The 228,112-nt window shown below is 60.2% G+C and carries 208 protein-coding genes, 5 tRNA genes and 1 riboswitch (1 of these 214 cut by a window edge); of the genes, 94 read left to right on the forward strand and 119 right to left on the reverse strand.

What is annotated here, in order from left to right; genetic code table 11:
- Positions 1 to 188: 188 nt before the first annotated feature.
- On the reverse strand, positions 189 to 1,112 hold the full coding sequence (locus ACLD1Y_RS12650; RefSeq protein ID WP_429478283.1) for a LysR substrate-binding domain-containing protein: 924 nt from the start codon (positions 1,110 to 1,112) through the stop codon (positions 189 to 191).
- A gap of 126 nt (positions 1,113 to 1,238) precedes the next feature.
- Between ACLD1Y_RS12650 and ACLD1Y_RS12655 the strand changes: the two genes are divergently transcribed.
- Complete coding sequence (locus ACLD1Y_RS12655) at positions 1,239 to 1,985, forward strand: 3-oxoacyl-ACP reductase family protein (RefSeq protein ID WP_429478284.1); 747 nt, start codon at positions 1,239 to 1,241, stop codon at positions 1,983 to 1,985.
- A 73-nt stretch (positions 1,986 to 2,058) separates the two neighbouring features.
- Here the strand turns inward: ACLD1Y_RS12655 and ACLD1Y_RS12660 are convergent, their stop codons facing one another.
- Positions 2,059 to 2,745 (reverse strand): HAD-IA family hydrolase, encoded by a 687-nt coding sequence (locus tag ACLD1Y_RS12660; protein ID WP_429478285.1) that lies wholly within the window; start codon positions 2,743 to 2,745, stop codon positions 2,059 to 2,061.
- Positions 2,746 to 2,854: 109 nt separating this feature from the next.
- Here ACLD1Y_RS12660 and ACLD1Y_RS12665 point away from each other — a divergent pair, with 109 nt between their 5' ends.
- The 9 genes from ACLD1Y_RS12665 (at position 2,855) to ACLD1Y_RS12705 (ending at position 12,434) form a co-directional block, all read left to right on the forward strand.
- Positions 2,855 to 3,220 (forward strand): DUF2784 domain-containing protein, encoded by a 366-nt coding sequence (locus tag ACLD1Y_RS12665; RefSeq protein WP_429478286.1) that lies wholly within the window; start codon positions 2,855 to 2,857, stop codon positions 3,218 to 3,220.
- 54 nt (positions 3,221 to 3,274) lie between these two features.
- Positions 3,275 to 3,853: a DUF4337 domain-containing protein gene (locus tag ACLD1Y_RS12670; protein ID WP_429478287.1), complete on the forward strand. Its 579-nt coding sequence runs from the start codon at positions 3,275 to 3,277 to the stop codon at positions 3,851 to 3,853.
- A gap of 86 nt (positions 3,854 to 3,939) precedes the next feature.
- Positions 3,940 to 4,599, forward strand: coding sequence for a M24 family metallopeptidase (locus ACLD1Y_RS12675; protein WP_429478288.1), 660 nt, complete (start codon positions 3,940 to 3,942; stop codon positions 4,597 to 4,599).
- 10 nt (positions 4,600 to 4,609) lie between these two features.
- Complete coding sequence (locus tag ACLD1Y_RS12680; RefSeq protein WP_429478289.1) at positions 4,610 to 4,963, forward strand: gamma-glutamylcyclotransferase family protein; 354 nt, start codon at positions 4,610 to 4,612, stop codon at positions 4,961 to 4,963.
- Between the two features lie 48 nt (positions 4,964 to 5,011).
- Positions 5,012 to 6,052 (forward strand): EamA family transporter, encoded by a 1,041-nt coding sequence (locus tag ACLD1Y_RS12685; protein WP_429478290.1) that lies wholly within the window; start codon positions 5,012 to 5,014, stop codon positions 6,050 to 6,052.
- Between the two features lie 63 nt (positions 6,053 to 6,115).
- The gene (locus ACLD1Y_RS12690; protein ID WP_429478291.1) at positions 6,116 to 6,493 is read left to right on the forward strand and encodes a c-type cytochrome; all 378 of its coding nucleotides are present in this window, start codon (positions 6,116 to 6,118) and stop codon (positions 6,491 to 6,493) included.
- 277 nt (positions 6,494 to 6,770) lie between these two features.
- A complete protein-coding gene (locus tag ACLD1Y_RS12695) occupies positions 6,771 to 7,334 on the forward strand; it encodes a hypothetical protein (RefSeq protein ID WP_429478292.1) in 564 nt (187 codons plus the stop codon).
- A 760-nt stretch (positions 7,335 to 8,094) separates the two neighbouring features.
- On the forward strand, positions 8,095 to 10,398 hold the full coding sequence (locus tag ACLD1Y_RS12700; RefSeq protein WP_429478293.1) for an ATP-dependent nuclease: 2,304 nt from the start codon (positions 8,095 to 8,097) through the stop codon (positions 10,396 to 10,398).
- A 125-nt stretch (positions 10,399 to 10,523) separates the two neighbouring features.
- Entirely contained in the window at positions 10,524 to 12,434 is a 1,911-nt protein-coding gene (locus ACLD1Y_RS12705) for a UvrD-helicase domain-containing protein (protein WP_429478294.1), read from the forward strand.
- A 111-nt stretch (positions 12,435 to 12,545) separates the two neighbouring features.
- On the opposite strand, the gene ACLD1Y_RS12710 is transcribed toward ACLD1Y_RS12705, so the two are convergent.
- Positions 12,546 to 13,628 carry a DUF4238 domain-containing protein gene (locus ACLD1Y_RS12710; protein ID WP_429478295.1) on the reverse strand — a complete coding sequence of 361 codons (1,083 nt, stop codon included), beginning with the start codon at positions 13,626 to 13,628 and terminating at the stop codon, positions 12,546 to 12,548.
- A gap of 850 nt (positions 13,629 to 14,478) precedes the next feature.
- On the opposite strand from ACLD1Y_RS12710, the gene ACLD1Y_RS12715 reads away from it, so the two are divergent.
- Entirely contained in the window at positions 14,479 to 14,937 is a 459-nt protein-coding gene (locus tag ACLD1Y_RS12715) for a DUF7256 domain-containing protein (protein WP_429478296.1), read from the forward strand.
- Positions 14,938 to 15,241: 304 nt separating this feature from the next.
- Positions 15,242 to 15,550, forward strand: a complete 309-nt coding sequence (gene yecR / locus ACLD1Y_RS12720; protein WP_429478297.1) for a YecR family lipoprotein — start codon at positions 15,242 to 15,244, stop codon at positions 15,548 to 15,550.
- 57 nt (positions 15,551 to 15,607) lie between these two features.
- Here yecR and ACLD1Y_RS12725 read toward each other — a convergent pair whose 3' ends face one another.
- The 8 genes from ACLD1Y_RS12725 to ACLD1Y_RS12760 form a co-directional block, all read right to left on the reverse strand.
- Positions 15,608 to 16,507: a DMT family transporter gene (locus ACLD1Y_RS12725; protein WP_429478298.1), complete on the reverse strand. Its 900-nt coding sequence runs from the start codon at positions 16,505 to 16,507 to the stop codon at positions 15,608 to 15,610.
- A gap of 161 nt (positions 16,508 to 16,668) precedes the next feature.
- Complete coding sequence (locus ACLD1Y_RS12730) at positions 16,669 to 17,481, reverse strand: hypothetical protein (protein ID WP_429478299.1); 813 nt, start codon at positions 17,479 to 17,481, stop codon at positions 16,669 to 16,671.
- Positions 17,482 to 17,524: 43 nt separating this feature from the next.
- On the reverse strand, positions 17,525 to 18,271 hold the full coding sequence (locus tag ACLD1Y_RS12735; RefSeq protein ID WP_429478300.1) for an SDR family oxidoreductase: 747 nt from the start codon (positions 18,269 to 18,271) through the stop codon (positions 17,525 to 17,527).
- Complete coding sequence (locus ACLD1Y_RS12740; protein ID WP_429478301.1) at positions 18,268 to 22,449, reverse strand: AMP-binding protein; 4,182 nt, start codon at positions 22,447 to 22,449, stop codon at positions 18,268 to 18,270. Before ACLD1Y_RS12740 ends, ACLD1Y_RS12735 begins: the two co-directional genes overlap by 4 nt.
- Before the next feature lie 113 nt (positions 22,450 to 22,562).
- Positions 22,563 to 24,281, reverse strand: coding sequence for a tyrosine-type recombinase/integrase (locus ACLD1Y_RS12745; protein ID WP_429478302.1), 1,719 nt, complete (start codon positions 24,279 to 24,281; stop codon positions 22,563 to 22,565).
- A gap of 80 nt (positions 24,282 to 24,361) precedes the next feature.
- Positions 24,362 to 24,967, reverse strand: a complete 606-nt coding sequence (locus ACLD1Y_RS12750; protein ID WP_429478303.1) for a tyrosine-type recombinase/integrase — start codon at positions 24,965 to 24,967, stop codon at positions 24,362 to 24,364.
- A gap of 136 nt (positions 24,968 to 25,103) precedes the next feature.
- On the reverse strand, positions 25,104 to 25,370 hold the full coding sequence (locus ACLD1Y_RS12755) for a hypothetical protein (protein WP_429478304.1): 267 nt from the start codon (positions 25,368 to 25,370) through the stop codon (positions 25,104 to 25,106).
- Positions 25,367 to 26,395 (reverse strand): PRTRC system protein D, encoded by a 1,029-nt coding sequence (locus ACLD1Y_RS12760; protein WP_429478305.1) that lies wholly within the window; start codon positions 26,393 to 26,395, stop codon positions 25,367 to 25,369. The genes ACLD1Y_RS12755 and ACLD1Y_RS12760 overlap by 4 nt, the downstream gene beginning before the upstream one ends.
- Before the next feature lie 984 nt (positions 26,396 to 27,379).
- On the opposite strand from ACLD1Y_RS12760, the gene ACLD1Y_RS12765 reads away from it, so the two are divergent.
- The gene (locus ACLD1Y_RS12765) at positions 27,380 to 28,447 is read left to right on the forward strand and encodes an integrase domain-containing protein (RefSeq protein ID WP_429478306.1); all 1,068 of its coding nucleotides are present in this window, start codon (positions 27,380 to 27,382) and stop codon (positions 28,445 to 28,447) included.
- 48 nt (positions 28,448 to 28,495) lie between these two features.
- On the opposite strand, the gene ACLD1Y_RS12770 is transcribed toward ACLD1Y_RS12765, so the two are convergent.
- Positions 28,496 to 30,499: a ParB/RepB/Spo0J family partition protein gene (locus tag ACLD1Y_RS12770; protein ID WP_429478307.1), complete on the reverse strand. Its 2,004-nt coding sequence runs from the start codon at positions 30,497 to 30,499 to the stop codon at positions 28,496 to 28,498.
- 170 nt (positions 30,500 to 30,669) lie between these two features.
- Here ACLD1Y_RS12770 and ACLD1Y_RS12775 point away from each other — a divergent pair, with 170 nt between their 5' ends.
- Together ACLD1Y_RS12775 and ACLD1Y_RS12780 are read left to right on the forward strand one after the other, a co-directional pair.
- Positions 30,670 to 31,668: a hypothetical protein gene (locus ACLD1Y_RS12775; protein WP_429478308.1), complete on the forward strand. Its 999-nt coding sequence runs from the start codon at positions 30,670 to 30,672 to the stop codon at positions 31,666 to 31,668.
- Positions 31,669 to 31,701: 33 nt separating this feature from the next.
- Complete coding sequence (locus ACLD1Y_RS12780) at positions 31,702 to 32,520, forward strand: GIY-YIG nuclease family protein (RefSeq protein WP_429478309.1); 819 nt, start codon at positions 31,702 to 31,704, stop codon at positions 32,518 to 32,520.
- Between the two features lie 18 nt (positions 32,521 to 32,538).
- Here the strand turns inward: ACLD1Y_RS12780 and ACLD1Y_RS12785 are convergent, their stop codons facing one another.
- Positions 32,539 to 32,829, reverse strand: a complete 291-nt coding sequence (locus tag ACLD1Y_RS12785) for a hypothetical protein (protein ID WP_429478310.1) — start codon at positions 32,827 to 32,829, stop codon at positions 32,539 to 32,541.
- A gap of 548 nt (positions 32,830 to 33,377) precedes the next feature.
- Between ACLD1Y_RS12785 and ACLD1Y_RS12790 the strand changes: the two genes are divergently transcribed.
- Both ACLD1Y_RS12790 and ACLD1Y_RS12795 read left to right on the forward strand, forming a co-directional pair.
- Positions 33,378 to 33,824, forward strand: a complete 447-nt coding sequence (locus tag ACLD1Y_RS12790) for a hypothetical protein (protein WP_429478311.1) — start codon at positions 33,378 to 33,380, stop codon at positions 33,822 to 33,824.
- 143 nt (positions 33,825 to 33,967) lie between these two features.
- A complete protein-coding gene (locus ACLD1Y_RS12795) occupies positions 33,968 to 34,357 on the forward strand; it encodes a hypothetical protein (RefSeq protein ID WP_429478312.1) in 390 nt (129 codons plus the stop codon).
- Positions 34,358 to 34,469: 112 nt separating this feature from the next.
- Here the strand turns inward: ACLD1Y_RS12795 and ACLD1Y_RS12800 are convergent, their stop codons facing one another.
- The 6 genes from ACLD1Y_RS12800 to vasI form a co-directional block, all read right to left on the reverse strand.
- A complete protein-coding gene (locus ACLD1Y_RS12800) occupies positions 34,470 to 34,940 on the reverse strand; it encodes a hypothetical protein (RefSeq protein WP_429478313.1) in 471 nt (156 codons plus the stop codon).
- Positions 34,937 to 36,214: a hypothetical protein gene (locus ACLD1Y_RS12805; protein ID WP_429478314.1), complete on the reverse strand. Its 1,278-nt coding sequence runs from the start codon at positions 36,212 to 36,214 to the stop codon at positions 34,937 to 34,939. The genes ACLD1Y_RS12800 and ACLD1Y_RS12805 overlap by 4 nt, the downstream gene beginning before the upstream one ends.
- Before the next feature lie 159 nt (positions 36,215 to 36,373).
- The gene (locus ACLD1Y_RS12810) at positions 36,374 to 37,402 is read right to left on the reverse strand and encodes a hypothetical protein (RefSeq protein WP_429478315.1); all 1,029 of its coding nucleotides are present in this window, start codon (positions 37,400 to 37,402) and stop codon (positions 36,374 to 36,376) included.
- Between the two features lie 10 nt (positions 37,403 to 37,412).
- The gene (gene tssM, locus ACLD1Y_RS12815; protein WP_429478316.1) at positions 37,413 to 41,024 is read right to left on the reverse strand and encodes a type VI secretion system membrane subunit TssM; all 3,612 of its coding nucleotides are present in this window, start codon (positions 41,022 to 41,024) and stop codon (positions 37,413 to 37,415) included.
- A gap of 9 nt (positions 41,025 to 41,033) precedes the next feature.
- Positions 41,034 to 42,470, reverse strand: a complete 1,437-nt coding sequence (gene tssA / locus ACLD1Y_RS12820) for a type VI secretion system protein TssA (protein ID WP_429478317.1) — start codon at positions 42,468 to 42,470, stop codon at positions 41,034 to 41,036.
- Positions 42,458 to 43,120 carry a type VI secretion system-associated protein VasI gene (gene vasI, locus ACLD1Y_RS12825; protein WP_429478318.1) on the reverse strand — a complete coding sequence of 221 codons (663 nt, stop codon included), beginning with the start codon at positions 43,118 to 43,120 and terminating at the stop codon, positions 42,458 to 42,460. Before vasI ends, tssA begins: the two co-directional genes overlap by 13 nt.
- A gap of 335 nt (positions 43,121 to 43,455) precedes the next feature.
- Here vasI and tssB point away from each other — a divergent pair, with 335 nt between their 5' ends.
- The 19 genes from tssB to ACLD1Y_RS12920 all read left to right on the forward strand — a co-directional run bounded on the left by tssB (position 43,456) and on the right by ACLD1Y_RS12920 (position 64,831).
- Positions 43,456 to 43,959 (forward strand): type VI secretion system contractile sheath small subunit, encoded by a 504-nt coding sequence (gene tssB, locus ACLD1Y_RS12830; RefSeq protein WP_429478319.1) that lies wholly within the window; start codon positions 43,456 to 43,458, stop codon positions 43,957 to 43,959.
- Positions 43,960 to 43,996: 37 nt separating this feature from the next.
- Positions 43,997 to 45,469, forward strand: coding sequence for a type VI secretion system contractile sheath large subunit (tssC, locus tag ACLD1Y_RS12835; protein ID WP_429478504.1), 1,473 nt, complete (start codon positions 43,997 to 43,999; stop codon positions 45,467 to 45,469).
- Positions 45,470 to 45,883 carry a type VI secretion system baseplate subunit TssE gene (gene tssE / locus ACLD1Y_RS12840; RefSeq protein WP_429478320.1) on the forward strand — a complete coding sequence of 138 codons (414 nt, stop codon included), beginning with the start codon at positions 45,470 to 45,472 and terminating at the stop codon, positions 45,881 to 45,883.
- A 7-nt stretch (positions 45,884 to 45,890) separates the two neighbouring features.
- Entirely contained in the window at positions 45,891 to 47,657 is a 1,767-nt protein-coding gene (gene tssF, locus ACLD1Y_RS12845; protein WP_429478321.1) for a type VI secretion system baseplate subunit TssF, read from the forward strand.
- On the forward strand, positions 47,621 to 48,643 hold the full coding sequence (gene tssG / locus ACLD1Y_RS12850) for a type VI secretion system baseplate subunit TssG (protein WP_429478322.1): 1,023 nt from the start codon (positions 47,621 to 47,623) through the stop codon (positions 48,641 to 48,643). Before tssF ends, tssG begins: the two co-directional genes overlap by 37 nt.
- Complete coding sequence (tssJ, locus tag ACLD1Y_RS12855) at positions 48,640 to 49,989, forward strand: type VI secretion system lipoprotein TssJ (RefSeq protein WP_429478323.1); 1,350 nt, start codon at positions 48,640 to 48,642, stop codon at positions 49,987 to 49,989. The genes tssG and tssJ overlap by 4 nt, the downstream gene beginning before the upstream one ends.
- Positions 49,990 to 50,026: 37 nt before the next feature.
- Positions 50,027 to 51,373, forward strand: coding sequence for a type VI secretion system baseplate subunit TssK (gene tssK, locus ACLD1Y_RS12860; RefSeq protein ID WP_429478324.1), 1,347 nt, complete (start codon positions 50,027 to 50,029; stop codon positions 51,371 to 51,373).
- Entirely contained in the window at positions 51,366 to 52,208 is an 843-nt protein-coding gene (gene icmH / locus ACLD1Y_RS12865) for a type IVB secretion system protein IcmH/DotU (protein WP_429478325.1), read from the forward strand. Before tssK ends, icmH begins: the two co-directional genes overlap by 8 nt.
- A 104-nt stretch (positions 52,209 to 52,312) precedes the next feature.
- Entirely contained in the window at positions 52,313 to 52,834 is a 522-nt protein-coding gene (locus ACLD1Y_RS12870) for an Hcp family type VI secretion system effector (protein WP_429478326.1), read from the forward strand.
- Between the two features lie 77 nt (positions 52,835 to 52,911).
- Positions 52,912 to 53,169, forward strand: coding sequence for a PAAR domain-containing protein (locus tag ACLD1Y_RS12875; RefSeq protein WP_233895278.1), 258 nt, complete (start codon positions 52,912 to 52,914; stop codon positions 53,167 to 53,169).
- A 25-nt stretch (positions 53,170 to 53,194) separates the two neighbouring features.
- Positions 53,195 to 55,126, forward strand: a complete 1,932-nt coding sequence (locus ACLD1Y_RS12880) for a type VI secretion system Vgr family protein (protein ID WP_429478327.1) — start codon at positions 53,195 to 53,197, stop codon at positions 55,124 to 55,126.
- 48 nt (positions 55,127 to 55,174) lie between these two features.
- Positions 55,175 to 55,603 carry a DcrB-related protein gene (locus ACLD1Y_RS12885; protein ID WP_429478328.1) on the forward strand — a complete coding sequence of 143 codons (429 nt, stop codon included), beginning with the start codon at positions 55,175 to 55,177 and terminating at the stop codon, positions 55,601 to 55,603.
- Between the two features lie 49 nt (positions 55,604 to 55,652).
- Complete coding sequence (locus ACLD1Y_RS12890) at positions 55,653 to 60,272, forward strand: RHS repeat-associated core domain-containing protein (protein WP_429478329.1); 4,620 nt, start codon at positions 55,653 to 55,655, stop codon at positions 60,270 to 60,272.
- Positions 60,273 to 60,287: 15 nt separating this feature from the next.
- Positions 60,288 to 60,752 (forward strand): SMI1/KNR4 family protein, encoded by a 465-nt coding sequence (locus tag ACLD1Y_RS12895; RefSeq protein WP_429478330.1) that lies wholly within the window; start codon positions 60,288 to 60,290, stop codon positions 60,750 to 60,752.
- Positions 60,753 to 61,027: 275 nt separating this feature from the next.
- Entirely contained in the window at positions 61,028 to 62,863 is a 1,836-nt protein-coding gene (locus tag ACLD1Y_RS12900) for an RHS repeat-associated core domain-containing protein (protein WP_429478331.1), read from the forward strand.
- Between the two features lie 10 nt (positions 62,864 to 62,873).
- Positions 62,874 to 63,224, forward strand: coding sequence for a hypothetical protein (locus ACLD1Y_RS12905; protein ID WP_429478332.1), 351 nt, complete (start codon positions 62,874 to 62,876; stop codon positions 63,222 to 63,224).
- Positions 63,225 to 63,288: 64 nt separating this feature from the next.
- The gene (locus tag ACLD1Y_RS12910) at positions 63,289 to 63,525 is read left to right on the forward strand and encodes a hypothetical protein (protein WP_429478333.1); all 237 of its coding nucleotides are present in this window, start codon (positions 63,289 to 63,291) and stop codon (positions 63,523 to 63,525) included.
- 136 nt (positions 63,526 to 63,661) lie between these two features.
- The gene (locus tag ACLD1Y_RS12915; protein ID WP_429478334.1) at positions 63,662 to 64,015 is read left to right on the forward strand and encodes a helix-turn-helix domain-containing protein; all 354 of its coding nucleotides are present in this window, start codon (positions 63,662 to 63,664) and stop codon (positions 64,013 to 64,015) included.
- Between the two features lie 159 nt (positions 64,016 to 64,174).
- On the forward strand, positions 64,175 to 64,831 hold the full coding sequence (locus ACLD1Y_RS12920) for a DUF1566 domain-containing protein (protein WP_429478335.1): 657 nt from the start codon (positions 64,175 to 64,177) through the stop codon (positions 64,829 to 64,831).
- Between the two features lie 156 nt (positions 64,832 to 64,987).
- Here the strand turns inward: ACLD1Y_RS12920 and ACLD1Y_RS12925 are convergent, their stop codons facing one another.
- The 4 genes from ACLD1Y_RS12925 to ACLD1Y_RS12940 all read right to left on the reverse strand — a co-directional run bounded on the left by ACLD1Y_RS12925 (position 64,988) and on the right by ACLD1Y_RS12940 (position 68,478).
- On the reverse strand, positions 64,988 to 66,229 hold the full coding sequence (locus tag ACLD1Y_RS12925) for a DUF1173 family protein (protein WP_429478336.1): 1,242 nt from the start codon (positions 66,227 to 66,229) through the stop codon (positions 64,988 to 64,990).
- 24 nt (positions 66,230 to 66,253) lie between these two features.
- The gene (locus ACLD1Y_RS12930) at positions 66,254 to 67,180 is read right to left on the reverse strand and encodes a tyrosine-type recombinase/integrase (protein WP_429478337.1); all 927 of its coding nucleotides are present in this window, start codon (positions 67,178 to 67,180) and stop codon (positions 66,254 to 66,256) included.
- A 75-nt stretch (positions 67,181 to 67,255) separates the two neighbouring features.
- Complete coding sequence (locus ACLD1Y_RS12935) at positions 67,256 to 67,534, reverse strand: helix-turn-helix transcriptional regulator (RefSeq protein WP_429478338.1); 279 nt, start codon at positions 67,532 to 67,534, stop codon at positions 67,256 to 67,258.
- A 218-nt stretch (positions 67,535 to 67,752) separates the two neighbouring features.
- Positions 67,753 to 68,478 (reverse strand): hypothetical protein, encoded by a 726-nt coding sequence (locus ACLD1Y_RS12940; protein WP_429478339.1) that lies wholly within the window; start codon positions 68,476 to 68,478, stop codon positions 67,753 to 67,755.
- 313 nt (positions 68,479 to 68,791) lie between these two features.
- Here ACLD1Y_RS12940 and ACLD1Y_RS12945 point away from each other — a divergent pair, with 313 nt between their 5' ends.
- The 12 genes from ACLD1Y_RS12945 to ACLD1Y_RS13000 all read left to right on the forward strand — a co-directional run bounded on the left by ACLD1Y_RS12945 (position 68,792) and on the right by ACLD1Y_RS13000 (position 81,673).
- Positions 68,792 to 69,334: a hypothetical protein gene (locus tag ACLD1Y_RS12945; RefSeq protein ID WP_429478340.1), complete on the forward strand. Its 543-nt coding sequence runs from the start codon at positions 68,792 to 68,794 to the stop codon at positions 69,332 to 69,334.
- A gap of 117 nt (positions 69,335 to 69,451) precedes the next feature.
- A complete protein-coding gene (locus tag ACLD1Y_RS12950) occupies positions 69,452 to 71,068 on the forward strand; it encodes an ATP-binding protein (protein WP_429478341.1) in 1,617 nt (538 codons plus the stop codon).
- Complete coding sequence (locus ACLD1Y_RS12955; protein ID WP_429478342.1) at positions 71,055 to 72,041, forward strand: DUF7146 domain-containing protein; 987 nt, start codon at positions 71,055 to 71,057, stop codon at positions 72,039 to 72,041. Before ACLD1Y_RS12950 ends, ACLD1Y_RS12955 begins: the two co-directional genes overlap by 14 nt.
- Positions 72,042 to 72,313: 272 nt before the next feature.
- Entirely contained in the window at positions 72,314 to 73,375 is a 1,062-nt protein-coding gene (locus tag ACLD1Y_RS12960; protein ID WP_429478343.1) for a hypothetical protein, read from the forward strand.
- Positions 73,376 to 73,479: 104 nt separating this feature from the next.
- Positions 73,480 to 73,629 carry a hypothetical protein gene (locus ACLD1Y_RS12965; protein WP_429478344.1) on the forward strand — a complete coding sequence of 50 codons (150 nt, stop codon included), beginning with the start codon at positions 73,480 to 73,482 and terminating at the stop codon, positions 73,627 to 73,629.
- A 215-nt stretch (positions 73,630 to 73,844) separates the two neighbouring features.
- Positions 73,845 to 74,138: a hypothetical protein gene (locus tag ACLD1Y_RS12970; protein WP_429478345.1), complete on the forward strand. Its 294-nt coding sequence runs from the start codon at positions 73,845 to 73,847 to the stop codon at positions 74,136 to 74,138.
- An 11-nt stretch (positions 74,139 to 74,149) separates the two neighbouring features.
- The gene (locus tag ACLD1Y_RS12975; protein WP_429478346.1) at positions 74,150 to 74,800 is read left to right on the forward strand and encodes a hypothetical protein; all 651 of its coding nucleotides are present in this window, start codon (positions 74,150 to 74,152) and stop codon (positions 74,798 to 74,800) included.
- The gene (mobH, locus tag ACLD1Y_RS12980; RefSeq protein WP_429478347.1) at positions 74,797 to 76,353 is read left to right on the forward strand and encodes a MobH family relaxase; all 1,557 of its coding nucleotides are present in this window, start codon (positions 74,797 to 74,799) and stop codon (positions 76,351 to 76,353) included. The genes ACLD1Y_RS12975 and mobH overlap by 4 nt, the downstream gene beginning before the upstream one ends.
- A gap of 1 nt (position 76,354) precedes the next feature.
- The gene (gene traD / locus ACLD1Y_RS12985) at positions 76,355 to 78,247 is read left to right on the forward strand and encodes a conjugative transfer system coupling protein TraD (protein WP_429478348.1); all 1,893 of its coding nucleotides are present in this window, start codon (positions 76,355 to 76,357) and stop codon (positions 78,245 to 78,247) included.
- Positions 78,244 to 78,852: a DUF4400 domain-containing protein gene (locus ACLD1Y_RS12990; RefSeq protein ID WP_429478349.1), complete on the forward strand. Its 609-nt coding sequence runs from the start codon at positions 78,244 to 78,246 to the stop codon at positions 78,850 to 78,852. The genes traD and ACLD1Y_RS12990 overlap by 4 nt, the downstream gene beginning before the upstream one ends.
- A 285-nt stretch (positions 78,853 to 79,137) precedes the next feature.
- On the forward strand, positions 79,138 to 80,607 hold the full coding sequence (locus tag ACLD1Y_RS12995) for an RNA-binding domain-containing protein (protein WP_429478350.1): 1,470 nt from the start codon (positions 79,138 to 79,140) through the stop codon (positions 80,605 to 80,607).
- A 22-nt stretch (positions 80,608 to 80,629) separates the two neighbouring features.
- Positions 80,630 to 81,673: a hypothetical protein gene (locus ACLD1Y_RS13000; protein ID WP_429478351.1), complete on the forward strand. Its 1,044-nt coding sequence runs from the start codon at positions 80,630 to 80,632 to the stop codon at positions 81,671 to 81,673.
- 287 nt (positions 81,674 to 81,960) lie between these two features.
- Here ACLD1Y_RS13000 and ACLD1Y_RS13005 read toward each other — a convergent pair whose 3' ends face one another.
- Positions 81,961 to 82,923, reverse strand: coding sequence for a hypothetical protein (locus tag ACLD1Y_RS13005; protein WP_429478352.1), 963 nt, complete (start codon positions 82,921 to 82,923; stop codon positions 81,961 to 81,963).
- A gap of 306 nt (positions 82,924 to 83,229) precedes the next feature.
- Between ACLD1Y_RS13005 and ACLD1Y_RS13010 the strand changes: the two genes are divergently transcribed.
- A complete protein-coding gene (locus ACLD1Y_RS13010) occupies positions 83,230 to 83,946 on the forward strand; it encodes a hypothetical protein (RefSeq protein WP_429478353.1) in 717 nt (238 codons plus the stop codon).
- A gap of 168 nt (positions 83,947 to 84,114) precedes the next feature.
- Here the strand turns inward: ACLD1Y_RS13010 and umuC are convergent, their stop codons facing one another.
- Positions 84,115 to 85,392: a translesion error-prone DNA polymerase V subunit UmuC gene (gene umuC, locus ACLD1Y_RS13015; protein ID WP_429478354.1), complete on the reverse strand. Its 1,278-nt coding sequence runs from the start codon at positions 85,390 to 85,392 to the stop codon at positions 84,115 to 84,117.
- A complete protein-coding gene (locus ACLD1Y_RS13020) occupies positions 85,385 to 85,810 on the reverse strand; it encodes a LexA family protein (protein ID WP_429478355.1) in 426 nt (141 codons plus the stop codon). The genes umuC and ACLD1Y_RS13020 overlap by 8 nt, the downstream gene beginning before the upstream one ends.
- A 239-nt stretch (positions 85,811 to 86,049) precedes the next feature.
- Between ACLD1Y_RS13020 and ACLD1Y_RS13025 the strand changes: the two genes are divergently transcribed.
- The 23 genes from ACLD1Y_RS13025 (at position 86,050) to ACLD1Y_RS13135 (ending at position 106,619) form a co-directional block, all read left to right on the forward strand.
- Positions 86,050 to 86,745: an SOS response-associated peptidase family protein gene (locus tag ACLD1Y_RS13025; RefSeq protein WP_429478505.1), complete on the forward strand. Its 696-nt coding sequence runs from the start codon at positions 86,050 to 86,052 to the stop codon at positions 86,743 to 86,745.
- 225 nt (positions 86,746 to 86,970) lie between these two features.
- Positions 86,971 to 87,729 (forward strand): type IV toxin-antitoxin system AbiEi family antitoxin domain-containing protein, encoded by a 759-nt coding sequence (locus ACLD1Y_RS13030; protein ID WP_429478356.1) that lies wholly within the window; start codon positions 86,971 to 86,973, stop codon positions 87,727 to 87,729.
- Positions 87,722 to 88,651 (forward strand): nucleotidyl transferase AbiEii/AbiGii toxin family protein, encoded by a 930-nt coding sequence (locus ACLD1Y_RS13035; protein WP_429478357.1) that lies wholly within the window; start codon positions 87,722 to 87,724, stop codon positions 88,649 to 88,651. The genes ACLD1Y_RS13030 and ACLD1Y_RS13035 overlap by 8 nt, the downstream gene beginning before the upstream one ends.
- A gap of 142 nt (positions 88,652 to 88,793) precedes the next feature.
- On the forward strand, positions 88,794 to 89,321 hold the full coding sequence (locus ACLD1Y_RS13040; RefSeq protein ID WP_429478358.1) for a lytic transglycosylase domain-containing protein: 528 nt from the start codon (positions 88,794 to 88,796) through the stop codon (positions 89,319 to 89,321).
- Positions 89,318 to 89,884 carry an OmpA family protein gene (locus tag ACLD1Y_RS13045; RefSeq protein WP_429478359.1) on the forward strand — a complete coding sequence of 189 codons (567 nt, stop codon included), beginning with the start codon at positions 89,318 to 89,320 and terminating at the stop codon, positions 89,882 to 89,884. Before ACLD1Y_RS13040 ends, ACLD1Y_RS13045 begins: the two co-directional genes overlap by 4 nt.
- The gene (locus ACLD1Y_RS13050) at positions 89,881 to 90,201 is read left to right on the forward strand and encodes a hypothetical protein (protein WP_429478360.1); all 321 of its coding nucleotides are present in this window, start codon (positions 89,881 to 89,883) and stop codon (positions 90,199 to 90,201) included. The genes ACLD1Y_RS13045 and ACLD1Y_RS13050 overlap by 4 nt, the downstream gene beginning before the upstream one ends.
- Positions 90,202 to 90,211: 10 nt before the next feature.
- Complete coding sequence (gene traL / locus ACLD1Y_RS13055) at positions 90,212 to 90,511, forward strand: type IV conjugative transfer system protein TraL (RefSeq protein ID WP_429478361.1); 300 nt, start codon at positions 90,212 to 90,214, stop codon at positions 90,509 to 90,511.
- A gap of 12 nt (positions 90,512 to 90,523) precedes the next feature.
- Complete coding sequence (traE, locus tag ACLD1Y_RS13060; RefSeq protein ID WP_429478362.1) at positions 90,524 to 91,090, forward strand: type IV conjugative transfer system protein TraE; 567 nt, start codon at positions 90,524 to 90,526, stop codon at positions 91,088 to 91,090.
- A complete protein-coding gene (locus tag ACLD1Y_RS13065; protein ID WP_429478363.1) occupies positions 91,077 to 91,880 on the forward strand; it encodes a type-F conjugative transfer system secretin TraK in 804 nt (267 codons plus the stop codon). The genes traE and ACLD1Y_RS13065 overlap by 14 nt, the downstream gene beginning before the upstream one ends.
- Positions 91,877 to 93,109 (forward strand): TraB/VirB10 family protein, encoded by a 1,233-nt coding sequence (locus tag ACLD1Y_RS13070; protein WP_429478364.1) that lies wholly within the window; start codon positions 91,877 to 91,879, stop codon positions 93,107 to 93,109. The genes ACLD1Y_RS13065 and ACLD1Y_RS13070 overlap by 4 nt, the downstream gene beginning before the upstream one ends.
- Complete coding sequence (locus tag ACLD1Y_RS13075) at positions 93,096 to 93,812, forward strand: DsbC family protein (RefSeq protein WP_429478365.1); 717 nt, start codon at positions 93,096 to 93,098, stop codon at positions 93,810 to 93,812. Before ACLD1Y_RS13070 ends, ACLD1Y_RS13075 begins: the two co-directional genes overlap by 14 nt.
- Positions 93,809 to 94,324, forward strand: a complete 516-nt coding sequence (locus ACLD1Y_RS13080; protein WP_429478366.1) for a TraV family lipoprotein — start codon at positions 93,809 to 93,811, stop codon at positions 94,322 to 94,324. The genes ACLD1Y_RS13075 and ACLD1Y_RS13080 overlap by 4 nt, the downstream gene beginning before the upstream one ends.
- Positions 94,321 to 96,849 (forward strand): type IV secretion system protein TraC, encoded by a 2,529-nt coding sequence (gene traC / locus ACLD1Y_RS13085; protein ID WP_429478367.1) that lies wholly within the window; start codon positions 94,321 to 94,323, stop codon positions 96,847 to 96,849. Before ACLD1Y_RS13080 ends, traC begins: the two co-directional genes overlap by 4 nt.
- Positions 96,846 to 97,214, forward strand: coding sequence for a hypothetical protein (locus ACLD1Y_RS13090; protein WP_429478368.1), 369 nt, complete (start codon positions 96,846 to 96,848; stop codon positions 97,212 to 97,214). Before traC ends, ACLD1Y_RS13090 begins: the two co-directional genes overlap by 4 nt.
- Positions 97,211 to 97,753 (forward strand): conjugative transfer signal peptidase TraF, encoded by a 543-nt coding sequence (traF, locus tag ACLD1Y_RS13095; protein WP_429478369.1) that lies wholly within the window; start codon positions 97,211 to 97,213, stop codon positions 97,751 to 97,753. Before ACLD1Y_RS13090 ends, traF (ACLD1Y_RS13095) begins: the two co-directional genes overlap by 4 nt.
- 10 nt (positions 97,754 to 97,763) lie before the next feature.
- Positions 97,764 to 98,384 carry a type-F conjugative transfer system protein TraW gene (traW, locus tag ACLD1Y_RS13100; protein WP_429478370.1) on the forward strand — a complete coding sequence of 207 codons (621 nt, stop codon included), beginning with the start codon at positions 97,764 to 97,766 and terminating at the stop codon, positions 98,382 to 98,384.
- Complete coding sequence (traU, locus tag ACLD1Y_RS13105; protein ID WP_429478371.1) at positions 98,381 to 99,379, forward strand: conjugal transfer pilus assembly protein TraU; 999 nt, start codon at positions 98,381 to 98,383, stop codon at positions 99,377 to 99,379. Before traW ends, traU begins: the two co-directional genes overlap by 4 nt.
- Positions 99,366 to 99,917, forward strand: coding sequence for a type-F conjugative transfer system pilin assembly protein TrbC (gene trbC / locus ACLD1Y_RS13110; protein WP_429478372.1), 552 nt, complete (start codon positions 99,366 to 99,368; stop codon positions 99,915 to 99,917). The genes traU and trbC overlap by 14 nt, the downstream gene beginning before the upstream one ends.
- A 4-nt stretch (positions 99,918 to 99,921) precedes the next feature.
- Positions 99,922 to 101,235 carry a conjugal transfer protein TraN gene (gene traN, locus ACLD1Y_RS13115; RefSeq protein WP_429478373.1) on the forward strand — a complete coding sequence of 438 codons (1,314 nt, stop codon included), beginning with the start codon at positions 99,922 to 99,924 and terminating at the stop codon, positions 101,233 to 101,235.
- A complete protein-coding gene (locus ACLD1Y_RS13120; protein WP_429478374.1) occupies positions 101,232 to 101,603 on the forward strand; it encodes a hypothetical protein in 372 nt (123 codons plus the stop codon). Before traN ends, ACLD1Y_RS13120 begins: the two co-directional genes overlap by 4 nt.
- 9 nt (positions 101,604 to 101,612) lie before the next feature.
- A complete protein-coding gene (gene traF, locus ACLD1Y_RS13125; protein WP_429478375.1) occupies positions 101,613 to 102,425 on the forward strand; it encodes a conjugal transfer protein TraF in 813 nt (270 codons plus the stop codon).
- Positions 102,422 to 103,843, forward strand: coding sequence for a conjugal transfer protein TraH (locus ACLD1Y_RS13130; RefSeq protein WP_429478376.1), 1,422 nt, complete (start codon positions 102,422 to 102,424; stop codon positions 103,841 to 103,843). Before traF (ACLD1Y_RS13125) ends, ACLD1Y_RS13130 begins: the two co-directional genes overlap by 4 nt.
- A 13-nt stretch (positions 103,844 to 103,856) precedes the next feature.
- Positions 103,857 to 106,619 carry a conjugal transfer protein TraG N-terminal domain-containing protein gene (locus ACLD1Y_RS13135; protein WP_429478377.1) on the forward strand — a complete coding sequence of 921 codons (2,763 nt, stop codon included), beginning with the start codon at positions 103,857 to 103,859 and terminating at the stop codon, positions 106,617 to 106,619.
- Between the two features lie 5 nt (positions 106,620 to 106,624).
- Here ACLD1Y_RS13135 and ACLD1Y_RS13140 read toward each other — a convergent pair whose 3' ends face one another.
- The 7 genes from ACLD1Y_RS13140 to ACLD1Y_RS13170 all read right to left on the reverse strand — a co-directional run bounded on the left by ACLD1Y_RS13140 (position 106,625) and on the right by ACLD1Y_RS13170 (position 115,456).
- Positions 106,625 to 106,960 carry a hypothetical protein gene (locus tag ACLD1Y_RS13140; RefSeq protein WP_429478378.1) on the reverse strand — a complete coding sequence of 112 codons (336 nt, stop codon included), beginning with the start codon at positions 106,958 to 106,960 and terminating at the stop codon, positions 106,625 to 106,627.
- 184 nt (positions 106,961 to 107,144) lie between these two features.
- Positions 107,145 to 107,435: a type II toxin-antitoxin system RelE/ParE family toxin gene (locus ACLD1Y_RS13145; RefSeq protein ID WP_429478379.1), complete on the reverse strand. Its 291-nt coding sequence runs from the start codon at positions 107,433 to 107,435 to the stop codon at positions 107,145 to 107,147.
- A gap of 5 nt (positions 107,436 to 107,440) precedes the next feature.
- The gene (locus ACLD1Y_RS13150) at positions 107,441 to 107,704 is read right to left on the reverse strand and encodes a type II toxin-antitoxin system ParD family antitoxin (RefSeq protein ID WP_429478380.1); all 264 of its coding nucleotides are present in this window, start codon (positions 107,702 to 107,704) and stop codon (positions 107,441 to 107,443) included.
- A 487-nt stretch (positions 107,705 to 108,191) separates the two neighbouring features.
- Positions 108,192 to 108,611: a hypothetical protein gene (locus ACLD1Y_RS13155; protein WP_429478381.1), complete on the reverse strand. Its 420-nt coding sequence runs from the start codon at positions 108,609 to 108,611 to the stop codon at positions 108,192 to 108,194.
- Entirely contained in the window at positions 108,608 to 109,453 is an 846-nt protein-coding gene (locus ACLD1Y_RS13160) for an RHS repeat domain-containing protein (protein WP_429478382.1), read from the reverse strand. The genes ACLD1Y_RS13155 and ACLD1Y_RS13160 overlap by 4 nt, the downstream gene beginning before the upstream one ends.
- Positions 109,454 to 109,465: 12 nt before the next feature.
- On the reverse strand, positions 109,466 to 114,883 hold the full coding sequence (locus tag ACLD1Y_RS13165; RefSeq protein ID WP_429478383.1) for a hypothetical protein: 5,418 nt from the start codon (positions 114,881 to 114,883) through the stop codon (positions 109,466 to 109,468).
- Between the two features lie 483 nt (positions 114,884 to 115,366).
- Positions 115,367 to 115,456 (reverse strand) — tRNA-Ser (locus ACLD1Y_RS13170).
- Positions 115,457 to 115,777: 321 nt separating this feature from the next.
- Here ACLD1Y_RS13170 and ACLD1Y_RS13175 point away from each other — a divergent pair.
- The 3 genes from ACLD1Y_RS13175 (at position 115,778) to ACLD1Y_RS13185 (ending at position 118,572) form a co-directional block, all read left to right on the forward strand.
- Positions 115,778 to 116,470 (forward strand): crotonase/enoyl-CoA hydratase family protein, encoded by a 693-nt coding sequence (locus ACLD1Y_RS13175; RefSeq protein WP_429478384.1) that lies wholly within the window; start codon positions 115,778 to 115,780, stop codon positions 116,468 to 116,470.
- A 212-nt stretch (positions 116,471 to 116,682) separates the two neighbouring features.
- Positions 116,683 to 117,405 (forward strand): lysophospholipid acyltransferase family protein, encoded by a 723-nt coding sequence (locus ACLD1Y_RS13180; RefSeq protein ID WP_429478385.1) that lies wholly within the window; start codon positions 116,683 to 116,685, stop codon positions 117,403 to 117,405.
- Between the two features lie 195 nt (positions 117,406 to 117,600).
- A complete protein-coding gene (locus ACLD1Y_RS13185) occupies positions 117,601 to 118,572 on the forward strand; it encodes a magnesium and cobalt transport protein CorA (protein ID WP_429478386.1) in 972 nt (323 codons plus the stop codon).
- Here the strand turns inward: ACLD1Y_RS13185 and ACLD1Y_RS13190 are convergent.
- From ACLD1Y_RS13190 to ACLD1Y_RS13200, 3 genes are all read right to left on the reverse strand, one after another.
- On the reverse strand, positions 118,550 to 119,284 hold the full coding sequence (locus tag ACLD1Y_RS13190; protein WP_429478387.1) for an amidotransferase: 735 nt from the start codon (positions 119,282 to 119,284) through the stop codon (positions 118,550 to 118,552). The genes ACLD1Y_RS13185 and ACLD1Y_RS13190 overlap by 23 nt on opposite strands.
- 94 nt (positions 119,285 to 119,378) lie before the next feature.
- Complete coding sequence (locus ACLD1Y_RS13195) at positions 119,379 to 121,523, reverse strand: 3-hydroxyacyl-CoA dehydrogenase NAD-binding domain-containing protein (RefSeq protein ID WP_429478388.1); 2,145 nt, start codon at positions 121,521 to 121,523, stop codon at positions 119,379 to 119,381.
- Positions 121,524 to 121,539: 16 nt separating this feature from the next.
- A complete protein-coding gene (locus tag ACLD1Y_RS13200; RefSeq protein WP_429478389.1) occupies positions 121,540 to 122,745 on the reverse strand; it encodes an acetyl-CoA C-acetyltransferase in 1,206 nt (401 codons plus the stop codon).
- A gap of 645 nt (positions 122,746 to 123,390) precedes the next feature.
- On the opposite strand from ACLD1Y_RS13200, the gene ACLD1Y_RS13205 reads away from it, so the two are divergent.
- The gene (locus ACLD1Y_RS13205) at positions 123,391 to 124,197 is read left to right on the forward strand and encodes a c-type cytochrome (RefSeq protein WP_429478390.1); all 807 of its coding nucleotides are present in this window, start codon (positions 123,391 to 123,393) and stop codon (positions 124,195 to 124,197) included.
- A gap of 128 nt (positions 124,198 to 124,325) precedes the next feature.
- Here the strand turns inward: ACLD1Y_RS13205 and ACLD1Y_RS13210 are convergent, their stop codons facing one another.
- The 14 genes from ACLD1Y_RS13210 to ACLD1Y_RS13275 form a co-directional block, all read right to left on the reverse strand.
- Complete coding sequence (locus ACLD1Y_RS13210; RefSeq protein WP_429478391.1) at positions 124,326 to 125,129, reverse strand: transglutaminase family protein; 804 nt, start codon at positions 125,127 to 125,129, stop codon at positions 124,326 to 124,328.
- Entirely contained in the window at positions 125,126 to 126,076 is a 951-nt protein-coding gene (locus ACLD1Y_RS13215; RefSeq protein ID WP_429478392.1) for an alpha-E domain-containing protein, read from the reverse strand. The genes ACLD1Y_RS13210 and ACLD1Y_RS13215 overlap by 4 nt, the downstream gene beginning before the upstream one ends.
- Before the next feature lie 5 nt (positions 126,077 to 126,081).
- Complete coding sequence (locus tag ACLD1Y_RS13220; RefSeq protein ID WP_429478393.1) at positions 126,082 to 127,491, reverse strand: circularly permuted type 2 ATP-grasp protein; 1,410 nt, start codon at positions 127,489 to 127,491, stop codon at positions 126,082 to 126,084.
- A 399-nt stretch (positions 127,492 to 127,890) separates the two neighbouring features.
- The gene (locus ACLD1Y_RS13225; protein ID WP_015885395.1) at positions 127,891 to 128,232 is read right to left on the reverse strand and encodes a ribonuclease E inhibitor RraB; all 342 of its coding nucleotides are present in this window, start codon (positions 128,230 to 128,232) and stop codon (positions 127,891 to 127,893) included.
- A 213-nt stretch (positions 128,233 to 128,445) separates the two neighbouring features.
- Positions 128,446 to 128,706 carry a hypothetical protein gene (locus ACLD1Y_RS13230; protein WP_429478394.1) on the reverse strand — a complete coding sequence of 87 codons (261 nt, stop codon included), beginning with the start codon at positions 128,704 to 128,706 and terminating at the stop codon, positions 128,446 to 128,448.
- Positions 128,707 to 128,785: 79 nt separating this feature from the next.
- A complete protein-coding gene (locus ACLD1Y_RS13235; protein WP_429478395.1) occupies positions 128,786 to 129,391 on the reverse strand; it encodes an START domain-containing protein in 606 nt (201 codons plus the stop codon).
- A gap of 41 nt (positions 129,392 to 129,432) precedes the next feature.
- On the reverse strand, positions 129,433 to 129,687 hold the full coding sequence (locus ACLD1Y_RS13240; RefSeq protein ID WP_429478396.1) for a YkgJ family cysteine cluster protein: 255 nt from the start codon (positions 129,685 to 129,687) through the stop codon (positions 129,433 to 129,435).
- A gap of 162 nt (positions 129,688 to 129,849) precedes the next feature.
- Entirely contained in the window at positions 129,850 to 130,317 is a 468-nt protein-coding gene (locus tag ACLD1Y_RS13245; RefSeq protein ID WP_429478397.1) for a translation initiation factor 2, read from the reverse strand.
- A gap of 104 nt (positions 130,318 to 130,421) precedes the next feature.
- Positions 130,422 to 131,861, reverse strand: coding sequence for a PLP-dependent aminotransferase family protein (locus tag ACLD1Y_RS13250; RefSeq protein WP_017739249.1), 1,440 nt, complete (start codon positions 131,859 to 131,861; stop codon positions 130,422 to 130,424).
- A 190-nt stretch (positions 131,862 to 132,051) separates the two neighbouring features.
- On the reverse strand, positions 132,052 to 132,867 hold the full coding sequence (locus ACLD1Y_RS13255; RefSeq protein WP_429478398.1) for an OmpA family protein: 816 nt from the start codon (positions 132,865 to 132,867) through the stop codon (positions 132,052 to 132,054).
- On the reverse strand, positions 132,864 to 133,226 hold the full coding sequence (locus tag ACLD1Y_RS13260; RefSeq protein ID WP_429478399.1) for a DUF4398 domain-containing protein: 363 nt from the start codon (positions 133,224 to 133,226) through the stop codon (positions 132,864 to 132,866). The genes ACLD1Y_RS13255 and ACLD1Y_RS13260 overlap by 4 nt, the downstream gene beginning before the upstream one ends.
- 9 nt (positions 133,227 to 133,235) lie before the next feature.
- The gene (locus ACLD1Y_RS13265) at positions 133,236 to 134,051 is read right to left on the reverse strand and encodes a substrate-binding periplasmic protein (protein ID WP_429478400.1); all 816 of its coding nucleotides are present in this window, start codon (positions 134,049 to 134,051) and stop codon (positions 133,236 to 133,238) included.
- An 84-nt stretch (positions 134,052 to 134,135) separates the two neighbouring features.
- On the reverse strand, positions 134,136 to 135,065 hold the full coding sequence (locus ACLD1Y_RS13270; RefSeq protein WP_429478401.1) for an electron transfer flavoprotein subunit alpha/FixB family protein: 930 nt from the start codon (positions 135,063 to 135,065) through the stop codon (positions 134,136 to 134,138).
- 2 nt (positions 135,066 to 135,067) lie between these two features.
- Positions 135,068 to 135,817 carry an electron transfer flavoprotein subunit beta/FixA family protein gene (locus tag ACLD1Y_RS13275; RefSeq protein WP_017138339.1) on the reverse strand — a complete coding sequence of 250 codons (750 nt, stop codon included), beginning with the start codon at positions 135,815 to 135,817 and terminating at the stop codon, positions 135,068 to 135,070.
- Positions 135,818 to 136,322: 505 nt separating this feature from the next.
- Between ACLD1Y_RS13275 and ACLD1Y_RS13280 the strand changes: the two genes are divergently transcribed.
- Positions 136,323 to 137,987, forward strand: coding sequence for an electron transfer flavoprotein-ubiquinone oxidoreductase (locus tag ACLD1Y_RS13280; RefSeq protein ID WP_429478402.1), 1,665 nt, complete (start codon positions 136,323 to 136,325; stop codon positions 137,985 to 137,987).
- Positions 137,988 to 138,161: 174 nt separating this feature from the next.
- Here ACLD1Y_RS13280 and ACLD1Y_RS13285 read toward each other — a convergent pair whose 3' ends face one another.
- Complete coding sequence (locus ACLD1Y_RS13285) at positions 138,162 to 139,055, reverse strand: AraC family transcriptional regulator N-terminal domain-containing protein (RefSeq protein ID WP_429478403.1); 894 nt, start codon at positions 139,053 to 139,055, stop codon at positions 138,162 to 138,164.
- Positions 139,056 to 139,236: 181 nt separating this feature from the next.
- Between ACLD1Y_RS13285 and ACLD1Y_RS13290 the strand changes: the two genes are divergently transcribed.
- Entirely contained in the window at positions 139,237 to 140,289 is a 1,053-nt protein-coding gene (locus tag ACLD1Y_RS13290; RefSeq protein ID WP_429478404.1) for an NAD(P)-dependent alcohol dehydrogenase, read from the forward strand.
- On the opposite strand, the gene ACLD1Y_RS13295 is transcribed toward ACLD1Y_RS13290, so the two are convergent.
- The 6 genes from ACLD1Y_RS13295 to ACLD1Y_RS13320 form a co-directional block, all read right to left on the reverse strand.
- Positions 140,290 to 141,093 carry an IclR family transcriptional regulator gene (locus ACLD1Y_RS13295; protein WP_429478405.1) on the reverse strand — a complete coding sequence of 268 codons (804 nt, stop codon included), beginning with the start codon at positions 141,091 to 141,093 and terminating at the stop codon, positions 140,290 to 140,292. It abuts the gene before it with no gap.
- A gap of 82 nt (positions 141,094 to 141,175) precedes the next feature.
- Positions 141,176 to 142,141 carry an L-arabinose ABC transporter permease AraH gene (gene araH / locus ACLD1Y_RS13300; protein ID WP_429478406.1) on the reverse strand — a complete coding sequence of 322 codons (966 nt, stop codon included), beginning with the start codon at positions 142,139 to 142,141 and terminating at the stop codon, positions 141,176 to 141,178.
- 16 nt (positions 142,142 to 142,157) lie between these two features.
- Positions 142,158 to 143,657: an L-arabinose ABC transporter ATP-binding protein AraG gene (gene araG / locus ACLD1Y_RS13305; RefSeq protein WP_429478407.1), complete on the reverse strand. Its 1,500-nt coding sequence runs from the start codon at positions 143,655 to 143,657 to the stop codon at positions 142,158 to 142,160.
- Positions 143,654 to 144,634 (reverse strand): substrate-binding domain-containing protein, encoded by a 981-nt coding sequence (locus ACLD1Y_RS13310; protein ID WP_429478408.1) that lies wholly within the window; start codon positions 144,632 to 144,634, stop codon positions 143,654 to 143,656. Before ACLD1Y_RS13310 ends, araG begins: the two co-directional genes overlap by 4 nt.
- 30 nt (positions 144,635 to 144,664) lie before the next feature.
- On the reverse strand, positions 144,665 to 145,486 hold the full coding sequence (locus ACLD1Y_RS13315) for an SDR family oxidoreductase (protein ID WP_429478409.1): 822 nt from the start codon (positions 145,484 to 145,486) through the stop codon (positions 144,665 to 144,667).
- Between the two features lie 188 nt (positions 145,487 to 145,674).
- Positions 145,675 to 146,154 (reverse strand): GNAT family N-acetyltransferase, encoded by a 480-nt coding sequence (locus tag ACLD1Y_RS13320; RefSeq protein WP_010208407.1) that lies wholly within the window; start codon positions 146,152 to 146,154, stop codon positions 145,675 to 145,677.
- 152 nt (positions 146,155 to 146,306) lie between these two features.
- Here ACLD1Y_RS13320 and ACLD1Y_RS13325 point away from each other — a divergent pair, with 152 nt between their 5' ends.
- Positions 146,307 to 146,633: a hypothetical protein gene (locus ACLD1Y_RS13325; protein ID WP_429478410.1), complete on the forward strand. Its 327-nt coding sequence runs from the start codon at positions 146,307 to 146,309 to the stop codon at positions 146,631 to 146,633.
- A 137-nt stretch (positions 146,634 to 146,770) separates the two neighbouring features.
- Here ACLD1Y_RS13325 and ACLD1Y_RS13330 read toward each other — a convergent pair whose 3' ends face one another.
- The 20 genes from ACLD1Y_RS13330 to ACLD1Y_RS13425 form a co-directional block, all read right to left on the reverse strand.
- Positions 146,771 to 147,676 carry a PfkB family carbohydrate kinase gene (locus ACLD1Y_RS13330; protein WP_429478411.1) on the reverse strand — a complete coding sequence of 302 codons (906 nt, stop codon included), beginning with the start codon at positions 147,674 to 147,676 and terminating at the stop codon, positions 146,771 to 146,773.
- Positions 147,669 to 149,135, reverse strand: a complete 1,467-nt coding sequence (locus ACLD1Y_RS13335) for a purine-cytosine permease family protein (protein ID WP_429478412.1) — start codon at positions 149,133 to 149,135, stop codon at positions 147,669 to 147,671. Before ACLD1Y_RS13335 ends, ACLD1Y_RS13330 begins: the two co-directional genes overlap by 8 nt.
- 172 nt (positions 149,136 to 149,307) lie before the next feature.
- Entirely contained in the window at positions 149,308 to 150,309 is a 1,002-nt protein-coding gene (locus tag ACLD1Y_RS13340; protein WP_429478413.1) for an ADP-ribosylglycohydrolase family protein, read from the reverse strand.
- A complete protein-coding gene (locus ACLD1Y_RS13345) occupies positions 150,306 to 151,019 on the reverse strand; it encodes a GntR family transcriptional regulator (protein ID WP_429478414.1) in 714 nt (237 codons plus the stop codon). Before ACLD1Y_RS13345 ends, ACLD1Y_RS13340 begins: the two co-directional genes overlap by 4 nt.
- Before the next feature lie 70 nt (positions 151,020 to 151,089).
- Positions 151,090 to 151,650, reverse strand: coding sequence for a DUF1285 domain-containing protein (locus ACLD1Y_RS13350; RefSeq protein WP_429478415.1), 561 nt, complete (start codon positions 151,648 to 151,650; stop codon positions 151,090 to 151,092).
- 17 nt (positions 151,651 to 151,667) lie between these two features.
- The gene (locus tag ACLD1Y_RS13355) at positions 151,668 to 152,273 is read right to left on the reverse strand and encodes a DUF4823 domain-containing protein (protein WP_429478416.1); all 606 of its coding nucleotides are present in this window, start codon (positions 152,271 to 152,273) and stop codon (positions 151,668 to 151,670) included.
- A gap of 205 nt (positions 152,274 to 152,478) precedes the next feature.
- Positions 152,479 to 153,447: a GTP 3',8-cyclase MoaA gene (locus ACLD1Y_RS13360; RefSeq protein ID WP_429478417.1), complete on the reverse strand. Its 969-nt coding sequence runs from the start codon at positions 153,445 to 153,447 to the stop codon at positions 152,479 to 152,481.
- 115 nt (positions 153,448 to 153,562) lie between these two features.
- On the reverse strand, positions 153,563 to 154,216 hold the full coding sequence (locus tag ACLD1Y_RS13365) for a TetR/AcrR family transcriptional regulator (RefSeq protein WP_135292187.1): 654 nt from the start codon (positions 154,214 to 154,216) through the stop codon (positions 153,563 to 153,565).
- Positions 154,217 to 154,645: 429 nt separating this feature from the next.
- Entirely contained in the window at positions 154,646 to 155,431 is a 786-nt protein-coding gene (locus ACLD1Y_RS13370) for a TatD family hydrolase (protein WP_429478418.1), read from the reverse strand.
- A 63-nt stretch (positions 155,432 to 155,494) separates the two neighbouring features.
- Positions 155,495 to 156,484: a DNA polymerase III subunit delta' gene (locus ACLD1Y_RS13375; protein WP_429478419.1), complete on the reverse strand. Its 990-nt coding sequence runs from the start codon at positions 156,482 to 156,484 to the stop codon at positions 155,495 to 155,497.
- On the reverse strand, positions 156,477 to 157,109 hold the full coding sequence (gene tmk, locus ACLD1Y_RS13380; RefSeq protein ID WP_429478420.1) for a dTMP kinase: 633 nt from the start codon (positions 157,107 to 157,109) through the stop codon (positions 156,477 to 156,479). Before tmk ends, ACLD1Y_RS13375 begins: the two co-directional genes overlap by 8 nt.
- A gap of 19 nt (positions 157,110 to 157,128) precedes the next feature.
- Positions 157,129 to 158,238, reverse strand: coding sequence for an endolytic transglycosylase MltG (gene mltG / locus ACLD1Y_RS13385; protein ID WP_429478421.1), 1,110 nt, complete (start codon positions 158,236 to 158,238; stop codon positions 157,129 to 157,131).
- 1 nt (position 158,239) lies between these two features.
- Positions 158,240 to 159,055, reverse strand: a complete 816-nt coding sequence (gene pabC, locus ACLD1Y_RS13390; RefSeq protein ID WP_429478422.1) for an aminodeoxychorismate lyase — start codon at positions 159,053 to 159,055, stop codon at positions 158,240 to 158,242.
- The gene (gene fabF / locus ACLD1Y_RS13395; RefSeq protein WP_122485049.1) at positions 159,055 to 160,299 is read right to left on the reverse strand and encodes a beta-ketoacyl-ACP synthase II; all 1,245 of its coding nucleotides are present in this window, start codon (positions 160,297 to 160,299) and stop codon (positions 159,055 to 159,057) included. Before fabF ends, pabC begins: the two co-directional genes overlap by 1 nt.
- Positions 160,300 to 160,408: 109 nt before the next feature.
- Positions 160,409 to 160,645, reverse strand: a complete 237-nt coding sequence (acpP, locus tag ACLD1Y_RS13400) for an acyl carrier protein (protein ID WP_007987170.1) — start codon at positions 160,643 to 160,645, stop codon at positions 160,409 to 160,411.
- A 191-nt stretch (positions 160,646 to 160,836) separates the two neighbouring features.
- Positions 160,837 to 161,580, reverse strand: coding sequence for a 3-oxoacyl-ACP reductase FabG (gene fabG / locus ACLD1Y_RS13405; RefSeq protein WP_135292180.1), 744 nt, complete (start codon positions 161,578 to 161,580; stop codon positions 160,837 to 160,839).
- A 19-nt stretch (positions 161,581 to 161,599) separates the two neighbouring features.
- Positions 161,600 to 162,538, reverse strand: a complete 939-nt coding sequence (gene fabD / locus ACLD1Y_RS13410) for an ACP S-malonyltransferase (protein ID WP_021491483.1) — start codon at positions 162,536 to 162,538, stop codon at positions 161,600 to 161,602.
- A 126-nt stretch (positions 162,539 to 162,664) separates the two neighbouring features.
- Positions 162,665 to 163,675, reverse strand: a complete 1,011-nt coding sequence (gene plsX, locus ACLD1Y_RS13415) for a phosphate acyltransferase PlsX (RefSeq protein ID WP_429478424.1) — start codon at positions 163,673 to 163,675, stop codon at positions 162,665 to 162,667.
- A gap of 4 nt (positions 163,676 to 163,679) precedes the next feature.
- Complete coding sequence (rpmF, locus tag ACLD1Y_RS13420; protein WP_008152339.1) at positions 163,680 to 163,862, reverse strand: 50S ribosomal protein L32; 183 nt, start codon at positions 163,860 to 163,862, stop codon at positions 163,680 to 163,682.
- Between the two features lie 13 nt (positions 163,863 to 163,875).
- Positions 163,876 to 164,406, reverse strand: coding sequence for a YceD family protein (locus ACLD1Y_RS13425; RefSeq protein WP_017737760.1), 531 nt, complete (start codon positions 164,404 to 164,406; stop codon positions 163,876 to 163,878).
- 105 nt (positions 164,407 to 164,511) lie between these two features.
- Between ACLD1Y_RS13425 and ACLD1Y_RS13430 the strand changes: the two genes are divergently transcribed.
- Positions 164,512 to 165,090 (forward strand): Maf family protein, encoded by a 579-nt coding sequence (locus ACLD1Y_RS13430; RefSeq protein WP_429478425.1) that lies wholly within the window; start codon positions 164,512 to 164,514, stop codon positions 165,088 to 165,090.
- A 132-nt stretch (positions 165,091 to 165,222) separates the two neighbouring features.
- On the opposite strand, the gene ACLD1Y_RS13435 is transcribed toward ACLD1Y_RS13430, so the two are convergent.
- From ACLD1Y_RS13435 to rluC, 3 genes are read right to left on the reverse strand one after another with little or no spacing between them, the layout of a single operon-like run.
- On the reverse strand, positions 165,223 to 166,206 hold the full coding sequence (locus ACLD1Y_RS13435; protein ID WP_429478426.1) for a S49 family peptidase: 984 nt from the start codon (positions 166,204 to 166,206) through the stop codon (positions 165,223 to 165,225).
- A 21-nt stretch (positions 166,207 to 166,227) separates the two neighbouring features.
- On the reverse strand, positions 166,228 to 166,890 hold the full coding sequence (locus tag ACLD1Y_RS13440; RefSeq protein WP_429478427.1) for an HAD-IA family hydrolase: 663 nt from the start codon (positions 166,888 to 166,890) through the stop codon (positions 166,228 to 166,230).
- A complete protein-coding gene (gene rluC, locus ACLD1Y_RS13445) occupies positions 166,877 to 167,836 on the reverse strand; it encodes a 23S rRNA pseudouridine(955/2504/2580) synthase RluC (protein WP_015885439.1) in 960 nt (319 codons plus the stop codon). The genes ACLD1Y_RS13440 and rluC overlap by 14 nt, the downstream gene beginning before the upstream one ends.
- Positions 167,837 to 168,595: 759 nt before the next feature.
- Here rluC and rne point away from each other — a divergent pair.
- Positions 168,596 to 171,766 (forward strand): ribonuclease E, encoded by a 3,171-nt coding sequence (gene rne, locus ACLD1Y_RS13450; RefSeq protein ID WP_429478428.1) that lies wholly within the window; start codon positions 168,596 to 168,598, stop codon positions 171,764 to 171,766.
- Positions 171,767 to 171,845: 79 nt separating this feature from the next.
- On the opposite strand, the gene ACLD1Y_RS13455 is transcribed toward rne, so the two are convergent.
- From ACLD1Y_RS13455 to ACLD1Y_RS13465, 3 genes are all read right to left on the reverse strand, one after another.
- Positions 171,846 to 172,442, reverse strand: a complete 597-nt coding sequence (locus tag ACLD1Y_RS13455; RefSeq protein WP_429478429.1) for a nucleotidyltransferase family protein — start codon at positions 172,440 to 172,442, stop codon at positions 171,846 to 171,848.
- The gene (locus ACLD1Y_RS13460; protein ID WP_429478430.1) at positions 172,439 to 173,392 is read right to left on the reverse strand and encodes an XdhC family protein; all 954 of its coding nucleotides are present in this window, start codon (positions 173,390 to 173,392) and stop codon (positions 172,439 to 172,441) included. Before ACLD1Y_RS13460 ends, ACLD1Y_RS13455 begins: the two co-directional genes overlap by 4 nt.
- Positions 173,393 to 173,528: 136 nt before the next feature.
- The gene (locus ACLD1Y_RS13465; RefSeq protein WP_429478431.1) at positions 173,529 to 174,860 is read right to left on the reverse strand and encodes a dicarboxylate/amino acid:cation symporter; all 1,332 of its coding nucleotides are present in this window, start codon (positions 174,858 to 174,860) and stop codon (positions 173,529 to 173,531) included.
- Between the two features lie 339 nt (positions 174,861 to 175,199).
- On the opposite strand from ACLD1Y_RS13465, the gene ACLD1Y_RS13470 reads away from it, so the two are divergent.
- Positions 175,200 to 176,210, forward strand: a complete 1,011-nt coding sequence (locus ACLD1Y_RS13470; protein ID WP_429478432.1) for an AraC family transcriptional regulator — start codon at positions 175,200 to 175,202, stop codon at positions 176,208 to 176,210.
- 124 nt (positions 176,211 to 176,334) lie between these two features.
- Here the strand turns inward: ACLD1Y_RS13470 and ACLD1Y_RS13475 are convergent, their stop codons facing one another.
- From ACLD1Y_RS13475 to ACLD1Y_RS13485, 3 genes are read right to left on the reverse strand one after another with little or no spacing between them, the layout of a single operon-like run.
- Positions 176,335 to 177,681 (reverse strand): ATP-binding protein, encoded by a 1,347-nt coding sequence (locus ACLD1Y_RS13475; RefSeq protein ID WP_429478433.1) that lies wholly within the window; start codon positions 177,679 to 177,681, stop codon positions 176,335 to 176,337.
- Complete coding sequence (locus ACLD1Y_RS13480) at positions 177,678 to 178,355, reverse strand: response regulator transcription factor (protein WP_003214228.1); 678 nt, start codon at positions 178,353 to 178,355, stop codon at positions 177,678 to 177,680. Before ACLD1Y_RS13480 ends, ACLD1Y_RS13475 begins: the two co-directional genes overlap by 4 nt.
- Before the next feature lie 18 nt (positions 178,356 to 178,373).
- Positions 178,374 to 178,682, reverse strand: coding sequence for a hypothetical protein (locus ACLD1Y_RS13485; protein WP_429478434.1), 309 nt, complete (start codon positions 178,680 to 178,682; stop codon positions 178,374 to 178,376).
- Positions 178,683 to 178,818: 136 nt separating this feature from the next.
- Here ACLD1Y_RS13485 and ACLD1Y_RS13490 point away from each other — a divergent pair, with 136 nt between their 5' ends.
- On the forward strand, positions 178,819 to 179,535 hold the full coding sequence (locus ACLD1Y_RS13490) for a 4'-phosphopantetheinyl transferase family protein (RefSeq protein WP_429478435.1): 717 nt from the start codon (positions 178,819 to 178,821) through the stop codon (positions 179,533 to 179,535).
- Between the two features lie 98 nt (positions 179,536 to 179,633).
- Here the strand turns inward: ACLD1Y_RS13490 and ACLD1Y_RS13495 are convergent, their stop codons facing one another.
- Together ACLD1Y_RS13495 and ACLD1Y_RS13500 are read right to left on the reverse strand one after the other, a co-directional pair.
- Positions 179,634 to 181,244 carry an ATP-binding protein gene (locus ACLD1Y_RS13495; protein WP_429478436.1) on the reverse strand — a complete coding sequence of 537 codons (1,611 nt, stop codon included), beginning with the start codon at positions 181,242 to 181,244 and terminating at the stop codon, positions 179,634 to 179,636.
- A complete protein-coding gene (locus ACLD1Y_RS13500; protein ID WP_429478437.1) occupies positions 181,241 to 181,966 on the reverse strand; it encodes a response regulator in 726 nt (241 codons plus the stop codon). The genes ACLD1Y_RS13495 and ACLD1Y_RS13500 overlap by 4 nt, the downstream gene beginning before the upstream one ends.
- 557 nt (positions 181,967 to 182,523) lie before the next feature.
- On the opposite strand from ACLD1Y_RS13500, the gene ACLD1Y_RS13505 reads away from it, so the two are divergent.
- A complete protein-coding gene (locus ACLD1Y_RS13505; protein WP_429478438.1) occupies positions 182,524 to 185,421 on the forward strand; it encodes a ribonucleoside-diphosphate reductase subunit alpha in 2,898 nt (965 codons plus the stop codon).
- Positions 185,422 to 185,495: 74 nt separating this feature from the next.
- Here the strand turns inward: ACLD1Y_RS13505 and ACLD1Y_RS13510 are convergent, their stop codons facing one another.
- The 7 genes from ACLD1Y_RS13510 to ACLD1Y_RS13540 all read right to left on the reverse strand — a co-directional run bounded on the left by ACLD1Y_RS13510 (position 185,496) and on the right by ACLD1Y_RS13540 (position 191,818).
- Positions 185,496 to 186,770 (reverse strand): hypothetical protein, encoded by a 1,275-nt coding sequence (locus tag ACLD1Y_RS13510; protein ID WP_429478439.1) that lies wholly within the window; start codon positions 186,768 to 186,770, stop codon positions 185,496 to 185,498.
- Positions 186,771 to 186,788: 18 nt separating this feature from the next.
- Entirely contained in the window at positions 186,789 to 188,078 is a 1,290-nt protein-coding gene (flgE, locus tag ACLD1Y_RS13515) for a flagellar hook protein FlgE (protein WP_429478440.1), read from the reverse strand.
- Between the two features lie 31 nt (positions 188,079 to 188,109).
- A complete protein-coding gene (gene flgD / locus ACLD1Y_RS13520; protein WP_429478441.1) occupies positions 188,110 to 188,832 on the reverse strand; it encodes a flagellar hook assembly protein FlgD in 723 nt (240 codons plus the stop codon).
- A gap of 16 nt (positions 188,833 to 188,848) precedes the next feature.
- The gene (flgC, locus tag ACLD1Y_RS13525) at positions 188,849 to 189,292 is read right to left on the reverse strand and encodes a flagellar basal body rod protein FlgC (RefSeq protein ID WP_192300658.1); all 444 of its coding nucleotides are present in this window, start codon (positions 189,290 to 189,292) and stop codon (positions 188,849 to 188,851) included.
- Between the two features lie 3 nt (positions 189,293 to 189,295).
- Complete coding sequence (flgB, locus tag ACLD1Y_RS13530; protein ID WP_010208346.1) at positions 189,296 to 189,703, reverse strand: flagellar basal body rod protein FlgB; 408 nt, start codon at positions 189,701 to 189,703, stop codon at positions 189,296 to 189,298.
- Between the two features lie 312 nt (positions 189,704 to 190,015).
- A complete protein-coding gene (gene cheR, locus ACLD1Y_RS13535) occupies positions 190,016 to 190,843 on the reverse strand; it encodes a protein-glutamate O-methyltransferase CheR (RefSeq protein WP_016979774.1) in 828 nt (275 codons plus the stop codon).
- A gap of 42 nt (positions 190,844 to 190,885) precedes the next feature.
- Positions 190,886 to 191,818, reverse strand: a complete 933-nt coding sequence (locus ACLD1Y_RS13540; protein ID WP_135291627.1) for a chemotaxis protein CheV — start codon at positions 191,816 to 191,818, stop codon at positions 190,886 to 190,888.
- Between the two features lie 81 nt (positions 191,819 to 191,899).
- On the opposite strand from ACLD1Y_RS13540, the gene flgA reads away from it, so the two are divergent.
- From flgA to ACLD1Y_RS13560, 4 genes are all read left to right on the forward strand, one after another.
- A complete protein-coding gene (gene flgA, locus ACLD1Y_RS13545) occupies positions 191,900 to 192,664 on the forward strand; it encodes a flagellar basal body P-ring formation chaperone FlgA (protein ID WP_429478442.1) in 765 nt (254 codons plus the stop codon).
- A gap of 143 nt (positions 192,665 to 192,807) precedes the next feature.
- Positions 192,808 to 193,131 (forward strand): flagellar biosynthesis anti-sigma factor FlgM, encoded by a 324-nt coding sequence (gene flgM / locus ACLD1Y_RS13550; protein WP_429478443.1) that lies wholly within the window; start codon positions 192,808 to 192,810, stop codon positions 193,129 to 193,131.
- Between the two features lie 48 nt (positions 193,132 to 193,179).
- Positions 193,180 to 193,650, forward strand: coding sequence for a flagella synthesis protein FlgN (locus tag ACLD1Y_RS13555; protein ID WP_429478444.1), 471 nt, complete (start codon positions 193,180 to 193,182; stop codon positions 193,648 to 193,650).
- Positions 193,651 to 193,746: 96 nt separating this feature from the next.
- Entirely contained in the window at positions 193,747 to 194,496 is a 750-nt protein-coding gene (locus ACLD1Y_RS13560; RefSeq protein WP_429478445.1) for a flagellar brake protein, read from the forward strand.
- A 60-nt stretch (positions 194,497 to 194,556) separates the two neighbouring features.
- On the opposite strand, the gene ACLD1Y_RS13565 is transcribed toward ACLD1Y_RS13560, so the two are convergent.
- Positions 194,557 to 195,942 carry an MFS transporter gene (locus ACLD1Y_RS13565; protein WP_429478446.1) on the reverse strand — a complete coding sequence of 462 codons (1,386 nt, stop codon included), beginning with the start codon at positions 195,940 to 195,942 and terminating at the stop codon, positions 194,557 to 194,559.
- A 270-nt stretch (positions 195,943 to 196,212) separates the two neighbouring features.
- A tRNA-Arg gene (locus ACLD1Y_RS13570) sits at positions 196,213 to 196,289 on the reverse strand.
- 326 nt (positions 196,290 to 196,615) lie between these two features.
- Between ACLD1Y_RS13570 and ACLD1Y_RS13575 the strand changes: the two genes are divergently transcribed.
- The 3 genes from ACLD1Y_RS13575 to ACLD1Y_RS13585 all read left to right on the forward strand — a co-directional run bounded on the left by ACLD1Y_RS13575 (position 196,616) and on the right by ACLD1Y_RS13585 (position 197,751).
- Positions 196,616 to 196,843 (forward strand): hypothetical protein, encoded by a 228-nt coding sequence (locus ACLD1Y_RS13575; RefSeq protein ID WP_015885464.1) that lies wholly within the window; start codon positions 196,616 to 196,618, stop codon positions 196,841 to 196,843.
- 11 nt (positions 196,844 to 196,854) lie between these two features.
- Positions 196,855 to 197,034 carry a PA3371 family protein gene (locus tag ACLD1Y_RS13580; RefSeq protein WP_429478447.1) on the forward strand — a complete coding sequence of 60 codons (180 nt, stop codon included), beginning with the start codon at positions 196,855 to 196,857 and terminating at the stop codon, positions 197,032 to 197,034.
- Between the two features lie 390 nt (positions 197,035 to 197,424).
- Positions 197,425 to 197,751 carry an Arc family DNA-binding protein gene (locus ACLD1Y_RS13585; RefSeq protein WP_003175643.1) on the forward strand — a complete coding sequence of 109 codons (327 nt, stop codon included), beginning with the start codon at positions 197,425 to 197,427 and terminating at the stop codon, positions 197,749 to 197,751.
- Between the two features lie 102 nt (positions 197,752 to 197,853).
- Here ACLD1Y_RS13585 and mgtE read toward each other — a convergent pair whose 3' ends face one another.
- The 8 genes from mgtE to ltaE form a co-directional block, all read right to left on the reverse strand.
- A complete protein-coding gene (gene mgtE / locus ACLD1Y_RS13590) occupies positions 197,854 to 199,296 on the reverse strand; it encodes a magnesium transporter (protein ID WP_135291620.1) in 1,443 nt (480 codons plus the stop codon).
- Between the two features lie 327 nt (positions 199,297 to 199,623).
- Positions 199,624 to 199,700: transfer RNA gene (locus ACLD1Y_RS13595), tRNA-Arg, on the reverse strand.
- Between the two features lie 72 nt (positions 199,701 to 199,772).
- Positions 199,773 to 199,849 (reverse strand) — tRNA-Arg (locus ACLD1Y_RS13600).
- Positions 199,850 to 199,957: 108 nt separating this feature from the next.
- Positions 199,958 to 200,048, reverse strand: a tRNA-Ser gene (locus ACLD1Y_RS13605).
- 62 nt (positions 200,049 to 200,110) lie between these two features.
- Entirely contained in the window at positions 200,111 to 200,299 is a 189-nt protein-coding gene (csrA, locus tag ACLD1Y_RS13610) for a carbon storage regulator CsrA (RefSeq protein WP_003175645.1), read from the reverse strand.
- Between the two features lie 175 nt (positions 200,300 to 200,474).
- Complete coding sequence (locus tag ACLD1Y_RS13615; RefSeq protein WP_429478448.1) at positions 200,475 to 201,716, reverse strand: aspartate kinase; 1,242 nt, start codon at positions 201,714 to 201,716, stop codon at positions 200,475 to 200,477.
- 97 nt (positions 201,717 to 201,813) lie between these two features.
- Positions 201,814 to 204,432, reverse strand: a complete 2,619-nt coding sequence (gene alaS, locus ACLD1Y_RS13620; RefSeq protein WP_429478449.1) for an alanine--tRNA ligase — start codon at positions 204,430 to 204,432, stop codon at positions 201,814 to 201,816.
- Between the two features lie 146 nt (positions 204,433 to 204,578).
- On the reverse strand, positions 204,579 to 205,583 hold the full coding sequence (gene ltaE / locus ACLD1Y_RS13625; RefSeq protein WP_429478450.1) for a low-specificity L-threonine aldolase: 1,005 nt from the start codon (positions 205,581 to 205,583) through the stop codon (positions 204,579 to 204,581).
- Between ltaE and ACLD1Y_RS13630 the strand changes: the two genes are divergently transcribed.
- A complete protein-coding gene (locus tag ACLD1Y_RS13630) occupies positions 205,582 to 205,743 on the forward strand; it encodes a hypothetical protein (RefSeq protein WP_429478451.1) in 162 nt (53 codons plus the stop codon). The two genes, ltaE and ACLD1Y_RS13630, sit on opposite strands and share 2 nt — an antisense overlap.
- Before the next feature lie 31 nt (positions 205,744 to 205,774).
- A riboswitch (FMN riboswitch) is annotated at positions 205,775 to 205,944 on the forward strand.
- Positions 205,945 to 206,032: 88 nt separating this feature from the next.
- A complete protein-coding gene (locus ACLD1Y_RS13635; protein ID WP_101272595.1) occupies positions 206,033 to 206,542 on the forward strand; it encodes a 6,7-dimethyl-8-ribityllumazine synthase in 510 nt (169 codons plus the stop codon).
- Positions 206,543 to 206,711: 169 nt separating this feature from the next.
- Here the strand turns inward: ACLD1Y_RS13635 and astE are convergent, their stop codons facing one another.
- The 7 genes from astE to ACLD1Y_RS13670 all read right to left on the reverse strand — a co-directional run bounded on the left by astE (position 206,712) and on the right by ACLD1Y_RS13670 (position 214,596).
- On the reverse strand, positions 206,712 to 207,716 hold the full coding sequence (astE, locus tag ACLD1Y_RS13640; RefSeq protein WP_429478452.1) for a succinylglutamate desuccinylase: 1,005 nt from the start codon (positions 207,714 to 207,716) through the stop codon (positions 206,712 to 206,714).
- A 12-nt stretch (positions 207,717 to 207,728) separates the two neighbouring features.
- Positions 207,729 to 208,019: a hypothetical protein gene (locus ACLD1Y_RS13645; protein WP_003214319.1), complete on the reverse strand. Its 291-nt coding sequence runs from the start codon at positions 208,017 to 208,019 to the stop codon at positions 207,729 to 207,731.
- A gap of 24 nt (positions 208,020 to 208,043) precedes the next feature.
- A complete protein-coding gene (gene astB, locus ACLD1Y_RS13650; RefSeq protein ID WP_429478453.1) occupies positions 208,044 to 209,390 on the reverse strand; it encodes an N-succinylarginine dihydrolase in 1,347 nt (448 codons plus the stop codon).
- Positions 209,391 to 209,578: 188 nt separating this feature from the next.
- Positions 209,579 to 211,045, reverse strand: coding sequence for a succinylglutamate-semialdehyde dehydrogenase (astD, locus tag ACLD1Y_RS13655; RefSeq protein WP_429478454.1), 1,467 nt, complete (start codon positions 211,043 to 211,045; stop codon positions 209,579 to 209,581).
- Entirely contained in the window at positions 211,045 to 212,070 is a 1,026-nt protein-coding gene (astA, locus tag ACLD1Y_RS13660) for an arginine N-succinyltransferase (protein WP_016979796.1), read from the reverse strand. Before astA ends, astD begins: the two co-directional genes overlap by 1 nt.
- Positions 212,071 to 212,122: 52 nt before the next feature.
- Positions 212,123 to 213,142 carry an arginine/ornithine succinyltransferase subunit alpha gene (aruF, locus tag ACLD1Y_RS13665; protein WP_003175655.1) on the reverse strand — a complete coding sequence of 340 codons (1,020 nt, stop codon included), beginning with the start codon at positions 213,140 to 213,142 and terminating at the stop codon, positions 212,123 to 212,125.
- Between the two features lie 233 nt (positions 213,143 to 213,375).
- Positions 213,376 to 214,596, reverse strand: coding sequence for an aspartate aminotransferase family protein (locus ACLD1Y_RS13670; RefSeq protein WP_429478455.1), 1,221 nt, complete (start codon positions 214,594 to 214,596; stop codon positions 213,376 to 213,378).
- A 244-nt stretch (positions 214,597 to 214,840) separates the two neighbouring features.
- Here ACLD1Y_RS13670 and ACLD1Y_RS13675 point away from each other — a divergent pair, with 244 nt between their 5' ends.
- Positions 214,841 to 220,717 carry a dermonecrotic toxin domain-containing protein gene (locus tag ACLD1Y_RS13675; RefSeq protein WP_429478456.1) on the forward strand — a complete coding sequence of 1,959 codons (5,877 nt, stop codon included), beginning with the start codon at positions 214,841 to 214,843 and terminating at the stop codon, positions 220,715 to 220,717.
- A gap of 3 nt (positions 220,718 to 220,720) precedes the next feature.
- Here the strand turns inward: ACLD1Y_RS13675 and argR are convergent, their stop codons facing one another.
- The 7 genes from argR to acs all read right to left on the reverse strand — a co-directional run.
- Positions 220,721 to 221,701, reverse strand: a complete 981-nt coding sequence (argR, locus tag ACLD1Y_RS13680) for a transcriptional regulator ArgR (protein ID WP_429478457.1) — start codon at positions 221,699 to 221,701, stop codon at positions 220,721 to 220,723.
- 397 nt (positions 221,702 to 222,098) lie between these two features.
- The gene (locus tag ACLD1Y_RS13685; RefSeq protein WP_429478458.1) at positions 222,099 to 222,863 is read right to left on the reverse strand and encodes an ABC transporter ATP-binding protein; all 765 of its coding nucleotides are present in this window, start codon (positions 222,861 to 222,863) and stop codon (positions 222,099 to 222,101) included.
- A 27-nt stretch (positions 222,864 to 222,890) separates the two neighbouring features.
- On the reverse strand, positions 222,891 to 224,003 hold the full coding sequence (locus tag ACLD1Y_RS13690; RefSeq protein WP_429478459.1) for a succinylglutamate desuccinylase/aspartoacylase family protein: 1,113 nt from the start codon (positions 224,001 to 224,003) through the stop codon (positions 222,891 to 222,893).
- A gap of 1 nt (position 224,004) precedes the next feature.
- The gene (locus tag ACLD1Y_RS13695; protein ID WP_010208307.1) at positions 224,005 to 224,703 is read right to left on the reverse strand and encodes an ABC transporter permease; all 699 of its coding nucleotides are present in this window, start codon (positions 224,701 to 224,703) and stop codon (positions 224,005 to 224,007) included.
- Complete coding sequence (locus ACLD1Y_RS13700; RefSeq protein ID WP_010208305.1) at positions 224,700 to 225,389, reverse strand: ABC transporter permease; 690 nt, start codon at positions 225,387 to 225,389, stop codon at positions 224,700 to 224,702. The genes ACLD1Y_RS13695 and ACLD1Y_RS13700 overlap by 4 nt, the downstream gene beginning before the upstream one ends.
- 91 nt (positions 225,390 to 225,480) lie before the next feature.
- Positions 225,481 to 226,266 carry an ABC transporter substrate-binding protein gene (locus ACLD1Y_RS13705; protein ID WP_033901307.1) on the reverse strand — a complete coding sequence of 262 codons (786 nt, stop codon included), beginning with the start codon at positions 226,264 to 226,266 and terminating at the stop codon, positions 225,481 to 225,483.
- Positions 226,267 to 226,961: 695 nt separating this feature from the next.
- Positions 226,962 to 228,112, reverse strand: partial view of an acetate--CoA ligase gene (gene acs, locus ACLD1Y_RS13710; RefSeq protein ID WP_429478460.1) — the 3' portion only. 805 nt of this gene lie beyond the right edge of the window; 1,151 of the gene's 1,956 nt are visible here — the last part of the coding sequence; its start codon lies off the right edge, out of view — the gene reads right to left on this strand; it ends in the stop codon at positions 226,962 to 226,964.

Genomic DNA, 228,112 nt, shown 5'->3' on the forward strand with positions numbered 1-228,112 from the left:
GCCCGCAAGCTGGCACGGATCGCGTTTTCACTCCTGAAAAATCAGAGTGAGTACAAGTCAAAAGCGGTTTTGGGGACTTCCCCTCAACCATAGAATCTCCCACAGTTGATCGCATTGCAGCTTTGAAATGCATTCCCCTGTGGGAGCTGGCTTGCCTGCGATGCCGGCGACTCGGTTTACCAGTCTGATCAGATCGCGCTGAACCGCTGCCCCAACCGCTGCTCGGCAAACTGCTCAATGATGAAGTCCACAAATGCCCGCGTCTTGCCTGGCAACAGCTTGTGTTCGGCGTAGTAGATGGAAATGTTGCCATCATCCACATACCAATCCGGCAACACCCGCACCACCGCGCCACTGTGCAGGAAGGGCACCGCCATCGGCATGCTCACCAGCGCAATGCCCAAGCCTTGGGCGCTGGCGCAGCACGCGGCTTCGGAGTCGCTCATGGTCATGCTCGGTTTGAGCACCAATGGGCGGTGTTCGCGTTCGCGGCTGGTCAGTTGCCAGGAACGTATGCGCCCGGTCTGGGGCGAGCGGATCAGGATGCCGTGGCAGTGCGCCAAATCTTCGGGAGCCGACACCGGCAAGCGTTGCGCCAGGTAATCCGGTGCAGCCACCAGCACCCGATGGGCAGGCGTGAGCTTGCGCGCAACCACCCCTTGGGGCAGTTCGAAACCGCCACCAATGGCCGCATCAAAACCCTGCCCGATCAAATCCACTTGGCGGTTATCGAAATGCCAGTCCGGACTGATATCCGGGAAGCGCCGCATAAACTCACCCAGCAACGGCGCAATGTAGCGATTGCCAAACACTGTGCCCATGCTGACCTTGAGCGTACCCACCGGCCGCCCTTCGGCGCTGGCCAGGTTGGCCACGGCATTTTGGATGGTGGTGAGGCTGCCACTGACTTCGTCGAGGAACAGCTTGCCCGCTTCAGTGAGCGTCAGGCGCCGCGTACTGCGCTGGAACAGACGCACGCCCAGGCGCGCTTCGAGCTTGGCGACGCTTTTGCCCACTGCGGCCGGCGTGAGGCTCAAGTGCCGCGCCGCTTCGGCAAAACTGCCGCCTTCGGCACTGCGTACAAAGCATTCGATACTGCCAAAGCTTTCCATATCGCCCCACTCTAAACTTTTGGTTTACACAGACTATAGCAATCACGGTCTACCGGGGTGGGTCGGGGAGGTCGATACTCGGCTCCAACAACAAGGCATCCCGCCTTGAACAGCTAAGAGATCGACATGACCACACAAAACCTCAGCGGCAAAGTCGCCTTGATTCAAGGCGGTTCCCGCGGCATCGGCGCCGCCATCGTCAAGCGCCTCGCTGCACAAGGTGCAGCGGTTGCCTTTACCTACGTGAGTTCGGCCGCCAAGGCTGAAGCATTGCAGAACAGCGTGATCAGCGAAGGCGGCAAGGCCCTGGCGATTCATGCCGACAGCGCCAGTGCCGACGCGATCCGCAACGCCGTCAAAGCCACCGTCAAAGCCTTTGGGCGCCTGGACATTCTGGTGAACAACGCTGGCGTACTGGCCATCGCACCGCTGGAAGACTTCAAGCTGGAAGACTTCGACCAGACCCTGGCGATCAACGTGCGCAGCGTGTTTATCGCCACCCAGGAAGCGGCAAAGCACATGGGTGACGGTGGCCGGGTGATCAATATCGGCAGCACCAACGCCGAGCGCATGCCCTTTGGCGGCGGCGGCCCGTATGCAATGAGCAAAGCGGCGCTGGTGGGTTTGACCAAAGGCTTGGCGCGCGACCTGGGGCCTAAAGGCATCACCATCAACAACGTGCAACCTGGGCCGGTGGACACCGATATGAACCCGGCCAACAGTGATTTTGCCGAGAGTTTGATTGGGTTGATGGCGGTGGGGCGATATGGGCATGTGGAAGAGATTGCCAGCTTTGTGGCCTACCTGGCAGGCCCAGAGGCCGGGTACATCACGGGTGCGAGCTTGACCATCGATGGTGGTTTCAGCGCCTAAGCTGTCAGGAACACTGCAAAACCAAATGTGGGAGGGGGCAAGCCCCCTCCCACATTTTTTTACCGCGTTTTATTCAGCGCAATGGTGGCAGGCCATAAGCCACCAAATCAAACTCCGCGAGCTTGCGGATGATCTGGTCAGCATGCTGGTACTTGCTATCGGCCATGGCTTCATCGGGCACCGCGATGGCGGTCATGTTGGCCGCCTTCGCCGCAGTCACACCAAACGGCGAATCCTCAAACACCAAGCAGTCCTCAGGCGCCACACCCAGGCGGCGGGCGGCAGTGAGGAAGATATCCGGCGCAGGCTTGGCGGCGCCGACTTCTGGGTCGTCAGCGGTGACGATGGTGTCGAACAAGCCAAACCATTCGCGGTGCAAGGTGGTCTTGTGGCCAAACGAGTTGCGCGACGAGCTGGTGCCCACGGCAATTGGGATATTGTGCGCCTTCAAATGCCGCACCAGCGCTTCGGCGCCGGGCATACCCAGGGCCTTGGGGAAGCGCTCGCTCATCAAGGGTTCGCGGATTTTCAGGAACTCAGCCGGAGTGATCGGCAAGTCCAGCGCCTTGACCACGTAGTCGGCCAAGTCCTGGGCACCGCGACCGATGATGTGTTGCTTGATTCCCCAGTCGTATGTGCGCCCGTAGCGTTCGGCGATGATCTGTGTGACTTCGGTGTAGATGCCTTCCGTATCCAGCAACAAACCGTCCATATCGAAAATCACGGCCTTGATCGGGCCGGCGGTACGCGGTGCGTTCATCAAAACAGATCCTTGGGGGGAAGGACTAAAAGGATTCAGCACAATAACGGCCACGCTTGTCGGCAGGCAACCCTTTAGACTATGCCCTCCTCCTTTTGAAGTGCCCGCGATGCTCTACCGTCTAGCCGCCGACAGCCTGGTGCTGTTTCACCTGAGCTTTATCCTGTTCGTCTTGTTCGGCGGGCTGCTCGCCCTAAAGTGGCGCCGGGTGATGTGGCTGCACCTGCCAGCAGTGGCCTGGGGCATCGCGGTGGAGATGCTGCACCTGCCCTGCCCGCTGACCCAGTGGGAAAACCTGTTTCGCCACCTCGCCGGGCAGGATGGCTATGGCGGCGGGTTTATCGAGCACTACATCCTTACGCTGATCTACCCGGCCGGGCTGACGCCGAATATTCAGTTGGTATTAGGCGCTGTGGTGGTGGTGATCAATATCGCGGTGTATGTGCGGCTCATCCGGCGTCACGTACAGGCTTGAGACAGCTTGGCTGGTGAAGAATCAGACTCCCTCATACCGTGCGCAGCCGCCCCCATGTCCGAAGCCTTCGAAGTCCCCAGCCCCCACGAAAAACACATCGAACACACCACCGAACATGCCCACGATCGCGGGGACAATTTCGCCAGCCGCATTGCCGTCATGACCGCACTGATGGCCACCCTCGGCGCCATGCTCAGCTACCAGGCCGGCTCCACCGAAAGCGAAGCGGCGATGGACAAGAACAACGCCGCCATCATCAAGACCGAAGCCGCCAACCAATGGAATTACTACCAGGCCAAATCCAGCCGGCAAAACTTGGCGGAGTTGGCCACCCATATTCCCGGTGTGGATACCGCGCATTACAAAGATGAGATCGAACGCTACAAGAGTCAGAAGGAAGACGTGCGCAAGCAGGCCGAAAAGCTTGAAGCCACGTCCAGGGAATGGGATGAGAAATCAGAGCAGGCGCTGCATCAGCACCATCGTTGGGCCCAAGCGATGACGGCGATTCAGATCGCGATTTCGCTGGCGGCGATTACCTTGTTGACCAGGCGGGAATGGTTGAAGCGGATGTCGTATACGGCGGCGGCCGTGGCCGTGGTGTTGGGTAGCCTGGCATGGCTGCATATCTGATGCGCAATTTGCCTTTTGCTGCGCCATCATCGCGCTATATAGTAAAACGCATAACGACCCACATAATTTAGGCCGAGGACACGCAGGTGAGTGCACAACCCAAAGAAGCCGTAGGCGCCGCCTACCGTATTGAATCCATGCGCTACGCCCAGGCCATGACCTGGCAAGCCATCGAAAGCCTCGCCCAGCGCATCCGCCCCGGCATGCTTGAATCCGAAGCCCGCGAACTGGGCAAGCAAGTGCTCGCCGATCTCGATATGCAACGCATCTGGCACCCGCTGCTGGTGCGCTTTGGCGCCAATACCCTCAAGGCCTTCAACCAGCGCTCCGAAGGTGACCCGGTACTGGGCGAAAACGACATCTTCTTTATCGACATGGGCGCCGTGTGGCAAGGCCACGAAGGTGACGCCGGCGCCACGTTCAGCACCGGCAACGACCCAGAGATGATCGCCTGTGCCAACGCCGCCAAAGAGCTGTTCGACCGCGTACAAGCCCGCTGGAAAAACGACCAAGTCGTCGGCCTTGAGCTTTACCGCTACGCCGAAGAACAAGCCCAGGCCATGGGCTGGCAGTTGAACCTGGACATCAAGGGCCACCGCGTCAGCGACTTCCCCCATGCCATCCACCGTGGCGGCGACCTCGGCGACTTCGAGCACTACCCGAATGCCGGCCTGTGGATTCTGGAAATCCAAATCGCCCACCCGACCAAGCCCTACGGCGCCTTCTACGAAGACCTGCTGGCATAAAGGAAGCTCCATGAACCGCTCCAACGAGTACCCCGTGCTGTTGTTTTCCTACGGCACCTTGCAAGACAAACCCGTACAACTGGCCAACTTCGGCCGCGAGTTGGCAGGTCAACACGATGCCATGCTGGGCTATTCACAAAGCTGGGTAGAGATCACCGACCCGCAGGTGCTGGCGAGTAGCGGCAAGACCCATCACCCTATCGTGGCGCCCACCAACGCGCCGGGCGCCAAGGTCGAGGGGACGGTGTTCCAGATTACCGAAGCGGAGCTGGCGGCAGCGGATGCGTATGAGGTGTCGGACTACAAGCGTGTAGCGGTCAGCCTGTCGTCTGGGCTGACGGCGTGGGTGTATGTGCAGGCATGAATAACGCCGCATAAGCCGTATGATCGGAGCAACTTCCGAGGACCGCCCATGAACCTCAGCATCGTTTACGCCCTCGCCGCCGCGGCACTCTTCGGCGCCAGCACGCCACTGGCCAAAAGCCTCGGTCTGGGCCTCTCGCCCGTGCTGCTCGCGGGCCTGCTGTACCTCGGTAGCGGCATCGGCCTTGCCGGCGTTCGCCTGGCGCGTGATCGCGGCTGGAAACCCACCGGGCTTAGCCCATCGGAATGGCCCTGGCTGCTCGGCGCCATCGCCTTTGGCGGCATCCTCGGCCCCGTTGCGCTGATGTTCGGCCTGACGCGTACCGCAGGCGCAACCGCCTCTCTGATGCTCAACCTCGAATCGGTGCTCACCGCACTGATCGCCTGGCTGGTATTCAAAGAGAACGCCGACCGCCGCATCGTGCTAGGGATGATCGCCATAGTGCTGGGCGGCTTGGCGTTGTCCTGGCCTAACGGCAGCGGAGCAAGCCACGACTGGACAGGGCCGTTTGCGGTAGCGCTGGCCTGCCTATGTTGGGGGATTGATAACAACCTGACACGTAAAGTGTCCGCATCTGACGCGTTATTTATCGCTGGCGCCAAAGGCCTGATTGCGGGCTTGGTGAACTGCGGCCTGGCGCTGTACCTCGGCACGCAGATTCCTGCGCCTGCACATCTCGTACCGATCTTGCTGGTGGGCTTTCTGGGATACGGCATCAGCTTGGTCATGTTCGTGCTGGCATTACGCGGCCTGGGCAGCGCACGCACGGGTGCCTACTTCTCGACAGCGCCGTTCCTCGGGGCCGCGATTGCGTTGCTGGTGCTGGGAGAATCGGTGACAGCGGCGTTCTGGATCGCCTCGGCACTGATGGCCGTAGGAGTGTGGCTGCACCTGACAGAACGGCATGCCCATGAACATCAGCATGAGGCGACGGAACACGCGCATCGCCACGTGCATGACGAACATCATCAGCATGAGCATGGGTTTGAATGGGACCCGGCGGAACCACACAGTCATGTGCATGTGCACAGCCCGGTGCGGCATAGTCATGCGCACTTTCCGGATGTGCATCATCGGCATCGGCATTGAGGGGATGCCCAGCGGGGCGCGCCCGCGACTCAGATCAGACTTTCCCAACAAGACCCTATAAAAATGAAAACACTGCTTATCGCTTCGCTGGGCTTTTTATTACTGGCTCAAACAATGCCGTCCATTGCGGAAAATATTAACGGGAAGACCCTCTACTTGCAGCGATGCGCCATGTGCCACGGGGCGGACCTCAAAGGAACCGGGCCGCTGGCCAACAAAAGCACGCCTGCAACACCCAACCTGACAACAGCCGCTTTCAAGAAACGACTCAGTGACTATCCGGGCGTTATCGTGTCGTCGATCATACTTCGCCCAAATGGAGACTTGATCCCAAGAACGCTGCGGGAGAATGGCGTAAAGCTGGCGCCGTTCGATTGGAGGATCAAGGACCTACGAGATTTGCATGAATACATGAGTGGGGCGATTTCGAAGAGCCGATGATTCTTAATAAGCGGCGGACACTCGGGGTATGTGGCAGGATTTTCAAACGCCAGAAACTACAACCCTCCGATTTTCGCTAGGGCCTGCTGCGCACCGTTGATGGCATCAGGTTAACGAGGACAAGATGGATGCGACGTATTCAGTAACGAAACCACATGCAGGTTTTCCAAGGCCAGAACCTCGATTTTCTGATCGTCATACCCAATGAAATTGTCTAGCCGAACAAGAGGTGAGAAGCTTTCACGACCAAACCACCCCCTCATAAGTCACAGCCTACATGCAGCTAAGCAACGGACACCCGCTGGCATTCTCGCACGAAGGGCAGCCTTACGATTTCAGCCATCTGCACCCCACCACCATTACATTCAACCTTTTGAACAATGTTCAGATAACGGCCGAGTGTCGCTTCAAAAGCCACTGCTACACGCGTGAGCTGAATGCCGGCGAAGCCAATACCGGGCTCGCTCGGATAGACGATGAATTCAAAAACGAGCGTTATTTTTGCTCTGTTCGCTACAAGCTGAGCTTGATGCTTTTGGGATGGATGACCCAATGGTGTGATCAAAAATGCATACAGGGAAAGCACTTTGACCACGGCATCGAAAACTGGCTGATCGTAGAAGACGATTCAGGCAGGAAGGTGAAAGTCGCCTTCAGTGTCGACAAACACCAGCATCTGTCGATTGGACTCATGCTGTGGGTCAAAACCACGCATCCATATGATCGAAGCAAGCCTGACGAGCCTACGCGAGACAACAGCGTGCCGTTCAATACGCTGGCAAAAACGGTAGCTCACACAGGGAAACAACCAAAGATTGCGAAAACCCGCGGGCGCAGATAATTCCGGGCACAAAAAAGCCACTCAATGAGTGGCTTTTTTGTAAATCAATTTCGGGTGCTCTTTAAACCAGTGGTGTCTGGAGCCCTTCACATTACTATGAAGGTCGGCTGATAGAATTCCCACACGTTAGTATGTGATCCCCGCGCACATCTATCTGGTACTGATGCTATTCGAGCCTGCATACCTAGTCAAGCGAGACGCCGGGTCATACATCAGGTCATCCAGTAGCATGAAGCGGAGCGACTACATCGCCTTCCTATATCGCCCATTTTTCAAACGCCAAAAACCACAAACCCCCGATCTTCTCTAGGAAAACCGGGGGTTTGTGTTTACTTAATGTGGCGGTGAAGGAGGCAGGCATGGCGGAGAGAGTGGCGGAAGCGGTGTCTGTTTCCACCCACCCCATGAAGGCTCACAAAGCCCGGAATAGACAGGTGGCACAAGCCATATCGGGAGATGAAGATACCTCTTAACGGCCCACGCCTACCCAAACAATCCCGTCACAAACGGGGGTACAGACTGGGGAAGGGTTCTTCGCTCTTCTAGCGGACTCGAGGCCTGCCTTCAACCCATGAGGATGGCTTTGCTCGCGTACTTACCACCGTGCTTGAATCCAGTTCAGTCACATACTCGCGGATTTTCCGGTAAAGCGCATAGTCATCCGCGTCCCTCCCGGTCAGCGGGGCCCCGTGTACGTGGAACTGCTGATGGGTGAACCCATCTAACCCGCTCCGCTCACGCAGCCTCAGCCATCGTACTGATGCTGGTGGACATCGTCGCTGATCGAATGCTCAACAAGGGTGCCAAGTACGACATCTTCGGGCATCCGCTGTTGATGCCGCTGTCGCCACTGGCGGGGTGGGATTTTGGAGGATGGCTTAAGGGCAGCATCATCGGTGGGCGTAGGGCCTCGCTACGACATTGTTTAACGATAGTAGGGCTAGTAAAAAAAACCACTAATGGCATAGTGGCTAGATGCCTTTCGAAGACTACAAAATATCACCTGCAAGGAGCGCCAGCGTTGTATATAGCCAAAGTTAAAATTGAGAATTTTCGTCTTTTTGGGTCCGGCGACAAAAAATTCGAGCTTTCTCTAAACCCCGGGCTAACAGCACTTGTGGGTGAGAACGATGCAGGAAAAACAGCATTTATCGATGCACTCAGATTCGTGCTAGGCACCCGGGATCAAGAATCACTACGCCTCGAATTCACCGACTTCCACAACTGCGCCATCAAAGGCCATGCACGTGAAATAAAAATACAACTGACGTTTTCTGGGCTGACGAAAAGTGACCGCAGCGCCTTTGCCGAGTACCTCACTTATGAAGATGGACCCCATACGTCATTGATCATCACTTGGATTGCGCGGCGCAGCGAGATGGGCACCTCGACGCGCAGGTACATACCGATCGAGTGGCGGACTGGCAGAGACAGCGACGGCCCGCTAATGGACTCAGCGGCGCGCTTCATGCTGCAAGCCACCTACCTGAGGCCATTACGCGATGCAGAGCGCGCAATGGCTGCTGGTCGCGGCTCACGCCTTTCCCAGATACTTCAGCACACCAAGGATATAAAGGACCATGGTGAAAAATTTGATGCAAACACCAACCCCACTCCGGTTCCCGCAGATCTCAGCGTACTTGGTATAGGTGACTATTCCAGCCACTTGATCGCGAATGCACATGGCGTGAAAACAACACGCGAAAAACTAAACCAAGACTACTTGCAGCCTCTCTCATTCAAAGACGATGACCTGACGGCCAGAGTACAGATCAGCGGGCACAGTGATGACAGTGTCCGGCTTAGGCAGCTTCTGGAAAAGCTAGAAGTCAACCTCGGCAATGATCAGGAAGAGTCCTATCTACGCGGCCTTGGCTCAAACAACATTCTCTTTATGGCCTGTGAGCTACTGTTGATGGGAACCGAAGCAGACGGTTTCCCCCTGCTTCTTATTGAAGAACCTGAGGCGCATCTTCATCCACAGCGCCAATTACGGCTAATTTCATTCCTACAAGCACAGACTGAAAAGAAAAGAGTCGACGACCAGCAGATACAAATCATCGTCACAACCCACAGCCCAAACCTTGGCGCAGACGTCAAGCTCAACAACCTCGTGCTCATCCGAGAAGGGCGTGCCTATCCTCTGACGGAAGGCCATACAAAGCTCACTTCATCGGACTACCGCTTTCTCCAACGCTTTCTTGACGTCACCAAAGCAAATCTATTTTTCGCACGCGGCGTAGTTATTGTAGAAGGCGATGCCGAAAACATACTGCTTCCTGTAATCGCCAAACTTATTGGTAGAGACTTTGAGCATTACGGAGTCTCGGTTGTAAATGTCGGGGGCGTGGGGCTCGGGCGCTATGGGCGAATCTTTATGCGAAAAGATCCCGCATTGACAGGAGAACTTCGAATTCCTGTTTCGTGCATTACAGACCTTGATGTCATGCCAGATTGCGCCCCGCAGATCATCGGAAAAGTGGAGAAAGGCGCGCCCACACCTCCCTTGCCTACTTCAACCCGCCGCTGGCGGGTAAAGTCTGACTTTACAACTGCCGAGCTTGATGCGAAAAAACGCACCATACGTGATAAGGCGAACGAGCAATGGGTCCGGACGTTTGTGGCAGATGAATGGACGCTTGAGTATGACCTGGCATTCTCAGGGCTTGCGCCACAATTATATCTTGCAGGACAACTTGCCAAGAATGATGACAAGCTAAACGACGCATCCACCACCAAAGCCGACGTAATCAAGGCTGCAAACTTAAGATATAAGACACTGAAAGCATCTGACCTACCAAAGGATGCCCATTGCTCCACCGTCTACGCACCATTCACCAGCTCAAGTGTGTCAAAAGCAATCGCAGCACAATATTTGTGTGAAATACTTGAAGACTCAATCTCTGAAGGTTCTTTGACGCCTGAAGAGCTACTCGAGTCTCTGCCTGAATATGTTAAACAAGCAATCGCTCACGTTACGGAGCCCTTGCCCACGGCACCTCAATCGGAAAGTAGCGCCCCATCGTCACCAAGCGCAGATATAACCGCGACAGCATTAGCATAGCCTGCCCACAAATCATTATGGCGTAGCACTTATACATTTATCGAAATGGATGACCGAAAGTGGCATATGGAATAGAACGTATAGGCACGATCTCCCAAGCTGACGTTGAGCGGGCATGTCTTAACATGGGTCTGCCATCTAACGCATTTTCCGGCCCCGAGGGAAATGATCCCCGCCTGGAAGTAATCCGCTCCTTAGATACGCTTGATGTCGAAGCTTGCCCAGGCAGCGGGAAGACTACTCTGCTCGTCGCGAAGCTCGGAATTCTTGCCGATCGCTGGCAGCAAAAAGGACAGGGAATTTGCGTAATCTCCCACACTAATGCTGCGCGTGCAGAAATTGGCGCACGTCTCAGCACCAATAGCACATCCTATAGCCTCCTTCAGCACCCACACTTTATAGGCACGATTCATTCGTTCGTGAACGAATTCCTGGCGCTTCCCTGGCTGCGCTCGAACGGTAGGAAAGTCAAGATCATCGATACAGAGCTTGCCGAAAAGGATCGTCGGTGGCGGCTACCGTATGGCACAAGGACGTACCTTGAGAAACAACATGAACACACGCCATTAATCTACACAAAACCCGATTTTACGGGAAATCGGCATCCATCCCATACAGCAACATCAAAATCAATCCAGAAAGCCTGCCGTGAGTCCACTGCAGCGGGCTTCTATTGCTTTGACGAAATGTTTGTCTGGGCTTATGAGTTGATCAACAAACATCCCGAAGTGATCACTACAATCCGACAGCGATTTCCACTCGTACTTGTAGACGAAGTGCAAGATAACAGCGGACTCCAATCTGAGTTCATCCATAAGCTCTTTTGCGATGGAGACGCGCCCTCTATCCGACAACGATATGGCGACTCCAATCAGGCGATCTACGGCGGCACCTCGACTGATACCAGTGGTACAACAGATCCATTTCCGGGCACAAACAAAATAGATCTGCCGAACAGCTTCCGATTTGGTCAGTCAATAGCCTCCATTGCCGCACCACTCGGATTAAGGCCACAACCATTGATTGGCAGAGGTCCGACGACGAGCAAAATTAATCACCCAAGCTGTCAAAACGCCATTTTTCTTTTCGATGATCAATCCATTCTTCAAGTGCTGCCAACATATGCGCAGTACCTCATAGAAGCATTCCCTCCTGAAGCACTAATGCTTGGGGATTTCACAGCCGTAGCAGCCGTTCACCGATCAGATAAGACCGATAGACTTCCGCGATTCATGGGTCACTACGCTCCCGACTATACTTCGCAGTTGGCAGGCCAACAGCCAAAGCCAAGCACACTTGGCATGTACCTCGCTTGCGCCAGAATGGAACTATCCACCGCTGGTAGCACCAGCCCCGTAGTAAACAGATTTGCTGAGGGCATTCTTCACGCGATCCACCTGAGCATGAGTGATTTTGCCACTCAGACGAGAAAGCCCCCGCATCGACATATTCTCGAGTTGCTATCAGAACATGATGCAGCCCGTCATCAGTATCAAGACGCTCTTGAATATCTGATCGCCTGCAAATCCGCACCCAAGAAATCGGAATGGCCAGAATTCATATCCACCACAAAAACCATCGCCGGAACCATTGCAGGTGTGGAAATCGCAGAGCACGAAAAGTATTTTGAATGGACAGACTCAGAAGCCTTTACAGATGCAATCGCAGGCGGCCCGTTAGGCGGGGAGAATAGATTTCTATACCCTAGAATCGATCCGATAGTAACTATACGCCTAGGATCAATCCATGGTGTAAAAGGTGAAACTCACACAGCAACACTAGTGCTTGAAACCTTTCAAAAGGCTCACCAGTTAAAAACTCTAATTCCATGGCTAACAGGCAAAAAACCTAAGGTCTCCACCGATAACACAGGCGAAAACCCAGCTTTAATGGAACGCCTCAAACTGCACTACGTCGCAATGACGCGCCCGTCTCACTTATTGTGTCTTGCCCTGCGAAGGGATGCCCTGAAAGATAAAGAACTGGACCTCATTCGCAAGACGGGATGGACCATCATCAATTGCACGTCATCCTAGGAACACTGCGCGCTCTGTACAGAGGTCGATCAGATCTGTTCAGCAAGGAGGTCAGCGTAGTAGTAATAACTGAGATTGACGGATGACGGCGCAGGAGCACCAGCCCCGCCACTATCCATAAGCCGCAACCTTGAAGAATCCGCTATCAATATGAGCGCGCCTCAAGTAACCCACTCCCGTGCCATTGGAAAAAGCTACCGCCTTGTTTTTCCGAAGTAGAAAGCTTGGCCAGGCGGTCGGGCGTGGGTGAACGACCTGGGAATGCATGATCCCATCTTCGTAATTTTTGAACTCTTCCTTTGAAACGACACGGTACCTTTTGTGAGTGTCAGTCTGCTCACCATCAAAGACTGCAAAATTCACAACATGTCTTTCAGCAGGCCGGCACTTCTCAAACTTCACAACAAATTCGTGTAAAGCATTAGCGTAGGCAGTACCTTCTAGAAAAATATTTGCACGGCAGTGCAACAATTGGAATTGATTAAGTATCTCAATGTCAGATGGCTTACGAACGGTCAACCAACCGGCATCACTAGCAATGTTGTAGATATCGGAGTCGTAACATAGACAGTAAATTTTAGGGGACAGTGGAAGTAACAGAAGCGCCCCGGAACTTCGCATCCCAAACGACCTGTGCCGCGACTTTTCATCGTTATGGTACCATCGATTTGTAAGGATCGCAGGATCGTCAGAGGTGACGAAAGGAACATCCGTAGCGTTCTTGACCAAACAAACCTTTAAATCTGAAGTTATATTCATGGAACTGGCAAATGTCCCCATAGCTGCCTGGACAGCCTCCTTAATTCCAAAGGCAAAGCTGGAATCAGGGAGCATCGTGCCAAATGCATCATCAGACATTTCAACAGCACGCTTAGAAGCCGCCTCCGTACGTAGATACTGAAGCATCCAAAATATTCTGAGCACTTCACTATGCCCTTCGTTCAAACGGCAACCCGGCGTCAGAACATCTCTTAACACGGCCGCATATGCCCCCTCAACAGCCTGGATAGCCGACTCCAGACTGTCATCTTGTCCGTAAAAATAGTCTCGAGAACACTGATTCTTCACAGGTGCCCCAATGATCAACCTATGCCGATCAAGGTTATACAAATTAATCGCTGAATTTTCTCCATTGACCGTGAACGGCCTAAGATAACAACGTGGTACAAAATGTTGATTTTTGTTGGACGCCATCCGTAGCCCTGCCAGAACGAAGAATATGAACAATACACTGAGGCGTGGAATCAAGAGGTCGATGAAAACTTACGCTGCTATCCTTCTTTCACTCAGGAGCACATAAACTGCCTACCCCTTAGCTCCACCAATAGCATGACGGAAACTTTCAAATCGACCATGTGCTTCACGACACTGTAGGTTTGAGCGGCTCAACCTAACGGAAACGACGCTCGACATGTTTTGCCTCGAGCCAATGTGGCTCTGAACTTTGCCGAATGGTACCCCGCTCGCGCTGATATAGCATGCGCCCGCGCTGGCGGACACACAACGTTTGGCGAAACGCACAGACTTTCATGGGGTCTACCGCACGCCATGATTGGGGCAATGCTTCAAGTGCCTCCTCCGACGCAAGGTTACCCGGCACTGGTAGGGGGTTCCCCCTCAACACTCCGTCGCACTGCAGACCGCCAATGAATCACTTGGTGGACAGTTTCTGCTTGCAGATGCCTACCAATCCTTGCTGGCACAAGACACTGAAGCGGCCATGCCAAGCCCGCCCGTCACAATCATTTGAGGAACCGCTGACGGCTGGCACGCCTGCACACCGTCAAGATCGTTGCTCAAGGGCCTGCCAGCGGCCCGTTACATCGAGTTCGCCGGCTGCGGACATTCTTCTGGGCTCTAGGCACATGTACGCTACGACAGTGTCTCGCGAGACACGCTGATCAACCTGGTATGTGGGATCGTCGTGCATCTCGTGCTCAAGTGAGCAGAACTGCCCTTTTCGTACTATTCCCATTGCCTGCCTCCCGCCAACGCGACACCCTGTGAAAGCCTAGTCACAAAATTCTGCGCGCTGCGTCACACCATGCCAGCCTCGGCTTCCCGTCTCGACTACCGCAACCTTGCCCTGCTGCGCCCTGGCCATACCAAGGACCGACTGCAAGCCGCTCTGGGAGCGTCTTGGTCAGCACCCGGTGTGGACGATGACGGTTGGTGGCGACCCGCCAGGTACTCAGATGGCTTTATGGCACGCATAAGGGACGATGACAGGCTATCGTCGGTGTGGTTCTACGGTAATTTCTCCATGCGCTGCCCGGTAGAGGGTCTGTACATGCGACTACCTCTAAAGTCTGCCCTTGCAAGAAAGCCACAGTTGCAAAAGCTGGAGACGGCGTCGGGACCACGCAGCGAGCTCTTTTACATGAATTGCATACAAGGTTATCGCCTCCTTGTGCAGTTCAATCAAAACCGTATTCGGCGTCTATTCCTAGAGGTTCCCGGTGAGCAAAGCCGAGCACTACCGCCGCATCTGCGCCACCTGTAAGTAAGCGCAACCACCTTCCGGCTATCACCTGCGCACTTTTCGCGTGACCTGGCCGATAGCGGTCACCGGCGGATAGCCGAAGTCAAGACAGACACCTCCTACAGCTAACACTCTTTACAAGGCAGTAGACGTCCTGATCACACTGACTGGATTGAAACCCATTACGCGCCCTGACTAGGATGCCAGCCTCATGTCGAGAGCACTTTCTTGACGCCTCGGCCACCTTGGTCCGGCGCCCGGCCGCCCGACGTGTCCGGTTCAAACATCAAGACCGTCTGAAAATCCACAGGGAGCCACTTCAATCATGAGGCCAATCATCGCAACCATTCCACTCGCCCTGCTGCTTCTAGCAGGTTGTGCCACACCGAAACAATGGGAAGCCACGGGCGGAAGCAAGTCCGACGGCATGGTCCAACTGTCGTATGAGCAGGGACAGTTTGAGAATGGGCAAAGCAACGAAGCTCAGGGGCTGACTGCTGCCACCGGGCGCTGTCAGTTTTGGGGTTACAAGGGTGCCGAACGTTCCGGTGCGGAGAAATCGGTGTGCAGCACCATGGGCCAGTTCAATTGCCTGGAAACGACTGTCACTCAAGACTATATCTGCAAGAAATAACGCGTTTGACGTGGTTCATCCCGGCCTGGCCAGGTGAACCACCTGTGCCTTATCCCATCATCGACTCACCAACCACACTCCCACCATAGCCACCAGCATGCCGCCCCAGGCCAAGGTGGGCATGACTTCGCCCAACAGCCAGCACGCCATCAGTGCCGCCAGCGGCGGCACCATAAAGAACAACGCTGAAACCCGCGCCGCGCGCTGGTGTCGTGCCATGGCCAACAACAGCGAGATCGCCACCAGCGAGTTGCCGATCACCAGATAAGCCAAGGCGCCGAGCAAGGTGGGCGTCCAGTCCAGCACCTGCGTTTCCCAGCTCAGTGCCAGCGGTACCGTCAGCAACAACCCCACCCCGCACTGCACCAGGCTGGCCATCAAGGGATGCTGAGAGGGCTGGCGCCGGCGCTCGTACATAACGCCGCCACTTATGCCCATCAGGGCCGCTAGCGCCGCGCCGAGCCCCAGCAGCGAGCTGGCCTCAACGCGGGACTTCGACAGGATCACGATCAGCGCGCCGGCAAATCCCAGCAATAAGCCCACCGCCTGCAGTCGCCCGACCCGCTCGCCGAGCAGCGCGGGCGACAGCACGCCCACCAGCAGCGGTTGCATCGACACGATCACCGCCAGCGCACCTGCCGACAGGCCCCAGGCCAAGGACAGGTAGGTGCCGGCGAAGTAGCCGAACTGGATCAGCGCGCCGACCACACACAGGTCGCGCCATGCAGACCATGACCGCGGCCAGGGCAGCCGCATGACGCTGACCAGCACCAGTAGCACCGCCACCACACAGGCGTAGCGCAGGCTCAGAAACGTCAGGGGTTCAGCGTAGGCCAACCCCAGTTTGACCACTGCAAAGCCGGATGACCACAGCAGCAGGAACAGCACCGGGTAGACAACTGCCTGCCCTGCCCCACCCCTGAGTGCGACCGGCGAGGACTCTGGCGCACCGCTCACCGCATACCTCCTGGTGCGCCTCCCACCCGCCTGGGCAGCGTGCGCACACGCAAGATCGGGAAAAGAGCGGTCGTGCTTAGAAATCCCTCACCCGACACGGCCGCCGATTGCCCTTAGGGTATGACTGTGTCGGCGAGGGGTAAAGCCCAGCTTTCGCGGCGTCAGCTCCAGTAGGTCAGGGGTCGCTGAGGACCAAAGCACCCAATAAAGGCCGCCATACCAATCCGATAGTCCTCATCGCTGGAGGTCACCGCGTGGAGCATGCGCGAACTGAAGATGATCAGGTCACCGGCCTCCGGGTGGATCACCAGCGCCGGTGGTTCGATGCTGTCCGGCAGCAAGCCCTCGACATCGCGGATGCGCTCGGTTTCCTCCACAGTCGGCTCGCGCAACCACAGTTGCAGGTCGCCACCCACGCTGGGCACTTGCAGGTACATATTGGCCACCAGTTGCTCGACCATGCCCTCCAGTTCTGGTGCATCGGACTCCTCGTCAAGGCGGTCGTTGTGCGGATAGAACTTCGATGTACTCGGTTTGAACACACGAATGGCGCCCACAAAGCAGGGGCGCCCATGCAGACGCTGCAGATTGGCGCCGGCCGGCCAGTACTCCTGTAACAGCAGACGCACCCGGTCGGCGGGCGACGGGTACGGGCTGAACAGCTCGCGCATATCGTGGGTGTTCTCAAGCGCCTCACGGTGATAACGCTCGGCGGCCTGGGTGTCCCATTCCGAGTCGATATGCGGCGTGCAGATGCGCCCCACGCTGCTAGTGTACTGCTTGTGGTAGTAGCCGAGTTTGGGGTGTGTGATGGCAGCCATCGCCGCCAGCGTACCGTGCTCGGGCGGATAAAAACGCTTGATGTGCAGCACGCCGATCTTGCGCTGCGTCAGTTGCAACAAGGTTGCCGTATCCAGCACATGCGCCACGATCGCCGGTGCCAGGGTCGTGACAGCAGAGACAGTGTGAGTCATTTCAGTACCTCCCTTTCAAACGGGCGACAGGGTTTTCCCCCGCCTAGACCCGCTGCCGAGTAGGCCGCACGCGCACGTCGTCGATGTGCACATGCGGCGGTTGTTGAACGATAAACCGCACGATCCGGGCGATATCCGCCGGTTGCAGCAACGGCCCCTGATCCTGCGCAATGCCCGCAAACCACTCGGGGTCGTAACCGGCTGCAGCCTGAAAGCCAGTGGTCACGAATCCCGGTTCGATCAAAGTGACCCGCACACCGGCCGCACACAGTTCGCGGCGCAGCGATTCCACCAGGGCATGCACCGCCACCTTGGTCGCGCCATACACCGGATTGGCCTCCGAGAGCGTGCGACCGACTGTGGAGCCAATCACCACCAAGTCACGTACATCGCCTGGCACCTGGCCGAACAGCTCAGCCGATTCACGCATCTGATGCATGGCCCCGAGCAGGTTGAGGCGAAACAGCGGCTCCCAGCGAGCGGGGTCAGAACCGGTCAAGGTACCCGGCAACCCGTGCCCCGCGCAGATCACCGCCACACTTGGCCACACTGAGAACGCCTGATGCGCCGCAGTGAACAGTGCGGTGACATGCCCCGCCAGTGCGGCATCACCGGTAACCCCCACCGCGCATCGTCGTTTGGGGTTGAGGTCAGCCAGCACCGCGTCAGTCCGTTCGCGGGTCCGCCCACTGAAGGCCACGCCGTAGCCGTCCTCGACCAACCCTTCGACCAGTGCACGACCAATCCCTGACGTGCCGCCCGACACGACGGCTGCCCTTTGTGCTGTCATGGCCGTGCTCCCTGCTGAGGCCGCGGTAACGCGCCACTCGCAAAAAGATGATCCAGGAATCGGTCGAGCCAGGCTTCATCCAACGCGCTAAACCGCATGCCTTTATCCGCCAGCAACGCCAAGGTGTTCTGATGATCGAACTGCACATTGCGCGGTGGGCGTGAGGCCCAAAAATGCCCTAGGGCGACCTCGGCGTCCTGCATCTGGCCGGACTGCTGGAACAGCTCGCGCAACGAGGCCGCCGGCACCAAGCCCAACGACACACCACGCCGCGCCAGTGCTGTCCTTAGCTGCGTCAGCGACAGGCACGTCGGCGCCTCCAGATGATAGGTGCCACCGTCCAGCGTCGGATCCCGCGACAGCATCGCCAGCGCACGCGCCACCTCGTCCACCGCCGTCCAGGCCAGCGGCTCGTCGTAACCGGCCGGCATCGCCCCGACCTGCAGCAACGCCCGCAAGCTTTGCACCGAGCGACTGTCGCGGGCATTGCGTTGAAAGCGACCACTGCAGGCCTGCCCGGTGAGGGTGCCGCACCTGTAGATAAAGGCCCGGCCGCCACTGTCGGTGAAGTCGCGCAACTCCGCCTCGGCGGCATATTTGCTGCGCTCGTAGCCGTTGAGAAAGGTTTGACCAATGTTGTAACTGTCTTCGCAGAAACGCTGCGTCGTGACGTTGGTACCCGCAATGGCCAGGGTTGAGGTGAAATGCAGGGTCTTCCCACGACCCTGGCGGGCCAGCGCGACCAGTTCGCGCAACGGGGTCAAGGCCTGCTCCACCGTGTCGGTGTCATTGCCCACCAAGTGCGTGTCGGCGGCCAAGTGGTAGATGCCGTCGAGGGTATCGACCAGCAGCGTCCATTGGCTCGCCTCCAAGCCCAAGCGCGGCTGTTCCAGATTCCCGGTCCAGACGCGTACCCACTGCGCTGGCCATTCGCGGTCAGGGAAAAATGCTTCCCAAGCGGTGCGCAGCCGATCACCGGCACTGACGCCATGTCGGTCGCGCACCAGGCAGATCACCAACAGAGGCTGCTCCAGCAGCGCCGCCAATACATGAATACCCAGGAAACCATTGGCACCGGTCAGCAGCACGCAGGCGGGCGGCTTCACCCACAACGGTGGACGCAGCGCATCCAGACCCTGCGGCACACTCCACAACACACCCGCCGAATTCGCCGTGGACATCAACGGCGGTTGGCGGTCCCACAGTGAAACATCCCGGCCCTGCCGCGCCAGCAGGCGCCGGCGCAGGTCATGGGCAAACCGGCGCATCGCGGCTGGCGCATAACGCGGTGTCGGGTAGTTGAGGTCGATCACCCACTGTTGATCCAGCACGCGCGCCGTGAGGTGCAACACATGCGAACGCCGGTTGAATGCACCACGTAGGCTCGGCAGCGTGACGGCCAGCGGCGTCCAGGCCAAGGTCGACGATGCGTCACACGGCGGCGAGCCGATCACGTTGAAGCAGTATGGCGCTGCGCAAGGCACTGCGGGCACATTCGCCGACGGGCTCAAGGCCTGCTCGACCCGGATGGGCAATGCCTCATCCGCGTCGGCAAGCGGTCGAAGGGTGATCGGTACGGTGGTGGTGAACCACCCCACCTGGCTGCACAGATCCGTATCGCCGCCATCCTCCAATCGCCCATGGGTCTCCACGTCAATGCACACCTGCTGCTCGCCGCTCAGTGCGGCGCAGGCCTGGGCGTAGGCACTGAGCAACAGCCGGTCGATATGCTTCAGGCCCAGTTGCCGCGCCTGCTCGCGCAGTTGCCGGGTCTCCCACTCCGTGAACTTGATCCACACGCTTTGGGCTTGCCCCTCGAACCCTGTGTCGTCCACCGGCGGCGGGACTGAAACCCCGGACCGCGCCAAAGGCTCGGAACGTTTCCAGCCGCCAAAGGACCGCACCACAGCCGGCAATGGCTCTGTACACAAGCGCAACAATGTCTTCTGCAGCACATGCCAGGACACCACATCGACCACCAGATGATGCGCCACCAGCAGCAATGCACTGTGCCGACGCTGCTGCAGTAGCACTGCACCGAACACCCGACCCTCGCGCACATCCAGACGGGCTTCGATCCAGGCATAAGCGTCGGCCACCGCACGCTCCAGAGTCCGCAGTGTGGTCTTCGGCAACTGCACTACGTCAAACAATGGCGTGGCCTCAGAATTAAGGTGGAAACACCACCCCGGCCCAGGCTCATCAGGAGCAAAGCGTGCGGACAGTAGCGGATGGGCAGTCATCAAGGCGGCCAATGCTCGCTGGAGCACCGCTTCATCCAAACGCGGCTCCAGGTCCAATACCAGCACCTGGGTCCAGCGGTTGGGTTCAGCCAGATCGCGGGCGAAGAATGCTTGTTGGGCCGGGGAACACGGCCATGGCCCAGTGGCCAAGGGTTCCGCCGCTGGTGTCTGCTGCGGTGGCTGGTGGATGAGTCGCTCAGTGACCGCACGCACCGTCGGGTCGGCGAAGAACTCCTGCACACTGAAGGTGTAACCGCGTAGTTGCAGTTCCGTAATCAACTGGATCGCACCCAGCGAGTCACCGCCCAGCGCAAAGAAGTCGCCATCCAGACCTGGGGCGCTGCCCGGCAAGTACAGGGCAAATAGCCGTTGCACCTCGCTCTCCAGCGAATGTTCCGCCTCGCCCCACGCCGGTTTGACGAAGTGGGCGATCAGTTGCTGCCGGATCTGCGCATCATCCAGCTTGCCGTTGTCGGTGATGGGCAGGGGATTGATCGCCAGAAAACCTACCGGCACCATATGCATCGGCAGAACGCTCAGCATTTGCTCACGTAACGCCGACGCCAGGGCGGCCTCACCTTCATATGCACACAGCAGCAGGTTTCGATGGTCCTGGCAAACCTGCACCACGCGCACGTCCCTTACGCCCTCAAGCACGATACTGCGCTCGACACTCTCCAGCTCGACCCGATAGCCATTGATCTTGACCTGGCGGTCGGTGCGGCCGAGAAAGTGCAGCACCCCGTCCTGATCGACCCGCACCCGATCACCGGTTCGATAGGCCCGCTGGTGTTTTCTGCGCGGTTCGATGAAACGAGCGCGGGTCTCATCCGGCAACCCTCGATAGCCCAGGGCCAGGCCGGGCCCGGACAAGTACAGCTCGCCTTGTGCCTGGCCGGCCGACGCCTTGACCAGCTCGTACTCGTCCGTGCGGATCAGCGCGCGGTTATCGCCCAGCGGCCGACCGATCGGCACCCAGCCTGCGCCCCAGTGCTCCAACAGGGCCAGCGTGACCGGTTGAACAGTCGCCCCAATGGTGGTCTCGGTGGGGCCATAGTGGTTGGCCAGGTTCGCGGCCAGACCTTCGGCCAACGTCTCGCGGGCCAGTTGCGCCGACAAGCGTTCGCCGCCGAGGATCAGCCACTGCAATACAGGCTGCGCAGGGTCTGATGGCAGCAGCGCGGGATACAGCAAGCGCCACTGGGTGGGCGTGCATTTGAGGCAGTCGACCTGTTGCGCCACCAAGGCCTTGGCCAACTGCAACGGCTCCTGGCGCTCCTGCTCATCGGCGAGGAATACGCTACCACCGGTCCACAGCGCCAGGAACAAGCTGGTGTTGCCCAGGTCCGCCGACAAAGGACTTACGTGCGCGTAGCGCAACCCCTCCGGCAACCCCAGGCGCTCCACCATCGAGCGGCAGTAGTGCGTGAGGCTGGCGTGGCTGATTTCGACACCTTTGGACAAACCCGAGGTGCCAGACGTAAACAGCACATAGGCGGCTGACTGTACCGGGGTGATCACCGACACCTGCGGTGTCGTGCCTGCCGATGGCTTGGGGATTACCAGGCTAGGGGTCGTGTAGGAATACCAGGGGCTATCGCCACGGTCGACCAGAATCAGGTCCGGGTTGATGCGCTGTATGGTGTCCAGCACGGCATCGTGCGCGCCGGCGCGGCGGGTCGGGGCACGGGCCTCGACCACGGTGTAAGCGGCACCGGCCAACATCACACCGACGATCGCCACCAACAATGCCGGTGAGCGTTCCATGCAGATGGCAACCAAGGCCCCTTGCCGTAACGGGCATTCCTGCAGAGCGTGAGCAATCACCGTTGCGCGTTCGTACAGCTCGGCGTAGGTGATCTGTTGGGTAGAACTGCAAATGGCGATCCGGTCCTCACCGGTGGCCATACGTGAGGCAAGCGTTTCCAGAAGCATACGAACCCTCCTGCCTATGCCCAGGCATGGCGAGCACAGGTCGCTATTGGTTAATGACGCGGAATATTTTCCGGGATTTCTTGGGATTTGGGTGGGCTGAATGCCCCCCAATGTCAGGGCATTTCACTATTGGTCGCATCTGAAGATGCTGGATGCGACACGGTGTCGGACGTTTCGACCGACTGTTGCCGTTGCCAGCATTCAAGCAATGCCTGCGCATCCGCCAAGGCGTGGTGTTGTGCTCTGCCCCTTGTCACGTCTGGGGTGGCCAAAACCCGCGGACGCGGAAAGACATTGGCGGGCCATTGCCGTCCAACGGTAACTATCTGACAGAAGAACCGCCAATCCCACTCGGGCAACTCGGTGCAAATGACCACGGGCTGCGCAAAGCGGGCCAGGAACTGGATGACCTCCTGCTGCGCCTGCGCCCAGCCCCGTCCCCATTGCTCAGGTTTCAGTTGCGGCAGTACGTGTTCCTGCACAAACGCGCTGCATTGGGACGGCTCATAGTTACCGGGCACTTCTACATACAGGGTTTGACTATTGGCGGCGACCAACGCCAGCGAGATCAGCTTGGCCTGGGCGCTCATGTCAGTGAACTCGCAATCCAGCATCAGTTCTAGGCGGTGCTCACTGGGGAACGGCAGGCAATACGCCGCCCAATCGTCGAGGATTTTTCGGCGACGTTCAAACATGTCTGTGCGTAGGTAGGCCTGCTCCACCTTACTGCCTACCTTATGTGACAAGGCCATCTCAGCGACCTCGCTGGGATAGTGTGTCAGCTCGGCGGCCCAGTCTCGGAAGCAGGAACGAAAACCATGCACGGTGATGTCTTCGCGGTTCATGCGCCGAAGCATCATCAGCATCGACATATTGGAAATGGGGCGGCCCGCACGATTGCCGGGAAAGACCCAGGTGTCATTCATCCCCCGCTGCTGCTCCAAAATCACCTGCATCGCCGGTACCAACGGCACCCGATGAGGCCGCTTACGCTTCATCCGCACCGCAGGGATCGTCCAGACTCGATGAGTCCAGTCAAACTCGCTCCACTCGGCGCCAAGCACTTCGCTGGTTCGACAGGCACTGAGCACGGTGAGCTTTAACGCCAGCGCCGAAGCCGAAGCTTCCCCATGGGTATCAAGCGCACGCAAGAATTGCGCAATTTCTACGTGCGGCAACGCGGCATGGTGCTTGATCGCACGTACCGCCGTGCGTTGCGGCAACAACTCCTGTAGATGGCCCCGCCAACAGGCCGGATTGTCGCCCTCTCGATATCCCTGCACCTTGGCCCAGGACAGAATGCGCTCCAGCCGTCCGCGCAAGCGCGACGCCGACTCGGGGATGGTCAGCCAAATGGGTTCCAGCACCTGCAGGACCTGAGCCGTCTCAATGAACTTGACCTTGAGCGAGCCGATCAGCGGATAGGCGTACGTCGCCAGGGTGTTTTCCCATTGCTGGCGGTGCTTGGCATGCTTCCAAGAAGGTGCACGCATTTCGATGTAGGCCTTGGCGCAGGTTTCAAAGTCCGGGCTACTGAGCTGCTCCAACTGCTTGAGCTGCACACTCTCTCGACGCTTCTCCACTGGATCAATGCCATTGAGCACACACCAGCGTGCCTCCTTGGCCAGCTCCCGGGCCTGCTCCAGACTCACCGTACGGGCCGAGCCCAACCCCATCCACCGCGTGATCGCTTGCCGCTCGACCCGGAACAACCAGCTTTTGCCATTGGCCTTGGACACCTGCAGGTACAGGTTGCCGCCATCGCTGTAGCGACCCGGCTTGGTCAGCCGGGTCACTTTCAAGGCCGTCAGTTTGTTATAGCCACGAGGCATAGTGCACCTCCGCCCCTGCCTACCGGTACAAGCTTCTCGGCGTACCGAAGGGCAGGGTTTCACCCATCACACCAGGGGAGTCATGCCTCATCCAGATAGCCCGTCAGGGACTCGGACAAGCAGTACAACGACCAGGCTTGCATTAAGTGCCAGCGTTCGCGTAAAGACTCGGTGTTTGCCGCAGGCTCGCAAGGGTCCGTCGAGGCATCATGACCCAGGGCCTTGCAGATCAAAGGCTGCGAGTAACGGCCTTGGTCAACGGCCCAGTCAAAAAAGCAGAGTCGAAAATCACGCGGCACGATCGCCTTATACCCCATGCGACGAAGCAATGCGGAGATCTGCAAGACGGCCCAAGAACGCGCCCAGGAACGGGGTAAAAGACACTCTTCGTCCAAGCCACGCAGGCTTATCAACACCGTGGCCATGGCCGGCACAAAGGGAACTATATGCGTCCGGCCGGACTTGGTGTTGGCCGCCGGAATTGTCCACCTCAGGGTTCGCCAATCAATGTCCTGCCAACGAGCATTCATCACCTCGGTGGGTCGGCAGGCGGACAAGATGATCAACTGAAGCACTCGCGCCGCCACCTCGGGACGCAGTTGCAGCTCGTTTAATAGACCGGGCACCTTACCGTAGTGAAGCCGCGGGGACCGACTCTCCAAGCGTTTGGCAATGTTACGTTGCATGCCACACCTCCATTGAGTAGGCGCCGGCAGGAACGTCCAGGTCCTTTCCTCCGACCGGCAAACAGACCGACCCAAATCCGTGGTCGGCAGATTAAAGATTACGCAGCCTCTTGCAGCGTCAAGCCCTCAGCCCGTTCTAGGCATCCGAGGGCAAATCGAAGGCCTGCACTACCTGTGACGCACTGTCGGCATCCCGCTCACGCTCCATCGCACCGCCAGAGCGTGCCACGACGCCTATTCCGAGTTGCGCCAACAGGCCCTCGTAGGCCAGAAAGCGCAGACGATTGACCCGCTTCGGCCCTTTGTTAAAACGCATCAGATCGTCGTACAGACGCGGGTTGTCCTCACGCGCAATCTCAAACAACAGCCGCACCGAGGGCGACGACGCGCCAGGCTGTGTCATACCACACCTCCCTGCCCGGTTTTTCCGGATTGCCTCACAGTACGGGAATAGTCCATTCCCGCGATCTGATAGCCGCGCAGGTTGGCATACAGCGGCTCTTTGACCTCAAGCACTCGGTGCCGGGAGAACGCGTCCTTGACCGCTTTCTTGAACAGGTAGGCCCCGCCGCCGACCAGGATCACGTTCTGCACGTCATAGCTCTCACCGACCCGGCGCAGCATCGCGCCCACGGCTTGGCGGGCGACGCTGTCCACCACCGGGCGCATGCGCGCCAGGCTATAAGCCTGCTGAAAAATGGGCACCGCCTTGCCCCGGCGCAATGCCTGATCGATCACCTCCAACTGCGTGTACGGCTGTCCGATTTCCTGGCTGATGTCGTCGGCGATGATCTGCAGGATGTCGATCACCCCACGGTTCACCGAGTGGCTGCGCTTGGACGACAGCTTCATGCCACGCGCCACCAGCCAGTCGAAAGTGCGCGCCCCAGGATCGATAACCAGGCTGAACTCCTGCTCCATCGCTATTACCCGGTTCTGCTGGGTGGCGTAATCGATCAGCGCGCCATTGGGTTGGGCCATGGCCAAGGCCTTGCGCACTTGCACGGTTTTACCCGCGCCCAGGTCATGGCTGCCGGTCATCAGCTTTTCCAGCTTGGCCTTTTGCGTCACATACAAGGCCACCGGCAAGCCCACCACCAGCAGGTCGATGTGCTCAACCTTCATCAGCCGTAGGGCGCCACGGGCCAGGGCCAGGTACTCGGGGGTGTCGATATAGCTGTCGTGGATCTGCGCGGCACGGAAGCTGTCGGCGGCCAGTTGCACGTCGGGGCCGACCTCGTAGAACAGCTCACCGATGGGGATGGCCACGGTGCGACGACGATCCGCACCCAGCGTGCCCGCCGGGTCACGGGATGAGGGATAGGCCAGGGAGGGAAAGTGCGCGCAGCGAATGGCGTCGCCGTCCTGCCCCGTGACGTATTTCGTATAGCCGTAGCCCACGTCGATGGCGCGGACGATCATGTTCATGGCAGTACTCCTGCGAACAGACAATGCCTGAGCGTCATCAAGCGACGCCCTTTGGTAAGCCACGTTCCCGCCGTTAACTGCGACTGGGGCTAGACTGGCCCTGCACTGTATTCACGGCGACCATGGCACTCCCACCTAAGCTCGCACGCCAATCGCAGCGGTCAACCGCTCCACTGCGACCGATGCCCTCTTCCGTCTCGATCCGCCAACGAGCATTCCGCTCGGTCTGCCGGCACGTTCGAAACCAGAGGCCCAATCAACAGCGGTCAAGTCCCCGCTGCGTCTGGCCTGATACGCCTAGCGTAAAATAAATCGTCCTCAAGGCCATGTTGCAAACCTGCACTCGCCCGGCGTATGCCTGCGCTTTGGCCGCGCTGGCAGGGCGTCGGCGCTTGACCGGCTACATGGCCTGCGGTCAACTGCAAGCGTTCCACGCCTCCTGCGGCGGCTTCATCGCGAAGCGACCAGGCGTTGCGAGCGTCAATCGCCTTAGCCCGTGTCACACTGGCCCCCGAGGCCAGCCGATCTGTATTCCTGTCCTCGCTGCCGATGCCCTGCTCGCTGAAGCACGCTCGGCCTGCTGTCGCCGTGACGATCTGGAATCGTCCGCCGCGTCCCGTCCTCAACCTGAGCCCGCGTTGAACGCAGCGTGCGGTGTGAACGCCCATAGGGCGCCCCGCACGTTCTTGCCCAGACCTTCGACACCGCCCCGTACTTCGGTCAGGGGCGGCCCCCGGCGAAGGGAGGACGCTACTTTCAGTGTCGATCCCCACTGCACACGACCGGCTCGACTGGTCGTCGATGGCGAGTGCCCTTGAGGCCTGCGTCATCCCCATCCTTGGACGTTGCTTAACCGCACAACCGAGTCGGATCACCCGTTCCATTTTTAAGCACGACCGAGTCTGATGCGGCCTGATGGCTGCACAGGACACCCTTGGGGGAAAACCACCACCCGCCGTTCATTGACTGCGTTGGAGGACCAACATGACCCACCCTCTCCGTCCAGCACCGGCACCCACGCGCCGCTCGGCATGGGCGGGGCTGACGCCGCAGCAGGTACTGGATCGCTACCCACCTGGGCGCTGTGACCCACTGCGGGTGCTGGAGGTGTTGATCGAGTTGTTCAATACGCAGCACACGGCGCGGGAAAAGACCGTGTCGCACAAAACCCGGCACGAACGGGCAGCGTTTTTGCGGCGTTTCTACGTAGACCTGCGTGCCAAGGCCGGTTTCAACACCCTGCCGGATCCGCGTCGCCTGCGGCAAAAGCACCTGCGTGCCATGGCCGGCGTGTGGTCGGCAGAAGGCTTGGCCGCCGCTACGATCCAGACGTACCTGAGCTTTCTGCGTGGATTGGCGTGCTGGGTGGGCAAGCCGGGGCTGGTGCGCGCACCGGCGTTCTACGGGCTGACGCCCACCGAGTACCGGCGACACGAAAACGCCCTGTACGACCATAGTTGGTCGGCACAGGGCGTGGTGGCGGAAACCGTAATTGAGCAGGTGCAGGCATTCGACCGGTATGTCGGCGCCGCGTTGCGGCTGATCCTGGCGTTTGGCCTACGCCGCAAGGAGTCGGTGCTGTGTCGGCCCTTTGCACATGCCCAGGAACATCCCGTACAGGGGCTTTGCCTACGCGTCACCGGCAAAGGCGGACGGGTGCGTTGGTTGCCGGTTGATTCGCCAGCACGGCGAGACGCGCTGACTGAAGCGCAACAGGTGGTCAGCCACACGGACGCGCCGCTGGGTGACCCGACCCGTGATCTGCGCGCCAACCTGCGGCGTTTTGACTATGTGATGGCGAAATTCGGGCTAACGCACGCGGTGCGCGGCGTCACCGCCCATGGCCTGCGGCATCAAGTGTTGATTGAACGCTATGAGACGCTGACTGGGGTTGCGCCCCCCGTACGGGGATCACCCGACGCTATCCCGCGTGATCAAGACCTGGCGGCGCGCCGCACCGTCGCGGAGCTGGCGGGCCATGCTCGGCCCCGCGCATCGGGCGCCTATCTTGGCGGTACGGGCAGAGGTCGACGGCGAAAGACACCGACATGACGGAATGCCGAGGGCAACGCTTGGTAGCGTCGCCCTTGGCCCCCTCGATCAGACGGACTCCAGCGATTCAGTCTCGGCCTGAGGCTCAAAATCAGGCTCGCTTTCGGCAGTGTCGGTGTGTCGGCGCAGGCACGCCGGCAGCCAACCAAGCCCTGCCACCAGTTGCTCGGCTTGCAGCGCACACAGTTCCTTCTTCAAGCCTTCCAGCGGGCACGCCGCCCGCGTATCCACCGCCTCGCTTACCACCGCGACAATCCGCTGCTTGGCCACATGCTTGAAATAGCCCGCAGCGGTCGGCTGCCACCACTGCGTCATGTCCAACGCCACCGCGTCGGCCACGGCATCGGTGCAATAGTGGTCCGATTCCACGCTGTAGATCCCGGTCAAGGCACGGGCCACCAGCAGCGCCAACAGTTGCAGTACCTGCGCTTGCGGCTGCCCCAGCAACCACGGCACCAGGTTGCTCAGCGTCAGGTCGTTGGGCAATCCGTCCTGCCAGCGGGTGCTGGCAGCATCCACCGCCGCCAGCGCCGGGCAATGCTCCTGCCCCTCCAACGTCTTGAGCAGTTCCGGTTGACTGTCGGTCAGTTGAATCGCCAGGGGCTGGCTCGACAACGAAAAGCGGTAATCGTGGCAAGCGAACACCTGTTGCACCAACTGCGCGGTCAACACCGCCAATGCCACCTCTGGACGCTGGATCAGTTCGGCCTGCAGCGCAGTAACCCGATGCGCGGTCAGGCAGCGCATCAAGTCTTTGCTATGCACCGCCCGCGACGGCGCCTCGACGATAGCCTCGGCACTGCCTTCTTGGTCCTCCCCGTCCTCGACAGGACCGCCGCTCTGGGCTGAAGTCGGTGCAGCGCGTGCCCCAGGCCGGACCAAACCATATTTCACTGCGGGGGTGCCATCCTGGTCCACAAACACCACGCAGCCGGCCTGCGCCTTAACCGCCTCGGGCCAGTGCAGGCGAGCGAGCCCGGCGGCCTCTTGCTCGGACTCCAACGCATCAAGGCTGTCCCTGAGCGACTGGCAGGCCTCCTCATCTTCGTCCTCATCCATGTTCTCCAACTGCTCGGCTAACGCAGCTATCTGCGCCTCACATTCCTCCCGCCGCTGCGCCTCGTCAGGGGTCGGCTCGCGCTCCTGCGCGTGCAGACGAACGAATCCCCCATAGGTGCCGTAGTCATAGCGCAACTGCGTGTCGACCCAGCGCCATCCCTCGGCCTGCAACTGTGTCGCCGTGTGCGCCAAGCGTTGCAACGCCAACTGCTCCAGCAGCGGGCGATCGCTCAGGTAGGCCGTACCTGCATCGCTGAACAGATCGGGGCGCACCTTACCGCCTGCCTGTTCGTAGGCCTCCAAGGTCACCCAGCGCACCAGCCGATCAGTCGAGGGGAGTTCGTCTTGGGTCAGCAGTGCGCGCAGTTGGCTGACCTGTCGATTCCAGATCGGCAAGGCATCCCACGCCTGCTCTTGCCGGGCATGGTCATCGACCGAGGCCAACACCATCAGATATTCGAGTTCAATCTCGCCCTCGCGGTACAACGCCATCAGCTTTGGCGCCACCCGCGCCAGCTTCATACGCCGCTTCACCACTAACGGTGTGACACCAAAACATGCGGCCACGTCTTCGACCGAACGGCCTTCCTCGATCAATTTGGCGAAGGCATCAAATTCCTCGGCCGGGTGCATCGGTACGTGATGATGGTTCTCGGCCAGACTGATCAACAGCGCCTGCTCGGCCGACACCAGCAGCACGGGCACCGGGTGGTTCTCCGGCCAATCGCCCGCGCTGACCAACTGGCCCATGGCCCGCCAGCGCCGCCCGCCGCCACACACGGCAAAGCGGCCACGCGCACGCTCGACAACGATCAGGTTCTCCAGCAGCCCCAACGCCTTGATCGAAGCGGCCAATTCATCCAGTCCGATCAACGCCGTGCCCTGCGCTGGCCGCGCTTGATAGGTTGGGGGGAGAAAGAGTTTGTGGTATGGCACGGTCCGGCGCGGGGCATTCGCCACCATCGCTTCAAATTGTTGTTTCGAGAGTTTCATACGACTGTCTCCTGCGAAGTTGAACGCCGCCAGCCACCGGGCTGGCCGGTAGGTTCAGCATCGCGCCGAAACGGTGCCGCTCAAGGGGCGAGCGTTGAACAGAGGGCTGTCGCCGCCCAGTGAACAGCCGCTAAGATGCGAGCCTCGGTCGCCAAGAGGAATTCCTACGGATGAGCAAAGGCATCAAGATGTTGTCGGCAGTGGATGCACAGGGAGCTTCCTACACCGTCGATCAGTTGCAGGCGCGCTACGAGAATGCGCAGAGCATCCCCGCGCTGTTTTGCGACGATGCTAAATGTGGGCATGCCGTGCGCTTCGTGAAATGGCACACGCAAAACCGCAAAGGCCGCGTGACACCGATTCAGGTGCCCGCCTATATCGGCTTGAGCCGCGACTCCGACCATGTGCTGGGCTGCCGCTACGATGCGCCCGGTCGTTTGAAGTTGATCCTGGCCGCCGCCTCTGACCCAAACTTCCTGCATGCCCTGGATGACGGCAAGCGCGAGCTGCGACTGCTGATCCTGCATCAGGGGTTACAGGGACGTGGTGCTTCCGGCAATCCCGCTGCGCCCCGGCCTTTGCCGCCGGGTGGCGCCGCCGCGCAACGTCCGACCGGTTTCCGTGCAACCAAGGAGCAACTGGACAGCTATCTGCGCACTACCACGGATTTGTTGGCACTGCGCGCCGCTTGCGAGGACGATGACCTGTTGGCTGCGAACCTGACGTTGAGGCTCGGTAAGCGCCGCATCGCGTGGCACGATTTTCTGTATGAATCGGGTCGATATGACGAGGTGTGGGAGAAACTGGCGCCAGAGGGCGGCGGCCATGCGCTGCCGTTGGCGATCATCGGCACCGTCAAATCACACAAGATGCCACCTGCCGATGCCACCTACACCACCACGTACTTGAACTGCGAGTCGCAGCTCAACCGCACCGATGACCCGAATCGTCGCGAGTACTTCGAAGTCAGTGTTGGCCATGCTGACGCTGAGTGGCTCCAGCAGTTTGCCGTGGGCAGCCAGCTCATCCTGTTTGGGCTATGGAAACGCGGTTCGACCAGCGAATCGAGCAAGCCGCATCCGCGTGAGGAAGGTCGGATCATGACGTACGTGACCCATAAGCTCCGCCTGTCTCTCGCATCTAAGCGGCAACTGGCACCTGTGCGCTAAGCACTGCACCAATCTCTGGGAATGTAGATTGCCATGTATTTGCTAGACCTGTTGACGCTGCAAGAGCCGAGCTTCAACGCCGCCAACGCCAAAGTCCATCTGGCACGCCACAACAGTGTCGATGCCCCCATGGACGTCTACCTTCGGGGTGAGTTCGATGAGTGGCAGCGTTGGCAAAGCCGGCGCAATTTCGAACGCGAATGGGTGGTTTCCCTGGTGCAGGACAGCGCCGACAACACCCGCTGGCTGTTCGTCGGGCTGTTCCGCCCCACTGGCTGCGAGCCCCGCCCCGAACCCAAGCCGCACTTCTTTTACAGCCTGGAGCGAGTGCCTACGACGGTTGAGTTTGAGGGTCGTCTGTTCCTGCGTAGCCGCTACAAGGAGCGCCAGACCTACGTCTATGGCGAAACCGTCGCGCAAGACCTGATCCTTGAAGAGCTGCTCCCCGAACGGGTGAGCATTGGTCGGTTCCCCGGCTTCAAGCGGGTCAACATCAGCAAGGCCGAACTGGATCTGATTGTGCGACACAACCTAGAGTCATGGCGTACCGCGCTGTCAGCGGTGAAAGGTGTCTACCTGATCACAGACACCAGTAATGGCAAGCTGTATGTCGGCAAGGCAGATGGCGAACAGGGGATCTGGGGGCGTTGGTGCACTTATGCAGCCAATGGGCATGGTCACAACAAGGCGCTGGTGGAGGAGCTGGGGTCGGTTGCGCAGCGACAGCAGGACTTCCAGTTCGCCGTGCTGGAGATTGCCGATCTGCAGTCCACACCGCAGGAAATTGCCAAGCGCGAGAGCCACTGGAAAGAGGTGCTAATGTCGCGGGTGTTCGGCTACAACCAAAATTGAATAGGGCCGTATCGCGGATCACGACCCCGTATTGCCCGCCTTCAACAACGAGGCGGCCCGACGTTGGGCGAAATGCGCTTCGACCTCTGCGGCGGTGAACACCTCACCGGCACGTACCGACGCAAGGGCGCGCTCAACCTTCTGCCGAAACCAGGCGTCGTAGCTTGCTTGCTCAGTCTGCTGCTGCACCACCGCGCACATGAAGTCGCACAGCAACTGCGAAGTGCTGCAGTCCAGTGCCTTGGCTGCCTGGGTAAAGGCAGTTTTCAGCTCATCATCAACCTGGATGACGATGGTTGCCTCAGACATGATGACCTCCCGGATTGAAGGCGGTGTACAGGGGTAAAACGGTCCAGAGCCAAGCATACTGCCGATCCTGCCCGTCCGCCAAACTGGCCCAGCAACTCCCCCCAACTCGGCCCCCTTTAGCCCCTAGTGAGGGTTTAGGCCTTGAGCCTGGGCTCCAACCAGCTCTATTCTGACGGGGCTACTCGCAGGCATCGTGCCTGCTCAGCCTTCAGCCGCGCTTCGGCGCCCTGAAGCCCAGCCCTGCTGGCGTCGCAGTCGTCACCTGCCTTACTGAGCGTTACCTGTCGGCCCTACGTGTGTCGACATTGAGTTGCGAGGCTCTGCCGTATAAGAGCTTCAGTCATTGCGATCCGTCGGTGTCGGCTGAGGATCGCGCGTTGGTCAGTTGCAGTGGACCAACCCGAGGAAGGCCCCTGTTCATCAGAAGAGGGGCCTTCGCCTTTCAGGCCTACCCATGCCTTGATTACCCCCCACTTCACCCCAACCGGGAATCTACCTATTCCCGGCCGGGAAGCGGTGTGCCCTGGTGTCTCTACAGGAGCCTCACGATGTCACCCACCCACCGCCCCTACCGTCACGGCATCAGCCGTGAAGAAGAGAAACTGTGGATCGGTTTTTATCAACGCATCCACCGCGACCCGACGCTGGCCAACGAACTGCTGACGCTGATGAAGCATGATGCGGTCATGCGCCGCGAGCATCTTGCGCTGTACCTGTGCTGCCGCGAGTCATTGCGCATCGCCCAGCAACGTCAACTGCGCGACCAGCAAATCGCCCGGGTGGTGAACCTGGTGCTGCTGGGCCCTTGGCGAGCCCTACGCCGCGCGTGGCGGCGCGGCGGGGATATCGCTGTGCAATGCCTGCCGGAAATGATCGCCTCCGCCCCACCACGACCCGAGCCACTGCCGCCGCCCAAGGCCGTCAGTGCACGCAAGCGCCGATCGTCGCCCGCCGGCAAGGCAAACGGCAACGCGACGCCGACTGAGGCAGTCTAATCACTGTCCCGCCGACGCACGCCCCTCACCCGGCGTGCGTCATTTACTGCCGTTCCAGCGCACGTTGCGCTGGCCACCGAGACCCGAAGGGCGCACCGCCCTGGCGGGAGGGCGCCCTTCATTGACTGATGAAGGAGTGCCTTATGTCCCCGTATCGAGCTTACCTGCGATTCCCGGCTTGGCTGTGCCGGTGGCTTTGCCCAGCCAAACCCAGCGACCAGCAGACGCGGCGTGTCGCCAGCCTGCGCCGGTTGCGTGAACCCTTGGTGGTGGTTTCGACCGCGCACCTGAGCGACGCCACCTTCACCCGGCTCAGGACCAACCAGCTGTCAGTGCAGACCTATGTGCATGCCTACGGCGCCTTCCTCTACCTGGGCCGCACACTGGAGATTGCGCCGGAGGAAACCGATCTGCGTGAAATCGTGGAAGCGAGCATCCAGGCCGAGGTGGCGTGGCTGGGGTTCGATGTAGAAGGCGCAGTGGCCGATGGATGGCCGCTGTTTCGCGACCCTGCGGAAGAACGCCTGCTTTGAGGGTGCACCCATGCGGCGCCTGCCTATAGGCGCCGCAGTTGCATCCTGCAATACCGTACCAACTGCGGCGGAAGCTTGAAACTGGCGTCCGTCGTTGACGAATGTCCTCTCGCTAGTCGTATGCCTGTGTCCTATCCGATAACAGCGCGCGCATGCGCTCGACGCGACGTTGGGCAGTGCCCAGACAGCCGTTCATCAGCGCCAAGGCTCTCTCGATCTGCTCCGGCGGGACAAGTTGTGACTGCAGCCGCACTTGGCGCTCATACAACTGTGCCCGGACCTGCAACAGTCGCGCTCGCTCCGCCTCGGCTTGTGCATGCAACGTTCGCAACCCCGCACGCGGGCACCGCGCCGCCACGACCGCATCAACCTGTGCCAGCTCATCCAGCAATCGCGCCTGCTCCTGCGCCAATCGCTCGCTCTCGGCTCGCAGCGCAACCAGCTCCCGCGCCCGTGCCTGGGCGCGACGCATCCGCGCTTGCCACTGCTGCAACGCCCATTCGGCCAACGGCAAGCGGTGTTGAGCCCATGCCCGGCGTAACAGGGGGTGCCGATCCGGGAAACGCACGACCCGCAGCATCACGCCCTCCTACCAGCGGCCCGCGCCAGCTCGGTTTCAATCTTGTCCGCATACCCTTCCGGGTCCTGGCGATAACGCTCCAGCTCATCCCAGGCCCGCCGTCGGCCCTGGCGATTGAGCTTCCACCCCGTGCCCCAACGTCGATCGGCATACGCGCCGTAGCGGTCCGGGTCCAGGCCAAACGTCTCGGCCAGCGCCAGTACCTGATCGTGGCTGGGGGATTCGTCGCTGTTAATCGCCGAAGGCTTGGGCAATGGCGCAACAGCTGTCGGCACCTCGGCAGGAACCTCACGCACCGGCTCGCTGGCCAGTACCTGCGTAGCACCCTCAGCTTGCATCAGGCAGGTATCCGGATCGTCTCGTTCACGCAGCAACGCCGTCACGTCCACCGGCGCCTCAAGTTTGATGATCCATTGCGGCACTCGTACCGGCTGGCCGTCCTCATCGATATGCGCGACGTCACGCAACTGCTTGCTCAGGTAAAACGGCGTGCGCTCCCGATCAAGAAACCCGGAGATACGTCCACCGCGCAGAAAGCTGATGGTTTCGAAGGTCTGAATCGCCTCATTCAGTGCATAGAAGCTGCGGGTGTGCAGTTCAAACACGCTGACCGAGCGGATGCCGGGGATAAAGAACAGGAAGCGGCCATCCAGATTGCATTCCCGGGCCTGATACTGCGGGCAGGCCTCCGGGTTGCAGATCCCACCGTTGTCGGCCCGCAGCATCGGTTGGCGCCCCCCGAACGGTCGTACGGGCCGCGCGCCTTGCCCGTTCGGCAACGGCGCCGGGCACCAGCACTGGCGGGTGCGGCCATCGGCCGAATACTGTGACCAATACCGTTTTTCACGCGAGCCCCACACCGCCAGTTGGTGCGGCATCACCGTGGGCCAGTGATCGGACGGGAACACCACCGGGAAGCGGTACAGCCGGCGTTCGCCATCCCCGCGTGTCTCGCCGTAAGCCTCCAGAATCTGCTGGGCCAGCAGCGGGTTGGCGAAGTCTTGCGCCCGCACGGTGAACCACGGCACATTGCGCGGCACCAAGGGATGCTTCAGCGTGGGAATGGCGGTAAGGATAGCGGCTTCGATTTCGTCGAACGATTGACCGGCAGCAACGCCCTGGTCATACAGCGATTGCGCTTGCGGTTGTTGCGCTGCGTGCTTGGTCAGCACTTTGATGCCGGCGCGGATCTTGCCGCAGATGGGTAGACGTGAGCCCGAACGACCAAGCAACACGGGGCTTGAGGGGGGCGGGGGAACCAGTGTGGTGGTGTTCATTGGGCGAATCCTGGTGGTGATGGAAATCCAACTCACCACTAGGTTCACACCGGATTACGTGGACTCAACCCCTCACAACGCCACTGAACAATGAATCACTTCCCCGCTTGGCGCCCAACCTGCGATTCATACAACCAAGAACTGTCCCCTTACCGTCTTTCAGTGTGTTGACCGCCGCATCGCGTAGTCTTTATCAATCTTCCCGGTTGTCGCGCCCACCCCAGCATTAACCATCGCCGGCCGCACCCACACCGTCCGCTCTTCCAACCGTCGGACGTGCCCGCGCCGCAGATGCGCGCGCGGCGAAGCGTGCTGCCCACCGCCGCTCGAAACATCGGTTGAACGCGGTGCTCTGATCTGGAGCACGCGGTAGCTGAAGAGTGGTGGTTTTCCTTTTCCCTGGCGCTTGCGATTGATCAACTTCGGTGCGGCGATCTCTGCCGTGGTGACATTGGCGCAGTTGAGCACCACGCAGGTTTGCAACAGCATCGATACTTCATCACGCGCATCAGACAGGACTCTTGCGGCCAGTTCGTTTCCCGTAGAGTGCTCCAGTGCTTCAGCGCAAATCTCCGGCAGCAGTAGGAAGGGGGATACGCGAAACTGGCGCAGTTTGCGTAGCGGCACACCCGCAGCAATATAGGGTTCGGTCAGTAGCTGATTGGTCAGGCTGGCCTCTCCAGGAGAATAGTCACTGACTTCGTTGTCATGTGGCACGAAGGCACCGCCCATTGGCAGACTCCAAAGCCCGGCACGATCATCCCAGAACAGCGGGATAACGATCACCCCGCCGTGCTCTTCGTTTAGAAACTCCCGAGTATCCGGCAGCCAAACGGCCACTTCCGCGGACATCGTCAAGCACAGGGCGATGCGTTTGGATGAGCGGATGCCACCGTATTTGTCACCACCGGCTGCGTCCGGCCAGACCCAAGGGGCTTCAAGGGCGACCACGGGGTACGGCAGACGCGCCATATCGACATGCGCCTGACGCAGCTCGCTCATGTCGACCAATTCGGCACAGTTAGGCAGCAGGAACTTCACGCTGTCGCGCAGCTGCTTCACGACAAACGTATGGGCCATACGAGTACCGGGGAGGTGCATACCTAGTAGGGGCAAGCACGCCTCCAGCTGCTCCAGGGCCTGAGTCGAATAGTTCAAGCTGCGGACTTTATCGCTCTTATCCATCATGCGGTACTCCTCAGCGTTGCGTGACGCTGTCAGTAGCCTTTTTCCTGCCGCGCTCTTCCAGTAACGTCCTCGGCAACACAAACCCGTCGAAACTGCGCTGGGTAATCGGGTTGTTGGCCTTCTCTGCACCAATGCGATAACGCATCAGCCCATCAGCAATGGCAAAGGTCAGGTCCACGCTGGTGTCGGTGCGGCCATTAAGGTGCCCGCGACTAAGCAGCCGAAACAGTGACCACGGCCCGCGATAGCTCAGGCTGGCGGTGTTGCCCGTGCTGTGTACCAGCGTCAGTTGGCTGCCATTGGTGTTGCCCAGGCTGTTGGGCCACACCAGCCCGGTACGTTGCGGCGCGCCGTGCTGATAGGGGATCAGTTGCCCGTCGACGCTGAGCATGCTGCTCAGGCGGGTGGCGCTGAGGGCCAGGGGTTCGATGGTGAGTTGCACGGCCAGGTGGCCGCGATGGTTGAAAAAGGTGTCGCGGATGCGCTCGACCTTTTTCAGTTGTTCCAGCACATCGCTGCGCACCAGGTAACCGCCGAGGCTGTCGGAGTACAGGGCGTCGAGGTTGTCCTTGAGGAACACGTTCAGGTATTGATCGTGGAACTGCTGCAGGCGCCCCTGCGGGCCGAAGAAGGCTTCGAAGTCTTCCAGCGAGGCGTCCTCGCCGCTGGCCTTGAACGGGTAGCGACCTGCCAGGCGGTCGCGGTAGAAGCTGTAGATTTCACTGTCCCAGCGTTTTTCCAGTTCGCGCAAGGCGGCAATGACCAGTACCTGCGAGGTCTGGTCGGCGAGTTTTTTGACCTGCTGGTTCAGTGGTTCGGGCAGGCCCACGGCGACGCGTTGCAGGTTGGCGATAGGGTCGGCACCGCCCAGGGAGAAGCGGTTGAGCACGGTTTTCAGCGCCGCCTTGCCGTGATCGGGATTGTCGTGCACGGCCTTGGCGTAATCGTAGACGGCGCTGACCGAACGCAGGCTTTCTTCGTAATAAGACGGCTGCTCGCCTCGCGCGGTGATCAGCTCGGCCAGGCTGGAGAACGCACGCCGGATGCCAGCGGCTTGTTGTTGGCCGTCCGATACCTTGTCCAGTGCGAGCGGTGCCTGCCCTTCGGCCAAGGGCACCGACGGGTAGATCACGCTGTTGTCGCGCAGGGTTTCCAGCAGGCGCCGCAGGGGGGCGGCCGGGCCGGTGACTTGTTCCAGTACCGCCACGCCGTGGCTGAGGTCGTCAAAGTCAGTGACCGCAAACTGATTCAGTGCGCGGCGCCAGCTGTCGACATAGTCGGCGCTGTACAGGGCGCGGATCCGTTGGGTTAGCACTTTGCGGTCTTCGTCGGAATAGTCCAGGCGTTGGCGTTCGCCGAGCACCCACTGGTCGATCATGGCCAGTTCGATGATGCCCTCGGTGCCGGGCTCGAAGTAGTCCTTGAAGCCCTTGGCGGTGAGCAGCGGCGGCAATTGCAGGCCGCTGCCCTCTTGGCCGGTGCTCAGTGGACGGTAGACGATATCGAACGCGGGACCGACCTCGTTGCGCAGATCCAGCGGGCGATGCAGGCGCTCCAGGGCATCCTGTTTCAGGCTCATGTAGACCCGTTCGGCCATAGGCAACTGGCGCAATTGCTGTTGCACCTGGGTGATGCGCTCTCGGTAGTGCGGCAGATCGGCGTCGGCATATTTCAGCGCGTAACCCAGGTGCCCCATCAAGTCGGCCTGCAACTGGCCCTGGCCCGGATAGGCGCGCTGCCACTGTTTGGCGACCCACTCTTCGACGATGGCCGGGCGGCGGTTTTGGCGTTCTTCGAGCATGCGGTAAACACGCAGGGCTGCCAGTTGTTGATTACTGCCGGCAGGCGCCGTGTTGATCGCCTCCAGCACACCACCCGCAATCGCCGGCAGGAAGCGTTTGGACAGCAAATTCAGATAGGCCTCATCCACTGTCGGCCCAATCGCCCTCCCCTGATACAGCCCCATATCCGACAGCAACGGCCACGCCTCGCGGTAGTCGCCGTACACCAGCACCGCATCACGAATCTGGTCAAGAGGCACCAGCAGGTTGCGACCGGTGGTGTCGACCCTGGCGTCGATGTCCCGGCCACTGAAATCCTGGCTCTTGGCCAGGACGTTGGCAGCCTTATCGCGGTTGATATTGAAGTAAAACTGCCAGGTTGCGATGACTATGAAGCAACCCAAGGACGCGACGCTGAACCCGGCGATCAGCAGTCGCCGCTTATTACGCGCCACCTTGATGTTGTCGCCCGCCAAGCCCGCTTCGGGGTAGATCACCCGTTGGAAGAGTTGCTGGGCAAAGTAAATCGCCGTACCACCGGCCGGTTTGACCTCGGGGGGCGGTGGCGGCAGTTGATAGGCTTGCCCTGCTTCTTTGACGAAAGCATTGCTCAGGGTGCCTTGTTGTAAGACCGAGGAGAAATACAGCCCACGCACCAGCGCCGGGGTGGTGAAACGATCACTGCCGAGCATTTCACTCAGGAAGCCGAACAGTGCCGGGCGTAGGCCCGCCATCTGGTGCACCAGCGCCTGCAAGCGATCGCGTTCGGTCAGACCGGATGACGTCCTGACGCCGTCGAAAATCTGCTCACTGAGGCAGGCAACAAAGGTTTGGTATTGGCGCGTCAGTTCCGCCAGCCAGGCATCGAAATCATCCACCGCGTCCAGGCTGAAGGTGAAGCCCAATAGGTCTTCACGCCCACTGCGCGACAACCGGGCGAAGAATTCTTCGAAGCCTTCCAATAGATCAAATTTGCTCAACGTCACGTACACCGGCAGGCGCGTTCCCAACTGGCGCGTCAGCTCAAACAACCGGGTGCGCAGCAGGTTGGCGTGGGCCTTGCGCTGTTCAGGACGTTGCGCCAACAAGGCCTGCACATCGATCACCAATACCACCCCATTCAGCGCCCGACGACTGCGGTTGCGTGCCAGCCAGTCGAGCAAGTGCAGCCATAGGCGTGGATGGGTACCAGCAGGCAATACCGGTTTGACCTTGCCCTGCTGCTCAACGTTTTCAGCGGGTGCGTGCGGATGACTGAGGAACTCACCGGGTGGGTCGATCAACACAGCCTCGTCACCAATCCACCAATCCACCGGATAGGCCAGTTGCTCTTCCTGGTGCGCCCTGACCCCAGCCTTGGTCACATGGGACAAGGCAAAGCTTTGGTTGGAGCGGGTGATCAGGCTGGTCTTGCCGGCATTTTCCTCACCCAGCACCAGATACCACGGCAGTTGATAGAGCGAACGGCGGCGCTCCATGTTGTTCAGCAAGTTGCCCAGGCTACGGTCCAGTGCTCGCTCCTGCGCTTCGACATACGGCAGGCAAGGGTCGGCTTGCACTGCGGCTTCATGTTGGCGTTCAAGCTGCAGCCGGTGGTAACGATTACGCACCCGCCATGCCCAGATCAGCAACGGCACCACCAGCACCACGACACTGGCCGAGATACGCAGCGACAATTCACTCAGCGGCCGACGCTCACGCCAAGTCCACTGCGGGCCCAACCACCAGATGGTGATCAACAAAAACACCACGCCCAGCAGCACCAGTACGGGCACCGCCTGCTTGAACTGACGCAGCACCGGCAGGCCCCAGCGTTTGAGGTAACCCCAGACAATCCCCATAAATCGCTCCTACTCCTTAACCGCTTTGATCAAATGACTGTCGTCGATGGGTTGCGCCACTTTCCGGTACAACTCCGGCTCCCAGCCCTGCGCCGTAGTCTCGCGCATCAGCCGCGCAACGCTGGCGTACAGATCGTCCGCCAGCCACGAGAGGCCACGGGACGCCAGCAGGTCGGCGGCAATCACCGTGGCGTAGCTGCGCTGGCGCGGGGCGTCATGGGTGGCGTGCAGCTCCTGCAGGCGCAGCAGCACCACTTCCACGCCTTCGGTGTTGAGTTGGGTGGCCAATTCGTCGCGTAGACCCGCGTATTCCTGCACCGGGCTGCCGGTGGTTTGCGCCTGATCAGCGCCGGTGATCCAGGCCTGGGTTTGTGCATCCACGAACGGCGTGCCGTCGCTGAAACACAGCTCCAGTAGCGCCGGCAGGCGGCAGACGAACCGCTCGCAGGTCTGGCGGATTGCGGCGGCCACTTCCTCCATCGCCAGGCGCGAGGCAACCTGAGCGGCCAAATAGCTACCGCGCAACCAGTACGGCGAGGCGCACACGCTCTTTTCGATACGCAACAACAGGTTCGGCTCCAGGGCATTGTGGTTCAGCGCATCCTGGTAGCCGTCGACAATGTCCTTGGGCACAGCGGTCAGTTCGGTGCGACGGTCGCTGGTGATGGGAGGTGCGGTGCGCAGATGCGACCACAGGCCGAAGCGTCGCAATTGGTAGCCGGTGGGGTCGTAGGGGTCCTGCTGATTGATCTGCTCGGCCATGTTCAACACAGCGCGGCGTTGTTCGCGCTCGTTGCTCGGCGCTTGCGGTTTGGGGCTGGAGAAAAACGCTGGATCCAGAATGCCGCTGGAAGTCGCCGCACGGATGGGCTCGGTAGCAACGACCGGCTCGCTGTATTTGTCCAACTGTCGTTGCAACGCGTCCAGCGGTGCGGGGTCGAGCTTGGCGGTTTCAACGCAGCGTTGCAGGTTGGCCAGCGCCAATTCCGCCGCGGCTTGATAGGCCGGTTCAAAACTGCTGCGCTCCAACGTCGGCAACACCTGCACAAGTTCGGCCAGCAGGCGTTGTACCTGCTTGCGTTTGTTCAGGTAGCCAGTCGGACCGGGCTTGGGGTAGGCACTGTCCCAATACAGCTCAACCATGCCGGCCAACAGGCCGAGGGCATCGGCCCAGCGCGCCCATTGCCGGGTGCGCAACCACACCACTTGCAGGTGGCCGATGATGCGCCAGTGCTTGCATTGGGCGGCCAGATATTCGCGGGAGGCTTCGTCAATATACGGCCAGTCGATGTTGCCTTCATGCAGGCCGCCGAGCTTGACCATTTCCTGGTCAATAGCCTGGTAGGTTTCATCCTCCACATCGAAATGCCCAGCAGGCTGTTCATGGTCGATGGGTGTCAGTAGCAGCTTGACGGTGTCCGCCGGCACGTCGATCACCAGCGACATACTTGGCGCTCCTGCTCGATCAGCCCGCCCAGCCCCTCAGCGTCGAACACCAGGCCGTCCAGCCGAGGGTAGTCACTTTCCAGCCGCAGGCGCTGGCCGCCGCCCATGTTGCGTAACAAGGCAATCGCCTGCAGCCCGCGCCCGGCATCGACCACCAGACCGGCGTCGTCCAAGACCTGCCACTGATACGCCTCGGACACCGGGCGCTCATCCTTGAACAGCCTGATCCTAATCTTGTTGGGTTTGGCCGGTTCATCCAGTACCAGTTGCAGGCGGGAAATTTTCGATTCGCAGCTGATGGCCAGGTACGGCCGAGGCGGCAACGCACCCAAGGCTGGAGCAGAGATCACCAGCCGTTGTTGCTGTTCATTGTCCGGCTCTGGAAACGACGACAGCAAAAAACGCTGATCCTCGGCTGGGCGCTTGGCCTCGTTGCGCTGCACCAGATCGACAATCGGCAGTACCCGGCCAAGGGCGCGCGCCGCCGCTGGTGGATGATGGACGGGTGTTCCGGCGGCCAGATCAAAACATTCCAGGCGCTTCAAGGGCGAAACAATGGAAGGGCAATCGTGTGTCGTCGCTTGCGCCTCCATTACGGCCACAGCCGTCAGGCAGAGCCCCCACTTCCATCCTCGCCATCCGTTGCGCATCAACGCCTCCTGATATGCCTCGTCGAATCCAAACCGGATATTTTTCAACTTCTGAACTAACGTTATTTAGACCGAAAGTTAAATCGACTAACTCGCAAAGCGTCACCTGCGCTCAATGAATTAGGCAAGTAAAAGACGAGCAACACACTGCTAAATCCCGAATAAAAAGAGGTGTCTTTCAGAAGCATCCACAGCGGACGTAGGAAATTTAGAAGACCCCATCAAAACGCAATTTCCTACATCCAAAGCCCACGAATCGCGTCCATTTCGTCCTACATGACAAGCCTTGCAACAGCTGTTTCTAATACGCCGACCTTACGAAAAGGATTTTTCCCATGTCGAAATCTCACGGTTCTGTCGCGCCAAAAGAACGCGTCAACATCAAGTACGTCCCGGCCACGGGCGATCAACAGGCCGAAGTTGAGCTGCCCCTGAAGTTGTTAATAACGGGCGACTTCAAAGGCCACGGCGAACTAACCGCCCTGGAAGACAGACAATCCGTTCGAATTGACAAAGACACTTTCAATGAAGTTCTGACCAAAGCCGAAGTTGCTCTGGATATGGCGGTTCCGTCTGTTCTGAACAACGATCACGACACCGACTTGAACGTGCAACTTCAATTCAAAAGCATCAATGACTTCGGCCCCGACGCCGTCGCCCGCCAAGTACCCGAGTTGAACAAGCTGCTGGAACTGCGCGAAGCCTTAGTTGCGCTCAAAGGCCCGATGGGCAACGTCCCGGCCTTTCGCAAACACCTGCAAAACTTGCTGACCGATGAAACCGCCCGTCAACGCTTGGCCAGTGAACTGAACCTGGTACTCGACGCGCCAAACAACTGATTTGAACGCCCTTCTCAACGGAGTACTCCCCATGCCTATGGAAAGCGCCGCCGCCCAAGTGCTGGTGAATGACGAACAACTGTCGTTGCTGGATCAACTGCTGGCCAACACCACCATCCGCCCCTCTCAGGAAGGCTATGCCATTGCTCGCCAAGGTGTAGCTGCGTTCATCAGCGAAATTCTGCAAAGCGGCGACCATCAGCAGCCGGTCAATAAGCATCGGGTCGACCAGATGATTGCCGAAATCGACCACGCCTTGAGCAAGCAGATGGACGTGATTCTGCATCAACCGCAGTTCCAGCAACTGGAATCGGCGTGGCGCGGCCTGAAGCTGCTGGTGGATCGCACGGATTTTCGCGAGAACATCAAGCTGGAAATGCTGCATGTCACCAAAGAAGAACTGCTGGACGACTTCGACAACGCTGGCGACATCACCCGCAGCGGCTTGTACAAGCACGCCTACACCTCCGGCTACGGTCAGTTCGGTGGCGAGCCCATCGCGGCGATGATTGGCAACTACACCTTCGGCCCCTCCTCTCCAGATATGAAGCTGCTGAGCTACATCGCCTCCGTGGGCGCCATGGCCCATGCCCCTTTCGTGATGGCTGCCGGTCCTGAGTTCTTCAACCTCAAGAGCTATCAGGACCTGCCGTCGGTCAAGGAAGTCAGCGACATTTTTGAAGGGCCAGGCCACACCAAATGGCGCAGCCTGCGTGAAATGGAAGACTCCAAATACATCGCCGCGACACTGCCGCGCTTTTTGCTGCGCTCGCCTTACGATGGGCTGGAGAATCCGATTCGCAGCTTCGGCTACAACGAAACCGTCGACGGCAATCACGATAATTACCTGTGGGGCAACACCGCGTTCCTGATGGCCTCGCGCATTACCGATAGCTTCGCCCGCTATCGCTGGTGCCCGAACATCATCGGCCCGCAGTCCGGCGGCGCGGTGGACGACTTGCCGGTGCACCTGTACGAATCCCTCGGCCAATTGCAGGCCAAGATTCCCACCGAAGTGCTGATCTCCGACCGTAAGGAATTCGAGCTGGCTGAAGCCGGGTTCATCCCGCTGACCATGCGCAAAGACAGCGACAACGCGGCGTTCTTCTCGGCCAACTCGGTGCAAAAACCGAAGAACTTCCCCAAGACCCGCGAAGGCCAGGAAGCCCAGACCAACTACAAGCTCGGTACCCAGTTGCCGTACCTGTTTATCGTCAACCGCCTGGCCCACTACATCAAGGTGCTGCAACGCGAACAGATCGGCAGTTGGAAAGAACGTCAGGACCTGGAGCGCGAACTCAACACCTGGCTCAAGCAGTACATCGCCGACCAGGAAAATCCTTCCTCCGATGTACGCAGCCGTCGCCCATTGCGCGCGGCGCAAATCGTCGTGCAGGACGTGGCCGGCGATCCGGGCTGGTACCAGGTGTCATTGGCGGTGCGTCCGCACTTCAAGTACATGGGCGCCAACTTCGAGATCTCGCTGGTCGGTCGGCTGGACACCCAGTAAGTGGGCGGCAGCCTGTTCGAACGCCTGGAGCCTGACGCACCGCGGTACCGGCAAGGCACTGCGGATGAACAGGCGCGACAGCGTGTCGAGGCGATCAAACGTCACTTGGAACACGTACTCAACTCACGCCAGGGCTGCTCGCAAAGCAGCCCTGAACTGGGCCTGCGCGACTTCAACGGAGTCACCCAAGCCAGCAGTGATTTGGTGGTCGCCATCAGCGCCGATATCCGGCGCTCGGTGGAGGCGTTTGAACCACGGATCACGGTAACCGGCGTGCGCTATCAGCCCGACCCGGACCTGCCGCTGGAGCTGAACTTTCGCCTGGATTGCCAGGTGCGGGTCAATCACAAGGAAGAACAGGTGCAAATCGAGGTGGCCATGCATGGCCGCGACGGTTACACCCGCGTGAAATGAGGATGCGATGGACTTGAAACAACGCTTTGCCGAGGAGTTGCGCTACCTGCGCGAACTCGGCCGCGAGTTTGCCGAGGACAACCCGCAACTGGCGCAATTTCTCGGCGATCAAGCCGGCGACCCAGACGTTGAGCGGCTGCTGGAGGGCTTTGCCTTCCTAACAGCCAAGCTGGGGATGAAGATCGACGACGACTTGCCGGAGCTGACTCACCCGCTATTGCAGATGCTCTGGCCCAACTACCTGAGGCCCCTGCCCAGCGCGACCATCATCCGCTTTACACCGTTGCCCGATGCGATCAGCCAGCGCCAGGTGATTCCCAAAGGCACGCCGTTGTTTGCCAAACCGGTGGATGGCATCTCCTGCCAGTTCCGTACCTGCACCGACGTCAACCTATACCCGTTGGCCTTACACGCAGTCAGCGACGCTCACAGCCGCGAGGCCTCGGTGATGTGCATCGACCTTAAGGTGCTGACGGAACAACCGCTGACCAGCATGGCCTGCGATCAATTGGATTTTCATCTGGGCGGCGATAACGCCACCGCGCTGACCTTGTACCTGTGGATCGCCCACTATCTGGACAGCGTCACGCTGCACGTTGATAAGCAAAGCTATCGCCTGTCGGCCAAGGATATCGGTTTTCCCGGTTTCACCCCTGACGAGGCACTGCTGCCCTACCCGCGCAATGTGTTCGATGGCTACCGCATCCTGCAGGAATATTTTGTGTTCCCGCAGCGGTTCCACTTTTTCAGCCTGACGCGGTTGGCTCAGGTGTGGCCGGCTGTCAGCGCCACCCGCCTGCGTTTCGAGTTTCAGTTCAGTCGGCCCATGCCGACCGATATTCGCCTGCGTACCAGTGACCTGCATTTGTATTGCGCACCGGCGGTCAATCTGTTCCGCCACGATGCCAACCCGATTGCGCTGGACGGTCGCAGCCTGGAAAGACGCATCAGCCTCAGCGGCAACCGTCCCGAAGCCTTTGAGATTTTCAGCGTCGATCAGGTGGCCGGCTGGGACGCCGCTGACAAGGAGCGCAAGGGTGATCCACTGCGCAGGTTTACCCCTTTCGAATCGTTCCAGCATGAGATCGAGCACGCACGGGGCCGCACCGCACTGTACTTCCGCACGCATATCGAAGAGTCCCACGGCCGCGAGGGTTTGCGCCATCGCATCGCCTTTGTGCGTGGCGATGAGAGCCTGTACATCGGCGAACATGAAGCGGCGTCCATCGAACTGACCTGCAGCAATCGCGACCTGCCGCAGTTGCTGGGCGTCGGCGATGTGTCGCTGTCCACCGAAGTCACGCCGTCGTTTGCCACCTACACCAACCTGATTGCACCGACCCGCAGCTATCGACCCGTGTTGGACAGCAGCCTGCACTGGACGCTGATTTCCAACCTGTCACTGAACTACCTGTCGCTGCTCTCGGCCGAGCCGCTCAAGGCGGTGATCCGCGCCTACGACTTCGCCGCCTTGCACGACCTGCAACAGGCCCGCGCCACGCGCAAGCGCCTGAATGGCATTCACGAGGCGGTGACCACGCCCATCGACTGGCTGATGAAGGGCCAGCCGGTACGCGGCCTGCACACCCGCCTGCAACTGGACCAGAACGCCTTCCTTTGCGAGGGCGAGTTGTACCTGTTCGCCAGTGTGCTTTCGCACTTCTTCGCCCTGTACGCGAGCATCAATTCCTTCCATCGCCTGGAAGTGATCAATACCACTAATAACGAGTGCTACGAATGGCCACTGTTGACCGGCAGACAACCCGTGATCTAGCCGACCTGCTGCTGGCCGACGCGCGGAACTACTCGTTTCACCGTCTGCTGGAGCATCTGCACGCCCTGCATGGCGATGACCTGGAAGCGCAGCCCTTGAGTGCGACGGCGCGCCGTCGTGTGCGCCTGCAAAGCCATGCGGGATTGGGCTTTCCGGCCTCCGACGTGGTCGAGGCGGCACGCCTGGAAGATGATCGCGAAGAGGTGCGCTATCGCCTGCAGACCAGCTTCTTTGGCCTGCACGGTACCGACTCGCCGCTGCCCGGTTATTACTTGGACCGCCTGGCCTACGAACAGGCCCAAGAGCGGGGTATTCGCCCGGCGTTCATGGACTTTTTCAATCATCGCTTGCTGACCCTGCTGCATCACAGCTGGCGCAAGTACCGCTACTACATCCGCTTTCAGTCCGAGGCCAGCGACCGGTTTTCGCGCTATGTGTTTTCGCTGATCGGCCTGAACGACAACGATCTGCGTGGCGCAACACCGCTGCCGTGGGGCCGCCTGCTGAGCTTTGCCGGTTTGATCGCCAGCCGCAGTCGCTCGCCCTCGGTGGTGTCCGGCATCGTTGAACATTGCTTTGACCTGCACGGCGTATACATCCGTGAATTCGAGGCGCGTTCGGTGAGTTTGCCGCAACGTCAGCGCATGGCGTTGGGCAAGGCCAATGGCACCCTGGGCAGCGACTTTGTGGTGGGTGACCGCAGCAAGACCCGCGCCAGCAAGTTCACCCTGGTGATTCCCAACCTGACGCAGGCACGGTTTCGGCAGTTTTTACCCAGCGGTGAGCAGTTCGGGCTTCTGCGCCAGTTGATGGATTTTTTGCTGCGCGACGTCACCGCCTACGACCTGGAGTTGGGGCTACGCGAAGAAGATGTGCCGCCGTTCAACCTGCAACGCGACAGCGGCACCCACCTGGGCTGGACCAGCTTTATCGAAGATCAGGAACAACGCCATCCCGCCGTGGTGCGGATTCGGGGGCGCGCATGAAACTGACCTTGGTTATCAATAATCCTGCGCAGTTGCTGCACGGGTATCTGCCCCTTCACCGGTTCGGCCCACAGGGCGGCAGCATCGGCAGTGCCGCGGTGGACTGGTGCCTGGAAGATCGCCACAACAGCGTGCAGCCCAACCACTGCGACATCCGCGTGGTCGAAGGGCGCTTTTGCGTGATCGACCGCAGTGGCCGCACTTACGCCAATGGTCATGACGTGCCATTGGCCCGCAATGTGGCGGTGAGCCTCAACGATGGCGACCTGTTGCAGATTGGGGCGTATCGGGTTGCGGTGCAGCTAGGTGAGCATGCTCCACGCTCGCTCGATGAGCTGTTCACCGGCCAGCCGGAAGATATGCAAGCCTGGCATCTGGAGGATTTACCGGGCCTGCCCCTACCCGATCCGAGACCTGCCAGGTGTCCGGAATTCGAGCGTCTTTGCCAGCCCGTGAACTTGGCGGAACAAGGTGATCCGCTGCAAGCGATGAAGGCGGCAGAACCGCCAAAGCCACTGCCTGACAGTGGCGCGCCTGCACCCAAGAAGCCCGCCAGCCTGCTCAGCAACCTGCGCCTGGGCACCTTGTTGCTCGCCTGTCTGACTCTGGGCGGCTGCACCATGCTCGGCAAGATCGGCCAGGTGATCTGGACACCCTCGATCCCGGTCGGCGGCCCCGACGATCAACCCAGCCGCTATTCCCTGAGCCTGCATGCCAGCGACGATGTCAATCAGCGGCTGGTCAGCACCGGCACCGCCCCTACGTCCGACGAAGAGCCGGGCCCCTCGCCCTACAACTTGAACGTTCAGGCCGCCAGCCCGCAGGCACTGACGGACAAAGTGCAAACCCTGCTCAATCACCTCTACGAAACCGTTCCAGCTCAGTCTTTGCTGGGTTTTGAGCCAGCGCCCACAGTGCCCATGTCGCCCCTCGAAGGCGTACTGCTGGGCGATTACGACGATCAGGGAGTCAGCCTGACCACTCCACTGGGCAACCCGGCACTCCAGCAGATCGCCACGCCGATCGCCTTCAAAGTCCTGCAACTGACCGACGACTCGCTGCTGGTCAACGCCAGCCCTCAAGCCCTGGCTGAGGACCTGAAAAAAACCTTGGGCAGCACCTACATCCGCGCCGACGACTACCTGCTCAACCCAGGCCAGTTCAAGTTCATCGACCTGCGCCCATTGGATGAGGACACGCGCTTTATCGCCGTGATCGCCAACTACCACAACGACGAAGTCGGCCAATGGAAACAGCGCCTGCGCGTCGAGCCCAAGGGCCAGCAATACGCCGTGCTGGTGCAGTTGGACGCCTCACAGGTCAGCCTCAAAGGGGAAACCCGATGACGTCACTTTCAGCCGCTTTTGCGCAGAGTAAATACCGATGAGTTCACGTAACCCCGTCATCTGGCATGAAGGTTTGTTCGTCAAACCCCAGCACTTCCAGCAACAGGCCCGCGCCGCCGAAGCCGCCGTGCATCATCGTATGCATAGCCTTAACGACGCCCTTTACGGCTTCAGCGAGCTGGAGCTGAACAGCGAATATTTGAGCTTCGGCAAGGTCGCCATCACCAGGGCGCGGGGGATCATGCCCGACGGCAGCGTGTTCGATATCCCCCGCGACCTGGCGCCCCCCACGCCGCTGGAAATCGCCGACAGCAGCGCGGTCAACCAGATCGTCTACCTGGCCCTGCCGCTGCGCTCCAACGGCGCTCTCGAAGTTCGTTGGCCTGACCGCTACGGCAATAGCCGCTACATCGCCCATCGCGAGGAAATCCGCGACACCCACAGTGACGACGGCGACCAGGTCGGCATGGACCTGGCCGTGCCCAACCTGCAATTGATGCTCGAACGCAGCGACCGCAGTGCCTTCACTGGCATCGCCATCGGCAAAATCAAAGACAAGCGCCCGGATGGCAGCCTGGTGATGGATGAGCATTTCTACCCCACCAGCCTGTCCGTGCAAGCCGTGCCGGCGCTGCACCGCTACCTGGGCGAAGTGGCCGGGCTGATGCGCGCACGCGCCCAGAACCTGGCCCAGCGTATTGGCTCGCCGGGGCAGTCAGGCGTGGCCGATGTCACCGACTTCAACCTGCTGCAAACCCTCAACCGCTTGTTCCCGTTGTTTCAACACTTGGCCCGCCAACGCCAGGTTCACCCGGAACGACTGTACATCGCACTGGCCCAGGCTTGTGGCGAACTGGTGACCTTTACCGATGAAGGTCACCTGCCCCAGGAATACCCGGCCTACCAGCACGACAACCTGCGCGAATCGTTCCAGCTGTTGGAACACACCCTGCGCCGTGCCTTGGGCACCGTGCTGCAACCACGTGCAGTGTCGCTGCCGATCGTCATTCAGCAGTACGGCGTACGCACCGCGGCCTTGAACGACAAGCGCCTGCTGGATAACGCCGAGTTCATCCTCGCGGTGCGGGCCGACCTGCCCGCTGAGACCCTGCGCCAGCAGTTGCCCAAGCAGATCAAGATCAGCTCCGCCGAGGGCCTGGAGCAACTGGTCAGCCTGCAACTACCGGGCATCCCGCTGCTGCCGCTGCCGGTGGCGCCACGGCACCTGCCGTTCCATGCCGGCTTCAGCTACTTCGAACTCGACCGCCATCACCCTGCCTGGGAACGCCTAAGCAGCGGCAGCGGGTTTGGTTTCCATATCGCCGGCGAATTCCCCGAGCTGGAGTTGCAGTTCTGGGCGATCAGGAGTGAGAAAGATGAGTGAGTCCATGCCCACCGAAACCACACCGCCAACCGACAACAGCAACCCGCTCTTCAGCTATTTGCAGCAGGCCACCCACACCAAGGAGTCAGGCGCCTCAGAGAACCACGCCGAACCCGAACTGCTGATCGCAGACCCCGAATTCGACATGCGCGGCCTGGCCTGGAACCCGCTATGCGACGCCGCCACGCCCCTGATCGGCCTGGTCATCCGTCTGCGCCGCCTGGACCACCACGATGATGTGACCGCGCTGTACAAAAGCGTCAGCAACCAGATCACCACGATCATGGAAGAAGTCAGCCAGCTCGACTACGACGCCGGCATGCTCAAGGCCTACTCCTACAGCCTATGTTTGTTACTGGACGAGGTGGTCATGGCCACCTCCTGGGGCAGGCTCTCCAGTTGGAGTGAACGCTCATTGCTCAGCCAATTTCATGGGGAAACCCGAGGCGGTGAGCGATTCTTCACCGTCATGAACAACATGATCCCTGAAGCGGCCCGCTACCAGCATGTGCTGGAGTTCATGTACCAGTGCCTGATCTCCGGCCTCAAAGGCAAATACGGCGCCCATAGCAAGGGCGATGACGAAATACAGAAGATCATCAACCAATTGCATGGACTGTTGCGCCCGCTGCGTGGTGAAACGCCCAAACGCTTAACCGATCCCCTGAAAAACGTCGCCCCGCGCAATTACCGGATCAAACGTGCCTGGCCATTGTGGACGCCATGGGCATTGGCCGCCGTGGTGCTGACCTGCGCCTACACGATCTATTCCATGCGCCTGAACAGCATCACCCAGGAAGTGCTCGCCTCCCTGGAACGGATTCTCAACCTGTAACCGATTTTCAGCGCGCTCATCCCGAGCGCCTGCAAAGCCATGGCCGTCTCGGCCATAACCCGCGACCCACGGGTCGCTCAATTGATCGCGACAAGGAGCATGTCATGCCAACACCCGCGTATATCAGTATCCACGGCAAAGACCAGGGCCACATCACCAAAGGTGCGTTCACCGCAGACTCGGTGGGCAACGTGTTTGTAGAAGGCCACGAGGACGAAATTCTTGCCCAGGAAATCGACCACCAGATCGGTGCCCCGACCGACCCGCAAAGCGGTCAGCCTACCGGGCAACGGGTGCATAAACCCCTGACGTTCACCAGCGCATTGAACAAGGCCTCGCCAATGCTGTTCCAGGCACTGGCCACCGGAGAAATGCTGCCGATCGTCGAAGTCAGGTGGTTCCGTACGTCCACCGACGGCAAACAGGAGCATTTCTTCACCACCAAATTGGAAGAGGCCACCGTCGTCGACATCCACACCGTGTTGCCTCACGCCCAGGACCACGAAAACAAGAATTACACCCAACTGATCAAAACCAGCCTGTCTTACCGCAAGGTCAGTTGGACCCACAAAGTGTCGGGCACCGAAGCCTCGGATGACTGGCGTAAGCCGGCCGAAGCGGGCTAAACGCGGATCCCGTTCCGTCGCAGCCGTTCGCGCAGCGGCGGAACCTTCCACTGACTCACTACTGCTAAGGAGGCTCTATGCCCGCCGTCGTTCTGGTCGGACACGACCATGATTGCCCTTTGTGCGGCCCCACCACCGTCAAAAGCGGCACACGCAACGTCACCGTCAACGGCCGCGCCATCGCTCGTGTTGGCGACACCCTCGGCTGCGGTGCCGTGATCATCAGCGGCTCGCCCTCAATGATCATCAACGGCAAAGCCGTAGCCCGCGTCGGTGACAGCACCGACCACGAAGGCATCCTGGAAAACGGCGATGCCAGCTGGATGATCAACTGATCCGGACTCACTACAAGGAGGTTTCATGCCCCGTCAAAGCGACCTGCGTTACACCTTCGAACCGCTGCGGGGCGATCCCTTCGAAGTGGTCTCCTTCACCCTTGAAGAGGGCTTATCCCAGCCGTTCAAACTTGAACTGGAACTGGTCAGCCATCACCCCGCCATCGACTTCTACCGCATGCTCGACCTGGGCGCCCTGTTCACCATCTGGCGCAACGACACCCCAGTGCGCTACGTCCACGGCCTGGTCAGCCTATTCCAACAGGGAGACACCGGCTTTCGCCGCACCCGCTACACCGCTGTGGTCGAACCCACATTGGCGCGTTTCAACCTGCGCTCCAACTGGCGCATCTTCCAAGGCCAGACCGTCCCCGACATCATCACCAGCGTCCTCACCGAGCAAAAGCTGACCGACATCCGCAGCGAAATCTGCTTCAAGCACCAAGCCCGCGAATACTGCGTACAGGCCGGCGAAACCGACCTCGACTTCATCGCCCGCCTCGCCGCCGAAGAAGGCCTGCTCTACACCTTCGAACACCGCGCCGACGGCCACACCCTTGTCCTCACCGACCGCGTCGGCGGCTTGGGCACCATCGGCACGCACACCGATTGCCCGGTGATCTACCAGCCGATGGCCGGCGGCGATGCCATGGAACCGGCGTTGAATCGCTTCCACTACACCGAGCAAGTGCGCACCGCCGTGCAGGTACAGCGCGACTACACCTTCACCCACCCGCGCTACAACCAGCAGCACACGGCGACTGGCGACCAGGACCTGAACAACCAGCACAAGGATTACGAACGCTACGACTACCCCGGCCGCTACAAACGCGACATTGCCGGCAAGCCCTTTACCAAGACCCGCCTGGCGGCCCTGCGCAATGACGCCAAGCTGGCGCATCTGGAGGGCGACGATGAGCGCCTGCAACCGGGGTTGGCGTTCGACGTCAACGATCATCCGCGTGAGGACTTCAATGATCGCTGGCGCACCATCGCCATCAAGCACGAGGGCAAGCAGCACACCAGCTTGCAGGAGGAGTCGTTTGGTAGTGGCCTCGGCACCTCTTACACGTTGAAGGCCAGCGCCATCCGCTGGACCTCGGATTGGAAGGCGCCGCTGCGGGACAAACCGTGCATCGACGGCCCGCAGATCGCCACCGTGGTCGGCCCTCCCGGTGAGGAGATCTATTGCGACGAATGGGGTCGGGTCAAAGTGCAGTTTCCGTGGGACCGTTCGGACAAAAACAACGACCACAGCTCGTGCTGGATTCGCGTTACCCAGGGCTGGGCTGGGGCAACCTGGGGCTCGATGGCGATCCCACGTGTCGGTCAGGAGCTGGTGATCAGCTACCTGGACGGGGATCCCGACCAGCCGATCGCCACGGGGACTACGTACAGACAGACCAACCTGCCGCCCTACCCGCTGCCCAAACACAAAACGCGGATGACCATCAAGAGCCGAACCCACAAGGGTGAAGGTTTCAATGAGCTGCGCTTTGAGGATGAGCTGGGCCAGGAAGAGGTGTTTATCCATGCCCAGAAAGATCAGAACACCATCGTCAAGAACAACCAGAGCCTGACTGTTGGAGCGGACAGAACCAAGAGTATCGGTCAGGACGAGAACGTCAGTGTCGGTCGAAATCGTGTACGCGTGGTGAGGACCAACGACACCGTGAAAGTCGGCGGCAGCAAGAACGACACGGTCGCCGGCGAGTACGAGATCGAAGTCGGCGGCACGCTACGTTTGAAGTGTGGCAAGACGCTCATTGAGCTGCATGCAAACGGCAAGCTGAACATCACCTGCGAGGACTTCAACATCACTGGCGCGCAAACCGGCCAGATCAACACGCTGGGCGCAAAGCTCGACCTTAACCCGGAAGGTGGGTCGGCCGCTGCCGCTGCAAATGGGCAAGACGGTGGTGCACTGAAGACCAGTGTCGATGGGCATTTCGAATAGCTCCCACCTTTCTCATTACCCAACTATCAAAAAAAGGACGTGCCTGTAATGGCTGACTATCTGACCCACGATGTAATCCTTGATTTTTCCGATGAAACACCCGAGGACTCGACACTGAACGTCCTGCGCTTTCAAGCGCGAAATACCACGCTGGTGATTGCCCGCAGTCCCGTTGGTAAACACCAGACCCTGGATGAAGCACTGACGGCCCAGCTAGATCAACTGCGCAACAAGACCCAAGCATTGAGCATCACACCGGCACAAATCACTCACCTGGGGCACCAGCAGCAAGTGGAGGGCCGAGAAATGGCCGTCCAGTTCATGACCGGTGACAAGCCTAACTTCCAGTTGCAAGTCGCCTGCCTGATTCCTGGGCAACACCGCATGCTGGTCCTCAATTACAGCAAACAAGGACCATTAAGCGACGGCGACATCACCCACTGGCGTGCCATCAAGCAAACGCTGCGTTTTTCCTGAACGTCCCCCCTAAGAAACCGGTTCTCGACCAGCAAGGAGCTTCTTGCCAATGGCACAAATTGTCCACGCCGCCCGGCAGGGTGACGCCATTCTTCACCCATCACTCATAGCTGAGTTAATCAGTGCAACAGTGGAAGCAGTCATCTATGCGGCGGCTGCGCTGGCGGTGGGGGCCGTTATTTGCCTTGCAGTAGTGGGTACCGTGTTCACGGGTGGCGCGCTCGGCGTCGTCATCGGGATAGCTGCAGGCGTTGCGGTAGGCGCCATGAGTTCGATTCCCATAGGCGAGGATCGAAGTATCGGTGACGCCATCTCCGACTTCTGCGACTCAATCGGCAACGCAGTAGACTCGCCCACTGTCTTAGGCGAAATCAAAAGCGGCTCCAAAAATACCTTTATCAATGGCAAACCCGCCGCTCGCGCTGCGGCGATCAGTTCCCCCAATGGGTCTGAAGAAGAGAAAAATGGCGAGGAGCCTTCAGTTCTGGAGAACGTAAGCGCGATAGCGCAAACGGCTCTGGGATTTGCATTTCCTCCCCTCAAGTTGGTCAAAGACCTCTTTGACACGGTTCATCAAATTTTCAACCCTCCAGTAACAACCCCCGCAGCGCCGGGGTTCACCCCCAAGGAAGAAGACAAGATCACCTGCTCCCGTCATCCGCCCATGCCTGAGACCTACATAGCACAGGGCTCAGACAAGGTGCAGATCAATAGTCGGCCGGCGGCACGCTCGGGAGATAAGGCCACCTGCGATGCCACCATCGATGTAAACGCCAACGTCTCTCCCAATGTGCGTATCGGCGGCGGAACGGTGACGGTTCGGAACATTCACAATGGCAAAAGCAAGACTGCGCAGATCGTGGGGATTGTTGCGGCACTGCTTATATCCAGACGAATGGGCGCGCGCCCTCGTCGTTCTCCACGATCGAAAAATAACTCGCCAATCTGTGGGTACAAAGGCCGTCCTGTGCATGTTTCCACCGGCAGCAAAGTCCTCGGCGGTGGAGAAGACGTCGACTTCAGCCTGCCTGGGCTGCTGGGCATCGAATGGGCCCGAAGCTACGACAGCAACGACTCCCGAACCGACGGACTGTTCGGCATGGGCTGGAGCGTTCCCTATGAAGTGGAAATCGTCCGTGTTGCGCATCCCCACGGCGGCGAGCTATGGGTCTACGTTGACGAGACAGGCAACCGCCTGGAACTGGGCCAGCTCAGTGCCGGCAACGCGTTCGTCAGTGTCGTAGATGGCTTGGCTTTCTTCCAGTTGGAGGATGGTCAGACCGTTGTCGAGGACATTTATGCAGGGCGCTATCAGGTGTTCCAGCCTGATCCGCATAACCCGCAACGCTCGCGACTGATCCGCTTGGGCGATCGCAACCTCAACGTCCTGGACGTGCTGTACGACGAACAGGGCCGCCTGCACTTCCTCGTCGACAAGTACAGCCAAACCGTCGTACAGCTCCACTACGATCAACAACATCCAAACCGTGTCGGCAAAGCCTCTCGTGTATTCCTGAAGGCAGGCGGCAGCCTCAGCATTGAGCACAACAAGATCCTGGTCAGCTATCGCTATACACGCAGTGGTCAGTTGCAGGAAGTGTTGGACGCGACTGACCACGTGGTCCGTCGCTTCACCTACACCGCCGAGGGCTACCTGAACAGCCACCAGGTCGCCAGTGGTGCCGTCCGCGAGTACGAATGGGCGCGCTTTACCATCCCTGAGAACCGCCCCACACCCAAGCGCGCAGATGGCACCCTGTACCAGCTTCCGCCGCTGCTGGAACCGCAACCCGATCACGAATGGCGCGTCACCCGTCACTGGGGCAGCGACGGCGAAGAGTATCGATTCAAATACGACCTGGAACGGGGTGAAACCCACGTCACCGACAGCCTCGGTCGTCAGGACCATTACTATTGGGGCCCGTTCTATGAGATCTACAAACACATCGACCCCCTCGGCAACTGCTGGCAAGAGGAAATCATCGCCGGGCAATTGATGAAGAGTGTCGATCCACAGGGCGGCGAATGGCATTACATCTATGATGACGTTGGCCGCCTGATTGAGGCGCGCGACCCACTGGGGCGTAGCGAATACATCCGCTACCTGCGCCACTGGGCCTTGCCTGTCGAAGTCACCGATGCTGCGGGGCGCACGTACCGCTCCGGCTACGATGCCCAGGGCAACCTGCTCTGGGAAGCGGATCCGCTGGGCCGTAAGACCCACTACCAATACGACCCCGAAGGTCGGGTGGTACGTGTCACCGATGCTCTGGACAAGACTAAGTACCTGAGCTGGAATGTGCACGGCCAGTTGCTCAGTTACCGCGATTGTTCCAATGCGCAAACGCTGTACCACTACGATGCCGACGGGCACCTCAGTGAAAGCATCAATGCCCGTGGCGAGCACACTCATTACCGTTACGACGCCCGCGGCTATCTGATCGAAAGCGAACGCCCAGACGGCCGCATCGACCGCTACGATATCGACGCTGCCGGCCAGCTCACCGCCTACACCGACCCCGCCCAGCGCATTACCCGCCTGCGTTATGACCGCAGTGGACAGCTAATCCAGCGGGTTGACGCCCTCGGCCATAGTGTCGAGTTTGGCTACGACGCCTATGGCCGCCTGCTGCACCTGAGCAATGAAAACCACGAACGCTACCGCTTCGAGTGGGATGCGCTGGATCGCCTGATCGCCCAACAGGACCTGGATGGCAGCGGGCGCATCTACCAGTACAACCCGCTGGATGATGTTACCGGCATCCACCATATTCCCGCGCCGCTGGCCGAGCCAGGTCTGGACGGCAAGGACAGCGCCGAACCGCACACGCCACTGGTACATCATTTCGAGCGTGATGCCCTGGGGCGGTTGATCCGCAAACGCACCGACGATGGGGTCACCGAGTATGCCTACGACAATGCCGACAACCTGCTGACGATCAATTTCACCAACGTTCAAGGTGAAGAACAGTGTCTCAACTACACCTACGACGCCCTCGGTCAACTGCTTAGCGAGACCAACAGCGCCGGCCTGCTGCAGTACGACTACGATGAACTGGGCAACCTGCAAACCCTGACCCTGCCCGATCAACGTCAGCTCAACCATCTGTACTACGGTAGCGGCCACCTGCATCAAATCAACCTGGGTGGCCGAGTAATCAGCGACTTCGAGCGCGATTCACTGCACGAGGAAGTGCTGCGCACTCAGGGCGCCCTGCTCACCCGCACCCGCTATGACCGCAATGGCCGACTCAGCCAGAAAGCCCTGCATTACCAGCAAGTCGCCCGTGAAGTGTTGCCGCTGTTGCAGAAAGACTACCAGTACGACACCAGCGACAATCTGGTGGCCGAGATACTGACCCAGACCCAGCGACCTGGCGGCAGCCGCCCGATCACGGCGGCCAATGACGACAGTCTGATCGGGCGATTTCACGGCCACACCTCAACCGGCAAATCCTATCAAGGCAGTGCCGCGTACGGCTACAACCCGGTCGAAGAGATCCAGAGTGTGCACCGGGGTCAGTCTATCGAGAGCCTCAACTACGACGCGGCCGGCAACCTGTTCGATGGCTATCGGGTCAACGGTCTGATCAAGCACAACCGGGTGCATGTGTATCAGGACAAGCGTTATCGCTATGACCGCTTTGGCCGACTGAACGAAAAACGTAGCGGCAGCAACCGCATCCAGCGATTCGAGTATGACGCCGAGCACCGACTGATCGAGGTACATCAACAGAACGGCGCCCTGCGCCAACGCGTGGTATTCGGCTACGACCCGCTGGGGCGGCGCATCAGCAAGCAGGTGTATAACGACAACGCCAGCGAGCCGAGCCACCGCACGCTGTTTCATTGGCAAGGCTTACGGCTGCTCGAAGAGGTGCAGGACGGGAGGCCCAGCCTGTACGTGTATGCCGATCCGGGCAGCTATGAACCGCTGGCCCGCCTTGATGGCAAGCCGGGATGTGAGGAAATTTTCTACTTCCACACCAACCTGGCGGGGCTGCCGGAACAGCTGACCGACACTGACGGCAACACGGTGTGGCACAGCGAGTACCAGGCCTGGGGCACGACGCGGAACGAGTGGCATGATCAGCAGCCAGGGCGTGAGCAGAACCTGCGTTTTCAGGGCCAGTACCTTGACCGCGAAACCGGGCTGCACTACAACACCTTCAGGTTTTATGATCCGGTTGTGGGGCGATTTACCCAGCCGGATCCGATTGGGTTGATGGGTGGGATCAACCTGTACCAGTACGCGCCGAACCCGATTGGGTGGGTTGATCCGCTGGGGTTAACTAGATGTCCTGACATTAATCCCCCCCCATCTAGCCCAACCCCAAACCCGCAGACAGGCTTAGGCTATGGCGTGAACGACAAACCAGTAAGAATCGAGGGGACATGGAACAAACAGGACATATTTAATGGTCTACACGGAAGGACACCAAAATCATTAGGTTCTCCTGACCTACACCATGCACATCAAATGCCTGGCTCAGGCATACATGAAGTTCGCCCTAGAGACCACAGAGGAAATAAGGCTCTACATCCGAATGGACAAAGAAACCAAGGCGTAACACCCGAAATGCGAAAGGCCGATCGGGAACTACACTGGTGGTACCGCGCCAGAGAACAAGGCGCCGACAAAATCTACCCCAACTCAATATACGATTAAAAAGAAGTCAATCATATGAACCGAGACACCTTCAGTAAAAATGTAGAACTTGTAAAAAAACTCAAGCCAGAATGGTTCTTGTGCACAGACGGACAGATAGCAACTCCCAAAAATATAAGCGCAATTGAAAAATCTATAAATGCCAAACTACCTGACGAATTTACATTTTTCTCGTTAAACTACGAGGCAGGTTACTTTGGCTTTATAAACATCTTCTCCCTAAGCCCAGATAGTGAGTGGTATTTACCCAGCAAAACAAACGAACACCCCAATGTCGCACTACCCAGCAACTTCATAGCATTTAGCGATGACGAAACAGGCGGATACTATGGATTTATAAAAAATGACACAAACCACAGCAACAAGGTATATCATCTAGACTCATCAACAAATGAAACAACCCCAACAAATCTAAATTTCTTTGAATTTGTAATAAGTAATGCCTTCAAACCCGAGCACTTTGAGATCCCCTTACCGTAGTAGATAAGCTGCCGGTCCAGCGTGTCGATGCCTTCGGCCACAGTGTCAAGTTTGGCTACGACGCCTATGGCCGCCTGCTGCACCTGAGCAATGAAAACCAAGAACGCTACCGATTTGAGTGGGACGCGCTGGACCGCCTGCTCGCCCAACAGGACCTGGACGGCAGCGGGCGCATCTACCAGTACAACCCGCTGGATGATGTTACCGGCATCCACCATATTCCCGCGCCGCTGGCCGAGCCTGGTCTGGACGGCAAGGACAGCGCCGAACCGCACATGCCACTGGTGCACCATTTCGAGCGTGATGCCTTGGGACGGTTGATTCGCAAACGCACCGACGATGGGGTCACCGAGTATGCCTACGACAATGCCGACAACCTGCTGACGATCAATTTCACCAACGTTCAAGGTGAAGAACAGTGTCTCAACTACACCTACGACGCCCTCGGTCAACTGCTTAGCGAGACCAACAGCGCCGGCCTGCTGCAGTACGACTACGATGAACTGGGCAACCTGCAAACCCTGACCCTGCCCGATCAGCGTCAGCTCAACCATCTGTACTACGGTAGCGGCCACCTGCATCAACTCAACCTGGGTGGCCGGGTGATCAGCGACTTCGGGCGCGATTCACTGCACGAGGAAGTGCTGCGCACTCAGGGCGCCCTGCTCACCCGCACCCGCTATGACCGCAATGGCCGACTCAGCCAGAAAGCCCTGCACTACCAGCAGGTCGCCCGCGAAGTATTGCCGCTGTTGCAGAAAGACTACCAGTACGACGCCAGCGACAATCTGGTGGCCGAGATACTGACCCAGACCCAGCGACCTGGCGGCAACCGCCCGACCACGGCGGCCAATGACGACAGTCTGATCGGGCGATTTCACGGCCACACCTCAACCGGCAAATCCTATCAAGGCAGTGCCGCGTACGGCTACAACCCGGTCGAAGAGATCCAGAGTGTGCGCCGGGGTCAGTCTATCGAGAGCCTCAACTACGACGCGGCCGGCAACCTGTTCGATGGCTATCGGGTCAACGGTCTGATCAAGCACAACCGGGTGCATGTGTATCAGGACAAGCGTTATCGCTATGACCGCTTTGGCCGGCGGAACGAAAAACGTAGCGGCAGCAACCGCATCCAGCGATTCGAGTATGACGCCGAGCACCGACTGATCGAGGTACATCAACAGAACGGCGCCCTGCGCCAACGCGTGGTATTCGGCTACGACCCGCTGGGGCGGCGCATCAGCAAGCAGGTGTATAACGACAACGCCAGCGAGCCGAGCCACCGCACGCTGTTTCATTGGCAAGGCTTGCGACTGCTTGAAGAGGTGCAGGACGGCAGACCCAGTCTGTACGTATATGCCTATCCGGGCAGCTACGAACCCTTGGCCCGCGTCGATGGCAAGCCAGGCAGCGAGGATATCTTCTACTTCCACACCAACCTGGCGGGGCTGCCGGAACAGCTGACCGACACTGACGGCAACACGGTGTGGCACAGCGAGTACCAGGCCTGGGGCACGACGCGGAACGAGTGGCATGATCAGCAGCCAGGGCGTGAGCAGAACCTGCGTTTTCAGGGCCAGTACCTTGACCGCGAAACCGGGCTGCACTACAACACCTTCAGGTTCTATGATCCGGATGTGGGGCGGTTTACTCAGACGGATCCGATTGGGTTGGCGGGCGGGCTGAACCTTTATCAATATGCTCCAAATTCGACAGGTTGGATTGATCCATTAGGGCTAAGGAGATGCCCTAAACTATGGGATGTGGACTCCCACCAAAATAATAAGAACGCCGTTAGGGGCCGAAATCTTAAATTGGATTCACACCATGTCGGACAAAAAAACATCATGCAAAATTTGGTGAAGAATTATGATCCCAAGACAGCTCCGACCATCCTAGTACCTCGGACTGGCCATACAACAAGAAATGGAGAAATCGGCATTGTATCCAGAAGCAAGATAAACCCAAAAACAGGACAACCATTTACAAATGCCAGATCTCTTGTCGCTAGAGACATTAAAGAGCTAAGGAGAGTTTACCCAGACATTCCGAATAGCAAGCTCCAGGAACTCATTAGACTTAACAAAGAAATGTACCCAGAACTCAGGTAAGGACAGGCATATGAACCTTGACGAGCAAGTGATAAATTCCATATTCGAAGAGCTACTCGAAGACAACTCATCTAACTACAAGAAAGAACTGAGTAAACCCGTTGACTCAAAGCTAGACTTATACGCCAGAGTGCGGTGTGCGCTAGCCAAACTAAGCGCCAGCGAAAGAGACGATATTTTTAGAATTTTCGACATAATTATTGCCGATAGCGCATCTGTAATATTTGGCACACTGGATGGAACTCATTTCCCAAACAATATTAATGAAGATTTTATTCTTCAATACAACAACAAAGAAATCCAAGGCAATTTACAGGATATTTTCATAGAAAAAGCCGAAGAAAAGGGCATCTACAAATAGAAATAACAAGAGTGATGGAGGTGTGCTTTGGCTACCGGCCGACGGCGCCTGGCAACATGCATGAGTGCCATTCGCCGCCCCCGAACAACGCCCACACCCCGCCCGCGTGGACGGAATCACTTACACACTTCCGCCGCTGCTGGAGCCACAACTCGATCACGAATGGCGTGTCACCCGCCACTGGGGCATCACCGATGCAATGGACAAGAACAAACACGACCAGTTATTCAGTTACCGCGATTGTTCAAATGCGCAAACGCTGTACCACTACGATACCGACGGGCACCTCTACCTGGACTGACCCGCCGCTCGGCCAGCACCCGTCGTCCACATCGGCCTAAGTTGTAGGAGAAAGCCATTGACGTCCAACGTGGCTTACCCGCCCAATGCCGATCACCATGGATGGAGCGTGCAACAGCACACAGGGGCGGACTGGGATGACGATCGGCGCACGGTTACGAGAGGAACGCATACGCTTGGCGCTGTCCCAGCGCGCGTTGGGAGAGGTCGGCGGCGTGGAGGCCAATGCACAGCGACGCTACGAAGACACCAGCCGCTATCCCAAGGCCAACTACCTCGCCGCGATCACCACCGCAGGGGTAGACGTGCTCTATGTGCTGACGGGCGAGCATCATATTCCGTCGCCAAGCCGCGAAGACCTGACCCTGGCTCAGCATGACTTGCTGCTCTATCAGCGTCAGCTCAAACAGTTGCAGCGCCGTTCCGAGGGGCTGATGCAGACAATGCAGCAGATGTCCGACGGACTACTTCGCCCTGAAAGCAGCACCTAAGAACCCCAATGTTGCTCCGACGGCAACCCCGCAAACGCTGACAGGAAGTTTCATACAGCGCAAAGGGAAACTGGCGACTGGGCAAACCCTGACTGAAACCTAATCTCTCAACTGTAGCGAACCCTACGACAACGCTTAACACAGAGAGGGAGAACAGGTGTGTCGACAGTCGAGAGCGCGATTCCAGCAGATGCCATTCCAGCCATCGGCCAGCCTTACGGAGGTGGATTTGTCACCGGCATCACCCGCGATACGCCGACCGGGCAGCTCTATCTGAACATCACGGCGGGCGGTCAATACGAGCTTAGAGGCGCGTGGGGCAAGCCAGGGAAATTGATTGAGGGCGCCGACAGTTTCACCGATAGCCGCGCCAACACAGGAGCGATGGCGGCGGCTGGCAGTGAGCTTGCACGACAGACGCTGAATCTGAACATAGGTGGCTTCAACGACTGGGCAATTCCAGCACGCGATGTACAGGAATTGCAGTACCGCCATTTTAAGCCAGGTTTTTACACCAACCATGTAGGCGCGTGCAGCGGTGTAAACCCAAGCAGCGTGCCTGTGGGGATGCCCTATAGCGAAGAGGAACCCCCACAGACGGCTCATCCGGGTTTCAGGCCTGGAGAACCGGAGGCATTCCATGGCTTATGGTGGATGACGTCAACGCAGTACTCCGCAGATTATTGCCATGCAATTAATTTCGAAGAAGGCTTTCAAACGGGCATTGGCAAAGGTGGCGACCTCCCCGCCCGCCCAGTCCGCCGTATACCCATTGCTTTTGACTACCCTCAACTGCCTGGAACCGCTCAGGATTGAACTCGCTGAGGGCTCCACCAGCACATCCGTGAGGGGCGGAGAGTTACGTCTGCGCACTCTCTATTACTTGTTCGTCAACGGTATTCCCGTATCACTGGACGGCAAGAAGACCGCCTGCGGCGTGGCGCTGATTACCGGCGCCCCTCATGGTTCGGCTCACGACTGATGTGTACGACCTCGGGTGCGTAAATTGTGATCCGTAGAGGCGGATGCAGGCAGACACGGCAAACCGCGATCGGTCCACCAGCACCAGGCGCCGGCCAATGCACGCTCCTTGGCGATACGTTCCGATGCCTTCATAAAGGGGCTCAGCACATGCAGCGGCACGGGCGCATCTCCAGCATCCACCAGCAATGCATTGGCAAAGGCCGCCGCCTCACTAGCCGTCGCGTCATACCGCAACGGCTTGATAAAACGCCTGCGCTGCTCGATCAGTGCGTGAACCAACATTGCGTCATGCAAGCCCTCCACCGCTATCCATTCAGCCGTGGTCAGCATCAAGCTGGCTGCCTCCACCGCATAGGTGGACTCGCGCTTGGCGTAGACCAGCGCCGTGACAATCAACCGTAGAGGGATATCACTGTCAGCATCCCGCGCCTCGAACAATGCTGCGTAGCTATGTTGCAACCGTCTCCAAGTGGCGTCGTTCAGCAGCAGCGGCACCTCCGGCATGTGCTTGATCCAGAGCTTATGCCCCTGCCCGCCCGGTTCACAGCCTTTGAGCTCGCCCAGGATCAACGCCAGCGGTCGCTCTTCGCCCACCGGGTTGAGCAACGCCAGCTGTTGACGCCGCCGTTGTGCGATATCGGCTTTGTGCTCAAGGGTGAATTGTTCGGGCACATACAGGCGTTCGCTAAGGGATACACCCTTGACCCGAATATCCCGCGCCGCCGCCATCAGGTAATGATGGATCACTCGCTGTGAACGCTTCCCGGCCATGGCCGGACTCCAGCGATTGAAGCCGGCACGCTCGAACAAAAAGTGCGTCACCGCCCGCAAGCTCATGCGTCGCGCCGTGGCCTGCACCTCGCCGGGCTCCTCCTGTGCCGGGCCATGCACGACACTGCGTCCGCCCAACCGGGCCCACGGAAAATCCACGCGCAACTCAACCTGCCCCGGCACGTCTTCGCGCACCGCCTCCCCGAGCAATGCGCCCAGTCCAGACGCTGCCGCCTCGGGCGCATAGGCCGCGCAACCGGGATGGTGCAATTGACCAGTGTCGGGCATACGTTTGATCTGGTACTGCCGGTAGTGCGCGATATACATCTCCACGCCTCCCGGCACGCATAGGCAGCGCGGGCGTTCTGCAGTGCCATGCAGTTGCGCCAAATACGTTTGCAGGCGCGGATCGTCAGCTTCAAAAATATGCCCACCGAGGGCGAAATGACGTGTGCCCATGGTTGCCCTCCCATCGGGTCCGCGCTAGAGCAAGCGTTGGGTCAGGTCGGACAGCGTCGGACGCGGTCGGGGTAACAGCGCGCGCACTGCACTGTTATCGCGGATGCCAAGCAACACCCCGACTTGCGCCTCATCCGCACCGCACTCGTACAGCAATGCGGTTACGGTACGTCGGGCATCGCGACTGCTGAGGGCAGGCAAACCCGCCAGGCGAAACAGTTTGCGCAAGGCGTCCTGCATGCCCCGGCAGCGATGATGGGCAATGCCATCCACTTCGCTGCATTGCAGCGCATAAGCCTGACCGTAGGGGTTAAGAAATAGCGGGCTGTCGGGTGCCAGGCCCAGGTAGCGGTCACCCTCGCCCAGCCCATGCCCGCGCCGCACGCGTTCACGCAGATAATCGGTCAGGGCTGCGATCAGCCTAGGACTGGTGAGGTACAGCGGTCGCACATGAGCGTTATGGCTGACCTCGGCGCGGACTTCGCTACGCGTGCGCAACTGGCCGTTGGCATTCACGCAGTCGCTGACGGTCAAGCGGGCCAACTCCAGCGGGCGCATCCCGGTGGTGAACAGTAGGTAGAACAGCGCGAGGTCATGCGCGCTATGCCCCGAACGTGCGCGCAGTTGATCTATCGCCTGCTGCAGCATCTGACGATTCAACACCGGCGAGACCTCGCCGCATTCCACCGCAACAGTGCGCGCCAGGGCGCATTCGAGGGCTGGGCGATGCTCACGTAAGCGTCGCACAAAAGCCGCACTGTCGAGCGTCAAACCTTGGATGCCCACGCTGTGGATCAGATGCTCAACCAGCGCCTTGATCCGGCGCTCAACCACACTGCGCGCCAGCCCATGTCGACGGCCCACGGTCTGGTAGCTGTCGCCATCGAGCACCTCACGCAACATCACCACCAATTCGGCGTAACCGTGCGGATCCGTCAACCATGCGGGCATCGGTCCTACTCCCTCACGTTGCAAGTGGTCAAAAACGGAGAACGGCCACGCCGTTCTCCGTACAGGGGCACCCGATCAACCGGACCGCGTTTGATTGAACGATGAGTCCCCTCCTTGTGCCTGCATCCACGCCTGGACGTCCTCGGCGCGCCACACCGTGACGCGTTCGGACAGTTTCAGCGGGGCCGGAAAGCTGCCGGCCTGGACCCGGCGCCACAGGGTCGATTTCGACACCGGGATCAGCGCCAGCACCTGGACCTGGCGTAGGAACCCGCACAGCGGGACGCCCGGCAGCGGTGGTTGAAACGATAAAACGGAGGCGGCGCTAGGCACCGCCTGTTGTGTAGTGGACATGATCAAGCCTCCAGCGGCGGATGCCGCAGCAGGTCATGACCCCTCACTCGTTGTCGGCCTAGGTCAGACTCGTACCGACAACCAGGAACACCGAACGCATTGACGCACCCTGGGGTGTTCCGATCAGGGGGGCGCCGGGAGTCGTGCTCCCGCTTTCAGGGCTGGACAGATAAAGAGATCCAGCGGTCTCCGACGCTCACCACGGTGGCCGGCGTCCTTCAGTGCGAAGGCTCGTCGGGCAACGATGGTGGCGTCGTCTCAAGCGCGTCATCGTCGAGCAGAGCGGTCGCCGACAACTCAGTGCTCGTCTTCTCCTCGTTCTTCGGGTGCGTCGCTGTGCGGGCCGCGCCCAGGTTCATCCGCCGTCGCAAGCCGCTGGCAAAACGTCGCGCGCCGTTGGCGATATCGCGCACTTGGCGCTTGATCAGCGCACGTTGCTTGTCCACGGCCGCCGGGCTCAGCACTTCGTGAATCTCCAGGGTCTGCAACAACGGCATCAGCTGATCCAGCTTGCCCAGCACCTCCAGATAGCGTCGGCCGTTGGCGGACAGCACCCCGACTTCAACCTCCAGCGGCAGCGTGTCGTAGCTCGCGGCGTCGGTAATAGCCTGAGCCTTGAAGAGTGCCTCTGCCTCATCGATGGCGTCATTCAACACGGTGTTTATTCTTTCCAGTTGCTCGCGCAACACCGCTTCAACCTGGGCGATTTCGGCATGATCCAGCCGGGTACGGGCGATCACCGAAATGAAGTGGCTGTTGAGCTGCAAGGTCATAAACAGCCGCACAAAAAAACGTTTACCTTCCGGGCTGGCAAACCGCGCGCGCAGCTTGACGCTGGCCGCTTCGATACGCCGAAAATCGGCTTTGGTTTGTTTGGCCAGGATGCGGGCATTGACTCCGCCCTGATCGGTGCGCACCCAGTCGCTGTCGGTCATATCGGTCATACCGTCTGCTCCGATGTTGCCTGGGCTCATGATCGCGCAATCGCGCTGAATTGGGCGGGCAGAACTCCCACCAACATGCGGGCATTTCACTATTAGTGCGCGGGTTTGGCGGCTACGCCCTTGACCCGTGCACGCGCTGGTCCTAGGTTTTCGTCCAGTAGTACGCGGTAGCTGGCACACCGTTTCGACAGCGTCGAACAAGCCAGCCTTATCAGGTTGTTGGTGCCGGCGTTTAGAGCCGGCGATTGTCTACCCATGCGGGGTCATGCCCCGCGTTGGGGCTGTGCCTCGCTTTTTTCAGGAGGCCATGCCGATGCTCAGTCTTTGCACATCGTGTTGTTCGCCGCGCCTTGCCCACCCTGGGCCGGACGCGCTGACGGGCAGTCTTCCACTGGAAGGCATCCCGTCGTCCCCCCTCCCCTTGCCGACCGATTCGGTCGGCGACTGGAGCGAAGAAGAAGTGGTGTATTTACACTGGCGTCTGTTGCAAGACGTCGCGCAACTCGCCGACCCGGCCGCGCCGTTGGCCGAGAAGTTCGACACCCTGCTCTGGGTGTTTACCGAGCCGCATTACGACGCCCTGCCGTTCTCGTTCGCCACCTGTTTGCGGGTGGTCGGCTGCAATCCGTTATCGCCGATCGGCTACTGCGGCGCGGTGGATGTTGAGGAGGTCCGTGACCAGCTCCGCCATCAACTGCGGCGTTGGTTCGAGTGTTCATTGGAGGCTTACCCCGCGTGGGTGCAGCAACTGGTGCGCGAGCGACCTGACTGGGTTCACGCCCACCTGGACAAGAACCCGCAATGGCTCAATGAGCAACTCAAGAGCATGGCTGAACAAGGTGATTTGTTCAGCTGAGTGATACGCCGCCCCAGCCGGGGTGGCCCTGTGTGCGTTCACCGCCGGTGAGCGTTTCCCCTGACGGGCCTGCCCCGCTCAGGGGGAGTGCCCGTTGTTTGTACTGCGGAGGACATCATGTTTATCACCGTTAACATCCATCAGGCCAACGCGCTGCGTAACCAACGTTATGCCTTCACCGACCGGTTCACGCTGGTCTCGGAGTTGTTGCAGAACGCTCGACGGGCCGGCGCCAGCCGAATCGAGATGGTCTATGACGAGGCGCAACAGACGCTGCAGGTTCGCGACAACGGTACCGGCATCCAGGACTTTCAAACGCTGCTGAGTCTGCATGAAAGTGGTTGGGCCTCGGACCTGCGCGACGCCGAGCAGGCGTTCGGCGTGGGCTTTTCCCAATGCCTGTACCGGGCCCGGCATTGCCGTATCACTTCAGGCAGGCAGCGTATCGATTTCGACTGTGATGCCGCACTGGCCCAGCAGCCGATTGAGGTACTCAACGCGCCCGAGGCGCTCGACGGCACCTGTGTTGAACTGGACGGCGTCGAGCTGCCCGACTGGCAAGTCCGCATCGCTCAGTTGTGCATGGGCTTTCCGGTTCCTCTCCACCTCAATGGCCAGGAACTGCCACGGCCCTTGGCCCTGGCGGCGCTGAAGACCCAGCCCACCGAGATCGGCGAGGTGTTTCTATTGGGGCGTGACGATGGCTGCTGCACCCGTCAACTCCTGGTGTTTTTGCAGGGGTTTTGTGTGTGGCATTCGCCCTGGGGCCTCAATGAACTGGCCAATGTGGTGCACCTGGATCCACAGCAATTTTTGGCCCGCCTGCCGGACCGCGATAAGTTGCTGGACGAAGACCAGCAACTGGCACGCATTCACGCTGTGCTCGAACGCTGCTGGCAACAGGTGCTAGAAGAACGCGTGACCACGCTGGACGCTGAGCAGTTCCTGGCGCGTTACACCTACTGCGTACACCGCTGGAAGCAGCAGGCCTTGCTCAACCACCTGGACCTGTTACCAGAAGCCAACTACCAGGTGTTCCGTGACTACCCGGTGCAATCCCGCAACGGACTGGGCGAAGGCCTCCAAGCCGCCACCCACCCGCTTCACCGTCAACAGATAGAACGCGCGGCTGTGCAGTTGGTAGAGCTTGCGCCGCTGAACGAGTTAAATGCCGCCGTGTGGATGTTCGCCCGGGCCTGCAACTATCGGGTGTGTGAGCATCAGGCGTTGGACGAGCAGCATTGGGTTCATCCGCACGTAAAGGTGCTGGAAACCGAGGCGCTGCAAGTGACCGTGCTGCAGGAGCAGTATCGCGGGTGGTTCGAGAGTCGCTGGATCAGTGCGCCCGTGGTGCTGTGCGCCGCGGTCCGCCTGCAAATCGGCAATCGCATGGTCGATATCACGGATGAAGGGCTGTGCCACGACGCGGTGCTGTATATCCCGGCCGGCGAACGGTCAGGCCAGGTGGTGCGCCAGGCGATGAACTACGTCGATGAGCACGACTACGTGCATGAAGACGACGCCGAAGCGGACTCCGTGGCCTTGGCCGAGCTGGTTCGTCATCTGCGTAGCCGCGACCCGCTGCACACGTTACGCGCATTGTTGAGCGAGCTGCAGTTGGACCGCTACCCCGCATTGCAGGGCCAGCGGTTTGCAGTGAGCGTCGGCCACCAACCCAGCGACCTGGGCTTGGCGTGCCTGGACGTACAGGGAGGCGATCATGCTCAGCCCTGACTACCAGTCCCGCATCGATGCGGTGAAACAGCGCGCGCAGGGGCATTGGACCGACATCCTCGCCGGTCTCGGCGTGGACGCGGCCATCCTGCAAAAACGCAACCGGCCCTGCCCACTCTGCGGCGGCACGGACCGCTTCCAGTACACCGACAAGTTCGGCCAGGGCAACTACCACTGCCGCAAATGCGGCGCCGGGGACGGATTCAACCTGCTGCAAGCGGTGACCAGTAAGGATTTTCATACCTTGCTGGTGGACGTGGAACACTACCTGCGCCTGTCGCCGGCTGATGCGGCCAACAGCGCCGCCGCGCCCTCGCCGGAACGTATGAAACAACTGGCACGGCGCTTGTGGCAGGAAGCCCGGCCCGTGCAAGCGGGTGATGAAGTGGATCGTTACCTGCAAGGCCGCAGGCTGGAGCTGGCGGTGTACCCGCCGGTGCTGCGCTGCCATCCGGCGCTGGCGTATTACGAAAAGGATCAGGCCGGCAAGTCGCGCAAGGTAGCCGAATACCCAGCCCTGCTCGCGTGCGTACAGGGCGCGGATGGGCATGGCGTTTCCGTGCATCGGACCTACCTGCACAACGGCGCCAAGGCCCCGGTCGCCGAACCGCGCAAGCTGCTGACCGCCTGTGACGGTGGCGCCGTACGGCTGTTCGCCGCCGCCGAGGAACTGGCGGTGGCCGAGGGCCTGGAAACCGCGTTGGCGGTGCACCTGGCCACCGGCAAGCCGATCTGGATGGCACTTAACGCCGGCAACCTGGAAAAGCTCTGGTTGCCGGCCCAAGTGCGGCGGGTGCTGATCTATGCCGACAACGACGCCGACGGCGATTTCACCGGCCAGGCCTGTGCCTATGCCCTGGCCCGCCGCCTGCGACGCATGAGCGCAGACGGAACCCCGCGTGAGGTGCAGGTGTTTGTGCCCAAACAGCCCGGCAGCGACTGGGCCGATGTCTGGTACAGCAAAAGCGCGTGACCTGAGGGGTGGCGCGGCGCAGGCCGCCCACCCGCTTTTTCAGTGCCGCTGCCTTTTCGGCGGCGGCAGCGAAAAAGCCTAAACCTTCCACCGTTCGACCCGGGATCGCTGTCTGCCCGGATACGCCTATGACGCATCGAAGACAGCCCTGAAGTGACCGCACGGCGCCCGCCGTGCCTGATCTGGACCGATCAACCGATTGGCCCATTAACCCTGTCGGGGCTTTCCCCGTCAGGGGAGGCACGTCCCCGTATCCATCGAGGATAAGCATGATGAAAACTGGATGCACACTGCAAAGCCTGGCCCAGGAACTGGAGCGCCAGCAACACGCGAAGAAAGACCTGGTCCTGGCCTCGTCATTGATGCGACACAGCACCGATGAGCAGGGTCAGACCCAGTTGCTGGTCAACGAACAGCAGGGGCTGACGCGTTACGGCGTGACGCCTCTGGCGCGCCAGCAACTGGCCGAGAAACTGCGCATTCCGTTCACCTATTTTGAGCGCATGCGCCAAAACGAACCGGCCCTGCTGGATCGCAACGTCAATACTTGGCTGAAGAGCGGCGAACGGCGGATGCTGCGCACCCTCGACGGCAAGGTCCGCGCGGTGTTGTCGGAACGCTACCGCCGCCTGGACAACTACGCGTTGGCCGACAGCGTACTGCCGCTGCTGCAGCAACTGCCGCACGTGCAGTTCATGTCAGTGCAACTGACCGACACACGGATGTACCTCAAGTGCGTGACACCGCGACTGCACTATGAAGTAGCCCCCGGCGATATGGTTCAGGCCGGGGTGGTCATCTCCAATTCGGAGGTCGGCCATGGCTGCCTGTTGGTGCAACCGCTGCTGTATCGGCTGATCTGCCGCAATGGCCTGATCGCTTCCGACCCAACCCTGCGCAAAACCCATCTGGGCCGTGTGGCGGTTGACGACGAGGCCGCATTGACGGTGTTCCAGGATGACACCCTGCGTGCCGACGACCAGGCGTTCTTCCTGAAAGTGCGCGATGTGGTGCAAGCGGCGGTGTCGGAGGTGACCTTCCGGCAACTGGCGCAGAAGCTGCAAAAGACTCGCGGCATCCCCCTGACCGGTAACCCGGTCTGCACCGTCGAGTTGCTGGGTCAGCGTTTCGGCCTGAACGAGGGTGAGCGCAGTGGCGTGCTCTGCCACCTGATCCAGGGCGGCGAGCTGTCCGGCTATGGCCTGGTCAATGCAGTGACCCACTACAGCGCCGAAGTGGAGGACTATGACCGTGCCACCGACCTGGAAGCCTTGGGCGGCAAGCTGATTGAGTTGCCGTCACGAGAGTGGAAACAGTTGGCGGAAGCGGCCTGAACCGTCTATCCGGCGATGAACGCCGGCGGGCGCCCCTCGGTTGGAGGGCGCCCGTTTGGCTTGTTAGGCTGGTCAACTGAAAACCTAACGCTTGGGAGGAACCCATGAAAACGACTGAGCAGATCGATGACTTGCGCCAACGCTGGCAGGAGGCACGCGAGGACAACACGCCCGGCGCCCCGGTCGACGAGGTGCTGGATCGCCTGGAGCAAAAATATCAGACGCTGGCGGATACTCAGGACACGAGCGAGTAATACCGTTGTCGTGACCCCACGCAAGACCGCGATCTCCTGAACGACGCCCGGTTGCTACCCAGAATTTGCCTGGCATTGCCAGGGTCAATGGCCTCGCCCTCTTGCCCTGGCTACCGGCGCGCGCTCCACTGCGCATTCAGACAAACGGGCCACAGAGCCCGTCGCCGAGCCAGGCCACCCGAGCGTAACGGGCTGGCCGCTGCCGGGAGGAGATCATGGATCAGTTGGCTCTCACTGATGTACAGGCCACCAACCTTTACCAATTGCAGACCATCTGCCTGGCGCTGGCTCGCGACCCGCAGGCGGCCGTGCGGCACTACGAGTTGACCCGCGAACACGCCGACGCCCTGCAGCACCTCAGTGCCGATGAACTGTGGCGGTTAGTCAGCCGGGTTGGCCCGCACACCTTGTTTCCCTTGCGGCGGGATTGGCAGCAGTTGGCGGACTGCCCCGACTCACTGACGCCAGCCCACGCAGTGGCGCATAACGCGCTGGCCGGGCGGCACTGAGGTGGACGGCGATGCACACGTTGTTTGCCCAACAGCGCCTGTCGCAGTACGCAGAAGCCCGCGAGTATGTCGAGTTGGGCGCCCGGCTGGTGACCGTGCAACGCCTGACCGGCTTGCGTCCACCCGACCTGCACCGTTGGTTTTTCCGAGACCCCAGGCAGGCGCAATTCGGCCGGCCACCGAATGCGGTGCAGTGGTACACGCTGGCCAATCTGTTGCAGCGGGTCGACGCCTGCTTGTTCGCGGCGCCGTTCCAGCGCCTGATCACACGGGGCTTTGCCCCTAAAGCGGCGCTGCTCAACGCCTATCGCGGCTACCTGGAACTGGGCCTGTGCCAACCACGAGTCGACTTCGACCGCGCCGTAGACCTGGCCGGGCATATAGCCGGTCTCTGGCTGACCCACACCGCGCATCTGATCGTGCTCACCTGCCCACTCTGTGCCTGCGACACCTTGAGCACGCAGGGCCTAAAAACACCCTTGGACTGCCCGTTCTGCCAGTTGCAGTCGCGCTACCCGCGCGACAAACGCGTACGGGTGCACTTCCCCACTCCCGTGCCGCGCCAACTCGCCATGCCGCGGCTGGGCATCAGCGCCTTCTGTCCCGGCTTATCCCAACCCACGTCTACGCCGCCCTCGTTTTCGCGCAGAGCCCAGCGATGAGCCAACCCCTTTCGCCCTCACCGACACAAGAGTTGACGGCCCTGCCAGTGTCGCAGGTACTGGCGCAGCATCAGGAATGGATTGAGCGGATTCGCGTGTGCTACGGCGCCGAGCGCCAGCACTTTGAACACGAGGTGTTGAGCGTCATCGAAGGTTATGCGGCCTATGTGCACTTACTGCCAGCGACGCCAGCAGATGCCTTTTGTGAACCAGGCGGCTTGCTGCGCCTGGGCTTGGAGACCGCGTTCTACAGCCTGCAAGGCAGCGACGGGCAAATCTTCGCCGGGCGTGCCAGCCTGTCCAGCCGCCGCCACCTGGAACCGCGCTGGCGACTGGCGGCGCTGATCGCCGGTCTATGCGCCGAAGCCTACCGGCCGCTGGCACAGATGCGGATCACTTCGCCCAACGACGCAGCCTGGCCGGCGGCGCTGGAGCCACTGGCACACTGGTTGCGAAACAACGACGTGGAACGTTATGCCGTGGGTTGGCGAGCGAACCTAGCGGAAGCGCGCAGCCTGAACCTGTTCGTCTTGCCGCATCTACTGCCCGCCGGAGTGTTGCGGCATCTGGCCGATAGCAATGAAGTGATTATCCCGCTGTTGCTGAACAGCCTGGCCAATGAACCGCAACACACGTCACCCAACCAGCTATTGGATCTGGTGCGACGCGCACAGAGCGTGGTGATTGATCGGCAACGACGTCAGTACGCCGGCTGCCACATCACATTCGCTCGCCCACCCTCCCCGCACCAGGCGCTCGACGCTGCACTGCGCCAACTGTGTCAGCACAACCCCGCGTGGTGGCCAAACCGCCCGAAGAGCCGGCTGTGGTGGGGAGCAGACGGCGTTTTTTTGATCTGGCCGGGGGCCGCTGCCGAACTGCATCGGGCGCTGCACGATGTGCTGCAGACGAAGCTGCCGGACGATCCCGAGGCCTTGTTGCCCTGGCTGGCCGACGCAGAACTGCTGCAGGCAACCCCGGCGGCGGACTTGCTTTGGCCTATCCAGCCACCGCCCGCCCAGACGCCGCAGACCGCCCTCAAACTGCTGGACAGCCCACCCTGTTGGGCGGACCTGGACCCAAAGCCCACGCCGCTGGACCAATGCCTAATGCCTCCGCCCATCGCGCGCCCGCCCACCCTAGCGCCCGAACAGTGGCCCTTGCCGTTGGAGCCAGAACCGGAACCATCCGCCCCCGAACAACCACCGCCCTTGATCTTGCAGGCACCGCTCCGCCTGAATCCGACCGTACGCGATGCGCTCACCCTGGCCCTGCCCACCCTGTACGCCCCCTGCGCCACCGCCCAGGTGCGCACCGTCGCCGAGGGCCTGTTTGTACCGCTGAGCACGTTTGAGCAGCACCGCGTGTTGCCGGCGGCCGCGCTACGTGCACTGGACGACGCCGGCATGCTGGTGCCGTCAGCGACCGACGCCGCCCCCACCCACACGCGCGACTTTGCGGGTACACCCACCCACGGCGTCATCATCGCACCGCGCTTTATCGGTGGACTGGACCCGGCCGCCTTCATCCCCCCGACGGAGCCGGAGCCCTGAAATGTTGCGTCGTTACGAAATGCCCTGGCGCCGCGCCTATGAGCTGTATGCCGCGATTGCCTGGGGCCTGGGCCTTTTGTGGCTGGTCGCCGTCGGCCTGCCCGGCTGGCTGCATCCACGCCTGGCCCTGCCGTTGGCGCTGTTGTGCCTGCTGCTGGCGGTACGGCGCCTGGCCCAGGCCCTGCAGGTCTTGATCCTCCGTGCTTCGCTGGTCGGCCATGCCATGCAAACCCTCAGCACCCGCGAACTGGCCCGCTGGTGCCAAGCACCGGATCAAGTGTTCCTCGGTTTCGGTTTCGAGTGGCAGCCGCAGCATTCCCAGCGCCTGTATGAGCTGGCCAAGATCGACTACCGCGACCTGCTCGCCCCGCCCCGCGTCTTGCGCTGGCTGGGCTACCGCCGCCCACCCCAACCCGACGCCGAGATCGGCCTGCCCTACCTGCACGGCGTCGAACCCCAGGAGCAGGCGCTGTACCGCCCACTGCAGAACTTCGAGGGCGGCACCCTGCTGGTTGGCACCACCCAGTCCGGCAAGGGCGTGGCCCTGGCCACCCTGATCACCCAAGCCGTCCGCCGCGGCGACGTGGTGATCGTGCTTGACCCGAAAAACAGCCAACGCCTCAAGCGTGTTGTGCAGCGTGCCTGCGACGATTACCGCGAACCCGGCACCTTCCTTGAATTCCACCCCGCCTTCCCCGAACACGGCGTGCGCCTGGACTTCACCTTCAACTGGCAAAAGCCCACCGAAATCGCCTCACGCATCCAATCGGTACTCCCGCCGGACACCGGTGGGGCCTTTGCCGCCTTCGCCTGGGATGCGGTCAACGTGGTGGTGCAGGCGCTGGTCGATATCGAAGAACGCCCCAACCTGCTCAAGCTCACCCAATGCATCGAAGGCGGCATCGAACCGGTACTGGAACGCTCGCTGTCCCGCTACTACGAACAGCAACTGGGCCACGGCTGGCGCGAGCAGGCCACCCTGAAAAAGCTCCTGGACGACGCCCGGCGCGGCAAGCTCAAACGCCCCTCGGACGCGACCAGCCCACAATTGCTGGCCCTGGTCAGCTACTACGAGCACCACCTGCCCGCCGCCCAACGCACCAAGGTGCTCGACGCCCAGGTGCGCACCTTCCGCCACAACCGCGAGCACTACCAGAAGATCACCGCCAACCTGCTGCCGATCCTGTCGATGCTGACCTCCGGCGACCTCGGCCGCAGCCTCTCACCCGACCCGTTCGACCCCCACGACCTACGCCCGATCATGAACTTCGAAAAGATCGAACAGGCCGGCCATGTGCTGTACATGTGCCTGGACTCCCTGCCAGACCCCGCCGTGGCCTCGGCCATCGGCGCCCTGGCCCTGGCCGACCTCGCCGCACGCGCCGGCATGCGCTACAACCTCGGCGGCGGCCGGCGCATCGCCCTGTTCGTCGACGAAGTGGCCAACGTCATCAATGCCCCGCTGATCGAACTGCTCAACAAAGGCGCCGAAGGCGGCGTCTACACCACCTGCGCCATGCAAACCCTCGCCGACCTGGCCGAACGCCTCGGCAGCGAACACGCCGCACGCAAGGCCCTGGGCAACCTCAATAACCTGATCGCCCTGCGCAGCAAGGACCGCCCGACCCAGGACTTCATCGTCGAAACCTTCGGTAAAACTGCCGTCCACAGCCTGCGGCACGGCCTGTCCAGCGGCGCCGACGCGCACCTTGGCGACTTCTCGTCGAGCCACTCAACCACAGTGATTGAAGGGTTCGAAGAACGCGTACCGGCCGACATGCTGGGCAAACTGCCTAACTTGCAGTACTTCGCCTCCGTCTCGGGCGGGCGCCTGCTGAAAGGGCGCTTTCCCATCATCGTGCCGGACAGTGAAGACATGGAGGAACCGCCATGATCCGCGCCATCGCCGTGACGTCGCTGGTGACCTTGCTGATCCTGGTGCTGTACCTGCCCTCGGCGCATCCACCCGAGCGGTTCTTGGCGCAACTGCGGACGGAGCATGTCGCCAGCATTTCCTTCTGGGGACCGGAGGCCGCGAACCGCATTCTTAACCGCGCCTTGCGCCTGCAGGGCGACACGGCCCAGATCACGCCCTTACCCAAGCCCTCCGCCACACCGGACAACGCCACGGCGCAGGAAATGAGCGCGATGAACCGGCGGCTATTCAACAACCCCTACTTCCGCTCGATCGACGCCCTACTCCTGCTCGCCAGCTACCGCGCCGCCGTGCTGCTGGAGTGGTTGCCCTGGCTCGCTGGGCTGATCGCCGTGATGGTCATCGACGCCAGCCTGCAGCGCAGGATCAAGGCCAAGGAGTTTCGGCAGCACGATCCAGAGTTGTTTGCGTTGTATGCCGGGCTGGGGATTTTTACGGCGTGTGCCAGTGTGTTGGCGTGCGCGGCGCCGGTCACTTGGCATCCGATGGTGATGCCGCTGCTGCCGCTGGTGGTGGGGCTTTGGGGGAGTCTGGCGTGGGGGCACTATCATCGGAGGGGATAGGTTTCATTCCAGCATCCACGCAACATTCCATTGTGCTTATAGACACCACTTCAGAGTCAATGTAGCTTTTTGACATCGTGATCATGGATCGTACCGAAAGTCTGCCAAGAGGGAACTGGAGTGCTAGTAAAATCCCTTCACCCAACCAATTTCAATATGCGCCCATCACTCGAGCAACCTATAGTTCTGGCCTCGTTACTAAAAAACAGGCAGGTGACCTGAAATTTCCAGTTGTAATAAATCTATCCCATAACTTTTAAACAAACGACAATAGATAGGCATACAATGGCAACCGAAAGCGAAGTCAGCATCGGTGGAACGTATCTTGGCGGAACAGCTAGATATCTTGGGGACGAGCAAGCGTCACTCTTCAATTCATCCGATCTTGTGGCAACTGGAGATATCAAGGACGACTCATTCCGTCGAGTCTACAGCATTAGTATTGCAGAACTCCGTCGCCGTCTAGAAGCACTTGGTTATTCACTGCCCCAGGTACGTAATGAGATAGTTTCAAATTTAAGAAACGGCTACAAAGAACTCGAAGCAGACGCCCCAACTCAATGCAAAGAATTTCTCGACTATGGCTGCTCAATAACAATCGAACAGCTTATCGAACTAGCCCAACAGTGGAAAACATCAGACAAAAGCGAATGGAACTATCTGTCCCAATTTAACATGGATAACTTTCCAGAGACTCTTCTTGAATTTATTCAAGGGTGCAGCTCCGAACTCCTATTACCCTCTCAAAATATTTGGCTGCACGGCCACTATTTCGAGCGACTACTATGCGAAGTTCATACAGATGACGAGCTATTTGAAATAGATTTCACGCAACTTATCCGTGCCGGCTATTACAAGCCTGACGCTCAACCAATTTCCGATGATTTCGACCATTCGCTTACGCGATTTCATCCGCGCGCCTTCAGACTCATGGATACCCTGACGGAAGAGGAGTCCGATACACTCGAATTCAAGTCCGTGTCGGCAGGCAATCCATCCAAAGCCATTGCTAAGCAACTGCCGAAGTACCTCATTGGCTTTCTGAACAACAAAGGTGGTCAAGTTTTGTTCGGCGTAAGCGATGCCGGCATCGCTGAAGGAGTTTCGCTCAATCGCAATGATCGTGACTTGTTATATCGCGAGATTGCAGCCGCCACCTTATGTATCACACCGAATATAGCTCAAACTGAAGTTAAAGTAGAGCTACGCCCTTTGATTAGTGCTGGCACGGAAGTAAGTGATAAATTCGTTGTTGACATTTCCGTTCCATGCGGCAGACCCAACGAAATGTACTTCACAACTAGTGGAGAGACCTGGTATAGGTTCGGCACAACTACGAACTCACTTACAGGGCACAAGTTATTTAATCACATATGCGCCCGCTACAGCTCGGCCGACAATTTACTCAGAGCCGTAACCCAACGTTATCACGCAGCTACCGATGAAATACGACGTATGGAGCAAGACGAGGCCCGTTCCCAAGCAGATCTCGCAGAAAAGAAAGACGAGTTGTCGGCATTGCGGGAAAGTGTATCTTCCGCCTGGAAACTACTCAAAGAAACAGATCTGATCTGTCCATCCTGCGACTCTCCGATCGCGCGCAGACATTCTTTTGAAGAAACCCTATCAATCGGCGGGAAAGATATAGGCGCAGATTGCGAATACATCGAGTATACCTGCGGCTATTCCACTCGAGACGATCGCACCGAACCGTTATCGCCATGCTCAAACAAAGCCCAACCGCAGTCCGAATGAAGCCCTCCTCAGGAGACGGTTAATGAGCCAACAACGCTTGAACCCTGAATTGGATGCACAAAAATTAAGAGAAAATGCACTCACTTCGATCCGACTCGGCATTGAAGATTTTGAAAGATGCCAAACGGCTCCGAGTTCCGGAGGCGACCCAGCTCGTGCCCTCTCCGCAGTACGGAATCTTTTCGCGGGAGTACTGCTGCTGTTCAAGTACAAAATTGCCATTTCGGTGGACGATCCCAACGACGCCGCATCACTCATTTTCACACCTCCAGAAGTTCTACCCCAAAGCGATGGCAATGGAGGCGTCGAGTGGGCACCCAAAGGAAAATTCAAGCCGACAACCATTGATGTAGGAACAATTAAAAAACGGTTTGAAGGCTTCGAAATCAACGTTGATTGGAAGGTGGTAGAGAGACTTCAGAACTGCCGCAATCATCTGGAACATCTGCATCCTGCAACGACATTAGGTGAGGTCGCTGATTTCGTCGCAGAGCTCTTTCCGGTGGTGCGTGACTTCATCCAGGTCCAGCTGGAAGAACCCCCAGCTGATATTTTGGGCACAGCTTGGCAAACCATGCTGCTGCATCACAGCTTCTTCGTGGATACGAAAGAACAATGCAGAAAGGCTTGGGCAGCAGCAAATGTTCCAGACGGCATGACACCTTGGCTTGACGAAAGCCAATGTGAAGAGTGTTCGTCTTCTCTACTGACCCCCGGCCCACTATTTATTGATGATGGTGCGAGTGTAGAAAGGGACGAAGATACCTTTGAATATCTATGTTTGGCATGCGGCAATACCGACCTCATTGTTCCACTCATCGTCGAAACTTTAAACAAAGCTCACGACTATGATCCACGGGATGGAGAGGAGCCCAGCGTAGAAGACTGCATAGAGTGCGGGCATGGGACATTTGTTATTTATGAACAGAATTGTCTGTGGTGTAAGACAGAGCTTGAGTACACAGAGTGCTGGATCTGTGAAGAAGGTTTAGGCCAGAGTGATCAGGACAATGGAGGGCTTTGCAGTTACCACGCACACACTTATGAAAAGGCAATGCGGGAGTGATCGTTATCATCAGCCATTGCGAAGAAAGAAGGTCGACATGGCTGTAGCGGTGCCCAACTGCGGATGTCGCGGACGGTCTACAAGCCGCTGATAGTGGTGCGCCCCGATTAGACTTGAACTAAATCCTCAACAATGAAGTGATTGAAGTGTGTCACCCCCTGGCTATACGTTCAGAGCGGTGCTGAACCTACCTCTGATCCACAGATTACATGGGGTGAGCCCTATTAACATGTTCGAGCGCACATTGGAGCGTGTTTTGAAATTTATCGCAGGGCTCCCACTCTGCGTTAGAGCGAGTAAATCTTCTCGTGCCTGCTACTCTTCCTGACTTTCGTCGTTTCGAACGCATAGTCATTCTCATCGAAATTACACTCGGAAATAAAATGAGTGTAATTCAAACTCTTCACGCGGGTCATAGCCTTACTTTTACGCAGGTCTGTCGCCTTATTCTGAATATTCATCTCAGGCGAGAAGTAATTGATCAAACCGGCCTCCACGGCAAGCACGAGATTTTCTTCCCCCAGGCTCTCATAGTCGCAGGGTTGTTTGATGACTATACCGTCGCGAGACGCCACTGCCTCGAATCGTGGTGTAAAGAAGTAAAGATAGATTTCCGCATCATCCTCGCATTCTGCCTGAGCTTGCTGCACGCGCTTGTGACCGTTCATTCTGTCGTACAGCTCCATGGACTTGCCGATGTACATGATTTCGTATTTTTCCGGAAGGTCATCGGTAATACGCAGCAGTTGATGAGCAAAGATGATATGTCTGTTTTTATCCGCGGGCGTCGGGTCTGCAGGTGTTAGAAAATGGTAGGCGATTGCTCGATCCGCGCGTTCCTTTTCCCCTCTTCCGGGCATGATGGCTGCGATCAAGGGCTCGCGCTTCAGCAAGCGCCCATACTCATCCGCAGACGTGACATATTGAATCATTGATTGCAAGTATTCCGGGGTCGGAAAGTATTTTTTATTGATAGCCGGCGCGCCATGTATTAGCTGAGCGATGTCGACCTTGTGTGAGCGCGACAGCATGCCCTGTGAAGCATACTTAAACACGACCTGGCACTTTTTGCTTAGGCGGACACTGGAAAACCGTGCTTTGCGCCGCTTGACAAGAAAATAGATTCGTCCGCTCCTGAATCTACCCACCGCCTCTAGCGGTTGCTGGAATTCGCGATACAATTTTTCAGCCGTAATGAAAAACCCATCTACCAGATGAGATTTAAGAATTTTGAACGGTGGTTTTATCATAGCGACTCCTTAGGAAATTCCATTCCATAACACCGAGGCCATCATACTGAATCGCTTGTAGCTATGTAGATGCTGAGTGACTGGCCTTGGCCGAAGGCCAGATTTTGGCCGCTACCCCCCGTTTGCCGCAGGCTAAGATCGGCACCGTCCCGCCTATCAATTATTCCGATCTAGCCTCTGCCCCGTCTTCTTCCTACCGCTCGAAAATCAGCTTATCTACGTTCGTATCCTCGTCATTGTAGATATTCTAAATCTAGTCCGCATATGGCAAAGTGATGACTACGCATCACTATCCACGGATGACATATGGCGATCCCCAGCGACGTGCTTCAGGCAGTACGAAACAATCCAGTTGACGGAGGCATAGCTGTATGCCGGCATGCCCTGAAAGAGTCCGAACCAGATAGGAATTACTCGGGAGATTGGACTGAGGAGAATCATGATGTCTTGATCGAAGCTGCTGCCCTTCTTTTGCAGCTTGAGGATCAGGAGATGATATCGCATTCTGTTTCTCCTCCTGACCTTGACGGAGCGATGGGATATGTTTGCAACCAGCTGAGAAGATTTTTGCAGGAAGTGCAAAGTGATCTGGTGGGCAAGTCATCTAGCAGCAAACTGGAGGATCTTAAGAAGCGATTCTCTGTTTCTCTTACTGATGGCTTCGGGTACGAGTTTACTGATGGGGATTTGAAGCGTATTCAGCAACTAATCAATGAGTTGCGTGAAATGGTGAACGCCAACACCGAGTTGGATGACGCACATAAGCAGCGCATGCTTAAACGCCTAGAAAAGATGCAATCAGAGCTGCATAAAAAAATGTCTGATATCAGTCGCTTCTATGAGTTGATGGGAGATGCAGGCGTTGCTCTGGGTAAGTTAGGCGAGGGTGCCAAACCATTCGTGGATAGGATCAAAGAGATAGTTGATATTGGATGGAAATCGCAAGCTCGTGCAGAGCAATTGCAATCGGATGCTGAGAATCCACTGCTTGGTCACGAACCAGAGTCAAAGTTTTTGGACTGATATAGAACAGTATTTTCTAGCTAATAGCTCCAATAACATCTGGCACGCGTCACGCGTCAAGGACGTCGCCATGAAGGCGTGGATTTGGGCTACTGGATTGGTTCGAATGATAGCAAGTGCTGATGCAATGGCTGACGTTTACCGACAACCTCTATCCTATCGCAGCCATCACCTACAACCCACCGACCAGAGCTGATCAAGCCTGGTCGTGTAGCTCTGGCTCATCATTTCACGCCGCATGTCCCAATCAGGATCCGCAGGCACACTGGCCGAACGCAAGGTTCCCCTGCCCCACCGCTCGTTGATCTGGTCCAGCACCGTCATCACCCGCGTGGCCTCTGCTGGCTGCGATGTAGCGAACAGGTCATCGGTGTACTCACCGGGCTGGCATAGGCTGAGCAACATCACCTCGGCCTTGCTGTACTTGAAGCCAGGTCGAAATATGCGGTCAAGCGCGCCGACCGCAGTTTGGGTCAGCAGGCGCACGTCGTCGGTGGGGTACGGCATATCCACCACCACCCCATTGGCATACTTTGCCTCCTCGGGATTGAACATGCCGGTACGGATGCACACGCGCACTTTTTTGCACAGTGAGTTCTGGGCGCGGAGCTTCTCAGAGGCTCGCATCATGTAGGTGGCTACCGCCTCCTTGATAGGCGCGAGCTCCGTCAATCGCTTGCCGAACATGCGGCTGCAGCAGATTTCCTGCTTTGGCGGATCGGGCTCATCCAACTCCAGGCAAGGCGTGCCACTCAACTCCCTGGCCGTCTTTTCGATCACGACGCTGAACTTCTTGCGCAGCGTCCACGGGTCCGCCTTTGCCAGGTCCATGGCTGACTTGATTCCCAGCGCGTCGAGGTGGAGTTTCATTTTTCGACCAACACCCCACACCTCCGAGACATCGGTATTGCGCAGTACCCAGTCGCGCTTGGCTGGGTCGGTGATGTTCACCACGCCGCCCGTCTGAGCCTGCAAACGCTTTGCTGTGTGATTGGCCAACTTGGCCAGGGTTTTGGTGCTCGCAATACCGACACCGACCGGGATACCCGTGCAGCGAAGTACCTGTGCGCGGATCTGCCGCCCAAGCGCATCCAGGGCCTGGATGCCGGTAAGATCGGCAAAGGCTTCGTCGATGCTATAGATCTCAACGGCTGGCACCATGCTTTCAATCAGCGTCATCACCCGCTCGCTCATGTCACCGTAGAGCGCATAGTTAGACGAAAACGGCACAATGCCGTGTTGCTTGAGCTTGTGCTTGATCTGGAAGTACGGCTCGCCCATTTTGATGAAGGGCTTGGCGTCGTAGCTTCGGGCAATGACGCAGCCATCGTTGTTGCTCAACACCACAATGGGCGTTTTAGCCAAGTCGGGACGGAAGACCCGCTCGCAACTGGCATAGAAGCTATTGCAATCGATCAGCGCGAATACCGGGTCGACCTTAGACATGGCTGCGTACGGTACTGGTGATCACGCCCCAGATAGACAGCTCATCACCCTCCAGAACATAGCGCGCCGGATACTTCGGGTTCTCGGACAGCAGAATCACTTCCTTGCCACGTTTGCACAGGCGCTTGCACGTGGGGTCGTTGTTCAGCAGTGCAATCACGATGTGTCCGTGGGCTGGCTCAATCGACCGATCCACCACCGCCAGGTCACCGTCGTAGATGCCCGCGCCCTGCATGCTCTCGCCGGTGATCATGACAAGATACACATGGGGCGCCCGGATATTGAGTACTTCATCCAGAGAAATATGCTGCTCGATATGATCCGCCGCGGGCGACGGAAAGCCAGCGGGCACATGGAACGAGCAAAGAGGCAGCTTGATGCCGCCATTGGCTATTGGGCCCAGGATGTTGAAACTCATGACGCAGCCTTTTACAAATACTGTACGAACATACAGTTAATAGCGAGCACGACTTGCGGTCAATTTTCCGTAGGCTGTATCTGACAGGCGGCATCCATTACCAGCCCGGCGTGATTTTCATACAAGGTATTCTTCGGATGAACGCACCCACTCATCAGGGCCATGACGAATTGCTCCTGCAAGTGTCTACCGTGTACAGACAGCTGGCCGGTCCAGGCTTCCACCATGCGGAGAACGCTATGTGCGGGCGATTTGTGCAGTTCGAGGGAATGGCGATCTACATTGAGGAGCTTAGCCCTCAGATCGACATGTTCAGTGGCTATGACGCAGCGCCGATCAACCGGTTCAACATTGCACCGACCACGCGCGTGCAGGTACTGCACACCAGGGACAACCGCTTGCACATTGATGCCGTCCATTGGGGCTGGGCACCGTTTTGGGCAAAGGGTAAGCGGCCCGATCCAATCAATGCCCGCGTGGAGACCGTGACCACAGGCAAGTTTTTCAAACAGCTTTGGCCGAACGGCCGGGCCCTCGTGCCCAGCGAAGGCTGGTACGAGTGGGTCAAAGACCCGGATGCCCCGAAGAAAAAGCAACCCTACTTCATCCGCCTGAAAAGCCGGAGACCGATGTTCTTCGGCGCTCTGGCCGAGGTCCACCCGGGCCTGGAACCTCGCGAGGGCGACGGATTCGTCATCATTACCGCCGCGAGTGACGAGGGCATGGTCGACATCCATGATCGTCGCCCTCTGGTGCTGACGGCTCAACATGCCAACGAATGGCTTGATCCGAGCTTATCGCCTGTACGGGTCGTGGAGATTGCAAAGGAACGGTGCCGGCCCACCGATGAGTTTGAGTGGTTTCCTGTAGGCAAAGCAGTGGGCAACGTCAGAAATCAGGGGCCCACGTTGATTGAGCCCATCGGTCGGTTGTAACTGCTTAGACATGGCCCTCACCTGACTTCTCTTCAGACTAATCAATAGAGTCGGCCTCATCATAGGGTGCTCGCCCTGCCCACAGACCCGACGTGTAGGCAACTGTTGGCTGTCTGTAAAACAACCAATGATTAGATTTAGCACCAAATATCAACCATGAAGCTACTTCCTTTCCAACATCTGTGCTGACTAGGAAATGATTAGATCCTGACGTATCTTTAACCCATGGATACAAATACCCGACACCAAGTACTCAAACGCATGCAAACAGAGCTCCCCCGCGGCGCCCCGTTCGACCTTGCCATGCTCGAGTCCCTAGGCGTTTCCCCGCAACTGGCCGCCCGCTACGTCACCAGCGGCTGGCTGATACGCCTGGGCCAGGGCGTCTACGCCTTTCCCAATGACGACTTCGATGTCAGCGGCGCGCTGCGCTTCCTGCAACAACGGGTGGCCGGCCTGCACGTCGCTGGTCGCAGCGCGCTGTCCATGCAGGGCGTGCGGCATAACCTGAGCCCACGCGATACGCTGGTGCTGTGGGGTGATGTGCGTTTTGCCCTGCCGCCGTGGTTCACATTGCGCTTCCCCGCCCGATACGTCAGCGCCAAGCTATTCGATTGGCCGGATGAAAGCTTCGCCGGGTCAACCCTGCATACGCCTCCAGGTGCTGCGGCTGGGTTGCAGGTCTCGGTGCCCGAACGAGCGGTGCTGGAGTTGCTCTACGAGGTGGGTACCCACCAGAGCCTGGAGGAGGCACGCAATCTGTTTGATGGTCTGCGTTCACCGCGCAAGCAGTTGCTGGGGCAATTGTTGGCCTGCTCCACCAGCGTAAAGACTGTACGGCTGTTCCTCACCTGGGCACGCGAGACCGGCGTGGTGGATGTAGATGACTTGTTGCGGCAGTACCCGGTGCGCGTTGGCAGCAACACGCGCTGGATGAGCCGGCTGGATGACGGCACGTTACTGAGTCTGAAGCCTCATGGATAAGCACTACGCCGACACCGTGCGGCTGCTGTTGAACATCACACCCGAGGTGTTTGCCAACGACATCTTTGCCATGAAGGGCGGCACCGCCATCAATTTGTTCGTGCAGGATATGCCCCGGCTGTCCGTGGACATCGATGTGGTGTATCTGCCCTGGCAACATCCCCGCGACCAGGCCCTGCTGGCGATCAACCATGAGCTGGCAGCGATTGCTCAGCGGTTAGCGCCCCTCGGCGTGCAGACGCGGTTGATACACAGCAAGGACCTGGGTGACACCAAGCTGATTGCCGAGGATCTGGTCACCCAGGTGAAGATTGAGGTCAATGTGGTGTTCCGAGGCACCGCCCTGCCGGTTGAGCGTCAACCATTGTGTGCCCGAACCAGCGCGTTGTTCGGCGTTGAGTTTGAAACGCCGATCCTCAATCCTGACGAACTCTATGCCGGCAAGCTGGTGGCGGCACTTGACCGTCAGCATCCACGGGATCTGTTTGACGTCTGGCAGCTCTTCGAGACAGGGGGAATCACCGACGCTATGGTCGAGTGTTTTGTGATCTACCTGGCCGGCCACAATCGGCCCACACACGAAGTGTTGTTCGGCAATGACAAGGACATTGCGACAGAGTACCGGCGCGCCTTCGTCGGTATGACCGAACAGGAATGTCCACTTGAGACGCTGCTCGATACCCGAACTCGATTGCGCCATGAACTGCCTCTACGACTGAGTGCTGCACACCGCCAGTTCCTGAGTGGCTTGGCGAGGGCGCAGCCGGATTGGTCGCTCCTACAGTGTGCGCACGCCGATCAGCTGCCAGCGTTGCGCTGGAAGCTGGCGAACTTGCTGACTTTTCAACAGCGTCGGCCCAAGGACTTTGTCGCGCAGGCCGAGGCACTGGACACGGGCCTGGCCGCGTTGCATCTCACCTAAGCAACTCCCCTCCTCAACTTTTTCACCACTAACCGCTAAACCCCCTCAAGTTGGGGGGTATTCAGCCCACCCTTTTTGCAAAAATCGTCGTACCGTATTCGTCGTTGGAGTGATCAACACGAACACGTGAGGTGCGACGATCATGTCTCATCACTGGTTGCTTTACTGCTGCGGCCCGCTGCTGTGGCTGAACGCTACCGGCACGCAGGCGCAGTGCTGGAGCGAGGCGGCACGGCGCTCCGGGGTGTCGGCTGAGCTGTTGGTCGCGGTGGCCAAAGTCGAATCTGGCCTCAACCCGCAGGCGGTCAATCGCACGCATCGGCGGCGCACCGGCAGCTATGACATCGGTCTGATGCAGATCAACAGTTCGCACCTGCCGCGCCTGGCCCGGCGGGGTATCCGTGAGCAGGATTTGTTCGATCCCTGCACCAACCTGCAGGTGGGTGCCGCGTTGCTGGCCGATGCCTTTGCCCGGCATGGGCGCACGTGGAACGCGGTGGGCGCCTATAACGCCTCATGTTCGCGGCTCAAGGGTGCGGCCTGTGACCAGGCCCGTACGCGCTATGCCTGGAAGGTATATCGGCAATTGCCCGCAGCACAACGGCAGGCAAGTGACGTTATTGCCGTCGCCCAGCCGATCAGTTTGCGTGCGATTCGGGTGATGCCATGAACACCACCGTCCTGCCCCATGTGGCACTGATGGGGGTTGGCGCGCTGCTGCTGAGCGCCTGTCGCAGCGTCCCCGTGCCGCAGCCCGGCATGCCAGAGGAAGCACCCCGCCTGGCCCAGTTCGGCCATGGCCGCGATGCGCCCTTTGTGCTGTGCCTGTCGACGACCTGCCCCGCCGTGACGGCCAAGACCTTGCACGTCGTGCAAGCCGCTCGGCCGATCCCCTCATGGCGAGGGCAGGTCACCTTTGCCTTGGGCAGCGCCGTGCTGGACACGGCCGCCCGCGACACCCTGGATGCGCTGACGGAGGTGTTGTCCGGTGCTCGCCGCCTCACCCTGATCGGCTACACCGATGCCATTGGCACCCCGGCACGTAATGCCAAGCTGGCAGTGCAACGGGCGCAGGCGGTACACGCCTACCTGCAAGATGAACTGGAAGCCGGCACCGCGGTGTCAGTCGACGGGCAAGGCGCCTGCTGCTATCTCGCACCCAACGAGACCGACACCGGGCGCCGCCAGAACCGTCGCGTGGAGCTTCAGATCGACTATGGGAGCCCATCATGAAAGCGTGCCATCGCGGTCGCGCAGTGGCGACCGTCACGGGCCTGGCCCTGTTGAGCGCATTGCTGGCGTGGCCGGTCGGTGCGCTGGACCTGGTCGCCTTCAGCGGCATCACCGGCCCGCTGACCTCGGCGCTGACCCAGCTCGCCTCGCTTGGCCCCGGCATCAAGGCGCTGGTGGGGTTTATCGGCTTTGTGGTGGCGCTGATTTCCCTGAGTGCACTGCGCAACTTCGGCCCGGTGCTGTTCTATGTCGGGCTGGCGATCTTTGCCGCCGTGGGGCTGGTGATTGCCGGCGCGATCATGGGCGCGGTGGTGTGAGGGCCGTGCAATGGACGACACCACCTATATCCCACGCCGTCTCGACGATCCGTGGAAGCTCGGCTTCTGGGATGTCGATATCGCCGCGCCGGTGCTATTCGGCGCGCTGATCGGCTACCTCAGCGGCAACAAGTGGGCCTTTGCCCTGTGCCTGGCCTTCGGCCTGCTGCTGGCGCGCTGGATCGCCCACAGCAAACAGGACAAGCATCCGGCGTTTGCGCTGCACTGGCTGTATTGGCACCTGCCTGCGATGCCGTTGACCGCGCTGCACGCCACCCCGCCGTCCTACCGGCGGCGGCTGGTCGGATGAGGACGGTGCGCCATGGACTTCGAACGCCTCAGCCATGACCTCAAACAGCTGCGCCGACTGAGCGCCGGCCTCGGCCTGGCCGCACTGCTGCTGATCGGCGCACAGGTGTTGTCCGGGGTGGTGATCCTGCAACTGCTGGGCCGTGAGCGCACGGTGCTGGTGCCGCCGAATATCACCCAAACCTTCTGGGTCAGCAGCCACGCCGCGAGCAACACCTACCTGGAGCAGATGGGCAGCTTTGTCGCCTGGCTGGTGCTGGACGTCACCCCGGCCAGCATCGACTGGAAGAAGGACACCCTGCTCAGCTATGTGGAGCCCGACCTGCATGGCGTGCTCAAGGCACGCCAGGAGGTGGAGGCCGAACGCCTGAAGCGCCTCAACGCCAGCACTGCCTTTGCCCCGCAACAGCTGGTGCCCGATGAAACCCGGCAGCAGGTGGTGGTGCGCGGGCGCCTGCGCACCTTGATCAATGGCGAAGAGACCGCCAACGAGACCAAGGCCTATCGCGTGGCGTTCACCTTCAACGGCGGGCGTCTGCAACTGACCGGGTTTGAAGAGGTGGCCAATGCGCGTCCGTAATCGCTGGCTCACTGCGGCGTCATTGCTGTTATTGCCAACAGCAGGGGACGCCGAACAACGGATCAATGCCCGCGATGGTGTGGCGGTCGAGGCGATCCTGTCGCGGCGTGAACCGACGCGCATTCGGATCGAGAACGCGCCGATCACCGATGTGTTTGGCAGTGTCTATGCCAGCAATTGCGTCGCTCCAGCCTCCGAACCGCTGATGCCCGGCGCGCCGGACCCCAGCCGCCTGCCGCTCAACCCGGAGGGCGAGGTGCTGCTGGAGTGCGACCGCAGCAAAGGCGAGGTGTATATCAAACCGGTGGGCGCGCGCGACAAGCCGGTCAACCTGTTTATCGCCTCCGCCCAGGCCACCTACACGCTGATCCTGCGCCCCGCTGATACGCCGGCCGACACCATCGTTATCCGTGATATCAGCCCTAGCAGCGGCACCCATCAGTCGGGACCGATCAGTCCCGCCACTGCCCATGTGCGGGCGCTCAAAACCTTGCTCACGGCGATAGCGGCAGATCGTGCCCTGTCCGGTTTTGAAGTGGAAACCCTGGATCAGCCTCTTCAACTGTGGCGCGAAGCCCAACTGACGTTGGTGCGCCGCTACACCGGCGCCACGCTGATTGGCGAACGCTACCTGCTGCGCAATATCAGCGAACAGGAAATGGTGCTGGCCGAACAGGAGTTCGATCGCAGCAGCGACGCCGTCCTCGCAGTGGCCATCGACCAGCACAACCTGTTACCCGGCGCGAGCGGCACGGTTTATGTGCTGCGTCAGGCGGAGGTTCAGCCATGAGCACCGACCCCGTCAGCTCGGCGGTGCCCTCGCTGTGGGATCGCCTGTCGCCGCGCCAGCGCCAGTACGCATTCTTGATCGTGCTGCTGTTTGGCGGGGTGGGCCTGCTGTGGCTGGTGTTTGCACTGACCGAAACCACCCCCACTCTTGGCGGTGCCCCGGAGGTCAGCGGCCCGGTGACCAATATCGACGTGATGGCGCCCGGCAGCCAGGTCAGCCCCTTGGACCGCTGGGTCGGCAACGCCGGGCGCAAGCTGGCGCAGTACGAGAGTGACCGCCAAGAACAGTCGCGCCTGAATCAGACCCGCCAAGACTTTGAACAAAGCGTTCAGCAGCGCCTGGCCGAACTGGAGCAACGCCTGACCGGCAGCCCACCGCTGACACCGGCTCCCCTGCCGTTGGACCTGCCACCCTTGGAGCCGCCGCCCGGCATGCCCGTCGGTAGCCCACCCCTACCGGCACCACCCCGCCCAGCCATCGCCCATATCCGGTTGGCCAGCGTGGAAGGTGCTCGCCCGCGCACGCCGGCCAGCGCCGCCCCGACCAACGCGTCTACCGAGGCACCCAACACGCTGGCGAGCTTCCTGCCGGTCAGCTTCACCCGCGGCACCCTGCTTGGCGGCCTGGATGCCCCCACCGGCGGCCAGGCTCAGGGCAACCCACACCCGGTGCTGATCCGCCTGGCCGACAGCAGCGTATTGCCCAATCGTTATCGCGGTGATTACCGCGAGTGCTTTGTGATCGCCGCTGGCTACGGCGATATCAGCGCCGAACGCGCCTACCTGCGTACCGAGAACCTGTCGTGCGTGCGCCCTGACGGCCGTACGCTGGAGGTCAAGATCCAGGGCAGCGTGTATGGCGAAGACGGCAAGGTCGGCGTGCGCGGGCGATTGGTGACCAAGCAGGGGCAGTTGCTCGCCAATGCCTTGATGACCGGGGTGATCAGTGGCCTCGGGCGCGGTATCGCTGCCGCATCCACCGAGTACGCCACCACGCCGCTGGGCACGGTCTCCAGTGTCTCGGGCAGCAATGTGTACCGCGCCGGCATTGGCACTGGGATCGGCCAGGCCTTGGACCGGCTGGCGCAGTACTACATCCAACTGGCGGAAAAGACCTTCCCGGTGATCGAGATCGACGCCGGCCGCGAGATCGACGTGGTCATCACCAAGGGCGCGCGCATCGAGGTCGCCGCCGCCTCGCCGGAGGGCAGCCGCGATGACTGGGATTAAACGCCTGCTGATCGCGGCGTCCTGGCTACCCGCCCTGGTCGCCGCCGAACCCACCGAAGAAGCCTTGCTGGAGACCCTGCGTCAGCAGCATCCGGCGACCAGCTTCAGTGCCGTACGCCCGACGCCGATCCCCGGCCTGTTCGAGGTGTGGATGCGTGACAACGTGGCCTATGTCGCGGCCACTGCACCCCGCTACTTCCTGTTCGGGCGCCTGTTCGACACCCAGGAATTGCGCGAACTGACCGGCCCATCGCCAGCGGCCGCCGAAGCCCCCCTCGTAGACCTGAGCCAACTGCCCACGTCGGATGCGCTCACTGAACAACGCGGCCAGGGCCAGCGCCAACTGGTGGTGTTCAGCGACCCGGCGTGTCCGTACTGCCAGGCCCTTGAACGTGAATTGGCCACGCTCGACAACCTGCACGTGCGCACCTACCTGCTGCCGTTCCTTGACGAGGCCCTTGCACGCGCCATCTGGTGCGCCGCCGCCCCATTACAGGCCTGGCAACGCTGGATGCGGAATGCCGATGAGCGCGACTTAAACCGCGACGCTCAGTGCGACACGCCGCTGCAACGCAACCTGGCACTGGCCGAACGCCTGGGCGTCAACAGCACGCCCACGCTGATCTGGGCCGACGGCCGCCGCAGCGTCGGCGCGCTGGACGCCGAACAAATTGAAGCACGACTGCGGGAGGTCACCCCATGAAGCGCCCCTGCCTGTTGCTGCTGTGGCTGATGCTCACCGGACTAAGCGGTTGCAGCTTGAGCGGTTATCAGGGTAATAGCCGCTACGCCTGCGCCGCGCCGGAGGGCGTGGCCTGCGATTCGATTTCCGGGGTGTATGCCAATGCAGTGCGCCAACGCTTGCCCAATCAGGTGTCGGTGGCGTCGAAGGACGCCACCCTAGAACGCGTGGTGGTAGCCGCCTCACCGGCGACCGACAGCATCAGCCCATTGCGCTCGCCCACACGCATCCTGCGGCTGTGGATCAAACCGTGGGAAGACCGCGATGGCGACCTGCACGACCAGAGCTTCGTCTACGTGCGCGTCGATGATGGGCGCTGGTTGATCGAGCATGTTCAGCAGCAACGCCGCGATGCCTATGCGCCGGTGCGGCCGCCGGCAACGGAGACCGTCACGGAACCCGCGCAACCGTTGCCTGCGCCCAGCCAGCCATTGCCGTTTACCTTGCCCGAGGTGCCGGAGGATCAGCCATGAGCCTTGATCTATTCTCCGCGCTCGGGCGCAGCCAAACACCGTCACCGAGCAGCGCACAATTCGCCGAATGGCTGCCGTACTCGGGTTATATCGCCGCCGAGCAGTTGTTCGTCAACCGCGACGGCTTGGGCTTTGTGCTGGAAGTACTGCCCCAGGCCGGCGCCGATGAACGCATGGCCGAAGTGCTGAGTGCCATGCTCAGCACCTGCCCGCCTGGCACCGGCGTGCAGTGGCATCTGTTGGCCTCACCGCATATTCGGCCGACCCTGTGCCGCTACGCCAACCTGCGCCTGGAAGACGAGGATCAGGCTGAAAAGGCCGCGCAATGGGGTCGCCCGGCGCGCAACGACAACCTGTACCGGCGGCTGGCACGCCAGCGCGTCGGCCACTTGCTTAATGGCGCGCAGGCCTCGCTGACGCCAGGTTTCTCGTATCAACTGCGCGACTTCCGCCTGCTGCTCAGCACCTGCACCCCCGGCCACGGCAGCGACCTGAGCCTACGCGAACGCCTGCTGCACCTACGTGATGCGATGGGCTCAACCTTGCAGGCTGCCTCGCTGCCGAACCGGGTCTGCAACGCCGATGACCTGATCAACTGGTGCGCCGTGCTGACCAATGCCGACCGCCTGTACCGTGCCGACGTCCCCGCCTTGAACTACGATCCCGGCCGCGAACTGCGCGACCAGATCGTCGACTTCGACACCATCCAGGACGCCGAACCCAACGCCCTGCGCTTCTGGAAAGAAGACCAGCCCGAGGTGCTGGAAGCGCGCTTCCTGTCAGTCAAAAGCTATCCCGAACATTTTGCGCTGTGGCAGATGGGCTCGTTGATCGGCGACCTGATGCAGCCAGCCTTGCAGTACCCCTGCCCGTTTATGCTGACTCTCGGCATTCATGTGCTGGACCCGCACCACACCAAGGCCGTGGTCACCGGCAACCACGTGCGTGCCACACAGAATGCGCGCAGCAAGATGGCCCAGGTGATGCCGGATGTGGGCAAGAAACTGCAGGACTGGAGCGCCGCCGCCCAAGCCCTGGACAATGGCGGCGCGCTGGTCAGCCTGTATCACCAATTGGCTCTGTTCTGTCGACCGGCGCAGGGCACCGCCTGCCAGGAAACTGCCCAGGCCATCTGGCGGAGTCGCGGCTTTCAGCTGAATGCCGACACCTATATGCAGCGCCAGGCGCTGCTCGCCAGCCTGCCGATGAGCCTAAGCCCCCGCCTGCACCAGGATCTGGCCAAGATGCGCCGAGTCACGCGTAAAACCTCGGCCAACACCGCCCACCTGGCGCCAGTGCTCGCCGAATGGCGCGGCACCCGCAGCCCTGCATTGGTGTTCGGCGGACGGCGCGGTCAGTTGATGACCCTGGACCTGTTCGACAATGACCTGGGCAACTACAACGCGGCGGTGATCGGCGCCCCCGGTGCGGGCAAATCGGTATTGCTCAACGAGATCGCCTGGTCGTACCGCGCCATCGGCGGCAAGGTGTGGATGGAAGACCTGGGCCGCAGTTTCGAAAAGCTGTGTCGTAAGGCTAAAGGCACCTATATCGAATTCCGTCCCGAGGTCGATCTGTGCCTGAACCCGTTCACCCAGGTGGTGGACATCAACGAGGACATCGACCTGCTGGAGGCCGCGATCGCGAAAATGGCCTCGATGCACAACCGCCTGGATGAGGTGCAGTACAAAGCCATCTCGGCCATGGTGCTGAAACTGTTCAAGGCCCATGGCAATGACCTGACCATCACCGCCCTGCGCGATGCCTTCACCAGCGGCAACCTTGATGAACTGGGCCTCCATCAGGATCAGCGCCTGAAAGACTTGGCGGTGATGCTCAACCCCTACTCGCGTGACGGGCAGTACGCACGCTTCTTCGAGGGCCGCAACAACGTCGATTTCAGCAACGACTTTATCGTCATCGAAAACGAGGAACTCAAGCGCCGCGCCGACCTGCATGCGGTGGTGACCATCATGTTGCTGCACCGCATTACCGGTGAGATGTACCTGACACGCAACAGCCGCAAGCTGCTGATCATCGACGAGCTCAAGCAGCAACTGGGTGACGCCGCCGCCGATGACCCGGTCAAGGCGGTGGTGATCGAGGAAGCGGCGCGACGGGCGCGCAAGTACGGCGGCGCGTTGATCACCGCCACGCAAAGCGCCGATGACTACTACGGTTCGGCGCAGATGGAAGCGGCGCTGAACTGCTCGGACTGGATGTTCCTGCTGCGGCAGAAAGCCGAGTCCATCGAGATGCTGCAGCGCAAAGGCCGCCTGGCGCTGGATGAAGCCAAAAAACGCCTGTTGCACTCGCTGCGGGTGGAGCCGGGGCACTACGCCGAGCTGTATATCAGCTCGCCGGTCGGTGAAGGCGTGGCACGCAATATCCTCGACCCGGCGACGCACCTGCTGTTTTCCAACAAGCTGGAAGACAATGCGCCGCTGGATGCCCTACGCGCTCAGGGCTTGTCGATTGATGAGGCCATCACCGAATTGCTGCGTCAGCGTGGGGTGTTGTCATGAACCGCACGGTCATGCCCGGGCTCTGCCAAGTGGGTGCCACGCTGGTCGTCATGGCCATGGCGTTGCTGATCTATCACCGGCTATGGGTGGTGCCGCACACCCGCATCGGCGTGATCGACTTGGCGGCGGTGTACCGCGCGCAGGAGGCGTCGTTTACCCAGCAGGTCACGGGCGCGGCGACTGAGCGGGAGCGCGAAGCCGCCCTGCAACGGGTCACCGACTTTGCCCAACGCCTGCCACAGGCATTGGACGAACTGCCGCGTGAATGCCGTTGCCTGGTGGTGGTCAAGGGTGCGGTCAGCGCCACGCCGGAGCGCACCCTGAACCTGACCGAGGCGCTGCGGCGCAAGGTGGGCCAGCCATGAAACGCCGGTTGCTCGAACATGCGCGCTTCTGGCGCGCGGAGTGCCAACGCCGCTGGTGGCTATACCTGCCATTGGCGGGGATTTGGGCATTGGCGTTGAGTCGGTTGTTTGTCGACCCGCAGCCTCAAATTCCGTTGCTGTTCAACTGGACACCCAGCCTGCCCTATCGCGTGGGCTGGCTGCAGCCGGCGGTTGCCCCGCTGCAGCGTGGCGAGTTGATCGTCTACCGCTTTAACGGGGCCACCGCCGATTTTGCACCGGGCCTGCAGGGCCAGCCACTGTTCAAACAGGTACGTGGGTTACCTGGCGATCACATCAGTGTGCAGGGACGGCAGGTGTCGGTGAACGGCCAACCGGTCGGCCTGGCCAAGCCCTTCACCGCCAGCGGCCATGCCCTGGCGACGATCCGCCCCGGGGTGATTCCGCCCGGCCAGCTGTACGTGCAGGGCACCAGCCCCGACGCCTTCGACTCGCGTTATCAGGCCAGTGGCCTGGTGCGCGCCGAACACGTCATCGGCCGTGTCCGGCCGTTATGGTGAGGGGGTTGATATGGTGCGTGCAGGGCCGTGGTTACTGGGGGTTATCGTTCTCGCCGCACGCGCCGAGGATCTCGGTACGCTCGGCCCCACCTACCCCATCACCGAGCCGCACCTGCTGCAACAGATCGAGCAGCGTCTGCGTGAACAGCAGCGTTCCGGGGCCTTGCAGCGCCAACAAGCGCAGACCGCCCAGCGTGCGCAACGAGCGGTGCAACAGCCAGCGCCAGTGGCGGGCCTGCGCACCACCCAGACCCCGCGCACGTTTTACTTCGACCCCAGTATCACCCTCGACCGCAACCTGCTGGGCGCAAAAGGAGAGTTGCTGTTTGCCGCTGGCACCCGACGCAATCCCTTGGACGTGGTGTCGCTGTCACGGCCGTTGTTGTTCTTCGATGCGCGTGATATGCGCCAGGTTAAACAGGCGCGGGCGCTGTACGCGCAACGTCAGGGCGGGCTGAAAACCATCATCACCGGCGGGGCCTATCAAGCACTGACGAAGACCTGGCCGACGGCGCTGTATTTCGATCAACACGGGCGGCTGACCCGACAGTTGGGCATTACCCAGGTGCCGGCGTTGGTGAGCCAGGACGGGGCGCGTTTGCGTATAGACGAATTGCAGGTGACGCCATGAAACGTGTCTTGCTCCTGCTCTGCCTGTTCAGTGCCTCGGTTCAAGCCGCCGACAGCCCAACCTGCCAGGGCAAGTTCCTTAACCCGATCACGGATATCTGCTGGAGTTGCCTGTTCCCCATCAGTCTGGGCGCCGCGCCGCTGGTGACGCTGGGCAATCAGCAGGACATCCCCAACCCCAGCAGCCCGATTTGCAGTTGCGGCTCCAACCCCACTATTGGCCTGTCTCTCGGTTTCTGGGAGCCGGCGCGGCAGATTGAAGTCGTGCGCAAACCGTTCTGCCTGGTGTCCCTCGGCGGGCTGGACTTGAGCCCCGGCTTGCGCGCGCCGGAGGCCGCACGCTTCACCCGCGCCGAGGGTGACGGGGACGGCGGTGGGTTCTATCAGGCGCATGTGTACGCCAATCCGATCCTGTCGTGGCTGGGCGTGGTCACCGACTTCCCCTGCCTGGAAAGCGGCAGTTTCGACCTGCTGTACCTGACCGAACTCGACCCGCTGTGGAATGACGACGAGCTGGCGCTGATCCTCAATCCCGAGGCAGTGCTGTTCGCCAACCCGGTGGCGGTGGCCGCCTGCGCCGCTGACTGTGTGGCAGCCACGGCGGGCATCGGTTTGCGCAGTTTGTTCTGGTGCGCCGGCTGCCAGGGCGGACTGTATCCGCTTAATGGTCACCTGCCTTACGCCTTGGGTGGTGTGCGCAGCGCCGCGCTGATCAGCCAGCGCCTGATCGCCAAGCTGCACCGCGAATTGCTGGCGTGGGGCTGGCACGGCCAGGCCGGGTTATGCGGACCGTACTTCCTGCCGGTGATGGACAAGACCGCCTACAAAACCCAGCTCACCTACCCCATTCCCAGCACGTTCAAGGACGACGGACGCTGCTGCCAGCCGTTTGGACGTAGCACCGTGCAATGGGGCGCGGGCAAGGAAATACCGGTGCGCGGCGAAGACTTTTCACTGTTGCTGTTTCGCAAGAGGAATTGCTGTGTGGGCTATTAGAGCTATCACCGGCGGACTGTTGCTGGGCTGCGCGTTACCCGCGCTGGCCGAGGCCGCCGCGCCTCGGATCGACGCGCTGCCCACACCCGTAACGCTGGATTTGGAGGCGGTGGCCCGCGGCTACCTGGAATCGGCGCAAACCACCCAGTTGGCGCCCTCCGGCCCGCAGTTGCTGGTGTTTATCAGCCTGTCGATGCCCAGCTCCAGTCTGGAGTCGGTGTTCGCCCAAGCTGAACGCGCCCAGGCAGTGTTGGTGCTTCGCGGGTTGGTCAACGGCTCCTGGCGCGAGACCGCCACGGCCTTGCAGCCGCTGCTGGGCCGCTACCGCGTCGCGCTGCAGATCGACCCGCAGGCCTTTGACCGCTACGGCATCAGCGCGGTGCCGAGCCTGGTACTGCGCTCGGGCAATGCCGGGCCGTTCGTACGCGCCAGCGGCGACGTCAGCCTCGATTACGCACTGGCCGCCATGCAGCGTGGCGCGCCAACACTCGCCGCCGATGCCCAGCATTTTCGTCAACGGCTACAACCTAAGAGGTGACGCCATGCGCCAGATCCTGATTGTGGTGACGATTATCTGCCTGCTGACGACCCAGACCACCGCCCTGGCCCAATCCCATGGCGAAGGTCTGACCGCCGGCAAAGCCGCCAATGCGGCGACCCAACGCCTGCTCAATGAGGGCAGTGCGCGTGAGGTAGTGCCTGGCTACACCACCACCCCACCGCAAACGCAGTACTACGGCCAGAGCAACCTGGCCGAACCGGCGCGGGCGCAACTGGCGGCCTGCGCCCTGCAACCGAACGATCCACTGTGCCAGGCGCAACAAGGCGCTGTGGCGTCCGCGCAATTGCCCGGCGATCCGCTGGATGCCAGCGACCCGGCCGTCGATGCCGCCCAGGGCATCACTGCACAACCGGGACAAGTGCTGAGCCTGGATGACTACTACGCGGGCTGTGCGCAAGGCCTGCCCTGCCCCGGCAACGTGGTCTGCCTGGGCGGCAATTGCTTCGACACCCAAGCACCGGCCGATCCGGATTTCGCCCAAAGCATGACCCTGCTGGAGGCGGCGCGCGAGGCGGGCGTGTACATCGACCCACGCACCGCGCAGGTGTTTCAGGGCGAAGCCAACCGCTGCCGCGACCGCCTGCTGAAAAACTGCTGCAGCAGCGACAGCGGTGGCGCTGGCATGAGCAACCAGAGCGTATTCAACGCCGGCTCCAGGCTGGTATTCGATGTGTTGATGAAGGCCGACAACCGCCAGTTTGTGATGCAGGGCTTGAAGGCGCTGCTGATGGGCAGCGGGTTCAGCGGCAGCTTTACCGCCTATGGCGTGACCCTGGCGGTCAATGGCGCAGCAGTGCCCGTCGGCTCGACCGTGCTGTTCAGTGGCTCGAACTTCGTGGTGGCGTTTAATCCCTGGGCGCTGGCGATCATGGTGGTGATCTACATCGTGCTGTCGATGATGAGCTGCAAGCAGGACGAGGGCATGCTGGCGATGAAGGAAGGTGCGCGCCTGTGCACCAGCACCGGCCGCTGGTGCTCCAAGTGCATCACGGTCTTCGGCAAATGCGTGTCGTGCATTGAGCGCAGCACCGGCAAGTGCTGCTTTAACAGCCGCCTGGCCCTGGCGATCAACCTGCAAGGGCGTGCGCAACTGGGCAAAGGCTGGGGCTCCGGCAAGCGCCCGGATTGCTCGGGGTTTACGGTCGACCAGGTGCAGCGCCTGGACTTTGCAGCGATGGACCTGCGCGAGCTGTACCGCGATCTGGTGCCCAATCAACCCAATCTGGAGGCCCTGCGCCAGCAAAGCGCCGGGCGCCTGGCTGACTGTTATTACGGTCAAGGAAGTTGCCAATGAAACGCCTATTGCTTCTGGCGCTGCTGCTATCGGCCTCTGCCTTGGCAGCGATGGAGCGCCAGCGCACGGCGGTGACCGAAGCGCGCCCCTTGCTGCTGGAAGCATTGCAAGCCGCCGATGGCCAAGCGTACGGCGTGCTGACCGGCGCGATGGCCGATGCGATCAGTCAGCGTTTTCAGTCCAGCGCACCGATCCTGATTGATGTGGTCACCGAAAAGCGTTTGCCACAGCCGGGCTGTGCGCGGCTGAAGGTGACCTTCTACCAGGACGATGTACGCCTGCCCGGCAGCGCGAAGGCCAGCCGGCAAACCCTGGAAATGGGCCTCAACTATTGCCCGGACGGCCAACCGCCGCGGGCGCAGCCGTGAGCGACGCGTATGAACAGCAGACGCTGGGTGGGCGTGGTGCTGCTGGGTGCAGTCTTCGGCGCGACGGCTGAAGACGGCCGCCCCGCCCCGTATTGGGCAGACAGCTGGCGTGGCTGGCACTTCTACGAAGCGCCGCTGCTCGTGATGCCACCCGCGCCCATCGCCCCGACAGCGCCCGCTCCTACGCTGGGCGATGCGCCGGAGCTGGAGGCCTTCGCTCATTTGCAGCGCACCCTGGAGACCTACAAGAACATCGCCATCATGCGCCCGACGGAAAGCAACGTGCGTCGCTATATGACCCTGGAAGCCCAGGTGGCCACGCGGGCCTCGGTGTTTGCCGACATGGCCCAGCGCATCGCCTGGACTACCCCGACGCTGGATCCGACCCTGCAAGGGCGCCCGGTCAATGCCCAGGCGTTGGAGGTGTTTGATCGCCTGCAGCGGGATGAGCGCGTGCAGCAGGTCGCACAGTTACGCAGCAATCACGTGCTGCTGTATTTCTTCCGCAGCGATTGCCCGTACTGCCAGGCCTTCACCCCAACCTTGCTGGCGCTGCAACAGCGCACAGGCCTGCGCATCGAGGGGGTCAGCCTGGATGGCGGAAGATTGCCGGGCTTGACCCGGGTGCGCCCCGACAACGGTATCGCCCGCACATTGAACGTTACGCAGGTGCCTGCGGTGTTTCTGGCCCAACCGTTTAGCGGGCAGATCACCGCCATTGGCTTTGGCGTGCTCTCGGAAAGCCAACTGCTGGAGCGCCTGACCCGTGCCGCCGTGCCCACCCAATGGGCGCGTGCCCCTCTGCCTGGAGGCTCACCATGAAACGCTACCTTTCCCTCTGCCTGCTTATTGGCCTGCTAGCCTTGCCCAGCGCCAGGGCCGGCGACCTGAACACCGAGGTCGACAACCTGTTCAACCAACTCGGTGCGGTCGGCAATGTCACCGAACCGGGGGCCTTTCGTGGCCAGGTCTACGACACCTACACCGGCGGCAACCTAATGCTGCGCACACCGACCAAGGTCTATCAGCTCGCGGCCATCGAACTGCCCAGCGCCAAGGCCGGCTGTGGTGGCATCGATGTGTTTGGCGGGGCCTTTTCGCACATCTCCGCCACCGAGTTCAAAAACATGCTGCGCAATATCACCGCCGCCCTGCCTGGCATCGCCTTTCAACTGGCCTTGGAATCGGTGTCGCCCATGCTCGGTGGCCTGAGCAAGTGGGCCAAGGGCCTGGAAACCTGGATCAACAATGCGCGGATCAACTCCTGCGAAACCGCCAAGGCGCTGGTCAGCAGCGCCGCCGAAGCCTTGGGCTACAGCTCGCAGGAAACCTGCGCCGACCTGGCGATTTCTTTGGGCTTGGAAAGCGACCGGGATGGCGCCCGCCGCCGCTGTGCCAGCGACCGCCCCGGCGTGCTGGCCCAAGCCCGCGGCTCGAACGACCCGAAGGTGCGTAATCGCGCGCCGTTTGTCGGCAACCTGACCTGGACCGCCTTGCAACGCACCGGCAATCATCTGGACGATCAACAGCGCGAACTGATCATGAGCCTGGTCGGCACGGTCATCTACTACCCCGAAGAAAGCACCCGTGACCCCGAGCCCCTCGCGCCGACGCTGACCTCAATCCAGCAATTGCTTTATGGCCAAAGCGCCGGTTCCGGCGGCACCGTGGTGCAACACCTGCTGCGCTGTAACAACTACAGCAGCTGCGACCAGGTATCCCTGAACACCAATTACAGCCATACGCCGCTGACCGTGCGGGTGGAAACACTGATGCGCTCGATTGCCGACAAGATCGCCAGCCGCACGCCCATTCCCAGCCCATCGGCGGAAATCGGCTTCGTCAACCAGACCAGCGAGCCGGTGTACAAGATGCTCTCCATCGGCGCGACCATTCCGGGGTCGGGCTTGAGTGACAGCCTGATCGCACAGTACCGCGACCTGATCGCCGCTGATTACGCATATGTGTTTCTGGAGCGCAACCTGCGTGTGGGCCTGGCCGCACTGGAGAAAGACTTCACCCTGCAGGCCGGTCAGCGCGAGCAAGCCGACCGCGTGCGCCAGCGCGCGCAGGCCATGCTCATCCAACTGGCCCAGGAGAAGAACCTGCTGTACCAGAAGGTCGGCTCATTCCGCGCAGTCGCCAGCCATCTCGAAGATCTCGAACGCCAACTGCGCACGCGCATGCCGCAACAGGTGATGGACATGCTCGGCCAGCAGGCTGCCTATCAGACACCGTAGCGAGGACTGGAAGATGTGGGAGATCTACGCCTATCAAAATGCCGACAGCCTGTTCGGCATCTTCAATGCCGCCGCCGCGATCCATGCCTCGAATGACTATCGCGCGGCGCTGGCGGCGGTGGTGTTCTGCGGTTTTATCGCCGCACTGGTCGCCTACGCGTTCGCCCCGGAAAAACTGCAAGGCTGGACCTGGCTGGGCTCGGTGGTGCTGGTGTTCTCGTTGATGATCGTGCCCAAGGTCACGGTCGGAATTGTCGACAAGACCGGCGGCGCGCCGGTCAAGGTGGTGGGCAACGTGCCGCTGGGTATCGCCGCGCTGGGCAGCCTGACCAGCACCGTCGGACACACCCTGACCGGGCTGTTCGAGACCGCGTTCCAAGTCATCCCCGGCGCCGGCGCATTACCCGGTGAGCTGGCCTACCAGAAGAATGGCCTGCTGTTCGGCCATCGGCTGGTGCGCGAAACTCGCACAGTGGTGTTTCAGGATCCGGCGTTTCGCACTGACCTGATCAACTTTCTCTACCACTGCACCAGCTACGACTTGATGGATGGCAGCCTCAATCCCAGCCAGTTCAGCCGCAGCGAGAACGTGTGGGAACTGCTGGGCACCCCCAACCCTGCCCGTTTCAGCACCCTGACGCTCGCCACCAGCGTGGATATCGCCACCTGCCCACAGGTGTACGCCAACCTGGACCGGCGCCTGCCCGCCGAACTGCGGCGTATCGAGGGTCGCCTGGCCTTTTCCCTCAACCCCACCCTGCCGGGCAGCGTGGCGGCCGGCGTGATCGCCAATCAGATTCAGCAGGCCTACCTGAAAAACCGCATCGCCGATGCGTCGGCCACCGCCGCTGGCATCATCCGCCAGAACGCGGTGCTCAATGCCCTGGACGACACCACGCGCATCGCTGGCCAGAAGACCAACGACCCGGCGACCATGGTCCTGGCCGTCGGCCGCGCCCAAGCCATCGCCCAGCAGAATGCGGCCTGGATCAACGCCGGCAAGGTCGCCGAGCAAACCCTGCCGATGCTGCGTAATGTCATTGAGGCCTTGATGTACGCGCTGTTTCCAATCCTGGTGTTGCTGATGATGCTCACCGGCGGACGCGAAACCTTGATGGTGCTCAAGGGCTATATCAGCGTGCTGATCTGGATCCAGCTATGGCCGCCACTGTATGCGGTGCTCAACTACATGGCGACCGTCTACGCGGCCTACGATCTGGCGGCGGCTGCCGACCTGGGTGGCGGGCTCAAGGGGCTGACCCTGCAAACGGCGTCGACCATCTACTCGCGCACGTTGTCTGGAGAGGCCATCGTGGGTTACCTGGTGCTGAGCATTCCGGTGATTGCGTGGGCTGCGGTCAAACGCATGGACCACCTCGGCATGGCACTGGTGGGTGGACTCTCCGGCCTGCAAGGCATGTTGACCGGCACCAGCGCCGCCGCTGCCGGCAATACCAGTCTGGGCAATGTCGGTATGGATCAAATCCGCCTGGCGCCCAACCGTACATCGGCGTTTATGAGCAGTTGGCAGAACGACCTGAGTGGCAATACCTTCTCCGGTAACGCCTTGACCGGGCGCATGGCGGCGAGCTTGTTGCGCAATGAAGGGTTTGCTTCGCGGGTGGTGTCGACCAAGGTCAGCGAGCAGGAGGTCAGTGAGGCTAGCCGGCAGGTAGATGCGGCGTATGGCGAGGCGGTCACGGCTAATCGGGAACGTGCGGCGGTGCTGACGGAGGCGTTTAGTCGAGGGTTGGCCACGTTGAAGAGTGGGACGTTTTCCAGTGCATCCAGTAACACCAGCTTGGAAGGTCAGGGTGAAACGCTGAATCGGTTGGATCGGATTTCCCAAGGTGTGTCGAAAGCTACGGGGCTGGGCCAAGCCCAAGTCGCGAACATTGCTTTCGGTGCCGCAGGGAACACCGCTATGAGGCGCGGGAAATTCGCGTTTCAAGGTCGTGGATCAACAGATAAATCCTATCAGTCCACACTTTCCGACCAGGAGGAAAAGGCGCTTGCCAGCATGAGCCAAGAACAGGTGGATAGCTTCAAGCAGTTTGCAGATCAGATTTCAAACAGCACGGGCTACAGCGGTGCGATAACGAATAATGCCAGTGAGGCACAAGACCTGAGTGCTCGGCTTGCGACCAGCGCCTCCCGCGCAGAGCAGACACAAGCCAGTTTGACCGAGCGCGTGGCCTATGCCGAACGCATGTCCTCGGCTTACGAGCAGGGCGAATCAATCGCCATTGACGTCGCGCAGGATCCGCACAATCTGGCCATGTTCATGCGCTATGCCGAACAATATGGCGGCAACAGTGCGGCGGCCAAGGTGATGATGGACGCCGAACTGGCACGCCAAGCCCTGTCACCTAACCGAGTGTTCTCCGATGGCACCGCAATGCCCACCTCGTTTGGCGAAATGAGCAATCGTCACCAGACAATGCAGCAGCAAGTGAACCAACAGAGCGATCCCACCAGCACATTTGCTCAACAGCGAAGTGCCGTTGCAGGCTGGAACAATGCGCTACCAGAAGCACCACCGGCATTCAGCACGCCCGTCCGGGAACAAGTGCAAACGCGTGCTGATGAGATGCGTAATCAAACCCAAGCCGACCAAGCAGGCTTTGACCGCCGCGCAGATCTGGTAGACACCGATGACGGAACGCTCGCATCGAACAGGTCGCAGGTGGAGCAAGCCGCAAAGCAGGTCAGCAATGATGGTCGCTCCACCTTCAAGCGCGCGAAGGATGCCGTGACGGACCTATTTAAAAAATGATGCGACTACCACTTATGTGGAATGTGGGACCGTTCCGCAGGCTCGTGCTCAAAGCTCTTCGAGTTTGAAAAAGGAGCGTGCCACTTATCTCGCCAATAGTTGGTCGCGTAGTCATTCGCATGAATGCCAGAACCCGTTGGTCGATGGATCTCATACCAATCATGAGCATCAGGCTCCGCCCTACCTCGACCGATATCCGCCACCGCCCCCCCTATCGCGCCAGCGAACATCAAGCTGATGCCCATCATCAACAAGCGCGTAAGCCAATCGTCAGGCGGCCCCCAAAGAAAGCCAAACCCGGCGCCTACGAGAAGAAAGCTGAAGAAGATCAACTTACGCATCGCACACCTCCGATCAACAGGTTGCAGATGCGAGCTGGACGGCCACAGGAGGTGGGCGAAAAGCACATCTGCCATCGGTATTTTTATACGACGGTGACAACGGTGGTTCCAGCGTTCGAATATTCAGTTACAAAAATGGGAAGAGCACTACAGATTCAGCGTGGGGCCGCTATTTTTTCCATCGTCAGCCCCTCAGCAGCTGCGGCAGATCACGAGATGCATGCAGCACTCGGACAACGGTCACCGCCTGATCAGTACATTCGAAAAACAACACGTAATGACCGTGGGTGCAGGAACGCAGATTCTCACCCAGCTCCCGGCGACTTCGATAGGCCAACGGTTTCTCCGCTATCCGCTGACACTTCTGGCGCAACTCAGCGGTAAAGCTAAGGGCTCGTTGCGGGTTGTCTTGTGCGATATACAGCGCGATCTCCTGCAGATCCTGCACTGCACGCGGAGAAATCTGCACCTTCACGACCACTAGCCTCTCGACTTGGCCAGCTCACGCACCTGCGCTTCGATTGCATCGAAGACATCTTCGGCAAGTTGCGGCTGCCCACTGTGCATGCCCTCGGCCAGCGCCGCTTTCAACTCAAGCGTCCTGGTCGCGAACTGTTGCTGCTGCTCTTCCAGTAGGCGCAAGCCCGCCCGGATCACCTCACTGACATTGTTGAAGCGCCCCGTGTCCAATTGCTGCTGGACAAAGGATTCAAAATGCGGACTCAAGACAACGCTGGTGGACATGTGGCTCTCCCGTGCAACGACCAAAACTACCAATAGATAGTAGTTTTCCCAGTCATCGCCTTCAAGCCTTCTTGATGAACGGCAGCCAACCTAGCCACTGCCAGCAGACCTCCGTCGCTTTGCCGAGGAAGCCCCGTCCTATTCAGGTTGATGTCAAAGACAAGCACCCGCCCTCACAGGCCTAACCCCTTTTCCGGCTACTACGCTTCCTAAAGAACGGAATGAGTACAACAGGCTGCATTGCTGCAAATACGATGAGAAAGAGCATCACCCCTTGACGCCACCCAACCCCAAAAAAGAAGAGCGCGCCAAGACCCAGCGCCACGATGAGCAAGGGAAGTTCCTCAAGTAGTAGCCACTTCAACCTGGTCATTTCGCTTTGTCTCTGCCCTCAAGCGACCCGTACATCAGCATCTGATTGGCGTGAGCAGTCCGGCGTCTAATCCACTGGTTCCCTCACGGATGATTCGATGATCCAAGACAAGGCTCAACCGGCCTCAGCTTGTTCTTCAACGATGACTCGCCACCGTCGCCCCAGTTCTGTCCCCAGCAAGAACGACAGGACTGTGATCGTCCAGTCAAGCAGCCAGAGCGGCGACTGTGTATTGGACCCACCAATTGCAAACAGCACCACAGCGCCGAGCAACTCGTGAAGCACAAGCACGAAGAAAGCATGGAGGTATGGCAACCGTGCCTGTACACGCGCCAGCCACACGAACACAGCACCCACAACGACTGCATCGAGCCAATAATCGAGCAAATACCGAAGAGCCAAGTGCCCTACTGACTCTCCACTGTCCACGGAGCTGCCGGTCACAGCACTGACGGTGATCCGCAGTACCAGAAGAACAATGGCAAATAGGACAACCCTTGAGAGGTTCAAAGCACTTTCCTGCTGCGCAGTCACAGCACACCGCCTTTATCACGCCAATCCCTGAGTTCCCGCGGCTTGTCCGCAATTCCGAGTTCTTCAGTGCTCTTTTCAGCACGAGCACGCTCAACTTTTGCCTCAACCGTATCACCGACAGTTTTTCCGACTGCCGCCCCAACAAATTCCGCAGCGCCTTTCCCTATTTTTCCATCCAAGACTTTTTCGGTAATCTGACCCGCCACTTCACCCGATATAGCGCCGGCCCCCTGCCCCGTAGCATCCTCACGGTTCGCAACTTTAATCGTCACTTCCACCGCATCCTTCACGGGCGCTACAGCCGTAAAATCAACAATCGTCTCGGCGATTTTTAGGTCCTCCATGTTTTGCCTATCCACCTGTGCCTGAGCCTTGTCGAAGTCTCCCCGATTGTCCACCAGCGCACGAATCCAGCGCCCAATTTTCTTGCCCATTGCCTTTGACTGACGACCGTCTGGGTCGGTGAATGTGTACGGATTATTGAAGGCATAGGCGTAGCGGTTGAATTGCCGCCAATCGCCCGTGTCATAAGCTGTTACTGGATCCACGGACAGGAAACGCCCTATCGCGGGATCGTAGTAGCGTTGCTGCATGTAAACCAACCCAGTGGCCGCATCCTGGACATGCCCGGCGTATCCCGGCCCATCGCGCAATTCTGGCAGCAACTGCGCACCGTAGGGTTCGTACTCCCGTCGCTCGATAACCCGACCGCTGCTGTCGGTGACAGCAACAATGGAGCCCAGCGCGTCGGTGTGGGTGTACTTGATCTTCTCCTGGGCCTGCGCCGTAGCGCCAAACAGCAGAAGCAACCACGGCAGGTAGGGGCGTGATCCTCGCTTCATGACTGCACCTCGTCAGATCGGTATGCCGCTATTGGGGTCGGTGGGAATGATGTCCACGGACTGCTCGACCGGGTTGGACCATGCCGAGCAGCCGGAGGCATTGCAGGCGCGTACAACATGGCCTGCTGCGCATTGCGCGGTGTATTGATTGTTCAGCCACAACGACCCGACCGAGGTCAACGGCCCGTCGTACTGCACCGCATACAACTGGCCATTGGCGTAAACCTGCAATTGGTAACGGTCGGCATATGCGATCGGCGTCCAACTCACTGAACAAGCGATTCGGAAGGGGGCATGACTGGTCTGCAGCTGAGTGGACCCAGTGATTCTCGGCACATCCGGCACCCGCCGCACCTGCACCATGCGTGGGCTGGAGAACGGACCGCAACCCGCCTTGTTACAACCGCGAACGGAATAGCCCCATGTACCCGAGGTTCTGTCCGAAACCAACTTGCCACGTTCACCACTCTCATGGATCACATTGACGGTTCCGCCGTAGTGTTCCTGCAGTTGGTAGTAGGTCGTGTGCTCCAACGCCGTCCACCCCACATTGAAGCTGCCCGTCGTGCTGAGGGCCGGCACACTCATGGCTGGCGCAGTGGGCGGTGGTACGGTGACCGCCACCGTATGGATTGCCGATGGCGCGCTGCAGCCAACGTTATTGCAGGCCAAGGCGCGGTATTGATAGCTGCCGGTTTGCCGACCGTTGAGCGTGACCTGGGTACTGGCAGCGTTGTGCACCTGCGCCCAGTTGCCGCTGTTAAACGCCTCTTCCAATTGGTAGCTCCTGGCACCAGCACTAGCCGCCCACTGCAACGTAAGGCTGCCGGTCAGGCTTTCCTCGGGTCCAGTCAAGCCGGCCGGAACCGGAGGCGGATAGATCACCTGCAAGGGGTTGGCACCCTCCAGGTAGGCACTGCAGCCATAGGGGTTGCAGGCCATCACCCGGTAACGGTAACTACCCGCGGGCTTGCCGGTGAAGGTGTGCTCCAGCGCGGGGCCATCGTATTGACCGGTCCAAGCCGTGTCAGTGCCGGCTTCTTGCAGCACGTAGCGGGTCGGGCCGGTTTCACGCGGAATCGGCGGCTGCCAGGTGATCCGGTACTGACCGCTGACGCCTATCGCGGGCACGCTGATGCCGGACGGTTGGCTCGGCGGGCGGCCAACAAAGATGGCGGCGGTGGCGCTCCAGCGACCGCAACCGGCGGCATTGCAACTGCGGGCCTGGTAGCTGTAGTGCCCCTGCCCTTTGCCGGTGACCGCATACGCCCGCCCGCCGCCGGTAAAAACGGTCTGCCACGCGGCGCCATTGTCCGACTCCCGCAGTTCGTAGCTCGCCGCCCCCGTGACCGCAGTCCACTGCACGCTATAGCGCCCATCGGTGCTATAGCCGGGAACCGTCACCGTCGGTGGTGCGGCTGCGATCAAGCCTTCGACCTGGGCAATCTGGCTGCCGTTCAGCAGGATGTAATCAACCGACAGCGCCTCTCGGGTGTTGTGCTGGGTACGCAGTACACCATCCTGCCCATACATTGAGGTGATGGGACCCAACGAGGGATGATCAGCCTGGATGCGACGGCCCTGCCCGTCGTAGCGATAGCGTTCTAGCTCCTGTGCCTCACGCAAGCGATTGCCCAGATCAAATCGGTACACCTGGCCGTTCTTCTTCGCCAGGTTGCCTTGCTCGTCGTAGTCCAGACCGATGACGGTGGCCCCGGTGTCGACCTGCATCACGTTAGCCAGTCGGTTGCGCGGGTCGTAGTAATAGCGGTGGTCGCGACCTGCAATCTGCACGGCCAGCAGGTTGTCGAGCACGTCGTAGCGATAGCGCGCGGCGTCGAACACGGGCGACGTGGTCGCGGTCAGCCGATCCAGGCCGTCATACTGCATGTCCCGGTTACCACGGCTGCCGGGCAAGCCATCGCTGATCGCGGCCACATTGCCGTTGCCGTCATAGTCATAGCTGTCGTCCAGTACCACCTCACTGCCGGCATCGCGGCTACGTTCGGGAAGCCCTCGGACATTCTGTTGCAGCGTATGCACCACCCCATTGCCGTAGGTGAAGCGCGCCATGGCACCGTTCGGAAAATAACGCACGTCGCTGGCAAAAACACTGGCTCGCGTCGGCTGGCCCAATGCATTGGGCGCGTATTCGACCCGGCGCCCCGAGGGGTAGACGTGCTCGGCCAGTGCGCCCGTGGTGCTGTAGCCATAGCCGATAGCCCAACTGGCGCCGTCGGCCTGGGCCAGGCTTTCGCCGCTCAACAGCCGACGCTTGTTGTAGCTGTAGGTATTGGTCGCCGCGATGCCGTCGTTGTAGGTGGTGATGGCCTGCACTTCACCGTCCGGCCAGTAGCTCCATTGCTGATCGCCGTTACCATCGGGGTAGACCAGTCCCGTCAACCGATTGCGGGTATCGTAGTGACGCTGCACAACCCGCCCGGACGTCAGGGCCTGCACCGTGTTGCATTGCCCTTGATCCGTCAGGCTTAGCCCCGCCGCCGACCAGGCCAGATTACCGGCCGCGTCGTAGTCCATCACCGTCGCGCCATTTTCCGGCTCAATGCTCTTGCACAGCCGACGATAACCGTCATACACATAGTGTCGGCTCACTGCCACGGTGCTGTCGGCATTACGCCGACGCAGCGACATGGGCAGACCAAAAGGATCGCGTTGTATGTCGGTGAAGCGGCCTTCAGGATGCGCGATCGTGACCGGCCATTCGGTGGTGGGCTGATCATAGGCCTGATAGGTTATGGTGGTGGACTGGCCACGTGGATCCGTGTGCCGCTCTTGGAAATCACTAAGGAACTGGGTGGTGGTCACCAACGGCCCCAGTTCACTGTCTTGCTCCTGACGGGTGAGCCGCCCCAGCGCATCGTAGGTCGAACGTGTACCGCTGAGCGCATCGGCATGCGAGCCAAGCCCACGTACGGGGTAGGACTGAAAGACCTTGCGACCCAGCGGGTCGTAACGATTGACGGTCTGGCTCAGGGTCGTACTGGGGTCGACAGCGTCGAAACGCTCCTCGACCACCGGCCGCCAGAACGCATCGAAATACGTCACCTGGCGCGCATTGCCAGTACTGACCGTCTGCTGCCAATGCCCTGCTGGCAGGCCATAACGGGCCGCACCGGCCTGACTGAATTGGGACACCGATGGTTGCCACGCCACGCTGTCGTTTTCCGGATGGTCAATACGCGTCAGGCGCCCGGCTGGATCGTAGTCGTAGCGCGTGGCAAATCCATTTTCGTCGGTCAACGAACGGATCCAGCCATGATCGTCGACACTCGCCGATTGGACGTTGCCATCGGCATGGCGGATCGCCTGCGGTACCCCGCGCTTCCACGCCGATAGCGTGGCAACGTTGCCGTTGCCATCCGTTACGGTCGCTACGGTGCCATCGGCGTAATAACCGAGGGTCTGCTGCAGCCAGCCGAAGCGGTACTGCCGCCACGGTCGGTCTGCCGCGTCGTAGTCGGTCTGCGCCACTACCGCCGACAATGGCTCGACCTGGGTCAGCGTGTGCACCTGGCCCAGTACCCACTTGGCGGTATTGTCGTGGTAGCGGGTCTCCTCGACACGCCGGTAACGGCCGTAGTCCAGGCTGCTGGCCTTGGTGACCTGGGTTGGACGGGCCAGTGCGTCGAACGCATTCACGGTGTGCTGAAAAGTGGCGCCATCCTGCTGGATCGTGGTCTGCTTGATGGGACGCAAGCGCACGGCCATCGGATCGTCAGGCCCGTAGTAGCTGGTCCCGAAGATATCCGGGAACGGCATTGTCGGCGCCTCATCGTTGCTGACATAGGTCGTCGCTTCAGAACGCAGCACCGTGCCATCGGCCGCCACCGTACGCATCTCCAGCAGCTTGCCGTCGTTGATGCCGTAGCGGATTCCGAAAACCCGATCAATGATCGACCCATCCGGTTGCCAGATGCGAGTGATCTTGCGATCCGGGCATTGGTCGCCATAACGGCACAGCGGACCATTGGCACCATAGGTCCAGGTTTGCTCTGGAACACCAGGGCCCGCCAACGTCTTCTCAAGAATCGTGTAGAGATCAAAGTAGTCGGGGGTCTGCAGGGTGTACTCGAACAGCGGCGAGAACGGAATCGCCCTGCCAATACAACTGCCGTAAGGGGTGCCAGTGCGGTGCAGCCGGTTGTAGCTGAAGCGGAAACGCCCGGTCGCACCTGAAGGATGCGTCGCCGTGAGGGTGAAACGATCTTCTCCCGGAAATGGCTCCGGGCAATTGCGGTCGTTGAGGGTGTTGATGTCCAACGCATGGTATTCCGGGCCGAGCATACCGGGGCAACCCATGCCCACGCCGGTGCAACCATCGGTATCCTCGTAGCCGTACTGCCACGTCGAGCCATCCGGGCGCGTGACCCGGGTCAGCAGATGGTTCTGCAGGTTCAATCCGAATTTGATTGGCGCGTACTCGTAACGCCAGGTCCGCCCATGGGCCGTCACTTGGGTAATGGTGTTGCCGCTGTAGCTCAGATCGATACGGCGTCCATCGCTGGCTTCGATGGTGACCAACCGATCGCCGTTGTAGTGGTAATTGACCCAATTGCCATGGCGGTCCTCGACCCGGCTGGCCATCAGGAACACCTGGGTACGCCCGCGGGTTTTCAGCGAGCTCCCGATCGAACTCACCAGGTACTTCGACAGCCTACCGCCAGCGCGCTCGCGACCGGCATTGAGGGTGTAGCGGCGACCATCGGGCGTCACCACGACAAACCCTTCGCCGGGGTAACCATTTACGGTGCCCGGTACGCACGTCACGCTGGTGAAGTCCTGCGCGACATACGGGTAGGACGCACCGTCCGTGGGACGGTGTGGATTCCGGCGATCTGCCTTCAACAGATCCCGATCCCCTATATCCGGCAAGTGAATGCGAATCCCCGAGAAGAAGTCGCCGACGTCGAACGGCGGATACGGTATCGGCGGTGCCCAGGCTGCAGGCGTACAGCGGCGCGGATCGGGCACCGTGGTGCTCCATTCGTCCCACTTCACTTGGGCGTCGAAGTTGCCGTAGATGTAGGGGATATCCAGATCCCACACCCCGAATCCGCCAAAGTTTTCCAGCTCGGACCGCGACTCGATCTTGAACCGGCGTCGCACTTGAACCGGCAGATCATTGTTGCCGGGCAGGTCGACATCGACGATGGAAAATTCCGTCGCGCCGCTGTAGGGGCTGATGGAATCGCCGAACAGGTCCGAGGTCAGCGGTGCCACTTCCTGTGCCGACCGGATCCGTTTCTCATGCTCCTGATAAGGCATCAACGGCGTGAAGTCCTGCGCGCCCCCTGCTGGGCAAAGTCCCAGCAACGCGCCCCACAAAACGATGCCTCGGCAGGCGCGTTGCGCCGCCCTCTTGAAACCGTCGCCGTTTTTACGGCACGTTGTCGTGTCACCCCACCACATGCCACACCCCTAGATTGGAGATGGGCGTAAAAGCTAGTCAGGTGCATCAGGCGTAGGTATAGGGGATCTGCGCATCGCCATATCAGGATGTTCCGCGCTGAAGTCCAGGGAAATTCTGATTTTTCTATCGGGAAATGCCGCGACAATCTTATCTTTTGAGCACGATCAAAAATTTGGTCGTTGCGTTGCTGGCGCCCTCGCCAACCAAGAACCCGCGCGTGGACGAGCGCACTGACGTTATTGGGCCAAGGGCCATCGGCGGGATGCTTCCCGGGCCGCTCAAACCATTTCTACGAGCGGTAGCCAACGTGAGATCTGCCAAGAAGGTTGCGGTGCATTTTGCGCCCGGCCCATCCTTCGTACCGGCCCAAGGCACCCCCTCAAGTCCTGTCACGAACGGGGGTACAGACGGGGGTACGTTTTCAAATCGCGGGCAAAAAAAATCCCGCAGAGCGTCTAACTCGCGGGATTTCTTCAATAATTTGGCGGTGAAGGAGAGATTCGAACTCTCGATACAATTTCTTGTATACACACTTTCCAGGCGTGCTCCTTAAGCCACTCGGACACTTCACCGTATCTCGTCAAACCAGTTCAGTCTGTCGAGGCGCGCTAATGTAGTCGAAAGGCTTTCCGATGGCAAAGGTTTTTTTCAGAATTTTCATGCGGTTAGCAGGTTATGCCATTACACACCCGGCGAGGGGCGGTGAATCTGCCATTCTCAGGCACCGGCGATACACCTCTGGGACGGCTGTTGCGCCCTGCCCTAGGCTGTCCAGCCTGTGGTGTGCGGGAAAAGTCTGACTGGGTAGTCAGTCATGGCGCTTTACCGGGGCGGGCGTGGTGGGTAACGTTTGTGCATGCCCTTCTATAACAAGTCCTACAAGGAACCGCGTCATGAGTGAGTTGATTACTTACCACCTCGAAGACGGTATCGCGACCCTGACCTTAAGCAACGGCAAGGTGAATGCCATTTCTCCGGCGGTGGTCAGTGCATTTAATGAGGCGCTGGACCAGGCGGAGAAAGATCGCGCGGTGGTGGTGATCACCGGCACGCCGGGGATTTTGTCGGGTGGGTATGATTTGAAGGTGATGACGGCTGGCCCTAAAGAAGCCATCGGCCTGGTGACCTCCGGCTCGACGCTGGCGCGTCGCCTGTTGTCGCACCCGTTCCCGGTGATTGTGGCGTGCCCTGGGCATGCGGTGGCCAAGGGTGCCTTTCTGCTGCTGTCGGCCGATTATCGGATTGGGGTGGAAGGGCCCTTCAGCATTGGCCTGAATGAAGTGGCCATCGGCATGACCATGCACCATGCCGGCATTGAGTTGGCGCGGGATCGTCTGCGTAAGTCGGCGTTTCATCGTTCGGTGATCAATGCCGAGATGTTTGACCCGCAAGGTGCCTTGCAGGCGGGTTTCCTCGATAAGGTTGTAGCGCCGGAAGAACTGCACGCGGCAGCCCTGGAAGCGGCACGGCAGTTGAAGAAGATCAATATGAACGCCCACAAGCACACCAAGTTGAAAGTGCGCCAGGCGCTGCTGGAGGCGTTGGATGACGCAATCATCCAGGACCAGGGCCATATCCTGAGTTAAGCCCTACAACCGCAAGACTAAAGCCCGACCTAGCGTCGGGCTTTTTCTTACAGATAAACCTGAAACCTCCTTAGCCGCTCTAGCCGGGCGGTGTCGGCACATGTTGAAACATGTACTTAAACATCGCCTATCTTCGACCTCTACACCGCTAATTGCCGAATACAGTGCACAACCGTACACTGCGCGACCTTTTGTCTCGATGGGCCGTGTCGATGCTTTTTCTGTTGCGTATGTTGTTGATGGGCCTGCATTTTATGATCGCCGGCGTGCTGGGCGTTCTGGTGGGGATCTGCCGGCCGTTCAACCCGGACAACAGCCGGCTGTGTGCTCGCCTCTACGCCGTACCGGCGATGCGCATTCTGGGCCTGAATGTAAAGACCGATGTGGACTCGCTGCGCAACAAGCCCGGCACCTGCGTGGTCATCGCCAACCACCAATCCAACTATGACCTGTTTGTGTTTGGCAATGTGGTGCCCCACCGCACGGTGTGTATCGCCAAAAAGAGCCTGAAATGGGTACCGCTGTTTGGCCAATTGTTCTGGCTGGCGGGCAATGTGTTGATCGACCGTGGCAATGCGCACAAGGCGCGCCGGGCGATGCTTACCACCACCCACACCTTGCAGCACGAGGACACGTCGATCTGGGTGTTCCCGGAAGGCACGCGCAATTTTGGCAACGGGCTGCTGCCGTTCAAGAAGGGCGCATTCCATATGGCGATTGCGGCCGGGGTGCCGATCGTGCAGGTGTGCGTGAGCAATTATGTGACGCAGATGCAGCTTAATCGCTGGAATAGTGGGGATGTGCTCATACGGTCGTTGGCGCCGATTCCTACGGTTGGGATGACGGCGGATGACGTGCCCGCGCTGATGCAGGCGTGTCAGGTGCAGATGGAGGCGTGTATTGCGCAGATGGATCGGGAGTTGCGGGTGGGCTGAGATCGATTGGGGGCGCTTCGAACCCCAGCGCGAGCAAGCTCGCTCACCACAAAAAGCTTGCTCACTACAGATAACTCACTCACCACAACAAGCTCGCTCACCACAAAGAAGCTGACCACAACGACGGCCGCAAGGGAACGTCATTCAGGCTAAGCTGCCCAACACCTGTCCTCCTAATAAGAAGTGATCAGCACCATGGGTAGAGTTGTCGCGGCCGCTGTCTATAGCGCCGGTAAGAAAGTCACGAATATCACCCTTGATGAAGGCGCGGCCTGGGCCGCCAAACCCGGCCACTTTGTGTGGATCGGCCTGGAAGAACCCAACGCCCTGGAGCTGGCCAACCTGCAACGCCAGTTCAACCTGCATGAATTGGCCATCGAAGACGCCCTGGAAAAACACAGCCGCCCCAAGCTCGAAACCTTCGGCGATGCGCTGTTTATCGTCACCTACTCGCCAGTGCGCGAGAACGGCAAGCTGGAGTTTATCGAGACCCATATCTTTGCCGGTAACGGCTACATCATCACCGCACGCAATGGGCACTCGGCGTCCTACGGCTTTGTGCGTCAGCGTTGTGAGGCACGGCCGTTATTGCTGGAGCATGGGGAAGATTTCGTACTCTATGCGTTGCTGGATTTTGTCACCGAGAACTACCAGCCGGTGAGCGAAGCAATCCACGCCGAAATCGATGAGCTGGAGCGCAACGTGCTGTGCAGCTCACTGAACGAGCGGGATATCCAGAACCTGCATGGCCTGCGCCGCGATGTGTTGCGGCTCAAGCGCTACGTGGCGCCGATGGTGGAGATCAGCCAGGAACTGCAGAAGCTGAGCTTCCCGTTTATCGACAAGAACATGCGCCCGTATTTCCGTGATGTGCAGATCCACGTGACACGACAAATGGAAGACCTCACCACCCTGCGCGATATCGCCAGCCAGACCATCGAGATCGGTGTGTTGCTGGAGGCTTCGCGCCAGAGCGTGGTGCAGCGCAAGTTCGCCGCGTGGGCGGCGATCCTGGCGTTCCCCACCGCGGTGGCGGGGATTTATGGGATGAACTTCCAGAACATGCCCGAGCTGCAATGGCACTACGGCTATTTTGCGGTGCTTGGGTTTATCGCGCTGGGCTGCACCGGCCTGTGGGCCAGCTTTAAACGGTCGGGCTGGCTTTAACCGGTTTGTGCGCCACAAAACGCATCATCCATTCCGCCACGGTCACGCCGTGGTGGTCATGGGCCAGGCTGGCCACGCCGCTGGAGTAGATCTGCTCGCCGAGGTTTTGCTGGCGGATATCCAGCAAAGCCCGGGAGTAATCGTGGATAAATTCCGGGTGGCCCTGGAAGCACAGCACCTGGTCATTGATGTGGTACGCGGCAAACGGGCAGAAATCGCTGGAGGCGATGACCGTGGCGTTTTCCGGTAGCGCGGTGACCTGGTCCTGGTGACTGATCAGCAGGGTCAACTCTTCCACCATCGGACTGATCCACGGTGCCTTGGCGGCCATCTTGTAGTGGTGGGTGCCCACGCCCCACCCTTGGCTGGCGCGCTCGCTTTTGCCGCCTAACAACAGCGCCAACAGTTGGTGACCAAAGCAGATACCCAGCAATTTGTCGCCGCGTTCGTAGCGGTTGAGCAGGTAGGTCTTGAGGGTCTGGATCCACGGGTCGGTGCCGAAGGAGTCGGCCTTGCTACCGGTGACCAGGTAAGCGTCGAACACCTGGTCGTCAGCGGGATAGTCGCCGTTCATCACGTTGTACACGGTGAACTCGGCCGCAATCGGCTGCTGGGAGAACAGACGCTGGAACATCTGCCCATAACCCTGATATTGATCCACCAACTCCGGGCGCAGGACATCGGTTTCCAGAATGCAGACGCGTAGCGACATAAAAAATACCTGACACGGTGATGGGAATAATGCACACCCCAGAGCCTGCCTTGAAATACCCCTCCAAGGCAAGCCCTGCCAGTGTGCCTATTCGCTAGAAACTAGCACCCTGCGCGGCTTTTTCCAGCAACAACGACGGCGGCGCAAACCGCTCACCATACTGCTCAGCCAAATACCGAGCCCGCGCGATAAAGTCGTTCAAGCCGTACTGGTTGATGAACTGCAACGCGCCACCACTCCACGCGGCAAAGCCGATACCGAAGATAGAACCGATATTGGCATCCGCGGTGGACCTCAACACGCCCTCCTCCACACACCGCACGGTCTCGATGGCCTGGATAAACAGCAAACGGTCGCGCACATCCTGTGGTGAGATCCGTTGATCGGGCCGTTCAAAACGGTTTTTCAGCTCAGGCCACAGGTGTTTCTGCCCACCTACGGGATAGTCGTAGAAGCCACCGCCCGCCGCCTTGCCCGTGCGCGTGTATTCGTTCACTAACAGATTGATCACCTGCGTCGCAGGATGGGTAGGCAGCGCCTTACCTTCCGCCTGCAGATCCTTGGCGGTTTGTTGTCGGATATGGCTCATCAGGCTGAGGGACACTTCATCCGACACCGCCAACGGCCCCACCGGCATGCCGGCCTTGCGCGCTTCGGTCTCGATCATCGGCGCGGCCACGCCTTCGCCGAGCATGGCGATGCCTTCGTGGGTGAAGGTGCCGAACACCCGCGAGGTAAAGAAGCCGCGACTGTCGTTGACCACAATCGGGGTTTTCTTGATTTGCAGTACGAAATCGAAACCCCGGGCGAGGGTTTCGTCTGAGGTGTGGGCGCCCTTGATGATCTCGACCAGCAGCATCTTGTCCACCGGGCTGAAGAAATGCAGGCCGATGAACTTGGCTTGATCGGGCACGGCCTCGGCCAATCCACTGATGGGCAAGGTCGAGGTGTTGGAGGCGATCACCACATCGGCGCCGACCACGCGTTGAGCGGCAGCAGAGACCTTGGCCTTAAGCGCTCGGTCTTCAAACACCGCTTCAATAACCAGGTCGCAGCCGGCCAGGTCGGCATCGATGGCCGTAGGATGAATCCGCGCCAGGACGTTTTCCCGCAGCTCGGCGGTCAATTGCCCACGGCTGACCTTCTTGTCCAGCAGCGCTGCCGAATGCGCCTTGCCCTTCTCGGCCGCCGCCAGGTTGATGTCCTTGAGCACCACCTCGATGCCTGCACTGGCGCTGACATAGGCAATACCTGCGCCCATCATGCCGGCCCCGAGCACGCCGACTTTGCGCGTGACATAGGGCGTAAAGCCTTGCGGGCGCGAGCTGCCGGCGTTGATCTCATTGAGCTGGAACCAGAAGGTGCCGATCATGTTTTTCGCCACCTGCCCCGTCACCAATTCGGTGAAGTAACGGGTTTCGATCAGGTGTGCGGTGTCAAAGTCTACTTGGGCGCCCTCGACGGCGGCACAGAGGATTTTCTCAGGCGCAGGAAAACAGCCGTTGGTTTTGCTACGCAGGATCGACGGCGCAATGGCGAGCATCTGTGCAACTTTCGGGTTGGACGGCGTGCCGCCGGGGATCTGGTAGCCCTTGTTGTCCCACGGCTGCCTGGCCTCGGGGTTAGCCAGGACCCATGCCCGGGCCTTGGCCAGCAACTCATCGCGATCCGCCGCCAGCGCGTTGATCAAACCCGCTTGCAATGCCTGTTGCGGCCGTACCTTCTTGCCTTCGAGCAAATACGGCAAGGCCTTTTCCAGCCCCAGCATGCGCACCATACGCACCACCCCGCCACCGCCGGGCAACAGGCCCAGGGTCACTTCCGGCAAGCCCAGTTGCACCGATTTATCGTCCAATGCGATCCGGTAGTGGCACGCCAGGCAAATCTCCCAACCGCCGCCCAGCGCGGCACCATTGATGGCCGCGACCACCGGCTTGCCGAGGGTTTCCAGGCGGCGTAGTTGCGCCTTCAACACGCACACGCTGGCGTAGAAATCCTTGGCTTGGGCCTTGTCGACCTTGATCAGTTCATTGAGGTCGCCGCCGGCAAAAAACGTGTTCTTCGCCGAGGTGATCACCACGCCGGCAATGCGGTCCTTTTCCACTTCCAGGCGCGCCACCGTGGCGGCCATGGCTTCGCGATACACGCCGTTCATGGTGTTGGCACTTTGGCCGGGCATGTCGAGGGTCAGCACCACGATCTGGTCCTGGCCTTTTTCGTAACGAATGGCTTGGGTCATGACAAATTCCTTGGGCTCAGAGGCGTTCAATGATCGTGGCGATACCCATCCCACCGCCCACACACAGGGTGGCCAGGCCGTAGCGCTGTTGGCGCGCCTCCAGTTCATCGAGCAGGGTGCCGAGAATCGCGCAACCGGTGGCGCCTAGCGGGTGGCCCATGGCGATGGAGCCGCCGTTGACGTTGACTCGCCCGGCGTCGATGCCCATGTCCTTGATGAACTTGAGTACCACCGAGGCAAACGCTTCGTTGACTTCAAACAGGTCGATGTCCTCGACCCGCAGGCCAGCCTTGACCAAGGCCTTGCGCGTAGCGGGTGCGGGGCCGGTGAGCATAATGGTCGGGTCGGTGCTGGTCACCGCGGTGGCAACAATGCGTGCCCGCGGTTGCAAGCCCAGCTCGCGCCCTTTGGCCTCGGAACCGATCAACATCAGCGCCGCACCGTCGACGATCCCGGAGCTATTGCCCGGCGTGTGCACATGGTGGATACGCTCCACATGGCTGTAGACCCGCAACGCGGTCGCGTCGAAGCCCATCTGCCCCATCATTTCAAAGCTCGGCTTGAGCTTGCCCAGGCCCTCCAGGGTGGAGTCAGCGCGGATGAACTCGTCGTGGTCCAGCAGCACGATGCCGTTCTGGTCCTGCACCGCGATCAGCGATTTGTTGAAGGAACCGTCTGTACGGGCTCTGGCGGCTTTCTGCTGGGAATGTAGGGCGAAGGCGTCGACGTCCTCGCGGGTGAAGCCTTCCAGGGTGGCGATCAAGTCCGCACCAATACCCTGAGGCGTGAAGTGGCTGTGCAGATTGGTCTGCGGGTCGAGCACCCAGGCGCCGCCATCACTGCCCATGGGCACGCGGGACATGGACTCAACGCCCCCGACCACCACCAGGTCTTCAAAACCGGAGCGCACTTTCATAGCGCCCAGGTTCACCGCCTCCAGGCCCGAGGCGCAGAAGCGGTTGATTTGTACGCCGGCAACGCTGATGTCCCAGTCCGCCACCAACGCGGCAGTCTTGGCGATGTCGGCGCCTTGGTCGCCTATGGGCGTGACGCAGCCGAGGACGACGTCATCGACCTGCTGGGTATCCAAATCGCTACGCCGCGCCAGCGCCGTGAGTAAACCGGCCACCAGGTTGACCGGTTTGACGCTGTGCAAGGCACCGTCAGCCTTGCCTTTGCCACGGGGCGTGCGTATCGCATCAAAGATCAAAGCTTGGGTCATGACGTCCTCGAACCGCAGTGCAGGTGTGCCCCTACCTTAGGCCCGATTGACACGGTTTCAATGACGGATGCGCTCATTGCTTTTGACCCCCTCGCTCGGACGAACGGTAGGCACTCCACGCTGCCGACGGATTAATCGTTTTAGCTGTCTAGCCAAGGGTCTGGCGCCAAGATGGCGTTAGGCCTCATGCCGTTTTTAGCGCGAATACTGATTACTTGATATGAAATGGATCTAAGCCACGCAGAACGAGGGCTCTAAGGTTGAATCAGTAGGAAGCTGCTGCCGGGTTTTGCTGGAGTAGCCGTAAGAAAAATGTCACGTCACACCGCGATACTGAAATTGACCGGCACGCATTTGACGCTCAGGAATAACAACAAAAGGCAGTCAGCCATGTTCAAACACACGAAAGTACGTCAGGCGGGACTTATTCTGTTCGCCACCACACTGATTCTGATCTTGCCCAATTTAACCAAGGTTATTGGGTGACCCTTTACCCCTCACAATCCGTGCACACACAGCACCAGAATTGCAGTTTTTGGCAGCACCTGCCGGGACATTGCGCATAGCGGTCCTGCAGGGGCTGCCTTTTTGCGTGCAAATTTCCGGTATCGTGAGCCCCATCGCCACTTTGCATCGGGCCCGCCCTTGAAATCGATCCTCGCCCTCCTCGCCTTGCTGATCACCCTGCCTGCCTCGGCGGCGCAACTGACCATCGAGCTGGACCACACCAGCAAGACCTGGCAGACCTTTGATCTGCTCAAACACCCGGATGCGCAAACAGTGCAGATTGTTGACGACGTGTCCTACAAGCGCAGCATGACTTATCGCGCCGTACCGTTGGCAGTGCTCCTACAGGGGCTTAAGCCAGAGAGTCATCTGCAAGCTGTTGCCCTGGATGGGTTTGCTGCCGAACTCACGGCTGCACCTTTGTTGGAAAAAACCGGCGCCCGCGCCTGGCTGGCGGTGGAAGACCCGACGCACCCATGGCCTGCGTTGGCGGATGGCAAGCCCGGCGCCGGGCCGTTTTACCTGGTATGGACCGACCCGCAGGCCGGGCATATCAGCCCGGAACAGTGGCCCTTCCAGATCTCGGGGATCAAGCAATTGAAGACCGTGGCCGAGCGCTTTCCCGCGCTGTTGCCCGACCCGAAGCTGGCGGCCAATGATCCGGTGAACCAGGGTTTTGCGTTGTTCCAGAAGAACTGCCTGGCTTGCCACAGGCTCAATGGCGCCGGGGATGCGCAGGTGGGGCCGGACCTGAATATTCCCTACAACCCCACTGAGTATTTCGGCGGGGATTTCCTCAAGCGGTATATCCGTGATCCTCAGAGTCTGCGGCACTGGCCGCAGGCGAAGATGCCGGCATTTGCTGCCGGTGTGTTGCCAGACAATGAGCTGGATTTGTTGGTGGGGTATTTGCGGCATATGACGGGGCGTAAACAACAGCCTTGAGCCCGCAGCAAATCGACTGTGGGGCGGGCTTGCTCGCGAAGGCGGGGGGTCAGATATGAATCGGGGGACTGACACACCGCCTTCGCGAGCAAGCCCGCTCCCACAGGGGATCTGCTGCGTTTTGGGGATTATTGCTGCTGCACGGAAATCACCGGCGTCGGCGCCACAAACACCTTGGCATGCATCTGCTCGTGCCCGCCGCCACGGCGCATGCCGCGTACCGGGCAGGCGTCGAGGTAATCCAAGCCTACCGCCAGCTTCAAATGCCGCTCCGGCCGTGCCAGCTGGTTGGTCACGTCAAAGCTGTACCAGGCGTCATCCAGCCAGGCTTCGGCCCAGGCGTGGCTGGCCAGGTGTGCGCTGTCTTCGCTGTACAAATACCCTGACACATAACGCGCCGGAATCCCCAGGCTGCGGGCGCAGGCCAGGAATGCGTGGGTGTGGTCCTGGCACACACCCGCACGGCCAGCGAAGGCCTCGGCGGCGCTGGTGTCGACTTCGGTGGCGCCCGGGGTGTAGATCATCGCTTGGTTGAGGGCGTGCATCAGGTCGATCAACGCCGTGCGGTCGCGACGTTGATGGCAATGTTGCTCAGCAAACCCACGCAGGGCGTCATCCGGTTCAGTCAAACGCGTGCTGCGCAAGAACGGAAACGCCGATTGGCTTTCGTGCTCGGCCTCGCGCAACTCGTCAATATCCACCTGGCCACGGGCACCGATGATGATGGCGTCATGGGGTTCGTCCAGGGTCAGCACATGCAGGATATTGCCAAACGGGTCCACCTGGGCGCGCACCGGGCGTGGCAGGTCGAGTTGCCAGCTCAGGACATGCTGGCGCTCGCTGTCGTGAGGCGTGAGGCGCAGGTACTGGATGCTGGCGCGCACCTGGTCGTCGTAGTGGTAGGTGGTTTCGTGGCTGATGGAGAGTCTCATGCGGCCTCCAGGTAGGAACTGTAGATGGCGTCGCCCAACTGGCGCACCAAGGGGATGAAGTCGGTCAGCCAGGCGTGCAGGCCTTCCTCAAGGATTTCGTCGATCGCAGTAAAGCGCAGGCGCGCATCCATCTCGGCGGCCAGGCGTTGGGCCGGGCGGCCGTTAAGGCCGGGCAGGCTGGCGAGAATCTGGTCGATCTCTTCGCTGCAGGCCCGCAGTGAACGCGGCACATCGGCGCGCAACAGCAGTAATTCGGCGACTTGCCGGGCGCCCGGTGCATCGCGGTAGATCTCGGTGTAGGCCTCGAACGACGACAGTGCCCGCAGCAAGGCGCTCCACTGATAGTAGGCGTGGGCCGTGCCATCGGTGACGGCTTCGGCACGGTCGCCGGCCATTTCATAGCGGGCGTCCAGCAGGCGCAGGGTGTTGTCGGCGCGTTCGATAAACGTGCCCAGGCGAATGAAACGGAACGCATCGTTGCGCATGATGGTGCCGTAGGTGGCGCCGCGAAACAGGTGCGAACGCTCCTTGACCCACTCACAAAACCGGCTCATGCCGTAGCGGCTCAGGCCCTGCTGGGCGATATCACGAATATCCAGCCAGGTAGCGTTGATGTTTTCCCACATGTCGGCGGTAATCCGCCCACGTACCGCATGGGCGCTGGCCCGCGCAGCACCGAGGCAACTGTAGATGCTGGCCGGGTTGGCGGCGTCCAGGGCGAAGAAGTGCAGCAGGCGTTCGGCGTGCAGTTCGCCATGGCGCTCGTGGTAATCATCCAGGGTGCCGGTGATCAGCAGCGGCATGGCCAGTTCATGCAGGCCATCGCCGTGCCCATCCTGGGGCATCAGCGACAGCGAATAGCTGACGTCGAGCATGCGCGCGAGGTTTTCCGCGCGTTCCAAATAGCGCGACATCCAATACAAATCCGAGGCAGTTCTACTCAACATGGCATTCAGTCCTCTACCACCCAGGTGTCTTTGGTGCCGCCGCCCTGGGACGAGTTGACCACCAACGAGCCCTCGCGCAGCGCCACGCGGGTCAAGCCGCCAGGTACGACGCGGGTTTCCTTGCCGGACAACACGAACGGGCGCAGGTCGATATGGCGTGGCGCGATGCCGTTTTCGACAAAGGTCGGGCAGGTGGACAAACACAGGGTCGGCTGGGCGATATAGGCGTGGGGCTTGGCCTTGATACGTGCACGGAAAGCTTCGATCTCGGCCGCCGTGGACGCCGGGCCCACCAACATGCCGTAGCCGCCGGAGCCCTGGGTTTCCTTCACTACCAGGTCTGGCAGGTTGGCCAGGACGTGGGACAGTTCGTCGGGCTTACGGCATTGGAAGGTAGGAACGTTCTTCAGGATCGGCTCTTCATCCAGGTAAAAACGGATCATCTCGGTGACGAAGGGGTACACCGACTTGTCATCCGCCACCCCAGTGCCGATGGCGTTGGCCAATACGACGTTGCCGCAGCGATAGGCTGCGAGCAGGCCGGGCACGCCGAGCATGGAGTCGGGGTTGAACGCCAGCGGATCGAGGAAGGCGTCATCCAGCCGTCGGTAGATCACATCCACCGCTTTGGGGCCGTCGGTGGTGCGCATGAATACGCGGTCGTCGCGCACGAACAGGTCGGCACCTTCCACTAACTCCACGCCCATCTCCCGGGCCAGGAACGCATGCTCGAAGAACGCACTGTTGAAGCGGCCAGGGGTCAGCACCACCACGCTGGGGTTATCCAGCGGGCTGGAGCTTTTGAGGGTGTCGAGCAACAGGTTGGGGTAGTGGTCGATCGGTGCGATGCGCTGGGCGGCGAACAGTTCAGGGAACAGGCGCATCATCATCTTGCGGTCTTCGAGCATGTAGCTGACGCCGCTCGGTGTACGCAGGTTGTCTTCCAGCACGTAGTAGGTGCCGTCGCCATCGCGTACGAGATCGACCCCGGAGATGTGGGAATACAGGTCACGGTGCAGGTCCAGGCCCTGCATTGCCAACTGATATTGCTCGTTGGCCAGCACCTGTTCGGCGGGAATGATCCCGGCCTTGATGATGCGTTGTTCGTGGTAGAGGTCGGCGAGAAACATATTCAGCGCCTTGACCCGTTGAATGCAGCCACGCTCCACGATCCGCCACTCGCTGGCCGGAATACTGCGCGGGATGGTGTCGAAGGGAATCAGGCGCTCGGTGCCTTGGTCGTCGCCATACAACGTGAAGGTGATCCCGGCGCGGTGAAACAGCAAATCGGCTTCACGCCGGCGCTGGGCCAGTAACTCGACTGGGGTTTCGGCCAACCAGCGGGCGAACTCGCGGTAATGGGGGCGGACCTGCCCTGCCCCATCGTACATTTCATCGTAATAAGTGCGGATCATGCCGAACTCCTTGTCACCCGGACGCAAGAACCATCGCAAGGCCCGTGCCAGCGGCATAAACACTTAAGAATCAGTGAGTTGAATAAAAACGAGGATCTGACCGCACCGTCCTGGTGCGCAGAATGCCCGCCGACCTGTCACGCGCGTCATCGTAATGCGGGCTTTGACTATCAACAGCATAGCCAGAGTTGATTTCACTGCCCGGCCCAGCCTGCGGATAATCGCCCCCATCAGCTGAACTGCTCCTTCAGCGCTACGCTCTTCCCTTTAGGCCACCCTCGTCGGTGGCTTTTTTTTTGGTGCATAAAAGTGGCGCGCAAGTTCCGAATACTTTTCCCACGGCACAAACAAAAACGGCCGACCCGAAGGCCAGCCGATATACGGTGTTTCTCATTTGCGCTACATGGGTAAACCACGCACCTCCTGCTTGACGCCCCACCCCTCGATGATCCCGCCCAGCGGCTCGACCACCGCCTCAAAGTCTTGCTCGAAGTCTCCTATGCCGTCGTAGGTGGCGAACATGATCTTGCTCAGTTCCAGGTACCAGGCGCCGTCGTCCCGCGCACTCACCTGGGCATTCAGGGATTCCCCGCGAAACTCACCCGCAGCCCTGCGCGCCCGTTCCTCATCCGGGAAAATGGCGTAGAACTCGATGGGGTGAAAACGTGAGAAGTCGAAGCCGCCTTCTTTCATGCGGCGCAGAACGTTGGTGCTGATGTCTTCTTGATAGGCTGTGCTCATGAAAAGTGCTCCTCTAACCGATGGATAGACTTTCCGTGCTTCCTGAAGCCCACGCCTGACCGGCGTGGGTACCACGGCAATAGCGTCACCGCAGGAAAACAAGCATGTAGCTGACAAGACCAGACCTTAGCGATTCATTCGCTGATCTCGATTGCAGAGTAGCGCGAAGCTTTCACCTCCACCAGCGGCGCATTACAGGCAGACAGGGAATGTTCAGGCGGCGGGTTCAACCTTGAGACCTTTGATACTGTTCTGGTCGTTCAGGCTTTTTTCTGCGGGATTAGGAACCCGATCAGGCAGATCGATGATATCCAGATTCGCCAAAACCGGAGATACGCGTGTACGCACCAACTGTGCGGCCTCTTCCAACGTGGGTTCGTGCTCCAAGTCGAATTGCTCGACTTCCGGCTCACCACGATCATTTATGAAAGAAACATTCCACTTTGGCATCGGTGCCTCCTCGATAAAACCCATGTGTGGGCTTACCTCTATCTGGACCTTGAGGGTTCGCCAAACGTTCCACTCAAGGCCGGAGGCACCGGATCAGCTGCGTTTACTTCTCAGCGTGTTCCTTGAGGGCTTTCAAGGTGTTGAACGGTGCGTCCACCACGAACTTGTTGGCCAACCACGATGGCACGCTGCCGCCTGGCTCGGTGTGCACTTGGTAAGTGACTTCGGTGAGGTTGTCGCCCTTGGGTACCAGTTTCCAGGAGCCTTCGACCTGGGCAACCCGGACGTAGCCTTTTTCTTCAGGTTTGTAGGTCGGCACACCCTGCAAGGTGCGGGTGACGCTGCCGTCGGCATTTTTGGTGGTGGTGACATGGATATAAGAGTCACGATCCGTCACCGGGAACGGCGCCTTGAACTGGGTATACGTCCACGCCTCATCGCCCTTTTTGTCGATGAGTTTTTGCGATTTGCATTCATGAATCCAGACGCAGGCACCGGCCACGTCTTCTTGCAAGGCCTGGATCTTGGCTACAGGCGCCTTGATCGTGGTGACGCCGCGATACGCCTTGTACTTGGAGCCGGCCACTTCGCTCAAGGAGACCTTGATCCCGTCTTCATCCTTGGCGACCTGCCAATCCTCAGCCTGGGCAGTGGCAGCAAACAACACTGTAAAACCGCACAACACAGCCATTCGTTTCAGCGAACCCATTGTTGTATTCCTTATTGTTGAAGTTCCGATAGTAAAGCCCATCAAGCCGCCGTCATCTGCTCCCACCAGCCGATCAAGCGGATAGCATCGGCCTGGTCGGTGCCGCAGACCTCGATATCTGCCTTGAAATCACTGCACACCGCCGGTCGCTCCGGCTGCCCGAACAGCAGGCACAGCTGTTCGACCGACAGGTGCAGGCAGCGTTCGCCTGCGGGTTTGCCATGGGGCATTCCCGGTAGGGGCGAACTGATGGAGGGGGCGATGCAGCAGGCGCCACAGCCTTCACGGCAATTCATGACCAGCAGGTCCTCGACGACTCAATGTGGATGGCCGGGCTAGAGTACGCCCTTAAACAGCCGTTTTAAAATGGTCTAACAGGGGTTTTTCGCAGAAAACAAACGTGACCGACCAGTCTCCGACACGTGGTCAGAACGCGACGTCACGTTTGTGGGAAAAGTTTACTGTTTGAACTCGAATTCCAGCGCTGCGCCTTCCACATCACGCCGTTCTTCATTGCGCAGTTGCAGTTTCATCTCATTGCTGAGCAAGCGGCCGTTGATCTGGAACGCACTGTTGTCTGCGGGCTTTTCGCCAAACATCGGCGGCAGCAAGGGCACGCTTTTGGGCTTGGGTACGGTGCCAAGGGGTTGCAAGTGCCTGACCATGTCGGACGGCAGGGACAGGTCCAACTGTGCCGGTGGCAGTTTGGTTTGTGCCACCTCATTGGACGACTTGGTGGCTGCCCGCGTGCGTTTTTTCACCGGAGTGGCTTTTTTCTTCGCTGCAGGGGCTTTTTTTGCGGATGTGGTGGGCTGGGTGCTGGCCGCCTGCTTGTCCCGCGTCACAGGCGATGCAGCCAGCACGGTGCTGACGTTACACAGGCTTAACAGGCCAATCACCAAGACAGCGCGAAAAATAGAGGTCATATCGCCAACAGCATTAACGGCAGAGGGCCATATGCTCGCTTGTTGTGCGCGGCATGACAAGCGTGGTGATTAGCCAGCTATCGGACTTGTCCCCATTCCCGGGCTCAAAAACCCGCTGCGGTTTCCTGGCACAACTGGCTGGCCAGCATCCCCAGCGTCATCAGCGCCCGCTCTGCCTCGCGGTTCCACGGCGTGCCGCAGTTGAGGCGGATGCAGTGGTTGAACTGCTCGGTGTTACTGAAAATCAACCCTGGCGCAATGCTGATGCCCTGTTGCAGCGCGCGTACGTGCAGTTCCTGGGTATTGACCCGCCCCGGCAAACTGACCCACAAGATGAAGCCACCACTGGGGCGGGTCATCTGGGTGCCTTCGGGGAAATATTGCTGCACCGCCAACTGGAACGCGTTGAGGTTCTTGCGATACTCCTGGCGGATGTAGCGCAGGTGTCGGTCGTAGCCGCCGTTCTCCAGGTACGCCGCGACGCCCATCTGGGTCACGCTGCACGCCGAATGGGTGCTGAACATCTGCAGGCGCTGGATCTCCTGCTGGTACTTGCCGGCGATCATCCAACCGATGCGCACGCCGGGGGACAACGTCTTGGAGAAACTGGAGCAATAGATGACCCGGTCCAGGCGATCGTAGGCCTTGAGGGCTTTGGTGCGGCCGACTTCAAACATGAGTTCGCCGTAGATATCGTCCTCGACGATCTGGATATCGAAATCCGAGGCCAGGCGCAGCAACTGTTTTTGCCGCTCTTCGGGCATGGTGCCGCCCAGGGGGTTGCTCAGGCGCGTGGTCAACACCAGGGCCTTGATCGACCACTGGTTGGCCGCCAGTTGCAGGGCTTCCAGGCTCATGCCGGACGCGGGGTCGCTGGGGATCTCGATGACTTTGAGGCCAAGCAAGTCCGCCAATTGCAGCAAACCGTAGTAGGTCGGTGATTCGGCGGCGATCAGGTCGCCGGGACGGGTGAGTACCCGCAACGACATCTGCAAGGCGTCAACACAACCGTGGGTGATCACCACTTCGGAAGGGTCCACCACCACGCCCGCATCGCGCATGCGGATCGCCACTTGGCGGCGCAGCGGCTCGAAACCGGGGCTGAACATGTAACTGAACGCCCGCGGGCTCTGAAAGCGCGTGACCTTGGCCAATTGCTGGTGCAAAGCGCGCACCGGCAAGTAGTCCACGCTCGGCACGGCCGCGCCCAACGGGAACACGCCTTCGCGGCGCGATTCGACCAAGACCTGCTGGATGATGCTGCTGCGGGTGACCAACCCGGGGCGCTCGACCCGCGCAATATCTGGCGTTGGCGCCGTGAGTGCCGGCGTCTGGTGCACGTAGTAGCCGGACTGCGGCCGTGCGCGGATCAGCCCCTGGTCTTCCAGGTTGGCGTAGGCCTGCAATACCGTGGCATGGCTCACATTGAGCTGGGAACTCATCTTGCGCACCGAAGGCACACGCTCCCCCGGTTGATAGACACCGCGCCGGATATCCTCAGCCAGTTGCTGGGCGATACGTTGGTAAAGCAACAGATTGGTCATGACGCAGCACTCGATTTCACGGGTATTTTATTTTTGTGTGAAACATACCGGCACAGTTTAGAAGTGTACGGGGACAGTTCACACAATAGTCGAGCGCGGGCGGGAGTGACAGTAAAAACTGTGAGGATGTACACCAAACAACTGTGGGAGCGGGCTTGCTCGCTCCCACAGTTTTATCTGTGCCAGACGCCTACCGAGCAGCGCCTAGCTGACCTTTTTCGTCAGAAAACACAATCTCCACCCGACGGTTCTGCGCCCTGCCCCGCTCGGAAGCATTGGCCTCCACCGGGTACTGGTCGCCATAGCCTTCGACCTGGATGCGTTTCTCATCGATGCCCAGGTCTACCAATACATCGGCCACCGACTGCGCACGGTCACGGGACAGTTTGAGGTTTTCCTGCTCACCGCCAGTGTTGTCGGCATAACCCTCGATACGCACGATGCGCTTGGGGTTCAGTTGCAGGAACTGCACAATTTTCAGCACGGTACGGTTGGCCGAGTTTTTCAGCTCTGCTTCCCCTGTGTCGAACAGCACGTCACCCAAGGTCATCACCAGGCCACGATCCGTCTGGGTGGTGGCCAGGCTGGCGATCTGTTCTTCGAGCCATTTGCCCTGTTGCTGCACGCTGACCAGCTTGTTTTCACGCAAGGCCAGTTGCAGGCGCTGGCGCTCCAGTTCGAGCTTGGTGCCGCGTTCGGCATTCAGTGCCTGCTCGGTGTGTTCACGGGCGATGGCGCTGTAGCGCTGGCTCAGGTAAGCGTAATGCGCCACATCGGCGCCGCTGCCCCAGTACGTAGACAGGCGGTCGGCGCGAGCCAGCGATTCACCGGCGCGGATCACGTCCTTGGGTGCAAAACGCAGCACGTTGGCGTCTTCCTTGACCTTCTGGAAGTCATTGCCAGCCTGTTGCAACGCCACTTCGCTGTCAGGATGACTGGCGCAACCGCCCAGCACGGCAGAACCCAACAGCAGCGCACAGCTCAAACCACGGATCAGCGGGCTCATTGGGCTTCCCCCAACTGCAATTGCTTGCGCAGGCGCGTGATACGGGTGTTAAGCACGTTCAACTGCTCCTGGCTCTTGCGGGTCAGTACTTTGGCCTCGGCCAGGCGCGCATCCAGTTCGGCTTGCTCGGCGCGCATGCGCGCGTTCTTGTAGGACTCGTCGGCCATGCTGCCCTGGGCGCGGGCAAATTTGGTTTCGGCCAGTTTCAATTCTGGCGATTCATCCGCGTTGGCGCCTACGGCACTGGCTTGTTCCAAGGCTTGCTGGGTGAGGCGCATTTGTTCATTCGGCGCAGGATCGGTGGCACATCCGGCCAGAGCGACAACGGCGAGGGCCGCGAAAAGAGGTCGAATAATCACTGAAAATCCTTACTTTGCTGGGGTGCCAACGGGTTGCTGCAATTGCGCTTTCCAGCGTTCCAGATTGCTCTGCAACGCGGCTTGTGCCACACCGGAGGCGGACAATTCTGTCATCTTTTTGGCGAGCTGTCCGCGCAGCCACGGATCATTGCAGGCGGAGTTGTGGGAAATGGCCAGGTACAGGCCGGGCTGATCGACAGGTACTTCGCGGGCGACCAGGTCGTTGCTCATCCCCAGCGTCTGGGCCATGGCCATGCCGGAATAACGCCCGGCGAGCACGTAGTCCACTTCACCCAACAACAATTTCTGGAACGCCGGGGTGAGGTTCGGCAGGCGCTGCAAGGTGAGTTGCTGGGTGGCGAAGGTTTCAAAGTCGGCACTCAAGCGTGCGCGCTCAGACACTGCCCCCTTGTGGCCATGCAGGTCGGCGGCCGTGGAATAGGCCAGGGTTGAATCCTTGCGCGTCCACACCAGGTAATCGAGCTGTACCAACGCAGGGTGAATGTAATCCAGGGTTTCCAGCTCGCCCAGATTCAGCGGTGCATCGGCGAGGATGTCCATGCGCCCGCTACGCACTTCGTCCAGGGCCAGGGAGCGCTTGCCGCCGTAGAGCAGGTCGATTTTCAGGCCGAGGTCCTTGCCCACTTGTTGCAACACATCAGCACTGGCGCCGATCAGGCGCGTGGGATCTTGCGGGTCGCGCCAGAGCATGGGCGGTGCGTCCGGGCTGCCTGTGATCACCAGGCGCTCGCATTTGCCGGCAGCCAGCGCCAGGCCTGGCAGCAGCGTGAGGCCCAGCAGTACGGTCCAGCGGCGCAATTCCATGAGGAAGCTCTCCGTTTTTTAAAAAGTGGGCTCAAAAAAAACCCGGTCACAAGGACCGGGCTCTTTATAAGTGAAGCGGCTGGATTAGACCAGCTTCTCCAACTCGGGGACGGCTTCGAACAAGTCCGCCACCAGGCCGTAATCAGCCACCTGGAAGATCGGTGCTTCTTCGTCCTTGTTGATCGCAACGATCACTTTGGAGTCTTTCATACCGGCCAAGTGCTGGATCGCGCCGGAGATACCGACGGCGATGTACAGCTGTGGCGCAACGATTTTACCGGTCTGGCCGACCTGCATGTCGTTGGGTACGAAACCTGCGTCAACGGCTGCGCGAGAAGCGCCCACCGCAGCGCCCAGCTTGTCGGCCAGGGCGTACAGGTGTTTGAAGTTGTCACCGTTCTGCATGCCACGGCCGCCGGAAACGACGATCTTGGCAGCGGTCAGCTCAGGGCGATCCGACTTGGCCAGCTCTTCGCCAACAAAGCTGGAGGTGCCAGCGTTGTGGGCAGCAGCAACGGCTTCAACGGCAGCCGAACCACCTTCAGCGGCAACCGGGTCGAAACCGGTGGCACGCACGGTGATGACTTTTACCGAAGCAGTCGATTGCACGGTGGCAATGGCGTTACCGGCGTAGATCGGGCGCTTGAAGGTGTCGGCGCTTTCAACCGAAACGATCTCGGAGATCTGGTCAACGTCCAGCTGCGCGGCAACGCGTGGCAGGATGTTTTTGCCGTTGGAGGTAGCGGCAGCCAGGATATGGCTGTAGCCAGCGCCGAGCTCTGCAATCAGAGGAGCGACGTTTTCCGGCAGCTGGTGAGCGTACGCGGCGTTGTCGGCCAGCAGTACCTTGCTCACGCCAGCGATTTTCGCGGCGGCTTCAGCCACTGCGGCTGCGCCCTGGCCTGCGACCAGTACGTGGATGTCGCCACCGATTTTAGCGGCAGCGGCCACGGTGTTCAGGGTGGCCGGGGCCAGCGCCTTGTTATCGTGTTCTGCGATTACCAAGATAGTCATGGTTAGATTACCTTCGCTTCGTTTTTCAGTTTCTCGACCAGTTCAGCCACCGACTTGACCTTGATGCCCGCGCTGCGTGCAGCCGGTGCTTCAACTTTTACCGTCTTGTTGGTGGAGGCGGTGGAAACGCCCAAAGCTTCTGGAGTGACCGACTCAAGCGGCTTCTTCTTGGCTTTCATGATGTTTGGCAGGGACGCGTAGCGCGGCTCGTTCAAACGCAGGTCGGTGGTGACGATGGCCGGCAGTTTCAGGGAAACGGTCTGGGCGCCGCCGTCGATTTCACGGGTCACAGCCACGCTGTCGCCGCTCACTTCAACCTTGGAAGCGAAGGTGCCCTGGCCGTAACCGGTCAGTGCAGCCAGCATCTGGCCGGTCTGGTTGTTGTCGCTGTCGATGGCTTGTTTGCCGAGGATCACCAACTGAGGCTGTTCCTTGTCAACAACGGCCTTGAGCAGCTTGGCCACGGCCAGGGAGGTCAGGTCTTCGGCGGACTCGACCAGGATGGCGCGGTCGGCACCCAATGCCAGGGCGGTACGCAGCTGCTCTTGGGCAGTGGTAGGACCGATGGAAACCACGACGATTTCAGTCGCCACGCCTTTCTCTTTCAGGCGTACGGCTTCTTCCACAGCGATTTCGCAGAAAGGGTTCATCGACATCTTGACGTTAGCAAGGTCGACGCCGGAATTGTCCGCCTTGACGCGAACTTTCACGTTGTAATCGACAACGCGTTTGACAGCTACAAGAACCTTCATGGATTCCTCGTTACTCTCCGGTGAAAAGAAAGTCGCCTAGGCGAACCTGGCGGTTGATGCTCATCGGCACACAAGGGCACCTCCAAAAACGCAGGCAGCGACCTTGCTCACGGGAAATGATGACCGTTCGTCAGTGGTGACTGAGAGGTCATTCTTTATCGCAGCGTGTAAACTGCGCGCCCTGGTTTGGGCGCGCGTCACCTGTCTTGCTTTTGGACGTGCTCTTGAAACCTGCTGTCTGCCTACGGTAAGCGCAAAACCGACCGTATATTGACCGGAACACCTATTCTGGTCAATACGGCAAAATAGCCAGTCATAAGCCGCGTTGCTTTGATTTACCTAGCCTGCGGGCAATTCAAACAAACGTTTGTATTGGACGCTAGCAGTGGTCTATATATAATGCGCCACCTAGAGAGAAAGGTGGGTCGGGCCTTGGCGCCAGACGACACCAAACCTCCACCCCATTAGAAAAAAAGCCTGTTGAGCCTTGAGTAGGAGATAACCTGTGGAACGCGAATACATGGAATTCGACGTGGTCATCGTCGGCGCTGGCCCGGCGGGCCTGTCTGCCGCCTGCCGACTGAAGCAGAAGGCCGCCGAAGCCGGTAAGGAAATCAGCGTCTGCGTGGTCGAGAAAGGCTCCGAAGTCGGTGCGCACATCCTGTCCGGTGCGGTGTTTGAACCCCGCGCCCTGAACGAACTGTTCCCGGACTGGAAAGCACTCGGCGCCCCGCTCAACACCCCCGTGGTGCGCGATGACATCTATGTACTGCGCAGCCCGCAAGCCTCCACCAAGGTTCCAGACTTCTTTGTGCCCAAGACCATGCACAACGAAGGCAACTACATTATCTCCCTGGGCAACCTGTGCCGCTGGCTGGCCCAGCAGGCCGAGAACCTGGGCGTGGAAGTCTACCCAGGCTTCGCCGCCCAGGAAGCGCTGTTCGATGAAAACGGCGTGGTGCGCGGGATCATCACCGGCGACCTCGGCGTCGACCGCGAAGGCCATCCAAAAGAAGGCGTGTACACCCCCGGCATGGAACTGCGTGGCAAGTACACGCTGTTCGCCGAAGGTTGCCGCGGCCATATCGGCAAGCAACTGATCCAGCGCTTCAACCTGGACAGCGACGCCGACGCCCAGCACTACGGCATCGGCCTCAAGGAAATCTGGGAAATCGACCCGGCCAAGCACCAACCTGGCTTGGTGGTGCACACCGCCGGTTGGCCGCTGGACATCATGAGCGCCGAGAACACCGGTGGCTCGTTCCTCTATCACCTGGAGAACAACCAGGTGGTCGTGGGCCTGATCGTCGACCTGTCCTACAGCAACACCTTCCTGTCGCCGTTCGATGAATTCCAGCGCCTCAAGCACCACCCGGTGCTGGCCCAGTACCTGGAAGGCGGCAAGCGCATCAGCTACGGCGCCCGTGCCATCTGCAAGGGCGGCCTGAACTCGCTGCCGAAGATGGTGTTCAACGGTGGCGCGCTGATCGGTTGCGACCTCGGCACCCTGAACTTCGCCAAGATCAAGGGCAGCCACACCGCCATGAAGTCCGGCATGCTCGCCGCCGATGCGGTGGCCGACCGCCTGTTTGCCGACTCCGAAGGCGGTGATGAACTGACCGCTTACGTCGACAGTTTCAAATCCAGCTGGCTCTACGAAGAACTGTTCGCCAGCCGTAACTTCGGCCCGGCGATGCACAAGTTCGGCCCGATCATCGGCGCCGGCTTCAACTGGTTCGACCAGAACATCCTCGGCGGCAAGATGCCGTTCACCTTGCACGACACCAAGCCTGACTACGCCTGCTTGAAGCTCGCCAAGGACAGCAAGAAAATCGATTACCCCAAGCCCGACGGCAAGCTGAGTTTCGACAAGCTGAGCTCGGTGTTCCTCTCCAGCACCAACCATGAAGAAGAGCAGCCGTGCCACTTGAAGTTGAAAGACCCGAGCATCCCGATCGGCACCAACCTGCCGCTCTACGATGAACCGGCGCAGCGCTATTGCCCGGCCGGCGTGTATGAGGTGATCACCCAGGAAGACGGCGCCAAGCGCTTCCAGATCAACGCGCAGAACTGCGTGCACTGCAAGACCTGTGACATCAAGGACCCTTCGCAGAACATCACCTGGGTGACGCCGGAAGGCGCGGGTGGGCCGACTTACCCGAATATGTAAACCAAAAAAAGGCTCCCAAATGGGAGCCTTTTTTATAACTGACACAACGCGGTCAAAATGTGGGAGCGGGCTTGCTCGCGAATGCGGTGTGTCAGTCAAAGGTGTTTTAACTGACCCGCCGCATTCGCGAGCAAGCCCGCTCCCACAGTTTTGAACCCATTGTGTCAGGGAGATCTATGCCGCCCGCTCTTCGCCGGGGTTGCGCTCAAAGTAGCGCTTATATTCACGACTGAACTGCGACGTACTCTGATACCCCACGCTATGCGCCGCCTGCGCCACGCCCATGCCGTCCACCAACAGCAACTGCTGGGCCTTCAACAACCGCAGACGTTTCAGATACTGCACCGGCGACAACAAGGTGCAGCGCTTGAAATGCTCATGAAAGGTCGATGCACTCATGTGCGCATACCCGGCCAACGTCTCGATGTTCAGCGGCTCGGCGTAATGGGCATGCAGGTGATTCAACGACGTGGCAATCCGCGAAAACTGCCCCTGCTGTTCCACCAAGGCACGCAACACATCCGCCTGCGGCCCACGCAATGCGCAGAACAACAATTCACGCACCCGCGCCGGGCCCATGATCCGGCTTTCCAGCGGATCGTGCAGGCACAGCAACAGCCGCTCCACGCAGCCGCGCATGGCGTCATCGAGCACCACCGAGCTCATCGACTCCAGCGTCTGCGCCGTCGGCGGCGGCCCGGCCTGAATACCCATGGCCATCACCAATTCGCCCAACACCACGCGGTCAATGCCCACCGTTACACCGTAGAGCGGCGCATCCGGCGCCATGGCAAACGTCTCGCACTCAAACGGCACCGGCATCGCCTGGATCAGGTAATGCCCGGCCCCGTACTCCAGCGTGCGCGGGCCGAGGTAGGCGAGTTTGCTGCCCTGGGCCACGAACATCAGGCTCGGCTCGTAGATCTGCGGCCCGCGCGCCACGTCGCAACTGGCGCGCAAGACTTTCACGCCGGGCAGATGAGTGGGTGAAAAACCGTCGCAGGGCGTAAGCCCCTCGATCAAGGACACCAGCGTGGCGTTGGCGTCGAGATGGCGGGTCAACAACATGGCAAAAAACTTCGCGAAAAAGGGATGAGAACATCATCGCAGGTCTGGCGGCACAAAAACCCAAACTCAGGGCACTGCCGGACGAATAGGCATGAGACTCGGAGCAATCACCATGGCCGCATCAGGGTCCGGCGCGGAGAATGCGCCGCCTCTCTTGTTATTGTTTTTGCGAGGTTCCGCCATGTACACCGCCATCGGTTATGCCGCCCAGTCGGCCACCACTCCCCTCGCCCCGATGTCCTTCCAGCGCCGTAGCCCACGGGTCGATGACGTGGCCATCGAGATCCTGTATTGCGGCGTGTGCCACTCCGACATCCACCAAGCGCGCAACGAATGGGGCATCGCCGTGTACCCGCTGATGCCGGGCCATGAGATTGTCGGCAAGGTCACCGCCGTCGGCGCCAACGTCACTGCGCACAAGGTCGGCGACCTGGTGGGGGTGGGCTGCATGGTGGATTCGTGCCGCCACTGCGACGCGTGCAAATCGGACCTTGAGCAATATTGCCTCGAAGGCCCAACCATGACCTACGCCACCCCGGACCGCATCGACGGCACCAATACCATGGGTGGCTACTCCGACAGCATCGTGGTCAGCGAGCACTTCGTGGTGAAGATCCCGGCCAAGCTCGACCTGGCCAGCGCCGCACCGATCCTGTGTGCCGGCGTGACCATGTACTCGCCGATCAAGCATTACGGCATCAAGGCTGGCGACAAAGTCGGCGTATTGGGCATGGGCGGCCTGGGCCACATGGGCATCAAGCTGGCCAAGGCGATTGGCGCCGAAGTCACGCTGTTCACCCGCTCCGCGAGCAAGGCCGAAGAAGGCCGTCGCCAGGGCGCCGACCATGTGATCGTGTCCACCGATGCCGAGCAGATGAAAGCCGCTGCCGGGCATTTCGACTTCCTGCTGGACACCATTCCGGTGCAGCACGACCTGAACCCCTACCTCGACGTGCTGCGCTTTGACGGCGTGCACATCCTGGTCGGCCTGATCGAGCCGGTGGACCCGCCGGTGAACGCCGCCAAGCTGATCATGGGCCGCAAGGTACTGGCCGGTTCCCTGATCGGCGGCATTGCAGAAACCCAGGAAGTCCTGGATTTCTGCGCCGAGCACGGCATCAGCTGCGACATCGAGATGCTCGATATCCGCAACATCAACGAAGCCTACAGCCGCATGATCGCAGGCGATGTGAAGTACCGCTTTGTCATCGACATGGCGACCCTGAAGGTCTGATCAGGCCTTCGCGCCCAACTCCGCTGACAGCCGCGCTGCGACCTGTTTGATCACAGGGATCAGCTCGGCCATTTTCTCCAGCGGCATGTAGGGCACGGTACTGGCGATGCTGATGCCTGCGACGATTCGTCGGCTGGCATCGCGCACCGGTGCCGCTACACAACGGATCGACGGTTCGTTGTCTTCCAGGTCGAACGCAAAGCCCCCCACCACGTATTCGTGCATGCGCTGCTCGAACTGCGCCCAGGACTGCTCCGGGTGTTGCGGCCACTGCTGGCTTTTGCCTGCGACCGGCTGGCTCACTTCGTACAGGCGCTGCCACTCCTGCACCGTGTCATCCAACAACAACGCCTTGCCGATCCCAGTGCGCGCCAGCGGCATGCGATGGCCGACCCGCGAGCGCATTTCCGGGCCGTTGCGGCCAGGGTTCTTGTGCAGGTAGAGCACGTCGTCGTATTCGCGAATGGCCAGGTGGATGGTGTCGCCGGTCAGCGCCGACAATTCATCCAGATACGGCACCGCCAGGGACACCAACGGCAGTTCTTCCCGCGCCTGGAAGCCCAGCTCGATCAACTTTGGCCCCAACAGGTAACCCACTTGCGGCACCACGCGCAGGTAGCGCTCGTCCACCAGGCAACTGGCCAGGCGGTGGGTGGTGCTGCGGGTGGTGCCGATGCGCTTGGCGATCTCTTTCAGATCCCGCGCGCCGGCCGCCACCGCCTGCACCACGCCCAGGCCACGCAGCAGGGTTTGGGTGCCGGTGGGGGCGGTTTCTTTGGCGGGGGATTGGGCGTTTTCCTGCATGTCGGGCCTATTGAGTGTGAAAGCGCGGGCATTATGGCAAATACCAACATTCAATACAGTGGAGATCCAAATGTGGCATGGCTTAGCGTTGTTTCATGCGGTCGATGATGACGGCCAATAGCAGGATCGAGCCGCGGATAACGTACTGATAGAACGTGTCGATGTTTTTGAGGTTCATCGCATTCTCAATAATCGCCAGAATCAACACCCCCGCAATCACATGCCGGATCATGCCGATCCCACCGCTCAACGACACCCCGCCCAGCACGCACGCGGAGATTACCGTCAGCTCAAACCCCTGCCCGATCATCGGCTGGCCCGAGGTCATGCGCGACGCAAGGATCACCCCGGCCAACGCGCCCACCAAACCGTGCACGGCAAAGATAATGATCTTGGTGCGATCAACGTTCACCCCCGCCAGCAACGCCGCTTCCTGGTTGCCGCCAATGGCCATGGTGTTGCGCCCGTAGGTGGTGTAGTTCAGCAGCCAGCCAAAGAACACAAAGCACAGCACGGTGATGATGATCGGCACCGGCACGCCCAGCAGCTGGCCGTTGCCGAACACGAAGAAGCGCTCGTCCATCACCCCCACCGCTTTGCCGTTGGAGAAGATATACGCCAGGCCCCGCACGATCTGCATGGTCGCCAACGTCGCGATCAACGCGTTGATGCGCAGCTTGGCGATGACGATGCCGTTGATCAGCCCCACCACCAGCCCCATGGCCAACGCCGCCGACACGCCGAGTACCACGCTGTCGGTGTCGCGAATCACAATGCCGGCCACCACCCCGGCACAGGCGATCACCGAGCCCACCGACAGGTCAAAATGCCCCGACGCCAAACAGAACAGCATGGTGCACGCGGCGATGCCCACGGTGGAAATCGCCAGGCCCAGGCCGCGCATGTTCAGCGGCGACAGGAAGTTGTCGATAAACAACGCGCTGAGCACAAAGATACCCAATGCCGCGAGCAACATGACCCAGTCATCGAGAAACTTGCGTTGGTTGAAACCCGGCCAGAAGCCCTTTGCCGTTTTTACCTGTGACATACCTATACCCTCGAATTCAGGCCCGCGAACGCGGGAGAGCCAGTTGCAACAGCCGCGCTTCATCCGCCTGGTCACGGGCCAGTTCGCCGGTCAGGGCGCCTTCGCTCATCACCAGGATGCGGTCGCTGATACCCATCACTTCCATCAGGTCGCTGGACACCACGATCACCGCAATGCCGCTGGCGGCCAGGTTATGGATGATCTGGTAGATCTCTGACTTGGCGCCGATGTCGATGCCCCGCGTGGGTTCATCCAGCAGCAGTACTTTCATCGGCATCGACAGCCAGCGACCCAAAATGGCCTTCTGCTGGTTACCGCCGGACAGGTACATGATTTTCTGTTCGGCGTTGGGCGTCTTGACCTTCATCGCCTTGATCTGCTGGTTGGCGTTGGCCTTTTCCCAGCCGTCGCGCAACAGCCAGCCGAACGCCGAATGGGCGCCACGGGCGCTGATGTTGATGTTCTCGGCCACGCTGGACAGCGGGATGATGCCTTCCTTCTTGCGGTCTTCCGGGCACAGCAGCACACCGGCGGCGATGGCGTCGCGGGGGGACTGCAACGCAAGCTTTTCGCCGCACAGTTCCAAGCTGCCAGCGGTGCTGCGGACCAGGCCGCTTAACAGCCGAAACAGCTCGGTGCGCCCTGCCCCCACCAGCCCGAACAGGCCAAGGATCTCGCCTTTATGCACCTGGAAACTGACCTGTTCGCGCAGACCAGGGCCGAGCAAGCCATCCACCTTCAACGCCACATCGCCCTGCTCGCGCGGCCGGTAATCGTAGATGTCCTGAATATCCCGGCCGACCATGCAGGTCACCAATTGGTCGTGGGTGAGCGCGTTCATGTCGTCAAAGGTGCGCACGTAACGGCCGTCCTTGAACACCGTGACCGCATTGCAGATGCGGAACACTTCCTCCATGCGGTGGGACACGTAGAGCACCACTTTGCCCTCGTCCCGCAGGCGCGCAATGATCGCCATCAAACGGTCGATCTCCCGCGCCGACAGGCTGCTGGTGGGCTCGTCGAAGGCAATCACATGGGCACCACGGGACAGCGCCTTGGCGATTTCCACCAGTTGGCGCTGGCCCAGGGATAGCCGACCAAGCTTCTCGTCCGGGTCGATTTCATCGGCCAAGCCCTTGAGGCACGCCAGCGCCTGCTTGCGCAGAAGGCCGCGATTGACCACGCCAAAACGGGTCGGTAAATGCCCGAGAAACAGGTTCTCGGCCACGCTCATTTCCGGCACCAGATGCAGCTCCTGGTGAATCACCGCCACGCCGCTGGCGATGCTGTCGGCGGCATTTTTGAACGCCATGACCTGCTCGCCAATCTGCAACGAGCCGCTGCTGGGAATGTAGGCGCCGCCAAGGATTTTCAGCAGCGTCGACTTGCCCGCGCCGTTCTCGCCCATCAACGCATGAACCTGGTGCGGCCGCGCTTCAAAGCTGATCTGCGCCAGGGCTTTCACACCGGGAAACTCCTTGCCGATGCCATTGAAGCGCAGGGCCGCGCCGGTCATTTCCACAGCCCGATCTTGGTCAGTTCTTCCTGGAAGTTGGCGCGGGTGATCAGGGTCACTTCGTCCATGGCGGTGTATTTGGCGGGCTCTTCACCCGTGGTGACCCACTTGAACACTGCCAGCGCGGTGTTGTAGCCCTCGATGTGCGGGCTGGGCAGCATCGAGCCGAAGAAGCCGCTGTCGGCCTTCTTCAATTCGCCGATGGCGTCGGTGCCATTGATGCCGATACCGATCACATTGGCGGCCTTGAAGCCGGCGCTTTCGGTGGCGCGCACGCCGCCCAGCACAGTGTTGTCGTTCATGCCGCCGATGATCAGGTTTTTCGCGCCGCTAGGCAGTTTGACCAGGGCCGAATTGGTGGCGTCCATGCTGCCTGGCACGTCGAGAGTCTTGAGCGCGGCAGTCAGGATGTGGTCCTTGGGAATGCCGGCTTCTTCGAGGGATTTGATCGAGCCGTCAGTGCGTTTTTTACCAGTGTCGAGTTCGTTGTAGGTGTTGATCACGGCGTAGGTGTCTTTCCAGTCCCAGCCGCGTTTTTTCGCTTCGGCGGCCATGGCGGCGCCCTGCTTCTGGCCCACTTCGAAAGCGGCCATGCCCAGGTACGGCACGTCTTCCATGAAGTTGCCTTTGGCATCGACAAAGCGGTCATCCACGGCCATCACTTTCAAACCGTTAACCTTGGCCTTGGCGACGATGGCCGGGCCCAGGGACACGTCCGGCGGGCAGATCACAAAGCCCTTGGCGCCGTTGGCCGCCAGGCTGTCGATGGCCGAGAGGGTCTTCTCGCCGTCGGGCACAGCGATCTTGATTACGGTGAAACCGTGTTCCTTGCCGGCTTTTTCGGCGAAGGCCCATTCGGTCTGGAACCAGGGTTCTTCGGCCTGCTTGACCAAAAAGCCGATCTTCACTTCTTCGGCGAGCGCGACAGAGCTGAACGCCATCGCCAGTGCCAGCGTGCCAAGTGTCTTCTTCAACATGAACCACCTCTTCTTGTTATTGGAAAAGTGTTAGTCGTGGTACATCACAGACCGCCCGCCATCGATCATCAGGCAGGTGGCATTGATAAAGGGCGCTTCGTCGGTGGCCAGGAACAGCGCAGTCATCGCCACCTCCACCGGCTGGCCGATACGCTTGGGCGGGTGCAGGTCGAACGCGCGCTGGCGCTCGGCGTGGGGGTCGGGAAAACCGTTCCAGTAATCGACATTGAGCTGGGTTTCGATATAGCCCGGCGCAATGGCGTTCACGCGGATGCCCTTGGGGGCGTATTCGATGCCCAAGGCGCGGGTGAGGCCCAACAAGCCATGCTTGGCCACGGGGTAGGGAAAGCAGCCGGGGATGATGTGGCTGGAATGGGTGGACGCGATATTGATGATGTTGCCGATGCCCTGCTCGATCATATGCGGCAGCACCGCACGGCAGCCGAACCAGGCGCCGTCGAGGTCAATGGCAAAGCAGCGGCGCCAGTCTTCGTCGCTCATTTCGAGCGGGTCGCAAAACACGTTGACCCCGGCACAGTTGACCAGCACATCCACACGACCAAAGCGCGCGATAGCCAGGTTGACCAGTGACTGCCATTGATCCTTGGACGTGATATCGACGGCTTGGGCGTAGATATCGGCACCGCGTTCGCGCCAGTGGGCTGCGACTTGCTCAACCTTTTCGCCCTGGATATCCGCGATCACCAGATGTGCCTGCTGGGCCTGGAAGCACGCGACGATAGCCTCGCCAATGCCTTGGGCGGCGCCGGTGATGATCACTACTTTGCCTTTGAGCCGCTCGCCATAGGTGGGCTCGGGCACGGCGGGGAGTGACAACGGTTGTGCCTGCATCGCTTCACCTGTTTTATTTTTGGTAGTGAGTGCTGATGCAGGCGACTATAAACCCATCTTTTGAAATATCTCAATATATAAATTTGCATCCCATATATTGAACATAGTCAAAAAAAATGTGGGAACCCAATCCCAATGTGGGAGCTGGCTTGCCACACTTTGATCTTCGGTGTTTTCTGAGGGGGATGTCAGCCCAAGGCAAAATCGCGCAACGCATCGCCTTCCATGCGATAGCGCACCCACTCTTCCTGGGGCTGGGCGCCGATGGACTTGTAGAAGGCAATGGCCGGTTCGTTCCAGTCCAGCACGCTCCATTCGAAACGCCCGCAGCCGTTGTCGAAGGCGATCTTGGCCAGGTGACGCAGCAGCTTCTTGCCTGCACCACCGCCGCGTTGTTCGGGGTTGATGTACAGGTCTTCGAGGTACAGGCAGTTACTGCCCAGCCAGGTGGAATAGCTGAAAAAGAACACCGCGAAACCAATCGGCAAGCCATCGCGCAAACAGATCAGGCCATGGGCGGTGGCGCCTTCGCTGAACAGGCTGCGCTCGATGTCCACCACACTGGCGATCACTTCGTGGCGGGCCTTCTCGTACTCGGCAAGCTCGGTGATGAAAGTCAGGATCTGCGCAGCATCGCTGGGCACGGCGGGGCGAATCTCGATGGTCATGGGCGAGCCTTGGCAATTTCAAAGCACACATACTAAGGCGCTTTGGTGACCGGAGGGAATCGGCCAACACCGTTCGTCGCCCTCAAGGCACGAACACCCAGCGCACGCAGACCAATAGAGGGTAAGGACATTAATCCTATGGAGACACTCTCATGAAGCATTCCCAGTTTGCTGCCCTCGCCCTCGCCGGCCTGATGTCTGCGGTTTCCCTGAGTAGTTTTGCGGCCGACTCGTCCACCGGACCGACCAACCCGTCCACTAGCGAATCCCAGAAATCCATGGGCACTGGACTGGAAATCAACAACGGTGCGGTCGATAACAGCAACAGCGCCGACCCGCACACCAAAGGCCAGGACACCGGCCGTCAAAGCCCGCCAGCGGTGGGTAACGGCAAGATGGGGCCTTCGGTGAATGAACCGAAGATCAATAAAGGCGATGACTCGAACATCCCGGGGGCGCCTAAACAGCCTGCGCCTTGATACAACGCTGCGCCAGCCTTCACGAAGAACTAAATGTGGGAGCGGGCTTGCTCGCGAAGGCGCTGTGTCAGTCAGCACATGTATTGACTGACACTCCGCTTTCGCGAGCAAGCCCGCTCCCACAGTTTTGTCCATGTTCAGCCAGCTAATAGCGCTTCGACTTCGCCAGTGCCGGGAGATGTCGCCGGGCCCCAGCGCGTCACCGCCAAGGCCGCGGCTGCGTTGGCACGCCGGGCTGCATCCGTCGGTTTCAGGCCATTGGCCAATCCTGCAATAAACACCCCGGCATGGGCATCCCCCGCGCCGTTGCTGTCCACGGCTTTGACCTTGAAGCCCGGCACATGCTCGGCATTCACCCAGCAGCCATTAGGCCCATCGCGCACCACCCGCAATGCATCCTGCGGCAGGTGGCTTTGCAACGCGCTCAGTGCCTGCGCCAGCGTACTCGCACCGGTAAATGCCAGGGCTTCCGGGCCATTGCTGGTCCAGATATCGATACGCGGCAGCAGCGCCGTCATCAGTGCCGAATCCGGCGCTTTCACCAACGGACCCGGGTCGAAGACCACACTGATCTCGCGCGGCAACGCCACCACCCAATCCAGCAGCGCCTGGGCCTTGCCGTCCAGCAACAGGCTATAGCCGCTGACATACACGTAGTCGCCCGGCTGCAACTTCACGCGCGCCAAATCCTCGGCACTCAACTCACCTTCGGCGCCGAGATGGGAAATGAAGGTGCGCTCGGTGGTGGCCTCGGTCAGCGACACGCATAAGCCGGTGTCCTTGTCGGTGCTGGCTGCCTGTGCCATCTCCACGCCCTCGGCCTGCATCGCGGCGCGGGCCAGGTCGCCGAAGCGGCCGTTGCCATGACGCCCGAGGTACACCACCGGCAAGCCATTGCGGCGCGCGGCCGCCATCACGTTAAAGCCACCGCCCGCTTCGAAACTGGCCGATCGCGCCAGCACGTCGCCGCCGCTTGCGGGCAACGTGTCGAGGGCCATCACCAGGTCGACGATGACCTGGCCTGTGTGCAGCAATCTAGACATGGTGACGCTCTATCAAAGCCGGGCGACGGTCAGTTGCGCCGCCCAGTACCCCATAAATCCCGCCAGCCACCAGGAAGGTAACGATCCAGCCCAGGCCGTTGTGGCCCAGCCAGGAGTCGGACAACGGCCCGGCGAACCAGATGTTTTCAGCCGTGGTGCCGATGGTGGTGAAGCTGAACCCCAGCACAATCGCCACCGCCCACGCGCCGAATGCACGCCATTCCACCCCGCCGCGATACCAGTAGGCGCTGCTTGGGCTCACGTCCAGCAGGTCCTTGGGGCTGTAGTAGTGACGATGGATCAAGTCGACCACAAAGATGCCGACCCACGCCGTGATCGGCACCGCCAGCAACGAGATGAAGGTGATGAACGGGCCGTAGAAGCTGTCGGCGATCAGCATGAAATAGATGGAGCCGGCGAAGATCGCCACGATATCGACGATCACCGCATGCACCCGCTTGACCTTCAACCCCAGGGTCAGTGTGGTGAGACCGGCCGAGTACACCGACAGGTTGTTGGACAGCAGCAGCCCACCAAACGCGGTGATCAGGTATGGCACGGCCATCCAGGTCGGCAGCATGTCGCGAATAGCGATGATCGGGTCGGTGGCCGAAGCCAGGTCGTTGTTACCCACCGACAGCAGGCCACCGAGGGTGATCAGCAGCACCAGCGGAATGCCCGCGCCAAAGGCGGCTGAGGCCACCAGGCGCGCGGCCTTGACGCTGCGGTGCTGGTAGCGCGACATGTCGGCACCGGCGTTGGCCCAACCGATACCGGTACCGGCGGCCATGGTGCCGACACCGATGATCATCGCGCTCAGGGGCGCCGGGGTGGCATTGAACACCGCGCTCCAGTCGATGGTGGCGCAGAGGAAGCCGCCCACCAGGATATTCAGCGCGCCGAACACGTAGGTGGCCCACTTCTGGATCACCAGCAAAGTCGCATGGCCCAGGCCGGACACCGACAAGGTCAGCAGCACGAAGATGGCGATGAAGATCAGCGTCAACACCGGTGCGCTCTTAGCCTCGACGGCGGTGCCGAACAGGATCGAACACAGCGACAGCAATACAAACGCGGCGGTGGTGGTGTTGACGGTTTCCCAGCCCAGCCGCGACATCAGCGACACCAGCGTCGGCCCGATATTGCCGCGTACGCCGAAGATGGCACGGGACAAGGTGAGGCTCGGCGCACGGCCGCGACGGCCGGCGATGGAGATGATGCCCACCACCGCGAAGGAGCCGGCCGCGCCGAGGATCGCCACGATAATTGCCTGCCAGATCGCCAGGCCACGGAACGCCACCAACGTCGCGCCCAGCGGCAAGCCGAGGATGCTGATATTGGCCGCGAACCATACCCAAAAGAGTTGCAGCGGGTGGCCGTTGCACTCGCCTTCAGGGACCGGTTCGATGCCGCGTGTTTCCAATTGCCCAGCACTTTGGCCGGAAGAGGTGTTGCTCATGAGGGGGTGACTCCTGGTGCCGATATTGTTGTGGTTGTGGCAAATCTTCTATTCAACTCGGTCAACTGTGGGAGCGGGCTTGCTCGCGAATGCGATCTTTCAGTTGTTGCAGCAGTGACTGACACACCGCATTCGCGAGCAAGCCCGCTCCCACATTTTGAATCGGTGCCGGTCAGCGCAACTCCATCAGCCCTTGCACTAGCGGCTGCAAGTCCAAACCATTGACGAGTTTGACCTGCTCAATCATCGCCTCTGGCCAACACTGCATGCCCAGGCAGGCACCCAGCATCGCGCCAAGAATCGCGGCGATGGTGTCGGTGTCGCCACCCAGGCTGGCCGCCAGGCACAGCGCTTCGAACGCATTCATGTCGCCCACGGCCACCTGTTGGGCCAGGGCAAACGACACCACCACCGACTCCTGGGACGCCACGGAAGTGCCGATCAACTCGTACAGCAGGTCGGCGAACAGGGCGCTGTCGCCACTGCCCACGCTCAAGGTGCGCGCCCAACTGATGCGCGTGGAGATGCGTCCGCCGGCAATCCAGTGGCCATGGTTTTCCGCCTGTTGGGCGATCTGAGTGCCGATGTTCAGCGCTTCGCCCAGGTCCACGCCATTGATCCCCGCCGAGACCACGGCCGCCACCGCCGCTGCACTGGAGATGCCGAGGGTGGTGTTGTGGGTGACTTGGCAAGCCTGGATCACCGCCTGGATAAATTGCGCGGGGTCGTTGACGTCCGCAGCAATGCCCACTGGCGTGATGCGCATGGCCGCGCCGTTGGTGGTGCCGAAGCGCCCGGACTCCTCTGGCGTGTGGCCGGCGAGAATCATGTCGATGGCGCGTTTGGTGGACGGGCCGAGCAAGTCCTGTGAGCCCTTCGCGCGCATCACGGCTTCCCAATCGATCAGGCGTTGGGCGAGCACGGTGGGTTCGATCTTGCCCTGGCCTTCGACCAGCAATTGGCCGACCAGAACGGCCTGTTCGGTGTCATCGGTGATGGAACCGGCGGGCATGTTTGGCGCGATGGGTTGGTCGGCGCCGGCATCTTCCAGGGTGGTGATCGCGCCAAAGCGCTGTTGCACCTGTTCGCGGCTCAAGGACTGGGTAGGCATGCCCAACGCATCGCCCAGAGCCAGGCCGTAGAAAGCGCCGAGGGCGCGAGTGTGCGGGGTCATTTCGAGTGTCCAAATTGAAGATGCAAGCGAAAGTGCAAAGGGTCGAGCAAGCTTTCGACGTATTCCATAAAGCGCTCGCGACGGTCATAGGTGGTGCGCGACGCCTTGAGGAACACCGTGCCCGCCGGGCGGCCAAGCAGTTCGGCGTCCTCGTCGCTGAGCGGTTCGGCGCCGATCCATTGGTCGCCCTCGGCACCGACATAGCCGTAGGCCGCCAAGGTGATGGTCAGGGAGTTGTCGATCAGGCCGACGCTTGGCAGGCTTTCCAGGCCACCGGACGCTGGCATCAGCGAGCGTTCCAACGACACGGCGGTACCATCGGTGGTGTAACGCAGGCGGTCGAGGGCGATAAATTGATCGGTGCCGAAACGGCTGGACAGGTCCGTACGGGTCACGGCCTCGAGGCGCAGGATGTCGGTGTTGACCCGTGCCCCGGTGTCGGCCAGGGCTTGGGCCCAACCGCTGCGTTGGTCGAGCGCCATGCCGTCAAACGTGACGATGGAGCCGACGCCGCTCTGGGTGGCGATGTAGTTGCGGCGTTTGAGCTCGGCAAGGGCTTCACGCAAGGTGCCACGGCTGACCGCAAATTCTTCGGCCAGTTGATGCTCACCGGGCAACAGGAAGCCATCGACCATGACCCCACCTTCAATACGGCGGATAAGCTCATCGACGACGCGTTTTTTCTTATCAAATCGAACATGTCTAATCATGTACAAATTGATACCCGAAAGCGCCCGCGTGCAGCAAGCGAATTATTTCAGGGAGATGAAAAAACCGGCCTCAGGGCTCCAGGCCAATGCGGAAAAATTCCCCACCGCTCCAGACGCCGAGCCAGTTCTGACCGTTGATCGGACGGCTCACCGCCAGCTCCACCAGTTGGTAGAACACGTTGCGATGCACCAGGGCTTCAAGGTTAGTGCGCACCCGCAGATAGGGGGACGGCTCTTGGGTAACGGGGTCGATCACCACCCGCAGCGGGTGCTCAAGGTCGGCCTCGATGACGTCATCGACGTTAGTGGTAAAGCGCAGTACCTGGTCTTCGCCCTCGCCCTCCACATCCACCGTGACGGCGACAAACGGCGCATCTTCGACGGTGATGCCGACTTTTTCTACGGGAGTGATCAGAAAATAATCATCGCCATCGCGGCGAATGATGTTGGAGAACAACTTGACCATCGGCTTACGCCCGATCGGCGTGCCCTGGTAGAACCAAGTGCCGTCGCGGGCGATGCGCATGTCGATATGGCCGCAGAAGTCCGGGTTCCACAGGTGCACCGGCGCCGGTCCCTTGCCCTTGGGCAACTGGGCCAACAGATCATTGGCCTTGGCGGAATCGGTCATGGGGTTCTCCTCTGGGCTTATTGGTCCCCCATGCCCAGCAGGCTGCGGGCGTACTGCGCGAGGGGGCGGGCGATCAAGTCTTGTGGCCGGTTGTCGTGGAACGTCAGTAAACCGCCACGGCTGCGAATGCGCACAGTATCAATCAAATACTGGGTGCTGGTCTCGATCAACATCACCTGGATTACACCGGTGTCGAGACCAACACGGTCGAGCGCTTCCTGGTCGGCCCATTCGTCGGCGTTGCCGATGCGGTCATCGGCTGCCGCAAAACGGCAATACAGCAAGTAGTGCGCGCCGGCGCCGCGTGCCTCGGCCATGGCCTGCTCAAGGCCTTCAGCCTGGCGGGCGCGGCGTACCATGGGGAAGTATTCGACAAAACCGTTGAAGGCCTCTTCGGCTACCACGTTCGGTCGCGGATAGGCGCTGCCCGGCGGCACGAACGCGCCCTGGGCGATAAAGATAAAGGAGTCCGGCTGCACGCGGACCGAGTTGGTACGGCGGGTGTCGCTGTGGTCCAGCAGCCCGGCGTCACTCATCTGATAACGGGTGCCTTCGGCCATATCGCTGACGGTCATGCAACCTGTCAGCGCCAATGACGCCAGCAACAAAACCAGACTACGCATCCTAATCCTCCAGAAGCCGGTGACGGAAAACCGGCGAATGGGCGTGAGATGCAGAATCCGCGCCATTCAAGAATGACGCATAACTAAATGTGGGAGCGGGCTTGCTCGCGAATGCGGTGTGTTAGTTGAAATATCTGTGACTGATACACCGCTTTCGCGAGCAAGCCCGCTCCCACAGGGGATTTGTGTTGTCTCGCAGATCAGGTCAACCGCCAATGATCTTCATGATGGTAGCGCCCCCCGAGAAAGCCACTTCCTGCTTATCGCCCAAGGCCTTCACCAACAGCCCCTGCAACGCCGGCAGTGCCTGATGGCGCGGCAGGTCCAGCAAGTCGCCGACGTAATGACGATTGCTCGACGACAGGCAGCCATGCAACCAGCCGGTAGACGACAGCCGCAGCCGCGAGCAGGTACGACAGAACGGCACGCTTTCGTTAGCGATCACGCCGAAGTAGCCCTTGCCCGGCACTTCGTAGCGCACCGCCGTGGCGTCCACGGGCGCATTGGCTTGCAGGTATTCGTGGTGTTCGCCAATCAGGCTGAGCAACTGCTGCAGGCTGACAAATTGCTGCAGGAACGCATTGGAGTCCTTGGCCAAATGGCCCATGCGCATCAGTTCGATAAAGCGCAGCTCGTAGCCACGCTCGAGGCAGTAGTCGAGCAGCGGCATCACTTGGTCCAGGTTCTGGCCGCGCAGTGGCACCATATTGACCTTGATCTTGATCCCGGCAGTGCGGGCCTGGTCCATGCCGTCGAGCACAGTGGCCAAGTCGCCGCCACGGGCGATGCTGCGGAAGGCCTCGGCGTCCAGGGTGTCGAGGGAAACGTTGATGCGCTTGATACCGGCCTCCACCAGCAGCGGCAGTTTGCGCGCCAGCAGTTGGCCGTTGGTGGTCAGGCTGATATCACTGAGGCCCATCTGCCCGACCGCGCCCATAAAGGCTTCGAGCTTGGGGCTGACCAGCGGCTCGCCGCCGGTAATGCGCAGGCGGTCGATACCGGCCGCCTCGATCAGATACGCCACGCCACGGGCCATGGCCTCGGCCGAGAGTTCGTCCTGGGCAGCCACCAACCGCTTGCCGTTGGGCACGCAGTAGGTACACGCATAATTGCAGGCTGAGGTCAGGCTGATCCGCAAATTGCGAAAACGCCTGCCTTGACGATCAACGATCATGGATCACTCCGGCAGAGGACAGTTCGGGCGCGCTAAAAGCTGACCTATAAATCAACTTTTAGCAAGCATCCTTGCCTGAGTATATTCCTCGGGTACTGCGCGTGGCAGCAAATCCTTAGGTGGCGGGGATTTCAGCCGGTGGCGGCTCGCTGCTGTGCTTGCGTTTGTTGCCCATGCGCACGCCAATGTCCATCAGGAACTGGAAGAAACCTTCCTGATCTTCCAGCACATTGCTCCAGAACGGCGAGTGGTACAGCGCCACGGCGCCGTGCACCAACGCCCAGGCGGCGCAATAGTGGAAATACGGCGGCACGTCTTCCAGCTTGCCTTCGCTGATCCGGCCCTTGATCAACAGGGTCAGGCGTTCAAAGTTCGAAGCGCGGATCTTGTGCAGCTCCTCGACCATTTCCGGCACCTGGTGGCCCTTGACCACTTTTTCTTCCAGGCGGTCGAACAGGCGATAACGCTGCGGGTCACGCATGCGGAACTCGAAGTAGGCGCGGGACAAGGCTTCCTTGTCCTTGTCGACATCGGCCGAATGCAGCAACTCGTTCAAGTCGCGCTCGTAGTCGAGCATCAGCCGCAGGTAGATCTCGGCCTTGGACTTGAAGTGCTTGTAGATGGTGCCTTTGCCGATACCCACGGCATCCGCGATCATCTCGACGGTGACGCTGTCTTCACCTTGTTCGAGGAACAGCTTGAGCGCGGTGTCGAGAATTTCCTGCTCACGGCGGCGAAACTCACGGACCTTACGGGGTTCTTTGTGCATGAGAAAGAGATCTGCAGAGGTGAATTGAGGGCGGGTCGCGCAGGGCCACGGATACGAGGCGATACGATTTACCCGGTGCGAGGGATTATCCAGACTGAATGGTCGCTGAGCAACGCCTATGTGAACCCGTCGTGCACTTTACTTTCAGCGCGCCAACGTTTTCATCGATATCAGTCAGAAATAATACGCAACAACTACAGCCGTACACCTGTTTAATGAGAACTCAAGCGAAGCGCGTGTATTCCAAATCTGTTTAAAAAACGATCAGTCGCGACTGGACTGAATCAGATACTGATCAATACTTGAACTGTCGGCGTGACATCTCCCCCAAGTGACGCGCCGACCTGGGTACCAACGGACCGCGTACCCTTGTTTTACTCCTAATGGTCTTAGCCCGGATTCACCCCCCAGAACCCGGGTTTTTTTTGCCTAGGATTTGACGTGGGCCAGCGGGAACAGGCGCTTGAAGTTCGCGGTTGTCTGCTCGGCAAAACGCTCGACGGACTCCCCCCGCAGCATCGCCAGGTAATCCGCCACATCGCGCACGTATTCCGGCAAGTTGGGCTTGCCACGATGGGGGATGGGCGCCAGGTACGGCGAGTCGGTTTCCACCAGCAGGCGGTCGGCCGGCACTTGGCGCGCCACATCGCGCAGGGCGTCGGCATTGCGGAAGGTGACGATGCCCGACAGGGAAATATAAAACCCCAGGTCCAGGGCTGCCTTGGCCATGTCCCAGTCTTCGGTGAAGCAATGCAGCACACCGGCTTGGGGCAATGCGGCTTCGCGCAGCAAGGCCAGGGTGTCGGCGCGGGCGCCACGGGTGTGGACGATCACCGGTTTGCCAGTCTGCTGGGCGGCTTGCAGGTGCAGGCGGAAGGAGGCCTGCTGCAACTCGGCGGCTTCGGGTTCGTAGTGGTAATCCAGGCCGGTTTCGCCAATGGCCACCACACGCGGGTGGTTGAGTTCGCCCAGCAACCAGTCGAGGGCCGGGGCTTCGCCGGGCTTGAGGTCCAGCGGGTGAATACCCACCGAACAATCCACATCGGCATAACGCTCGGCCAGGGCTTTGACGTCGGCAGCATTTTCTGCGCTGACGCCGATGCACAGGAAGTGCCCTACCCCACGCTGGCGTGCGGCGTCGAGGGCCGCATCAAGGGAACCGCCGTGCTGGGCAAGGTCGAGGCGATCAAGGTGGCAATGGGAATCTACGAGCATAGGTAGTTACGACTTAAATCACAGGGAGTGTCTGGCCGACGATACACCCGTCGGCCACGGAAATTAACGGCGGCCGAGTAAGCCGACCCACTGCACCAACAGCGCTTCGAGCAGCAACACGCGGTTGAGGTTGGCCTTGCCGAGGACCTTCTGGCGCTGGGCAAGGATCCAGTCCTGAATGTTCAGCACTTTGTCTTGAGCGCTTTTCTGCGCCAGGTACTGCACCACTTTGCGCATGTCCGGCAGGCCAAGGCCGTTCTCGTCCTGGGTCAACTGGTAGCGCAGGATCAGGCTGGACCAGTCGCAGAACCAGTCGAACAGCAGCAACAGCGGAATATCCTTCCAGGCGCTTTCGGCCAGTTGAGTCGCGGACAGTTCCTGCTTGAGCAGTTTTTTCACGCCGTCCACCACCAGCGCGCGTTGTTCGCGAACGCCCTGGGCTTGCAGCTTCACGGCGGCCAGGGGCGAACCGGCGGCCAGGGTCAACAATTCGCCCCGCTCTGCCTCGCTGCATTCCGGCAACGCTTGAGCCAACCACTCAAGGCTCATGGCCTCGCTCGGCAGCGGGCACGCCTGCTGTACGCAACGGCTGCGAATGGTCGGCAACAAACGGCTGGATTGGTGGCTCACCAGCAACAGCACGGTATCGCCGGACGGTTCTTCCAGGCTCTTGAGCAAGGCGTTGGCGGCGTTGATGTTCATCGCCTCCACCGGTTCGATCAAGACGACCTTGCGCCCGCCCATCTGCGCGGTCTGCACCACGAAGCTGACCAGGTCACGCACCTGATCGACCTTGATTGCCTTGTCGGCTTCCTCGGGCTCCAGCAGGTAGTTGTCCGGATGGCTGCCGGCCTTGAGCAGCAGGCAGGATTTGCACTCGCCGCACGCCTCCAGGTTGACCGGGCGCTGGCACAGCAGGCTGGCCATCAGGCGTTCGGCAAGGGCGCGTTTACCGATGCCAATCGGCCCATGTAACAGGTAGGCATGGGCGTGCTGGGCGCGACCGGCCAATTGCTGCCAGAGGCTGTCCTGCCACGGGTAGGCTTCAGCCACGGGCGCGCTCCAGCAGTGTCGGCAACAAGGCATCAATGGCTTGCTGTACCAACGCCAGTGGCTGGGCGGCATCCAACAGGTGATAACGCGCAGGTTCAGCCTTGGCCCGCTCGAGGAACGCGGTGCGCACAGCGCTGAAGAACGCCTGGCCTTCCAACTCGAAGCGGTCCAGGCGACCACGGGCACTGGCGCGGGCCATGCCGACTTCCACCGGCAGGTCGAAAAGCAGGGTCAGGTCGGGGCGCAGTTCGCCCTGGACGAAGGTTTCCAGGGTGGCGATACGCGCCAGGGACAAGCCCCGGCCACCGCCCTGATAGGCGTAGGTGGAGTCGGTAAAACGGTCGCAAATCACCACCGCACCACGGGCCAGGGCCGGGCGGATCACTTGCGCCAGGTGCTGGGCACGGGCGGCGAAGACCAGCAGCAACTCGGTGTCCGGGTTCATCTGTTCTTCACCCGGAGCCAACAGTACTTCGCGGATGCGCTCGGCCAGTGGCGTGCCACCGGGCTCACGGGTCAGCACCACTTCGATCCCTTCGGCACGCAAGCGCTCGGCGAGGTAATCGCGATTGGTGCTCTTGCCAGCGCCTTCGGGGCCTTCCAGGGTAATAAACAAGCCAGTCACAGGCAGTCCTTAGTCAGAGTCATTGCGGGCTTTGCGGCGCAGTCGTATCCGGTACAGGTTCAGCCGGTGCTGTCGCGTCCTCCGATGGCTTTACCACCGGTGCCGGGCTGGAGCGGTAATCGGCACGGCGCTTGAGCTGAAACTCGCGCACGGCCGCATTATGCGCATCCAGGTCATCGGAGAAAATATGGCTGCCATCGCCCCGAGCCACGAAATACAAGCTGCTGCCCGGCACCGGGTTCAGTGCCGCATGGATCGCCTCGCGGCCGACCATGGCGATAGGCGTCGGCGGCAAGCCGGCATTCATGTAGGTGTTGTAGGGGTTGGCTTCCTTGAGGTGAGCTCGGGTCAGCTTGCCGTTGTAACGCTCACCCAGGCCGTAGATAACGGTAGGGTCGGTCTGCAATAGCATGCCGATCTTCATGCGACGCACGAATACACCGGCAATCTGCCCACGCTCTTCGGGAGCGCCGGTCTCTTTCTCGACCAGGGAGGCCATGATCAGCGCTTGATAGGGTTCGGTGTAGGGCAGGTCGGCGGCGCGCTTGCTCCACTCCTGAGCGAGTACATCATCCAGGCGGTTGTAGGCTTTTTTCAGGAATTCAGCATCGGTCATGCCCCGCACGAAGCGGTAGGTGTCCGGGAAGAACCGGCCTTCCGGGAACACACCGGGGTGGCCAAGTTTTTCCATCACTTCGCTGTCGGTCAGGCCCGAGAGGGTTTGGACGATCTTTTCATGCTTGGCCAGCGCCGAGCGCACTTGGCGGAAATTCCAACCTTCCACCAGCGTGAGGCTGTATTGCACCACTTCGCCGCGCTGCCAAAGGCCGATCAAGCCTTGCGCGGTCATGCCGGGGCTCATGCGGTATTCGCCGCTGTGCAACGGCTGGCCATCGAGATTGAAGCGCCAGTACAGACGCAGCCAGAAGGCACCATCGATCACACCGTCGGCCTCCAGGCGATTGAACGTGCCAGTGGGCGTGGCGCCCGCGGGAACGTCGAGCAACTGCTCCTCGGTCAGGTTCAAGGGCTGCTTGAGGGCAGCGTCGTATTTCCAGGCGCCATAACCCAACAGCAAAGCCGCCGAGAACAAAACGACCAGCAGCAGTACAACCAGTTTTCGTATCAACTCAAATATCCAATAGCGCGCGAACAATGCCCTGCAGTTTACGGGTGAGCGGCCCAACCGACCAGCTCATCGCAGCGTACCCACGCACCGGCCAAATGCCATAAACGCTGTTGCACACAAAGACTTCATCGGCCTGCTGCAACTGCTCAAGGCTGATGTCAGCCACGGCCACCGGGATGCCCAAGGTTTGCGCCTGGGCCAGGATCTCGGCGCGCATCACCCCGGCGACGCCGCAGCGGTTCAAGTCAGCGGTTCGTAACAAGCCATTACTTACCAGGAACAGGTTACTGAACACGCCTTCGATGACCCGGCCGGACGTATCCAGCATCAAGCCTTCGGCATGCTCGGCATCTTGCCATTCGGCGCGGGCAATCACTTGCTCCAGGCGGTTGAGGTGCTTGAGGCCGGCCAGTAACGGCTGCTCGGCCAAGCGGGTGGCGCACGGAAACAGGCGGATGCCGTCGGTTCCATGGGCCTGGGGATAGGTAGCGGGCGCACTGCCCTGCAAGATTCGGCGCACCGGGGCGCCAGGGCTGATGCCATAGCCGCGCAGGCTGTCGCCGCGGGTGAGTATCAGCTTGAGTACACCGTCGCCGAGGGCGGCGGCATAGGCCAGCACTTCGCTGCGGATCAACGCGTGGTCCGCAACGAGCGCCAAACGCCTGCAACCCTCTTGGAGGCGTTGCAGGTGACGTTCAAGCAGCACGGGCTGCCCGGCTTTGACGGCGATGGTTTCGAAGAGCCCATCGCCATACGCCAGGCCGCGATCTTTCAGGGGCACGCTGCCCTCTGGTTGACCGTCAACCCAGCTGTCCATCACTCGGCGAACCGGCGGAACACCAGGGAACCGTTGGTGCCACCAAAGCCGAACGAGTTGGAAATCGCCACGTCGATCGGCATCGGTTGCGCTTCGTGAGGCACGAAGTTCAGGTCGCAGCCTTCATCCGGCTCATCCAGGTTGATGGTCGGCGGCGCGACCTGATCCTTGATGGCCATCACGCTGAAGATCGCCTCGACCGCGCCCGCCGCACCCAACAGGTGGCCGGTCATGGACTTGGTGGAGCTGACCGCCAGTTTGTAGGCATGCTCGCCGAATACCGACTTGATGGCTTCGGCTTCCGCCAGGTCGCCTGTCGGCGTGGAAGTGCCGTGGGCGTTGATGTACTGCACCTGGTCGGCATTGACCTTGGCGTCGCGCAGGGCGTTGGTGATGCAACGTGCAGCACCGGCACCGTCGGACGGTGGCGAGGTCATGTGGTAGGCGTCGCCGCTCATGCCAAAGCCGATCAGCTCGGCGTAGATAGTGGCACCACGCGCCTTGGCGTGTTCCAACTCTTCGAGCACCAGGGCGCCTGCGCCGTCGGACAGCACAAAGCCGTCACGGCCCTTGTCCCACGGACGGCTGGCACGGGTTGGCTCGTCGTTGCGAGTCGACAGCGCACGGGACGCACCGAAGCCGCCCATGCCCAGGCCGCAGGCGGCCATTTCGGCGCCACCGGCGATCATCACGTCGGCTTCGTCGTAGGCGATATTGCGCGCCGCCATGCCGATGCAATGCGTACCGGTGGTGCACGCCGTGGCGATGGCGTAGTTAGGCCCCTGCGCACCCAGGTGGATGGACAGGAAACCGGAAATCATATTGATGATCGAGCCCGGCACGAAGAACGGTGAAATTCGACGGGGGCCAGTATCGTGCAGGATGCGGCTGGTTTCTTCGATATTGGTCAGGCCACCAATACCCGAACCCATGGCCACGCCGATGCGTTCACGGTTGGCGTCGGTGACTTCCAGGCCGGCGTTACGCACTGCCTGAAAACCGGCTGCCAGGCCGTATTGAATGAACAGGTCGAGCTTGCGGGACTCTTTGATCGAGAGGTATTCCTCGACATTAAAACCCTTTACCGAGCCGCCAAAACGGGTGGAATAGGCAGAAAGGTCCGTGTGTTCGATCAGACCAATACCACTGCGGCCAGCCAGAATGCCCTGCCAACTGCTCGGCACATCCGTACCCAGTGGCGACAACATACCCATACCGGTGACTACGACGCGTCTACGCGACACAGCACTCTCCTTTTTCTAATGACGACACTTTGCTATAGAGCTAAAGAAAAAACCGCACGCTGTAACAGCAGTGCGGTTTTTCCCAACAGCAAGCGACGACTAAAAACTATTACGCCTGGTGGGCAGTAACGTAGTCGATAGCAGCTTGAACAGTAGTGATTTTTTCAGCTTCTTCGTCCGGGATTTCGGTCTCGAATTCCTCTTCCAGAGCCATCACCAGCTCAACGGTGTCAAGGGAATCGGCACCCAGGTCTTCAACGAAGGAAGCGGTGTTGACCACTTCTTCTTCTTTAACGCCCAGTTGCTCGGCAACGATTTTCTTGACGCGCTCTTCGATGGTGCTCATACCTTGTTTAACTCCTAATGGACAAATTCAGGCAGCTGGCCAGTGGGTAAGTGTATAGAAAGCCTTTTCAGCTTTTCAACTGAAAGCTTCACCACGTACCCGGAGGGCCACCTGCCTATAAATTAAGTTGCAGCTTTATAACGGATTTTAGACAGCTCGTATGACATTTTTTTGAAGCAATCCGTCACAATTTAACTCATGTACATCCCGCCGTTCACCGGGATTGTAGCCCCAGTCACGTATGCCGCACCGTCAGATGCCAGGAAAGCGACCACATTCGCGATCTCTTGGGCCTGGCCCAGACGGCCCAGCGGAATCTGCGTCAGCAAGCCTTCACGCTGTGCTTCCGGCAGTTCGCGGGTCATATCGGTATCGATGAACCCTGGGGCCACCGAGTTGACCGTAATCGACCGCGAGCCGACTTCACGTGCCAATGCACGGCTGAAACCTTCCAGGCCGGCTTTGGCGGAGGCGTAGTTTACTTGGCCTGCGTTGCCCATGGCACCCACTACGGAGCCAATATTGATAATTCGGCCCCAACGCGCCTTGGTCATACCGCGTAAAACGCCCTTGGACAGGCGAAACAGACTGTTCAAATTGGTATCGACTACGTCGTACCACTCGTCGTCTTTCATGCGCATCATCAGGTTGTCGCGGGTGATACCGGCGTTGTTCACCAGAATAGCCGGTGCACCGAACTCAGCAGTGATCTGGGCCAATACAGCCGCCACGGATTCGTCGCTGGTCACATTCAGCTCAAGACCGGTGCCTTGCACGCCGTTTTCCTTCAACGTCGCGGCGATACGCTCAGCGCCCGAAGCCGAAGTGGCGGTACCGATGACAACGGCGCCTTGACGGCCCAATTCCAGGGCAATCGCCTGGCCAATGCCACGGCTAGCGCCGGTAACCAGTGCAACTTTACCTTGCAGACTCATGCAGGCTTCTCCTAATTCTTCAGGCCAGTGCTGCGCGAGCGGCAGCAAAGGCATCCGGGGTATTGAGGTTCGCGGTCGACACACCGTCGGCGCAGCGCTTGTTCAGGCCGGCCAGGACTTTGCCCGGGCCGCACTCGACCAGTTCAGTGGCGCCATTGGCAGCCAGGGTCTGGACCGATTCTACCCAGCGCACAGGCTTGTAGAGTTGTTCGAGCAGGTCGCGCTTGAGGGTGTCGAGATCGGCGGCCACGGCCGCGCTGACGTTCTGCACCAGCGGAATCTGCGGCGCCTGCCAGTTGATGGCAGCGATGGACTCGGCAAAGCGCTCGGCGGCCGGGCGCATCAGCTCGCAGTGGGACGGCACGCTCACCGGCAACGGCAGCGCACGCTTGGCGCCACGGGCCTTGCAGCCTTCGATGGCACGCTCAACGGCAGCCTTGGCACCGGCGATCACCACCTGGCCAGGGGAGTTGAAGTTCACCGCGCTGACCACTTCGCCCTGGGCCGCTTCGGCGCAGGCTTCGATCACTACGGCGTCGTCCAGGCCCAGGATAGCGGCCATGCCGCCCTGACCGGCCGGCACGGCCTCTTGCATCAGTTGGCCGCGACGCTCCACCAGCTTGACCGCCTCACCGAGGGTCAGGCTGCCGGCTGCAACCAGGGCGCTGTATTCACCCAGGCTGTGACCAGCAACGAAAGCCGGGCGCGCACCGCCTTCGGCCAGCCACAAGCGCCACAGGGCGATCGAAGCGGTCAGGATGGCCGGCTGGGTTTTATCGGTTTGGTTGAGCTGCTCTTCCGGCCCCTGCTGGGTCAGCGCCCACAGGTCGTAACCCAGGGCGTCGGAAGCTTCCTTGAAGGTGTCCAGGATCAGCGGGTATTGCGCGCCCAGCTCGGCCAACATGCCGAGGGACTGCGAACCCTGCCCTGGAAAGACGAATGCGAGGGATGTAGACATGTAACAAGCCCCTAATGATCTGGTCGTCAAAAATGCGCACGCCTACGGTGGGAGCGCACGAAACTGACAGATTGGATGGTCAATTGAACTGGCCGGTCACATTTAAGCATTTCCGGGCCGATTCGCCTAAGGCAACAGGTCCTCAAGACGGCCGTGCAAGCGTTGTGGCAGATTCTCCTGAATCTCGATCAGGGCCCGCGCAATGGCGCTTTGAAAGCCCTCCACACCCGCCGAGCCATGGCTCTTCACCACAATGCCCTGCAGACCGAGAAAGCTTGCCCCGTTATGCCGTGCCGGCGCCAAGTCAGCCTGCAACCGGCGCATCAACGGCAGCGCCAGGGCGCCGACCAGGCGCGAGGCCAGATTCTGCCGGAACAAGGTTTCAATACGACTGGCAATCATGGTCGCCAGGCCTTCGCTGGATTTGAGCAGGATATTGCCGACAAACCCATCGCACACCACCACATCGGCCTCGCCCCGGTATAAACCATCACCCTCGACAAAACCGATGTAGTTCAAGCCCCGCGCACCTTGCAACAACGTCGCGGCGAGCTTGACCTGCTGGTTACCCTTGATGTCTTCGGTGCCGATATTCAGCAAAGCCACCCGCGGCCGAGCCACGCCCAGCGCTTCAGCGGCCACCGAACCCATCACCGCGAACTGAAACAAGTGCTCGGCACTGCAATCGACATTCGCGCCCAAGTCCAGCAACTGGCAATAGCCTTTCTGCGTCGGAATCGCTGCGACCATCGCTGGCCGGTCAATACCCGGCAGCGTCTTGAGCACAAAACGCGACAACGCCATCAGCGCCCCCGTATTGCCAGCACTGACACAGGCTTGCACCTTGCCATCACGCAGCAGCTCAAGGGCCACCCGCATTGAAGAGTCAGGCTTACCCCGCAGGGCCGCCGCCGGTTTTTCATCCATGCCGATGGTTTCGCTGGCCGGCGTAATCGTCAGGCGCGCGCGATCCACCGCCGGATGGCTGGCAATCAGTTCTTCAAGTAAGGAGGGTTGACCGACAAGGGTCAGATGCAGCGAGGGTGTAGCAGCCAGGCTGGCGATGCAGGCCTGAACAATGCTGCGGGGACCGAAGTCCCCGCCCATTGCGTCTATCGCGATGACTAGAGCAGACAAGTGATTACTCGTCAGCGCCCTTGTCGATCACTTTACGACCACGGTATACGCCTTCTGGCGATACGTGGTGACGCAGGTGAATTTCACCGGTGGTTTTTTCTACAGACAGAGTGCTCGCCGTCAGGGCGTCGTGCGAACGACGCATGTCACGGGCAGAGCGGGATTTTTTGTTCTGCTGAACAGCCATAATTGATTAACTCCTAAACGTTTGGGTCACGCTTTAACTGCGCCAATACACTGAACGGGTTGGACCGCGTTACCTCGTCCTCGCTCGGTTCGGGCTCGTCATCAAGCCCCTCCGGCTGCTGGCATTCTTCCGGATGATGAGCAGGCACAATGGGCAAGGCGAGCAGAAGCTCCTCCTCGATCAGTGCATGCAGATCCAATGGATCTTCGCCCAGTTCCAGCACGTCATAACCTTTCGGCAACGACTGGGTATTCGCACCCTCCTTCACCACAGCATAACTGCACTCGCTATGGATCGGCAGGGTGACCAGCTCAAGACAACGCTGGCAAACCATTTTGACCTCGGTGTCGATAAAGCTGTGGATTACCACAGATTTACGTTCATCTCGTTCAAAAACGAATTTAGCCTGGACCGTACCGACGGTGTCGGAAAGCGGGTCGCAGAGTCTCTCCAAATCGGCCAGCAGCAACTCACCTTGAAGGGAAGTGCCACGATCAGCCAATTTGCGCGGGTCAACGTGAGGTGGAATCGGGTCATTCAACATAGGCGCAGCATTATAGGGATGCACCCAGCCATGTCAAAGGAAATTCAGCCCTGTGCGTCAGCCGGTCGCCTCGCTAGAATCCCCAGCTGCCTTAAGGAGACGCCCATGCTGCCTTTATTACTCGCATCCAGCTCGGTTTATCGCCGGGAATTGCTGAGCCGCCTGCACCTGCCATTCATCTGCAGCTCGCCAGATATCGACGAAAACCATCGCGCCGATGAGTCCGCCGTAGAGCTGGTAAAGCGCCTGGCCGAACAGAAAGCCCGCGCCCTGGCTGCGAGCCATCCTGGACATTTGATCATTGGCTCCGACCAGGTAGCGGCGCTCGAAGGGCGCATTATCGGCAAGCCCCACACCTTTGAAAATGCCCGCGAACAGCTATTGGCTGCGAGCGGCAAGCGGGTCAGCTTTTTGACCGGCCTGGCACTGCTGAACACCGAGACGGGGCACTGCCAGGTCGATTGCGTGCCGTTTACCGTGCAGATGCGTGAGCTGGATGTGGAGCGGGTCGAGCGCTATCTGCGGGCTGAGCAGCCGTATGACTGTGCGGGAAGCTTTAAGGCTGAGGGGTTGGGGGTGAGCTTGTTCCAGAGCACAGAAGGGCCGGATGCGACCAGCTTGATAGGTTTACCCCTGATCCGACTGGTGGATATGTTATTGGCTGAAGGCGCACAGATCCCTTAAACACCCCACAAAACCAATGTGGGAGCGGGCTTGCTCGCGAAGGCGGTGAATCAGTCAACAAATCAGTGACTGACACTCCGTATTCGCGAGCAAGCCCGCTCCCACATTTTGATCTACATCAGGCTCAAGATCTCAGCGCAGCGCCGGGCCTTGGAAGCCCATATACAGCGCCAATTTCTCCGCCACACTGGCACCCAGCTTCTTGGAGAACCGATCAAACGGCGACTCTTGCACGGTAAAGTCCACCAGCTCTTTCTCGCCGATCACATCCCGCGCCACCAGGCTTGCACTGCCCAGACCATCGATCAGCCCCAGCGGCAACGCCTGCTCGCCCGACCACACCAACCCAGAGAACAGCTCTGGATGGTCCTTATCCTTCAGACGATCCCCACGCCCCTGCTTTACGCTGGCGATAAACTGACGATGGGTAGTGTCGAGCACGCCCTGCCAGAACTCGGTTTCATCGGCCTTTTGCGGCTGGAACGGGTCAAGGAACGATTTGTGCTCACCCGAGGTATAGGTGCGACGCTCAACCCCAAGCTTTTCCATGGCGCCGACAAACCCATAACCGGCCGCCGTCACACCAATGGAGCCCACCAAACTGGCCTTGTCGGCATAGATCTGGTCAGCGGCGCTGGCGATGTAGTAAGCACCCGAGGCGCCCAGGTCGGAAATCACCGCGTACAGCTTGATATCCGGGTGCAGGCCGCGCAGGCGACGAATCTCGTCATACACATAACCCGATTGCACAGGGCTGCCACCCGGACTATTGATGCGCAGGATCACGCCCTTGACCTTGGGGTCTTCAAACGCGGCACGCAGGCTGCTGACAATATTGTCGGCACTGGCGGGCTCCTTGTCGGCAATCACGCCGCGCACTTCAATCAGCGCGGTGTAGTTGGCACCACGGGTCGCGCTTTTTTCCATGTCCATCAACGGGCTGAACAGCACCAGCATGATCAACAGGTAGGTAAAGGTAAGCAGCTTGAAGAAAATCCCCCAACGCCGCGAACGACGCTGCTCCTGGACGCTGGCCAGGAGGGTTTTCTCCAGCAGCTTCCAGCTTTTGTCATCACCGCTTTCAGCCTTTTCGGGCGCTTTCCACTCGTCACTCATGCCATTAACCCCAGCAAAGACTTATTGGGCCCGACTGAGCCAGGCCTGCAATTCGGAAAAATGATCGATCGTCAGGCGCGGCTCGTATTGCTGCAACGCCTCGGCAGACTGGGCGCCATAGCTGACTGCCACACTGTCCATGCCAGCATTGCGCGCCATCATCAGGTCGAACGAGGCGTCACCCACCATCAATGCCTGGCGTGGCGACACACCGCAATGGGCCAGGATCTGCTCAAGCATCAGAGGGTGAGGCTTGCTGGCGGTTTCATCGGCGGCACGGGTAATGTCGAAATAATCTTCAAAGCCATGGGCCTTGAGCACGCGATCCAGGCCGCGACGGGCCTTGCCGGTGGCGACTGCCAAGTGATAACCCTCGGCACGGAACGCATCCAGGGACTGCGCGACGCCCTCAAACAGGGGTGAAGGCGTGGCCTCCAGGGCAATGTAGTGGTCGGCATAGTGATCACGATAGGTCACCAGTTCCGCATCACTGATCTCGGGGTACAGAGTGCGAATTGCCTCGGGCAGGCCCAGGCCGATGATGCCCTTGACCGCAAAATCGCTGCACAGCGCATAACCCGAGCGGGTCGACGCAGCATGCATCGACTCGACAATGCGGCCAATGGAATTGGCCAGGGTGCCGTCCCAATCGAAAATCAGCAGCTTGTAGTCAAGGTGCGACACTCAAACGCTCCACGGTCTTGGCCCACATCTCATCGACCGGGGCCTGCAGCTTCAATTCGCCGCCATCGGGCAGCGGCACGGTGAGCATGTAGGCATGCAGGAACAGGCGCTTGCCGCCCAGGTCGCGGATTTCCTTGGAGAACCCCTCGTCGCCGTACTTGGTATCGCCGGCGATGCAGTGGCCCGCGTGCAGGGTGTGCACCCGGATCTGATGGGTACGCCCGGTCACGGGCTTGGCCTCGACCATGGTGGCAAAGTCGCCAAAGCGGCGCAGCACCTTGAACAGGGTCAGGGCCTCTTTGCCCTCCTCGTCCACTTCCACCATGCGCTCGCCGGAACGCAGGTTGCTCTTCTGCAACGGCGCGCGGACGCTCTTGATGGAACTGGCCCAGTTGCCACGCACCAGCGCCATGTAGCGCTTGTCCACGCCATCGCCACGCAGGGCGGTGTGCAGGTGGCGCAACATGCTGCGCTTCTTGGCGATCATCAGCAGGCCGGAGGTGTCGCGGTCCAGACGGTGGACCAGCTCCAACTCCTTGGCATCCGGGCGCAACTGGCGGAAAGCTTCGATTACGCCGAAATTCAGCCCACTGCCACCGTGAACCGCAATGCCGCAGGGCTTGTTGATCACGATCAGTTTGTTGTCTTCAAAGACAATCGAGGCTTCCAGGCGCTGCAACAGGCCCTGCGCCAATGGCACGGGCTCGTCACGCTCAGGTACGCGAACCGGCGGCACACGGACGATATCGCCCGCCTGCAACTTGTACTCGGGCTTGATCCGGCCCTTGTTCACCCGCACTTCACCTTTACGCAAGATGCGGTAAATCAAGGTCTTGGGCACGCCTTTGAGCCTGGCCAGGAGAAAATTGTCGATGCGTTGGCCGGCATATTCCGGCGAGACCTCGAGCAGCTGGACGCTGGGGGTCTGGGGGGCGGTAGTCGTCATGGCGGCGATGATAACAATTTTTTATGGAATTGAAGCACTTAATCATTGCTGCTATAGTCGCGAACGCCGCCAAAAGCGGCCTGGCCAGAGGACATGCGGCACACAGCCGGCCCTGACCATCGCAATTCATCAGGACGCGAGGCCGTCCTACGGGGCTTTCGCCACCTTGGAAGGCTCAGGATTGTAACGAGCGCAGGTGACATGAGGCCTGAAGCGAGTGCAGAAAGCAGAGTGAATACTCGCGTTTTGCGCCGATATTTACGGCCAGTTCACAAAGTGCAGTCAATCTTGTGCCAGACCACGGCGAATGCTTCGGAAACAACGCCTGTTAAGAGCTGAGTGAGAGCGCAGTCGCCCACACCCAGTCTTGTTTAGCCATGAGCGTGCTCTCCCCATTGGAGAACACGGTAAATGCCAACCCGCTGCGGATTCTGCGCGCGGCAGCACCCGAATTATCAGGGATACGTGTAGGGTGGAGATGCACAACCGTCGGACCGTGTAGCACTAGGCTTATATTTAGACGCTTCATCTCGTCCACAGTCGCCGGTTGATTCCTCCTCCTGACCTTAGCTTTTGTTGAAGTGGTGCCTTTGTCACCACCGCTAACAAGCAGGACGCGTCCGTCGCGATACCGGCCCAATTGGCTTGTATTTGCTGGACACTGGAGTGGCCAACCACTCTTGACGCACCTGACACCGACCGTGAGAAGTCGTGTGTGCCGAACGCCGTTTCCGGCAGCCCGGAAACCGACGGTACAACATGAAAAGAATGCTGATTAACGCAACTCAACCCGAAGAGTTGCGTGTTGCACTGGTAGATGGCCAGCGCCTTTACGACCTGGACATCGAGTCCGGTGCACGCGAGCAGAAAAAAGCCAATATCTATAAAGGCAAGATCACTCGCATCGAACCAAGCCTTGAGGCTGCCTTTGTCGATTTCGGCTCCGAGCGCCACGGCTTCCTGCCCCTTAAAGAAATCTCCCGCGAATACTTCAAGAAAGCCCCCGAAGGCCGCGTGAACATCAAGGACGTCCTGAGCGAAGGCCAGGAAGTCATCGTCCAGGTCGAAAAAGAAGAACGTGGCAACAAGGGCGCAGCCCTGACCACCTTCATCAGCCTGGCTGGCCGTTACTTGGTCCTGATGCCGAACAACCCACGTGCCGGCGGTATCTCCCGTCGCATCGAAGGCGAAGAGCGCAACGAACTGCGTGAAGCACTGAACGGCCTGATCGCACCGGCCGACATGGGCCTGATCGTTCGCACTGCAGGCCTGGGCCGCAGCAGCGAAGAAATGCAGTGGGACCTCGACTACCTGCTGCAACTGTGGACCGCCATCAAAGAAGCGTCCCTGGATCGTTCCGCGCCGTTCCTGATCTACCAGGAAAGCAACGTGATCATCCGCGCCATCCGCGATTACCTGCGCCAGGACATCGGCGAAGTGCTGATCGACAGCGTTGAAGCCCAGGACGAAGCCCTGACCTTCATCCGCCAGGTGATGCCGCAGTACGCCAGCAAGATCAAGCTGTACGAAGACAGCGTGCCGCTGTTCAACCGTTTCCAGATCGAAAGCCAGATCGAGACCGCCTTCCAGCGTGTGGTCGAACTGCCTTCCGGTGGCTCCATCGTGATCGACCCGACCGAAGCCCTGGTGTCCATCGACATCAACTCGGCGCGTGCGACCAAAGGTAGCGACATCGAAGAAACCGCCCTGCAGACCAACCTGGAAGCGGCTGAAGAAATCGCCCGCCAACTGCGTCTGCGTGACATCGGCGGCCTGATCGTCATCGACTTCATCGACATGACCCCTGCCAAGAACCAGCGCGCCGTGGAAGAAAAAGTCCGCGAATGCCTGGAAGCTGACCGTGCCCGCGTACAAGTCGGCCGCATCTCGCGCTTCGGCCTGCTGGAAATGTCCCGTCAGCGCCTGCGTCCATCCCTGGGCGAAAGCAGCGGCATCGTCTGCCCGCGCTGCAACGGCACCGGCATCATCCGTGACGTTGAATCACTGTCCCTGGCGATCCTGCGCCTGATCGAAGAAGAAGCCCTGAAAGACCGCACCGCCGAAGTCCGCGCACAAGTGCCGATTCCGGTTGCAGCCTTCCTGCTGAACGAAAAACGCAACTCGATCACCAAGATCGAACTGCGCACCCGTGCCCGTATCGTCATCCTGCCGAACGATCACCTCGAAACGCCGCACTTCGAAGTGCAGCGCCTGCGTGATGACAGCCCGGAAGCCCACAGCGGCCAGTCCAGCTACGAAATCGCCGCTGCCGCTGCCGAAGTGGAAGAAGTCCAGCCAGCCGCTGCGACCCGCACCCTGGTTCGCCAGGAAGCGGCCGTGAAGACCGCGCCAGCCCGTGCCAATGCACCGGTGCCGACCGAAGTCGCCGCCCCTGTTGCCGCACCGGCCGCCCTGCCTGAGCCAAGCCTGTTCAAGGGCCTGGTGAAGTCGCTGGTCAGCCTGTTCGCCACCAAGGAAGAGCCCGCGGCGCCGGTTGTGGTTGAGAAACCAGCCACCGAGCGTCCAGCGCGCAACGAAGAACGTCGCAACGGCCGCCAGCAGAGCCGCAACCGCAACGGTCGCCGTGACGAAGAACGCAAGCCGCGCGAAGAACGTGCACCACGTGAAGAGCGCGCACCGCGTGAAGAACGTGCGCCTCGCGAAGCCCGTGAAGAAACCCCGACCGTAGCCCGCGAAGAACGTGCACCGCGTGAAGAACGCGCACCACGTACTCCACGTGCACCGCGTGAAGATCGCAAGCCACGTGGCGAGCGTGAAGAACGTGTACGCGAACTGCGCGAACCACTGGACGCCGCACCTGCCGTTGCCGTTGCCGGTGCTGCTGTTGTTGCCGAAGAACGCCCGGCTCGCCAGCCGCGTGAAGAACGTGCTCCGCGTGAAGAGCGTCAACCACGTGCTCCGCGTGAAGAACGCCAGCCACGTACCGAGCAAGCCGCTGCCGCCAGCGAAGAAGAAGTGCTGACCGGCGAAGAGCAACTGCAGGAAGACGGTCAGGAAGGCGCCGAAGGCGATCGTCCACGCCGCCGCTCCCGTGGCCAGCGTCGTCGCAGCAACCGTCGCGAGCGTCAACGTGATGCCAACGGCAACGTGATCGAAGGCTCGGAAGAGGCCGGCGAGAACGCAGAAGCAGTAGCCAACGAACCGACCAGCACCGAATTGGCTGCTGGCCTGGCCGTTACTGCTGCTGTAGCCAGCTCGGTTATCAGCGCACCTGCCGAGGCCCAGGCTCACGAGCAAGCTGAACGCGCTACTGCTGCGGTCGAAGAAACCGTCGCGGTTGAAACACCTGTCGTTGAAACCCCAGTGGTTGAAGCGCCAGCTGTAGAAACACCGGCTGTTGAAGCTCCAGCTGTAGAAGCTGCGATGGTTGAAGCCCCTGTTGTAGAAGCCACCACCCCAATCGAAGCGCCGGTTGTTCCGGAAGTGGAAGTTGCCGCGGTTCAAGAAGCCCTGCCAGCAGTTGAAGTGGCAGCGGTTGAGCCAGCAGCGGTGGTTGAACCTCAGCCAGTGGTTGAAGCGGTAGTTGAAGCACCGGTTATCGAAGCAGCTCCAGAAGTGCGTGAAGTTCGTGAAGAACAGACCGCCTTCCAATGGACTGCCGAGCCAGCCGCTCCGGTTGAAGCGCCAACCCCTGCCCCCGTGGTAGAAGAAGCGCCGGCACCGGTTGCCGAAGTGGTTGTTGCCGAGCCAGCCCCCGTGGTTGAGCCAGCACCGGTTGCTGAGCCAGAGCCAGTGGTTGAAACCCCAGTCGTTGCCGAAGTGGCAACCCCTGTGGTTGAAGCCGCCCCGGCCAGCGCCCTGACCGAGAACGGCCGTGCGCCGAACGACCCACGTGAAGTGCGTCGTCGTCGCAAGGAAGCCGAAGCTGCCGCAGCCGCCGCTGCACAGGAAGCAGAAGCACGAGACTAAACCCCTCGCGCAGCAACTAAAAAGCCCCGCCTGAGTGATCAGGCGGGGCTTTTTTATGCAGTCAGAACATGTCGTAACTCTAATGTGGGAGCGGTTTGAAATTCAATGAATGTGGCAGGTCCACATCCCATAGCACGCCTGGGTCATCAACCTGCACTGCGTTCACAGGTGCCCCGACAAACAACGACCTGGCCCCACGATCACCGCTCAGCGCCATCAGCCCAGGCCCGAATGCCCGGCCAAAGCCCACGGGATGCCCGTATTGACCGCCATGCACCGGCACGCTAACCCCCTCCTCCTGCAACCCAACAATCACGCGCTCAATACTGGCTGCCTGAATAAACGGCATATCCCCCAACACCACCAGCCAGCCATCCGCAGGCCCACTGGCCGCAACCGCCGCCGCAAGACTGTCGCCCATACCGGCCGAGTGCAGCAGCAGCACTTCACACCCATATTCCCGGGCCAGGCGAATGACTGCCGTACGCTCCGGCGAAGTCACCAGCCAGCGCCTTGTAATGCCCGCAGGTAAACTCCTCAGCACCTGCTCGATCACGGGCCGCATCACACCGTCCAGCCCTACGCACTGGGCCAGCAGCTTATCTTGGTCAGTCCCCGCCTCGGCGCGAAAACGACTGCCCTGCCCCGCCGCTAGCACAATCGCCGTGACATTCACCGCACCACACCATTCTTGATCGCGACGATTTGCGCCATCAACGACAACGCAATCTCCGCCGGGGTATGACTGCCTATATGCAGACCAATCGGCCCATGCAGGCGCGCAATCGCCTCATCCGAGAGCCCCAGCGCCGCCAAGGTTTCCCGGCGCTTCTGAGTGTTCACACGCGAACCCAGAGCGCCAATGTAGAACGCCGCCGAATTCAATGCCGTCAGCAGCGCCATATCGTCCAGCCGTGGGTCGTGGGTCAGGCATACGATGGCCGTGCGTTCATCGGTCTGGATATTCAGCACTGCTTCGTCCGGCATGCCGGGCACGAAGCGGCCGTGCTGGTCTTCCCAGCCGTAGACGAACTCTTCGCGGGGGTCGCAGATCAACACTTCGAAATCCAACAAGCGCGCCATTTCTGCAACATAGCGCGACAACTGCCCAGCACCGATCAACAGCAGGCGCCAGCGCGGCCCGTAGATCGTCCGCAGGCGCTCGCCATCAAAGGTCACTGCATCGGTCTTGCTCGCACTGCTCAAGGTGACTTTGCCGCTGGCCAGGTCCAGCTCCCGAGCGACGATCTGATGATCCTCACAACGCGCCAGCAGCTGCGATACCCATTCCCACTCGACTACCCGCTCTTCGGTCAGTTGCAGAGTGCCGCCGCACGGCAGGCCAAACCGCGCCGCCTCGTCGCGGGTAACGCCGTAGGTCACCAACTGCACCGGTGGCCCGTCGTCAGGCAGCCGGCCGTCCTGCAGGCGGGCAATCAGATCATCCTCGATGCAACCACCAGACACCGAGCCGATCACCACCCCATCGCCGCGCAGGGCCAGCATGGCTCCCGGCGGGCGGGGTGCGCTGCCCCAGGTCTGCACCACGCTGTACAACACCACTCGCTGCCCGGCGCGGCGCCATTCGAGCACGCTGCGCAGGACATTCAGATCCACACTATCCACACAGCCTCCTGCAAGCGTTACAACCCATAAACGATTCACCCACTGTAAAACAAAAAAACTACCAGAAACGCAAACGCCCCGAACAAGTCGGGGCGTTTGTGGAGTCGCTTGGGCGTCAATTCACGCCCTCAGCACATTACTTGACGGTAGGTGCAGGGCCTTCGGCCACGCCCAGGTCATCTTCCTGACGAGTGTCGGAGATGCCAGTACCGCCAGACGCCAGCTCGCTTTGCAGCTTGTCGGTGTCCAGTTCCTTGACCCACTTGGCCACAACGATGGTGGCAACGGCGTTACCCACCAGGTTGGTCAGTGCGCGGGCTTCGGACATGAAGCGGTCGATACCCAGGATCAGCGCCAGGCCGGCAACCGGCAGGTGGCCAACAGCCGACAGGGTGGCGGCCAGTACGATAAAGCCCGAACCCGTCACACCTGCAGCGCCTTTGGAGGACAGCAGCAGCACCAGCAGCAGCGTGATCTGGTGGGTAATGTCCATGTGGGTGTCAGTCGCCTGGGCGATGAACACGGCAGCCATGGTCAGGTAGATCGAAGTACCGTCGAGGTTGAAGGAGTAGCCGGTTGGAATCACCAGGCCTACTACGGATTTCTTCGCGCCCAGACGCTCCATCTTGATCAGCATGCGTGGCAGTGCGGATTCGGAGGAGGACGTACCCAGAACGATCAACAGCTCTTCACGGATGTAGCGGATCAGCTTGATCACACTGAAGCCGTGAGCGCGGCAGATACCGCCCAGCACCACCAACACGAACAGCAGGCAGGTGATGTAGAAGCAGATCATCAACTGACCCAGTTGCACCAGGGAACCCACACCGTAGGCACCGATGGTGAACGCCATGGCGCCCAGGGCACCGAGTGGCGCAAGCTTCATGATCATGTTGATGATGTTGAACATCACGTGGGCGAAGCGATCGATGAAGTCCAGCACCGGCTTGCCGTAAGCACCCAGGCGGTGCAGGGCGAAACCGAAGATCACCGAGAACATCAGCACTTGCAGGATGTCGCCGTTGGCGAAAGCGCCGACGATGGTGTTAGGGATCACATTGAGCAGGAAGCCAACGATGCTCTGGTCTGCACCGGCCGTCACGTAGGCCGCGACTTTCGAAGCATCCAAGGTGGCGACGTCGATGTGCATGCCAGCGCCAGGCTGTACCACGTTGACGACGATCAGGCCGATCAGCAGGGCGATGGTGGAAACGATTTCGAAGTACAGCAGCGCGTAGCCGCCAGTCTTACCGACCGATTTCATGCTTTGCATGCCAGCGATACCGCTGACAACGGTGCAGAAGATGATCGGGGCAATGACCATTTTGATCAGCTTGATAAAGCCGTCACCCAGTGGCTTGAGGGCCACGCCGGTCTGCGGGTAGAAGTGACCGAGCAAAATACCGATAACGATTGCAACGATCACCTGGAAATACAGGGATTTGTAGATTGGCTGACGAGTCGTCATTGCAAAATTCCTCAATCGTCCCGTGTGGCAAAGATCCGCCATTGCCCACGACACTTGAATTGCGAACCCTCCTGCACTGGAGGGATTTGTTGTTTGCGAAACCTGTAGGAGCAGGCCTGCGCTGTAATCCTTATCGCAAAGGCCGTGCCACTTTGCTTAAAAACCCTGAAGGCCTTTAGACATCAGGCCTGGGGCTTTTTGGCCGTCCGGCGAAGCGTCATATCAAGTGGCGGATTTCCGCCCACTCACCCAATCCCGTCCTACAATTTGGCGGATATCCGCCTTGTTGCCCTGCCCAATGATGACTACCATCCGCCCTTCCATGGACGAGGGCCCCGCATGCGTGAACGTACCATCGCCAGTCACTACGCCCGGGCAGCCCTCGGCGGTGCGCGCCGGGCGGGTTACGACTACTCGGGCCTGCTGCAACAGTTGGGGATCACCCCGGAACTGCTGACCGAACCCCGCGCCCGCATCGCACCGGAGCAATTTACCCGGCTGTTGCAGATGCTCTGGCTGGCGCTGGACGATGAATACCTGGGTTTTGCCGACGGCCCGAGCAAACGCGGCACCTTCGCCATGATGTGCCATGCGCTGATTCACTGCCGCACCCTGGAGAAGGCTCTGGAACGCGGCTTATTGTTTTATAGCTTATTCCCGCAGGGTCCGCGCTGGCAGCTGACGAGAGAAGGCGAAATGGCTCGCTTGAGCCTGGACGACTCCCAACTCTGGGACCCGGATCACTTTCTCAGCGAGTGCCTACTGGTGATCTGGCACCGCCTTGGCAGTTGGCTGATCGGCCAACGTATCCGTCTGCACCAAGCCACGTTCAGTTACGTTATGCCGGCCCACGCCGGTGAATATGACCTGTTGTTTCCGTGCACCCAGGTGTTCGGTGCACCGAACAGCAGCCTGGTGTTTCCCGCCCGCTACCTGAGCCTGCCGCTGTTGCAGGACGAGCGCACCCTCAAGCATTTCCTGGAACGCTCGCCCGCCGACCTGCTATCGCGGCCTGATGAAGGTGACAGCCTGAGCAGCCAACTGCGCCGCCTGTTGAGCCGCCTGTTGAGCCGCGATCGCTCGCCCTGGCCAGATCTGGAAGCCGTCGCCCAGCACCTGCACATCAGCCCGCAAACCCTGCGTCGGCATCTGCGTGAAGAAGGCACCAGTTTCCAGGCGCTCAAGGACGAGCTGCGGCGGGACATCGCCATCTACCATTTGGGCCGGGCGGATTTGTCGTTGCAGGCGATTGCCGAACAGCTGGGGTTTTCTGAACCGTCGGCGTTTCATCGGGCGTTCAAGAAGTGGACGGGGGTGACGCCGGGGGCGTATCGGGCGCAGGAGAGCTAGGGATGTGTTGCCTGGACTGGCGCTTTCGCGAGCAAGCCCCACATTTGACTGCATTCCCAAGTTGGAACTCGGTCGAATGTGGGAGCGGGCTTGCTCGCGAAGAGGCCAGTACAGCCAATAGAGATCACACAGCCGGAAAGTGAATCTTGAACGCCGCCCCACCCAACGGGGAATCCCCCAAGGTCAACCTTGCGCCATAGCTTTCAATAATGTCCTTGACCACCGCCAGCCCAATCCCCTGCCCCGGATGCTGGCGGTCCAACCGCTCGCCCCGTTGCAGAATCCGCGCACGCTGATCCGGCGGTACACCCGGGCCGTCATCTTCGATACACAACTCAGTACCTTCCAGGCTCTCAACCAGGCTGATGCGTACCTCGCTCAGGCATAGGCGGTAGGCGTTTTCCAGCAGGTTGCCGAGCAATTCCAGCAAAGCCCCCTTCTCGATCGGCACGTCGCACTCGTCCGGCAAATCAAAGGAAACGCTCACGCGCTTGTCGCGGTAAACCTTGTCCAGCGTATCGCACAGACTTTGCAGCACCGGCTCCAGGCGCACCTGGTGGCGTACCAGGCCGCTTTTGCGCAGGCTGGCGCGCTGCAACTGGTAGCTGATCTGCTGGCTCATGCGCTCGATCTGCGATTGCAGCACCCAGGCCTGGTCGCGGTCTTCAGGGCGCTGGGCCATCTCTTCGCTCACGCCCTGCAACACCGCAAGCGGGGTTTTCAGGCTGTGGGCCAGGTCGTCGAGGGAGTCGCGGTAGCGCGCCCGTTGCTCGCGCTCACTGGCCAGCAAACGGTTTAGGGAGCCGGTGAGGCGCAGCAGTTCGCGGGGGTGTTCTTCGGAAAGGCTTTCACGGGTGCCGCCTTCGATCTGGTCCAGCTCCTGGCTCAGGCGTCGCAACGCTTGCAAGCCCCAGGTCAACCCCAGCCACAGCAAGGTCAACAGCACCAGCAACGCGGCGCCAAAACCCAGGTAGAGGTTCTCGCGCAGGCCTTCGAGGGTCAGTTGGTATTCGCGTACCGGTTGCAAGGCCACGATACTGAACGCCGCGCTCTTGCCCCCCAGGAGTTTGACCTCCACGTCATAGACGAAGAATTCCTGGCCACTAGCCTCGCGAATCCGCGCGAACTCATTGCCGCGTCCGTCATAACGCGGCTTGTAGTTGATGTTTTCTTCTTTGGTCGCCCGCGAGCGCCACACCAGGTGGCCTTCACGGTCGTAGATATAGCCGAGCAAGCGGCTATCGGTGAGGTTGAAACGCTCGTCCGGCAACTGCGCCGGCATCAGCAGGCGGTTGTTCTCCACGCGTGCGGCGGAGATCAGGGTGGTGACGTCCGATGCCAGACGCTGCTCGATGGAGTCCTGCAGCGCCAGGCTGAACGCGCCCTGCATGGCCGGCAACAAACCCAGCATAAACAGCACGGCCAGGGTGGCGGCCGCCAGCATCAGGCGTACGCGTAGCGAGCGAATCAACGGCAGCGCTCATTGAACAGGTAGCCCAGGCCACGCACGGTGTCGATTGGCTTGAACCCGGCCGGGCCTTCCAGCTTGCGGCGCAGGCGACCGACCAGCACTTCAATGACATTCGGATCGCGCTCGTCGTCATCGGGGTAGAGCTGTTCCATCAAGCGGTCCTTGGCGACCACTTGCTGGTGATGGCGCATCAGGTATTCGAGGATTCGGTATTCGTAGGCGGTCAGCGCCAGGGGCTGTTCGTCGAGGGACGCCTGCTTGCGATTGAGGTCCAGCAGCAACGGCCCAGCCACGATGGTCGACTGGGTAAACCCGCTGGAGCGGCGCAGCAAGGCGTTCATCCGCGCCTCCAGCTCTTCGAACTGGAACGGCTTGACCACATAGTCGTCGGCACCGGCGGCCAGGCCTTCGACCTTGTCCTGCCAGTTGCCGCGTGCGGTGAGGATCAGGATCGGGAACGTCTTGGCCTGGGCGCGAAGCTGGCGGATCAAGTCCAGGCCGCCCATGCCAGGCAGGCCCAGATCGATGATCGCCAGGTCATGGTTGAATTGGCCGGTCTGGTACAGGGCTTCCTCGGCGTTGGCCACGGCCTCTACCACGTGCCCACTGTCGGTGAGGCGGGTCAACAGGTGATGACGCAGCAGCGCCTCATCTTCCACCACCAGCAATTTCATAAGGCTCTCCAAAGCAAATCAACTGTCCGACAGAGGAATATCATAGCGGCCCTGCAGGTCTTGCGGGCGCAGTTTAATGCCATTGTACTGGCCAGTCAGGTGTTCATAGCCGGTGCGATAGGCCGGCTGCGGGGCGGCAAGGCCCAGGGACTGCCCCCAAGGCGTGGGCTGGCTGCCTGCATCTTCAAAGCTGACACGCTGGATCAGCGTGCTGGACTTCTTGGTCTTCTGGCTACCGAATGCGGCGAAGTCGCTGTCGGACGCCTGGACCCCAGCGGTGGCACTGAGCATGGTTAACGCCAACATCAGCTTTTTGATCGCAGTCATGGTGCTTACCTCTACGCGTTTGGCTGTTGACGCCAGACTACGCAGGCGCCCCTGAACTCCCCCTGAACAGGCTCTGAACCTGGGCTGAACCGCTACGGGCTTTCCTGGGGCGCCGCAACTGGGCAAAATACCGCCCATGAATGCCCTACCCGCTTGCTGCACCCCACTCGACGCCCATTGGCCGCTGCCCGAACCCTTGCCGGGCACGGTGTTTCTCAGCACCCGCTTCGATCCTGCCTTATTAGAAGCCCAAGATTTTCAGCGTTGCGCGGTACCGCCACCGGCGAGCATCCAACGCTCGGTAGCCAAGCGCCAGGCGGAGTTCCTCGCCGGTCGACTGTGTGCACGGGCTGCGCTGCAACAACTCGATCATCTGGACTTCATCCCCGCCATCGGCGAAGACCGTGCGCCGGTATGGCCGGGGCCTATCAGCGGCTCCATCACCCACAGCACCGGGCATGCAGCGGCGATTGTCGGGCACAAGGCGCAGTGGCGCGGGCTGGGGATGGACCTGGAGAATGTGTTGAGCCTGGAGCGGGCGGAACGGTTGGCGGGGGAAATTCTGACGGCCAATGAAATGCAGCGCATGGCCTTGATACGGCGTGAGCAGATTGCGCTGTTGGTGACGTTGACGTTTTCGGTCAAGGAAAGCCTGTTCAAGGCGCTCTACCCGATCGTGCACAAGCGCTTTTACTTTGAGCATGCCGAGGTGGTGGAGTGGTCTGAGTCAGGGGCTGTGCGGCTGCGGTTGCTGACGGACTTGTCCAGTGAGTGGTGCCACGGCACTGAGTTGACGGGGCAGTTTTCGGTGGCGGATGGGCAGTTGTTGAGCCTGGTGGCTATCGGCGCCTGACATAACGCTTTCGCGAGCAAGCCCGCTCCCACATTCGACCGAGTTCCAACGCTGGAATGCAGTCAACTGTGGGAGCGGGCTTGCTCGCGAAAGCGGTCTCAGGGTTTCTCCTGATCCCGCGGCCAACTCAGGCTGAAACATGCACCTCCCAGGTTGTTGCTCTTGCCGATCAGCGCCCGCCCGCCATGCCAATGGATAATCCGCCGCACAATCGACAGCCCCAACCCATGCCCGCCCGAAGCCCGGGTGCGGCTGTCGTCCAGCCGCAAGAACGGCGTAAAGATCCGCTCCCAGGCACTCTCCGGCACACCAGGACCGTCATCCTCCACATCAATACGGCAACGCACCTGGCCCACCTGGTAACTGATCAACACCTGCCCCTGGGCGTGGCGCATCGCGTTGCTGACCAGGTTTTGCAACGCTCGATGCAGGTAGCGCGGCTCGGCATCCACCCAAGCATCATCCCAATGCGCTGAAGACAAGCAAATACCTCGGGTTACCGAGACCTGCGGGCGCAGTGGCGATAACTCGTCGATCACCTGGTCGAGCAATGCATCAAGGTCGACCCGCTGGAAATTCAGCTCCGGCGCGCCTTGCTCCAAGCGGGCGTAGGTAAGCATTTCGTCCACCAGGCCATCTAGATCCTGGATATCGTTGTCCATGCCCTCCATATATTTGCGCCGCGCTTCGGGGGTGGCGGCGCTGCCAATCATCTCCAGGCCAAACCGCAGGCGTGCCACCGGGGTGCGCAGCTCGTGGGAGACGGCGCGCACCAGCTCGCGCTGGATCGCCAGCAGTTGTTGCAAGTGCTCGGCCATGCCGTTGAACGCTGCGGCCAGGCGCCCCACCGAGTCGGCGCCACGGGCCGGTACGCGAACTTCCAGGTTGCCCTTGGCGATGCGCGTGGCGGCGGCTTCCAGGCCACGCAGGCGCCGCTCAAGCTGGCGCACCAATAAATACACGATCAGGCCGATCAGGGTCAGGCCGATCAAGGCGATGAGGATCAGCCATTGCGCCGGGTAGGGGTTCATTTGAAACAATGGGCCGATTTCCAGCACCCACGGCGTGCCCACCATGCCGGCGAACACGCGGATCGAATCGCCGCCCTTGCCCAGGGCCATCACCGTATCGCCTTCCGACACACGACGACGTTGGTCTTCATCCATGTCGGCCTGGTCGAGGGTCATCAGGTGCATCTCAAAACCAAAGCCCTTGGCTTCCTTTATGGCCGCCAACCGTTGCGGCTGTTCGGCCACCGGGAAACGCACCAATTCGTCGGCCAGCAGGTAAATCGTCGCACGGGCCAGTTGTTCGCTGATCTGTTGCACCTCCCCCGTGAGCACCAGTTGCTCTTGCTCGCTGACCAGGCGCAGGACCCGCGCAGCATGGGGCCCGGTCTGCTCCACCAGCACCTGGCCGCGTTGCAGACGGCTGCGCTGGCTGAGGTCCAGTTGGGCATCGGCAAGGCTGCGCAACTCCAGCGGAATACCCAACAGACGCTCCCACACCGCCAGGGCACGCTGGCGCTCGATGGGGCTCATGGGCTGCAAGTTGTCGCCCATCAAAGCGAAGGTGCCGTGGGCCAGGCGCTCGCGGTACTGGCCACTGCGCACCTCATTGAGCAAGTGCAAGGCCAGCACACCCAGCAGCGCCACCAGGATCAGTGCCGCGCACATGCCGCCGTAGATGCGCAGGAAGATCGAGTTCACAGCGGCATATCGGCGCAGGCTTGCGGGACGAACAAGTAGCCTTTACTGCGGATGGTCTTGATCAAGCGCGGGTGGATCGGATCGTCGCCTATCTTGGGGCGAATGCGCGAGATACGCACATCAATGGAGCGGTCCTGGCCGTCATAGCCGATACCGCGCAAGGCAATAAAGATTTCTTCGCGGGACAGGATGCGCCCGGCATTGGCCACCAACAGCCACAGTAGGTCGAATTCGGCGCTGGTCAGCTCGATACTGCCCTCATGCAGCCAGGCTTCGCGCAGGGCGTTGTCCACCACCAGGGGGCCGAATTGCAGGCGGCGCTGGCTTTCCACGGCGACCGGTTCAGCAGGTTCGCTGCGCCGCAGCAGGGCCTGGATGCGCGCCAGCAACAAGCGCGGGCGCACGGGTTTGCACACGTAATCGTCGGCGCCCATGTCCAGGCCGAGCACCTGGTCCATGTCGTCGGTGCGTGCGGTGAGCATCAGGATCACGCCGTCATAGTGCTCGCGCACCTTGCGGCAGATGCTCAGGCCATCTTCGCCGGGGAGCATCAGGTCGAGGATCACCAAGTCTGGTTGCTCGGCGATGATGCGTGCCGAAGCCAGTGCGCCGTCGCCTTCGATCGACACCCGCAGGCCGTTGCTCTCCAGATAGTCGCGGGTCAGCTCAGCCAGACGCTGGTCGTCCTCGACAATCAATACCTGCCAGGCTTCGTGCTCCACGGGTGGTCCTCATTGTTATAAGAAGTGCTGCGTTACCGATTTGTAATGTTTTTAAGGCATAACAAAAGCCGATTGTAGCCACGCCCCAACCCTCTAGCACAAGCCTGGAAATCCATTCGGAGATCGGGTTTTTTTGTGATAGGGTTCGCGCCCTTCGAAAATGGGCAGGCTGTTTTCAGGCCGAAACATTTCATGACAAACGGTGCAACGCAGCAGTAATGCGGCCTACACGCATGTTCCACCTTTCATACACATTTTACCCACAGCGTTATCCACAGGTTACTGCGTTGCCAACCCCTACGAAACGCATTATCTTGTACCTCGGCGCCGAAGCAGACCCTATATGTGGGGTTTTCGAACAAATCGCCCAACCACACAAGTGGCTCGAAATTCAAGGGTTTTATTGCTAGCGCAGTAGGGAACCAACCGATTTTCAGTAGACCAAACCGCTCACGCGGATGGCAGCTGTTTCCCATCCCCGATATGGAAAACGGTACGGGTGTTGCAGGAAGAGCCTGGCACTCGCAATCAAATATAGAACGTGGAGACAACCCCCCATGCAAACCGACACAACTCGCGAGAACCCGCAAGGCTCCGTGCCGCAGGCCGCTGATTCGAACCTGGATCTGTCCGCCACCGCACCTGGCCAACTGCGCGTGATCAAGCGTAACGGCACTGTCGTTCCTTACACCGATGACAAAATCACCGTCGCTATCACCAAAGCGTTTCTTGCAGTTGAAGGCGGCACCGCTGCTGCCTCGTCGCGCATCCACGACACCGTTGCCCGCCTGACCGAACAAGTCACCGCCACCTTCAAGCGTCGCATGCCTTCGGGCGGCACCATCCACATCGAAGAAATCCAGGACCAGGTCGAACTGGCCCTGATGCGTGCCGGCGAGCAGAAAGTAGCCCGCGACTACGTGATCTACCGTGACGCCCGTTCCAAGGAACGCGCGGTACGCACCCCGGCCGAAGAAGCCGCGGTACAAGCTCACCCATCGATCCGCATCACCCTGGCCGACGGTACCTTTGCACCGCTGGACCTGGGCCGCCTGAACACCATCGTGACCGAAGCCTGCGAAGGCCTGGCAGAAGTCGACGGTGACCTGATCCAACGCGAAACCCTGAAAAACCTGTACGACGGCGTGGCCCTGACCGACGTCAACACCGCTCTGGTGATGACCGCCCGTACCCTGGTTGAACGTGAGCCGAACTACTCGTTCGTGACCGCGCGCCTGCTGATGGACACCCTGCGTGCCGAAGGCCTGGGCTTCCTCGGCGTCGCCGAAAGCGCCACCCACCACGAAATGGCCGACCTGTACGCCAAGGCCCTGCCTGCCTACATCGCCAAGGGTATCGAATTCGAATTGCTGAACCCGGTCCTGGCCACCTTCGACCTGGAAAAACTCGGCAAGGCGATCAACCACGAGCGCGACCAGCAGTTCACCTACCTGGGCCTGCAAACCCTGTACGACCGTTACTTCATCCACAAGGACGGTATCCGCTTCGAACTGCCGCAAGTGTTCTTCATGCGCGTGGCCATGGGCCTGGCGATTGAAGAGAAGCACAAAGAAGACCGCGCCATCGAGTTCTACAACCTGTTGTCGTCCTTCGACTACATGTCGTCGACCCCGACCCTGTTCAACGCCGGCACCCTGCGTCCACAGCTGTCCAGCTGCTACCTGACCACCGTGCCGGATGACCTGTCGGGCATCTACCACGCGATCCACGACAACGCCATGTTGTCCAAATTCGCCGGTGGCCTGGGCAACGACTGGACCCCGGTGCGTGCACTGGGTTCGTACATCAAGGGCACCAACGGCAAGTCCCAGGGCGTTGTACCGTTCCTGAAAGTGGTGAACGACACCGCCGTAGCCGTGAACCAGGGTGGCAAGCGCAAAGGCGCCGTGTGTGCCTACCTGGAAACCTGGCACATGGACATCGAAGAGTTCATCGAGCTGCGTAAGAACACCGGTGATGATCGTCGTCGTACCCACGACATGAACACCGCCAACTGGATCCCTGACCTGTTCATGAAGCGCGTCTTCGATGACGGCCAGTGGACCCTGTTCTCGCCTTCCGAAGTACCGGATCTGCACGACCTGACCGGCAAGGCCTTCGAAGAGCGCTACGAGTACTACGAAGCCCTGTCCCAGTACCCTGGCAAGATCAAGCTGTTCAAGACCATCCAGGCCAAAGACCTGTGGCGCAAAATGCTGTCCATGCTGTTTGAAACCGGCCACCCATGGCTGACCTTCAAAGACCCGTGCAACCTGCGCAGCCCGCAGCAGCACGTGGGCGTGGTCCACAGCTCGAACCTGTGCACCGAGATCACCTTGAACACCAACAAGGACGAGATCGCCGTTTGCAACCTGGGCTCGATCAACCTGCCGAACCACATCGTCAACGGCAAGCTGGACACCGCCAAGCTGGAACGCACCGTCAACACCGCCGTACGCATGCTCGATAACGTTATCGACATCAACTACTACTCGGTACCACAGGCGCAGAACTCCAACTTCAAGCACCGTCCGGTTGGCCTGGGCATCATGGGCTTCCAGGATGCGCTGTACCTGCAGCACATTCCTTACGGCTCGGATGCTGCGGTCGAGTTCGCCGACAAGTCCATGGAAGCGGTCAGCTACTACGCGATCCAGGCTTCCTGCGACCTGGCCGACGAGCGCGGCGCCTACGAGACGTTCCAGGGTTCGCTGTGGTCCAAAGGCATCCTGCCGCTGGACTCGCAACAGATCCTGATCGAAGCCCGTGGCCAGAAGTACATCGACGTTGACCTGAACGAAACCCTGGACTGGGCGCCGGTACGTGCCCGTGTGCAGAAAGGTATTCGTAACTCCAACATCATGGCCATCGCACCGACTGCCACCATCGCCAACATCACTGGCGTATCGCAGTCGATCGAACCGACCTACCAGAACCTGTATGTGAAATCGAACCTGTCGGGCGAATTCACCGTGATCAACCCGTACCTGGTTCGCGACCTCAAGGCTCGCGGCCTGTGGGACTCGGTGATGATCAACGACCTCAAGTACTACGACGGTTCCGTGCAGCAGATCGAACGCATCCCGCAAGAACTCAAAGAGCTCTACGCGACTGCATTCGAAGTGGATACCAAGTGGATTGTTGACGCCGCCAGCCGTCGCCAGAAGTGGATCGACCAGGCACAGTCCCTGAACCTGTACATCGCCGGCGCTTCGGGCAAGAAGCTGGACGTGACCTACCGCATGGCGTGGTACCGTGGCCTGAAAACCACTTACTACCTCCGTGCCCTGGCTGCGACCAGCACCGAGAAGTCGACCATCAACACCGGTAAGCTGAACGCTGTTTCCAGCGGCGGCAACCACGGTGATGACTCGGTACTCGCCGCTCCAGCCGGCCCGGCACCCGTGCCAAAGGCTTGCGCGATTGACGAGCCGGATTGCGAAGCTTGCCAATAAGCTGAGCGCAATATTGAAAAGCCCGTCAACCTTTGGGTTGATGGGCTTTTTTTATTTCACCGTGATAAAAATCCTCAATTCCGGTTACCTTTCGTAAACGCATACGCCTCCCCCCACGAAGGCCGACCACCTCGCCCGCCCCAAAGCTCTACGTGCCCACCGATGACTGCCATTGCATGACCACCATAGGCCACGACGCCCAACTCGCCATTGGCGAGTTCATTGCTTGAAGAGTCCTTATACAGTCCTTTCAACCCAAGGCGATCCAGGCCCTCACGTAGCATCTCACCGTCATTCAAACTCACCAACGCATCCAGATAACTTCTCTGCGCATTGTGGTCATTGCCGTGCCCCCAACCCTGGTTGCCCTCAATCTGAGCCCGCTTGGCACTGGCGGCGTACAAGAAATTGGCATCAGTCATCATCTCTGGGTCATCCCCCAGGAACCGAGCCTGCTGTGCCGCCTGCTGCAATTCAGACTTGCTCAAGTGGAATGGCGGAAACTCATCCCTCATCTTTATTGCATAGCCATCGCCCGATCGTCTGACACTTTCGAAGATATCGGTGGGCTTCTGGCCAAACTTCATCATTGCAGCCTTTATTGCTGCAACCGTGGTGCAGTTCCCGTCCGGCCCCTGCTTGAAACCACTCCAGATATTGCCGGGCGTTTTATCAGTAGCCGGGGCTTTCCCGGGTTCGGTTTTTTTATCTGGATCGTAATTTGTGTATCGAGCCCCATTGGTAAATGGCTTGGTACTCATATCCTCGACAGTGCCAAAATCAGCCGGATTAACCCTGCCCGACCCACCTCCGCCTCCCCGCCTCCCTCCACCTCCGCCTCCACCGCCCCCATCTATCGACGGACGCGGAGAAGGGGGGGCTGGTGTATCCGCAAACAAATCCGGAAACAGTTGCTTCAAAAGCTCCAGCCATCGCGTGGCCAACTCGCGCTTGAGTTGTTCAAGCATCGCCTTGAACGTCTCATCTCCTAACTCCTTGCGCATCTCGATGAGCTTGTCACGCAGGTCCAAAACCGTCTGACTTTTGCCAGTCGCCTGGGCGTCGTCAAGTTCCCTCAGCAGTTTTACAACCTCATCCTTCTTATCCGTCGCGCCATCCTTGATATCTTCGGCAGTACCTGCCCCCCGAGAATGAAAACCTACTCTGGCAGTATCAAAGCGCAAGCCGCCGATATCTGCCCGCCCTCCCGTTACAGGCCCCATAGCCACCCCACACCCAATGATGAAAAATCGAAGGTTTACGGATTTTGAGTGGAGGTATAAATGTGGGGGTTCCACACCTATTTGTAAGGCAAAAAAAAACCCCTCAGTCGAGGGGTTTTCAGTCAAGCGTGCGGCGCCATGGCATCAGGTCATCTGAATGATGGTCTGCATAATGGTGCTCTGGGTGGAGATGGTCTTGGCGTTCGCCTGATAGTTGCTCTGGGCCTTGATCAGGTCCACCAGCTCGTTGGTCAGGTTGACGTTGGAGTTCTCCAGGGAGTTGGCCACGATCGAACCCAGGGTACCGGCTTGCGGAGTGTCGAAGCCTGGCTGGCCCGAGGCGAAGGTCTCTCTCCAAGTGGTGCCGCCGGATGGCTGCAGGCCCTGTTCGTTGTTGAAGCTGGCCAAGGAGATCTGGCCGATGGCCTTGCTCTGCTGGTTGCTGAACGTGGCGAACAGTACGCCGCTGCCGTCGATTTTCAGACCGGTGATCTGGCCGGTGGCGTAGCCGTCGGTGACTGGCGGGTTACGGTAGCTGGCGGAGTTGTACTGGGTGATGTTGGACATGTTCACGGCGATGTCTTTGCCGGCGGCGCCATTGGCCTCCCACACGCCATCGACCACAACACCTGGGGTCCACTCTACCGTCAAAGTGGTGTTGGGGTTGGAGCCATCCATGTCGGTAATGGAGGAAAGCTTGCCCGTATCATCAAAGGTCAACAGCTTGCCGACCGGCGCAGTGGTTGTGCCATCGGGGTTGCGACCATCAATCTGGGTGTAGGACGTCCATTGGTTCTGGTCCGACTTCACCATGTATTGCACCATCGAGTGCGAGTTGCCCTGGGCATCGTAGATGGTGGTGGAATACTGAGTGGTGAAGCTGTCGGTCTTGGTCGGATCGAACGGGTGGGTCGTCGTATCGATCACCGGCTCCGAGGAGTTCAGGTTGCTGGTGGAGTCGACTTTGCTGGAAGCCTGGGGTGGCAGGTACGACAGGTTCAGTTGCAGGTCGGTCAGGGCGCCTTTGACGATCTTGCCGTCGGCATCCGCTGCGTAGCCTTGCAGGCGCGAGGTGCCGGTGTTGTTGGTGATATAGCCGTCTTTGTCGGCACGGAACGCGCCGCTACGGGTGTATTCCAACGAGCCGTCGCTGCCCTTCTGCACGAAGAAGCCGCCACCCTGGATCGCCATGTCCAGTACGCCGCCGCTGTTGTTGACATCGCCCTGGGTGAATTGCTGGGACACCGCCGCCAGGTTCACACCGTTGCCGATGCTGTTCTGGCCAGTGCCCAACTTGGACGCGGCGTAGATGTCGGCGAATTCTGCACGGGACGACTTGAAGCCTGTGGTCGCAACGTTGGCGATGTTGTTGCCAGTCACGTCCAGCTGTTTGTTGGCCGCATAGAGGCCGCTAAGGCCGATGTTAAAAGACATGTTTCTCTCCCTCTGCCGTATTTAGCCGGCTCTATGTACCGATAGTCTGAATTTGCGACAGCTTGACGCTGCCCATGCCGCCCGCGAGGTTCAACACCATTTCGCCGCCGGTCTTGCTCAGGGTCACACTGGTTACCGTGGCTGGCAGCGAAGTCACCAAGGCAACCGAGTCGCCCGCGTCATTCTTGGTGGTGGCCGTGAAGGTGTAAGTGCCGGCAGAAGCCACTTCACCCGCATCGTTCTTGCCATCCCAGATAAAGTCCGAAGAGCCGGCGCTCTGGGCACCCATGTCGATGGTGCGCACCACGTTGCCGTTGGCGTCGGTGATCTTCACCGATACGTTGCCGGTTGCGGCGGTTACAGCCACCGAACCGGTCATGCTCTTGCTGGTATCCACCAGCGCCTTGTCGGTCTGGGTAATGATGGAACGGCCCACCAACGACGACGCCTGCAACGCTTGCGAGGAGCTGAAGTTGCTGGAGATCGCATTCACCGAGTCATTCAGGGTGTTGATGCCTTCCAGGCTGCTGAACTGTGCCAACTGGGCCACAAACGCGCCGTTGTCTTGTGGCGACAGCGGGTTCTGGTTTTTCAGCTGGGTGACCAGCAGTTGCAGGAACGCATCCTTGCCCAGGGACTGATTGCCTGTGGCAGCGGTGGCAGTGCTTGCAACGTTGTTCGTCGCCGTGGAGACCTTGGTGTTGAAAAGGTCCTGCACCGCAGTGTTGGTTGATGTGGTATCAACGATGGCCATTATTCGGTGCCCCTTATCACTGACCCAGGGTCAGGACCTTCTGCATCATGGTTTTGGCGGTGTTCATCATTTCCGCATTGGTCTGGAACGAGCGGCTGGCGGAAATCATGTCGGCCATTTCCTCGACCACGTTGACGTTGGGGTAGTAGACGTAACCCTTTTCGTTCGCGGCGGGATGGTTGGGCTCGTAACGGGCTTCGAGGTTGCTTTGGTCTTCAACCACACCCAGCACCTGCACGCCTGAACCAGCGGCACCTTGTTCCTGGAACAACGAATCGCTGCCGCCGTTCTGGCCGGCCTGGAACATGGTGGCGAACACCGGGTGGCGGGCACGGTAGGTCTGGTCAATGCTCGACGACACGGTCTCGGCGTTGGCGATGTTACTGGCGACGGTGTTCAAACGCGTGGTCTGAGCGCTCATGCCACTACCGGCAATATTGAAAACACTGGACAGGGACATGGCTTACTCTCCGCGCAGGGCTGACATCAACCCTTTGAATTTGCTGTTGAGCAGGGTGAAGCTGGCCTGAAAGTTCACCGAGTTCTCAGCGTACGCCGATTGCTCCAGCTGGGCGTCGACGGTGTTTTGGTCGATGGACGGCTGCATCGGCGTGCGATACAGCAACGACTCGTCACCATTGCTCAAACCCTGGGCTTCGATATGACGGCTGTTGGTCATGTTCAAGGCGAAGGTGCCGTTCTTGGTCTTGTCCTGCTGTGCAGCGAGCACGGCGGAGAAGTCCAGGTCCCGAGCCTTGTAGTTCGGGGTATCGGCGTTGGCAATGTTGTTGGCCAGGACTTCGGCACGCTGGGCGCGGAAGCCCAGGGCTTGTTCGTGGATACCGAGCGCTTTATCGAAGCTGATGCTCATGGCGGAAACCTTTAGGCTGACCTGCTTTTCGTAACAGGGTTATAGCAAGGTGTGTGCCAGTTTACGCAGAGCCCGTATTTAAAGGGTTTGGCGGCGGATTGCCGGGCGGCAATGCCAGAAAAGCGGCAACGGGTTTCCGCGTGGTGCCAGGAAAGCGGCAATGCCAGTTGCCGCTTTCTTCAAATTTGCCGCATAACAAATGTGGGAGCGGGCTTGCTCGCGAATGCAGTCTGTCAGTTGATATATGCATCGACTGACACTGCGCATTCGCGAGCAAGCCCGCTCCCACATTTTTGACCGAGTGAACTCGACTTACTTGGCCTGGTAGATGATGCCAGGGCTGCACTGCACCATCTGGTAATGATCCGGCAAACCATTCAGCGCTTCGGAAGCACCGAGGAACAGGTAGCCACCACGCTTGAGGGTGCCGTGGATGCGCAACAGGATGTCTTTCTTCACTTCGGCCGAGAAGTAGATCAGCACGTTGCGGCAGAACACCATGTCGAACTTGCCCAGGCTGGCGTAGCTGTCGAGCAGGTTGAACGAACGAAACTCCACCCGGCTCTTGATCGGCGCCTTGACCGCCCAACGCCCTGCCCCTTTCGGGTCGAAATAACGTTGCAGGCGCTCTTGGGACAAACCACGACCCAGCGCCAGGCTGTCGTACTCGCCGGTCTTGCAGTTGGTGAGCATGGTGCCGGACAAGTCGGTGGCCACAATTTGCGCACCCGCCTTCAACTGGCCCATGTTGGTCCGTTCGAACTCATCGATGGACATCGAGATCGAATACGGTTCCTGCCCCGAAGAGCACGCCGCCGACCAGATGCGCAAGCGCTGGCCCGGACTGGCCTTGATGGCCTCCGGCAGCACTTTGCTCTTGAGCACTTCAAAGGGGTAGGTGTCGCGAAACCACAAGGTTTCGTTGGTGGTCATGGCATCGACCACCATTTCCTTGAGGCCGCTGCGTGGTTGGCCCTGGATACGCTGGACCAACTCGCCCAACGACTTGATGCCCTGCTGTTCCATCAGTTTGTTGAGACGGCTGGATACCAGGTACTGCTTGTTTTCACCGAGCAATATGCCACAGGCTTTTTCCAGGAAGACCCGGAACTGTTCGAAATCCAAATTACCCGTAGACAATGATACCGCCTCTTAAATCGTGTGACCGCCAGGGGAAATCCCCTAGCCGTGATCTGCTGCCTTGATCCGGTCGACTACCCGGGCTGCCAGGTCATCCGGGCGGAATTTGGCCAAAAAGTCATCGGCACCGACCTTCTTGACCATCGCCTGGTTGAATACACCCGACAACGAAGTATGCAGGATGATATGCAATTTTTGCATGCGTGGGTCGTTGCGTATCTCGGCCGTGAGGGTGTAACCGTCCATTTCCGGCATCTCGATGTCGGAAATCATCATCAGGAATTCGTCTTCCGGCTTCTTGCCTTCGTCCACCAGCTTACGCAGGTAATCCAAAGCCTGGCGACCATCATTAAGGGCCACCACTTCGACGCCGACGGTTTGCAGGCAACGGGTCACCTGTTTGCGTGCGACCGAAGAGTCATCCACCGTGAGCACACGCAAGGAAATGGCCTTGTGCGCCGTCTCGGCGTCCACCACACCCACGGAAATCGATTCCGAGGTCGGAGCCACTTCGGCGAGGATCTTCTCCACGTCGATGATTTCCACCAACTGGTTATCTACCCGCGTCACTGCCGTGAGGTAGTGGTCGCGGCCGGTACCCTTGGGTGGTGGATGGATCTCTTCCCAGTTCATGTTGACGATACGTTCCACCGAGCGCACCAGGAAACCCTGGGTCTTGGTGTTGTACTCGGTAATGATCACGAACGGGTTTTCACGGTCCTGCAAACCAGCCGAGCCCGTGGCCAGCGCCAGATCAAGAATCGGAATGGTCGCACCACGGATGTTGGCCACGCCACACACCACCGGGCTGGACTTGGGCATGATCGTAAGCTTCGGGCATTGCAGCACTTCCCGCACCTTGAACACGTTGATGCCATATAACTGTTTGCCGTCCAGGCGAAAAAGCAACAACTCCAGGCGATTCTGCCCTACCAGCTGTGTGCGCTGGTTTACTGAATCCATTACACCTGCCATGCCCAGACTCCTACGCTAAAACCTTCAGGGATGCGACGCGCACCCAACACTAAACGGCACGAGCTTTGCTATTTATTGGCTATGGATATTAAAACGACAGTTTCCCGACGCCTTCAATTACCCCTGTACCGCAGACTGCTCTGCGCCTCGGTGGCGCTGCTTGCCTTGAGCCTGGGCACCACGGCCCGCGCAGACAACGTCACCCTGCCTGATCTACTTATCGGCGTCACCCAAGGGTTTCTTGAGTTCACTGTAGAAGATTATCTGGCGACCACCCAGACACCGGGGCGTTATGAAATCCAGGTCAACCCACTGGACCCGCGCCTGCGCATGCCCATGTGCGACAAGGAATTGACAGCCACCCTGGAAAGCCCCGCCCAGCCCATCGGCCGCGTGACGGTTAAGGTACGCTGCGAAGGTGCATCGCCCTGGACGGTGTTCGTACCCGCCCAGGTCAAGCTGTTCCGGGACGTGGTGGTGGTTGCCCGCCCTATGAAACGCATGGGCATCATCGGTTTCGAGGATGTTGTGCTGCGCGAACGTGACATCAGCCTGATCAACCAGGGTTACCTGACATCCCTTGACCAGGCCGTCGGGCAGAAATTGACCCGACCAGTGGTCACCGACCAGGTCATTACCTTGGTGCACCTGGAGCAGGCCGAAGTTATTCGCAAGGGGGATCAGGTGGTGATTTCCGCCAGCAGCGGTGGGTTGCAGGTGAAAATGCCAGGTGAAGCCCTGTCCAATGGGAGCATGAGCGAACAGATCCGCGTGAAGAACCTCAATTCCAATCGCGTGATCAAGGCGCGGGTGACAGCACCCGGCCAAGTCGAGGTGTCTTTATAGACTACTGGTATCAGACGCCAGCTTTTCCTACACTGTCGGCTGTGATGCCGGCCTGTGTGTTTTATTGTCAATCGAGCCTAAAGTTTGTCCGGGTATGGCCGAAAACATGGCAAGCGTCCAAATACCCAGAGGTTTTTTTTATCATGGTCATCGATTTCAGCCGTTTAAATAATTCCCAGGCTTTGCCCGGCAGCACGCGCACCACGGGTGCCAAGGACAGCGTAGAAGCCAAGTCCCCGGCCACGCCCGTCAAGGCCGAACAGGCCAGCGCCAGCCAAAGCGGGGAATCCGTACACCTGAGCAATGAGGCTCAACAGTTGCAGAAGGTCACTGACTCGCTGCGCGACCAACCGGTTGTCAATAAAGCCCGTGTGGCCGAATTGAAACAGGCTATCGCCGATGGCAGCTACAAAGTCGACAGCAACCGTGTAGCCAGCAAGCTGCTTAATTTCGAAGCCGAGCGCTAGGCAAAGGCCTGCGCCGGGCTTTTGGACGCTTAAACCCCAAGGCCAGCCATGCATCACGACGAACATTTGCTTCAACTGATCATTGATGATCTAGCGCCGACGCAGCATCTGCTCGGGCTGCTCAGGGAAGAATCCCTGGCCCTCTACGGCCGGGACATGCCCCTGCTGGAAGATATTCTGGCGCGCAAACAGTCGTTGATTGTCCTGCTGGAACAGCATGGCAAGAAACGCAGCCAGATCCTCATCAGCCTGGGACTGCCGGCAGACCACGACGGACTGGCGCAGTTGGCCAGTCACTCCTCGGTCGGCGATCAATTGCTGGCCCAGAGCAAAGAACTCAATCTTTTGCTCGCCCAATGCCAGGAAGCCAACCTGCTCAACGGTCAGTCGATCCAGCTGCAACAAGCTACGACCGCTAACCAGTTGCGTATACTTCACGGCGGAGAGCCTCCGGCGCTTTATAACGCCCAAGGTTCCACCTCGCGCCTGGTCAAGCCAAGCACCCGCAGCCAAGCCTGATGTCGGTTTACAGTGCGCCCTATCCAAGGCGCGCCACATGCTGGCAAAATGCCGGTTCTTGCGTGAAGTCGTATTTTGTCTGGAGATGGAAGAACCGTGTTCAACGCCCTTAATGCGGAAGATGCACCGCAGCCACCCAAGGTCCTCACCACGCCTCTGGAAATCGCCAGCACCTTGCGGATGCTGCAAGACAGCCATGATCCGCTGATCATCACCTTCCACGAACGCAGCCAGCGCTTCCAGAGCTACCTGGTGGATGTCGATCGTGACAGCGGCACCCTGGCCCTGGACGAGATGATTCCCCGCGATGGCGAACGCCACCTCGAGAACGGCGAACCCTTCCGCATCGAAGGCTTCCACGATGGCGTACGCGTTGCCTGGGAAAGCAGCGCCAGCATGAGCATCAGCGAAAAAGACGGTCACCGCATCTACACCGGCAGCTTGCCTGACGAGGTGGTTTACCATCAGCGTCGCAACGCCTTCCGCGCGGCGCTGAAGCTGGCTCAACTGGTGAACATCGAAATGGGCGGCGAGAAGCTCAAGGCCCCCATCGGCGGCAAGCTGCTGGATATTTCCGCCACCGGCTGCAAATTGCGCTTTGAGGGGGACATCTCCGAGCGCCTGCAACTGGGCCAGGTCTACGACCGCTTTATCGCCGCCCTGCCCTTTGGCAGCATGACCACCTCCGTCGAGCTGCGTTACCTGCACTTCGAAGAGAAGATCAACACCACCTTTGCCGGCGTGCGCTTCCACAACATGAGTGGCTTGGTGCAGCGTCAGGTCGAACGTTTCGTGTACCAACTGCAACGCGAAGCACGGCGCTTCGATAAAGACGACGACTTTTAAAGCTTAAAGAACGCGGCAAAAAAACGGGCAGATCCTGATGGGATCTGCCCGTTTTTGCTTTCAGGGGCGCGCCCTGCTCAGGTCATGGGGATGCTCATCTGGCCCCGGCGGCTCAGGAGGACCGACAAAAGGTGGCTCCTCCACCGCAGGGGTCGGCCCCGTTTCCGGCTCAGGGTCCGGGACGGCGGTTTGCATCTGCTCCTGCACCACCTGCTCATCCACCCGTGGGTCCAATGCGGCCACCAGCGGCGAGCTGGACATGCTGTCGGGCATCGCCACGTGATGCAGCGGTGCGTCGTCCACCTGATGCAAGTTGGTTACTGCCTTCGGCCTGATACGCCATACCAGGATCAACGCACACAGGCTGAAAAACGCGTACAGCATGTGGCTGCCAAACATCTTCATCACTACGCCAGCCAGCAACGGCCCGACACTGGCACCCACACCGTAAGTCACCAGCAACATAGCCGTGAGCGATACCCGGCGATCACCTTCCACGTGGTCGTTGGAGAACGCCACGGCCAGCGGGTACAGGCAGAATTGCACCAGGGAGCAAACAAAGCCGGCCACAAACAACACTTCCAACGGCACCTGGGTCAGCACTGCCAGCGGCAAGGCCGCCACCGCCAGGCACAGGGCAAAGCAGCGAATCAGCAGCGCACGGTCGTATCGGTCCGACAACCAGCCCAATGGCCACTGCACCAACAGCCCGGCGAAAATGCAGCTACCCATGAACAGACCCACCTGCTCGGTCGTCAGCCCCTGCTGCGACGCATAGAGCGGCGCCAAACCGTAGAACGAACCCACGATCAACCCTGCGCCCAACACCGTACTCAACGACTGCGGCACGCGCTTGATAAAGAAGCGCGGCTCCATCGGCGCAGGATGCAGCGGCGCCGGGTGAATACGCCGGGTCATGGCGACCGGCACCAGGCACAGGGCAAAGCACAGCGCCACCAGCATCAGCAGTTCCAGGCCGAGTTCGGGGTGCATCACCAGGATCAACTGACCCAACACCAACCCCAGGTAGGACGCGATCATATAGCCGCTGAACACTACGCCCCGCTGCTTGGCGTCCGCCTGCTCGTTCAGCCAACTCTCGATGACCATGTACTGGCACATCATCCCCAGGCCCACGATCATCCGCAGCACGATCCAGGCGGGCAGCCAGTTGATCAGGCCATGGCCCAACACCGCCGCACCGACGATACCGGCACAGGTGGCATAAGCCCGGATATGCCCGACCCGGGCAATCAGGCGGTGCCCGATCTTGCCGCCCAGCACCAGGCCAAAGTAGTTGGCGGCCATCAGCGCACCGACCCACAGGCTGTCCACATGGTCGGCCGCCAGGCGCAAGGCCAGGTAGGTACTGAGCAGGCCGGAGCCGATCAGCATCATCAAGGAGGCGAAATAAAGGGCTCGAAAAGATTTCCAGATCTGGCGCATCGGCGTTCCGAGCGGCTCCTTGCAGTAGGGGGACAGGGCTATCGGCATGATAGTCCGGGGCGAGCGGATCCGGACAGGCGGTATGTGCTGATTCCGGGGATTATTTTGCTTAATCGGTCAGATGCTGGCTGGCCGGTCGCAAGCGACACAGATTGCGATAAGTATACGGTGCACCTGCTGTGAACCCTGCGCATCGACAAGGTTCGACCGGTCTTTGTCGAACACCCACAAAAAAGCCCCGCCAGAACTTTCTGCGCGAGGCTTTGAATGTGGTGTCCCAGGGCCGGTTCGAACGGCCAACCTTCCCCTTAGGAGGGGGATGCTCTATCCAATTGAGCTACTGGGACAAATGACAACCATCGAGCAAGGGCTGCTGCGACGGACGGCGTGCATGTTAACGACCAAGGTGGGTTTTGTCATGTCGTCCGTGGGCTTTTTGAGTGTAGGCCGATCCCTGTGTGAGGAATCGGGCTTTAGCCCCGTAAACATGGGCATCCGACCCCATCGTGCAAAATGCACTCCCTCAAAATGCCAGCATTGCAAATTGCAACCCGCCGGGCGTTTAAAGTAGACTCAAACCATTGATTTTATTGAATTAATAGATTGGCACGACACCTGCAATACTTCTCCTACAAAACCCATTCAGTCACGGCGTTAAGCGGAGAACATGACCATGAACAGTGCCCTTCTGTTAGCCCTTAACACCGTAGCCCTGGCTGCACTGGTGACGTTTCACTTTCAATCGACTGGTAGCAACGACCCTGCGCAGATCAGCCAGGCAGTGCCCCATCACCTGCAGCAACGCCCGCAATTGGCGGTGATGACGCCCAACGCACAATCGCCAGTCCGTTTGACCCAGGGCACCCAGGCTGCACCTGCATCCGAACATTGGGTTTTCTAAGGAAACCACTCATGACCAAATCTGCCTGGCTGTTTTTGTGCCTGACTGTCGCCACCGCCCTCCTAGGCTTGGATGCCGAGTCCCAAGACGGGAAAACCATTGCGTTCGTGGCGACGGGCGTATTCGTCAGCGTATTTCTGCTCACACTCATCGTTGGCCGCAGAATCAAATTCGACCCCGTTCTTCGCTGACACCTCCCCCTCCTCCCACCTACCTTATGTCGCCTCATCCTCGCAAATCGGCAAATTGCCACTAGTCTTAAAGTTACGGGCAAAAGGCCACTTTGCTATAGGATGTGCGGCCTAAAACCCTGTGGTGGCCAGGACTTGCGGGAAGTTCCCTTGCGCAATCACGCGTGGAAAAGTTTTCCAACCAGTCCGCAAAAATGCAAATGAGTGCTGGCATAAAGCCTTTAGGCAGTTCAATATTTGTCACAGAATTGACGCCAAGGAACTGGCAAAACTGAGGCATGATGCGGCCTCTTTGCAATTCAGGTTGAACATTTGGCTGCAAGCCTTGTCCTAACACTCATCTTGCGGCCAATTCCAAAAACCGCTCCCCTGAACTAACCGGTTAAATATATGCGCCCATTGAAACAGGCAATTTATTCCAGCCGTACGGCTGACAAGTTCGTCGTACGTCTGCCAGACGGAATGCGGGAACGCATTGCCGAGGTGGCTCGCAATCATCACCGCAGCATGAACTCCGAAATCATCGCGCGCCTGGAACAAAGCCTTATTCAGGAAGGTGCGCTGGGCGACGAGTTGAGCATGCGCCTGGACAGCCCCGAGCTGTCGCTGCACGAACGCGAACTGCTGCAGCGTTTTCGTCAGCTCTCCCACCGCCAGCAAAATGCTCTCGTCTCGCTTATCGCGCACGACGTTGAGGCGGCCGCAGAAGCCAATTGATTCGCGACTGAAAGCCGAAGCCAGCCATGTGCTGGCTTTTTTTTGCGTGAAATTTGGGAAGGGAATGCAAGGTGGGGGCAGATTTGCCCCCACAGGATGGGATCAGAGCAGGAAGATGGTTGCCAACCCCAGGAAGATGAAGAAACCACCACTGTCGGTCATGGCGGTAATCATCACACTGGCGCCCATTGCCGGGTCGCGCCCCAGGCGCGCCAGGGTCATGGGGATCAACACCCCCATCAGCGCTGCCAGCAGCAAGTTGAGGGTCATAGCCGCCGTCATCACGACGCCGAGCGACCAACTGCCATACAGCAAGTAGGCCACCACACCGATCACCCCACCCCATACCAGGCCGTTGATCAGGCCAACCGCCAACTCTTTACGCAACAAGCGCGATGAATTGGCAGTACTCACCTGGTCCAGCGCCATGGCACGCACGATCATGGTAATCGTCTGGTTGCCTGAGTTACCGCCGATCCCGGCAACAATTGGCATCAGTGCCGCCAGAGCCACCAGCTTCTCGATCGAGCCTTCGAACAACCCAATCACACGCGAAGCAATAAACGCAGTGATCAGGTTAACGGCCAGCCACGCCCAGCGGTTATGCAGTGAGCGCCAGACCGAGGCGAAAATATCTTCCTCTTCACGCAAACCTGCCATGTTGAGGACTTCGGTTTCGCTTTCTTCACGAATCAAGTCGACCATTTCATCGATGGTCAGACGGCCGATCAGCTTGCCGTTCTTGTCGACCACGGGCGCCGAGATCAAGTCATAACGCTCGAACGCCTGGGCGGCCTCGTAGGCATCCTCATCCGGGTGAAAGCTCACGGTGTCGCTGGCCATCAAGTCAGCCACTTTTTTATCCGGGTCATTCACCAGCAGACGCTTGATCGGCAGCACGCCCTTGAGGATGCCTTCGTAGTCGACCACAAACAGTTTGTCGGTATGACCAGGCAACTCTTTGAGACGGCGCAGGTAACGCAGGACCACTTCCAGGCTGACGTCTTCACGGATGGTGACCATCTCGAAGTCCATCAGGGCGCCGACTTGGTCCTCGTCATAGGACAGCGCGGAGCGAACTCGCTCACGCTGCTGACCATCGAGGGCCTCCATCAGCTCATGCACGACGTCTCGCGGCAGCTCAGGGGCCAGGTCAGCGAGTTCGTCGGCATCCATCTCCTTGGCGGCAGCCAGGAGCTCGTGATCGTCCATGTCGGCGATCAGGGTTTCACGGACGGAGTCGGATACTTCGAGGAGAATGTCGCCGTCGCGGTCAGCCTTGACCAACTGCCAGAGGGTCAGTCGATCATCCAGCGGCAAGGCTTCAAGGATGTAGGCGACGTCGGCGGAGTGCAGGTCATCGAGCTTGCGCTGCAGCTCGACGAGGTTTTGCCGGTGGACCAGGTTTTCGACCAGGTTATTATTTGGGCCATCCTGGCGATGCGTGAGGTCTTCGACCACGCGCTGGCGCTGCAGCAGCTCGATGACTTGAGCCAGGCGATCCTGCAGGCTTTCTTGTGTTTTCTTTACTTCTACTTCGGTCATAGGCGAACTCCACTCCCAGCAGCGGGGCACGCCGGAAGGATCAATCAGTCAATTCATGATTGGTAAAACGGGGTACTGAGTTACTACTGGGTAAGTCCATGGAGGTATTCCACAAGCCCCGGCGGGGCTGACGGGCGCAATGATACACGCTGCGTGCGTTTTAAACGTTAAAAAACTGGAAAGAACAAGCGCTTGCGAACCAAAGCTGAGTATTGGCTGCATCTATGAACTGCGACGACGCAGCCCGAAAGGAAAACACATGAGGCGGGAGAAAAAGAAAAACCCCAGACGGCAAAAAGCCCGCACTAGGCGGGCTTTTTGTTTGTATGGTGCACTCGACAGGATTCGAACCTGTGACCGCTCGGTTCGTAGCCGAGTACTCTATCCAGCTGAGCTACGAGTGCAGATTGTGTTTTTAGACCAGATCACAACTGGTTGGAGCCAAGTCATCTGCATTGCTGCAACTGACTCTTAAATGGTGCACTCGACAGGATTCGAACCTGTGACCGCTCGGTTCGTAGCCGAGTACTCTATCCAGCTGAGCTACGAGTGCATTTGTTGCCGCGCATTATAGGCCGTTCAATCTCTATGTAAAGCTATTTTTTCGTTTAATTTCAACCACTTAACGAAAAAACCAGATTGCAACGTACTAAGCAAATAATGGCGGAGAACGGGGGATTCGAACCCCCGACACCCTTTTGAGGTGTACTCCCTTAGCAGGGGAGCGCCTTCGGCCACTCGGCCAGCTCTCCGCAACACGGGGCGTATATTAACCACGTTCATCCCCGTTTGCAAACATAAAAAACGATAAAAATTAAAGGCTTGGTTCTTCGTCCTTCTCTTTCTTGATCCGCAGGTAGATTTCCTCGCGGTGGACCGCCACCTCTTTCGGAGCGTTAACCCCAATACGCACTTGATTGCCTTTGACGCCGAGCACGGTCACGGTGATTTCGCCATCACCAATAATCAGGCTTTCTGCGCAACGACGAGTCAGAATCAGCATACCTTTCTCCTCACGCATTTCATTTCAGGAACAACAGTCTGCAAAAAAAAGGCCTTCGACCTACAACCAAAAAGGCCATAGACCTACCGCCTAAGTATTGTCGAGCGCACGAAAAAGAACATGCGCCCTACAAAAAAAGGAAAGGCGCGGTAAACCGCGCCTTCCTGGCATTACATCACTCGCCCTGTCGGGCCGGAGCGTCCAGCTCAAACGCGGTATGCAGCGCGCGTACAGCCAGTTCCAGGTACTTCTCTTCAATCACCACAGAGACCTTGATCTCCGAGGTGGAGATCATCTGGATGTTGATGCTCTCTTTGGCCAGAGCTCCGAACATACGGCTGGCAACGCCTGCGTGGGAACGCATGCCCACACCCACGATCGACACCTTGGCAATCTTGGTATCGCCGATCACTTCACGGGCGCCAATCTCGCTCGCGGTGTTCTCCAGGATCTTCAGCGCCGCATCGTACTCGTTGCGGTGCACAGTGAAGGTGAAATCGGTGGTGTTATCGTGCGAAACGTTCTGCACGATCATGTCGACTTCAACATTGGCCTCGCTGATCGGGCCCAGAATTTTGAACGCCACGCCCGGGGTGTCTGGCACGCCACGGATAGTCAGCTTGGCTTCATCACGGTTGAAAGCGATACCGGAAATGATCGGCTGTTCCATGGATTCCTCTTCATCAATAGTAATGAGGGTGCCCGGACCCTCTTTGAAGCTGTGCAATACGCGCAGCGGAACGTTGTACTTGCCGGCGAATTCCACCGCACGGATCTGCAACACCTTGGAACCGAGGCTGGCCATTTCCAGCATCTCTTCAAAGGTGATCTTGTCCAGGCGCTGGGCCACGGACACCACACGCGGGTCAGTGGTGTAGACGCCATCCACATCGGTGTAGATCTGGCATTCATCGGCCTTGAGGGCCGCTGCCAGGGCCACGCCGGTGGTGTCCGAACCGCCACGCCCCAAGGTGGTGATGTTGCCCAGTTCGTCCACACCCTGGAAACCCGCTACAACTACCACGCGACCTGCTTTCAGATCCGTACGGATTTTCTGATCATCAATCTGCAGGATGCGCGCCTTGGTATGCGCGCTATCGGTAAGGATGCGCACCTGGCTGCCAGTGTAGGACACCGCTGGTACACCACGTTTGTTCAGCGCCATGGCCAGCAAGGCGATAGTCACCTGCTCGCCGGTGGACACGATCACATCAAGCTCACGCGCCAGCGGCGCTTGATCACCGCTGATGGCCTTGGCCAGATCGATCAGGCGATTGGTCTCGCCGCTCATGGCCGACAGCACCACCACCAGGTCGTCGCCGGCATCGCGGAATTTCTTAACCTTGTCGGCCACCTGTTCGATTCTTTCGACAGAACCGACCGAGGTGCCTCCAAATTTCTGTACGATCAAAGCCATTTCTAAGCCGCCTCAGCCCGTAAAGGGGCGCCCAATAAACCAATCTTCCAGCACCTGGTCGAGCCCATGACTAGACCATGGGCTCAATCAAAACGCCTTAAATACCCGCCTCGACAAACGGCACGGTCAGGGCCAGGGCCGCGTCCAGGGCACCGGCATCTACACCACCGCCTTGTGCCATGTCCGGACGACCACCGCCCTTCCCGCCCACTGCCGCAGCGGCTTGCTTCATCAAATCACCGGCCTTGAGTTGGCCAGTCAGGTCCTTGGTTACACCGGCAACCAGAACGACCTTATCCTCATGGACACCGCCGAGCAGGATCACTGCGCGGCCGAGCTTGTTCTTCAACTGATCGACCAAGGCCAACAGCGCCTTGCCGTCCTGACCGTCCAGGCGCGTCGCCAGGACTTTCACGCCCTTGACGTCCAGGGCCGTGGCCGACAGATCGTCGCCCGCCGCGCTGGCTGCCTTGGCTTGCAACTGCTCCAACTGCTTCTCCAGCGCGCGATTGCGCTCCAGCACAGCCGACAGCTTGTCGATCAGGTTGTCGCGGCTGCCCTTGACCAGGCTGGCCGCTTCCTTGAGTTGTTCTTCGGCGGCATTAAGGTAGGCCAGGGCCGCAGCGCCTGTCACTGCCTCAATACGGCGCACACCGGAAGCTACGCCGCCTTCGCTGATGATTTTCATCAGGGCGATGTCACCGGTACGGCTGGCGTGGATACCGCCACACAGCTCAACCGAGAAATCGCCGCCCATGCTCAGCACGCGCACGCTGTCGCCGTACTTCTCGCCGAACAGCGCCATGGCGCCCTTGGCCTTGGCGGTCTCAATGTCGGTTTCTTCGGTTTGCACCGGGGTGTTCTTGCGGATCTCGGCGTTGACGATGTCTTCCAGGGCCTTGATCTGCTCAGGCTTGATCGCTTCGAAGTGGCTGAAGTCGAAGCGCAGGCGCTGGCTGTCTACCAACGAACCTTTCTGCTGGACGTGCTCACCCAGTACCTGGCGCAGTGCCGCGTGCAGCAAGTGCGTGGCCGAGTGGTTCAGCGCCGTTGCATGGCGCACGTCAGCATCGACCTGGGTATCCACCGGCGCACCAATGGTCAGGTTGCCCAGCACCAGCACACCGTGGTGCAGGAACGCGCCGCCGGTCTTGGTGGTATCGCGCACTTCAAAACGACCGGACGTCGAACTCAGGAAACCACAGTCACCGACCTGGCCACCGGATTCGGCGTAGAACGGCGTCTGGTCCAGGACCACAACGGCCTCTTCGCCTTCATTCAACACGTCGACCGATTTGCCGTCTTTATAGATGGCAACGATCTTGGCCGAACCCACGGTGGCGTTATAGCCGGTGAACTCCGTCGGCACGTCAACCTTGACCAGGGTGTTGTAGTCCAGGCCAAACGAGCTGGCCGAACGCGCACGCACGCGCTGGGCTTCCATCTCACGCTCGAAACCGGCCTCATCGATGGTCAGCTCGCGCTCACGGGCGATGTCGGCGGTCAGGTCCATCGGGAAACCGTAGGTGTCGTACAGCTTGAACACCACGTCGCCCGGCACCACGGTGCCCTTGAGACCAGCCAGATCCTGCTCGAGGATTTTCAGGCCGTGATCCAGGGTCTTGGAGAACTGCTCCTCCTCGGCCTTGAGCACGCGCTCGATGTTGGCTTGCTGCTGCTTGAGTTCCGGGAAGGCTTCGCCCATCTCGGCAACCAGTGCAGCGACGATTTTGTAGAAGAAGCTACCGGTGGCGCCCAGCTTGTTACCGTGGCGGCAAGCGCGACGGATGATGCGGCGCAGCACATAACCACGGCCTTCGTTCGACGGCAGCACGCCATCGGCGATCAGGAAGCCGCAGGAACGAATGTGGTCGGACACCACCTTGAGGGACGACTGGCTTTCATTGGCGCAGCCAATGGCGGCAGCCGAGGCGCTCAGCAGGTTGGTGAACAGGTCGATTTCGTAGTTGGAGTGAACGTGCTGCATCACCGCACTGATCCGCTCAAGGCCCATGCCGGTGTCGACCGACGGCGCTGGCAACGGATGCAACACGCCATCGGCGGTGCGGTTGAACTGCATGAATACGTTGTTCCAGATCTCGATGTAACGGTCGCCGTCTTCTTCCGGCGAGCCTGGCGGGCCACCCCAGATATCGGCGCCGTGGTCGTAGAAAATCTCGGTGCAAGGGCCGCACGGGCCGGTATCGCCCATGGTCCAGAAGTTGTCGGAAGCGTACGGCGCGCCTTTGTTGTCGCCGATACGGATCATGCGCTCTTGCGGCACGCCGATTTCTTTGGTCCAGATGTCATACGCTTCGTCGTCGGTGGCGTAGACGGTAACCCAGAGTTTTTCCTTCGGCAGCTTCAGCACGCCAGTCAGGAAGGTCCAGGCGAAGGTGATCGCGTCCTTCTTGAAATAGTCGCCAAAGCTGAAGTTGCCCAGCATTTCGAAGAAGGTGTGGTGGCGAGCGGTGTAGCCGACGTTTTCCAGGTCGCTGTTCTTGCCGCCGGCCCGCACGCACTTTTGGCTGCTGGTGGCACGGGTGTAGGCACGTTTTTCCTGGCCCAGGAAGCAGTCCTTGAACTGGTTCATGCCCGCGTTAGTGAACAGCAGGGTTGGGTCATTGCCTGGGATCAAGGAGCTGGAGGCGACACGGGTGTGACCTTGCTCTTCGAAGAAGCGAAGGAAGGCTTCACGGATTTCTGCGCTTTTCATTAGGTTCTTCCACGGAGGCTGCGGCCAAAGGCCAGTGCGCAACATCATCAGACGGAGCGACGGCAAAGGGCCGCATTATATCGGCCCTTTGCCGGTGGTACAGCGTGTTTATGCGATAGAGCAGTTCAATTAGACGGTCTGCAAGGTCATTTGCGCGAAAATTCGACGAATGTCGCCAGCACCTGCTCGATCTGCGCGCGGCTCACATCCAAATGGGTGACCATGCGCAGGCGCGGTGCGGCGCTCAACTTGATCCCGCGCTCGGCGGCAAAGGCTTTCAGGGCCTGGGCCCGGTCGCCGAGCTGCACGTAGACCATGTTGGTCTGTACGGGCTCCACGTCAAAGCCGGCCTTGCGCAACTCATCTCCCAACCATTGGGCGTTGGCATGATCATCGGCCAGGCGCTGCACCTGGTGATCCAGCGCGTACAAGCCCGCCGCCGCCAGGGAGCCGGCCTGGCGCATGCCGCCGCCGACCATCTTGCGCAGGCGCCGCGCCTTGGCGATCAGCGCCGCAGTGCCGCACAACACCGAGCCAATCGGCGCACCGAGGCCCTTGGACAAGCACACCGACACCGAATCGAAATGCTGGGCAATCTCCCGCGCATCCACCCCCAGCTTCACCGCTGCGTTGTAGAGCCGAGCGCCGTCCAAGTGCAAAGCCAGGCCGTGTTCACGGGTAAACGCCCGCGCCTTGGCCAGGTAGTCCATGGGCAGCACCTTGCCCTGCATGGTGTTTTCCAACGCCAACAGCCGAGTACGGGCGAAGTGGAAATCATCAGGTTTGATCGCCGCCAGCACGTGCTCCAGGTCCAGCGAACCATCCGCTTGCACCTCCAGCGGCTGGGGCTGGATCGAACCCAGCACCGCCGCGCCACCGCCTTCGTATTTGTAGGTATGGGCTTGCTGGCCGACGATGTATTCCTCACCGCGCTCGCAGTGAGCCATCAACGCCAGCAGGTTGCTCATGGTGCCGGTGGGCACGAACAACGCCGCTTCGAAACCCAGGCGCTTGGCCAGTTCGGCCTCCAGGAGATTGACGCTGGGGTCTTCGCCATACACATCATCGCCGCTGGCGGCAGTGGCCATTGCGTCCCGCATGCCAGGGGTGGGTTGGGTCACGGTGTCACTGCGCAGGTCGATCACAGACATGAAACAAGCCTCTCAAGTGTTGAGTACGTTCCTTTTGACAGTGATTACTGCGGGCAAAGCCGCACAATATCAAGCCCCGCGTGCATTCAATCGAATACCAACCAAACAAACCGATATAGCCTATCGATACGGCAGCCGTGCAGTTTTTGAAAAACCATGATAAAAACTCTCCGCCGCCAGGGTTCTGGCGGCAACGTTCTCAGGGCGGGGTGTAATTCCCCACCGGCGGTAATTACACGCAATGTGTATAGCCCGCGAGCGCTTGGCGCCTCGAACTGCTCACGCAGGACGGCGACAAGGTCAGCAGACCCGGTGTGATCCCGGGGCCGACGGTCATAGTCCGGATGAAGAGAGAACGGGATTGGCACCTAAGGGCCGCTTATCTTGCGTACCCTTAAATCCCATTCGATTCATATCGCCCTGTTTTTTTCTTAAACAGGAGTCAGAACATGCAACCCACCGCAATCGACAGCAAAAGCAAAAACCACCACGGCGAGCGCGTCGCGTTTATCCAGGCCTGCTGGCACAAGGATATTGTCGACCAATCCCGTAAAGGCTTCCTCGCCGAAATGATCGCCCAGGGCTATCAGGAATCGGACATCGATTTCTTCGAAGTCGGCGGTGCCTTTGAAATGCCCCTGCACGCCAAGCTGCTGGCCAAGACCGGCCGCTACGCCGGCATCGTCGCCGCCGCGCTGGTGGTGGACGGTGGCATCTACCGTCACGAGTTCGTGGCCCAATCGGTGGTCAGCGGCCTGATGCAGGTGCAGTTGGAGACTGAAGTGCCGGTGTTCTCGGTGTCGCTGACGCCCCATCACTTCCATGCGGGCAGTGAGCACCATGCGTTCTTCCATGATCACTTTGTGCACAAGGGTCAGGAAGCGGCCAAGACGTGCGCAGACACCTTGCACAAGGTCCGTGCGATTCGCCGTAGCGAGCCACGCGCCGTAGCGGTCTAAGCAACACTGCAATACAAATGCGGGAACGGGCTTTTGTGGCGAGGGAGCTTGCTCCCGCTGGAGTGCGAAGCGCTCCCAAGATTTTGGGGCCGCTACGCAGCCTAGCGGGAGCAAGCTCCCTCGCCACAAAAAGCCCGCTCCCACATGGGACCGCGTTAAACCTTGAGATTTACGCCAACCCGGCATCCGTCGTCGGCACAATCAAGATCCCCGCCCGCAACCCATTCTTCACCTTCGGGTTCGGGAAGATGATGCGCGCACCCTCCTCCTCGATTACCCAACGGGTCTTGGCCACGTCTTCGGCCAGCAGATAGCCCTTTTCCAACTCAGAAAAATTCTCCACATCCGCTGGCAAATGCAGCAGGAAAGCATCGCTGTGCTTGATCACTTCCCGTGACACGGCAAACAGCTTCAGGCCGTCGAGGCTGCCGGTTTCAGGCTCAGTGCCTTCGATGATCTGCTTGAGACGAGCTTCCAGGCGTGACACGTCCACCCCCTGGTTCTGCCCAAACGGCCGCGCCTTGCCCAATTCCAGGGTGAAGGCCTCGGCGTCGAGTTGCTCGTAGGTAAACGCGGTGAAGGTGATGGACGTCTTGTTCTGCAACAGCACCGCTTCCATGCCTGCGGCGCGCAGGCGCTCAAGCTCACGGCGCGAATGCTGGCGCCCGGCCTTCCACGGGTACAGCGCAAACTGCTCGATCTTCGAACCGCGAATGGCGGTGTGCAGGTCGTAATGCAGGCGCGAACGGTCGGGCAGGCTGAAAAAGCTGCGGGCCAGTTGCTCAAGCTCGGCGGCGCGCATCGCCTCCGGGCCGATGTTTTGTTCGTGACGGCCATTGAACAGCCGGTTGACGTCCAGTTCCAGGTAACGCTCGCCGCGGCGCATGGCCTCGGGGTTGCCGAACAGGAACAGAATACGGTTGCGGGGCTTGATCTCCCCACGGGCAATGCCATGCAACAAGCGGTCGAGCAGTTCGATCGGCGCCGTTTCATTGCCATGGATGCCGGACGATAGCAGAAGGTCGCCACCATGGTCCTTGCCCTGCGGCGGGCGCACTTCAAGTGCGCCCTCGCTGAGCCAGCGCATCTGCACGCCGTCGACAGTCAGTTGAATTTTTTGCGCCGGTTCACGACCGGCGAGGGTCAGTTCAAGCAGTTTGCCGAGGGCGAGCATAAGCACACTTCCTTAGTGATTGCAGCCTGGGCCATGGACGTGATCGTCGTCATCACCTTCAACGTCGGCCGGCTCCATTTCCAGTTGCAGGCTCATCAGGTTGGTGGCCAGTGGGCGCATCAGCAGGTTGGCGTACTCGGCGTCGCCTTCTTCCACGTCCACACCGATCAGCAGTTGGCCGCGGCCGTCGTGCTGGATCCAGATTTCCTTGCCCTGCCACACCACGGCAACGCGGGTGCAGGAGGTTTCCAGCTGGGTGCCGTCGGTGTCTTCAAGAATCAGTTTCAGGGTGTCGGTGGTCATAAATAGCTCTCAGCCGTGCGGTAGTTAATTAATCTGGAAAGGATAAACCGCGCCCAGTTTAAGGATTTGCGTCAGTTCATCCAGTGCCGTCCGGCATTCAAGCAACAACTGCGGGTCAGCCAGGTCGCTTTCCCGCAGGCTGTCGCGGTAATGCTTGCCTACCCACTGGGTGAGTGTTTCGTACAACGGCGCGGTCATGATAACGCCTGGATTCACCGCCGCCAGTTCCGTTTCGTTCAACGCCACGCGCAAGCGCAGGCACGCCGGGCCACCGCCGTTCTGCATGCTCTGTTTGAGGTCGAAGACTTTCACTTCACGGATCAATCCACCGGCGGCGGTCAAGCCTTGCAGGTAGTTCCACACGCGTTCATTGGCGCGGCATTCTTCCGGCACGATCAGCAGCATCGAGCCGTCGGCGCGGGTCAGCAACTGGCTGTTGAACAGGTAGGAGCGTACTGCGTCCTCCACACTGACCTGGGCGCGGGGTACGCACACCGACTGAAAGTTACCGCCCACCTTGGCCAGCTTGGCTTGCAACTCGGCGAGCATCTGATCGGTATTGAGGAAGGCGTCCTCGTGATAGAACAGCACCTCGCCGTTGCCGACTGCGATCACGTCGTTGTGGAACACGCCGGCATCGATCACTACTGGGTTTTGCTGGGCGTAGACCACGCCTTCATCCTTCAACCCATGCAAGCGCGCAACGGCCTGGGAGGCTTCAAGGGTCTGGCGCGCCGGGTATTTTTGCGGCGCGGGGTAACGCGGGTCGAACGCACTGCGGCCGAACACGAAAAACTCTACGCCGGCTTCGCCGTACTCACGGCAAAAACGTGTGTGGTTGGCTGCGCCTTCGTCACCAAACTGCGCCACCGCTGGCAACGCGGCGTGATGGGCAAAGTGCTTCCCGTCAGCAAACATCGCCCCCAGCACGCGACTGGTGGTGGGGTGCTCGATGCTGCGGTGGTATTTGCAGTTGAGGTTGGCAGCGGTGAAATGCACGCGGCCATCGGCTGTATCAGCGCTTGGGCTGACGGTGGCGGCATTGGCCACCCACATGCTCGACGCCGAGCAACTGGCGACCAACAACGGCATGGCGTCCTTGGCCGCTTGCTGGATGACCTGGGCGTCGGTGCCGCTGAAACCCAGGCTGCGCAAGGCGGCCACATCAGGACGTTCTTGAGGCGCCAATACGCCCTGCACAAAGCCCATGTCCATCAGGGCTTTCATTTTTTGCAGGCCCTGCAACGCCGCTTCCTTGGGGTTGGAATGCTGCTGGCTGTTGCTTTGGGACGCGACGTTGCCGAACGACAAACCGCCGTAGTTGTGGGTCGGCCCCACTAGACCGTCAAAATTGACTTCATAGGATTTCATCGGCGAGGCTCCACGAACATCTGTTTTTATAGGCAATTTTCAACACAACTCAAACCCAATGTGGGAGCGGCTTTTGTGGCGAGGGAGCTTGCTCCCGCTGGGCTGCGCAGCGGCCCCAAGATTCTGGGAGCGCTTCGCACTCCAGCGGGAGCAAGCTCCCTCGCCACAGCAAGCCCCCTCCCACATTTTTAGATCAGTGTTATCCCAGGGGTCAGTGTTGCTGGCACCAACAAGGTCGGTGTTTCCAACGACGCCACCGGGTACGCACAATAATCCGCCGCGTAATACGCACTGGCGCGATGGTTGCCCGAAGCCCCTACCCCACCGAACGGCGCAGTACTCGCAGCACCGGTCAGTTGTTTGTTCCAGTTGACGATCCCGGCGCGGCTTTCCAGCCAAAACTGCTGGTAGCGCGCTTCGGAGTCCGACAACAAGCCCGCAGCCAGGCCGTACTGGGTGTTGTTGGCCTCGACAATCGCCGCTTCGAAATCCGCATAGCGAACCACCTGCAACAGCGGGCCGAACAGCTCTTCGTCTTCACGCTCGGTCACGCCAGTCACGTCGATGATGCCCGGCGTGAGCAACGCCGCCTGATCCTGCGGCTGGGTCATTTCCAGCAGCGCCACGGCACCGTTGGCCAGCATCAATTCCTGGGCGTCCATCAACGCTTTGGCGGCGGCGAGGGAAATCACCGAGCCCATGAACGGTGCTGGCTGCTGATCAAACGCGCCAACCTCGATAGTCGAGCTGACCGCCACCAAACGCGCCAGCAACGCATCACCCCAAGCGCCTTCCGGCACCAGCAGGCGACGAGCACAGGTGCAGCGCTGGCCGGCCGAGATAAACGCCGACTGGATAATGGTGTAGACCGCCGCATCCACATCGGCCACTTCATCGACCACCAGCGGGTTGTTGCCACCCATTTCCAGGGCGAGGATCTTGTCTGGGCGCCCGGAGAATTGCTGGTGCAGATGATTGCCGGTGCGGCTGGAACCGGTGAAAAACAAGCCGTCGATGCCCGCGTTGGCCGCCAGGGCGATACCGGTTTCCCGCGCACCTTGCAGCAAGTTCAACACACCCGCTGGCAAACCGGCTTCGATCCAGCATTGCACGGTCAGCTCGGCGACTTTCGGGGTCAGCTCACTCGGTTTGAACAGCACGGTATTACCCGCCAGCAACGCCGGCACGATATGCCCGTTCGGCAAGTGACCAGGGAAGTTATAAGGGCCAAACACCGCCACCACACCGTGGGGCTTGTGGCGCAGCACGGCGGTGGCGTCGCCCAGTGGGCCGCTCTTCTCGCCGGTACGCTCGCGGTAGCTTTGCACCGAGATGGCGATCTTGTTGGCCATGCTGGTGACTTCGGTGGCCGATTCCCACAGCGGCTTGCCGGTTTCCTCACCGATGCAACGGGCGATTTCATCAGCGCGTTTTTTCAGAGTGGCGGCGAACGTTTCCAGCACACCAATACGTTCTTCCAGCGAGCGCTTGGCCCAAGCCGGGAATGCCTGGCGTGCAGCCTGCACGGCAGACTCAACCTGCTCGGCGGTGGCGCCATTGCCAGCCCACAACACTTGCTGGGTCACTGGGTTGCGTGATTCAAACAGCTCACCCTGCCCGGCCAGCCAGCTACCTGCGATATACAGCGAATTCATTACTTGGACTCCCGAGCAGCAGACAACGGAACAGCACGCACTTGATCACCCACTACCAGTTGCAGGCGCTTGGCAGTCTGTGGATCGACCACCAAGGTGCCTGCCGCCAGACGGGCCGGAGCGGCGGTAATGCGGCACTCCTCGCGCTTGCGGTTATGGATCAGGAACGGCGTGGCGTCGTCCCCTGGCGTGCCGATGGCCAGTACCAGCGACTGGCTGTCGCGCACCGCACGGATCTTGGTGGTTTCACACTCCACCGCCGGGCCCGCGTCAAAGATATCGACGTAGCCCTGGTAGCTGAAGCCTTCGCTCTTGAGCATGCTCAGCGCCGGTTCAGTGTCCGGGTGGACCTTGCCGATCACATTGCGAGCGTCTTCGGACAGGAAGCAGCTGTACAACGGAAACTTGGGCATCAGCTCGGCGATAAACGCCTTGTTGCCCACGCCAGTGAGGTAGTCAGCCTGGCTGAATTCCATCTTGAAGAAGTGCCGGCCCAGGCTTTCCCAAAACGGCGAACGCCCGGCGTCGTTGGACACACCGCGCATCTCGGCGATGATCTTGTTACCGAACAGCTGCGGGAATTCGGCGATAAACAACATGCGCGCCTTGGCCAACATGCGGCCGTTGAGGCCGGTGCGGTAGTCGGCATGCAGGAACAGCGAGCACAGCTCGGAATTACCGGTGAGGTCATTGGCCAAAAACAGCGTCGGGATCTCGCGGTAGATGTTCAGCTCCTGGGAGGCGCTGACGGTCAGGCCCACCCGGAAGTTGTACCAGGGCTCACGCAGGCCAACGGCGCCGGCAATGGCGGAAATGCCCACCACACGGCCTTCGTCGTTTTCCAGCACGAACAGGTAGTCGGCATCGCCACGCCCAGCGTCGCCGCGAAAGGTTTTCTCGGCCCAGCCAACCCGGTGGGTCAGGCGCTCTTCGTTGGCCGGCAAGGTGGTGAGGCCGGTGCCGGTGCTGCGCGCCAGATCAATCAGGGCCGGTAAATCGCTGCTGCGTACGGGACGAACGATCATGCTATCTCCTCAGACGGGCGGCTGCCTGGCAGCCACCCGCGACACTCAATTCTTAAACCGCAACCAGACGCACACTGGCGCCTTCGCCAACGCCCAGTGCCTCAGCCGCTGCCAGGTCCAGCGTCACCGGTTTACCCGGCGCGTAGTCCAGCTCCAGCATCACCGCGCGGTAGTCCTGCAACTGCGCATTGCTCACTAGGTACTGGCGGCCGACACCCTTGACCATCTCACCGATCTTCACCGGCACCACGCGGCTCTGGGCGATGGAGCGAATGCCCGAAACCCGTGCGTGCAACGTCGGGCCACCGTCGAAGATGTCGATGTAATGGTCGGTCTCAAAGCCTTCGCGCATCAGGATGTCGAAGGTGATCTGCGCCCGCGGGTGCACCTGGCCCATCGCCTCTTGGGCTTCGTCGGGCAGCAGTGGCACGTAGATCGGGTAATGCGGCATCAGCTCGGCGAGGAAGGTGCGGCTTTTCAGCCCGCACAGGCGCTCGGCGGCGGCGTAGTTGAGGTCGAAGAAGTTGCGACCGATGGCGTCCCAGAACGGCGAGTCACCGTTCTCGTCGCTGTAGCCGACGATCTCGGTCACCACCGAGTCGGCAAAACGCTCGGGGTGGCTGGCGACGAACAGCAGGCGGCCACGGGAATTGAGTTCCGACCACGGCGAGCCGACCAGCTCGGGCACCACGTAGAAGCTGGTGAGCAGGCTGTTGCCGGTGAGGTCGTGGCACTGGGAAAGCACGTGGATCTTGTTGTGGATCTTCAGCTCGCGGGAGGCGTGCACGAAGGTCTCATTACGAAAACTGTAGAAGGGTTCCGAATAGCCGGCCGATGCAACAATGGCCGAGCAGCCGGCGAGCTTGCCGGTTTCGGTGTCTTCCAGGACGAAGAAATAGCTTTCTTCACCGTTGAAACTCACCTCGGCCGCGAAGGACGCTTCGCTGGCGGCGATCTTGTCGCTCAGGCGTTCGACATCATCCGGCAAGGAAGTGACACCAATCGGGCTGTCCGCAGCCAGACGCTGTACCTCGCCCAGATCAGCCATTTGCGCGGGGCGCATCACCAGCATGGTGTCACTCCTTAACTCGAAAAACTCATAGAGGGAAAAATGCCGGGCCGGTCCTGTTCAACACAGGTCCAAATGTGGGAGCGGGCTTGTTGTGGCGAGGGAGCTTGCTCCCGCTGGGCTGCGTAGCGGCCCCAAGATCTTGGGAGTGCTTCGCACTCCAGCGGGAGCAAGCTCCCTCGCCACAAAAGCCAGCTGCCACACTTGATGCGGTCCGGCCGATAAAAGTGGAACTATCAGGCTTGGGTCAGCGCCTTCACAGCACGCTCAAAACGATCCAACCCTTCAGTGATATCCGCCTCTTCCACCACCAAACTCGGCGCAAAACGCACCACGTCCGGGCCGGCTTGCAGGATCATCAGGTTTTCTTTCTCGGCGGCGTTGAACACGTCCTTGGCCTTGCCTTTGAACGCATCGCTCAGCACGCAACCAAGCAACAGGCCCATGCCGCGCACTTCGGTGAAGATGCCGTATTGCTTGCCGATCTGCTCAAGGCGCGCCTTGAATTGGTCGTGCTTGGCATTCACGCCAGCCAGCACTTCGGGGGTGTTGATCACGTCGATGACGGCTTCGGCCACCGCACACGCCAGCGGGTTGCCGCCGTAGGTGGTGCCGTGGGTGCCAACCACCAGGTGCTTGGCCAGCGCTTCGGTGGTGAGCATTGCCGCGATCGGGAAACCACCGCCCAGGCTCTTGGCGCTGGTGAGGATGTCTGGCGTCACGCCGTAATGCTGGTAGGCGAACAACTTGCCGCTGCGGCCCATGCCGGTTTGCACTTCGTCGAACACCAGCAGCGCGTTGTTCGCGTCGCACAGCTCACGGGCGCCTTGCAGGTAAGCCAGTTCGGCCGGCAGCACGCCGCCTTCGCCCTGGATCGGTTCCAATACAACGGCGCAGGTCTTGTCCGACACGGCGGCTTTCAGCGCAGCCAGGTCGTTATAAGGAACGTGGGTGATACCGGTGATTTTAGGCCCGAAACCATCGGAGTACTTGGACTGGCCACCGACGTTGACAGTGAACAGGGTACGGCCGTGGAAGCTGTTCAGCGCGGCGATGATCTCGTACTTCTCAGTGCCGAAACGGTCGAACGCCACGCGACGGGCCAGCTTGAACGCGGCCTCGTTGGCTTCGGCGCCGGAGTTGCAGAAGAACACGCGCTCGGCAAAGGTAGCGTCGATCAGCTTATGGGCCAGGCGCAGGGCCGGCTCATTGGTGAACACGTTGGAGACGTGCCACAGCTTGTTGGCCTGTTCGGTCAATGCACCGACCAGCGCCGGGTGGGCGTGGCCCAATACGTTGACCGCGATGCCGCCGGCAAAGTCGATCAGCTCGCGACCCGCCTGGTCCCACACCCGGGAGCCTTCGCCACGCACGGGGATGAACGCGGCAGGGGCGTAGTTGGGAACCATGACCTGGTCGAAATCGGCACGTTGCACCGGGGCTTGCTCAACGGACATCGGAGTCTCCTGAAGAGGAACGCCTGCCTGGACATGGCGGGCGATGCAGGGATTGTAAGGACAGTTTTCAGTACGGCCTTGTCGCCAAGCGACAACTTCTTATAGCGCCAACCCGCGATTTTGGCGGGTTTACGCCAATGCGACAAATAGCGTCGCAATGGCGCAGTTTAAACTAACTATCTAGAGCCGGCCGCGTGAAACGCGCTGATCTACTGATGCGCTTTCCTGCTATCAGAGATTCAGTATGAGTACGCCCTCCTTAACCGACGATACCGCTCAGCCGGACCGCCACTATGACCTGCTCAAAGACGCCTTTGCGCCCTGGCTGGGTCAGGCCTCAAGCTCCCGGCAACGGGCCTTGGCCCAGGCATCCCCCCAGCCACACCCCACCAATGCCGAACTCAAGCGCCTGAACGGCGCGCACTGGCGCGCACAAAAAGCCGTGGATGACGCGCTTAAACACGTGCAAGGCTCGCGGGCATTCGCCCGTGCACGGCTCGAAGACGCACTGCTGACCCGCTTCGGCCTGGACCTGAACAGCGAAACCGTGTTTCTGCGCCTCTATATTCCCCAACATGTGCCGTGGTTTTCGATCCCTTCGGGCGCCGCGCGCACCTGGACCGTGTCACTGCTGGACGCCGCCCTGCACAACTTCGAACACAGTGAGACCCTCGACGACGCCTTCGAGGCCGATTCGACCTACATCACCCCGCCCAACGCCAACGGCCAGTTCGACACACTGCCGGCCATCCGCGAAAAACTCGGCATCGCCCCCTTCACCCGGCTGTGCCGCGAGTTGGATATTGGCGCGCACTACCAAACGTACCTGCGCACGCAGTTGGGCCTGGACGAACCGGTGAGCGCCGCAGTACTGCAAAGCAAGGTCGACGCCAGCCACAAAACCGCCCTGCGCGCCGCCCTGCAACTGGCGCGTCAGCGCGATGATATTCGCGATGACGTTGCGCGACAGGTCGAAGGCTTGCTGCAAGGCCGCAGCGACCTGACCCTCGACGCCCTGCCCTTGCACTGCCACACCTTACAGATGATGGACGCGCCGCTGACCGGCATCCTGCTGTTCGCCCCCGACCTGCAAACCTCCCGCACGGTGCAGCGCCTGGTCGCCTACGTGCCGGACGACCCGCAGCACCCACTCAAGGAATACGCCTCGTCCCTGGCCTTCAAACAGGAACTGACCCGCCAACTACGCGACCCTGACTACCAGACATTTTTCAGCCGCTTTGTCGCCCACGCACAGCGCGGGGCATTTTTTGCCAACCTGAGCCAACGCCTGGCACGGGTCAAATGGCACCCCACCGACTACGGCAGCAGTTTGCCAGCCTGGCGCAAACAGCCGACCGACGACCCCAAGCTGCAATTTGTCGCCACGCCAGTGCCAGGCGATATCTGGCTGCACCTCTATCAGCAAAAGCTGAACCAGGTCCTCAACGATGGGCGCACCCAGGCCGTGTCCACCGCCACGGTGGACCGCAATGCGCGCTGGGCCCTATGGGATTCGTTTGTGAATGTGGCGTCGTCGATCCTTAACGCCGCGCTGCTGATCGTCGCACCGTTCATTCCGGGGCTGGGCGAGTTGATGCTCGGCTACATGGCTTACCAACTGCTCGATGACGTGTTCGAAGGCATTGTTGACTGGGCCGAAGGCTTGTCCCAAGAAGCGTTCGGCCATTTGATGAGCGTGTTGCAATCGCTGGTGCAATTGGGTGCCTTTGGCGCGGGCACTACGATTGGCGCGGCGCAATTGCGCAAGGTATTGCCCGCCGACGTCCTGGCATTTATCGACCGTTTCAAACCCGTCACCCTCGCCAACGGTGCCCAGCGTTACTGGCAGCCGGACCTCACGCCCTATCAACAAGACGTCCGCCTGCCACCACGCCTGGGCATTGACGCGCAGGGGCTGCACCGGATGCGCGGCGAGTCGATACTGCCCCTGGAGGGCAAGCTGTACGCCGTGCAAAAACACGCGAATGAAGACGCTTATGTGATCAAGCATCCCAGCCGCCCCCAGGCCTACACCCCGCGTTTGCAGCACAACGGCGCCGGTGCCTGGCACAGTGAACTGGACACGCCGCTGCAATGGGACCACCCCACCCTGCTGCGCCGCCTGGGGCATCGCTTCGCCGAGTTGAGCGAAGCCGACCGGCAACTGGCGCTGAGCCTCAGCGGCGTGAATGAAAACGCCCTGCGCCAGATGCATGTGCGCAGCGACCCAGTGCCGCCGCTGCTGGACGACACCCTCGACCGCCTGCGCCTGGACCGCAGCCTGCGCACCTTGATCGAACGCCTCGACAGCGACGACCCGGCACAGCACACGCAAGTTGATCCACAGGACATGCTCCAGCTGCTCACCACCTACGGCGACTGGCCCGACAGCCGCGCCCTGCGCATTGTCGATGCCGAGGGCAACACCGCCTGGACGTTCGGCGACCAGAGCAAGCCCGTGGTGCAGATCCCCGAGACGCAAATGACCAATGGCGACCTGCTCAAGACCCTGCTGCAAGCGCTGAGCCCGGAAGAAATCCGCAGGCAATTTGGCGAGGTGGCTGCCGACCCCGAGCTGAGCCTGGAAAACCGCGTGAAGCAACTGCGCAAGAAACTCGCGCGCCTGGCCGAGCAACATCGCACCGAGCTGTTCGAGGCGCGGTATGCCGAGTATCAACTGACCGAGCAAACGCCAGTGCAACACATGATGCAGACCGCGCCCGGCCTGCCGACCAAGGTCGTCACCCGCCTGCTGGGCCAGGCCAGCGCTTTTGAGCTGGAGGAACTGGGCTACCAGCGTACGCCGCCGCGCCTGGCCCACTTGGCTCAAAGCGCACTGGCCGAACTGCGGCTCAACCGCGCCTACGAAGGCCAGCACCTGGTAGCGCCGCCGAACCTGGACACTGACCGCCTGGCCTTGAATAGCCTGAAACTGCTGCCAGGCTGGTCTGATCAGCTGCGCCTCGATGCCCGCCACCTCGACGCCGCCGCTTCCAGCTGGCTGCAGGTGGGCCCGGACAACGCGCCGATCCAACGCACAGTGGTGCGCACGGCCGACGGCCGCTATGTCCCCTACGATGATAAAGGCCCGCTGTTCGGCGAAACCGACCTGTACACCGCCGTCCTCAATGCCTTGCCCGATGCGCAACGAGACGCCCTGGGCATCGGCATCGGCCAGGGCCCTTTGCTTGAACAACGCTTGCGCCACCACCCGCTCGAACGCGACGAACTGCGCCGCGTGCTGGGCGGTGATGCCGCCGAGCCCCCCAGCCTGGAAACCCAGCGCCACCTGGGAAGCGACAGCGGCTACCCAAGGCTTGCCGCCCCAGCGACGCAGCCCCCGACCCTAGAACAGCGCGCCCGCCAGCTGTACCCAGCCCTCAACCCCCGGCAAATCCATGACTTGCTCACCCACCTGCACGCGCAGCCCAGCGGCGTCGCCAATGGCCTCGCCGCACTGGCCGAGGAATACGGACAGTTGGACCGCGACCTGAGCACATGGGAGCGCCAACCTCTCACCACTCACCCGGGCACCGGTGCGCCCTTGTCCGAAGCCGAGCAAATCCGCGAAGCCCAGAACCGCTACATGAGCGCAAAACAGCTGCGCCACTGCTGGCGTCGCGAGACCGATGTGGATGACTACTTCGAAGCCGCCCAGCAGAACGGCCACAGCCTGCGCATGGAATACCCTACCTTGGGCCCATTGCCCGAACTGACCGCCAACTTCGATCATGTGTCACTGTTGACGCTCTATGGCTACCCCGACAGCCCGGGTGCAGTTGCATTTATCGGGCGTTTCCGGCGGCTGCGTCATCTCTCCGTCACAGGCTTCAACCTCGGCACACTGCCGGAAGCCATCTTCAGCATGCCGCGCCTCAACGCCCTGAACCTGAGCGCCTGCAACATCCGGCTCAACGCCGCCAGCCAGGCCCGTCTGGGCTCGCTGCATGGCTTGCAGATCCTCGCATTGCACGACAACCCCCTGGGGCTGACGCCCAGCGTCGAAGCCATGGCGCACCTGATTCATCTGGACCTGACGCAAACCGCCATCGAACACCTGCCGGCTGGCGTATTGACGCGCCCCGAACTGCAAGTGGTGCTGCTCAATGACAACCAGATCCGCGAGCTGCCAGCCGAACTGTTCACGCTGCCACCCGAGCAAGCCGACAGCTTCGTGCTGAGCGACAACCCGCTGACACGCAGCACCCTGGAACAGGTCAAAGCCTACTTTCAGCGCCATGGCGTTTATTTCGATATCGACGCGCCCGCCGCCGACCTGCGCGATGCGCGCCTGCTGTACCCCAGCCTGAGCCAGGAGGAACTCAATCAATTCATTTACAAATTGCCGGGCAACCTCGAAGCCGGGCAGATCGAATTGGCCAACCGCGCAGGCGAGTTGCAGCAACTGCAAAACGAGTTGACGCAGTGGCAACAGGCCCCCGACCTCAGCCCACGAGAGTTTCGCCGCCGAAATGAGCTCAGCCAGTTACTGGAAAACAGCTGGCGCCGCGAACGCACCCAACCCACCGGGCGACGCCACTCATTGGTGATCTCGCATCGCTTGGCCGGGCACATGCCCACCCTCAAGGCCACATGGCGACACATCACGCAGTTGGTGATCGAAGACGGCGCGGGCCTGAGCAACGTCGATGGTTTCCTCGCCCGCTTTCCCGAATTGCTTGTGCTAAACGTGCACCAAGCACCGCTGACGGACATTCCCCCAGCAGTCTTCGGGCTGCAAAAACTGTGGTTCCTCGAACTGGAAGACTGCTCGATCAAGCTGTCCGCCAACAGCCGCGCAGGCATTGAAAGCATGCCGCAACTCAGGCACCTGAGCCTGAGCGGCAACCCGCTGGGCGAGGTGCCGGATTTCAGCCAACTGCCAGAGCTGGGCACCTTGCTGCTGACCGACACCGGGCTCACCGCCGTGCCGCCCGCGCTGTTGCAGGCCATGCCACGCCAAGTAGTCAACCTGAGCCGCAACGCCATCGAACACCTGCCCGCGGCGTTGTTCGAATTACCGCTCAGCAGCAGCCAGGCGTTCGATCTCTCTGCCAACCCGCTGGCGTACACGTCCCTTGAGCAGATCAAACGCTACTGCCAGCGCACCCAGGCATTCTTCAATGCCCAGGCACCGGCGGCGCAACGCGAGTGGGCGCAACGACTCTACCCGAGACTGCACGCCCGCGACGCTGATGGTTTGATTTTCAAACTGCCCGGCAACATGGATGAAGTCGATGCGGCCCTGACGGCGCTGGAAGCCGAATACCAACAATTGGTCAGCGACCTGCAACGCTGGGCCGACGATGTGCCTACGCACCACCCGATCCTGGGCAACGCGTTGGATGACATGACCCGCATCGCCGAAGAGGGCAACCGCAGCCACTTCAAGCGCCTGCTTGAAGAAGCCTGGCGCCGCGAAAGCCCGGAAGACGAAGAAAGCCTGGACGAAACGCCGACCCATGCGGTGGTGCTCAACCTGCCGATCATCGGTGAGTTGCCGCCATTGAGCGCACGCTTCGAGCATGTCACCGCGTTTGTATTCAAGGGGGCGATCACCACCACACAGGTGGACGGCACGCTCAAGAGCTTCACGGCGTTGCAATCGCTGAATGTGAGCCACTGCACCCTGGAGCGGCTGCCCACGGCGATCTTTTCCATGCCCAAGCTCACCAGCCTGGAACTGTCCCACTGCGCGATCCGGTTGACCCCAGCCACCGCGCGCACGGTCAGCGACCTGCACAGCCTCGAGTTCCTGGACCTGAGCAACAACCCACTGGGCCACGCGCCGGACGTCAGTGGCCTGCAAAAACTGACCTCGCTGCACTTGCACAACACCCGGATCAGCGAACTGCCCGCCGGGGTTTTTCAGCTCACCGAACTGCAGAACCTGGACTTGAGCCGCAACCAGTTGCGTGAGATTCCGCAGGCATTGATGGAGACGCAGCAGAACTTTCACGACGAGTCCGACCTGAGCAACAACCCCTGGTCGCGGCAGAGCCTGGATCGCCTGAGGCAGTACTACGTGCAGACCGGGGTTGACTTCCAGATCCACGAAATCACCGTGGACGGCAACGGCGACCCGGTGATGCAACTGCCCGAGGAGCCCATGGAGGAATAAGCCCTAGCCGCGCTCGGCAGGCACCGACGACAGCTCGAACGGGCTGCTGCTGCGCCGCTGGTTGCGGTCTTCACGCGGGGTGGCGCCAAAGAAATTGCGGTAGGCGCTGGAGAAGTGCGGCCCCGAGGAGAAGCCGCACGACAGGCCGATCTGGATGATCGACTTGCTGGTTTGCATCAGCATCTGGCGGGCCTTGTTCAGGCGTAGTTCCAGGTAGTACTGGCTGGGGACGCGGTTGAGGTATTGCTTGAAGATCCGTTCCAGTTGTCGTCGCGACACGCACACGTGCTGGGCGATTTCGTCGGTGGTCAGCGGTTCTTCGATGTTGGCTTCCATCAGCAACACCGCCTGGGTCAGCTTGGGATGGCTGGAGCCCAGGCGGTTTTGCAAGGGGATACGCTGACGTTCGCCGCCTTCGCGGATGCGTTCCACCACCAGTTCTTCGGAGACCGCACCGGCTAGCTCGGCGCCATGGTCACGGGCCAATACCGCCAGCAGCAGGTCGAGCACCGACATGCCACCGCAGGCAGTAAGGCGGTCGCGATCCCAGTCGAACAGGTGGCTGGTGGCGATGACCTTGGGGAAGCGTTCGGCAAAATCATCCTGCCAGCGCCAGTGCACGGCGGCGCGATAGCCGTCGAGCAGACCGAGTTGGGCCAGCGGGTACACACCGGCCGACAAACCGCCGATCACGCAGCCGGTGCGCACCAATTGCTTGAGGGCTGTGCTGAGCTGGGAAGCGATGGCGGTCGGCGGTTCATCCGCCAGCAGAAACAGTTTCTGGAAGCCTTCCAACTTACCGGCCCACGGCTCGCCCGGCAATTGCCAGGCGCCTTCGGCGGCCGGCTCGGCGAGCAGGAACGACAGTTCGTAGACCACGTCCGGATGCACCCGCTGAGCAACGCGCAAGGCCTCCTCAGCCAGCGCAAGCGTGAGTGCTTTTGTGCTGGGCCAAATCAGGAAACCAATTTTGTGGGCGGTCATGGAGTGCTATCCGAAGCCTGTAACGGTAATGAAGACAGGGGCTAATGCTAGCCCGTAAACCAACACAAATCCTTAAAGCCGATGAAGATCCAAATGTGGGAGCGGGGGGGGGGGGGGGGGGGGGGGGGGGGGGGGGGGGGGGGGGGGGGGGGGGGGGGGGGGGGGGGGGGGGGGGGGGGGGGGGGGGGGGGGGGGGGNAGCCCGTAAACCAACACAAATCCTTAAAGCCGATGAAGATCCAAATGTGGGAGCGGGCTTGCTCGCGAATACGGCGTGTCAGTCAATACATCTGTATCTGATAGACCGCATTCGCGAGCAAGCCCGCTCCCACAAGGGATTGAGGTCGACTTCAAGACTGTGGAGCATGCACTACTTCAGTGCACAAAAGCAGCCTTGATTATTTCAAGCTGCCCGACAAAAACTGCTGCAAACGCTCGGACTGCGGGTTCACCAGCACTTCACGCGGGTTGCCACGCTCTTCAACGATGCCTTTGTGCAAAAACACCAACTGGTTCGACACTTCACGAGCAAAGCCCATTTCGTGGGTCACCACCACCATGGTGCGGCCTTCCAGGGCCAGGTCCTGCATCACCTTGAGCACCTCGCCCACCAGTTCCGGGTCCAGGGCCGAGGTGGGTTCGTCGAACAGCATCACCTCCGGCTCCATCGCCAGGGCGCGGGCGATGGCCACGCGCTGCTGCTCGCCACCGGACATGTGGCCTGGGAACGCATCCTTGCGATGGCTCACGCCAACTTTGGCTAGGTAATGCTCGGCCTTTTCGCGGGCTTCTTTCTTCGACACGCCCAGCACGTGCACCGGCGCTTCCATCACGTTTTCCAACGCGGTCATGTGGGACCACAGGTTGAAATGCTGGAACACCATGGACAGGCGCGAACGCATGCGCTGCAGCTGTTTAGGGTCGGCAGCCTTCATGGCGCCGTCCTTGTTGGCTACTAGCTTGAGCTCTTCGTTGTTGAGCAGGATCTTGCCGGCGTGGGGTTGCTCCAGCAGGTTGATGCAGCGCAAAAAGGTACTTTTGCCCGAACCGCTGGAACCGATGATGCTGATGACATCACCGGCCGCGGCGGCCAGGGACACGCCTTTGAGCACTTCATGACTGCCATAGCGTTTATGCAGGTCTTGGACTTCAAGTTTGTACATGCGGTCGGTTCTCACAAAAACAGGTGGTCAGTCGTTGAGCAAGCGCCCGTGACGCAGCGCTTCGCGCCCCGCCACCTTGGCCAGCCAGAAACCCGCTTGGGCATAACGTAGCCGTTCAACGGCAAACAACACCCCTGAGGTGCCGGCGCGGATGATGCTTACGCGGTCTTCCAGGGGATTAATCACTTCAAAAATCGGTTCGCCGTTTTCTACCCAGTCGCCGGCTTTACGCAGGTAACTGATCACCCCGGCGTGGGGTGCGAACAGCAATTCGGTGCCTTCGAAGGGCACGCCTTCGCAAGGCTCGTGTTGCGGCGCGGGCCATTCGCCCTTGATCAGGCCTTGTTCGGCGAGGAATGCGAGGATGCCTTCGGCGTGGAAGATCGCTTCATCACGGCCGGTATCGGCTTGGCCGCCCAACTCCAGGGTAGTCGCCAGGCACGCCAACGGGATCTGCGCCTCGGGGAACGCCCGGGACAAGCGCAGCCACGGCAGCGAACAGGCTTCATCGAACGAGCTGCCGCCGGAATCTTCCGCGAGCAAACCGACCTTCACATTCAAATGCGCCGACAACGAACGCCACTGCGGCCAGTGCTGGGGCAGCGCGTACATGTGCAGCGCGGCTTCGGCATCGCAATGCAGGTCCAGCACCACATCGGCGGTGCAGGCGTGGCTGAGCAGGATGCGTTGCATGCCTTGCAGTTGGCTCGCAGGCGTGGGCAATGCGTCCAGCGCAGCGCTCATGGCTTGGCGGATCATGCGCACGTTGGCGTGGGGATCATCCCCCAGCTTGCCGTCGAGCAATGCCGCGACCGGCTCGCTCAACTCGACGAAATCGCGGTTGAAATTCTTGCCGCTGCCAATCTCGAAACGCCCCTGGTGGCTGCCTTGCAGCAACTGGCCCAAGCCCATTGGGTTGGCCACCGGCACCAGCTCGATCACGCCATTGAGAGCACCTTGCTCTTCAAGTTCAGCGAGACGCTTTTTCAGCTCCCACGCAGCGCGCATGCCAGGTAACTCATCGGCGTGCAAACTAGCCTGGATATAGGCCTTGCGCTCGCCCCGGCCGAAACGGAATACGCTCAGTTGGCGCTCGCAGCCCAGGTGCCCCCAGGGCAACAGATGATCGATACGTTCCATATCAGTGCTTCCGTGGAGCCAGGTAGCTCAGCCAGCGGCGCTCAGCCAACTTGAACAGGCGCACCAGGATGAAGGTGAGGCACAGGTAGAACACACCGGCAGTGATGTAGGCTTCGAACGGCAGGTAGAACTGGGCGTTCACCGTGCGTGCGGCACCGGTGATGTCGATCAGGGTGACGATGGAGGCCAGGCTGGTGGTCTGCAACATCATGATCACTTCGTTGCTGTACTGCGGCAGCGCCCGGCGCAGGGCCGACGGCAGCAGAATGCGGCGGTACAGCTTGTAGCGCGACATGCCCATGGCCTTGGCCGCTTCGATCTCGCCATTGGGGGTGGCCTTGAGGCTACCGGCGATTATTTCGGCGGTGTAGGCGCTGGTGTTGATCGCAAACGCCAGGCACGCACAGAACGTGGCGCTGGACAGCAGCGGCCACAGGAAGCTTTCACGCACTGCTTCGAACTGGGCCAGGCCGTAGTAGATCAAGAACAGCTGCACCAGCATCGGCGTGCCACGGATCACATAGGTGTAGAGCCAGGCCGCGCCGTTGACGATCGGCTGCTTGGACACACGCATCAAGCCCAAAGGCAAGGCGGCGAGCAGGCCGAAGAACAGCGAGATGGCCAGCAGTTTGAGGGTGGTCAGCAGGCCGCCAAGGTACAGCGGCATGGCCTCCCAGATGACGTTGTAGTCGAAGATCATAGATCAGCCGCCCTTACGCCTACCGAGTAGCGCTTCTCAAGGTGACGCAAGGCCAGCAATGACACGCTGGTGATCACCAGGTACATCGCCGCCACTGCGAGGAAGAAGGTAAAAGGTTCGCGGGTGGCGTCTGCCGCCTGCTTGGCCTTGAACATCATGTCTTGCAAACCCACCACCGAAATCAGCGCGGTGGCCTTGGTGAGTACCAGCCAGTTGTTGGTGAAGCCGGGGATCGCCAAGCGGATCATCTGCGGCACCATCACCCGGAAAAACACCTGGAAACTACTCATGCCATACGCAAGGCCGGCCTCGGCCTGGCCCTTGGGAATGGCCATGAAGGCGCCACGGAAAGTTTCCGACAGGTAAGCGCCAAAGATGAAACCCAGGGTGCCGATACCGGCGGCCAAGGGGTTCAAGTCGATGTAGTCGTCGTAGCCCAGCATCGGCGCGACGCGGTTGAGCAGGTCCTGGCCGCCGTAGAAAATCAGCAGGATCAGCACCAGGTCGGGGATCCCGCGGATCACCGTGGAGTACAAGTCACCCAGCCAGGCCAACCAGCGCACCGGCGACAGGCGTAACGCGACCCCGATCAGACCCAGAACAATGGCCAAGGCCATGGACGACAAGGCGAGCTGAAGCGTCAACCATGCGCCATCGAGGATGACGGCCCCGTAGCCTTTCAACATGATTCAGGTCCTCGAAAAGGGGGATGAAAAAATGGCGCAAACCGCAGGAATTCTGTTGCTTGCGCCATTTTGGACAGACCGCTAAGACGATTTACTTGGCGTCAGCGCCGTAAATATCGAAGTCGAAGTACTTGTCCTGGATTTTCTTGTACTCACCGTTGGCACGGATCGCGGCAATGGCTGCGTTGATGCGGTCGAGGTTTTCCTTGTCGCCTTTGCGTACGGCGATGCCGATGCCATCACCGAAGTACTTGGCATCGGTGAACTGTGGGCCCACGAACGCGTAGCCTTTACCGGCTGGGGTTTTCAGGAAGCCGTCTTGCAGCAGGGTGGCATCCGCCACGGTGCCGTCGAGGCGACCGGCTTCCACGTCCAGGTAGATTTCGTTCTGCGAGCTGTAAGGCACAACCGTAGCGCCTTTAGGGGCCAGGACTTCCTTGGCGAAACGATCGTGGATCGAACCGCGTTGCACACCGATCTTCTTGCCCTTCAATTCATCCAGGCTGTCGCTGACGGTGGTGCCTTCCTTCATCACCAGCTGCGCTGGGCTCAGGTAGTAGCGGTTGGTGAAGTCCACGGACTTCTTGCGGTCTTCGGTGATGGACATGGACGACAGGATCGCGTCGATCTTGCGCACTTTCAGCGCCGGGATCAGGCCATCGAATTCTTGCTCGACCCAGGTGCACTTCACGTCCATCTGCTTGCACAGGGCGTTGCCGATGTCGTAGTCAAAGCCCACGATGCTGCCATCCGGCGCCTTGGAGGCAAACGGAGGGTAAGCCGCTTCGATACCAATTTTCAGAGGCTTGCCTTCAGCGAAAGCCTGCATGGACAGCACGGACAGCGCCAGGGCGCCCAACAGCACGAGTTTCTTCATCTTGGGACTCCATCGGTATAGGGCAAAACAGCAGTATGAGCCATGGCCCACGATGCGACTTAAGGGAAACCGAATTGCGGTGCTGCGTCCTACACCAGTTACACACTGGAGACGACGAGCGAGTGATCGGCATTCTAACGACAGGCCGGAAGCCGATATTTCCTCAATGCGACAACAATTTACAGAAGCACTGAGAAAGCGGTTCCAGCACATTGACAGCTTCTATTTTTTATGCAGAAGCAAAAGACATTAAACCTGTAGATACTGCAAATTGCGGGCCTATTATTCGCAAACCCTTCTGGGACGGCAAGTCTGGCGTTTAATCTTATTTCTTGGGGTGTCTGGAATGGGGCTTTTCAGGGCACGGGTGTAGCACATTGCCTCATGATTGGGCGTGGGGTTACACATTTGGCAACGGCGGTAACATTCAGAAATCTCCTACGAGAGAAACCGATATTTATTGGGTTGAGGGTTGTGCGGGTCTGTCATACCAGCACCGCCCTCCCTATGAAACGCAATCCAAATGTGGGAGCGGGCTTGCTCGCGAATGCGGTGGGTCAGTCAATTCATGTGTGGCTGACACGCCGCATTCGCGAGCAAGCCCGCTCCCACAGGGGATCTCCACTGCTTGCAAGACCCCAAAAAAAAGCCCCATTCGGCTCACACCGAATAGGGCTATTTCTGACTATCGAGCCTTACGCAACGTTCATGGTCTTGTGCGTCTCAATCAAATGCGCCACTACACCCGGGTCCGCCAAGGTGGAGATATCCCCCAACCCGTCGTACTCAGCCGTGGCAATCTTGCGCAAGATCCGGCGCATGATTTTCCCCGAACGCGTCTTCGGCAAGCCCGGCGCCCACTGGATCACATCCGGCGAAGCAATCGGCCCAATCTCTTTACGCACCCAGTTTTTCAGCTCCAGGCGCAGCGCTTCGTTCGGCTCTTCGCCATTCTTGAGGGTGACATACACATAGATGCCCTGCCCCTTGATGTCATGCGGCACACCCACCACCGCCGCTTCGGCGACTTTAGGGTGGGCGACCATGGCGCTCTCGATCTCGGCGGTGCCCATACGGTGGCCGGACACGTTCAACACGTCGTCCACACGACCAGTGATCCAGTAGTAGCCGTCTTCGTCGCGACGCGCACCGTCGCCGGTGAAGTACATGCCACGGAAGGTCTTGAAGTAGGTGTCGACAAAACGGTCATGGTCACCGTACAGGGTGCGCGCCTGGCCTGGCCATGAATCGAGGATCACCAAGTTGCCTTCAGCCGCGCCTTCGATCAGGTTGCCCAGGTTGTCCACCAGCGCTGGAACCACGCCAAAGAACGGCCGTGCCGCCGAACCCGGCTTGAGCGCGTGAGCGCCCGGCAGCGGGCTCATCATGTTGCCGCCGGTTTCGGTCTGCCACCAGGTATCGACAATCGGGCAACGGGATTGGCCGACGTTCTTGTAGTACCAATCCCAGGCTTCCGGGTTGATCGGCTCACCCACCGAGCCCAGCAAGCGCAGGCTGCTGCCATCGGCGCCTTCCACAGCAGCGGTGCCGGACGCCATCATGGCGCGTATCGCCGTTGGGGCGGTGTAGAGGATATTGACCTTGTGCTTGTCGACGATCTTCGCCACCCGGGTGATCTCCGGATAGTTCGGCACGCCTTCGAACAGCAGCGTGGTCGCGCCATTGGCCAGCGGGCCATAGACGATATAGGTGTGGCCAGTGACCCAGCCGACGTCGGCGGTGCACCAGTAGATTTCGCCTGGGCGGTAGTCGAACACGCGTTCGTGAGTCAGGGCTGCGTACAAAAGGTAGCCGCCGGTGGTGTGCTGCACGCCTTTTGGCTTAC

The organism is Pseudomonas sp. 18175, from assembly GCF_050432925.1.
In the GTDB taxonomy this organism is placed as follows: Bacteria; Pseudomonadota; Gammaproteobacteria; order Pseudomonadales; family Pseudomonadaceae; genus Aquipseudomonas.

What these genes read in the sequence shown, in the direction of transcription:
- ACLD1Y_RS12650 (WP_429478283.1), bottom strand. Translation starts at nt 1,112, where the DNA reads ATGGAAAGCTTTGGCAGTATCGAATGCTTTGTACGCAGTGCCGAAGGC.
- ACLD1Y_RS12655 (WP_429478284.1), top strand. Translation starts at nt 1,239, where the DNA reads ATGACCACACAAAACCTCAGCGGCAAAGTCGCCTTGATTCAAGGCGGT.
- ACLD1Y_RS12660 (WP_429478285.1), bottom strand. Translation starts at nt 2,745, where the DNA reads ATGAACGCACCGCGTACCGCCGGCCCGATCAAGGCCGTGATTTTCGAT.
- ACLD1Y_RS12665 (WP_429478286.1), top strand. Translation starts at nt 2,855, where the DNA reads ATGCTCTACCGTCTAGCCGCCGACAGCCTGGTGCTGTTTCACCTGAGC.
- ACLD1Y_RS12670 (WP_429478287.1), top strand. Translation starts at nt 3,275, where the DNA reads ATGTCCGAAGCCTTCGAAGTCCCCAGCCCCCACGAAAAACACATCGAA.
- ACLD1Y_RS12680 (WP_429478289.1), top strand. Translation starts at nt 4,610, where the DNA reads ATGAACCGCTCCAACGAGTACCCCGTGCTGTTGTTTTCCTACGGCACC.
- ACLD1Y_RS12685 (WP_429478290.1), top strand. Translation starts at nt 5,012, where the DNA reads ATGAACCTCAGCATCGTTTACGCCCTCGCCGCCGCGGCACTCTTCGGC.
- ACLD1Y_RS12690 (WP_429478291.1), top strand. Translation starts at nt 6,116, where the DNA reads ATGAAAACACTGCTTATCGCTTCGCTGGGCTTTTTATTACTGGCTCAA.
- ACLD1Y_RS12695 (WP_429478292.1), top strand. Translation starts at nt 6,771, where the DNA reads ATGCAGCTAAGCAACGGACACCCGCTGGCATTCTCGCACGAAGGGCAG.
- ACLD1Y_RS12700 (WP_429478293.1), top strand. Translation starts at nt 8,095, where the DNA reads ATGCTGGTGGACATCGTCGCTGATCGAATGCTCAACAAGGGTGCCAAG.
- ACLD1Y_RS12705 (WP_429478294.1), top strand. Translation starts at nt 10,524, where the DNA reads ATGGGTCTGCCATCTAACGCATTTTCCGGCCCCGAGGGAAATGATCCC.
- ACLD1Y_RS12710 (WP_429478295.1), bottom strand. Translation starts at nt 13,628, where the DNA reads ATGGCGTCCAACAAAAATCAACATTTTGTACCACGTTGTTATCTTAGG.
- ACLD1Y_RS12715 (WP_429478296.1), top strand. Translation starts at nt 14,479, where the DNA reads ATGCCAGCCTCGGCTTCCCGTCTCGACTACCGCAACCTTGCCCTGCTG.
- yecR (WP_429478297.1), top strand. Translation starts at nt 15,242, where the DNA reads ATGAGGCCAATCATCGCAACCATTCCACTCGCCCTGCTGCTTCTAGCA.
- ACLD1Y_RS12730 (WP_429478299.1), bottom strand. Translation starts at nt 17,481, where the DNA reads ATGACTCACACTGTCTCTGCTGTCACGACCCTGGCACCGGCGATCGTG.
- ACLD1Y_RS12735 (WP_429478300.1), bottom strand. Translation starts at nt 18,271, where the DNA reads ATGACAGCACAAAGGGCAGCCGTCGTGTCGGGCGGCACGTCAGGGATT.
- ACLD1Y_RS12740 (WP_429478301.1), bottom strand. Translation starts at nt 22,449, where the DNA reads ATGCTTCTGGAAACGCTTGCCTCACGTATGGCCACCGGTGAGGACCGG.
- ACLD1Y_RS12745 (WP_429478302.1), bottom strand. Translation starts at nt 24,281, where the DNA reads ATGCCTCGTGGCTATAACAAACTGACGGCCTTGAAAGTGACCCGGCTG.
- ACLD1Y_RS12750 (WP_429478303.1), bottom strand. Translation starts at nt 24,967, where the DNA reads ATGCAACGTAACATTGCCAAACGCTTGGAGAGTCGGTCCCCGCGGCTT.
- ACLD1Y_RS12755 (WP_429478304.1), bottom strand. Translation starts at nt 25,370, where the DNA reads ATGACACAGCCTGGCGCGTCGTCGCCCTCGGTGCGGCTGTTGTTTGAG.
- ACLD1Y_RS12760 (WP_429478305.1), bottom strand. Translation starts at nt 26,395, where the DNA reads ATGAACATGATCGTCCGCGCCATCGACGTGGGCTACGGCTATACGAAA.
- ACLD1Y_RS12765 (WP_429478306.1), top strand. Translation starts at nt 27,380, where the DNA reads ATGACCCACCCTCTCCGTCCAGCACCGGCACCCACGCGCCGCTCGGCA.
- ACLD1Y_RS12770 (WP_429478307.1), bottom strand. Translation starts at nt 30,499, where the DNA reads ATGAAACTCTCGAAACAACAATTTGAAGCGATGGTGGCGAATGCCCCG.
- ACLD1Y_RS12775 (WP_429478308.1), top strand. Translation starts at nt 30,670, where the DNA reads ATGAGCAAAGGCATCAAGATGTTGTCGGCAGTGGATGCACAGGGAGCT.
- ACLD1Y_RS12780 (WP_429478309.1), top strand. Translation starts at nt 31,702, where the DNA reads ATGTATTTGCTAGACCTGTTGACGCTGCAAGAGCCGAGCTTCAACGCC.
- ACLD1Y_RS12785 (WP_429478310.1), bottom strand. Translation starts at nt 32,829, where the DNA reads ATGTCTGAGGCAACCATCGTCATCCAGGTTGATGATGAGCTGAAAACT.
- ACLD1Y_RS12790 (WP_429478311.1), top strand. Translation starts at nt 33,378, where the DNA reads ATGTCACCCACCCACCGCCCCTACCGTCACGGCATCAGCCGTGAAGAA.
- ACLD1Y_RS12795 (WP_429478312.1), top strand. Translation starts at nt 33,968, where the DNA reads ATGTCCCCGTATCGAGCTTACCTGCGATTCCCGGCTTGGCTGTGCCGG.
- ACLD1Y_RS12805 (WP_429478314.1), bottom strand. Translation starts at nt 36,214, where the DNA reads ATGAACACCACCACACTGGTTCCCCCGCCCCCCTCAAGCCCCGTGTTG.
- ACLD1Y_RS12810 (WP_429478315.1), bottom strand. Translation starts at nt 37,402, where the DNA reads ATGATGGATAAGAGCGATAAAGTCCGCAGCTTGAACTATTCGACTCAG.
- tssM (WP_429478316.1), bottom strand. Translation starts at nt 41,024, where the DNA reads ATGGGGATTGTCTGGGGTTACCTCAAACGCTGGGGCCTGCCGGTGCTG.
- tssA (WP_429478317.1), bottom strand. Translation starts at nt 42,470, where the DNA reads ATGTCGCTGGTGATCGACGTGCCGGCGGACACCGTCAAGCTGCTACTG.
- vasI (WP_429478318.1), bottom strand. Translation starts at nt 43,120, where the DNA reads ATGCGCAACGGATGGCGAGGATGGAAGTGGGGGCTCTGCCTGACGGCT.
- tssB (WP_429478319.1), top strand. Translation starts at nt 43,456, where the DNA reads ATGTCGAAATCTCACGGTTCTGTCGCGCCAAAAGAACGCGTCAACATC.
- tssC (WP_429478504.1), top strand. Translation starts at nt 43,997, where the DNA reads ATGGAAAGCGCCGCCGCCCAAGTGCTGGTGAATGACGAACAACTGTCG.
- tssF (WP_429478321.1), top strand. Translation starts at nt 45,891, where the DNA reads ATGGACTTGAAACAACGCTTTGCCGAGGAGTTGCGCTACCTGCGCGAA.
- tssG (WP_429478322.1), top strand. Translation starts at nt 47,621, where the DNA reads ATGGCCACTGTTGACCGGCAGACAACCCGTGATCTAGCCGACCTGCTG.
- tssJ (WP_429478323.1), top strand. Translation starts at nt 48,640, where the DNA reads ATGAAACTGACCTTGGTTATCAATAATCCTGCGCAGTTGCTGCACGGG.
- tssK (WP_429478324.1), top strand. Translation starts at nt 50,027, where the DNA reads ATGAGTTCACGTAACCCCGTCATCTGGCATGAAGGTTTGTTCGTCAAA.
- icmH (WP_429478325.1), top strand. Translation starts at nt 51,366, where the DNA reads ATGAGTGAGTCCATGCCCACCGAAACCACACCGCCAACCGACAACAGC.
- ACLD1Y_RS12870 (WP_429478326.1), top strand. Translation starts at nt 52,313, where the DNA reads ATGCCAACACCCGCGTATATCAGTATCCACGGCAAAGACCAGGGCCAC.
- ACLD1Y_RS12875 (WP_233895278.1), top strand. Translation starts at nt 52,912, where the DNA reads ATGCCCGCCGTCGTTCTGGTCGGACACGACCATGATTGCCCTTTGTGC.
- ACLD1Y_RS12880 (WP_429478327.1), top strand. Translation starts at nt 53,195, where the DNA reads ATGCCCCGTCAAAGCGACCTGCGTTACACCTTCGAACCGCTGCGGGGC.
- ACLD1Y_RS12885 (WP_429478328.1), top strand. Translation starts at nt 55,175, where the DNA reads ATGGCTGACTATCTGACCCACGATGTAATCCTTGATTTTTCCGATGAA.
- ACLD1Y_RS12890 (WP_429478329.1), top strand. Translation starts at nt 55,653, where the DNA reads ATGGCACAAATTGTCCACGCCGCCCGGCAGGGTGACGCCATTCTTCAC.
- ACLD1Y_RS12895 (WP_429478330.1), top strand. Translation starts at nt 60,288, where the DNA reads ATGAACCGAGACACCTTCAGTAAAAATGTAGAACTTGTAAAAAAACTC.
- ACLD1Y_RS12900 (WP_429478331.1), top strand. Translation starts at nt 61,028, where the DNA reads ATGCCACTGGTGCACCATTTCGAGCGTGATGCCTTGGGACGGTTGATT.
- ACLD1Y_RS12905 (WP_429478332.1), top strand. Translation starts at nt 62,874, where the DNA reads ATGAACCTTGACGAGCAAGTGATAAATTCCATATTCGAAGAGCTACTC.
- ACLD1Y_RS12915 (WP_429478334.1), top strand. Translation starts at nt 63,662, where the DNA reads ATGACGATCGGCGCACGGTTACGAGAGGAACGCATACGCTTGGCGCTG.
- ACLD1Y_RS12925 (WP_429478336.1), bottom strand. Translation starts at nt 66,229, where the DNA reads ATGGGCACACGTCATTTCGCCCTCGGTGGGCATATTTTTGAAGCTGAC.
- ACLD1Y_RS12930 (WP_429478337.1), bottom strand. Translation starts at nt 67,180, where the DNA reads ATGCCCGCATGGTTGACGGATCCGCACGGTTACGCCGAATTGGTGGTG.
- ACLD1Y_RS12935 (WP_429478338.1), bottom strand. Translation starts at nt 67,534, where the DNA reads ATGTCCACTACACAACAGGCGGTGCCTAGCGCCGCCTCCGTTTTATCG.
- ACLD1Y_RS12940 (WP_429478339.1), bottom strand. Translation starts at nt 68,478, where the DNA reads ATGACCGATATGACCGACAGCGACTGGGTGCGCACCGATCAGGGCGGA.
- ACLD1Y_RS12945 (WP_429478340.1), top strand. Translation starts at nt 68,792, where the DNA reads ATGCTCAGTCTTTGCACATCGTGTTGTTCGCCGCGCCTTGCCCACCCT.
- ACLD1Y_RS12950 (WP_429478341.1), top strand. Translation starts at nt 69,452, where the DNA reads ATGTTTATCACCGTTAACATCCATCAGGCCAACGCGCTGCGTAACCAA.
- ACLD1Y_RS12955 (WP_429478342.1), top strand. Translation starts at nt 71,055, where the DNA reads ATGCTCAGCCCTGACTACCAGTCCCGCATCGATGCGGTGAAACAGCGC.
- ACLD1Y_RS12960 (WP_429478343.1), top strand. Translation starts at nt 72,314, where the DNA reads ATGAAAACTGGATGCACACTGCAAAGCCTGGCCCAGGAACTGGAGCGC.
- ACLD1Y_RS12965 (WP_429478344.1), top strand. Translation starts at nt 73,480, where the DNA reads ATGAAAACGACTGAGCAGATCGATGACTTGCGCCAACGCTGGCAGGAG.
- ACLD1Y_RS12970 (WP_429478345.1), top strand. Translation starts at nt 73,845, where the DNA reads ATGGATCAGTTGGCTCTCACTGATGTACAGGCCACCAACCTTTACCAA.
- ACLD1Y_RS12975 (WP_429478346.1), top strand. Translation starts at nt 74,150, where the DNA reads ATGCACACGTTGTTTGCCCAACAGCGCCTGTCGCAGTACGCAGAAGCC.
- mobH (WP_429478347.1), top strand. Translation starts at nt 74,797, where the DNA reads ATGAGCCAACCCCTTTCGCCCTCACCGACACAAGAGTTGACGGCCCTG.
- traD (WP_429478348.1), top strand. Translation starts at nt 76,355, where the DNA reads ATGTTGCGTCGTTACGAAATGCCCTGGCGCCGCGCCTATGAGCTGTAT.
- ACLD1Y_RS12990 (WP_429478349.1), top strand. Translation starts at nt 78,244, where the DNA reads ATGATCCGCGCCATCGCCGTGACGTCGCTGGTGACCTTGCTGATCCTG.
- ACLD1Y_RS12995 (WP_429478350.1), top strand. Translation starts at nt 79,138, where the DNA reads ATGGCAACCGAAAGCGAAGTCAGCATCGGTGGAACGTATCTTGGCGGA.
- ACLD1Y_RS13000 (WP_429478351.1), top strand. Translation starts at nt 80,630, where the DNA reads ATGAGCCAACAACGCTTGAACCCTGAATTGGATGCACAAAAATTAAGA.
- ACLD1Y_RS13005 (WP_429478352.1), bottom strand. Translation starts at nt 82,923, where the DNA reads ATGATAAAACCACCGTTCAAAATTCTTAAATCTCATCTGGTAGATGGG.
- ACLD1Y_RS13010 (WP_429478353.1), top strand. Translation starts at nt 83,230, where the DNA reads ATGGCGATCCCCAGCGACGTGCTTCAGGCAGTACGAAACAATCCAGTT.
- umuC (WP_429478354.1), bottom strand. Translation starts at nt 85,392, where the DNA reads ATGTCTAAGGTCGACCCGGTATTCGCGCTGATCGATTGCAATAGCTTC.
- ACLD1Y_RS13020 (WP_429478355.1), bottom strand. Translation starts at nt 85,810, where the DNA reads ATGAGTTTCAACATCCTGGGCCCAATAGCCAATGGCGGCATCAAGCTG.
- ACLD1Y_RS13025 (WP_429478505.1), top strand. Translation starts at nt 86,050, where the DNA reads ATGTGCGGGCGATTTGTGCAGTTCGAGGGAATGGCGATCTACATTGAG.
- ACLD1Y_RS13030 (WP_429478356.1), top strand. Translation starts at nt 86,971, where the DNA reads ATGGATACAAATACCCGACACCAAGTACTCAAACGCATGCAAACAGAG.
- ACLD1Y_RS13035 (WP_429478357.1), top strand. Translation starts at nt 87,722, where the DNA reads ATGGATAAGCACTACGCCGACACCGTGCGGCTGCTGTTGAACATCACA.
- ACLD1Y_RS13040 (WP_429478358.1), top strand. Translation starts at nt 88,794, where the DNA reads ATGTCTCATCACTGGTTGCTTTACTGCTGCGGCCCGCTGCTGTGGCTG.
- ACLD1Y_RS13045 (WP_429478359.1), top strand. Translation starts at nt 89,318, where the DNA reads ATGAACACCACCGTCCTGCCCCATGTGGCACTGATGGGGGTTGGCGCG.
- ACLD1Y_RS13050 (WP_429478360.1), top strand. Translation starts at nt 89,881, where the DNA reads ATGAAAGCGTGCCATCGCGGTCGCGCAGTGGCGACCGTCACGGGCCTG.
- traL (WP_429478361.1), top strand. Translation starts at nt 90,212, where the DNA reads ATGGACGACACCACCTATATCCCACGCCGTCTCGACGATCCGTGGAAG.
- traE (WP_429478362.1), top strand. Translation starts at nt 90,524, where the DNA reads ATGGACTTCGAACGCCTCAGCCATGACCTCAAACAGCTGCGCCGACTG.
- ACLD1Y_RS13065 (WP_429478363.1), top strand. Translation starts at nt 91,077, where the DNA reads ATGCGCGTCCGTAATCGCTGGCTCACTGCGGCGTCATTGCTGTTATTG.
- ACLD1Y_RS13070 (WP_429478364.1), top strand. Translation starts at nt 91,877, where the DNA reads ATGAGCACCGACCCCGTCAGCTCGGCGGTGCCCTCGCTGTGGGATCGC.
- ACLD1Y_RS13075 (WP_429478365.1), top strand. Translation starts at nt 93,096, where the DNA reads ATGACTGGGATTAAACGCCTGCTGATCGCGGCGTCCTGGCTACCCGCC.
- ACLD1Y_RS13080 (WP_429478366.1), top strand. Translation starts at nt 93,809, where the DNA reads ATGAAGCGCCCCTGCCTGTTGCTGCTGTGGCTGATGCTCACCGGACTA.
- traC (WP_429478367.1), top strand. Translation starts at nt 94,321, where the DNA reads ATGAGCCTTGATCTATTCTCCGCGCTCGGGCGCAGCCAAACACCGTCA.
- ACLD1Y_RS13090 (WP_429478368.1), top strand. Translation starts at nt 96,846, where the DNA reads ATGAACCGCACGGTCATGCCCGGGCTCTGCCAAGTGGGTGCCACGCTG.
- traF (WP_429478369.1), top strand. Translation starts at nt 97,211, where the DNA reads ATGAAACGCCGGTTGCTCGAACATGCGCGCTTCTGGCGCGCGGAGTGC.
- traW (WP_429478370.1), top strand. Translation starts at nt 97,764, where the DNA reads ATGGTGCGTGCAGGGCCGTGGTTACTGGGGGTTATCGTTCTCGCCGCA.
- traU (WP_429478371.1), top strand. Translation starts at nt 98,381, where the DNA reads ATGAAACGTGTCTTGCTCCTGCTCTGCCTGTTCAGTGCCTCGGTTCAA.
- traN (WP_429478373.1), top strand. Translation starts at nt 99,922, where the DNA reads ATGCGCCAGATCCTGATTGTGGTGACGATTATCTGCCTGCTGACGACC.
- ACLD1Y_RS13120 (WP_429478374.1), top strand. Translation starts at nt 101,232, where the DNA reads ATGAAACGCCTATTGCTTCTGGCGCTGCTGCTATCGGCCTCTGCCTTG.
- traF (WP_429478375.1), top strand. Translation starts at nt 101,613, where the DNA reads ATGAACAGCAGACGCTGGGTGGGCGTGGTGCTGCTGGGTGCAGTCTTC.
- ACLD1Y_RS13130 (WP_429478376.1), top strand. Translation starts at nt 102,422, where the DNA reads ATGAAACGCTACCTTTCCCTCTGCCTGCTTATTGGCCTGCTAGCCTTG.
- ACLD1Y_RS13135 (WP_429478377.1), top strand. Translation starts at nt 103,857, where the DNA reads ATGTGGGAGATCTACGCCTATCAAAATGCCGACAGCCTGTTCGGCATC.
- ACLD1Y_RS13140 (WP_429478378.1), bottom strand. Translation starts at nt 106,960, where the DNA reads ATGCGTAAGTTGATCTTCTTCAGCTTTCTTCTCGTAGGCGCCGGGTTT.
- ACLD1Y_RS13150 (WP_429478380.1), bottom strand. Translation starts at nt 107,704, where the DNA reads ATGTCCACCAGCGTTGTCTTGAGTCCGCATTTTGAATCCTTTGTCCAG.
- ACLD1Y_RS13160 (WP_429478382.1), bottom strand. Translation starts at nt 109,453, where the DNA reads ATGAAGCGAGGATCACGCCCCTACCTGCCGTGGTTGCTTCTGCTGTTT.
- ACLD1Y_RS13165 (WP_429478383.1), bottom strand. Translation starts at nt 114,883, where the DNA reads ATGTGGTGGGGTGACACGACAACGTGCCGTAAAAACGGCGACGGTTTC.
- ACLD1Y_RS13175 (WP_429478384.1), top strand. Translation starts at nt 115,778, where the DNA reads ATGAGTGAGTTGATTACTTACCACCTCGAAGACGGTATCGCGACCCTG.
- ACLD1Y_RS13180 (WP_429478385.1), top strand. Translation starts at nt 116,683, where the DNA reads ATGCTTTTTCTGTTGCGTATGTTGTTGATGGGCCTGCATTTTATGATC.
- ACLD1Y_RS13185 (WP_429478386.1), top strand. Translation starts at nt 117,601, where the DNA reads ATGGGTAGAGTTGTCGCGGCCGCTGTCTATAGCGCCGGTAAGAAAGTC.
- ACLD1Y_RS13190 (WP_429478387.1), bottom strand. Translation starts at nt 119,284, where the DNA reads ATGTCGCTACGCGTCTGCATTCTGGAAACCGATGTCCTGCGCCCGGAG.
- ACLD1Y_RS13195 (WP_429478388.1), bottom strand. Translation starts at nt 121,523, where the DNA reads ATGACCCAAGCCATTCGTTACGAAAAAGGCCAGGACCAGATCGTGGTG.
- ACLD1Y_RS13200 (WP_429478389.1), bottom strand. Translation starts at nt 122,745, where the DNA reads ATGACCCAAGCTTTGATCTTTGATGCGATACGCACGCCCCGTGGCAAA.
- ACLD1Y_RS13210 (WP_429478391.1), bottom strand. Translation starts at nt 125,129, where the DNA reads ATGAGACTCTCCATCAGCCACGAAACCACCTACCACTACGACGACCAG.
- ACLD1Y_RS13215 (WP_429478392.1), bottom strand. Translation starts at nt 126,076, where the DNA reads ATGTTGAGTAGAACTGCCTCGGATTTGTATTGGATGTCGCGCTATTTG.
- ACLD1Y_RS13220 (WP_429478393.1), bottom strand. Translation starts at nt 127,491, where the DNA reads ATGATCCGCACTTATTACGATGAAATGTACGATGGGGCAGGGCAGGTC.
- ACLD1Y_RS13225 (WP_015885395.1), bottom strand. Translation starts at nt 128,232, where the DNA reads ATGAGCACAGCCTATCAAGAAGACATCAGCACCAACGTTCTGCGCCGC.
- ACLD1Y_RS13230 (WP_429478394.1), bottom strand. Translation starts at nt 128,706, where the DNA reads ATGGGTTTTATCGAGGAGGCACCGATGCCAAAGTGGAATGTTTCTTTC.
- ACLD1Y_RS13235 (WP_429478395.1), bottom strand. Translation starts at nt 129,391, where the DNA reads ATGGGTTCGCTGAAACGAATGGCTGTGTTGTGCGGTTTTACAGTGTTG.
- ACLD1Y_RS13240 (WP_429478396.1), bottom strand. Translation starts at nt 129,687, where the DNA reads ATGAATTGCCGTGAAGGCTGTGGCGCCTGCTGCATCGCCCCCTCCATC.
- ACLD1Y_RS13245 (WP_429478397.1), bottom strand. Translation starts at nt 130,317, where the DNA reads ATGACCTCTATTTTTCGCGCTGTCTTGGTGATTGGCCTGTTAAGCCTG.
- ACLD1Y_RS13250 (WP_017739249.1), bottom strand. Translation starts at nt 131,861, where the DNA reads ATGACCAATCTGTTGCTTTACCAACGTATCGCCCAGCAACTGGCTGAG.
- ACLD1Y_RS13255 (WP_429478398.1), bottom strand. Translation starts at nt 132,867, where the DNA reads ATGAGCCCGCTGATCCGTGGTTTGAGCTGTGCGCTGCTGTTGGGTTCT.
- ACLD1Y_RS13265 (WP_429478400.1), bottom strand. Translation starts at nt 134,051, where the DNA reads ATGGAATTGCGCCGCTGGACCGTACTGCTGGGCCTCACGCTGCTGCCA.
- ACLD1Y_RS13270 (WP_429478401.1), bottom strand. Translation starts at nt 135,065, where the DNA reads ATGACTATCTTGGTAATCGCAGAACACGATAACAAGGCGCTGGCCCCG.
- ACLD1Y_RS13275 (WP_017138339.1), bottom strand. Translation starts at nt 135,817, where the DNA reads ATGAAGGTTCTTGTAGCTGTCAAACGCGTTGTCGATTACAACGTGAAA.
- ACLD1Y_RS13285 (WP_429478403.1), bottom strand. Translation starts at nt 139,055, where the DNA reads ATGTTGTTGACCCGCCATCTCGACGCCAACGCCACGCTGGTGTCCTTG.
- ACLD1Y_RS13290 (WP_429478404.1), top strand. Translation starts at nt 139,237, where the DNA reads ATGTACACCGCCATCGGTTATGCCGCCCAGTCGGCCACCACTCCCCTC.
- ACLD1Y_RS13295 (WP_429478405.1), bottom strand. Translation starts at nt 141,093, where the DNA reads ATGCAGGAAAACGCCCAATCCCCCGCCAAAGAAACCGCCCCCACCGGC.
- araH (WP_429478406.1), bottom strand. Translation starts at nt 142,141, where the DNA reads ATGTCACAGGTAAAAACGGCAAAGGGCTTCTGGCCGGGTTTCAACCAA.
- araG (WP_429478407.1), bottom strand. Translation starts at nt 143,657, where the DNA reads ATGACCGGCGCGGCCCTGCGCTTCAATGGCATCGGCAAGGAGTTTCCC.
- ACLD1Y_RS13310 (WP_429478408.1), bottom strand. Translation starts at nt 144,634, where the DNA reads ATGTTGAAGAAGACACTTGGCACGCTGGCACTGGCGATGGCGTTCAGC.
- ACLD1Y_RS13315 (WP_429478409.1), bottom strand. Translation starts at nt 145,486, where the DNA reads ATGCAGGCACAACCGTTGTCACTCCCCGCCGTGCCCGAGCCCACCTAT.
- ACLD1Y_RS13320 (WP_010208407.1), bottom strand. Translation starts at nt 146,154, where the DNA reads ATGACCATCGAGATTCGCCCCGCCGTGCCCAGCGATGCTGCGCAGATC.
- ACLD1Y_RS13325 (WP_429478410.1), top strand. Translation starts at nt 146,307, where the DNA reads ATGAAGCATTCCCAGTTTGCTGCCCTCGCCCTCGCCGGCCTGATGTCT.
- ACLD1Y_RS13330 (WP_429478411.1), bottom strand. Translation starts at nt 147,676, where the DNA reads ATGTCTAGATTGCTGCACACAGGCCAGGTCATCGTCGACCTGGTGATG.
- ACLD1Y_RS13335 (WP_429478412.1), bottom strand. Translation starts at nt 149,135, where the DNA reads ATGAGCAACACCTCTTCCGGCCAAAGTGCTGGGCAATTGGAAACACGC.
- ACLD1Y_RS13340 (WP_429478413.1), bottom strand. Translation starts at nt 150,309, where the DNA reads ATGACCCCGCACACTCGCGCCCTCGGCGCTTTCTACGGCCTGGCTCTG.
- ACLD1Y_RS13345 (WP_429478414.1), bottom strand. Translation starts at nt 151,019, where the DNA reads ATGATTAGACATGTTCGATTTGATAAGAAAAAACGCGTCGTCGATGAG.
- ACLD1Y_RS13350 (WP_429478415.1), bottom strand. Translation starts at nt 151,650, where the DNA reads ATGACCGATTCCGCCAAGGCCAATGATCTGTTGGCCCAGTTGCCCAAG.
- ACLD1Y_RS13355 (WP_429478416.1), bottom strand. Translation starts at nt 152,273, where the DNA reads ATGCGTAGTCTGGTTTTGTTGCTGGCGTCATTGGCGCTGACAGGTTGC.
- ACLD1Y_RS13360 (WP_429478417.1), bottom strand. Translation starts at nt 153,447, where the DNA reads ATGATCGTTGATCGTCAAGGCAGGCGTTTTCGCAATTTGCGGATCAGC.
- ACLD1Y_RS13365 (WP_135292187.1), bottom strand. Translation starts at nt 154,216, where the DNA reads ATGCACAAAGAACCCCGTAAGGTCCGTGAGTTTCGCCGCCGTGAGCAG.
- ACLD1Y_RS13370 (WP_429478418.1), bottom strand. Translation starts at nt 155,431, where the DNA reads ATGCTCGTAGATTCCCATTGCCACCTTGATCGCCTCGACCTTGCCCAG.
- pabC (WP_429478422.1), bottom strand. Translation starts at nt 159,055, where the DNA reads ATGGACAGCTGGGTTGACGGTCAACCAGAGGGCAGCGTGCCCCTGAAA.
- acpP (WP_007987170.1), bottom strand. Translation starts at nt 160,645, where the DNA reads ATGAGCACCATCGAAGAGCGCGTCAAGAAAATCGTTGCCGAGCAACTG.
- fabG (WP_135292180.1), bottom strand. Translation starts at nt 161,580, where the DNA reads ATGAGTCTGCAAGGTAAAGTTGCACTGGTTACCGGCGCTAGCCGTGGC.
- fabD (WP_021491483.1), bottom strand. Translation starts at nt 162,538, where the DNA reads ATGTCTACATCCCTCGCATTCGTCTTTCCAGGGCAGGGTTCGCAGTCC.
- rpmF (WP_008152339.1), bottom strand. Translation starts at nt 163,862, where the DNA reads ATGGCTGTTCAGCAGAACAAAAAATCCCGCTCTGCCCGTGACATGCGT.
- ACLD1Y_RS13425 (WP_017737760.1), bottom strand. Translation starts at nt 164,406, where the DNA reads ATGTTGAATGACCCGATTCCACCTCACGTTGACCCGCGCAAATTGGCT.
- ACLD1Y_RS13430 (WP_429478425.1), top strand. Translation starts at nt 164,512, where the DNA reads ATGCTGCCTTTATTACTCGCATCCAGCTCGGTTTATCGCCGGGAATTG.
- ACLD1Y_RS13435 (WP_429478426.1), bottom strand. Translation starts at nt 166,206, where the DNA reads ATGAGTGACGAGTGGAAAGCGCCCGAAAAGGCTGAAAGCGGTGATGAC.
- rluC (WP_015885439.1), bottom strand. Translation starts at nt 167,836, where the DNA reads ATGACGACTACCGCCCCCCAGACCCCCAGCGTCCAGCTGCTCGAGGTC.
- rne (WP_429478428.1), top strand. Translation starts at nt 168,596, where the DNA reads ATGAAAAGAATGCTGATTAACGCAACTCAACCCGAAGAGTTGCGTGTT.
- ACLD1Y_RS13465 (WP_429478431.1), bottom strand. Translation starts at nt 174,860, where the DNA reads ATGACGACTCGTCAGCCAATCTACAAATCCCTGTATTTCCAGGTGATC.
- ACLD1Y_RS13470 (WP_429478432.1), top strand. Translation starts at nt 175,200, where the DNA reads ATGCGTGAACGTACCATCGCCAGTCACTACGCCCGGGCAGCCCTCGGC.
- ACLD1Y_RS13480 (WP_003214228.1), bottom strand. Translation starts at nt 178,355, where the DNA reads ATGAAATTGCTGGTGGTGGAAGATGAGGCGCTGCTGCGTCATCACCTG.
- ACLD1Y_RS13485 (WP_429478434.1), bottom strand. Translation starts at nt 178,682, where the DNA reads ATGACTGCGATCAAAAAGCTGATGTTGGCGTTAACCATGCTCAGTGCC.
- ACLD1Y_RS13490 (WP_429478435.1), top strand. Translation starts at nt 178,819, where the DNA reads ATGAATGCCCTACCCGCTTGCTGCACCCCACTCGACGCCCATTGGCCG.
- ACLD1Y_RS13505 (WP_429478438.1), top strand. Translation starts at nt 182,524, where the DNA reads ATGCAAACCGACACAACTCGCGAGAACCCGCAAGGCTCCGTGCCGCAG.
- flgE (WP_429478440.1), bottom strand. Translation starts at nt 188,078, where the DNA reads ATGTCTTTTAACATCGGCCTTAGCGGCCTCTATGCGGCCAACAAACAG.
- flgD (WP_429478441.1), bottom strand. Translation starts at nt 188,832, where the DNA reads ATGGCCATCGTTGATACCACATCAACCAACACTGCGGTGCAGGACCTT.
- flgC (WP_192300658.1), bottom strand. Translation starts at nt 189,292, where the DNA reads ATGTCCCTGTCCAGTGTTTTCAATATTGCCGGTAGTGGCATGAGCGCT.
- flgB (WP_010208346.1), bottom strand. Translation starts at nt 189,703, where the DNA reads ATGAGCATCAGCTTCGATAAAGCGCTCGGTATCCACGAACAAGCCCTG.
- ACLD1Y_RS13540 (WP_135291627.1), bottom strand. Translation starts at nt 191,818, where the DNA reads ATGGCAGGTGTAATGGATTCAGTAAACCAGCGCACACAGCTGGTAGGG.
- flgA (WP_429478442.1), top strand. Translation starts at nt 191,900, where the DNA reads ATGGATATTAAAACGACAGTTTCCCGACGCCTTCAATTACCCCTGTAC.
- flgM (WP_429478443.1), top strand. Translation starts at nt 192,808, where the DNA reads ATGGTCATCGATTTCAGCCGTTTAAATAATTCCCAGGCTTTGCCCGGC.
- ACLD1Y_RS13555 (WP_429478444.1), top strand. Translation starts at nt 193,180, where the DNA reads ATGCATCACGACGAACATTTGCTTCAACTGATCATTGATGATCTAGCG.
- ACLD1Y_RS13565 (WP_429478446.1), bottom strand. Translation starts at nt 195,942, where the DNA reads ATGCGCCAGATCTGGAAATCTTTTCGAGCCCTTTATTTCGCCTCCTTG.
- ACLD1Y_RS13575 (WP_015885464.1), top strand. Translation starts at nt 196,616, where the DNA reads ATGAACAGTGCCCTTCTGTTAGCCCTTAACACCGTAGCCCTGGCTGCA.
- ACLD1Y_RS13580 (WP_429478447.1), top strand. Translation starts at nt 196,855, where the DNA reads ATGACCAAATCTGCCTGGCTGTTTTTGTGCCTGACTGTCGCCACCGCC.
- ACLD1Y_RS13585 (WP_003175643.1), top strand. Translation starts at nt 197,425, where the DNA reads ATGCGCCCATTGAAACAGGCAATTTATTCCAGCCGTACGGCTGACAAG.
- mgtE (WP_135291620.1), bottom strand. Translation starts at nt 199,296, where the DNA reads ATGACCGAAGTAGAAGTAAAGAAAACACAAGAAAGCCTGCAGGATCGC.
- csrA (WP_003175645.1), bottom strand. Translation starts at nt 200,299, where the DNA reads ATGCTGATTCTGACTCGTCGTTGCGCAGAAAGCCTGATTATTGGTGAT.
- ACLD1Y_RS13615 (WP_429478448.1), bottom strand. Translation starts at nt 201,716, where the DNA reads ATGGCTTTGATCGTACAGAAATTTGGAGGCACCTCGGTCGGTTCTGTC.
- alaS (WP_429478449.1), bottom strand. Translation starts at nt 204,432, where the DNA reads ATGAAAAGCGCAGAAATCCGTGAAGCCTTCCTTCGCTTCTTCGAAGAG.
- ACLD1Y_RS13630 (WP_429478451.1), top strand. Translation starts at nt 205,582, where the DNA reads ATGAAACAAGCCTCTCAAGTGTTGAGTACGTTCCTTTTGACAGTGATT.
- ltaE (WP_429478450.1), bottom strand. Translation starts at nt 205,583, where the DNA reads ATGTCTGTGATCGACCTGCGCAGTGACACCGTGACCCAACCCACCCCT.
- ACLD1Y_RS13635 (WP_101272595.1), top strand. Translation starts at nt 206,033, where the DNA reads ATGCAACCCACCGCAATCGACAGCAAAAGCAAAAACCACCACGGCGAG.
- astE (WP_429478452.1), bottom strand. Translation starts at nt 207,716, where the DNA reads ATGCTCGCCCTCGGCAAACTGCTTGAACTGACCCTCGCCGGTCGTGAA.
- ACLD1Y_RS13645 (WP_003214319.1), bottom strand. Translation starts at nt 208,019, where the DNA reads ATGACCACCGACACCCTGAAACTGATTCTTGAAGACACCGACGGCACC.
- astB (WP_429478453.1), bottom strand. Translation starts at nt 209,390, where the DNA reads ATGAAATCCTATGAAGTCAATTTTGACGGTCTAGTGGGGCCGACCCAC.
- astD (WP_429478454.1), bottom strand. Translation starts at nt 211,045, where the DNA reads ATGAATTCGCTGTATATCGCAGGTAGCTGGCTGGCCGGGCAGGGTGAG.
- astA (WP_016979796.1), bottom strand. Translation starts at nt 212,070, where the DNA reads ATGATCGTTCGTCCCGTACGCAGCAGCGATTTACCGGCCCTGATTGAT.
- aruF (WP_003175655.1), bottom strand. Translation starts at nt 213,142, where the DNA reads ATGCTGGTGATGCGCCCCGCGCAAATGGCTGATCTGGGCGAGGTACAG.
- ACLD1Y_RS13670 (WP_429478455.1), bottom strand. Translation starts at nt 214,596, where the DNA reads ATGTCCGTTGAGCAAGCCCCGGTGCAACGTGCCGATTTCGACCAGGTC.
- ACLD1Y_RS13675 (WP_429478456.1), top strand. Translation starts at nt 214,841, where the DNA reads ATGAGTACGCCCTCCTTAACCGACGATACCGCTCAGCCGGACCGCCAC.
- argR (WP_429478457.1), bottom strand. Translation starts at nt 221,701, where the DNA reads ATGACCGCCCACAAAATTGGTTTCCTGATTTGGCCCAGCACAAAAGCA.
- ACLD1Y_RS13685 (WP_429478458.1), bottom strand. Translation starts at nt 222,863, where the DNA reads ATGTACAAACTTGAAGTCCAAGACCTGCATAAACGCTATGGCAGTCAT.
- ACLD1Y_RS13690 (WP_429478459.1), bottom strand. Translation starts at nt 224,003, where the DNA reads ATGGAACGTATCGATCATCTGTTGCCCTGGGGGCACCTGGGCTGCGAG.
- ACLD1Y_RS13695 (WP_010208307.1), bottom strand. Translation starts at nt 224,703, where the DNA reads ATGATCTTCGACTACAACGTCATCTGGGAGGCCATGCCGCTGTACCTT.
- ACLD1Y_RS13700 (WP_010208305.1), bottom strand. Translation starts at nt 225,389, where the DNA reads ATGTTGAAAGGCTACGGGGCCGTCATCCTCGATGGCGCATGGTTGACG.
- ACLD1Y_RS13705 (WP_033901307.1), bottom strand. Translation starts at nt 226,266, where the DNA reads ATGAAGAAACTCGTGCTGTTGGGCGCCCTGGCGCTGTCCGTGCTGTCC.